This window comes from Shewanella sp. 125m-7 (assembly GCF_052977045.1).
Genome location: NZ_JBRILQ010000004.1, coordinates 1 through 192804, shown reverse-complemented (window position 1 = coordinate 192804; position 192804 = coordinate 1). Strand labels below are relative to the sequence as shown.

General features: G+C 43.1%; 157 protein-coding genes and 2 tRNA genes. 86 read left to right on the top strand and 73 right to left on the bottom strand.

What is annotated here, in order from left to right:
* Positions 1 to 121: 121 nt before the first annotated feature.
* Together ACVBIL_RS03410 and ACVBIL_RS03405 are read left to right on the top strand one after the other, a co-directional pair.
* Positions 122 to 197, top strand: a tRNA-Lys gene (locus ACVBIL_RS03410).
* A gap of 1289 nt (positions 198 to 1486) precedes the next feature.
* The gene (locus ACVBIL_RS03405; protein WP_447165584.1) at positions 1487 to 2653 is read left to right on the top strand and encodes a DcaP family trimeric outer membrane transporter; all 1167 of its coding nucleotides are present in this window, start codon (positions 1487 to 1489) and stop codon (positions 2651 to 2653) included.
* A gap of 79 nt (positions 2654 to 2732) precedes the next feature.
* On the opposite strand, the gene ACVBIL_RS03400 is transcribed toward ACVBIL_RS03405, so the two are convergent.
* The 3 genes from ACVBIL_RS03400 to acs form a co-directional block, all read right to left on the bottom strand.
* On the bottom strand, positions 2733 to 2999 hold the full coding sequence (locus tag ACVBIL_RS03400; RefSeq protein WP_442529464.1) for a GrxA family glutaredoxin: 267 nt from the start codon (positions 2997 to 2999) through the stop codon (positions 2733 to 2735).
* Between the two features lie 96 nt (positions 3000 to 3095).
* Positions 3096 to 4838 (bottom strand): DEAD/DEAH box helicase, encoded by a 1743-nt coding sequence (locus ACVBIL_RS03395; RefSeq protein WP_447165583.1) that lies wholly within the window; start codon positions 4836 to 4838, stop codon positions 3096 to 3098.
* A 176-nt stretch (positions 4839 to 5014) separates the two neighbouring features.
* Entirely contained in the window at positions 5015 to 6967 is a 1953-nt protein-coding gene (gene acs / locus ACVBIL_RS03390) for an acetate--CoA ligase (protein ID WP_447165582.1), read from the bottom strand.
* Between the two features lie 173 nt (positions 6968 to 7140).
* On the opposite strand from acs, the gene ACVBIL_RS03385 reads away from it, so the two are divergent.
* Complete coding sequence (locus tag ACVBIL_RS03385) at positions 7141 to 10572, top strand: hybrid sensor histidine kinase/response regulator (protein ID WP_447165581.1); 3432 nt, start codon at positions 7141 to 7143, stop codon at positions 10570 to 10572.
* Positions 10573 to 10709: 137 nt separating this feature from the next.
* Here the strand turns inward: ACVBIL_RS03385 and ACVBIL_RS03380 are convergent, their stop codons facing one another.
* Positions 10710 to 11042: a hypothetical protein gene (locus ACVBIL_RS03380; protein ID WP_447165580.1), complete on the bottom strand. Its 333-nt coding sequence runs from the start codon at positions 11040 to 11042 to the stop codon at positions 10710 to 10712.
* Positions 11043 to 11391: 349 nt separating this feature from the next.
* Here ACVBIL_RS03380 and ACVBIL_RS03375 point away from each other — a divergent pair, with 349 nt between their 5' ends.
* Positions 11392 to 12681 (top strand): NAD(P)/FAD-dependent oxidoreductase, encoded by a 1290-nt coding sequence (locus ACVBIL_RS03375; RefSeq protein ID WP_447165579.1) that lies wholly within the window; start codon positions 11392 to 11394, stop codon positions 12679 to 12681.
* 106 nt (positions 12682 to 12787) lie between these two features.
* On the opposite strand, the gene ACVBIL_RS03370 is transcribed toward ACVBIL_RS03375, so the two are convergent.
* Entirely contained in the window at positions 12788 to 13447 is a 660-nt protein-coding gene (locus ACVBIL_RS03370; RefSeq protein ID WP_447165589.1) for a response regulator transcription factor, read from the bottom strand.
* Between the two features lie 265 nt (positions 13448 to 13712).
* Positions 13713 to 14141, bottom strand: coding sequence for an acyl-CoA thioesterase (locus ACVBIL_RS03365; protein WP_447165578.1), 429 nt, complete (start codon positions 14139 to 14141; stop codon positions 13713 to 13715).
* A 146-nt stretch (positions 14142 to 14287) separates the two neighbouring features.
* Between ACVBIL_RS03365 and ACVBIL_RS03360 the strand changes: the two genes are divergently transcribed.
* A complete protein-coding gene (locus tag ACVBIL_RS03360) occupies positions 14288 to 14857 on the top strand; it encodes a GNAT family N-acetyltransferase (RefSeq protein WP_447165577.1) in 570 nt (189 codons plus the stop codon).
* A gap of 70 nt (positions 14858 to 14927) precedes the next feature.
* Here the strand turns inward: ACVBIL_RS03360 and ACVBIL_RS03355 are convergent, their stop codons facing one another.
* Entirely contained in the window at positions 14928 to 15995 is a 1068-nt protein-coding gene (locus ACVBIL_RS03355; protein ID WP_447165576.1) for a 3-deoxy-7-phosphoheptulonate synthase, read from the bottom strand.
* Between the two features lie 190 nt (positions 15996 to 16185).
* Positions 16186 to 16998, bottom strand: coding sequence for a posphoenolpyruvate synthetase regulatory kinase/phosphorylase PpsR (ppsR, locus tag ACVBIL_RS03350; RefSeq protein WP_447165575.1), 813 nt, complete (start codon positions 16996 to 16998; stop codon positions 16186 to 16188).
* Positions 16999 to 17124: 126 nt separating this feature from the next.
* Between ppsR and ppsA the strand changes: the two genes are divergently transcribed.
* The 5 genes from ppsA (at position 17125) to ACVBIL_RS03325 (ending at position 24377) form a co-directional block, all read left to right on the top strand.
* Positions 17125 to 19494: a phosphoenolpyruvate synthase gene (gene ppsA, locus ACVBIL_RS03345; RefSeq protein ID WP_447165574.1), complete on the top strand. Its 2370-nt coding sequence runs from the start codon at positions 17125 to 17127 to the stop codon at positions 19492 to 19494.
* 143 nt (positions 19495 to 19637) lie between these two features.
* Positions 19638 to 22679, top strand: coding sequence for a D-2-hydroxyglutarate dehydrogenase YdiJ (ydiJ, locus tag ACVBIL_RS03340; RefSeq protein ID WP_447165573.1), 3042 nt, complete (start codon positions 19638 to 19640; stop codon positions 22677 to 22679).
* Positions 22680 to 22786: 107 nt separating this feature from the next.
* Complete coding sequence (locus ACVBIL_RS03335; RefSeq protein ID WP_447165572.1) at positions 22787 to 23230, top strand: DUF1285 domain-containing protein; 444 nt, start codon at positions 22787 to 22789, stop codon at positions 23228 to 23230.
* Between the two features lie 156 nt (positions 23231 to 23386).
* The gene (locus ACVBIL_RS03330; RefSeq protein ID WP_447165571.1) at positions 23387 to 23800 is read left to right on the top strand and encodes a MarR family winged helix-turn-helix transcriptional regulator; all 414 of its coding nucleotides are present in this window, start codon (positions 23387 to 23389) and stop codon (positions 23798 to 23800) included.
* A 160-nt stretch (positions 23801 to 23960) separates the two neighbouring features.
* Entirely contained in the window at positions 23961 to 24377 is a 417-nt protein-coding gene (locus ACVBIL_RS03325) for a PliI family lysozyme inhibitor of I-type lysozyme (RefSeq protein WP_447165570.1), read from the top strand.
* Positions 24378 to 24443: 66 nt separating this feature from the next.
* Here ACVBIL_RS03325 and ACVBIL_RS03320 read toward each other — a convergent pair whose 3' ends face one another.
* A complete protein-coding gene (locus tag ACVBIL_RS03320) occupies positions 24444 to 24788 on the bottom strand; it encodes a hypothetical protein (protein ID WP_447165569.1) in 345 nt (114 codons plus the stop codon).
* A gap of 174 nt (positions 24789 to 24962) precedes the next feature.
* The gene (locus ACVBIL_RS03315; protein ID WP_447165568.1) at positions 24963 to 25994 is read right to left on the bottom strand and encodes a Glu/Leu/Phe/Val dehydrogenase dimerization domain-containing protein; all 1032 of its coding nucleotides are present in this window, start codon (positions 25992 to 25994) and stop codon (positions 24963 to 24965) included.
* Positions 25995 to 26258: 264 nt separating this feature from the next.
* On the opposite strand from ACVBIL_RS03315, the gene ACVBIL_RS03310 reads away from it, so the two are divergent.
* Positions 26259 to 26684, top strand: coding sequence for a DUF4826 family protein (locus ACVBIL_RS03310; protein WP_447165567.1), 426 nt, complete (start codon positions 26259 to 26261; stop codon positions 26682 to 26684).
* Positions 26685 to 26809: 125 nt separating this feature from the next.
* Here ACVBIL_RS03310 and ACVBIL_RS03305 read toward each other — a convergent pair whose 3' ends face one another.
* The 6 genes from ACVBIL_RS03305 to ACVBIL_RS03280 form a co-directional block, all read right to left on the bottom strand.
* Positions 26810 to 27940, bottom strand: coding sequence for a ribosomal protein uL16 3-hydroxylase (locus ACVBIL_RS03305; RefSeq protein ID WP_447165566.1), 1131 nt, complete (start codon positions 27938 to 27940; stop codon positions 26810 to 26812).
* 117 nt (positions 27941 to 28057) lie between these two features.
* Entirely contained in the window at positions 28058 to 29428 is a 1371-nt protein-coding gene (purB, locus tag ACVBIL_RS03300) for an adenylosuccinate lyase (protein WP_447165565.1), read from the bottom strand.
* Positions 29429 to 29458: 30 nt separating this feature from the next.
* Positions 29459 to 30076, bottom strand: a complete 618-nt coding sequence (gene hflD / locus ACVBIL_RS03295; protein ID WP_447165564.1) for a high frequency lysogenization protein HflD — start codon at positions 30074 to 30076, stop codon at positions 29459 to 29461.
* Positions 30077 to 30079: 3 nt separating this feature from the next.
* The gene (gene mnmA, locus ACVBIL_RS03290) at positions 30080 to 31195 is read right to left on the bottom strand and encodes a tRNA 2-thiouridine(34) synthase MnmA (protein ID WP_447165563.1); all 1116 of its coding nucleotides are present in this window, start codon (positions 31193 to 31195) and stop codon (positions 30080 to 30082) included.
* A 308-nt stretch (positions 31196 to 31503) separates the two neighbouring features.
* On the bottom strand, positions 31504 to 31956 hold the full coding sequence (locus ACVBIL_RS03285; RefSeq protein WP_447165562.1) for an NUDIX hydrolase: 453 nt from the start codon (positions 31954 to 31956) through the stop codon (positions 31504 to 31506).
* A gap of 9 nt (positions 31957 to 31965) precedes the next feature.
* Entirely contained in the window at positions 31966 to 32667 is a 702-nt protein-coding gene (locus ACVBIL_RS03280; RefSeq protein WP_447165561.1) for an rRNA large subunit pseudouridine synthase E, read from the bottom strand.
* Between the two features lie 303 nt (positions 32668 to 32970).
* Here ACVBIL_RS03280 and ACVBIL_RS03275 point away from each other — a divergent pair, with 303 nt between their 5' ends.
* On the top strand, positions 32971 to 35193 hold the full coding sequence (locus ACVBIL_RS03275) for an NADP-dependent isocitrate dehydrogenase (protein WP_447165560.1): 2223 nt from the start codon (positions 32971 to 32973) through the stop codon (positions 35191 to 35193).
* 188 nt (positions 35194 to 35381) lie between these two features.
* Here the strand turns inward: ACVBIL_RS03275 and cspD are convergent, their stop codons facing one another.
* On the bottom strand, positions 35382 to 35588 hold the full coding sequence (gene cspD / locus ACVBIL_RS03270; protein ID WP_447165559.1) for a cold shock domain-containing protein CspD: 207 nt from the start codon (positions 35586 to 35588) through the stop codon (positions 35382 to 35384).
* Positions 35589 to 35827: 239 nt separating this feature from the next.
* On the opposite strand from cspD, the gene clpS reads away from it, so the two are divergent.
* Together clpS and clpA are read left to right on the top strand one after the other, a co-directional pair.
* On the top strand, positions 35828 to 36136 hold the full coding sequence (gene clpS / locus ACVBIL_RS03265; protein ID WP_447165558.1) for an ATP-dependent Clp protease adapter ClpS: 309 nt from the start codon (positions 35828 to 35830) through the stop codon (positions 36134 to 36136).
* Positions 36137 to 36172: 36 nt separating this feature from the next.
* Entirely contained in the window at positions 36173 to 38431 is a 2259-nt protein-coding gene (gene clpA / locus ACVBIL_RS03260; protein ID WP_447165557.1) for an ATP-dependent Clp protease ATP-binding subunit ClpA, read from the top strand.
* A 180-nt stretch (positions 38432 to 38611) separates the two neighbouring features.
* Here the strand turns inward: clpA and infA are convergent, their stop codons facing one another.
* The 3 genes from infA to aat form a co-directional block, all read right to left on the bottom strand.
* A complete protein-coding gene (infA, locus tag ACVBIL_RS03255; protein WP_026959988.1) occupies positions 38612 to 38830 on the bottom strand; it encodes a translation initiation factor IF-1 in 219 nt (72 codons plus the stop codon).
* Positions 38831 to 38948: 118 nt separating this feature from the next.
* Positions 38949 to 39668, bottom strand: coding sequence for an arginyltransferase (locus tag ACVBIL_RS03250; protein ID WP_447165556.1), 720 nt, complete (start codon positions 39666 to 39668; stop codon positions 38949 to 38951).
* Positions 39658 to 40368 carry a leucyl/phenylalanyl-tRNA--protein transferase gene (gene aat, locus ACVBIL_RS03245; RefSeq protein ID WP_447165555.1) on the bottom strand — a complete coding sequence of 237 codons (711 nt, stop codon included), beginning with the start codon at positions 40366 to 40368 and terminating at the stop codon, positions 39658 to 39660. Before aat ends, ACVBIL_RS03250 begins: the two co-directional genes overlap by 11 nt.
* Before the next feature lie 54 nt (positions 40369 to 40422).
* Here aat and ACVBIL_RS03240 point away from each other — a divergent pair, with 54 nt between their 5' ends.
* From ACVBIL_RS03240 to ACVBIL_RS03230, 3 genes are all read left to right on the top strand, one after another.
* A complete protein-coding gene (locus tag ACVBIL_RS03240; RefSeq protein ID WP_447165554.1) occupies positions 40423 to 40899 on the top strand; it encodes a glycine zipper 2TM domain-containing protein in 477 nt (158 codons plus the stop codon).
* Positions 40900 to 41402: 503 nt separating this feature from the next.
* Complete coding sequence (locus ACVBIL_RS03235) at positions 41403 to 41681, top strand: DUF4242 domain-containing protein (RefSeq protein WP_447165553.1); 279 nt, start codon at positions 41403 to 41405, stop codon at positions 41679 to 41681.
* Positions 41682 to 42289: 608 nt separating this feature from the next.
* Complete coding sequence (locus tag ACVBIL_RS03230; RefSeq protein ID WP_447165552.1) at positions 42290 to 42451, top strand: hypothetical protein; 162 nt, start codon at positions 42290 to 42292, stop codon at positions 42449 to 42451.
* Positions 42452 to 42670: 219 nt separating this feature from the next.
* Here ACVBIL_RS03230 and ACVBIL_RS03225 read toward each other — a convergent pair whose 3' ends face one another.
* Positions 42671 to 43330: a glutathione S-transferase gene (locus ACVBIL_RS03225; RefSeq protein WP_447165551.1), complete on the bottom strand. Its 660-nt coding sequence runs from the start codon at positions 43328 to 43330 to the stop codon at positions 42671 to 42673.
* A 517-nt stretch (positions 43331 to 43847) separates the two neighbouring features.
* Between ACVBIL_RS03225 and trhO the strand changes: the two genes are divergently transcribed.
* From trhO to ACVBIL_RS03210, 3 genes are all read left to right on the top strand, one after another.
* A complete protein-coding gene (gene trhO / locus ACVBIL_RS03220; RefSeq protein ID WP_447165550.1) occupies positions 43848 to 44831 on the top strand; it encodes an oxygen-dependent tRNA uridine(34) hydroxylase TrhO in 984 nt (327 codons plus the stop codon).
* Between the two features lie 157 nt (positions 44832 to 44988).
* Positions 44989 to 46353: a molecular chaperone gene (yegD, locus tag ACVBIL_RS03215; protein WP_447165549.1), complete on the top strand. Its 1365-nt coding sequence runs from the start codon at positions 44989 to 44991 to the stop codon at positions 46351 to 46353.
* A 92-nt stretch (positions 46354 to 46445) separates the two neighbouring features.
* Positions 46446 to 46952 (top strand): CreA family protein, encoded by a 507-nt coding sequence (locus ACVBIL_RS03210; RefSeq protein WP_447165548.1) that lies wholly within the window; start codon positions 46446 to 46448, stop codon positions 46950 to 46952.
* Between the two features lie 154 nt (positions 46953 to 47106).
* On the opposite strand, the gene ACVBIL_RS03205 is transcribed toward ACVBIL_RS03210, so the two are convergent.
* From ACVBIL_RS03205 to pdsR, 4 genes are all read right to left on the bottom strand, one after another.
* Positions 47107 to 47679: a type II secretion system protein gene (locus ACVBIL_RS03205; protein ID WP_447165547.1), complete on the bottom strand. Its 573-nt coding sequence runs from the start codon at positions 47677 to 47679 to the stop codon at positions 47107 to 47109.
* Between the two features lie 147 nt (positions 47680 to 47826).
* On the bottom strand, positions 47827 to 49005 hold the full coding sequence (locus tag ACVBIL_RS03200) for a cystathionine beta-lyase (RefSeq protein WP_447165546.1): 1179 nt from the start codon (positions 49003 to 49005) through the stop codon (positions 47827 to 47829).
* Between the two features lie 93 nt (positions 49006 to 49098).
* Positions 49099 to 51282, bottom strand: coding sequence for a proteobacterial dedicated sortase system histidine kinase (gene pdsS / locus ACVBIL_RS03195; protein ID WP_447165588.1), 2184 nt, complete (start codon positions 51280 to 51282; stop codon positions 49099 to 49101).
* 178 nt (positions 51283 to 51460) lie between these two features.
* A complete protein-coding gene (pdsR, locus tag ACVBIL_RS03190) occupies positions 51461 to 52153 on the bottom strand; it encodes a proteobacterial dedicated sortase system response regulator (protein ID WP_447165545.1) in 693 nt (230 codons plus the stop codon).
* 256 nt (positions 52154 to 52409) lie between these two features.
* On the opposite strand from pdsR, the gene pdsO reads away from it, so the two are divergent.
* The 3 genes from pdsO to ACVBIL_RS03175 all read left to right on the top strand — a co-directional run bounded on the left by pdsO (position 52410) and on the right by ACVBIL_RS03175 (position 56315).
* Complete coding sequence (gene pdsO, locus ACVBIL_RS03185) at positions 52410 to 53147, top strand: sortase-associated OmpA-like protein PdsO (protein ID WP_447165544.1); 738 nt, start codon at positions 52410 to 52412, stop codon at positions 53145 to 53147.
* A gap of 137 nt (positions 53148 to 53284) precedes the next feature.
* Complete coding sequence (locus ACVBIL_RS03180) at positions 53285 to 55633, top strand: marine proteobacterial sortase target protein (RefSeq protein WP_447165543.1); 2349 nt, start codon at positions 53285 to 53287, stop codon at positions 55631 to 55633.
* A gap of 4 nt (positions 55634 to 55637) precedes the next feature.
* Positions 55638 to 56315 (top strand): class GN sortase, encoded by a 678-nt coding sequence (locus ACVBIL_RS03175; protein ID WP_447165542.1) that lies wholly within the window; start codon positions 55638 to 55640, stop codon positions 56313 to 56315.
* A gap of 59 nt (positions 56316 to 56374) precedes the next feature.
* Here the strand turns inward: ACVBIL_RS03175 and ACVBIL_RS03170 are convergent, their stop codons facing one another.
* The 3 genes from ACVBIL_RS03170 to ACVBIL_RS03160 all read right to left on the bottom strand — a co-directional run bounded on the left by ACVBIL_RS03170 (position 56375) and on the right by ACVBIL_RS03160 (position 59430).
* A complete protein-coding gene (locus ACVBIL_RS03170) occupies positions 56375 to 57394 on the bottom strand; it encodes a GGDEF domain-containing protein (RefSeq protein ID WP_447165541.1) in 1020 nt (339 codons plus the stop codon).
* A gap of 306 nt (positions 57395 to 57700) precedes the next feature.
* Positions 57701 to 58573: a hypothetical protein gene (locus ACVBIL_RS03165; protein ID WP_447165540.1), complete on the bottom strand. Its 873-nt coding sequence runs from the start codon at positions 58571 to 58573 to the stop codon at positions 57701 to 57703.
* Positions 58574 to 59058: 485 nt separating this feature from the next.
* Positions 59059 to 59430 (bottom strand): diacylglycerol kinase, encoded by a 372-nt coding sequence (locus ACVBIL_RS03160; RefSeq protein WP_447165539.1) that lies wholly within the window; start codon positions 59428 to 59430, stop codon positions 59059 to 59061.
* 237 nt (positions 59431 to 59667) lie between these two features.
* On the opposite strand from ACVBIL_RS03160, the gene ACVBIL_RS03155 reads away from it, so the two are divergent.
* Complete coding sequence (locus tag ACVBIL_RS03155) at positions 59668 to 60549, top strand: DNA ligase (RefSeq protein WP_447165538.1); 882 nt, start codon at positions 59668 to 59670, stop codon at positions 60547 to 60549.
* Positions 60550 to 60708: 159 nt separating this feature from the next.
* Here ACVBIL_RS03155 and ACVBIL_RS03150 read toward each other — a convergent pair whose 3' ends face one another.
* Positions 60709 to 61365, bottom strand: a complete 657-nt coding sequence (locus ACVBIL_RS03150; protein WP_447165537.1) for an NAD(P)H-dependent oxidoreductase — start codon at positions 61363 to 61365, stop codon at positions 60709 to 60711.
* Positions 61366 to 61835: 470 nt separating this feature from the next.
* On the opposite strand from ACVBIL_RS03150, the gene hflX reads away from it, so the two are divergent.
* Entirely contained in the window at positions 61836 to 63170 is a 1335-nt protein-coding gene (gene hflX, locus ACVBIL_RS03145) for a GTPase HflX (RefSeq protein WP_447165536.1), read from the top strand.
* 74 nt (positions 63171 to 63244) lie between these two features.
* Here the strand turns inward: hflX and ylqF are convergent, their stop codons facing one another.
* A complete protein-coding gene (gene ylqF, locus ACVBIL_RS03140; protein WP_447165535.1) occupies positions 63245 to 64183 on the bottom strand; it encodes a ribosome biogenesis GTPase YlqF in 939 nt (312 codons plus the stop codon).
* A 117-nt stretch (positions 64184 to 64300) separates the two neighbouring features.
* The gene (locus ACVBIL_RS03135; RefSeq protein WP_447165534.1) at positions 64301 to 65140 is read right to left on the bottom strand and encodes an isopenicillin N synthase family dioxygenase; all 840 of its coding nucleotides are present in this window, start codon (positions 65138 to 65140) and stop codon (positions 64301 to 64303) included.
* 454 nt (positions 65141 to 65594) lie between these two features.
* Between ACVBIL_RS03135 and ACVBIL_RS03130 the strand changes: the two genes are divergently transcribed.
* A complete protein-coding gene (locus ACVBIL_RS03130; protein WP_447165533.1) occupies positions 65595 to 66500 on the top strand; it encodes a bifunctional methionine sulfoxide reductase B/A protein in 906 nt (301 codons plus the stop codon).
* Positions 66501 to 66620: 120 nt separating this feature from the next.
* Here ACVBIL_RS03130 and ACVBIL_RS03125 read toward each other — a convergent pair whose 3' ends face one another.
* Together ACVBIL_RS03125 and rne are read right to left on the bottom strand one after the other, a co-directional pair.
* Positions 66621 to 68180, bottom strand: a complete 1560-nt coding sequence (locus ACVBIL_RS03125) for a SulP family inorganic anion transporter (RefSeq protein WP_447165532.1) — start codon at positions 68178 to 68180, stop codon at positions 66621 to 66623.
* A 130-nt stretch (positions 68181 to 68310) separates the two neighbouring features.
* Entirely contained in the window at positions 68311 to 71541 is a 3231-nt protein-coding gene (gene rne / locus ACVBIL_RS03120; RefSeq protein ID WP_447165531.1) for a ribonuclease E, read from the bottom strand.
* Between the two features lie 596 nt (positions 71542 to 72137).
* On the opposite strand from rne, the gene rluC reads away from it, so the two are divergent.
* Together rluC and ACVBIL_RS03110 are read left to right on the top strand one after the other, a co-directional pair.
* Positions 72138 to 73097, top strand: a complete 960-nt coding sequence (gene rluC, locus ACVBIL_RS03115; protein WP_447165530.1) for a 23S rRNA pseudouridine(955/2504/2580) synthase RluC — start codon at positions 72138 to 72140, stop codon at positions 73095 to 73097.
* Positions 73094 to 73744, top strand: coding sequence for an HAD-IA family hydrolase (locus ACVBIL_RS03110; RefSeq protein ID WP_447165529.1), 651 nt, complete (start codon positions 73094 to 73096; stop codon positions 73742 to 73744). Before rluC ends, ACVBIL_RS03110 begins: the two co-directional genes overlap by 4 nt.
* A 30-nt stretch (positions 73745 to 73774) precedes the next feature.
* Here the strand turns inward: ACVBIL_RS03110 and ACVBIL_RS03105 are convergent, their stop codons facing one another.
* Together ACVBIL_RS03105 and ACVBIL_RS03100 are read right to left on the bottom strand one after the other, a co-directional pair.
* Positions 73775 to 75136, bottom strand: coding sequence for a diguanylate cyclase (locus ACVBIL_RS03105; protein ID WP_447165528.1), 1362 nt, complete (start codon positions 75134 to 75136; stop codon positions 73775 to 73777).
* Positions 75137 to 75322: 186 nt separating this feature from the next.
* Positions 75323 to 75904, bottom strand: coding sequence for a Maf family protein (locus ACVBIL_RS03100; RefSeq protein WP_447165527.1), 582 nt, complete (start codon positions 75902 to 75904; stop codon positions 75323 to 75325).
* A gap of 784 nt (positions 75905 to 76688) precedes the next feature.
* Between ACVBIL_RS03100 and yceD the strand changes: the two genes are divergently transcribed.
* The 11 genes from yceD to ACVBIL_RS03045 all read left to right on the top strand — a co-directional run bounded on the left by yceD (position 76689) and on the right by ACVBIL_RS03045 (position 85379).
* The gene (gene yceD, locus ACVBIL_RS03095; RefSeq protein ID WP_447165526.1) at positions 76689 to 77213 is read left to right on the top strand and encodes a 23S rRNA accumulation protein YceD; all 525 of its coding nucleotides are present in this window, start codon (positions 76689 to 76691) and stop codon (positions 77211 to 77213) included.
* Positions 77214 to 77230: 17 nt separating this feature from the next.
* A complete protein-coding gene (gene rpmF, locus ACVBIL_RS03090) occupies positions 77231 to 77401 on the top strand; it encodes a 50S ribosomal protein L32 (RefSeq protein WP_012276873.1) in 171 nt (56 codons plus the stop codon).
* 15 nt (positions 77402 to 77416) lie between these two features.
* The gene (gene plsX, locus ACVBIL_RS03085) at positions 77417 to 78445 is read left to right on the top strand and encodes a phosphate acyltransferase PlsX (RefSeq protein WP_447165525.1); all 1029 of its coding nucleotides are present in this window, start codon (positions 77417 to 77419) and stop codon (positions 78443 to 78445) included.
* A gap of 10 nt (positions 78446 to 78455) precedes the next feature.
* Positions 78456 to 79415 carry a beta-ketoacyl-ACP synthase III gene (locus ACVBIL_RS03080; protein ID WP_447165524.1) on the top strand — a complete coding sequence of 320 codons (960 nt, stop codon included), beginning with the start codon at positions 78456 to 78458 and terminating at the stop codon, positions 79413 to 79415.
* A gap of 66 nt (positions 79416 to 79481) precedes the next feature.
* Positions 79482 to 80408, top strand: a complete 927-nt coding sequence (gene fabD / locus ACVBIL_RS03075) for an ACP S-malonyltransferase (protein ID WP_447165523.1) — start codon at positions 79482 to 79484, stop codon at positions 80406 to 80408.
* Between the two features lie 9 nt (positions 80409 to 80417).
* Positions 80418 to 81164: a 3-oxoacyl-ACP reductase FabG gene (gene fabG / locus ACVBIL_RS03070; RefSeq protein ID WP_447165522.1), complete on the top strand. Its 747-nt coding sequence runs from the start codon at positions 80418 to 80420 to the stop codon at positions 81162 to 81164.
* A 158-nt stretch (positions 81165 to 81322) separates the two neighbouring features.
* On the top strand, positions 81323 to 81556 hold the full coding sequence (gene acpP, locus ACVBIL_RS03065) for an acyl carrier protein (RefSeq protein ID WP_011496723.1): 234 nt from the start codon (positions 81323 to 81325) through the stop codon (positions 81554 to 81556).
* 242 nt (positions 81557 to 81798) lie between these two features.
* The gene (fabF, locus tag ACVBIL_RS03060; protein ID WP_447165521.1) at positions 81799 to 83037 is read left to right on the top strand and encodes a beta-ketoacyl-ACP synthase II; all 1239 of its coding nucleotides are present in this window, start codon (positions 81799 to 81801) and stop codon (positions 83035 to 83037) included.
* A 230-nt stretch (positions 83038 to 83267) separates the two neighbouring features.
* Positions 83268 to 83636, top strand: coding sequence for a hypothetical protein (locus tag ACVBIL_RS03055; RefSeq protein ID WP_447165520.1), 369 nt, complete (start codon positions 83268 to 83270; stop codon positions 83634 to 83636).
* A gap of 228 nt (positions 83637 to 83864) precedes the next feature.
* Positions 83865 to 84359, top strand: coding sequence for an acyl-CoA thioesterase (locus ACVBIL_RS03050; RefSeq protein ID WP_447159948.1), 495 nt, complete (start codon positions 83865 to 83867; stop codon positions 84357 to 84359).
* 144 nt (positions 84360 to 84503) lie between these two features.
* Positions 84504 to 85379 carry an NAD(P)-dependent oxidoreductase gene (locus ACVBIL_RS03045; protein WP_447165519.1) on the top strand — a complete coding sequence of 292 codons (876 nt, stop codon included), beginning with the start codon at positions 84504 to 84506 and terminating at the stop codon, positions 85377 to 85379.
* Positions 85380 to 85467: 88 nt separating this feature from the next.
* On the opposite strand, the gene cdd is transcribed toward ACVBIL_RS03045, so the two are convergent.
* Positions 85468 to 86358, bottom strand: a complete 891-nt coding sequence (gene cdd / locus ACVBIL_RS03040; protein WP_447165518.1) for a cytidine deaminase — start codon at positions 86356 to 86358, stop codon at positions 85468 to 85470.
* A gap of 96 nt (positions 86359 to 86454) precedes the next feature.
* Positions 86455 to 87867 carry an exodeoxyribonuclease I gene (gene sbcB, locus ACVBIL_RS03035; protein ID WP_447165517.1) on the bottom strand — a complete coding sequence of 471 codons (1413 nt, stop codon included), beginning with the start codon at positions 87865 to 87867 and terminating at the stop codon, positions 86455 to 86457.
* A 530-nt stretch (positions 87868 to 88397) separates the two neighbouring features.
* On the opposite strand from sbcB, the gene rlmA reads away from it, so the two are divergent.
* Both rlmA and ACVBIL_RS03025 read left to right on the top strand, forming a co-directional pair.
* The gene (rlmA, locus tag ACVBIL_RS03030) at positions 88398 to 89204 is read left to right on the top strand and encodes a 23S rRNA (guanine(745)-N(1))-methyltransferase (RefSeq protein WP_447165516.1); all 807 of its coding nucleotides are present in this window, start codon (positions 88398 to 88400) and stop codon (positions 89202 to 89204) included.
* Between the two features lie 303 nt (positions 89205 to 89507).
* Positions 89508 to 89714, top strand: coding sequence for a cold-shock protein (locus ACVBIL_RS03025; RefSeq protein ID WP_012155714.1), 207 nt, complete (start codon positions 89508 to 89510; stop codon positions 89712 to 89714).
* Positions 89715 to 90463: 749 nt separating this feature from the next.
* On the opposite strand, the gene ACVBIL_RS03020 is transcribed toward ACVBIL_RS03025, so the two are convergent.
* The 4 genes from ACVBIL_RS03020 to ACVBIL_RS03005 form a co-directional block, all read right to left on the bottom strand.
* Positions 90464 to 91363 carry an ABC transporter ATP-binding protein gene (locus tag ACVBIL_RS03020; RefSeq protein WP_447165515.1) on the bottom strand — a complete coding sequence of 300 codons (900 nt, stop codon included), beginning with the start codon at positions 91361 to 91363 and terminating at the stop codon, positions 90464 to 90466.
* Entirely contained in the window at positions 91360 to 92169 is an 810-nt protein-coding gene (locus tag ACVBIL_RS03015) for an ABC transporter permease (RefSeq protein WP_447165587.1), read from the bottom strand. Before ACVBIL_RS03015 ends, ACVBIL_RS03020 begins: the two co-directional genes overlap by 4 nt.
* A gap of 114 nt (positions 92170 to 92283) precedes the next feature.
* A complete protein-coding gene (locus ACVBIL_RS03010) occupies positions 92284 to 92919 on the bottom strand; it encodes a YceH family protein (RefSeq protein WP_447165514.1) in 636 nt (211 codons plus the stop codon).
* 110 nt (positions 92920 to 93029) lie between these two features.
* Entirely contained in the window at positions 93030 to 93863 is an 834-nt protein-coding gene (locus ACVBIL_RS03005; RefSeq protein WP_447165513.1) for a CvfB family protein, read from the bottom strand.
* A gap of 627 nt (positions 93864 to 94490) precedes the next feature.
* On the opposite strand from ACVBIL_RS03005, the gene speA reads away from it, so the two are divergent.
* The 7 genes from speA (at position 94491) to ACVBIL_RS02970 (ending at position 102264) form a co-directional block, all read left to right on the top strand.
* Positions 94491 to 96404 carry a biosynthetic arginine decarboxylase gene (speA, locus tag ACVBIL_RS03000; RefSeq protein ID WP_447165512.1) on the top strand — a complete coding sequence of 638 codons (1914 nt, stop codon included), beginning with the start codon at positions 94491 to 94493 and terminating at the stop codon, positions 96402 to 96404.
* Between the two features lie 216 nt (positions 96405 to 96620).
* A complete protein-coding gene (locus tag ACVBIL_RS02995; protein WP_447165511.1) occupies positions 96621 to 97541 on the top strand; it encodes an adenosylmethionine decarboxylase in 921 nt (306 codons plus the stop codon).
* A 24-nt stretch (positions 97542 to 97565) separates the two neighbouring features.
* Positions 97566 to 98495: an agmatinase gene (gene speB / locus ACVBIL_RS02990; RefSeq protein ID WP_447165510.1), complete on the top strand. Its 930-nt coding sequence runs from the start codon at positions 97566 to 97568 to the stop codon at positions 98493 to 98495.
* 173 nt (positions 98496 to 98668) lie between these two features.
* Positions 98669 to 99307, top strand: coding sequence for a pyridoxamine 5'-phosphate oxidase (gene pdxH / locus ACVBIL_RS02985; RefSeq protein ID WP_447165509.1), 639 nt, complete (start codon positions 98669 to 98671; stop codon positions 99305 to 99307).
* 285 nt (positions 99308 to 99592) lie between these two features.
* Positions 99593 to 100171, top strand: coding sequence for a YceI family protein (locus ACVBIL_RS02980; protein ID WP_447165508.1), 579 nt, complete (start codon positions 99593 to 99595; stop codon positions 100169 to 100171).
* 303 nt (positions 100172 to 100474) lie between these two features.
* Entirely contained in the window at positions 100475 to 100828 is a 354-nt protein-coding gene (locus ACVBIL_RS02975; RefSeq protein WP_447165507.1) for a DUF3802 family protein, read from the top strand.
* 560 nt (positions 100829 to 101388) lie between these two features.
* Positions 101389 to 102264 carry a putative ATP-dependent zinc protease gene (locus tag ACVBIL_RS02970; protein ID WP_447165506.1) on the top strand — a complete coding sequence of 292 codons (876 nt, stop codon included), beginning with the start codon at positions 101389 to 101391 and terminating at the stop codon, positions 102262 to 102264.
* A gap of 381 nt (positions 102265 to 102645) precedes the next feature.
* Here the strand turns inward: ACVBIL_RS02970 and ACVBIL_RS02965 are convergent, their stop codons facing one another.
* Complete coding sequence (locus ACVBIL_RS02965) at positions 102646 to 105258, bottom strand: PDC sensor domain-containing protein (protein ID WP_447165505.1); 2613 nt, start codon at positions 105256 to 105258, stop codon at positions 102646 to 102648.
* 232 nt (positions 105259 to 105490) lie between these two features.
* A complete protein-coding gene (locus ACVBIL_RS02960; RefSeq protein WP_447165504.1) occupies positions 105491 to 106987 on the bottom strand; it encodes a methyl-accepting chemotaxis protein in 1497 nt (498 codons plus the stop codon).
* A gap of 448 nt (positions 106988 to 107435) precedes the next feature.
* Between ACVBIL_RS02960 and pheS the strand changes: the two genes are divergently transcribed.
* From pheS to lpxM, 4 genes are all read left to right on the top strand, one after another.
* Positions 107436 to 108419 (top strand): phenylalanine--tRNA ligase subunit alpha, encoded by a 984-nt coding sequence (gene pheS, locus ACVBIL_RS02955; protein WP_447165503.1) that lies wholly within the window; start codon positions 107436 to 107438, stop codon positions 108417 to 108419.
* Between the two features lie 16 nt (positions 108420 to 108435).
* Positions 108436 to 110823, top strand: a complete 2388-nt coding sequence (gene pheT, locus ACVBIL_RS02950; protein WP_447165502.1) for a phenylalanine--tRNA ligase subunit beta — start codon at positions 108436 to 108438, stop codon at positions 110821 to 110823.
* Positions 110824 to 110827: 4 nt separating this feature from the next.
* A complete protein-coding gene (gene ihfA, locus ACVBIL_RS02945) occupies positions 110828 to 111124 on the top strand; it encodes an integration host factor subunit alpha (protein ID WP_012142935.1) in 297 nt (98 codons plus the stop codon).
* Positions 111125 to 111202: 78 nt separating this feature from the next.
* The gene (gene lpxM / locus ACVBIL_RS02940) at positions 111203 to 112141 is read left to right on the top strand and encodes a lauroyl-Kdo(2)-lipid IV(A) myristoyltransferase (protein WP_447165501.1); all 939 of its coding nucleotides are present in this window, start codon (positions 111203 to 111205) and stop codon (positions 112139 to 112141) included.
* A gap of 143 nt (positions 112142 to 112284) precedes the next feature.
* Here lpxM and ACVBIL_RS02935 read toward each other — a convergent pair whose 3' ends face one another.
* The 10 genes from ACVBIL_RS02935 to hisG form a co-directional block, all read right to left on the bottom strand.
* Complete coding sequence (locus ACVBIL_RS02935) at positions 112285 to 113388, bottom strand: phosphoribosylaminoimidazolesuccinocarboxamide synthase (protein WP_447165500.1); 1104 nt, start codon at positions 113386 to 113388, stop codon at positions 112285 to 112287.
* A 173-nt stretch (positions 113389 to 113561) separates the two neighbouring features.
* On the bottom strand, positions 113562 to 114332 hold the full coding sequence (locus tag ACVBIL_RS02930) for a substrate-binding periplasmic protein (protein ID WP_447165499.1): 771 nt from the start codon (positions 114330 to 114332) through the stop codon (positions 113562 to 113564).
* Positions 114333 to 114669: 337 nt separating this feature from the next.
* The gene (hisIE, locus tag ACVBIL_RS02925; RefSeq protein ID WP_447165498.1) at positions 114670 to 115308 is read right to left on the bottom strand and encodes a bifunctional phosphoribosyl-AMP cyclohydrolase/phosphoribosyl-ATP diphosphatase HisIE; all 639 of its coding nucleotides are present in this window, start codon (positions 115306 to 115308) and stop codon (positions 114670 to 114672) included.
* A gap of 33 nt (positions 115309 to 115341) precedes the next feature.
* Complete coding sequence (hisF, locus tag ACVBIL_RS02920; RefSeq protein WP_447165497.1) at positions 115342 to 116115, bottom strand: imidazole glycerol phosphate synthase subunit HisF; 774 nt, start codon at positions 116113 to 116115, stop codon at positions 115342 to 115344.
* Positions 116097 to 116834 carry a 1-(5-phosphoribosyl)-5-[(5-phosphoribosylamino)methylideneamino]imidazole-4-carboxamide isomerase gene (gene hisA, locus ACVBIL_RS02915; RefSeq protein WP_447165496.1) on the bottom strand — a complete coding sequence of 246 codons (738 nt, stop codon included), beginning with the start codon at positions 116832 to 116834 and terminating at the stop codon, positions 116097 to 116099. Before hisA ends, hisF begins: the two co-directional genes overlap by 19 nt.
* Complete coding sequence (gene hisH, locus ACVBIL_RS02910; RefSeq protein ID WP_447165495.1) at positions 116834 to 117580, bottom strand: imidazole glycerol phosphate synthase subunit HisH; 747 nt, start codon at positions 117578 to 117580, stop codon at positions 116834 to 116836. The genes hisA and hisH overlap by 1 nt, the downstream gene beginning before the upstream one ends.
* Positions 117577 to 118656, bottom strand: coding sequence for a bifunctional histidinol-phosphatase/imidazoleglycerol-phosphate dehydratase HisB (hisB, locus tag ACVBIL_RS02905; protein WP_447165494.1), 1080 nt, complete (start codon positions 118654 to 118656; stop codon positions 117577 to 117579). The genes hisH and hisB overlap by 4 nt, the downstream gene beginning before the upstream one ends.
* A 93-nt stretch (positions 118657 to 118749) precedes the next feature.
* Positions 118750 to 119802: a histidinol-phosphate transaminase gene (gene hisC / locus ACVBIL_RS02900; protein WP_447165493.1), complete on the bottom strand. Its 1053-nt coding sequence runs from the start codon at positions 119800 to 119802 to the stop codon at positions 118750 to 118752.
* The gene (hisD, locus tag ACVBIL_RS02895) at positions 119799 to 121142 is read right to left on the bottom strand and encodes a histidinol dehydrogenase (RefSeq protein ID WP_447165492.1); all 1344 of its coding nucleotides are present in this window, start codon (positions 121140 to 121142) and stop codon (positions 119799 to 119801) included. Before hisD ends, hisC begins: the two co-directional genes overlap by 4 nt.
* A gap of 4 nt (positions 121143 to 121146) precedes the next feature.
* The gene (gene hisG / locus ACVBIL_RS02890) at positions 121147 to 122046 is read right to left on the bottom strand and encodes an ATP phosphoribosyltransferase (RefSeq protein WP_447165491.1); all 900 of its coding nucleotides are present in this window, start codon (positions 122044 to 122046) and stop codon (positions 121147 to 121149) included.
* 624 nt (positions 122047 to 122670) lie between these two features.
* Here hisG and ACVBIL_RS02885 point away from each other — a divergent pair.
* The 8 genes from ACVBIL_RS02885 to rnd all read left to right on the top strand — a co-directional run bounded on the left by ACVBIL_RS02885 (position 122671) and on the right by rnd (position 132139).
* Positions 122671 to 124596, top strand: coding sequence for an ATP-dependent DNA helicase (locus ACVBIL_RS02885; protein WP_447165490.1), 1926 nt, complete (start codon positions 122671 to 122673; stop codon positions 124594 to 124596).
* Between the two features lie 901 nt (positions 124597 to 125497).
* Positions 125498 to 126214 (top strand): tRNA (adenosine(37)-N6)-threonylcarbamoyltransferase complex dimerization subunit type 1 TsaB, encoded by a 717-nt coding sequence (gene tsaB / locus ACVBIL_RS02880; RefSeq protein WP_447165489.1) that lies wholly within the window; start codon positions 125498 to 125500, stop codon positions 126212 to 126214.
* Positions 126215 to 126278: 64 nt separating this feature from the next.
* Entirely contained in the window at positions 126279 to 126587 is a 309-nt protein-coding gene (locus ACVBIL_RS02875) for a hypothetical protein (protein ID WP_447165488.1), read from the top strand.
* Positions 126580 to 127278, top strand: a complete 699-nt coding sequence (locus ACVBIL_RS02870) for a M50 family metallopeptidase (protein WP_447165487.1) — start codon at positions 126580 to 126582, stop codon at positions 127276 to 127278. The genes ACVBIL_RS02875 and ACVBIL_RS02870 overlap by 8 nt, the downstream gene beginning before the upstream one ends.
* A gap of 90 nt (positions 127279 to 127368) precedes the next feature.
* Positions 127369 to 128196 (top strand): class I SAM-dependent methyltransferase, encoded by an 828-nt coding sequence (locus ACVBIL_RS02865; RefSeq protein ID WP_447165486.1) that lies wholly within the window; start codon positions 127369 to 127371, stop codon positions 128194 to 128196.
* Between the two features lie 8 nt (positions 128197 to 128204).
* A complete protein-coding gene (locus tag ACVBIL_RS02860) occupies positions 128205 to 129095 on the top strand; it encodes an alpha/beta fold hydrolase (RefSeq protein ID WP_447165485.1) in 891 nt (296 codons plus the stop codon).
* Between the two features lie 170 nt (positions 129096 to 129265).
* Entirely contained in the window at positions 129266 to 130939 is a 1674-nt protein-coding gene (gene fadD / locus ACVBIL_RS02855) for a long-chain-fatty-acid--CoA ligase FadD (protein WP_447165484.1), read from the top strand.
* Between the two features lie 90 nt (positions 130940 to 131029).
* Positions 131030 to 132139, top strand: coding sequence for a ribonuclease D (gene rnd, locus ACVBIL_RS02850; protein WP_447165483.1), 1110 nt, complete (start codon positions 131030 to 131032; stop codon positions 132137 to 132139).
* 75 nt (positions 132140 to 132214) lie between these two features.
* On the opposite strand, the gene minE is transcribed toward rnd, so the two are convergent.
* From minE to minC, 3 genes are read right to left on the bottom strand one after another with little or no spacing between them, the layout of a single operon-like run.
* Positions 132215 to 132475 carry a cell division topological specificity factor MinE gene (minE, locus tag ACVBIL_RS02845; RefSeq protein WP_447165482.1) on the bottom strand — a complete coding sequence of 87 codons (261 nt, stop codon included), beginning with the start codon at positions 132473 to 132475 and terminating at the stop codon, positions 132215 to 132217.
* A 2-nt stretch (positions 132476 to 132477) separates the two neighbouring features.
* Positions 132478 to 133287 carry a septum site-determining protein MinD gene (minD, locus tag ACVBIL_RS02840; RefSeq protein ID WP_447165481.1) on the bottom strand — a complete coding sequence of 270 codons (810 nt, stop codon included), beginning with the start codon at positions 133285 to 133287 and terminating at the stop codon, positions 132478 to 132480.
* Between the two features lie 29 nt (positions 133288 to 133316).
* Complete coding sequence (minC, locus tag ACVBIL_RS02835; RefSeq protein ID WP_447165480.1) at positions 133317 to 133982, bottom strand: septum site-determining protein MinC; 666 nt, start codon at positions 133980 to 133982, stop codon at positions 133317 to 133319.
* Between the two features lie 121 nt (positions 133983 to 134103).
* On the opposite strand from minC, the gene ACVBIL_RS02830 reads away from it, so the two are divergent.
* From ACVBIL_RS02830 to ACVBIL_RS02820, 3 genes are all read left to right on the top strand, one after another.
* Positions 134104 to 134385, top strand: a complete 282-nt coding sequence (locus ACVBIL_RS02830; RefSeq protein WP_447165479.1) for a YcgL domain-containing protein — start codon at positions 134104 to 134106, stop codon at positions 134383 to 134385.
* 39 nt (positions 134386 to 134424) lie between these two features.
* Entirely contained in the window at positions 134425 to 135420 is a 996-nt protein-coding gene (locus tag ACVBIL_RS02825) for a lytic murein transglycosylase (RefSeq protein WP_447165478.1), read from the top strand.
* A 325-nt stretch (positions 135421 to 135745) separates the two neighbouring features.
* Positions 135746 to 136186 carry a YcgN family cysteine cluster protein gene (locus ACVBIL_RS02820; protein ID WP_447165477.1) on the top strand — a complete coding sequence of 147 codons (441 nt, stop codon included), beginning with the start codon at positions 135746 to 135748 and terminating at the stop codon, positions 136184 to 136186.
* A 126-nt stretch (positions 136187 to 136312) separates the two neighbouring features.
* On the opposite strand, the gene dsbB is transcribed toward ACVBIL_RS02820, so the two are convergent.
* Both dsbB and nhaB read right to left on the bottom strand, forming a co-directional pair.
* Entirely contained in the window at positions 136313 to 136822 is a 510-nt protein-coding gene (gene dsbB, locus ACVBIL_RS02815; protein ID WP_447165476.1) for a disulfide bond formation protein DsbB, read from the bottom strand.
* A 93-nt stretch (positions 136823 to 136915) separates the two neighbouring features.
* Entirely contained in the window at positions 136916 to 138502 is a 1587-nt protein-coding gene (nhaB, locus tag ACVBIL_RS02810; RefSeq protein WP_447165475.1) for a sodium/proton antiporter NhaB, read from the bottom strand.
* A 306-nt stretch (positions 138503 to 138808) separates the two neighbouring features.
* Between nhaB and fadR the strand changes: the two genes are divergently transcribed.
* The gene (gene fadR / locus ACVBIL_RS02805; protein ID WP_447165474.1) at positions 138809 to 139537 is read left to right on the top strand and encodes a fatty acid metabolism transcriptional regulator FadR; all 729 of its coding nucleotides are present in this window, start codon (positions 138809 to 138811) and stop codon (positions 139535 to 139537) included.
* 152 nt (positions 139538 to 139689) lie between these two features.
* Here the strand turns inward: fadR and ACVBIL_RS02800 are convergent, their stop codons facing one another.
* Positions 139690 to 143703, bottom strand: coding sequence for a translocation/assembly module TamB domain-containing protein (locus ACVBIL_RS02800; RefSeq protein ID WP_447165473.1), 4014 nt, complete (start codon positions 143701 to 143703; stop codon positions 139690 to 139692).
* Positions 143700 to 145547 (bottom strand): autotransporter assembly complex protein TamA, encoded by a 1848-nt coding sequence (locus ACVBIL_RS02795; RefSeq protein WP_447165472.1) that lies wholly within the window; start codon positions 145545 to 145547, stop codon positions 143700 to 143702. Before ACVBIL_RS02795 ends, ACVBIL_RS02800 begins: the two co-directional genes overlap by 4 nt.
* A 186-nt stretch (positions 145548 to 145733) precedes the next feature.
* Here ACVBIL_RS02795 and ACVBIL_RS02790 point away from each other — a divergent pair, with 186 nt between their 5' ends.
* The 12 genes from ACVBIL_RS02790 (at position 145734) to ACVBIL_RS02735 (ending at position 160666) form a co-directional block, all read left to right on the top strand.
* A complete protein-coding gene (locus ACVBIL_RS02790; protein WP_447165586.1) occupies positions 145734 to 146756 on the top strand; it encodes an isoaspartyl peptidase/L-asparaginase family protein in 1023 nt (340 codons plus the stop codon).
* A 290-nt stretch (positions 146757 to 147046) separates the two neighbouring features.
* The gene (locus ACVBIL_RS02785; RefSeq protein WP_447165471.1) at positions 147047 to 147385 is read left to right on the top strand and encodes a hypothetical protein; all 339 of its coding nucleotides are present in this window, start codon (positions 147047 to 147049) and stop codon (positions 147383 to 147385) included.
* A 342-nt stretch (positions 147386 to 147727) separates the two neighbouring features.
* The gene (gpt, locus tag ACVBIL_RS02780; protein ID WP_447165470.1) at positions 147728 to 148183 is read left to right on the top strand and encodes a xanthine phosphoribosyltransferase; all 456 of its coding nucleotides are present in this window, start codon (positions 147728 to 147730) and stop codon (positions 148181 to 148183) included.
* Between the two features lie 498 nt (positions 148184 to 148681).
* Positions 148682 to 149098 carry a CBS domain-containing protein gene (locus tag ACVBIL_RS02775; protein ID WP_447165469.1) on the top strand — a complete coding sequence of 139 codons (417 nt, stop codon included), beginning with the start codon at positions 148682 to 148684 and terminating at the stop codon, positions 149096 to 149098.
* A gap of 213 nt (positions 149099 to 149311) precedes the next feature.
* Positions 149312 to 153193, top strand: coding sequence for an ATP-dependent RNA helicase HrpA (gene hrpA / locus ACVBIL_RS02770; protein ID WP_447165468.1), 3882 nt, complete (start codon positions 149312 to 149314; stop codon positions 153191 to 153193).
* A 760-nt stretch (positions 153194 to 153953) separates the two neighbouring features.
* Positions 153954 to 154112 carry a periplasmic nitrate reductase, NapE protein gene (locus ACVBIL_RS02765; RefSeq protein ID WP_447165467.1) on the top strand — a complete coding sequence of 53 codons (159 nt, stop codon included), beginning with the start codon at positions 153954 to 153956 and terminating at the stop codon, positions 154110 to 154112.
* A gap of 40 nt (positions 154113 to 154152) precedes the next feature.
* A complete protein-coding gene (locus ACVBIL_RS02760; RefSeq protein ID WP_447165466.1) occupies positions 154153 to 154410 on the top strand; it encodes a chaperone NapD in 258 nt (85 codons plus the stop codon).
* A 2-nt stretch (positions 154411 to 154412) separates the two neighbouring features.
* Entirely contained in the window at positions 154413 to 156902 is a 2490-nt protein-coding gene (napA, locus tag ACVBIL_RS02755) for a nitrate reductase catalytic subunit NapA (RefSeq protein ID WP_447165585.1), read from the top strand.
* A gap of 11 nt (positions 156903 to 156913) precedes the next feature.
* Positions 156914 to 157393 carry a nitrate reductase cytochrome c-type subunit gene (locus tag ACVBIL_RS02750; RefSeq protein WP_447165465.1) on the top strand — a complete coding sequence of 160 codons (480 nt, stop codon included), beginning with the start codon at positions 156914 to 156916 and terminating at the stop codon, positions 157391 to 157393.
* 8 nt (positions 157394 to 157401) lie between these two features.
* Positions 157402 to 158001: a cytochrome c3 family protein gene (locus ACVBIL_RS02745; RefSeq protein WP_447165464.1), complete on the top strand. Its 600-nt coding sequence runs from the start codon at positions 157402 to 157404 to the stop codon at positions 157999 to 158001.
* 159 nt (positions 158002 to 158160) lie between these two features.
* Positions 158161 to 159864 carry an ABC transporter substrate-binding protein gene (locus ACVBIL_RS02740; protein ID WP_447165463.1) on the top strand — a complete coding sequence of 568 codons (1704 nt, stop codon included), beginning with the start codon at positions 158161 to 158163 and terminating at the stop codon, positions 159862 to 159864.
* The gene (locus tag ACVBIL_RS02735) at positions 159851 to 160666 is read left to right on the top strand and encodes a substrate-binding periplasmic protein (protein WP_447165462.1); all 816 of its coding nucleotides are present in this window, start codon (positions 159851 to 159853) and stop codon (positions 160664 to 160666) included. Before ACVBIL_RS02740 ends, ACVBIL_RS02735 begins: the two co-directional genes overlap by 14 nt.
* A gap of 19 nt (positions 160667 to 160685) precedes the next feature.
* On the opposite strand, the gene ACVBIL_RS02730 is transcribed toward ACVBIL_RS02735, so the two are convergent.
* The 9 genes from ACVBIL_RS02730 to rmuC all read right to left on the bottom strand — a co-directional run bounded on the left by ACVBIL_RS02730 (position 160686) and on the right by rmuC (position 179358).
* Complete coding sequence (locus ACVBIL_RS02730; RefSeq protein WP_447165461.1) at positions 160686 to 161687, bottom strand: D-alanine--D-alanine ligase; 1002 nt, start codon at positions 161685 to 161687, stop codon at positions 160686 to 160688.
* A gap of 147 nt (positions 161688 to 161834) precedes the next feature.
* A complete protein-coding gene (gene recD, locus ACVBIL_RS02725; protein ID WP_447165460.1) occupies positions 161835 to 163826 on the bottom strand; it encodes an exodeoxyribonuclease V subunit alpha in 1992 nt (663 codons plus the stop codon).
* Positions 163823 to 167581: an exodeoxyribonuclease V subunit beta gene (gene recB, locus ACVBIL_RS02720; protein WP_447165459.1), complete on the bottom strand. Its 3759-nt coding sequence runs from the start codon at positions 167579 to 167581 to the stop codon at positions 163823 to 163825. The genes recD and recB overlap by 4 nt, the downstream gene beginning before the upstream one ends.
* A 1-nt stretch (position 167582) precedes the next feature.
* The gene (gene recC / locus ACVBIL_RS02715; RefSeq protein WP_447165458.1) at positions 167583 to 171332 is read right to left on the bottom strand and encodes an exodeoxyribonuclease V subunit gamma; all 3750 of its coding nucleotides are present in this window, start codon (positions 171330 to 171332) and stop codon (positions 167583 to 167585) included.
* Between the two features lie 59 nt (positions 171333 to 171391).
* A complete protein-coding gene (locus tag ACVBIL_RS02710; protein ID WP_447165457.1) occupies positions 171392 to 173458 on the bottom strand; it encodes a transglutaminase TgpA family protein in 2067 nt (688 codons plus the stop codon).
* Positions 173455 to 174477, bottom strand: coding sequence for a DUF58 domain-containing protein (locus ACVBIL_RS02705; protein WP_447165456.1), 1023 nt, complete (start codon positions 174475 to 174477; stop codon positions 173455 to 173457). Before ACVBIL_RS02705 ends, ACVBIL_RS02710 begins: the two co-directional genes overlap by 4 nt.
* A gap of 80 nt (positions 174478 to 174557) precedes the next feature.
* Complete coding sequence (locus ACVBIL_RS02700) at positions 174558 to 175469, bottom strand: AAA family ATPase (protein WP_447165455.1); 912 nt, start codon at positions 175467 to 175469, stop codon at positions 174558 to 174560.
* A gap of 406 nt (positions 175470 to 175875) precedes the next feature.
* The gene (locus ACVBIL_RS02695; RefSeq protein WP_447165454.1) at positions 175876 to 177807 is read right to left on the bottom strand and encodes a transglycosylase SLT domain-containing protein; all 1932 of its coding nucleotides are present in this window, start codon (positions 177805 to 177807) and stop codon (positions 175876 to 175878) included.
* 57 nt (positions 177808 to 177864) lie between these two features.
* The gene (gene rmuC / locus ACVBIL_RS02690; RefSeq protein WP_447165453.1) at positions 177865 to 179358 is read right to left on the bottom strand and encodes a DNA recombination protein RmuC; all 1494 of its coding nucleotides are present in this window, start codon (positions 179356 to 179358) and stop codon (positions 177865 to 177867) included.
* A gap of 236 nt (positions 179359 to 179594) precedes the next feature.
* On the opposite strand from rmuC, the gene msrP reads away from it, so the two are divergent.
* Both msrP and msrQ read left to right on the top strand, forming a co-directional pair.
* Positions 179595 to 180617, top strand: coding sequence for a protein-methionine-sulfoxide reductase catalytic subunit MsrP (gene msrP, locus ACVBIL_RS02685; RefSeq protein ID WP_447165452.1), 1023 nt, complete (start codon positions 179595 to 179597; stop codon positions 180615 to 180617).
* Positions 180618 to 180672: 55 nt separating this feature from the next.
* A complete protein-coding gene (gene msrQ, locus ACVBIL_RS02680) occupies positions 180673 to 181326 on the top strand; it encodes a protein-methionine-sulfoxide reductase heme-binding subunit MsrQ (RefSeq protein ID WP_447165451.1) in 654 nt (217 codons plus the stop codon).
* Positions 181327 to 181883: 557 nt separating this feature from the next.
* Here msrQ and ACVBIL_RS02675 read toward each other — a convergent pair.
* Positions 181884 to 182201, bottom strand: a complete 318-nt coding sequence (locus ACVBIL_RS02675; RefSeq protein WP_447165450.1) for a hypothetical protein — start codon at positions 182199 to 182201, stop codon at positions 181884 to 181886.
* Positions 182202 to 182384: 183 nt separating this feature from the next.
* On the opposite strand from ACVBIL_RS02675, the gene ACVBIL_RS02670 reads away from it, so the two are divergent.
* Genes ACVBIL_RS02670 through ACVBIL_RS02660 form a run of 3 tightly spaced genes read left to right on the top strand, consistent with a single transcriptional unit; the run spans position 182385 to position 185386 of the window.
* Positions 182385 to 182885, top strand: coding sequence for a putative 4-hydroxy-4-methyl-2-oxoglutarate aldolase (locus tag ACVBIL_RS02670; RefSeq protein WP_447165449.1), 501 nt, complete (start codon positions 182385 to 182387; stop codon positions 182883 to 182885).
* Positions 182886 to 182915: 30 nt separating this feature from the next.
* On the top strand, positions 182916 to 184748 hold the full coding sequence (locus ACVBIL_RS02665; RefSeq protein WP_447165448.1) for an AsmA family protein: 1833 nt from the start codon (positions 182916 to 182918) through the stop codon (positions 184746 to 184748).
* Positions 184748 to 185386 (top strand): BsuPI-related putative proteinase inhibitor, encoded by a 639-nt coding sequence (locus tag ACVBIL_RS02660; protein WP_447165447.1) that lies wholly within the window; start codon positions 184748 to 184750, stop codon positions 185384 to 185386. Before ACVBIL_RS02665 ends, ACVBIL_RS02660 begins: the two co-directional genes overlap by 1 nt.
* 212 nt (positions 185387 to 185598) lie before the next feature.
* On the opposite strand, the gene ACVBIL_RS02655 is transcribed toward ACVBIL_RS02660, so the two are convergent.
* Together ACVBIL_RS02655 and gloB are read right to left on the bottom strand one after the other, a co-directional pair.
* On the bottom strand, positions 185599 to 187161 hold the full coding sequence (locus tag ACVBIL_RS02655; protein WP_447165446.1) for a LysM peptidoglycan-binding domain-containing protein: 1563 nt from the start codon (positions 187159 to 187161) through the stop codon (positions 185599 to 185601).
* An 89-nt stretch (positions 187162 to 187250) separates the two neighbouring features.
* Positions 187251 to 188027: a hydroxyacylglutathione hydrolase gene (gloB, locus tag ACVBIL_RS02650; RefSeq protein WP_447165445.1), complete on the bottom strand. Its 777-nt coding sequence runs from the start codon at positions 188025 to 188027 to the stop codon at positions 187251 to 187253.
* A 161-nt stretch (positions 188028 to 188188) separates the two neighbouring features.
* On the opposite strand from gloB, the gene ACVBIL_RS02645 reads away from it, so the two are divergent.
* Entirely contained in the window at positions 188189 to 188923 is a 735-nt protein-coding gene (locus tag ACVBIL_RS02645) for a class I SAM-dependent methyltransferase (RefSeq protein ID WP_447165444.1), read from the top strand.
* A gap of 15 nt (positions 188924 to 188938) precedes the next feature.
* Positions 188939 to 189835 (top strand): LysR substrate-binding domain-containing protein, encoded by an 897-nt coding sequence (locus ACVBIL_RS02640; RefSeq protein ID WP_447165443.1) that lies wholly within the window; start codon positions 188939 to 188941, stop codon positions 189833 to 189835.
* Between the two features lie 123 nt (positions 189836 to 189958).
* Here ACVBIL_RS02640 and rnhA read toward each other — a convergent pair whose 3' ends face one another.
* Entirely contained in the window at positions 189959 to 190444 is a 486-nt protein-coding gene (rnhA, locus tag ACVBIL_RS02635) for a ribonuclease HI (RefSeq protein ID WP_447165442.1), read from the bottom strand.
* A 73-nt stretch (positions 190445 to 190517) separates the two neighbouring features.
* Between rnhA and dnaQ the strand changes: the two genes are divergently transcribed.
* The 3 genes from dnaQ to ACVBIL_RS02620 all read left to right on the top strand — a co-directional run bounded on the left by dnaQ (position 190518) and on the right by ACVBIL_RS02620 (position 192804).
* Entirely contained in the window at positions 190518 to 191246 is a 729-nt protein-coding gene (gene dnaQ / locus ACVBIL_RS02630) for a DNA polymerase III subunit epsilon (RefSeq protein WP_447165441.1), read from the top strand.
* Between the two features lie 22 nt (positions 191247 to 191268).
* Positions 191269 to 192594, top strand: coding sequence for a TIGR03503 family protein (locus ACVBIL_RS02625; RefSeq protein WP_447165440.1), 1326 nt, complete (start codon positions 191269 to 191271; stop codon positions 192592 to 192594).
* Positions 192595 to 192727: 133 nt separating this feature from the next.
* Positions 192728 to 192804 (top strand) — tRNA-Asp (locus ACVBIL_RS02620).

The window sequence follows — 192804 nt, the reverse complement described above, 5'->3', positions numbered from 1 at the left end:
GTCGGTAGAGCAGTTGGCTTTTAACCAATTGGTCGAAGGTTCGAATCCTTCACAGCCCACCACTTTTCTGAAAGTGGATTTGCTTGCAAAGCAGATGAATTCAGAGACGCAATACCCAAGGGGGCTGTTAGCTCAGTCGGTAGAGCAGTTGGCTTTTAACCAATTGGTCGAAGGTTCGAATCCTTCACAGCCCACCACTTTTCTACAAGTGATTAAACACGTAGAGGTAAGTTAGTGAAATATTAGCTCAGTCGATGCTTTTAATAAGAGCGCAGTTGGCTTTACTCTTAACTACCACATTGGTCGAAGGTTCGAATCCTTCACAGCCCACCACTTTTCTACAAGTGATTAAACACGTAGAGGTAAGTTAGTGAGATATTAGCTCAGTCGATGCTTTTTAATAAGAGCGCAGTTGGCTTTACTCTTAACTAGCACATTGCTCGAAGGCTCGAATCCTTCACAGCCCACCACTTATCAAATATCCTCGATATACTTTCCCTATTCAGTCAGAAATATCACTAGCAAGTACACCGTCTATTCGTTTTATGTAACTATATCTGTACCTATACCGATAGATTATGCGTTGATAGCTTAGTCGAATGCATAATTGATCCTGCTAATTATTGATCATACAGTTAGCTTTACTCTCTGTTTAATTAGTTCAATTGCTCGAAAGTTCGAATCCTTCACAACTCACAACTCACAACTCACAACTCACGACTCACGACTTGTTAGTTTTATGTCCAATACTCTTCTCTGTATGATTTTAAAATCGCAGTCAGCCTTTAATATTAGTCAGTATCACATTGCTGTTTATTATTGAACATGGGGTTGGATTTATCCTTTGTCGAATTGGTCGAAGCTTCTAATTGATAAGCTGCAATGTTCCTTACCCCATACAATTTAGGATTAGTTTGAGTTAGCCATTGTCGAGATTAATGAGGAGACACCAGCCTAGCAAGCAGCGAAATCAATTCTGGGGAGTGTTTGCGCACTTATAAAAGTTTGGAACTGTCGCTTTAATTACGCTGAAATGGAATTGAAGTAGATAGTTTTGTTTGAGAGAAGCAAGGTTACTAGAGATCTGTATTGCTAAGTTCCGCCATTTTTTATAATAGTCTTAAATATATTTTCAAGCGTTACACTAAGATTTCAAATTTGTGTCAAAAGAAGAGGTGAAGCATTTTGTTTCTATTAAGTGTTTGAATTTGTTAACTATTTAAAGAAAGCTTGATAGGCTTCCGAATTTTACTTCCAAGCGGATAACTGTAATGTCTTTATTGTCACCAGCAGTATAGTGGATCAATTTCTTATCTAGAATTAACACTTTGTATAATTCTTTACTAATATTTTAATCGTTAAATGCGGATGTGATTAATTAGCGATGAGTGTTCTACCTTGGTCTGATAGACCTATTGCTAATGTTGCCTAGTTGTTAACTCGGTCATATTTTGTATGGATAATAAAAATATCAGGGAGAAAGGGAATGAAACAAGCAAAATTAACGCTTATTGGTGCGGCAACTATTGCAGCAATGAGCTTCGGTGTCCAAGCTGATACTGAGTTTAAATTTGGTGGTTATGTCAAAGCAGATGTAATGTTTAGTGATTACAGCAATGGTGCGCCAGGTTCAGGTAGTTTATCTCGACAATTTTATGTGCCAGGTACAATTTATGGCGATCCCAGTAATGGTAAGCAAGTCGTCGATTTTCAAGCACGAGAATCACGGTTTAACTTTAAAACATCTACAGATCTTGATGGTCATAAGTTATCAGGCTTTATTGAACTCGACTTTATGACTACGGATAATGGTAACGAGCGCGTGTCCAATAGCTACTCGCCACGTATTCGTCAAGCATTTGTGAGTTTTGATAATTGGGCCGCTGGACAGATGTGGACCACTTTCCAAAATCCGGGAGCACTACCTGAAAATCTCGATTTTGTTGGCGCGGCAGATGGTACCCCCTTTGTTCGTCAAAGTCAGGTTAGATACACTAATGGTGGCTTCCAGTTCTCGGCAGAAAACCCTGAGACAACGGTTAATAGTTACCGCAATGCAACAGGTGGTAGCAGTCGTATAACCAGTGGTAGTGGGATGGTTCCTGATTTTGTCGCTCGCTATAACATGAAAACTGAAAGTGGTATGGCATTTACTTTTGCAGGCCTTGCTCGTCAGTTAAATGTCGAAATGAATAAAAATACAGCTAATCCTATAGATTCGTCAGAATTCGGTTATGGTTTGAGTTTCACTGGTGTTATCCCAGTGGGTCAAGATGATATCAAGATGTCTGCTACCTATGGTGAAGGCTTAGGGCGTTATATGGCGCTTAACTATGCCAACGCTGGCGTACTTGATGCTAAAGGTAATATTCAGACCATTGAGTCATATGGTGGCTTTATTTCTTATCGTCACTGGTGGAATGATAAATGGAGAACCAGTATCACAGGTTCGGGTTTTAAAGCGGATAATAAGGTTGCTCTTTCAGGTGGGACTGTAAATAAGGACTCTTATTCAGGCTATATCAACTTACTTTATTCGCCAGTTAAACCATTAACAGTGGGTGTTGAGTATATGTATGCGAAAAACACCAAAGAAAATGGTGTAGACGGTGAACTGAATCGCGTCATCTTCTCTATGAAATATGTACTCTAGTTGAGCAAAAAGACTTATTAAGTGCGACTGAGTGCAATAAAAAAGGAGGCGGTAGCCTCCTTTTTTATTGTGATTAACTTTATGCTGCTGGCATTAAGTTGTTATCTCTTACATATTGTTCGAACTCAGTACAGCCACCAACATGAACTTGGTCAACAAAGATCTGTGGGACGGTTTCGACCGGCTTACCAACTGTCTTTTCTAAGTCCGCTTTGCTGATCCCTTCAGCGTGGATATCAACATACTTGAATTTAAAATCTTCACGTTTTTCTGTAAGTTGCTCAGCAACTTGGACTGCACGAACACAATATGGGCAACCTGGACGACCAAAAATAACAACGAACATAATAGCTTCCTCAAAAATAGCTTGAGCACTTTATATCATAGCTATTGCAATTGTTCTAATCGATATTAGAGGTCATGTTAATCGTATTGCTGATTTTTATTCAAATTGTGACTTATCAGTTTGATAACGACCTTTGTAATCAAAAATAGTCTCCATCAGTTCCCAGCCTTTTTTACCTTTTTTCAGTAATAACAGGTCTGGCCTTCTAAACAGTGTCGCATCATCAGAGAGTTGTTTTGCTGTTTGGTATTTCTTATGTTTTAGGCCAGGCGTACGGCTGTGCGGGAAAATGAACAAGGCAAACAACGCGCGAATTTGTGCCGGAGTCTGCATCTTGAAGTAACGGCAAAAATCATTGCCATCAATATCGATATACCTAACCACTAAGCGTTGTTCTTGCGGCTCCAATACCATACTTTGGCATTTAAATAGGTGGTGGTGTTTTTGCTGTAACACTTCTTTTAAGCGTTTATCAGGATCGACCAAAATGGCCTGGCAGTGCTGGCATACTTTGGCGGCAATATCATTTTCTTCACCGCAATTAGGGCAGGCTTTAGAGCGAAACCTAAAATCGCATTGTTCTTTGCGACCTTCCTTTTCTATTAGTGCCTGACAGCGACGGCCAAAGTGCTCAATTATGTCACCATCGTCATCGGTTAAGCCCCAAAAAATATTAGCAAAGTCGCACACAGGGCAGTGTACCTGCACAGGCTTACATTTACTGTTGGGCTTGGGTTGACCCACTTCTGGGTAGAACAGATCATAGCCGTTGGCAGCATAATCAATAACAAGGCACTCAGTCTTATTTTTATCAACTCTTAAACCGCGCCCAACCATTTGCTGAAAAAGGCTTACAGAAGCGGTAGGGCGCAATATAGCGATAAGGTCAACGTGAGGTGCATCAAACCCCGTTGTTAATACAGCGACATTAACGAGGTATTTAATTTGCTTTGCTTTAAAAGCGTCAATTAACGAATCTCTATCGTCACGAGAGGTCTTTGCGGTAATCAGGGCAACTGATTCACCAGCAAGCTTGGTGACAACCTCTTCAGCATGTTTCACCGTGGCGGCAAAAATAATGATCCCTTGGCGGTGCTGGCCCAGGGCGATTAACTGCTTAACGATAGCAGTGGTGGCACGGCCACAATGGTTAAGAATGGAGTTAACTTCTTTTTCATTATATTCACCCGTTGCCGAGGCCGTTAGTTCACTAAAGTCATATTGAGCACTGAGTCCATCAAATATCTTAGGTTGACTTAAAAAACCTTGTTTTATCAGTGGGCGCATTGGCAGTTCAAATATACACTTTTCAAATACAGGTTTTTCGGTGTTGCCAACCTTGTCGTGGTAATGATGGCGATATATCCAGCCTAAATCGAGTCGGTAGGGCGTTGCGGTTAGCCCAAGTAATCTAATGCGACTATTTTTAGACTTTAAGTGAGTGAGTAACTGCTGATATTGGCTATCTTTATCAGGGCTAACACGATGGCACTCATCGATAATCACTAAGCTGTATGGCTCATCAAATTGACTGGGCTGTTTTACCGCTGATTGAATACTGGCAACCACTGTTTTACCGTCGGTGGACTTTTGGTTGAGTCCCGCCGAGTAGATTTTAGCTTCGGTGGTTAGTAGCCCCACTTTTTCTGCATTTTGAGCAACTAATTCCTTAACGTGCGTAAGCACTAACACACGGCCTTTGGCGATTCTGGCAAGTTCAGCGATGACGATACTTTTACCTGCGCCAGTGGGTAAAACCAAAACTGCGGAGTCATAACTTGATTTGAAATGTTGAATCGCAGCGTCAACAGATTGCTGCTGATAATCTCTCAGTTGCACGAAAAGGACCTAATTAAATACGACTTTATAAATGAAATGATCCCACATTTGGCTCAATGCGATAAGCAAAATTTTGAGGATTGTTTTATGACGACTTTCCAGCGCAAGATGAGGCATAAAAAAAGCCCCTCTGAGAGGGGCTAGGGAGGTCAAACAATAGCGCTTTCTTGGCTTATTTACTCGCTACGGTTAAGTCGGCTTTCAATTAAGGTATCGATTACCGCTGGATCTGCAAGCGTAGAGGAGTCGCCTAAGTTAGTGACTTCATTTGCTGCAATCTTACGTAGGAATCGGCGCATGATTTTACCTGAACGCGTCTTAGGTAAACCGCCAGCCCATTGAATAAGATCTGGAGTTGCAAGGGCACCAATCTCTTTTCTTACCCATTGACGCAGTTCTTGGCGAAGCTCTTCAGTTTCAACTGCACCCTTGGTTAAAGTGACATAGGCGTAAATCCCTTGCCCTTTGATGTCGTGTGGGTAACCCACAACAGCGGCCTCGGCTACCAGTTCATGAGCAACCAGAGCGCTTTCTACTTCGGCTGTACCTAGTCGGTGACCCGAAACGTTAATCACGTCATCAACTCGGCCAGTGATCCAATAGTAACCATCTTCATCACGCTTAGCGCCATCACCTGTAAAGTACATGCCTCTAAAGGTTTTGAAATAGGTCAACACAAATCTATCGTGGTCACCAAATACGGTGCGCATCTGTCCAGGCCAAGAGTCTAAGATAACTAAGTTACCTTCGTTAGCGCCATCAACAATGTTACCCATATTATCGACAAGCGCTGGCTGTACGCCAAAAAACGGACGGGTTGCAGAACCTGGTTTTGTGTCGGTCGCACCGGGGAGTGGGCTGATCAAAATGCCGCCGGTTTCGGTTTGCCACCAAGTATCAACAATTGGGCACTTTTCATGGCCAATAACATCGTTGTACCAGCGCCAAGCCTCAGGGTTAATTGGTTCACCTACCGAGCCCATAATGCGTAGTGAGCTGCCATCAAAATTTGCAAACTGCTCTTTACCTTCTGCCATTAGGGCGCGGATAAGTGTCGGGGCGGTATAAAGAATGTTTACTTTATGGCGGTCAACCATCTCGCCTAGACGTGCAGGGCTTGGATAATTAGGCACACCTTCGTGGATAAGTACCGTTGCGCCATTGGCAAGCGGGCCGTAAACCATATAGGAATGGCCAGTGATCCAACCTACATCGGCAGTACACCAATAGACTTCGTTTTCTTTGTAGTCAAATACATACTCATGAGTCATGGCAGCGTAGACCATGTAACCGCCAGTGGTATGTAGTACACCCTTTGGGTTACCGGTAGAGCCTGATGTATACAGTAAGAATAATGGATCTTCTGCGCCCATCTCTTCAGCAACACAATGCTCTGATGCGGTTTCCATCAAAGACTCCCACCAGATATCACGTCCTTCAACCCAATTTATATCGCCGCCAGTGCGCTTCATGACGATGACTTTTTCGATGCAATCAACATCTGGATGAGAAAGTGCTTCGTCGATATTGGCCTTTAACGGAATGATACGGCCAGCACGAACGCCTTCATCGGCGGTAATAATTACTTTTGAATTACCATCAATCACGCGTGATGCAATTGAGTCAGGCGAGAAACCACCGAAAACAACAGAGTGAATGGCACCAATTCGTGCACAAGCAAGCATAGCAACAGCCGCTTCTGGGACCATTGGCATGTAAATAGTGACTACATCGCCACGGCGTACGCCTTGGCTTCGAAGTGCATTTGCAAATTTACAGACTTGCGCATGTAGCTCGCCGTAGGTAAGGGTGCGCTGATCTTTTGCGTCATCGCCTTCCCAGATAATCGCCAGCTTATCGGCATTGTGCTCTAAGTGTCTGTCTAAACAGTTTGCGGATGCGTTGAGCGTGCCGTCATAGAACCACTTAATAAACAAATTGTGGTCGTCGAAAGAGGTTTTCTTTACCTTAGTAAAAGGTTTGATCCAGTCGATACGGTTGCCGTGTTCTCTCCAGAAACCTTCAGGGTTTACAATCGACTCCTGATACATTTTTTTATATTGTTCATCGTTTACAAGTGCGTTTGCAGCGATTTCACTTGGAACTTTATAGAGAGACTGCGTGCTCATTGGGCTTCCCTTATCTAATAATGCGTAAGCTGAGTATGGATTGGGAGAGGGGACTTTCTCTATTAGACCTTGGTCTAGTAAAATAATATCCTTATTTTTTAGTTGGTTGTAATTTTCATTTGGCTGGATCTCATTCGATTTTTACCGCAGAATAGTTAAAAAAAGAGAATCCTATGAATTTGACTGTATTGGTAGGCACTATTGCCATTGTGTACGTGCTATTACTGTTTCTTCTCGCTTGGGGCGCTGAGCGTTGGTTCAGCGGGATCACCAAGCGGCTCCAGACCTGGATTTATGGTTTAAGTCTTGCGGTCTACTGTTCGTCTTGGAGTTTTCTCGGTACCGTTGGTCAATCAGCGCAAGACCTTTGGTCGTTCTTACCTATTTTTCTTGGTCCGATCCTTATTTTTGTGTTTGGTTTTAGCTTGCTACGCAAAATGGTCATTGTCTCCAAAGCGCAAAATATTACCTCTGTTGCCGACTTTATTGCGGCGCGATATGGCAAATCTCAGTTACTCGCAGCTATTGTCACCCTTATAGCCCTGTTTGGCATCATGCCTTATATCGCATTGCAGCTTAAAGCTATGGTGTTTAGCCTGAATTTGTTCCAGCCGGACGGCGCGCTGTTTGATGGCGCGAAAGTATCGTTAATTATTACCGCAATTTTGGCGGTATTCGCGATTTTATTCGGTACTCGAAAACTGGATGCAACAGAGCACAACCCGGGTATGATGCTGGCTATCGCCTTCGAGTCGCTGGTGAAGCTCGGTGCCTTTTTGTTAGTGGGAGGCGTGATAAGCTTTAGTGTGTTTGATGGCTTTGGGGATATCTGGCAACAAGCTAGCGAGCGTGATTTAATCAATAATCCTAACATTCGGTTAGAGTCTTTAATGCCGGAGCTATTAGTTGGCATGGCAGCTTTCTTATGCATGCCTAGGCAGTTTCACGTGATGATGGTGGAGTGTGAAAATGAAAAAACCATCTTAAAAGCACGTTGGCTATTTCCTCTCTATTTATTGTTATTTGGCTTGTTTGTTGCGCCCCTCGCACTTGCTGGTAAATTATTACTGGGTGATGCCGTAGCGGCCGATACTTATGTTATTAATCTTCCTTTAGCACTTAATCAGCCTTGGCTGGCTGTAGTTGCACTGCTAGGTACACTTTCTGCTGCGACTGGCATGGTGATAGTTGCCGTGGTGACCATAAGTGTGATGGTGAGTAATGAGTGGCTAGTGCCATTAATGCTACGTACTGGGCAGATTAAAGCACGTAATTTTAGTCAATTTTCGCAGCTTCTGTTAAATGCTAGGCGCCTAGCAATTGTCCTCATTTTGAGTCTAGGTTATTTCAGTTACTTGTCGTTTATGGACAATGACTCGCTATCATCGTTAGGTATGTTGTCTTTTGGAGCATTTGCCCAGCTGGCCCCCGCATTGATAGGCGGTATGTACTGGAAGCACGGTAATCGCAGTGGAGTGTTTCTAGGGCTCGCGGTGGGGTTTGGCTGTTGGTGTTATATTTTACTGCAAGGTGCGGTGAATTCACCGACATTAGTTACCACGGAGTTTGCATTACTTGAGTCAATTACCCCTAATGTTCGCGATATCTTAACGGCTCTATTAGCAAACTGTGCATGCTATATGTTGGGCTCTGTGTGGTTTAGAGCTGGCGTTGCTGAACGTATGCAAGCAAGTGCTTTTGTTACACCTGGTCAGCTTAAAAAAGACAATAATCGTAAGAGTGTCGCGGTTTCACAGCAAGACTTACTTATTCTCGCCAGCCGCTTTGTCAGTCCAACCCGTGCTTATGAGAGCTTTTCTGCATTTTCTGAAGAGGCGGTAAAAAGTGATAGCTGGCATAAAGTGGCGCCGCCAGAACTTATCGCCCACACAGAGCACATGTTAGCCGGGGTATTAGGGGCGTCAAGTGCATCTCTGGTACTTGATTCTGTTTTGCAAGGTCGTGATTTAGCACTTGATGAAGTTTTTAGCCTAGTAGATGAAGCATCTTCAAAAATAATTCTAAGCCAAGATATGTTGCGTGGGGCTATTGAGCATGCTTATGAAGGTATGAGTGTGGTGGATAAAGATCTTAACTTAGTCGCCTGGAACTATAAATACGCTGAGCTTTATGGTTATCCTGATAACTTCTTACAAGCGGGTATGCCAATTAGTGATGTCGTTCGTTTTAATGCTGAGCGCGGTTATTGCGGCGAAGGAGAGATAGAGGCACAAGTAGAGAAACGTGTGCAGCATATGCGTAATGGCACGCCACATGTATCAGAAAGGCAACGTCGTGATGGTAAGGTGATTAAAATCCAAGGTAATCCTATGCCTGATGGCGGCTTTGTGATGACCTTTACCGATATTACTCAATATCGTTTGCAAGCCAAAGCGTTGCAAGAAGCCAATGAAACATTAGAGGCAAGAGTGAAAGAGCGTACCTATGAGCTCGCATTGCTTAATAGTCAGTTACTTGAAGCTAAGACCCAAGAAGAGATGGCAAATGCTTCAAAGAGTCGTTTCTTAGCCGCGGTAGGGCATGACTTGATGCAGCCGTTAAATGCGGCAAGATTATTTACCGCTTCATTGTCGCAATACCCCAATCTTGATCAAGAGGGGAAAACTACGCTAAACCATGTTAATAGTTCCCTAAAAATAGCGGGCGAACTACTAACAGATTTGCTGGATATTTCAAAATTGGATTCTGGCATGATTGAGGTGAATCGCCGAGATTTTGCCATTGCAGATCTACTTGATGGTTTAGCCGTTGAATTTGATGCAATGTCTAAGGATTGCTTGATTAAGTTTAGCTTTGTATCGAGCTCAGCCACTATCAATTCAGATCCAAGCTTATTGCGTCGAGTGCTGCAAAACTTTTTAACTAATGCTTATCGCTATGCAAAAGGTAATCGAGTGTTATTAGGTTGTCGTCACCGCGGTACTGAATTAGAGATCCAGGTTATCGATACTGGCTGTGGCATTGACGAAAGTGAGACAACAGAGATCTTCAAAGAGTTTAAACGCTTAGATAATCCAGAGAGCAAAAATGTCAGTGGTTTAGGGCTGGGCTTGGCGATTGCAGATAGGATTAGCCGAGTATTATCTCATAACATTAATGTTAGCTCTGAACTTGGAACTGGCTCGGTGTTCTCAATTCGAGTGCCATTAGGTGAGAAGAATACCGCGCCCAACAAACCAAAGAAAGTACAGTCATTACTGCAACCACTCGCGGGTGTTAAAGTGTTGTGCATTGATAACGAAGAAGCCATTTTGGCAGGGTTGGAAAGTTTACTCAGTCGTTGGCAGTGTGACGTTATCTGTGCAAGAGATCTCGCAGATGCTCGAATTAAGCTCGGACTTAAAGGGGTTGCACCTGACATTGTACTTGCTGACTACCATTTGGATGATGGTCAAAACGGAGTAGATGCAATGGACGGTATTCGAAGCCTTTACGGAGAGCATCTGCCTGGAATATTGATTACTGCCAATACCCGTAAAGATCTTATTGATGATATGCATAAGCGTGGCTATCACTACATGGCGAAAATGGTTAAACCGGCGGCATTAAGGGCACTCATTTCAAGCTTAGTCAAAAAGACATAATAGCTGTAAGTAAGAGTAGAAGTACGTAGATAGCTTACTTCTACTCTTTTTTCATTCAACTTTTTAGCGTCTGGAGTCGTGATTTCTACAAAGATGAATTAAACATCGTGTTACTCATTACTTGCTGTAGCCCACTGTTATTCCACTTTCACAGGAGTCAGCCCTTGATCTCGTGATTCAAGTGCAGTCTCTAGATCAAAACCACTTGTCTTCCAGCTTTTCGCTTCTTCAGCAGTAAAGGATTGATCCTTCCAGCCTTGGGCATTTTGTAAATCAAATCCAGCCTTGGCCCATTGACTCGATTGCTCGGCATTAAATCCTGCACTATTCCACTGTTGCGCCTGCTCTGCGTTAAAACCTATTTCTTTCCATGCCGCGATATCACTTTCTGACATACCTTTCCAGGTTGCAGGAGAAGAGGCGCAGGCACTAAGCATTAAAATAATCATTACTAGACCGAATTTTTTCATATTGCTTTCCTTGGTTATAAGTTGTCAGTTTTGCATATCTCATCCACGGCACGTTCCCGGGACTGCTTGCGATAATTAAGTATTGGTTGATTTGTAAATGTGACGCCCTTTATTGAAGGTAGTCGCTGATATCTACCTAGACAAGTTATAGCTTCGAATCAAGTTAACCGTATCAAGCGCAAGCATACGTAGACGCAGGATGGACAAAGTATGAATTTTTTAATTTTAATTTTGGTTTCGGTGCTTTTTCTATTGTTGATCTTGGCGCTTAGATGGATATACTGAACAAAACTGTAAATATGTAAAAAATATAAAACAAGAAGTAACTCATTACTCAAAGGGAATCGATATGTCCGAACCTCGCTGCAACTCGTATTATAACGCCACCATTAATAGTGAAACTGACTACCCTACGTTAGAAGGGGAGATCCGTGTTGATGTGGTCATTATCGGTGGAGGCTTTACCGGAGTTGCCACTGCCTTAGAGCTATCTGAAAAGGGATATAAGGTTGCTATTGTAGAAGCGAATAAAATTGCATGGGGAGCAACCGGGCGTAATGGGGGGCAAGTGACTGGTAGCCTATCTGGTGATGAAGCCATGACAAAGCAGCTGAGAAATTGTATCGGCGCAGATGCGGAGCAATATGTTTGGAATATGCGTTGGCGTGGACATGAGATCATTAAAGAACGCGTTAAAAAGTACAATATTGAATGTGATTTAAAATATGGGCATATACATACTGCTTATAAAATGAGTCATTTAAAAGAGCTTGAGAAAACCTATAATGAAGCTTGTCAGCGCGGCATGGAAAGCGAATTGGCAATGTTAGATAAAACGCAACTCGGGCAATATGTGAATACACCTCTTTATCATGGTGGACTGCTTAATAAGCGTAATATGCATTTGCACTCGGTTAATTTGTGTATTGGAGAAGCAAAGGCCGCTGAAAGCCTTGGCGCGCAGATCTTTGAGCATTCAGCTGTGGTGGATATTGATGATGGGCCGCTTGTTACAGTGACAACGGCTAAGGGGAAAGTGGTTGCTAATAGCGCAGTATTAGCGGGGAACGCCTATCATAAATTAGCCCGTAATAAATTGCGTGGAATGTTGTTTCCGGCCTCATTGGGCAACTGTGCAACGGCTCAATTGTCACCAGAAATAGCTCAAAATTTAATTCCTAAAGATGTCGCGGTGTACGACACGCGTTTTGTGCTCGATTATTACCGATTAACCGCTGATAACCGTTTAATGTTCGGCGGTGGAACCAATTACTCTGGCCGGGATTCTAAAAATGTAGCCGCAGAGTTGAGACCTGCAATCGAGCGTACTTTCCCGCAACTTAAAGACGTTGATATCGAGTTTGAATGGACGGGGATGGCTGGGATTGTACTGAATCGGATCCCGCAATTAGGTAAATTGTCAGCGAATGTCTATTACTGCCAAGGTTATTCCGGCCATGGCGTGGCGACATCTCATATTATGGGAGAGATCATGGCAAGTGCTGTTATTGGTCAACAACAAGAGTTTGATCTGTTTGCTCAGATGTCGCATCACCGTATTCCTGTTAACGAGTGGTTTGGAAATCAGGCACTAGCGTTAGGCATGATGTATTACAAGGTGATGGAAAACTTTCGATAATTGAGGTTGAGCAAGCGGGCGTTAAGTTGAGTTAACACTAAAAGCACACAACGCTTCGAGTATTCGAAGCGTTGTGTGCTATAGAGAGGGATACTTTGCTAAAAGTTTAAATATCAACTTTATCCATTGCTAGTTGCTGAAGTGAAATTACCGCTTGAGTGCGGTTTCTTACACCAAGTTTTCTGAATATTGCAGTTGCATGAGCCTTAATCGTGGCCTCAGAGACACCTAAATCGTAAGCAATTTGTTTATTGAGTAAACCTTCAGCAAACATTTGCAGCACTTTATATTGCTGAGGGGTGAGATCAGCAAGTTTACTGGCCATTTGGTTAGTTTCATCTTCATTGATCTCTTGTAGCTCGACGTTTTTTGGTAGCCAGACATCACCCAAAAGCACCGCTTGTAGCGCTTCGGCTAAGGTTTCCATTGAAGATGATTTTGGAATAAATCCTGAACTACCATAATGGATAGCACGACTAATCGTTAGATTATCTTCATGCGCAGAGATAACCACAACAGGCAAATATTGGAAATGCGTTCTGAGGTGAATTAGCGTCGAGTAACCGTGAGAACCCGGCATCTGTAGATCTAACAACACAGCGTCGTATTCAATATCACGATTTTCAAGTAGTACTTGTAGCGCATCAGCGCTATCTGCCTCGAACCATTGCGTATTGGTAAACTCAGACGATAGTGCTTGTCTAAGTGCGTTCCGAAATAACGGGTGGTCATCAGCTATTATTATATTTAAGTTTTCAGGCTTCATGGCTTTATAGGGTAGTTTTGGTTGCACGTGAAGATAGTTCAATGTAACAGATAAATGACAAGAGATTCTATGGCTTTAGGCTGGAAAAGTTATTATTTGTTAAAATAAACACAGAAGTTAGACTTTGGTCTATGGTGGGAGGCAATACTATTTTGCAAAGGCCAGAGAATCTGAGTATTAAAGATAATGGCTAACAGTTAGCGAATAAATACTAGAGCGAAGGGCTAACTATCTAGCCCTCAGTTAGTGGTTTTTGCTACGCTATTTAACTATGGGGTGGCCAAACTGCAGTCGGCTTTCTTTGCTCGTCAACGGCGACAAAGGTAAATACCCCACGTATAGCGTGATCCCTTAAGTCTTGATACATGTCTTCAACAAAAATATTCACTTCGACTTTGATTGAGGTATTACCGACATGAATAACTCTGGCAATAATCTCGGCTAACGAACCCGCAGGGATAGGTTTTTTAAAATCAATTCTGTCAGAACTCACGGTCACTAACGGCTTACGGCAAAAACGTGTGGCAGCAATAAAAGCGGTTTCATCCATCCACGCTAACGCCTCACCACCAAAGAGCGTGTTGTGATGATTGGTGATTGATGGGAATACAGCTTTGATAACGCGAGCTTCTGATTGTTCGATTCGAACGGCGACCTCTTCAGGAAACTGCTTGAGAGTCTGAGTTAACGGCATACGGCAACCTATGGTTATGCATTAATGAGGCGAGATTATAGCCGTTTTTGTAATTTTATAACAGGTTGAGCCGATAGTGATTAGCAAGAGGCTTGCTTGTTTCAGCGACTTGTCACTCTTAAACTTTTACTTTATTACGGACAATGATGGAAAAAACAGTAGAAATTGAAACGAATAGAACAGTACTTGTCGTTTTAGATGAAAGCCAAGCCGAACTAATGCTTGGTTATTACATTGAAAATAAACATCACTTATCTAAGTGGGAGCCTGAAAGAACAGCTGATTTCTATACTCTTGCTAGATGGCAGGACCAATTGTGTCAGACTCAATTATTGTATCAATCAGGAGCCGCGATAAAGTTTGCGGCAATGAATAAGCAACGAACTGAAATCGTAGGCGTATGCAAGTTTACCAATATTGTTCACGGTAACTTTCAAGCATGTAATCTTGGCTATTCCATTGCGAAAAAGCATCAAGGAAAAGGTTATATGCTGGAGATCTTGGAGGCGGCAACAAACCACATGTTTACTGTTATTGGTCTTCACCGAATAATGGCAAATTATATTGCTGATAATGAACGCAGTGCCGTGGTGCTTAAACGATTGGGTTTTGAAAACGAAGGCTTAGCAAGATCGTATCTTAAGATCGCAGGGCGTTGGCAAGATCATATATTAAGTTCAAAGTTAAATCCTGAGCATTGCACTGATTCAGCATAATGATGCTAAAGGCATAAAAAAACGTACCGACTCGGTGAGTGGGTACGTTTTCTGCTTTTTCACTTAAAGCTTACTTTTGCTTCAGTAAGTCGATTCTAGCACGTGACGCTTTGGCTAAATCACTTAATAAGATTTTTGAGTCTTCCCAGTCAATGCAGGCGTCGGTAATACTCTTGCCGTAGATAAGCTCAGTTCCTGCAACGACTTTCTGATTGCCTTCTTCAATAAAACTTTCAGCCATAATGCCTGCAATCGCGGTAGAGCCTTGCACCATCTGTTGCATAATAGAGTCGGCAACATTCAGCTGTTCTTTATGCATTTTTTGGCTATTGCCATGGCTAAAATCGATAACCATACGCTGAGTCACGCCAACACTATCAAGTTGCGTTGCGGCTTTTTGAATGTCATCGCTGTGGTAATTAGGCTCTTTACCACCACGTAAAATAATGTGGCCAAATGGGTTACCATGTGTACGGTATACAGCCATTGCACCATCTTTGTCCGGTGAGTAGAAGATGTGCGGTGCTTGCGCTGCGCGAACGGCATCAACGGCAATATCAATATTGCCGTCAGTACCGTTTTTAAAACCAACCGGACAAGAAAGTGCAGAAGCCATTTCGCGGTGAATCTGGCTCTCGGTGGTACGTGCGCCAATTGCACCCCAGGTAATCAGGTCAGCAATATATTGACCGTTTACCATGTCTAAAAACTCAGTGGCGATAGGTAGCTTAAGTTCAGTGATCTGTTGTAAAAGATGGCGGGCTTTACGTAGACCTTTATTAGGGCTAAAGCTGCCGTCTAAATCCGGATCAGAAATAAGACCTTTCCAACCGACAGTGGTGCGAGGCTTTTCAAAGTAAACACGCATCAAGATGCATAAATCATCTTTGTAATGCTGATGCAGCTCAGCTAAGCGCTGTGCATAATCAAGTGCTGCTTCTGTGTCATGAATTGAGCATGGGCCTATAATCACAAGTAAGCGTTGATCATCACCATTAATAATGGCTTCAACTTCGTGGCGCTGCTGGACTAAATAGTCAGCTGCATCTTGCGTTAAAGGATATTCAGAAGCGAGTTGTGCAGGTGAAATTACCTTACATAAAAGGGAGGTGCGTAGTTCGTCTGTTTTAATGGTCATTCACAATACCGAGCGTTCGTATGGGCTTTCGCCTTAATTACTCGGATTATAACTAATAGTTTGGCTGTGCACAGTGGCAATTGCCTTAAAAATGACGCTAATTTCCACGATATCGATATTTATTTGATATAAATTAAAGGCTTTAACGTTAAAAAGCCTTTAATTTCGATGGTACTGCTTTGCTGTACATTTAGAACATATGACGTTCTAAGCCTGTTGCTTCGATGATCTTAGTGGCGATCTCTTCCACGGAATGGTTAGTGGTATTGACGAAAGGGATGCGCTCACGTTTGTACATCATTTCGACTTCTTTTACTTCCAATCGACATTGGCGTAATGAAGAGTAGCGACTATCCGACATACGGCTTTGACGAATTTCATGTAATCGCTCAGGATCGATAGTTAACCCAAATAACTTTTGTTTATTACGTTTTAAGGCATCAGGCAGTTTTAAGTTATCCATATCATCCTCAGTAAAAGGATAGTTGGCTGCCTTTATACCAAACTGCATAGAAAGGTAGAGGCTTGATGGTGTTTTACCGCAGCGCGATACACCTAATAAAATGAGATCGGCCTTATCCATATGTTTCATGGTTTGACCGTCATCATTTTCCATCGCGTAGTTAATGGCATCGATACGGGCTTCATAACTGTCATTGGTTTTACCATGGGTGCGATGAATTGCCGGCGCAGCAGCAATCCCTAGTTGTTTCTCTAATGGCGCCACAAAAGTGTTCAAAAAGTCATAATCTAAGCCTTCACTGCTATAGATGACATCACGGATCTCTGGTTTTACGATGGAGTGGAAAACGAGGGGGCGTTCACCTGTTGTAATAAAACAATCATTTATTTGAGCCTTTACAGCCTCCGCTTTCGCTTTCGTCTCTACAAACGGGATTGTAAGTGCATCAAATTCCAAAGGAAATTGAGAAAGTACGGCATGACCGAATACCTCTGCTGTGATCGCTGTCCCATCTGAGATATAGAATACTTTACGTAACATTTTGACCTCTTGTAGTAATAAAATTACAAATAAAATTATACATTTACGCTTCTTGTCATGGAGTGTAAGATGCCTCTGCTCTCGTGTGAAGAGCCACACTAAAATATACTTGCGGAGATAAAAACTGTGCAGCAATACGTACTCTGGTATCAAGAATTAGGCATGGGCGATGTTAACAAGGTAGGCGGCAAGAACGCTTCTCTTGGTGAGATGATCAGCAATCTATCAAATGCAGGCGTTCAAGTGCCAGGTGGATTTGCGACAACATCTTTTGCGTTCAATGAATTTCTTGAACAAAGTGGACTTAACCAGAAGATATACGAAATTCTAGAAATTCTAGATGTAGATGACGTGAACGCACTCGCTACAGCCGGTGCACAGATTAGACAGTGGGTTATCGATACTCCATTCCACCCAGAATTTGAGCAAGCAGTTCGTGAGTCGTACGAAAAGCTGAGCTCTGAAACAAGTGATGCTTCGTTTGCAGTTCGCTCTTCAGCAACGGCAGAAGATATGCCTGACGCATCATTTGCTGGCCAACAAGAAACATTCCTAAACGTTAAGGGTTATGAAGCCGTTTTAGAAGCAACTAAGCATGTATTTGCTTCTTTGTTTAATGACCGTGCTATCTCATACCGTGTTCATCAAGGTTATGACCATAAAGGTGTCGCACTCTCTGCTGGTATTCAGCGTATGGTGCGTTCAGATACAGCGGCTTCTGGTGTTATGTTCACCATGGACACTGAATCTGGCAACAATGACGTAGTATTTATTACTTCTTCATTTGGCCTAGGTGAAATGGTTGTTCAAGGTGCGGTTAACCCTGACGAGTTCTATGTTCATAAGCCAAGCCTTGTAGCTGGCCATAAAGCGGTTGTACGCCGTAACATAGGTAGCAAGCTTATCCAAATGGTGTATTCAGATGATGAATCTCATGGTAAGCAAGTTAAGATTGAAGATATCGCAGCAGATAAGCGCCGCGAATTCTCTATCAACGATGCTGAAGTACAAGAACTTGCTAAGCAAGCTATGACTATCGAGAAGCATTACGGTCGTCCAATGGACATCGAATGGGCTAAAGACGGTAACGACGGTAAGTTGTATATCGTGCAGGCTCGTCCTGAAACTGTTCGTTCTCGTGAAGATGTGCAGCTTATTGAGCGTTACCACCTTAAAACTCAAGGTGACGTCGTTTGTGAAGGTCGTGCGATTGGTCATAAGATTGGTAAAGGTGTTGCCAAGGTGCTTAAGTCAATCGAAGACATGGATCAAATCCAACCAGGTGATGTATTAGTTACTGACATGACGGACCCAGATTGGGAGCCCATCATGAAGCGTGCAAGCGCTATTGTAACTAACCGTGGTGGCCGTACTTGTCACGCAGCTATTATCGCTCGTGAGTTAGGCGTACCAGCAGTTGTTGGTTGTGGCGATGTGACTGAACGCATCAAAAATGGTCAAGAGATTACCGTTTCTTGTGCCGAAGGTGATACAGGCTTTATCTACAGTGGTCTACAAGACTTTGAAGTGATTTCATCACGCGTAGATTCAATGCCAGATCTGCCAATGAAGATCACCATGAACGTGGGTAACCCAGACCGTGCATTCGACTTTGCCCGTCTTCCTAACGAAGGTGTAGGTCTTGCGCGTCTTGAGTTCATCATTAACCGCATGATTGGTATTCACCCTAAAGCACTGCTTGAGTTCAACGACCAAACTGCTGAACTGCAACAAGAGATCCACGAGATGATCGCGGGTTATGAGTCACCAGTAGAATACTACGTGGCACGTCTTGTTGAAGGCATTGCGACTATCGGTTCTGCTTTCTATCCAAAGAAAGTGATTGTTCGTATGTCTGACTTTAAGTCAAACGAATACGCTAATTTGGTTGGTGGTGACCGTTACGAGCCTGAGGAAGAAAACCCAATGTTGGGCTTCCGTGGTGCTAGCCGTTACATCTCTGAATCGTTCCGTGATTGTTTTGCATTAGAGTGTGAAGCGATTAAGCGTGTTCGTAACGATATGGGTCTGAAGAACGTTGAAATCATGATCCCATTCGTACGTACCCTAGATGAAGCGGCGCAAGTGATTGAATTGCTTAAAGAGCAAGGTCTAGAGCGTGGTAAAGACGGTCTACGCGTTATTATGATGTGTGAGCTGCCTTCAAACGCATTGCTTGCAGAGCAGTTCCTAGAGCATTTCGACGGTTTCTCTATCGGTTCTAACGACTTAACTCAGTTGACTCTTGGTCTTGACCGAGATTCTGGCATCATTAGCCATCTATTTGATGAGCGTAATGAAGCGGTTAAGGCGCTACTGTCTCTTGCAATTAAAGCGGCCAAAGCGAAAGGTGCGTATGTTGGTATTTGTGGACAAGGCCCATCAGATCACCCTGACTTTGCTGCTTGGTTAGTAGAGCAAGGTATTGATACCGTTTCACTTAACCCTGATACCGTTATTGACACTTGGTTATACCTAGCTGAAGCTCATAAATAACAGCCTCGTTAGCGAATAAAATGGATTGTGTAATCTGCGCGATTTAACATTTCATTAGAAACATTAAAAAAGCCGCTATTTAGCGGCTTTTTTTTGTTTATAATGCTGGCATACCCTAAGAATAATAATTAACAGAAGCCGCTATGTTACCCAAGTTATCGCATCAACAAACGCTTGAACCGATTTATCTTTCTTTTTTAACAGCATTAGAAGAAGGCGCATTCTCGGGCGATATCGATACTCGTTATAGCGCACGTTTAGCTCAAGCGACCGACAACTCTGTCTATCAGTTTTTACCCCAAGCGGTGATTTACCCGCAATCACAACGTGATGTACAAGCTGCGCTGTTACTCGCTGCAAGAAGTGAGTTTGATAGTGTGGTATTTAGCGCAAGAGGCGGTGGCACTGGTACTAACGGCCAATCGTTGACTCATGGCATCATCGTAGATATGTCGCGTTACATGAACCAAGTGCTCGAGGTTAATGCCGCTGAAGGTTGGGTCAAAGTGCAAGCGGGCGTGATAAAAGATGCGTTAAATGATGCGCTGCGTCCTCATGGTTTTTTCTTTAGTCCTGACTTATCGACTTCCAACCGCGCGACTTTAGGTGGCATGATTAATACCGATGCCTCAGGAGCAGGCTCCTTAGTTTACGGTAAAACCTCCGATCATGTCCTTGGATTGACCAGTATCTTATTTGACGGCAGCGAGCTGAATACTCAGCCGCTAAGTTCGGCACAATTGGCTGACGTTGGCTCCGTAACCGACAACGTTTTGGGGCAACAGCTCATCTCAAGTATTGCTGATATGTGCAAAGCCAATCGCGAGCAAATTGAGCAGCGCTTTCCGAAACTAAACCGTTTTTTAACGGGTTATGATCTTAAAAATGTTTGGGATGACAAATTAGAACACTTTGACTTATCTCGAATTTTAGCAGGATCTGAAGGCACGCTTGCGGTGATCACCGAGGCAAAGCTTAATATTACGCCACTACCGACGTGCCGGATGATGGTTAATATCAAGTACGATTCGTTTGAATCAGCGCTGCGCCACGCACCGGATTTAGTCAAAGCTAATGCAACCGTTGTTGAAACCGTCGATTCAAAAGTACTCAACCTCGCTAAACAAGACATTATTTGGCATTCGGTGTCATCGCTTATTGAAGATGTGCCGGGTAAAGAGATTGATGGTCTTAATATGGTGGAGTTTGCAGGCTCGCAAGCGGATGTCGAGGAGCGAGTCGCTAAACTCGAGTCGATGCTGAACTCGCAAAATGAAGCGGGACTACTGGGTTATCAAGTCACATCCGATAAAGCCAGCATTAACACCATTTACGCGATGCGTAAAAAAGCAGTGGGGTTATTAGGTGCAGCCAAAGGCACGCGTAAGCCAATCGCATTTGCTGAAGATACCGCTGTGCCACCAGAGAAGCTGGCTGACTTTATATTAGAGTTCAGAACACTACTCGATAACCATCAACTGCAATACGGCATGTTTGGTCATGTCGATGCAGGGGTCTTGCACGTGCGCCCAGCGCTTGATATGTGTGATGAGCAAGATGAACGTTTACTTAAAACCATTTCTGACCAAGTGGCCGAGTTAACCCTTAAATATGGTGGCTTGATGTGGGGCGAGCACGGTAAAGGGGTACGCGGTGAATATGGCCCGGCGGTATTTGGCGAGCATTTATACGGCTTGTTAGAAGAAGTTAAAGGCTTATTTGACCCTAACAACAAGCTCAACCCTGGTAAGCTGGTGGCGCCTAAAAACAGCGGCCCAATGCTGTATAACGTCGACAGCGTAAAGCGCGGGGCATTCGATAGACAAATCCCGATTAAAACCCGAGAAGCTTTCCCCGATGTAATGAACTGTAACGGCAATGGCTTATGCTTTAACTACAGCGCCTATTCGCCTATGTGTCCGTCGTTTAAAGTGACAGGTGACAGAGTACAATCACCCAAGGGGCGTGCAGGTTTAATGCGCGAATGGCTGCGTTTGCTCGAAGCTGAAGGTATTGATGTTAATGAGCTGGCACGCACTAAGCCACTAGGTTGGCTACAGCGCGCCCAGAACACGCTGAAAATCGATAAAGAATACGATTACTCCCATGAAGTCATGGAGTCGCTTAAAGGTTGCTTGGCTTGTAAAGCGTGTTCTAGTCAGTGCCCTGTAAAAGTGGATGTCCCCAAATTTAGAGCGCAATTTTTTGAAATTTACTATCAACGCTATTTGCGACCAGTTAAAGACTATTTAGTCGCAGGCATTGAAGATTCACTGCCATTAATGGCAACGGCGCCAAGGCTGGTTAATGCTGTATCACAAAATAGCCTAAGTAAATGGGTCATTAAGAAGTCACTGGGCTATGTCGACGCGCCAGCGTTATCTGTCCCCACCCTAAAACAGCGTTTAGAAGGTCACTCAAGTCGCGGCTACGATTTAGCGGCGCTACAAAAAATTCCAGAAAACGATCGCAGTGACTATGTGCTGGTAGTACAAGACCCTTTTAATAGTTTTTATGAAGCCGCAACGGTTTACCACTTTATTCAGCTAATTGAAAAGTTAGGTAAGAAGCCCGTTTTATTGCCATTTAAACCTAATGGTAAGCCTATTCACATTAAAGGTTTCTTAGATAAATTTGCTCGTACAGCCAAATCAACAGCTGACTTTTTAAATGAAGTGGCAAAACTGGATATGCCTATGGTCGGCATCGATCCAGCTTTAGTGCTTTGTTATCGCGATGAGTATGCAGAGGTGCTTGGTGGCGCTAGAGGTAAGTTCCACGTTAAATTGGCCAATGAATGGTTACTAGAAATACTTGAAGGTCAGCCCACTCGTGAGTGGAGCCAAGATGATATTAGCGAACGCGAGTTTACTTGGTTTAGTCATTGTACTGAATCAACGGCTAAACCAAATACAGCTAACGAATGGCAGGGGATTTTTGAGCACTTTGGCGCAAAGCTCAATACGGTTAACTTAGGCTGCTGCGGCATGGCGGGGACTTACGGCCATGAAGCTGAAAACTTACAGCGCTCAAAAACGCTCTATGAAATGTCGTGGGAGCAGACTCTATCTCAGTTACCGCAATCTCAAGTGTTAATTTCAGGCTACTCTTGTCGAAGTCAGGTCAAACGCTTTAGCGGTTTTAAGCCAAAACATCCGCTCGAGGCTTTGTTAAACCTGCTTTAATCCACTCAGTAAAAAACTAGCTTCTGGCTAGTTTTTTACTTTTAAGGCTTATTAAAGACTTATTAAAGACTTATTGCTAGGCCGCTAACAAGACAATAGAGGTACAGATGACATCAAAAGATACTCATTCATCGGGTGCGATAGAAGCAATCTCTTCGTTAACGCAAGGGGCACCATTATGTGCAGAACAAGCGCTATTTGAGATTATTAAAAATGGTGAATGGCTATATCGTGGCGAAGCATTACCCATTAAGTTTTGTAAGCTTTTTGCCAGTATTTTACATCGTATTGATGGTGAATATTTCCTTATCACGCCTGTTGAAAAGATGCGGGTAACGGTTGCTAAACAAGCGTTAATCATTGTTGACTATCAAGCTAATGATGATGCGATCTTCTGGCTCAAAACGAGTATTAATAGTGAACATAATATTAAAGATTTTGAACAGTTTATTGTTGATGAGGACTGCATTACTATCACGCTGGAAAGAGGCGTTGAAGCTAGGCTAAATCGGGCTTGTTATTATCGTTTTATTGATGCGTATATCGCCTAAAAACAACGATGCAGACCCTGCTGATTTGTCTTCAATCAACATAATGATTTATAAGCTATTTGAATGAATGTGTACAATAAGCGCCCATAAAGGCTAGTTTCTTATATTGTAAGTGATAAGATTAAATGAAGCCCTAATAAGCCGTGGAGGTGCTGATTGAATCGATTTGAGAGTCTAGGTTATTTGGTGTCACATTTAAATGTCGATCTACAAAACTCTTTAGATCAAAGACTTAAAAGATACCAGTTAGATATTAAACTATGGCCTGTGTTGTTTACACTATGGCAGGAAGAGGGCGTTACTCAAACCACGCTCTCTAAGCGCTGTGATGTGGCAAATTACACTATGACTCGGCTGCTTGATCAATTACAACAGCAAGGCTTAATTACTCGCCATCAAGATGCTGAAAATCGCCGCGCTTTTCAAATATACCTCACCGATAGCGGCAAAGCACTTGAGCAAGATCTCGTACGTGAAGCCGAACGAGTCAACGAAGCCTTCTTAGATAACTTAGCGCTAGAGGAACGGCAGACGTTTTTAATGTTGCTGAATAAAATCAATCGTTACTAGCTACGATAAAAAAGCAGATGTAGTTTTGGTTTTTTATGTGTTTAAGTTTTGTCCCACTTTAAAACGCCTCTCTTTTCATACTCTCTTAATTTAGACCGCTCAACTCGTCACGCTCCAACATTTATGAGTATAATTATACCAATCGTCGAAAGGAGTCTATATGAAATCGCTAATTATCTCCCTATGCGCGGTATCTCTATTAAGCGCCTGCTCAGTCAACGTCAATAAGCCAAAACCACAACCAGCTTCCCAGTCACAAGCCTCAACAAGCGAGTGTGCAGGGACTTTTATTAAAGCGATAAATTTAGCCAGCGGTTATACCTTAGTTGTCGAGGAAGGGCGATTAGAGCCGCGCTCAATAGGCAGCATAACGGTTAAACTCTATCGTGATCTTTATGTGGGTGATTTTGTTGGTAGCGTGAGCTTTGTGCGTGATGGAACCATTTTAAAGGCGGTGTTAATCGATAATGGTAGCGACAAACAAAAACTGTCGATAACGACGGTGACAGCTGGAAGCGGAAATTATCAAAATAGTCGATTAATTTGCATTGCAGGCGATGATATTTCGCTTTGTTAATAGCGAGTTGGTTAGTGACGGCATCTTTGAAAATGGGCAAACGTGAATTTAGTTTATTGGTTCGGGTTAGCCAAGGGTAAGCAGAAATACAATGATTAGCCCAATCGCTAATATACCTTGCTGAGTAAGTTGGCGACTTCGGTATAGTTCTTTCTTCTCTTGTCTTAAGCTTGCAACCAAGTTATTTTGTTTGTAAATACGGCATATGAGCTGCTCAGTCATAGGATCGAGTAACAAATACAATTTGGCAGGTTTACCATCATTGAGTACGATTGAGTGTTCACTCTGTTGCCCAAAATTGAGTTTTCTCGAGACACGCTTACCATTAATGTACATTTGCTCTAACCCGCACCAGTTACTGGCTTGCAACTCAATATTATCTTGATTAAGAGCATATTTAAAAATAGCCATAGCACAGAGCCTTTGTTATTACGGGGCCTTAAGTCAAGCAGAGGATCACGCTCTTCGCCACTGTAGGGGAAGTGAGTCCTTTTATTTTTTTCCTATCTATTTGTTGCATTTAATCTTTTCATAGACAAAAAAATACCCAGCACCTTGGCTGGGTATTTTCAGTGCAATAATTGCTTATTTGGCAGCGTGTATAATTGCTCTTGCCATTTCATCAGCAACATCACCCGTGGTGCGGTTTTGCTCATCAGACAGAGAGAAAATGGTCAGTAGCGTATTATATATTTCTTCTACTTTTGCTGTTGCAGCTGCTGCATCATAATCTTTTTCGAAAGAAACGTTGATGATGCCACCTGCGTTAATGACGTAATCTGGCGCGTATAGAATTCCTAGCTCTTTTAACATTTCACCATGGCGCACTTCTGCCAGCTGGTTGTTGGCACAACCGGCCACAATAGTCGCTTTTAGCATAGGGATTGTAATGTCGTTAATTGTCGCGCCTAATGCACATGGGGCGTATACGTCGACATCTTGATGGTAAATATCTTGTGGCGCCACAACCGTTGCACCAAATTCAGTGGCAACTTTATCTAAAGAAGCCTGATGAATATCAGTAACGATTAGTTCAGCGCCTTCTTGATGAAGATGGCGGCAAAGGTAATAACCCACATGGCCAACACCTTGAACAGAAATTTTCAGTCCTTTTAGGCTATCAAGCCCACGCTGGTGCTTAACGGCAGCTTTAATGCCTAAGAAGGTGCCTAACGCTGTAAATGGCGATGGGTCGCCACTTTTACCTTCAAGGCCTGCCATATATGGCGTTTCTTGGTGTGCGATCATAATGTCGGCAGTTGATACACCAACATCCTCAGCTGAAAAGTATTTACCACCGAGAGTATGTATACAGCGGCCGAAAGCTCTGAATAGGGCTTCTCTATCCTGTACTTTAGGGTCGGCGATAATGACAGATTTACCCCCACCCATCGCTAAACCTGCCATCGCATTCTTATAGGTCATGCCGCGCGATAAGCGCAGTACGTCAGTGATGGCCTCATCATCAGACTCATAGTTCCACATTCTGCAGCCGCCAACGGCTGGTCCAAGATTCGTATTGTGGATGGCGATAATGGCTTTTAAGCCGCTTTCTTTATCATGACAAAAAACGACCTGTTCATGGTCGTCGAAAGAGATGTGATTAAAAACTGCCACTTGTTGATCTCCGCTGTGAGCATCGAATGACCGCCGCTGTGTGATTACAGGGTAGCCTACTTGTTATATTTATTGCAGAACGATAGCATTTAGGGATACTCTCAACAAAGTAAAGATTAGGATTATTTGTGATCTATCTGGCAATTTTGCTTTCCACCTTACGTTAACGTAAAGTATTAGCTTGATTAAAGCCTAATAGCTGTGCATGTTTTCTGTTCAAAGAAAGGGTAGAGATAGAAAATAACAATAAGAAAGGAAGTTTAAATGGCTGAACAAGCAGTAGACCAAGAACAACTTAGACAAGAATGGATTCGAACTCAGTTCCAAAAGGCGAACAAGTTTCTGGCAGAAAAAGGCGTTATGCCACATAAAGTCCATCCAGAAGAAAGCCGCTATTTAGCACCTTATGTTGCGATTTGGAAAATTGATTCTAAAAAGCCAACCAAACAAACATTTTGGGTGATGTCAGGCGATTTGCCATCTGATTATGTTGATATCAACGTAGCGGCTACAGCACGTGATGCCGTTCGCCATTTCTCAATGATGTGGCAGATGCAAGCTGAAAATATTCAGCGCTCAGGCTTAACTAAAGATCCAGCTCAAGCAAAGTTTGCTCAGCTTTTAGTTTCACGTGCCGAAAGTCTTTATAAGATGCAAGCTGATGACAGCATCTGGGGCCCAAGCGCATAACACACGGCGCTATCGAACACAAAAAAGGCATCATTTAGATGCCTTTTCTATTTTTTAGGCCTAAGCCATCTTCTTCAATTTAGTTTTCATTTCTGTTTGGGTCTCGGCGACTCATGAAGCGTATATTACTCGCCAAAATAAAAATACCCTCGATTAAGCAAGCTTAATAGCAGTGCTTGTGTAGCTGATGTTTGTAGTAACTTTGCGGCTTGCTCATTACTAAAATAAAAGTGCTCTGATAGTTGTTGCACATCTAGTTCAATTTCTTCTGAATATTCAAATGCTTCGCCATTAATAAATAGGCGTGAAACACTATCATTTTCAAGCTTGAGTAACTTTAATCCGCCGATGCGATAGAGCTGGGCACCTTGTTCAATATAATCGCTAAGCTCTTCTATCGTATACGCATCTTCTGGTTCGCATATATCCAGCTCAAAGCGATTTTGACTTAACATTTTTCCGAGTATGGCTTGATAGCTTTGGGGACTTGAAGCCAATTCACTCACTAATGCCATTAAATCTTGCTGGTGTGCTTGGCTTACTTGGCTGGCAAGTGTAGGCTCATTTGTCGAGGTAAAGCGCTTAAGTCCGGTATTATTATCAATTAATGCATCGGCTATTTCGCTAAATAGTTCTTGCTGGCTTGGTGCTCTGAATCCGATGGAGTAGCTCATTGCCATGGTGAGTGTTTGGCCTTGGTGTGGATAACCCGGGGGAATATAAAGCACGTCGCCTTTTTCTAACACTACATCGATGATGGGCTCAAAACCGTCGATTAATGGCGTGGTAGGATCATTGTTTTTCGGTGCATACTGTCCGCGCTCACCTACAGTCCAGTGACGTTGTCCTTCACCTTGAATAATAAACACATCATAGTTATCGATATGCGCACCAACACCGCCACCAGGAGTGGCAAAAGAGACCATCAAATCATCAAAACGCCAGTCTGGGATGAAACGAAACGCATTGATAAAGTCAGCAGAATCAGGGTGCCAATGGTTTAATGCTTGTACGAGTAACTGCCAGTTGTTTTCACCAAACTGATCATAATCTTCAAATGGCCCTTCGATAATTTGCCAGTCATTCTCTTTGGTCACCACCACTCGTGACGCAACCGTTTCTTCACACGCAAGACCTGCGAGCTCATCTGCACTGATGATATCTTCGAAATTAGGGAAGGCGTTTTTAATCAATAGTGGTTTCTTTTGCCAGTATTGGTTTAAGAATTCTTCGGCGTCAAAGTTAAGGCTAAACATAATTAGGGTCGCTTGAGGTTGATAGGAAGTGGATAAAATAAAGGCGTTAAGCCTAAGCTTAACGCCTTATTTGAACCTTTAATAGCAGATTAGCTATGTAAAGTGTCAAGCGTACTTTTAGTTAAGTTCATCAACAAAAGTTTCTGCACGGCCAATGTAATTAGCAGGCGTCATTTTCTTAAGTTCAAGTTTAACGTCTTCTGGAAGCTCAAGACCATCGATAAATACAGCAAGTTGCTGCCCGTCGATGCGCTTACCGCGAGTTAACTCTTTAAGCTTCTCGTATGGCTTTTCGATGCCGTAACGACGCATAACCGTTTGCACAGGCTCTGCTAGCACTTCCCAGTTAGCATCAAGCTCTTTGCGAAGTTGTTCTTCGTTAACTTCTAGCTTGCTGATCCCTTTGAGGGTTGATTGATATGCAATTAGTGAGTGCGCGATACCAACACCTAAGTTGCGTAAAACCGTAGAGTCAGTTAAGTCACGTTGCCAGCGAGATACTGGAAGCTTAGCGGCTAAATGCTGCATAAGTGCGTTGGCGATGCCTAAGTTACCTTCTGAGTTTTCAAAATCAATAGGGTTAACTTTATGCGGCATGGTGGAAGAACCAATTTCGCCAGCAATGGTACGCTGCTTAAAGTGACCTAATGCAATGTAACCCCAAATATCACGATCGAAATCGATCAAGATTGTGTTGAAACGCGCTAGCGCATCAAACAATTCGGCGATGTAATCGTGCGGCTCAATTTGAGTCGTGTATGGGTTCCAGTTAATACCAAGGCTTGTCACAAAGCGTTGTGACAGTGCGTGCCAATCAACTTCTGGGTAAGCAGATATGTGAGCGTTGTAGTTACCTACAGCGCCGTTAATCTTACCCATGATTTCAACGTTTAACACTTGCGTTAGCTGACGTTCTAAACGTACAGCAACGTTCGCCATCTCTTTACCTAGTGTAGATGGAGAGGCTGGCTGGCCATGTGTGCGTGACATCAATGGTACCGTTTTATGCTCTTTAGCTAATGCTTTAACGGCATCAACAACTTTCTGGCAATAAGGTACAAGCACTTGATCGCGCGCTTCAGTCAACATCAATGCGTGAGACAGATTGTTAATATCTTCAGAAGTACAAGCAAAGTGTACAAACTCGTCGATAGCAACAAGCTCAGCGTTATCGGCGATACGTTCTTTAATGAAATACTCTACCGCTTTAACGTCATGGTTTGTTGTTGCTTCAATATCTTTAACGCGCTGGGCATCCGCTTCGCTAAAGTTATCTTTAATTTGGTCAAGCAAAGCCAATGCAGCTTCGCTAAAAGGTGGAACTTCTTCAATTTCTGGGCAGCTTGAAAGTAGCTTTAGCCAGTTAATTTCGACTTGAACACGGTATTTGGTCAGGCCGTACTCGCTGAAAATCCCTCTTAATGAGGCGGTTTTACTACCATAACGACCGTCTACCGGAGAGATAGCAGTTAGTGCGGAAAGTTCCATTAGAAGCTCCTTGATGAACTTGGCTTAAAATTATAGGGTGAGGCTTTTCATAGCTGTATCTACTATTGTTTTTCTTGCAAAGACAAGGTGCCTACGCTTGCCTCCTAATTGACGCCATAATACTGCGCTGCGCATGGCTGACAGCAAAAGGGCGCGAATTTTGTGTTGGGTTTGGGTACGCTTTAGAAACTCTGGATTGCCGGAGATCTGTAATTTAGGGCCGAGTTCACTAATTATATCACTGTAAATACTGGCAAAATTAGCAATCACTTGCTCGTCAGTTATTTCAAAGTGATTGAGTTGACGGTGAATTTGGTTAATGCGTTCAGATAGCATGCCCATGGAATTTGAAGAGCGAGTTAATTTTCGCTCTAATGCTAAGATCCCCACTAAGTAGCGAGTCACCTCAACATCTTTTTGCTTTGTATCACCGAGTTGGCTAACGATAAGCTCGTAGCCTTTTCTCAAAGCAACTTTGTCTGCATAAACATCGCTAGTGCTTTCTGGGTTTGTCACCAAAACCGATTGCAGGCTTGCTGCTAGCGCGTCTTTATCTGAGTCACCGTGCCTTGCAATATACTGAACTTGTGCCACGGCTTGTAAAATACCAGCAAAGGCCATAGTGCGTTCAAACAGCTGATCACTCATTGATTAATCTCTTATTAGTGCGTCAATAATGCCGCCACCTAGGCAGATTTCACCATCATAGAAAACGGCAGATTGGCCTGGGGTTACTGCGGCAACGGGTTCATCAAAAATAACTCGCAGTACATCGTCGCTGTCGTAAGTGACACGGCAAGGAACATCTTGCTGGCGGTAACGGGTTTTAACTGTGATTTGTGAGCCATCAGCAGGGCCTTTACGGTCGACCCAATGCAATTGATCCGCCACTAAACCGTTTGACATTAGGCGAGGGTGGTTACCACCTTGGCCAACAATTAATACGTTACGCACTAAGTCTTTCTCTACCACGTACCAAGGGTCTTCATTACTGTTTTTAAGACCACCAATACCAAGACCTTTACGTTGGCCTAGGGTGTGATACATCAAGCCTTGATGAGTACCAATGACTTCACCTTCGCTGGTTTCAATGTTGCCAGGCTGTGCAGGTAAGAATGTTTGTAGAAAATCAGTAAATTTACGTTCACCGATAAAGCAGATGCCAGTACTGTCTTTTTTATCATGGGTAATTAAGCCCATTTCTTTGGCTATTTCGCGTACTTCGCTCTTGTCTAGCTCACCCACTGGGAATAAAGAGCGAGCGACTTGCTCGTAGCCTAAAGTGTATAAGAAGTAGCTTTGGTCTTTGTTACCATCAACACCACGTAGCATTTGGCTAGTGCCATCAATATCACGGCGGCGCACATAGTGGCCCATCGCGATGTAATCGGCATCTAAGATCTCATCTGCAAACTCGAGAAAAGCTTTAAACTTAATCTCTTTGTTACACATGATATCTGGGTTTGGTGTGCGGCCAGCTTTGTACTCGGCCAAGAAATACTCGAACACATTGTCCCAGTACTCTGACGCGAAGTTAACCGTGTGCAGCTTAATGCCTAGCTTGTCACATACAGCTTGCGCATCTTTAAGATCGTCAGCTGCCGCGCAATATTCATCCGTGTCATCTTCTTCCCAGTTCTTCATGAACAGGCCTTCAACCTGGTAACCCTGTTTCATTAACAGGTAGGCTGAAACTGATGAATCTACACCACCGGACATACCGACGATGACTTTTTTACCAAGATGAGTGGGTTCGATTGACGTCATAAATCCTAAAAAAACCTTTGTGATTACTGAATATTGCTGCGAATCAGTATCTCGACGAATGGGGTTTTCAATCGAGTTACCGTGTTCAAACCGCGGCTTTCTGCGGGTGCATATTCTATCACGCATTATGAGGTTGGGCTATCTAGGGAAGGTCTATCTTTTAGCTTTAGATAAATCATCGCTGAATATTCACTCATGCTGATGAAATAGAATAAGCATGAGTGGCTATAATGGCTGTGATTTGGGGGCTTTTAGTTAACCTAAACTCGGGGTGTTAAGCATCGCTGCTTAACCCGAGTTCAGGTTAGTTACAAATATTGATCATTTAACAGGCTTAACGGGTAGTGGTTACCGGCTAAGTAATCGTTAATGGATTTGAGCACCAAGGGGCTTCTCATCTGGTCTGATAACGGCTCAATTTCGGCCAAACTTAACCATTTAAGGCCAGTTATCGCGGGGGCAATCGGAGTCGATGCGATAATTTTATCTAGGGTTAAGTAGAAGGTATAGCGAACAAACGCCAGTGACTCACTGGCACTAAACTGGTAAATACCGACTAACCCTTGCACTGTAATGTTAAGCCCTGTTTCTTCGAAGACCTCACGTACACAAGCATCAATAATTGATTCATGGGCCTCAATATGGCCGGCGGGTTGATTATATTTGAGCTCACCATCAATCCACTCCTCAACTAACAAGAATTTATCTTGCGCTTGTATGACACACGCAACCGTCGTATTGGGCTTATAACGTGCGGTCATGGTTCATGCTCATATTGATTGGTTTTTCATATCCAGCTGACGATACTCACCATTTTTAAGGTCATCTAGACTCCATTGACCTATTTTATAGCGGATTAATCTTAGTGTTGGAAACCCGATATGGGCAGTCATGCGCCTTACTTGACGGTTACGGCCTTCACAGATCTGAATTTCTAACCAAGTGGTCGGAATATTGGCTCGCTCGCGAATAGGCGGGTTTCTAGGCCAGATCTGCGGATTATCGATAATGCTTATTTTGGCTGGCAGGGTCATGCCGTCTTTTAACTCAACGCCTTGGCGTAATTTCTCAAGCGCATCTTCACTCGGTGCACCTTCAACCTGAGCCCAGTAGGTTTTAAAGGTTTTCTTTTTCGGTTCGGTAATTTTTGACTGCAACTTACCGTCATTAGTCAGTAATAACAGACCTTCGCTATCTCGATCTAATCGTCCTGCAGCATATACGCCTGGCACGGGAATATAATCTTTTAAGGTTTGGCGGCCTTGCTCATCAGTAAACTGACAAAGTACATCAAATGGTTTGTTAAATAACACGATAACAGGATGGGTAACGCTTTTAGTGTTTGCTGTGATTTTACGTTTAAATGCTGTGTGCTGAGGCGAGTTTACTTGCTGATGTGCCTTAAAGCTTGGGCGTCCAGTGCGAGGGGTGTTTTTATTGTTACTGTTTTTTTTAGAAAATGGCTGCGTCACGCTGGAATACTTTTTATAAATAAGGGCTATTTTCCTATTGTACTGTGCATTGGCCATTAGTGGAATTTGAAAATTGCGTGGAATGTTTTATGATGTCGGCAATTAAAAAGTGTGATCCGCAACTGTTTTTTTTGATTTGCGTGAGGTGTCGCGAATAAATCCGCTAGCTTATGACACACAAGATCGCATAAATTAACACTAACAATACAAAGCGATAGGGTAAGCCTGTAACTGCTTTTTAATCGTAGAGCTAAACAATAATTATTATAAAAATCTTAAAATTAAATCAATGTAGGACACAAAATGAACGATAAAACATCAACGATCATCTATACCGAAACGGACGAAGCCCCAGCGTTAGCAACTTTATCTTTATTGCCTCTTATCCAAAAGTTCACTCAAACAGCAGGCGTTGACGTAGAAACTCGTGATATTTCGCTATCAGGCCGTGTGATTGCAAGCTTCCCTGAAAAGTTGTCGGCAGAGCAGCGCATTAGCGATGCATTAGCGGAGTTAGGCGAGTTAGCAAAAAAACCAGAAGCTAACATAATCAAATTGCCTAACATTAGTGCGTCAGTTCCACAGCTTAAAGCTTGTATTTTAGAGTTACAAAATAAAGGCTATGACATACCAAACTATCCAGATGAGCCACAAAATGAAGCTGAAAAAGAGATCCAATCTCGTTACGACAAGATAAAAGGTAGCGCCGTAAACCCTGTGCTGCGTGAAGGTAACTCAGATCGTCGTGCGCCAGGTTCAGTGAAGAAGTTTGCTCAGAAAAACCCACACTCAATGGGTAAATGGTTAGCTGATTCTAAGTCGCACGTTGCGCATATGAATGAAGGTGATTTTTACGGTAGCGAAAAGTCTGTCACCGTTACTGATGCCGGTAGCGTTGCGATTGTTTTCAAAAAAGCTGATGGCTCTGAGCAAGTGCTACGTGGTGATATTACCCTGCAAGCCGGTGAGGTCATTGACTCTGCCGTGATGAGTAAAAAAGCATTACTTGAGTTTTACGAGCGTGAAACCAATCTGGCCAAAGAGCAGGATGTTTTATTGTCCTTGCACTTGAAAGCCACCATGATGAAAGTGTCTGATCCGATTCTTTTTGGTCATGCTGTAAAAGTTTACTATAAAGATGTTTTTGCTAAGCACGGTGAACTGTTTGAACAGCTAGGTGTTGATGTTAACAATGGCTTGGGTGATGTTTACGCTAAAATAGCAGCATTGCCAAGCGATCAAAAAGAGGCTGTCGAAGCCGATTTAGCGGCGGTTTATAATGAACGCGCAGAGCTTGCTATGGTTGATTCAGATAAAGGCATTACGAATCTACATGTACCAAGTGACGTGATTATTGATGCATCAATGCCTGCTGCTATTCGTACTTCTGGGCAAATGTGGGGCCCTGATGGCCAGCTAAAAGACATGAAGGCGATGATCCCTGATCGTTGCTATGCAGGTGTTTATCAAGAAACTATCGATTTTTGTATCAACAATGGTGCATTCGACCCAAGCACCATGGGCAGCGTACCAAACGTTGGTTTGATGGCACAAAAAGCGGAAGAGTATGGTAGCCACGATAAAACATTTGAAGTTGATGCGGCTGGAACCATTAATATTGTTGACCAAAATGGCAATGTATTGATGTCACACTCGGTTGAAGCGGGTGATATCTTCAGAATGTGTCAGGTTAAAGATGCACCAATCCGCGATTGGGTCAAACTTGCGGTTAACCGTGCACGCTTATCAGGTACACCGGCAATATTTTGGTTAGACGCTGAGCGTGCACATGACGCTGAAATCATTAAAAAGGTCGAGATCTATTTAAAGGATCACGATACAAATGGTCTTGAGTTACATGTGATGTCGCCAGTTGCTGCGACTCGCTTCACGCTCGATCGTGTTAAAGCAGGTAAAGATACCATTTCAGTAACCGGTAACGTTTTACGTGATTATCTAACTGATCTGTTCCCAATTCTTGAGCTTGGCACCAGTGCTAAAATGTTGTCAATTGTGCCGCTAATGAATGGCGGAGGTTTATTCGAGACCGGCGCAGGTGGTAGTGCACCAAAGCATGTTCAGCAGGTAGAAAAAGAAGGTCACTTACGTTGGGATTCACTCGGTGAGTTCTTGGCGCTAGGCGCATCGTTAGAGCACCTGAGCCAAACCACCAACAATGCTAAAGCACAAGTACTTGCTGATACCCTTGACTTGGCCATTGGCCAATTTCTTGATAGCAACAAGTCGCCTTCACGTCGCGTTGGTGAGCTAGATAACCGTGGTAGCCACTTCTATCTTGCGATGTACTGGGCACAAGCATTGGTCGCGCAAACTAAAGATACACAGCTTCAAGCTGAGTTTGGTGCATTAGCTGAGTCATTAACGAACAATGAGCAGAAAATCATTGCAGAGCTCAATGGTGTTCAAGGCCCATCGGTTGATTTAGGTGGTTATTACCGCTTAGACGCGGCTAAAGCTGCAGCTACAATGCGCCCAAGTGCAACGCTAAATAGCATTGTTGGCTAATACGATTTGTAAGTATTAATCTTCAAACAATAAGGCCAACATCGTTGTTGGCCTTTTTATTTGCTTAAATTTAGGTAATAAAAAAGCAGAGTAGCTTACTACTCTGCTTTTTTGTTTTTATCGCAACTTATACCAAGCTAAATAAGTATCCGAATACTTGCTTATCTAGATGCTTACCTAGATAGGTACTAGTTTGTTGGCGATATTGCTGACGCGTGCATACCTTTTGGACCTGCTTCTACTTCAAAACAGACGGGTTGGCCTGCTTTTAGAGTTCGATAGCCTTCCATTTCAATGGTAGAATAGTGCGCAAAAACATCTTCACCGCCAGCATCAGGGCATATAAACCCGAATCCTTTGGCGTTGTTGAACCATTTAACAGTTCCGCTTGCCATACTTCCACTTCCTTCTGTTGTCCACTTCCCAGTAAGATAGTAAAACTTATCAGCGGGGAAACTCCTCGCTTAAACAACAGAATGAAAGCTGAATAAGTAGTTGTCAAGGTAAAATTAACATAAAGGCAACATTTTTTAACAAGTCGTACCTGAGTATAATTTGATAGAATTTGTTCAACAAACAGACTGAGTTACATAATCAATTGGTACAAGCCAAGACTAGAGGCTAATATTGGGATATGAGTAGAACAGAAAACATTGAGCGCGTAGAAGAAAGTGTTGAGTCTGAACTGAAGCAGCCTTCTATGTATAAAGTCATATTAAACAATGATGATTATACTCCGATGGACTTTGTCATTGAGATTTTACAGTTATTTTTTAAGAAAGATGAGCTGCAAGCGACGGAAATCATGTTGGCAATCCATCATAAAGGCAAAGGTATTTGCGGTATTTACCCTTTTGGGATAGCAGAAACTAAGGTTGCGCAAGTAAATCAATTTGCAAGACAAAACCAACATCCGTTACTGTGTTCTTTAGAGGAAGCCTAATTGGCTTCACTCTGTTGTTAATTTTTGGGGGTGCTTATGTTAAATAAAGATCTTGAAGTCACCTTAAACCTGGCTTTTCAACAAGCCAGAGATGCGCGTCATGAGTACATGACAGTAGAGCATCTATTGTTGGCATTAATCGATAACCCTGCCGCACAAGAGGCGCTAGTTGCTTGCGGAGCAAATATAGAAAAACTCAGGGATGAAGTTTCCAGTTTCATTCAACAAACCACGCCAATTATTTCCGATCCCGAAGATGAAAAAGAAACTCAGCCTACGCTTGGTTTTCAACGCGTGTTGCAAAGAGCGGTATTTCATGTGCAGTCATCTGGGCGTAATGAGGTCACGGGGGCCAACGTTTTAGTTGCCATTTTTAGTGAGCAAGAGTCGCAAGCGGTTTATTTACTCCGTACAGGCGATGTGACGCGTTTAGATGTCGTTAATTTTATTTCTCATGGCTTTTCAAAAAATGATATCGATGCAGATTCAGAGCCTAATGGAGTTGAAGAACCGGCAGAAGCGGAAGAAGACCGCAGTATTTTGTCGCAGTTTACTGCCAATCTGAATGAGCTCGCTAAAAACGGCAGTATTGACCCACTGATTGGCCGTACAGAAGAGATTGAGCGTTCGATTCAAATTCTTTGCCGTCGCCGAAAGAATAATCCATTGCTTGTCGGTGAAGCCGGTGTCGGTAAAACGGCAATCGCTGAAGGCCTCGCCTATCGTATCGTCAAGCAAGAAGTACCTGAAGTGATGAGCCAAGCCACTGTCTATTCGCTGGACTTAGGTGCGCTGCTTGCGGGTACAAAATACCGCGGTGACTTTGAGAAACGCTTTAAAGGTTTGCTAAAAGAGCTGGCTAATGACGAACATGCGATATTGTTTATCGATGAGATCCATACCATCATTGGTGCTGGCTCAGCTTCTGGTGGCGTCATGGATGCCTCTAATTTGCTAAAGCCGTTGTTATCTGGCGGCAAGTTACGTTGCATGGGCTCGACGACATTCCAAGAATATCAAAGCATTTTTGAGAAAGATCGCGCCTTAGCACGACGTTTCCAAAAAGTGGATATTAACGAGCCTTCAGTGGCTGAGACCACTAAGATCTTACAAGGTCTTAAGTCAAAGTATGAAGAACACCATAATGTGCGTTATACCATGGCGGCGTTGAGTGTGGCGGCAAAACTGTCAGATAAACATATCAATGACAGGCATCTACCCGATAAGGCCATTGACGTGATTGACGAAGCGGGCGCGCGTATGGCGATGCAGCCAGCAAACAAACGTAAGAAGACGATTGGCCAGGCTGAGATTGAGTCTATCATTGCTAAAATGGCACGTATCCCTGAGAAGTCGGTATCGAGCTCTGACAAGGACTTACTTAAAAACCTTGAGCGTAACCTTAAGATGGTGGTGTTTGGTCAAGACCCTGCTATTGAGGGGCTTAGTTCAGCGATTCGCTTGTCTAGAAGTGGACTCAGTGGTGAAAACAAGCCAGTAGGTAGTTTCCTATTTGCAGGTCCAACGGGTGTGGGTAAAACGGAGGTGACAAGTCAGTTGGCTAAATGCCTAAGCCTTAACTTAGTGCGTTTCGATATGTCTGAGTACATGGAAAGTCATACGGTTTCGCGTCTAATTGGTGCGCCACCCGGTTATGTTGGTTATGAGCAAGGTGGTTTATTAACGGATGCAGTGATTAAAAATCCACACTGCGTAGTGCTTCTCGATGAAATTGAAAAAGCTCATCCTGATGTGTACAACTTGCTACTGCAGGTCATGGATCACGGCACGCTGACCGACAATAATGGTCGCAAAGCTGACTTTAGGCACGTGACCTTAGTGATGACCACCAATGCCGGCGTGCAAGAAACCATTCGTAAATCGATTGGCTTTAAGCAGCAAGATCATACTCAAGACGCGTTATCGGAAATCAATAAGGTGTTTTCCCCTGAGTTCCGTAACCGCTTAGATTCGATTATTTGGTTTAATCACCTAGATATGACGGTGATTGCGAAAGTGGTTGATAAGTTCTTAGTTGAACTGCAGGCGCAGCTTGATGACAAGTCCGTGACGTTAGAGGTTAGCGATGAAGCGAGAACCTTACTGGCTGAGAAAGGCTATGACAAGTCTATGGGCGCACGTCCAATGGCTCGTGTCGTCACAGAGCTAATCAAACGACCGCTAGCCGATGAGATTTTGTTTGGTGAACTTGAGAAGGGCGGTGTGGCTCGTGTGGATGCCAAAGGTGATGAGATTGTTATTACCACGGAATCGCTAGAGAAAGTGACACATTAATCTGCTCTGAGCCAACGCATTGAAAAATGCGTTGTACAAATGAGCCTGTAACGATTGAGATTAATCGTTAACTGGCTCAATATTCTCTATATGAAAATATATAGTTCAGATTAAATTACAGATAACAAAAAGCCGGCGCGAGCCGGCTTTTTTATAATTTACGTTACATAGGCTAATAACTTAGCGTGCACGGAAGACGATGCGTCCTTTGCTCAAATCGTAAGGTGTTAACTGAACCGTTACCTTGTCACCCGTAAGAATACGGATGTAGTTTTTACGCATTTTTCCTGAAATGTGTGCCGTTACGACATGACCATTTTCAAGTTCTACACGAAACATTGTATTTGGCAAGGTTTCAAGGATTGTGCCTTGCATTTCAATGTTGTCTTCTTTCGCCATGAATCAGTTATCCTGTTAGCCTTCAAATAATAAAACGGGCACATCATGCCGCAAATTACCCCAACTGTAAAGCAAAGCTTGAGTATATACGCTATCTGTAGCTTCGTTATGGTTTAATTCACTGGTTTTTGATTGTGATCTCGGTGACCCATCCTGAATGAGTCAAGATCTGGTGTGGTCTGTAATCGCGTTTGTAGTTCATTTTTCTCGATTCATCAATTTGATAGCCTAGATATAAAAACTGCTTTTTCATCATTTTTGCAATTTCAGTCTGCAGCAAAATAAGCAGGCTTCCTAATGAACGTTTATGATGTTCGGGAGCAAAGTAGCTATATATGGCAGACAAACTGTGTGGCAGTACGTCGGTCACGGCTACGCCGATTAATTCATCGCCTTGCCTTAGCTCGATAAATAACGGTTGCATCCAAGTCGCAGTGGCAAAACTATCGTATTGCTCAGGGGTCGCTGGAAACATTGGACCGTCGTGATGGCGAGTATTAACGTAGCGTTCGTACAATTGATACTGCTGCTCAGTTTTATGGTTAACTATCTTCCAGCTTAAATCTTGGTTATTTTTTAATGTTCTCTTTTGTCTTTTAGAGGTTGTAAACTCATCAATTGGCAATCTAATGGGTAAGCATGCACTGCATTGTGGACATTGAGGTTTATAGACCATACTGCCGCTGCGACGAAAGCCTAGGGCTAGCAATTGCTCAAATAAGCCAATGTCAATTGCATCTTCTTGCAAAACCATCAATTGCTCTTGTTGATCGTCTAGATAACTACAAGCAAAGGTTTTTGTTCTGCCGACATTGACTGCTCGAGTTTTAGAATTCAATGGATACCTCGGATTTGCACCAGCTATCAATACTCACTGTACCATCTCTTAGATGGGTAAGTAGTCTGAGAAAATCATCACGCTTAATTGATTTAGCGCCAAGGCTGTCTAAATGTGGGTTGACTACTTGGGCGTCAATTAGCTTAAAACCACAGCGCTGCAAATGCTGTTGTAATACGATCATAGCAGCTTTAGAGGCATTCGTTGTGCGATGAAACATTGATTCGCCGCAAAATACTTGGCCAATCGCGAGGCCATATAGACCCCCGATGAGTTTTTTCTCGTGCCAAACTTCAATAGAGTGGGCGTGTTCTTGGTGATGGAGCGCGAGATAGGCTTGCTGGATCTCAGGTGAAATCCAAGTGCCATCTTGTCCTGCTCTGGGCTCTGCACAGCCCTCTGTAACGGCCTTGAAATCGTGATTAATGGTGAAAGTCCAATCTTGCTTCTTAAGAAACTTAACTAAGCTCCGGCTAATCTTCATGTGACCAGGCACAAATACCGCGCGAGGATCGGGAGACCACCAAAGAATCGGATCATCCAAGTTAAACCAAGGGAAAATCCCGTTATAGTAAGCGTTTAATAAACGTTCAGGGTGCAAGTCACCCCCAACCGCTAATAAGCCATTAGGATCGCTTAATGCTTGCTCGGGCGGTGGAAAACCTTGTTGTTCATGATTTAAATAGGACAGTGAGTTCACAATTGAGTAAGATTAATAAATATACTTATCCTTAAAGTTAGCGGAAAAAGTCTTATGTTGAAACCTAATCTTATTCTTTTCACGGTTATCTGTTTATTTTTTGGCATGCAAACAGCGAATGCTGCACCTTATGATCGCAATCAGGCAATTCCAGTCGAAAAAGTCGAATTCGGTCAGGTCGCTTCTGTACGCAATATAACCCAAAAACAGCTGGTTGAGGACAAAAATACCGGTTGGAAGACATTTGGCGGTGCACTGATTGGTGGAGTGATAGGTCACCAGTTTGGTGGCGGGTCGGGTCAAGATGTAGCCACGGTTCTGGGCGCATTATTGGGCGCTAGGGTCGGTAATCGTTACGGAGACAACTCTTACTACGAAGAGCTTCGATTGGTAGAGATGATGATTACTTTAGACACGGGTGAGCAGGTCATGGTGATCCAAGACTTAGATCCAGGAATGATATTCAATGTAAACGATGATGTCAGAGTGGTTTATTTACAAGGCTATGTTCGGGTCGATCAGCAGATGTAGATTGACCTGTTTAAGATTATGCCGGTGTAGATAGACAGTATCGATATGAATAGACAAGCGGCATTTATGCGGCTCGTTTGTTTGGGGTTGGCTAAGCGACATATTGAGTTTAAACAGCTCAGTGAATAAAAACCTTCGTTTAAAAGTTCTGCTTTAACGTCCTAGTTAATAAACACTCAGCTTCAAAATGGCGATGGCGTAAATTAAGGCGCCAGCTTGATTTAGTTGGCTGTTTATCATTTTTTCAAAAATCTATGCACACTTTCCCCTATAGCCATCGGCAAGGTGCGTATGCGGTACATGATGAAAGTGCTAACAATAACCTAGCGAGCAATGCATAACTAGTTGCTCAATCACCACTATGACTTCAAATTTGGCCGTCCTAAAGTGTACTTCATACTCGGCTGCCAGTTGACAAGGAAAGTCTATAGGAGTGTTAGTATATTCTCAGATGTGGTTTGCCCTTTTGGACTAGACTTTATGTGAACCTAAAGGAGGTATTTATGCCTAAATATATCATAGAAAGAGAGGTCGAAGGTGCTGGCGACCTTACTGCCGAGGAGCTACAGGGCATCTCTCAAAAATCGTGTGGTGTACTAGAGGCTCTCGGACCCAAAATTCAGTGGTTAGAGACCTTTGTTACTCCCAACAAGATTTATTGTGTTTTTATTGCTGATGATGAAAAACTTATTCGAAAACATGCTGAAATGGGCGAGTTTCCGGTAAGCCAAGTTAATGAAGTTAAATCAATTATTGATCCTACATCGGCAGAAGTCGCTTAAATTATATTATCGAGCGTATCAGGCTTCGCTGTATAGCGAAGCATTTAAGAGGGATTCAAAACGCGCGCTATTTGTGGCTTGAATCCACTTTTGTATTTACGGTGGAAAATTTTATTTTGGGTAAGTGCGTTCCCGCTATTTTAAATCGAAAAAGTAACAGTTAGCTATTGCTTGATGATATAGGACACTATTCTTTTTTAGCTCAGTAAATGTTCGCTTCCCTATCGAAGATAACATCTTGATGGCAACATACAAGCCCACTTCGTTGTTGCACTAGCTTAAAAGGGAGTTACCATTCCTACGCTAATACGCCTAGAATTGAACTCGCGCAAGGCCTCTGAAATGAGCATATTCAAGTCGTTTGGGTATATATTGCTTTTCGTCCAAGTGGAGAGGAAAACCTTTATATCAAGCCAGATAGCGATACGGCGCAACGGAAGTACCATTATAGAAAGTTAGTCACTGGTGAGGCGCCATTATGTTTCTCTAATGGCTTTAGCGAGCAAGACCAAAATCGTTGGCCGCTGACCGATCTGTTGATTGATAGCTCAGGGTTATTGATAAACGCAGAGCTTAAAAACAAATTGAGTAACTTGGATATTATTGGCATGCAGATTTATCCTGCTGCATATATCGATGATTGCAATAATCGACATAATATTTTTTGGTATTTGGGTTTTTATCAAGACTTAGATTGCCTCGACCGAGCTAAATCAAACATCGAAGCATTTGATTTAGCAAGCGGCGAGGATGACGATGACCTTCTATAGGTTAAGCAATACTCCCTGAGCGAGACAGTATTAGATAACATAGAACAAGAGAACCGCTTGATATTTAAGCTTGCAGATAGTGCTAAGAGTTATCTGTTTTTTCATAAAAGCATTGTCGACTTTATCTCAACAAGAAATTTTAGCGGTGTAACCTTCATCAAAGGTGTTGATTTTTATGAGGGAACGCAACACTAATTCACTGCTAGTTACTTACTCCTATCACTCATTCATCTGGCCAAATACGAAGCTGTCGCCACTTTCAAGCCAAGTTGGGTATTTTTGCATGATGGCTTTGAAATCATCACTTTCGATATGCTGTTTTAGCCACAGCTGAACATTGAGATAGCCGCTATTATCGAACCAGACTTTATCTACTGAGGCGAATTGGCGAATAAACGGGAAGATTGCGTAGTCAGCAATCGACGATTTATCGCTTAACAGCTGAGTGTGTTTTGTGAGTAAGTCTTCAAGCTGTGCAATAAAGTATTCGCCTTGCTGTCGATAATACAGCTCACTGTGTTCAGGAAATCTATCAGCATATTTGTATTTGTCTAGCCAAGGTTTAAAACTGTGGTCATTGCTATGGATAAGCGCTTGGGCACTTTCTTCTAATTGTGGCATGTCTTTACATAATAGGTCTTGAGGATCACTGATGGTTAATGCCCAGTACATGATCTCAATGCTTTCCTCTATCACAGTGCCGTCGTGCAAGATAAGCACTGGAACCGTACCTTTTGGTGAGGCGGCTAACATCGACTCAGGTTTATGCTTTAACACAATCTCTCTAAGGTTAACGGTTTGTCTGGATAGTAAAATACCTAGTCTGGCGCGCATTGCGTAGGGGCAACGTCTGAAGGAATAAAGGGTGGTTTGAGACATATAATAATCGTTTATTAGAGGTGTTATGCCACTATTTTTAACTGCTAGCATGCAAATCACAACTATTAACACCAAACTAGTGTCAACCTCACGCCAAAGTTAACGCCAAATTAATACTAAAGTTAGCGCCAGATTAATGCCAAAGTTAGCATAAGAGTAATACCAAAGTTAACGCCAGATTAACGCCAGATTAACGCCAAAGTTAACGCCAAAGTTAACGCCAGATTAATACTAAAGTTAGCATCAGATTAACGCCAAAGTTAATGCCAAAGTTAGCATCAGATTAACGCCAAAGTTAGCGCCAGATTAACGCCAAAGTTAACGCCAAATTAATACTAAAGTTAGCATCAGATTAACGCCAAAGTTAACGCCAGAGAGTAACCCTACTTTTTGTGCCTGTTTGTTTCAATGTGACTCATGTAGAATTTGCGGCTAAAATTGTGTTGCAGCTCACGTTCGGGCTGTGAGGGTAAAAGCACTGAAGATTAAGCTTCAGGTCGCCGTTAAAGGGATGGATATGTCAAAAGTCGTTGTTTGCGCTATGTATAAGTTTGTAAGTTTGCCAAAATTTAAGCAGCTGCAAAGCCAGCTACTACAGGTGATGGAAGAGTCAGAGATTAAAGGCACGTTACTGCTAGCGCAAGAAGGTATAAATGGTACGGTTGCAGGCTCACAAGCGGCGATTGATAATCTGCTTACTTGGTTAGCGACGCAGCCGGGTCTAGATAATATTGTTTATAAACTTTCGTTCGATGATGAGATGCCATTTTACCGCACTAAAGTAAAACTTAAGAAAGAGATTGTTACCATGGGAGTCGAAGGTATTGACCCTAATAAAGTGGTCGGCACCTATGTTAAGCCAAAAGATTGGAATCAATTGATCTCCGACCCTGATGTTTTGCTTGTTGATACCCGCAATGATTATGAAGTGCAAATCGGTACCTTTAAAAACGCAGTTGATCCTAAAACTGAAACTTTTAGAGAGTTTCCTGAGTACGTTAAACAAAACTTAGATCCAGTTAAGCATAAGAAAGTCGCTATGTTTTGCACTGGTGGCATTCGCTGTGAAAAATCCACCGCTTATCTAAAAGAGCTGGGTTTTGATGAGGTTTACCATCTTGAAGGTGGGGTCTTAAAATACCTAGAAGAAGTTAAGCAAGAAGAGAGTTTATGGCAAGGTGAGTGTTTTGTGTTTGATAACCGCGTCGCGGTTAACCATAGCTTAGAAAAAGGGCAATATGATCAATGTAATGCTTGCCGTATGCCTGTTACAGCTGAAGAAATGACATTAGAGAGTTTTGTTCAAGGCGTAAGCTGTCTTCACTGTATTGACAAAACCAGTGAAAAACAGCGTCAACGTTTTATTGAAAGAGAGCGCCAAGTACAGCTGTCTAAGCAGCGTGGTGAAGCGCATATTGGTAGCGATGTAAGTCAGGTGATTGAAACTCGTAGGGCTAAGAAAGAGCTGCTTAAAAAGTCGCAAAATGAAAAGAGCGCATAAGCTGTGCCATTAAGCTAAATAGACTTGAGTCTATAAGCAGCATCTATGTATTAACGGGCAGCCTTAGGCTGCCTTTTTTATTTCTTAACTTTCACTTTTTACTCTTGGCCGACTGTGCTATTTTGCACGGCTTTTTTACGCTTTATAGGATAAGGGAATGTTTGTAGGTTTTGACTACGGTAGTGCTAATTGCGCTATTGGTGTTATAGAAGGCGGTGACGTGCGCTTGGTGCCCTTATCTGGTGACTCTAAGTATTTGAGTTCAACACTTTATGCGATGGATAGAGAGCTGATTGCTGAAGCCGTGTTGAAGCAATTACCTCATGCAGAACAGGCTGAGTATACTCGTTTACGTTCGGCGCAATTAAACCGCGCCGCAGCAGCCCGTCGAGAGTTGGATCTGTTGCCTAACGAACAAGCGGTGTTTGTCGGTGAGCAAGCGATCGACGCTTATTTAGATATGCCTGATGAAGGCTTTTATGTGCGTTCGCCTAAATCATTTCTTGGCGCAACAGGTTTAAGAGAGAGCCAAATTGCGCTGTTTGAAGATATCGTCACCTTGATGATGATGCATATTAAAACTCAAGCGGAAAAGAATTTAGGTACGAAAGTCATTACTCATGCTGTGATTGGTCGTCCTGTTAATTTTCAGGGGATAGGTGGCGAGCAGAGTAATCAACAGGCTGAGGCGATTTTGTCATTAGCGGCAAAACGCGCAGGATTTATCGACGTTGATTTTCTGTTTGAACCCCTAGCTGCGGGGATGGATTATGAAGCGTCACTTGATGAGAACTTAACCGTGCTGGTGGTTGACGTTGGTGGCGGTACTACCGATTGCTCTATGGTGAAAATGGGACCCAATCATATTGATAGCCGTGATCGCAGCGCTGACTTTTTAGGCCATAGTGGCCAGCGCATCGGTGGCAATGACTTAGATATCGCGCTTTCCATGGCATCATTTATGCCGCATTTAGGCTTGGGTAGTTTGATGGTGAATAAGTTACCTGTGCCAAGTAAACCTTTTTGGAATGCTGTCGCGGTAAATGACATCAGTGCTCAGCGTGACTTTAGTGCCTTAGCTTCTAAAAAGCTTATCGAAGATTTGATCAAAGAAGCTCAAAATCCAGAGCTTATTCTGCGCTTGCTAAAAGTTCAGAAAGATCAGTTAGGCTATAAATTAGTGCGTAGCGCCGAGCAAAGCAAGATAGCGCTATCAAGTAAAGATAGTGTCGATACGCCACTTGAATATATTGCTAACGGATTACATGCTAGGGTGAGTGAAGCTGATTTTGAAACGGCGATTACGATGCCACTTTCAAAGGTCGAAGCCTTGATGCGTGAAGCGCTTGAGCAATCGGGGGTGATGCCTGACCGTATTTATGTTACTGGCGGCACTGCGAGAAGTCCTGCTATCTATAGAAGGATCGCGGGCTTATTCCCTGAGATCCCAATTGTGGTAGGGGATCACTTTGGTAGTGTGACTGCAGGACTGACTCGCTGGGCACAAAGAGTGTTTGCTTAATCGTTACCTTAGGTAATGTAATCTTCAATACTGAATCGTTACCTTAGGTAATGTAATCTTCAATACTGAATCGTTTTCTTAAGGAAATGGATATGACAGGGTTAACTAAAAAGCGTTTATCTGGCACAGGGCTAAACATCGCGCTAGCACTAGGTTTAAGCCTTGGCTTAAGTGGTTGCGGCGATGATGTTGGTAAAGTGAGTTTAGGCTTATTTACCACTAAAGATGTGATTATTGATGCTAGGCATGACCCGAAAATTCCGGGTGTGACCTGTCATATTAGCCGTATTGAGGCAGATTTGAGCCTTGCTGATCCATCAGACATGAGCATTTCTTGTCGCCAAACAGGGCCAATAACCGCAGCTGAAATTGCCAATATTGATAAGAGTAAAAACGGTGACGTGGTATTTAAAGAGTCGTTAAGTATCTTATTTAAATCACTTAAAGTACGCCGTATTTACGATGCTAAAAATCAAACGCTACTCTATTTGTCTTATTCAACTAAAGAGACTAATGGTAGCCACAAACATGCGCTATCTACTGTGCCGCTTTATGGCACAGAGGCGTGGCTTCCTGATGGTGCAGTGGTAGAACGCTAAGGTCTGGTTTGAATGCTAGTTTGAGCTCTGGTTTGATGTAAGGTCATGGCTAGTGACTGCTGAGTTAATAAAAAAAGACGAATTATATTCGTCTTTTTTGCTTTTTGTTTTTTACTTTATAATTTTAGTTTTCTGCGCTATTTATTGCTAGCTATTAACCATTAACAGCTAACGTCGCTGTACCCGCTACAGAGTCGTATAGGATCTTGATATCGGCTTGCTTGCGGCCTTTAGTGTCACCTAAAGTTCGCAGCACATAAGTACATTGTGTTTGCCCGTCGGGGTTCGTATCTGCTTGATGACGGTAGGCTTGAAAGTCACTGTCATTGTTAACACTTGAAAGAGAAACACTGGCTGGATCTTGCAGCAATGTATTCCATAAATCGACGCAACCTTGCTCGCCTTTACCGATATTTTTCGGTTGCCCCATAGGATTGCCTTTATCTATCCCGAGTGGGTAGCCGTAACTATTCATATCAAGCTTTCCACCTGCAAACTCTGGTAGGTCGTTCATTGCAGCAACGCCACCGATAAGTTGCCATTTGGTATGGGCGAAGGTGAGAGATTGTTCAAATGCAGCTGCGATGCCTTTAACCCGTGCTATTTCAGCATCGCGTTTCAGGTCGACATATTTGGCCCCAGCAATGACAGCTAAAATACCAAGCGCAATGATCACTATGACCAGTTCGATTAGGGTGAAGCCTTTGGAGGCTGTGACGCGTTGCATTGCAAATATTCTCTAGAGTATAAAAGGGCGTTTCCAATAATAGAGTATTTAGACTAATAGCTGAAACAAAAGATTTTTAGCGGAACAAATAGAGGCAAGCCGACAATAAAGTCGACTTGTTTGGCTATAGCTTATAAATGCTATGGGTTAACGGGTTAATACTTGATTGTAACGCTCAAATGCCGCGTCGAGATCGGCAATTAAGTCATCCACATTTTCAAGACCAATATGTAGACGGATTAATGGCTTACTGCTATCCCATTGCGTGGCTGTACGTAGCTTATCTATCCCGAAAACGCCTAAAATTAAACTTTCAAAGCCGCCCCAAGAGAAGCCCATCTTAAAGTGCTGCATATCTTCAACAAATGCGGTGACAGATCTAACATCACCTTGTTTTAATACAAACGAAAACAGTCCGTTTGAGGCGCTAAAGTCGCGTTTAAAATACTCATGGCCCGGACATGACTCAAAGGCCGGGTGACGCAGGTGATCCACTTCAGGGCGGGTTGCAAGCCAGTTAGCCACTTTTAATGCATTTTGTTCATGCTGGGCTAAGCGAATACCTAAGGTTCTTAGGCCTCGGCTAGCAAGGTATACATCATCTGGTGAGGTACATTGGCCCAGAAGGTAACTATTTTCTCGCAGCTGTTCCCAGTGTTTTTCATTGGCGGTAGCGGTGCCCATCATCACATCAGAATGGCCGACGATATACTTTGTTGCCGCTTGAATCGAAATATCGACTCCCATCTCAAAAGGGCGCGAGTTTATTGGCGATGCCCAGGTATTATCGAGCATTACTACGATATCGTGCTGGTGGGCGATACGGCTCAGAGTAGGAACATCTTGTATTTCCATGGTAATTGAACCGGGAGACTCTAAGAACAGCACCTTAGTATTAGGCTGAATTAAGGCTTCTATGCCATCACCAATCATAGGGTCGTAATAAGTGGTTTCGATGCCGTAACCGGCAAGCAGCTTATTACACAGATCACGGGTGGGCTCATAGGCGCTATCGACCATAAGCAGGTGATCGCCCGCTTTTAAAAATGACAGTAGGCTATTACTGATGGCAGCGCTGCCTGATGGGTAAAGCGCTGTGCCGACACCGCCCTCAAGCTCAGCAATCGCAGCTTGAAACGCAAAATGTGTAGGGCCACCACGGCGACCATAAAACATTGCACCATTAGCCTTATTTTTTGCGGCAAAACGCATATCTTCCATCGTATCGAATACCATAGTCGAGGCTCGGTAAACAGGCGGATTAATAACCCCTTGTGTCCATTTCTTATCTCGGCCTAGACTGATTATCTGCGTTTCTTTTTTCATTGGGCGAATTCCATCAGTTTACATATTGATATTGTTTTAGCCATCTTAACATCTAAACGGCTAAAATAAAGTGGCAATATTTTCAGGTTCATTTTAAATAGTTGCTTTGCATATCGGCAACCTAACGGTTATTTGCACGCCGTTGACATCACCGGCTTTATCAACTGTGTTGTTACCATTAATCTTACCATTATGAAATTGGCTAATAAGCCTTGCGATATAAAGGCCTAATCCAAGATGTGGCTTATCTTGGGCTTTTTGTGTACGTACCGACACCATGGACTCAAAAATCTGCTCAGCCATGTTTTCGGGTAGTGCAGGACCTAGATTGCTCACACTCAGTTCGGCGACTTTATTCTTTAATTTAAGTGCCACATTTATTGAACTGTCAGGATGGCTAAACTCCAAGGCGTTAGCGATAAGTTTATCCATAAGCTGAGCAATATATTCAGGAACGCCCAATACCAGAATAGGATCTTGGGTGATATTTAGCTCAAATATCTGATTAGGGTAGGTCATTTGATAACCTTGCATACAGCCGGTAATCACTTTTTCTAGCGGGAAAACACTCGTCTCAGCGTGAGAAAGGCTTTCTTCTAATCGGGTGGCTTCACTCATGTTATTTAAGATCATACTGAGTCTGTTTACCCCTTCTTGTGCCCGGTCAACATATTTGCGTGTGTCAGGATTTAACTCTTGTAGGCCAAGGTGTTCGAGCGATGAACGTACCACGGCGACAGGGGTACGCAGTTCGTGAGATAAACGCGATGACATATTCTCTAAATAATGAGTATATTGGCTTAAGCGGCTGACAATACTCGCAAAGCTGCGAGAGAGGTCGCCAATCTCATCGCGAACTTTAGAGCCCTGAATCTCATTTTTTATTCGCCCCTGGCTGTCGATCGCTTGCTCAGCTTCATCGCGCAGTTTTCGAATACGGCTTGAGATGTTTGAAGCAAAGAAAAATAGCGCTAAGGTGCCCATACTCATGATGGTTAAAATCACATTAAACAGCTTCTCTAAGGCTTTGTTGCGCAGGGTTCGAATACCATGGGTGGTTTCTTCAGCAATCACCACGCCCATGACTTTATCATCGATCCAAATAGGGCTTGCAGCGGCGAGTACAACGGCTTTGCTATCGGGGGTTAGCCTCCAGGTAGAGCCTTGTTCCCCTTTGAGGGCTTTGGAGATGTGGCTACCTTGCAAAACCGTGGAATCTTGTAATGAATCGATAAAATCTTTGGCTGGTGTGGTCAGGACTTTGTAGTACAGTGGATGCAGGTACTTATGTTTGAATTTTTCCCAACCCGAGTTGTCATCGTTATCAATATTAGTCCGTGACCACACGCTATTATCAGAGCGAATATCGCCCGATTTTGCTAAAACGCGACCATGTTTATCGACCACCCAGATCCGCGAACTATTATGGCTCATGCCTTTAATAATACTTTCGATTTCAGGTGAGGGGACAAGTACGGTCCCCAACTTGCTTACATCATCAATTGCAGAGGTGCCAACGATGGCATCTAATACGCGGCTATTTTTATCGTTTACGTCATAAACGGCAAAGCCCAGTTTACTGCCAACCATATTAAGCGGGATCCTAAGCTCGACATTGTAACCTTGCTTACTCTTGGTCCACTTTCCTTGAATTTTAACTTCAGGCGTTACAGGGGTAGACAGGTTGGGATCTTCTGGCAGTTCGAAGGCACTTATCCAACCATCTTGTGTGGTGGCGACAATATAGCGTCGAAATTTGCCATCCGGTGCGAGTGTCGCGATGGCGATATGATCGTTATTGTCTATGCTAAGGCTATTTTTTCCACGGTAGATCACGTGTGGATCGCGAACTTCGAAAAAGGCGTACAGGTAGCCGGCATATTTACCCACCATATGGGTAAAGCTGAGGTTTAACGGCTGGCCTTCGTCACGCTTATAAACCTGATAATCAGCCGCGTAATTAAGTGCACGATGGCGATAGCTACTCCAATCTGACAATTTACCGTCTAGTTGAATAGGCCCTGAAAGTGGGTAAGCGTATAGATCACGGCCCTTTTCAACCTGGGTTAAAAAGCTTGCTTGGCTATCAAATAGCTTAGGTCTTTCGTGCAGTGCAGTTGCCAGTGCCTGAGTAGTGCCTTCTAAGGTTTTTTCTTGGCCATGACGTAGGTATTTTTCCATCTCCCATACGTATTGGTACCCAAGCCACGGCAGGCAGAGTAAGAATAAAGACAATACTGCGACTTTACTACGCAGCCCTATTGGCAAATTAAACATGGCGTAAAAACTACCTAAATGATGGCCATCAACAATGACCAGACTATGACCTAAATGATCAGGCAATGACCCCAAACTACCTGACTATGAGCAAAAATGACTCGACTGATGAACTAATTTATCAGCGGACGAAATTCCACAAGCGACGGTCGCTGTGCATCAATGCTAATGCTCAAGGTTAATTGTGCGAATCCCAGCGATAACCCATGCCATACACGGTATCGATACAATCAAAGTTAGGGTCCTGGGCAATAAACTTTTTTCTAATCCGTTTTACATGGGAAGTGATGGTTGAGTCGTCGACAAAGATTTTTGCTTCTTGCATCAATTCTTGACGTTGACGCACGTGGCCGGGACGTTTAGCTAGCGCATGCACCATCCAAAACTCAGTGACGGTCAGTTCAATCTGAATGGCGTTCCAAAATACTTGCATGCGGTTAACATCAATTGTAAGCAAATCATGCTCAACGATATGGCTCTCATCGCTGCTGGTATTTTTAAGATCTGAGCGTCTAAACAGCGCGGCGAGCCGGGCAGTAAGATGCGGAAAGCTGACATCTTTACTTAAATAGTCATCGGCACCAAGACGTAGGCCGCATACGGTATCGAAATCACTGTCGCGTGCGGTTAAGAAAATAATCGGCAGGGTACTCGACATCGCTCTTAAGGATTGACACAGAGTGAAGCCGCCATCGATTTCATTTTCAAGACCAATATCAATAATCGCCAGATCCGGCAAACGGGTATTAAAAGCCTGCATGGCTTGAGGTCGATTTGCATAGGCTTGTACGCAATAACCTTGTTGCTGCAAAACCTCTTTATAGTTTTCTCTAATTGCAGCTTCATCTTCTACTATGGCTATTCGTTTCATAACGTCTTAATGAGGGCCTTAACTGTCTAATGGATTGTGACTATACAGGAAAATATCTTGGTTTAAAGACGTGAACCGTGATTGCCATTTTGTTGCCACAATTGAACCTCAAAACGCCACTTTTACTCCCCTTAAAAGCCATTTCGGTAGGTTTTAATAGCCCTATCGAATAAAGCGCAGTTAACAACTTTAAAACGGCAAGATTCATTAGCCAATTTGAATTTAGTTTAAAAATTACTATCCCAAGGGGAATAACATGAAAAAACAACTTATCTCAACACTCGTTATTAGCGCGTTAGTATTTTCAACTCAAGCATCTGCAGAGCAAGTGACTGAAACAGAACGCAGCAATAACGAAGAACTTATCGGTCTAACCTCTGGCATTGTGCTTGGGGCTGTGGTCGGCGGCCCTGTCGGCGCAATAATTGGTGCCTTTACGGGTACGCTAGTGGGTAAGTCGGTGAGTGATGATGATGCACTTAACATTCAACAAGCGATGCTCGATGAAAAAGAGCTTGAGCTTATTGCACTGGATCAGCAAAACCAGTCGCTGATTGAGCTATCAGATCAGTACGAGCAAGCGCAGCAGCAATTAACGAGTTTAAAGATGGCGCAAGAGCAGAAGCTAACAGAGCTTGCATTAGGGCTGAACGTGCAGTTTAAAACCGGTTCCTCAACAATCGAGCCGCATTTTCAAAGCCAGCTAAATGATATTGCATATGCGATGTCGTTATCACCAGAATTAACGTTAGATTTAACCGGTTACGCCGACCGTCGTGGTGATGGTGATTATAACCAAGCCTTGTCAGAACAACGTGTCGCAGAAGTCAAAAACTATCTTATAGAGCAAGGCGTTACCGAGCTGCGTTTGCATAACCAAGCCTATGGTGACTCTTCTCCTTTGGTGGCAGAACAAAGCTTTGAGAATGACTTTTTTGACCGTCGTGTGACATTGAAGTTGCAAAATCAAGACAGCGCTTTAGCGGCTAATTAACCCCAGTCATGTAACCGTAAATTTAACTGCCAATTTAACCGAGAGTGACCTGTTTAGTTGAATGTTCTAGACAGGTTTTCGGTGCCACAGAGTCTGCTTCATCGCATCTTTGGGTAAACAGTCAAAAGGAGTAACAGATGACTGCGTATATATTAAAGCGTGGATTAGCGAATGTTTTAGAGCTTATCGCTAAGCAGAGTCATCGCCAAGGAGGCTCTATTGTTGAGGCGCTTATGGCAAAGAGAATCGCAATTGGGGCATCGATAGGATCGCTGCAGGCTGTATTACTGCAGGGCTTATTATTACTTAGTGTATTCGTGCCGCAAAGTGCGATGGCATTAGCGTCAACGGAACCTGTTTCTTTAGATAGCATTACGCAAGGCAGTTTGATATTTGAAAGCGCACAAGGGCAGCTCGCGATTGCGCTACCAATGAAAACGGACGTCAGTATGCATATATCAGGCTGGGTGAACCGAGTTTCTGTACGCCATGAATTTAAAAACACGTCGACAGAGTGGGTTAATGGTCAGTATCTATTTCCTTTACCTAATGAAGCGGCGGTTGACCAGCTTAAGCTACATATTGGCGATAGGGTGATAGAAGGACAGATCCAGCCTAAAGCTAAGGCAAAATCCATATATGAACAAGCAAAGGCTGATGGTAAAAAAGCCAGTTTACTTGAGCAAAAACGTGCCAATATTTTTAGTGCTCAGGTGGCAAATTTAGCGCCAAATGAAGTGTTGATTGTGGAGCTCACTTATCAAGAAACCTTAGACTATAAAGATGGTTTGTTTAGTCTACGTTTTCCGATGGCGATAGCGCCAAGATATACGCCGAAACAAAGTGGGCATGGCAACAAGCAACGAGATGAGTTGCATCACCAAGTCGCTGCACTCAAGTGGACTAATGCTAAAGAACAAGCGGGCCAAGAGCAAACAAACACGGAACAAACCATAGCTCATAACTTAGTTTCGATAACCGTAAAGTTTGACGCCGCAATGGCAATAGAAAACATCGCCAGCCCCTACCATTCTATTAATGTCGATATGGTGGAAGATGCTGCAGTCCAAGTGAGCTTAGATAAAGATGCGGTGGCAAATCGTGATTTTGTGCTGACATGGCAACCAGTGCAAGGCGCTGAGCCTACAGCGGCAGTGTTTTCTCAGCGAGGTAAAACCCATCAAGCGATGGCTGGAAAATCCAACGCGATGACATATTCAGAAAATCCCGCAAGTTCAGAGCGAAAAGCCAGTGCTGAAGAGGATTATGCACTGGTTATGCTGATGCCGCCGCAGGTGAGTGCGAGCGAGATATTAATAACGCCTAGAGAGCTTATCTTGGTTATCGATACATCGGGATCAATGTCTGGCGATGCGATTGTTCAGGCAAAAAAAGCCTTAAAGCTTGCTTTGACCGGACTGCGTCCACAAGATTGTTTTAATATTCTACAGTTCGACTCTACAGTCGCTAAATGGTCTCAACGTGCCATGCCGGCAACCGCTACAAATATTGGCCGAGCTCAACATTATATCAATGGATTAGACGCTAATGGTGGCACTGAAATGTCATTAGCGCTCGATGCTGCATTTACGACACTTGCGCATAAAAAGAGTAGATACGAGGGCAGCGAAGCAAATGGTAGGGCTCCATTGCGGCAAGTGTTATTTATTACCGACGGTGCCGTTGCTAATGAGACGATCTTGTTCCAACAAATTCAAGACCAACTGGGTGAAAGCCGTTTGTTTACTATTGGGATAGGTTCGGCGCCAAACAGCCACTTTATGCAGCGTGCGGCTGAATTAGGGCGCGGCACATACACTTATATTGGCAAGCTAGATGAAGTGAGTGACAAGATAGTTAGCTTGTTAGAGAAAATTGAAAAGCCACACGTTACCGATGTCGATCTTACATTTAGCGATGGCACTGTACCTGACTATTGGCCTGTGCGTATTCCAGATCTTTATGCTCATGAGCCTATATTAGTTGCGGTGCGCATACCAAGTTCTGTTAGCAATGATTTGCTGATCCAAGGGCAACTAGCTGGCCAATTTTGGCAACGCCGATTGCAGCTAGATCGTGAAGAACGGGCAGAAGGCTCGGGTCAAGCTAAGGGCTTAGATTTAGTGTGGGCAAGAAAACAAATTGCAGCGCTAGAGCTCAGTAAGCAATCCGTTAATAAAGACCGAATAGAAAAGCAGATCACGGCAATTGCAATGAAGTTTCATATTATGAGTGCTTATACAAGTTTGGTGGCGATTGATGTAACGCCTGTAAAGCCAGGCAATATCGATGCGAAAGAGGCAAAGGTGATGCAGCATTTACCCAGTGGTTGGCAAAAAAGCATGCGAGCATTTAATCAGACATTACCGCAAACAGGCACTAACAGCTACGTGTTTATGGTTTTCGGCGGCATGCTTATATTGTTAGCTATTTTATACGGCTTATCCTTTCGTCAGACGTGGCTCACGACTAAGTCAGCTGGGTAGGTTTATGTTCGTCACGAGTTCACTTAATAAGAATGCAGCAGCTATTGGGGTTAACTCGGGGTTAAAGCACCGAGGTCAATACCATCGCTATTTTTGCTGCTTATTACTTATTTTTGGCGCGGGTTTAGTGGTTCATGGGGGATATATGCAAGCGAAAGCGCATTTTGCTCAATTTTTAATTCAACAGGCTTGGCAAAAAACATTACAAGATCGAAAGCCACATAAACCATGGTCATGGGCGGATACACATCCGGTAGCAAAGCTGGATTTTTTGTCAGCAATACCCGTGCAGGGAGATACAAAAGGAGAGGCCGACAGTGAAGGTGATAGTTTGTATGTGCTTGCTGGTGCATCAGGACGGAACTTGGCCTTTGGACCTGCACATATGCTGTCGACTGCAAATATCAACGCTCGAGGTAATACTGTGATTGCAGGCCATAGAGATACTCATTTTTCTCGCTTGAGTGGCACAAAAGTAGGGCAGTTGTTCAGATTACAGAGTGCTTCAGGAAAACACTTAATTTACCGCGTTAAAGAAATTAAGGTCGTCCATGAGTCAGATACGAGTGTGATCCAAGAGTATGATCAGAGTTTACTTACCTTAGTGACTTGTTATCCTTTCGGAGCTGAGATTTCTGGCGGCCCATTACGTTTTGTGGTGCAGGCGGTGCCAATTAATTAATGCCGCACGGTCTTGTAGTCGATATGAGTAAGTTCAATATCGACTACAATAGTGTTGTCTTAAATCGGCATAACACGATTACGGCCTAGGTGTTTTGCTTCATATAGCTGTTTATCGGCACGTTCTATCAGTGAGTTATGGGTATCATTTAAGCTAAATTCTGCGACTCCAAAAGAAGCGGTGACATTATTAATTGTGTCGCCTTTACGCTTATCTTTTAAAATCAGTTTTTCTAGACTTCGGCGCATAGAATCCGCCAGTTGTCTGGCTCTTCTTAATTGGCTTTTAGGCACAATTAAGGCAAATTCTTCACCGCCAAAACGATATAGTTTAGTGCCATCTTGGCAAGCTTCACCTAAACGCTTACTGACGGCTTTTAATACTTGGTCGCCAAGCTGGTGGCCGTATGTGTCGTTAAAGACTTTAAAGTGATCAATATCGGCAATAATTAAACATAACCCTTGAGGGTGTTGACTGATAATCGCTTTGAGATCTTTGTTAAATGCACGCCGATTTAAAGCACTGGTTAACGCATCAAAATACATTTCATGTTCAGATTGTTGCAACTTTAGCTTTAAGGCACCAATTTCAGATTGTGCTTTTGCCAGTTGAGAAGAGAAATACTGGGCACTTTCACGGATCTCGTTTGAGTCTTTAACGAGATTTTTGACGACGGATAAGACCTCTTCAATGGTAAAGCCTTCGTTTTCAATCTTATTGAGTTTGTTGTAATTACTATCAATCTTGTTATTGAAAAGATTTGCATCAACGTTGGTGTCTTTCAGCGATTGAGATAGTTCAGTGACCATAGCATCGAGATTAAGACGCATGTCGACGACATCAAGCTCAAGCGGATCAGACACAAACTCTTGGTAAAGGCGCTCGCTTTGACTGGGCGGACAAGTATTGTAGTGACTAACAACTTGATCTAAATGCTGATTTAGTTTGAGGTTTTTTTCACCAACATAAGCATACCAGAGCGCATAGTTTGTTGGTGTCGTTGGAATTTGGTGTTTCAGCATTAAAGGAATGGCTTTCTTTAACTTAAGTGCCGACTCCTTTAGCAGTGGACTAGCCATTATGGTCCCTTATTACCAATTGATTATTGGTTTTGTTATTTATATGCTAATGCGAGATAGGTGCATTTTCTTTGCCCATTCTATTATGTTTTTACCTGCTACAGAACTTGAAAAACGCCAAACTGCGCATTAAAACAATAAAGAAAACAAAGAATAAAAGCTAATAGGCATATACTGAGCAGGGATTGACAGTGATAAAGCAGATACTAGTCAGCCTCTTCTGCACAGAATGAACCCTGTAACTAGCAGAGAAGTAAAAAAGGCACCTAAAGCTACCTTGTTTTTGTGTTTAGACATTGTAAATGCTTAGAACTGGTAACTTACCGAAAGCATAGGGCCAATAAAGCTATACTCGATGTTGTAATCGGCAATCTTAATACCTGCATCAGTAAAGGTTGAGGTGTATTCAACGTTGACTTCGTAGTAGTTAAAGGCTGCTGTCATATGCCAATTTTCACTGATAGCGGCTTCAACTCCCATTCTTACATCGACTAAACCGCCTTTAAGATCGTCTAGCTTGATATAAAAATATTGCGCATGAGCATTGAATTTAAAACCAGGATAGAACTCGTAAGAGCCGAAAACACCAATATCAGGTAGTGGAGCTGTCAGTTTTTCGTCAACCACTTTGGGAATATCGATAGTGTCTGGGCAGCGTGTTTCTGTGGCAACATCGCAGATCCCTATGTTGCCTTTAAATGCTGTTTTGATAAACATGGCATGTAGGCCTACAGATACACCAACATCATAGTTATGACCTTGCCAGATATCATAACCATAACCAATACGCATAATATCGATATTAAGGGTGCTATCTAGCGAAATTCCAGACTTGATATCGTAAGTGGTGTCATCCCACGTAAACTGAAATGGCTTTTCAACGGACTGCACTAATGCATTACGATGAAGCTGTTTCCAATCTGCATAAAGCGTATGACGGTCGTTAAAGTGGTGGGAGAACTCGAAGAAGGGAAGAAATTGAGATTCTTCTAATTTTAAATCAGATTCAAAATCGAGCTTAAAAGCATTACCAAGGAGAGGATCGTTCACATCTATGGTTGAGTCCGTATTGGCATAAAAACCACCGATACGGATAACAGTATTGTTATCTGCATAGGTCATTGGGCTCGCGACCAAGGCCAAAGTTGTAGCACTGCGAATGATGAAACTTTTAAGCATTAAAAGTGACTCCGTCGTTCTTATTCTTATTAGTTTTATATTAGTTTTAATTTTGAATGTTTAATTATTCGGCTACTAGCATAGCAGGATCTATAGTGATGTGAATAAATTGTTTCAAAAGATGTGCGATTTGTTTGATCTAATGCGGTTTAGGTGTAATTAATCAATACGCAACAGGGTAAAAGTACGTGATTTAGTGATTATTGATAAAGGAAAGCCTGAGTTTAGGACTGCTCGTGAGGGGGAGATAAGCCTGATAACATTTATGATTTGTATAAAACAGTACACCGTCTACGTTTTTACTGTGTATTCCATTTGAATAACGGAGTCAGTTCCTTGCTTCAAGCGGGTATAGAGAGTCGTAAAATAGTGTTATTGACATCAAAAAACCTTCAATTATAACTGCATAATTAAAGGCTTTGAGTTCAATAACTCATAAAAGACATCATGACTACAACAGATTAATAAGTGTAAAAAACATTTGTTTAGAAAAGCTTTGGCACTAAAATTATCGCCCAAGTTAAGCCGCAAAACGCCAAACTCATAAAGACTGCAGCAGATGCTATGTCTTTTGCTCGACCGCTCAATGGATGGAGTTCATCGCTAATTCTGTCTACTACGGCTTCGATTGCTGAATTTAGAAGTTCAACGATTAACACCATAAATAAACCTAGGATGAGTAAAACGCGCTCTACCGTAGTCACTTCTACCAAGAGTGCAATAGGTAGCATGATGGCTGCTAAGATCAACTCTTGCCTGAACGCAGCCTCGTGTGTCCAAGCGGCCTTCAAACCTTGCATAGAAAAGCCTGTCGCTCTGATAACGCGTTTTATTCCGTGATTATTAGCAGGTTTCATAATATTCCATCATGTACTAAAGCCGATAGATAACAGTATCTTTCGGTTGAGGAGCAAATTTTTACGGAGTATAGCATGATCCCTTTTTGTTTTAATTCATAAAAGCTAATCAAAATAAGACGTGTATCTTGGTTATGTTGTACCGCTGTAGGGCAGTGTTGATTAAATAGAGCTAGGCTTAATCTATGGCGCACATAGGACGTGTGCCACAATGACAAACCGCAAGGAGCGATAATAATGAAAAGCCAAAGTTCTACCTATTTAGTGATCGCAGCGATAGGTCTTTACCTATTTAATTCAATCTTCTCTTATACCTACGCTGTAGATAATCCAACAAAGCAGACAAAAAAACCATCGATTCAGTTGGCCTCTCACTCCACAAAACCAATAGCAAATATCTCAGACTACCTCATTAGTGAAAAGCTTGACGGCGTCAGAGGTTATTGGGACGGTAAAGCGATGTATAGTCGCTCAGGTAGAAGGATTAATTTGCCCACTTGGTTCGCGAAAGGGTTTCCTCATTACCCGTTAGATGGTGAACTATGGAGTCAAAGAGGTCACTTCGAGCAGATCTCAGCCACTGTTAGAAAGTCTAAAGCCACTGAACAGGAGTGGAAAACGATAAAGTTTATGGTATTTGATTTACCTGCAGAACGTTCGTCATTCGCACAGCGTTACGCTAAAGCCATCGATGAGTTAAGTGATAAAAGCCCCTATTTGAATGTGGTAAGCCAATACTCGCTAAATAGTTTACCAGCGCTAGATAAGGCCTTAGATAAGATAATTTCACAAGGCGGTGAGGGCTTAATGTTGCATCATAAAAATGCATTTTATAAAGTCGGACGTAGTCAAGATATCGTGAAGCTAAAACCACACTATGACGCCGAAGCTAAGGTTATCGCTTATAAAGCGGGTAAAGGGCAGTTTAGCGGGATGATGGGGGCTTTAGTGGTTGAAAATGAACAAGGTAAGGTATTTAAGCTTGGTAGTGGTTTTTCTAAGGAAGAACGATTACACCCCCCAGAGATCGGCAGTGTTGTCACCTATAAATATTACGGCTTTACGCAGAATGGAATACCGAGGTTCGCAAGCTTTTTACGTATAAGACAAGCTCAATAATGTGTGTGAGGACAGTTAAGTTACGCTCAAGCAAGCTTATGTACAGAGTCCGTTAATGCACTTAGAACAACATAAATAGCTAATGTAGCGGAGTAATAAATATGGCAGGTGAAAGGTTCGAGAGCTAACGAACCTTTATTACCTGTTTTGCAAAAGGGTCTAGAGAACTTGTAGTACATCTTCCATTGCAAGGCGTGACTTAGGAAGTGCAGCGTTGTAGTCTTCTTCAGAATGATGGTAGCCCATTGCTAACGCGACATCACATTGATACCCACCCAGTTCCTCTTTAAATAGTTCACCAATCAACTCACTATCAACGCCTTCCATAGTCGTTGAGTCAATCCCTAAACGCGCTAGGGTATGTAATGTGTTACCTAAGGCCAAATAGGTTTGCGACTTTGTCCAAGCAGCATTGTGACCGGTTTCATCAGTATTGAGTTCTACGAAAGCAAAAGCGCCGAACGCTTGCTCTCTATCCTCTATCCCCATGCGTCCATCGGTAATACCTTTATCAACAACCTTGGCATAATCTTCGCGTGTGTAGTGAGGGTTGTGAGCAAATAGTACAATATGCGATGCAGCTTTGATATGTGGCTGATTAAATTGAAACTTGTTGGCGAACGTGTCGTGCATGCGCTGCTTAGCCACATCGCTTTCAATCACAATAAATTTCCAAGGTTGTGAGTTGATAGATGACGCTGAAAGATTCATTGCTTGATAAATGACATCAAGATCTGCTTGAGGAATACGCTTTGACGCATCATAGCGTTTTGCAGTGTAACGGCTTTCAAGATCAGCAATAATTGGGTGAGTCATATTCGTATCCTAATGTAGGGCGGTGGAACCATAATCAAAGTTGCCGCTATCCTACCTGTATCTTAGCTATTGAAACACTGGGTTTGAGTTGAATGATTATCAAAATTTTGTTGATAATCAAAATATAAGATTATCTAGCAAGAGATTAATAGGCTTATATAGGTGATTTGATCTGTTACAACAGCTTGGTTTATCGCTTACTATTTGAATATGGTATAGGTCATCGTTAAGGGTACAGATATGAAACACATTTCCTCGGTTCTATTTGTATGTATGGGCATCATCTGCCGTTTACCATCTACTGAAGCGATGTTTCGAGCGAATGCAGCAGGTGTTGCCCCGTTTCTACTTAGGGGCAGATTTTAGTTTTCTATTAAGTTGATAGCTTAGATTTCTTTCGTATAAATTTGCGTGACAAAAGCGTAGGATCCAGTGTTGTGAATCCGACCTTCTTAACTAGATGGATGACTATGTCTACGACCATGGAACAAGCTGATACTCGTGCATTATTAATTTCAATTCGCACTCCGAATACAAAAATAGAAGATATTGATAGATCGTTGGAGGAGTTAGGACGATTAGTTAGCACGCTTGGTTTTACCGTTTTCGCAACGCAAACTCAAAAGCAGAGTTCAACTAAGCGTTTGTCGGTGCTAGGTGAGGGCAAACTCGAAGAGTTAGCGAGAATGACGGGGGAGCTTGATAACGTTGAACAAACAGATTCTTTGGCTAATATTGATGAGCATGGGTTGAACGAATTTTTAATGGAATCGAACACTCAGCAGCATGCCAATGTTGTGGTGTTTGATTGTGAACTCAGTCCAATGCAATTACGTAATGTTGAGAAAGTTTTGGGTGTTGAAGTGTTCGACCGAACCGGCATTATCATTGAAATTTTTAGTCGTCACGCTAATACTCGAACAGCTCGATTACAGGTAGAACTGGCACGGTTAAATTATTTAACCCCAAGACTACGAAGTGAGCATGGGGGAGATCGTGAGCGTCAAAGTGGTCGAGGTGTTGGGGAGAGTCTGTTTGCTACCGAGCGTCGTAAAATTCGTGATAAGCAAGCCGAGCTAAGACGCGAACTTAAAAAAGTTCAGGAAGTGATGCTGGAGCAACGAAGCAGTCGTATCGAAACGCCTTGTGTCGCTTTAGTTGGGTATACCAATGCGGGGAAATCATCCTTGATGCGCGCTTTGACAGGCTCTGATGTATTGGTTGAAGATAAGTTATTTGCTACTTTAGATACCACTGTACGTGCCTTATCACCTGATACTCAACCCAGAATTCTAATCTCGGATACGGTTGGATTTATTAATAAATTACCACATGACTTAATTGCTTCATTTCACTCCACATTAGAGGAAGCGAAAGACGCGACATTACTTTTGTATATAGTGGATGCGAGTGATAAAGATTTTAGAACGCAACTTAAAGTGGTTGATGGTGCATTACAGCAGTTAAAACTTGATACCAATAATCGCTTATTACTACTTAATAAAGTAGATTGCTTAACACAAGTTGAGCAACAAACATTAAGCAGTGAGTACCCGAATGCATTACAAATCTCCACGCGTAATCCAGATGATATCACTTTAGTACATCAAGCCATCCAAGATTTTATCGCACAGCAGATGTGTACAGCTTGCTTTGATATCCCTTATACAGCCAGCGGAATTATGGGCGAGATCCACAGTAAGATGCAGGTCATAGAAGAGGAGTATCATGAAAGTGGCGTGAGATTAACGCTCAAAGCTAATACTGTTGCGCTAGAACGGCTAAATAAAATGCTGCAAAAATAGTAGTAGTGAAATGAGACAATAAAAAAGCACTCGGTGAGTGCTTTTTTAATTAATGGAGTTGTTAGCTGATGATATTAGCTTAAACGCTTACCAGAGCGCTTTAAACGCTCTTGTTCACGTTTAGCTTCTTCTTTCGCTTCTTTTTCAGCTAACATTTTAGCTACTTCAGCTTTTTCAATTTCTGCCATAGCTGGCGTTTCAAGCGATAGTTGACCAATTCTGCCAGCACGGAAATCATGAAGTAGTACTTCAGAGGCTTTGTGCAAATCGATTCGTCCACCTGGGCGCAATGCACCGCGGTTACGGCCGATAGCTTCTAACAGCTCTATATCGGTATCAGGCATTTGCTTGATTTTATAGCGCTCAGCGATTGCTTCAGGGTAAGCCGTTAAGAAATATTCTGCAGCAAACATGGCTACGTCTTCATATTCCATTGCTGTATCTTTAATTGCGCCTGTTACCGCAAGGCGATAACTACTTTTTTCGTTATCAACTTTTGGCCACAAAATACCCGGGGTATCAGATAGTACAATACCATTACGCAAATTAATGCGTTGCTGGGTTTTCGTTACTGCTGGTTCGTTACCGGTTTTGGCAATCATTCTGCCAGCAAGCGTGTTGATAATGGTAGATTTACCGACGTTCGGGATCCCCATAATCATGGTACGGATATCTTTTTCGATTTTGTCGCGGTTTGGCACAAACTTACGGCATAAGTCGGGGATCTTTTTGACTTGTGAAGCTTGCAATGTGGTAATCGCCATTGCTTTTACACCTTGCTCTTGCTCAAGGTATTCAATCCAAGCTTGAGTGGTTTTTGGATCTGCCAAGTCGGACTTATTCAGTAGTTTGATACATGGCTTATCTCCACGGAGTGTTTGCACCATTGGGTTTTCACTACTGTAAGGGATCCTTGCATCCAGCACTTCTATCACCAAATCGACTTGAGGCATAACCTCTTCGATCTCTTTACGTGCCTTGTGCATGTGTCCTGGATACCACTGAATTGCCATGTGTGCGCTCTACTATCAAATTACATAATTAAAGGGATTTTACCTTGTAACGCTTAAGTTTAACAAACAAAAAGCGCCCTAAGGCGCTTATTGGGCACTTATTGAGTGTGAATGAGGCTAAATAACCCCTAATTCTCTTAAACGTTCCATCAGGTAGCTGTCGGCTGTGTATTTATCTGACAATTTGACCTCTGGATTTGGATGCAAAAATAGCGGTAAAGATATTCGTGATTTGGTTTTGTCCATTCCCTCGGGGTTAATGACTCGATGGCTTGTTGACGGAAAATAGCCGCCTGATGCTTCTTGTAACATGTCGCCGATATTAATGATTAAATTACCAAAATCACTGGGTACATCTATCCAATTCCCGTCTTTGAGCTGTACTTGTAATCCAGGCTCATTGGCAGCGGGTAGTACGGTGATTAGGTTGATATCTTCATGAGCTGCAGCGCGAATTGCGCCAGGCTCTTCATGACCAGACATTGGCGGATAGTGCAGTACTCGTAGTAATGTTTTTTGGCTGTTCTCAATCATCTTTGGCAGTGCGATTGAAAATTTTTGCTTTACGTCCGCTGGAGAATATTGTTCTATCCATCCTAGTAACTCAGCAGCTAACGCATTAGCGTTATCATAATACTTGAGAATGTTGTCTCTTAACGAGTCCGGAATGCGGCCCCAAGGATAGATATGAAAATACTCTTTGATGTCTTTTACACTGTGGCCTTTAGCTGTTTCTGAGATTTCTGCAGGAAAGAAGCCATCTTGAGTCTCAGGCTTAAACAGAAATGCCTTTTTCTCTTCAGTATTAAAAAAGGCGTGCCATTCTTGGTAGATATTTTCTACTAGTTTTTTATCAATAGGGTGGTTAGAGAGTACTCCAAAGCCAGTTTCTCGCAGTGAAGCTACAAATTGCTTCGCTGCATCTTTTGCACGGTAATCGATTGTTTCTAATGTCATCTTCATTCTTATTATGATTAAGCCCAAGGCAAGTTTAGCGACGGCAAACAGGTGACGCAAACCTAAGTGAGTTAGAACACAGTGATGATTGTTTAGGCTACAGAAAAGTGTTTCGGTTGGCTGAAATAACTTGCAAGAATTTAATTGCTTAGTCGTTAACACTCTTGGCAAATTATACTAAAAAAATAAATAGCATCTATGGTTGATACTAAGGGAAATATCTCCTCTGGTTGATGTATTGCTCATAATTTACTCCTAGTTAGAAAAGAGCTAAAAACTACGATAAGCTATTTAGATTAGTACGATTGGTATAAGCAGTCTTGAAAGCTTTTACCAAGGTATAAGGTCTATTGTTAGCGTAAACAAACTAAGGTTTAGCTAGCACAAGTTATACACGGCCTAGCGAGAGCAGCCTCTTAAACGAAGATAAGTTAACACTGGTAGAGAGTATTAGATGCGTGAACTAACAGAACTCGAAAAGCATGTAATAGAGCAAAAAGGAACAGAAAGGCCTTTCAGCGGAGAATACAATCAGCACGATACTCAGGGCGTGTATTGCTGTAAAAAGTGTGATTCACCTTTATATCGCTCTGAGAGTAAGTTTAATGCCCATTGTGGTTGGCCAGCTTTTGATGATGAGATAGAGGGAGCGGTTAAGCGAAATATCGATGCAGACGGAATGCGAGTTGAAATAGTCTGTGCCCATTGCGAAGGCCACTTAGGCCATGTATTTGAAGGCGAACGGCTTACGCCAAAGAATATTCGGCATTGTGTCAATTCGGTTTCAATGACGTTCAAGTCAATCGATGAAGCGATTGTAAAAGACTCTGTACCTGAGCTTGCAACTTTCGGAGGCGGCTGTTTTTGGTGCCTTGAAGCTGTTTTTTCCTCGATTAGAGGGGTGAATAAAGTCACTTCTGGTTACGCGGGCGGTGATGCTGCTGATGCCAATTATAAAGCGGTTTGTAGCGGTACAACTGCTCACGCTGAAGTGGTGCAAATTGAATTTGATACCAGCCAAGTCAGCTTTGAAAGTTTACTTGAGGTATTTTGGGTGAGTCATGATCCCACGACACTTAACCGACAGGGAAACGATACTGGGCCGCAATATCGTTCGGTGATCTTTATTCATAACGAGCAACAGGCTTTGGTTGCCAACAATATGATTGCGGATTTAACCAAGGTGGCAGCATGGCCCAATCCGATGGTTACTGAAGTGGTTGCTTATAACGGTTTCTTTGCCGCTGAAAATTATCACAATGATTACTATGAGTTACACGGCGAGCAGCCTTATTGTCAAATGGTAGTAAAGCCCAAAATTGATAAGGTTAAGGCACTTTTTGCTGATAAGTTAAAGTGAGGCTGTGGCCAAACTGTATTTAGTTAGCCAGTTTGCTGATTATAACAAACATAAAAAAGACAGGCACAGCCTGTCTTTTTTGGTTTATTTTTGGATTCAAGCTTAATCGCTAGCGGCTACTTATGAGTCGAGCTTATCGTCAGCCACTTTGTAGTGCGGATCTTCAATCAAATTAACTTCAACAAGATCACCAGCCTTAGCCAGTAGCTCTTTACAGTCGTTGCTCAAGTGACGTAGATGCAGGCGCTTACCTGAACCAACATAACGCTCAGCAAGCGTATCGATGGCATCAAGTGCAGAGTGATCACAAACGCGAGAGTTTTGGAAATCCACTATCACATCTTTTGGATCGCTTTTTGCATCAAACAGATCTAAAAACTCAGCGACCGAACCAAAAAATAGTGGGCCGTTTAGCTTATAGACCTTCCAACCATTTTGATCTTCGCTGATCTCAACATTGATATGCTTTGCGTGTTCCCAAGCAAATACAAGTGCCGACACAATAACACCGACAAATACCGCAAAGGCAAGATCGGTAAATACAGTCACAATGGTCACTAATAAAATAACAAACGCATCATGTTTAGGCACTTTGCGCATGACTTTAAAGCTAGCCCACTCAAATGTACCCAATACCACCATAAACATCACACCCACTAGCGCAGCAAGTGGGATCATTTCAATCAGTGATGAGCCAAATAGGATGAACGCGAGCAGGGCAATAGCGGCAGTAATACCTGATAAGCGTCCACGACCACCAGAATTGATGTTGATCATCGACTGGCCAATCATCGCACAGCCCCCCATAGCGCCGAAGAAGCCACTAGTAATATTACCCACGCCTTGGCCAATACATTCTTTATTACCACGTCCACGAGTGCCGGTCATCTCATCAATAACCGTCAGTGTTAGCAGCGACTCAATCAGGCCTACTGCAGCTAGGATCAGCGAGTAAGGCAAAATGATGTATAGGGTTGCTAAAGTAAACTCAACCGCTGGAATAGAGAAGGTTGGTAGGCTACCTGCAATCGTTGCATTTTCATCACCGCTCATTGCTTTTAGGAAGTCTAAAACCGTGCGGGTATCGAGGTTTAAAAAAGTAACCAGCAAAGTTACAGTTAAAATCGCAGCTAACGACGATGGGATAGCGGTGGTTAGCTTAGGCAAGAATTGAATAATAGCCATTGTTAGTGCGACTAAAGCCAGCATCAGAATCAACTGCTCTTGTGGTAACCAATTCATGACACCATTTGCGTCAGGTGTTTGAAATTGACCTAGTTGAGCGAGGAAGATAACAATCGCTAAGCCATTCACAAAGCCTATCATTACTGGGTAGGGTACGATGCGAATAAATTTACCGAGTTTAAATACACCGGCAGAGACTTGAATCAGACCCGCAAGTACGACGGCAGCAAATAAATATTGCACCCCATGCTCTGCGACTAATGCAACCATTACGACGGCCATGGCACCTGTCGCGCCAGAGATCATACCAGGGCGACCACCAATGACTGCAGTGATTAATCCCATAATAAATGCGGCGTATAAGCCGACCATAGGCTCAACACCTGCAACGAATGCAAATGCAACAGCCTCAGGAACCAATGCTAAGGCTACGGTAAGACCTGAAAGTAAGTCAGCTCTGTGGCTGGCTGTTTTGTGACGAATAAGATCGAACATTTAGCCTCTGTTAAAAAGTTGTTGGGTTGATAAGGTTTAATTGCCGCGAATACTAACAAAGTTGTGGCAGTTTGAACATAAAAAAGCCATGCAAAAATGCATGGCTTTTAGGTAAAACGGTTAACTTAGATTATGTGCGAACTGTTTCTGAATTAGCACTGTTAGCCGTTCTAGGCTTTGCTGTTTCAGCTGCTGCAGATGCATCGTATTGGCGACCTGTAGGGGTCGCAATATTATCTCTGGTTTCAACGGTAGGCTTAGTTGTATCTGACATCACCATAGAACCAAAACGGCTCGTTGCTTTAGCTACCGGTTTAACTTCAGCAGTTTCTACAATAGGCGCTTTTTCTGCAACTGGCGTTTCTACCATTGGTTGCTGAGCAGGTGTAATTGAAGCCGGCTTAGCCATAGGCGCTGATGCTCCTAGTTTAGCTTCAGCTTTGACTTCAGTAGGCGTTGCAACTGGTGCAGCAGCGACAGGCGTTTCAGCTTTAACTTCAGCAGGAGTTATAACCGGTGCCGCAGCTACAGGCGCTTCAGCTTTAACTTCAGTAGGCGTTGCAACTGGTGCAGCAGCTACAGGCGCTTCAGCTTTAACTTCAGCAGGAGTTGCAACTGGTGCAGCAGCTACAGGCGCTTCAGCTTTAACTTCAGTAGGCGTTGCAACTGGTGCAGCAGCTACTGGCACTTCAGCTTTTACTTCAACAGGAGTTATAACAGGTGCTGCTACTGGCGCTTCAGCTTTAACTTCAGCTGGTGTTGCAACAGGTGCAACAGCCTTAGGTTGAACCTGTATTGGCTCTATCGTTGTTTCTTCAACGACAACAACAGGAGCCTGAGTCGCTGCAACGCTGTTTTCAACTTCGTTAGGTACAAAAGCTGGCACAGTTAAACCATCTTCACCATTTTGAGCATCTTCATCACGGCGACGGCGTTGGCCTGCTGCACGTAAATGACGAGGGCTACGACGACTTCGGCGTTGACCTTCACGAGGCTCTCGAGTGTTATCTTCAGTCGAGATTACATCGTCATTTGTTTCAGCAGAAGTTTCTACAGATGTTTCCGCTGCTACTTTTGTTTCTACCGCTATAGGTGCTTCAACGGGTGCTTGAACTGCGTTTTCAGCGTTAACAGTAGCATCAACTTTCTCAACCGCTTCAGCATCAACATTTTCCACTTTAGCTTTTGGCTTACGTGGTTGACGCTTTGGACGTGCAGGCTTGTCATCATTTGATGGCTTGGCTTGCACTGGCGCTTCAGTTGCTACAACTTCAGCTTTTAGCTCTTCTTGCTGTTCATTGTTTACACGTACTTTACGACGCATGTTACGACGCTGGCGACGTTCACGTGCTGCTTCTTGCTTCGGCTGCTCGATAGCTGGAGCTTCAACTTTCGTCTCTTTGCGCGGTTTGTCGTTACGTGGTTGACGTTTGGTTGTCTCTTCAGATGTTGAACGAGTGTCGTTATTTTCGTTACGACTGTTTTTCGTTCTCTTATCTTTAGACTGCTCAGCATCATTGCGCACGTCGGTACGGTTTTCGCTGCGATCGTCATTACGACTGCGGCGAGGGTCGTTACGGCGATTGCTATTACGGCGATTGTTGTTACGGCTTTGATTACGGCTGTCTGTATCTTGCTTTCTAGGTTCAGTTTTTGGCTCTTCTTTACTACCAAATAATGAACTGATTGCCGCAGCAATCTTAGCGAATAAGCTCGGCTCTTCTTTCTTAGGTGCAGCAACAGGCTTAGTTTCTTCTACGGCCGGTTTCTTCGGTGTAGAGTAACCTTTCAATGCTGGCTGAGGTGCCGTAGCTCGTTCAAGTTTACGAGGCTCGTATAGCTTAGCTTCTTCTTTTTCAAGTAGCTTATAGCTAGACTCGCTGATCTCGTCATCTTTACGGTGACGTACTACGCGGTAATCAGGTGTTGTCATGTTTGGATCTGGAATCACATACACTTCAACGTTGTGACGTTTCTCTGTGATACGAATCGCTTTACGCTTTTCGTTCAATAGGAATGCAGCAACATCAACAGGAACAACCGCTTCAATTTGCGACGTGTTCTCTTTAATGGCTTCTTCTTCCATTAGGCGAAGAATAGATAATGCTAAAGATTCTGTACCGCGGATAGTTCCTTGACCATGACAACGTGGGCATAGGTGCGCAGCAGACTCTTCTAAAGAAGGACGTAGACGTTGGCGTGACATTTCCATCAAACCAAAACGTGAAATACGGCCTAACTGTACGCGTGCACGGTCGTGATGAACCGCATCTTGCATACGCTTTTCAACTTCACGTTGATGGCGTACAGGCGTCATGTCGATGAAGTCGATAACGACCAAACCACCCAAATCACGTAGACGTAATTGACGTGCAATTTCATCAGCGGCTTCTAAGTTAGTGTTTAGTGCCGTTTCCTCAATATCGCCGCCTTTTGTCGCACGCGCCGAGTTAATATCGATAGACGTTAGCGCTTCTGTTGGATCGATAACGATTGAACCACCAGATGGTAGACGTACTTCACGTTGGAACGCAGATTCAATTTGCGTTTCAATTTGATAGTGAGTAAACAGTGGTACTTCGGCATCGTAGCGTTTAATACGCTCTACAAAGTCAGGACGAACAAGAGAAACGTGTTCTTTTGCTTGTTCGTAAATGCGTGGGTGGTCGATTAGGATCTCACCAACATCGCGGCGTAAATAGTCACGAATAGCACGCACAATCACGTTACTTTCTTGATGGATTAAGAAAGGTGCTGGTGCACTTTCGGCAGCTTCTTTAATCGCTAGCCAGTGATGTTGTAGAACCTTTAGGTCCCACTTTAGCTCTGCTGGATCTTTACCAACACCAGCGGTGCGTACGATAAGACCCATGCCTTGTGGTACTTCAAGCTCAGCAAGTGCAGCTTTAAGTTCTGTACGCTCATCACCTTCGATACGACGTGAAATACCGCCTGCACGAGGGTTGTTTGGCATTAATACTAGGTAAGAACCCGCTAGGCTGATAAAGGTTGTAAGAGCAGCGCCTTTGTTGCCGCGCTCTTCTTTATCAATTTGAATAATAACTTCCTGGCCTTCTTTGATGACTTCCTTAATGCTTGGACGCCCTTGGAAAGAGTAACCTTTAGGAAAGTATTCGCGAGCGATTTCTTTAAGAGGAAGGAAGCCGTGACGTTCAGCACCATAATCAACGAAAGCCGCTTCAAGAGACGGTTCTACTCGTGTGATTGTGCCTTTATAAATATTGGCTTTCTTTTGTTCATGACCTGGGCTTTCAATATCCAAATCATACAGTTGTTGCCCATCAACAAGGGCAACACGCAACTCTTCAGATTGAGTCGCATTGATTAACATCCGTTTCATGATGACGTAATTCTTCTATATAAAGGTCACCAGACGATACAAATTTCACTGCATTACGGGCCTAGGATTAAAAAACAAAACCTCACGGTCAGTCTCTAGGCAAGGTGCGCATTGCTGTTAGACGCATTCGCTGCGTGTCGCATCCTATTTATGGCTTATTTTTTTATGTTTACAAAAAACAAGGAATTCGTCGTTAAATGTCAACCAACCCCATAAATTCTTAAAATACTTTCCAGTAATGCCAATTCGAAATGGTAACGTCTGACGACGAGTTAAAATTATTCTTCGAAATTGGGCGTTTCAGTTGAGAAACCAGTTGTAAGTTGGGTTTTCGATTTGATTTAGTCGTGAAGGCGCATGTACTGGCCTTTTTATTGATACAACGACCTGTAAATCAATGATTTACTATCAAGCTCCAAACATTTTTAGTCTCAATCTGTAACGTAACGCTAGGCTGATTTGTGGATACTCTATCCACTGGTTATCACCGTTCGCGAGGGAAATATAGCAATTATAGATAAAATCAGCAAATGGAAAGGCACAATTCTTTTCAGTTGTTGTACAATGCGTGGTAACGAAACACATAACGGCGCACCATGAATACTCCATCTCCAAAAGCACAAGTTCAAATGGTTACGATTGATGAAGACCACCTTGGACAACGTATCGATAATTTTCTTCTGACAAAACTTAAAGGCGTGCCTAAAAGTATGATCTATCGGATCGTGCGCAAAGGTGAAGTGAGAGTGAATAAAAAGCGTATCAAGCCTGAGTACAAATTAGCTGATGGCGACGTTGTGCGTATTCCTCCTGTCAGAGTGTCTGAAAGTGAAGGCCGTCCAGGCCCGTCAGCTAAGTTAACAAAAGTGTCGCAGCTTGAAGAGCGGATTTTATTTGAAGATAAATATCTTATTGTGCTGAATAAGCCGTCTGGTATAGCCGTTCATGGTGGTAGTGGTGTTGAGTTTGGCGTGATTGAAGCGATGCGATCGTTACGTACACAGCAAAAGTTTTTAGAATTAGTACATCGACTCGATAAAGAAACATCGGGCGTATTGCTGATTGCTAAAAAGCGCAGTGCACTAAGACATCTTCACGATCAACTCAGATATAAGAAGATGCAAAAGGATTACGTTGCGTTAGTTAGAGGTGAGTGGCAAGCTCATGATAAAGTGATTAAAGCACCTTTATTAAAGCTAACACTTAAATCTGGTGAGCGTATTGTTAGAGTCAATAAAGAGGGTAAAGAGTCTGAAACTCGCTTTAAGATCATGCAGCGTTATAGCGATTCGACCTTAGTACAAGCAAGTCCAGTCACGGGACGTACTCATCAAATTCGTGTGCATTGCCAATTTGCTGGTCACCCTATCGCTTGTGATGAAAAGTACAGTGAACAAAAGTTTGATGACTCGATGCGTGCGCAAGGGTTGAACAGACTCTTTTTACATGCGGCACAATTAAAGTTTACTCATCCAGAAACGGAAGAAGTGATGCAAGTTAAAGCGCCACTTGACTCAATACTCGAATCAACCTTAAAGAAGTTAAAGAAAGTATGAAGCCTTACGAATTAGTCATCTTTGATTGGGATGGAACCTTAATGGACTCCATTAGTAAAATTGTTACTTGCATGCAGCAAATGGCAGAGTCGTTATCTTTACATAGCCCATCTGAACTAGCGGTGCGAGATGTGATCGGTTTATCGATGGAGGAAGCGTTAAAAAGCTTGTACCCAAAGATGCCATCACTTGATTTTCAGCCGATGATTAATTCGTATAAAGAGCATTATTTAACGCTTAATACCACGCCTAGCCCATTGTTTGATGGCAGTAAAGCCCTAATTCATGAGCTACGAAGTATGGATTACCGTTTAGCTGTTGCTACCGGCAAAGGCCGTAATGGCTTAAATCGAGTATTAAGTGAAACAGGATTAGGGCGTCATTTTGAGTCAAGCCGTTGTGCAGATGAATCAAAGAGTAAACCTAATCCCGATATGATCCACGAGCTACTCGAGGAGCTAAAAGTCATGCCGAGTAAAGCCATTATGGTGGGCGACTCGTTGCATGACCTTAATATGGCGAATAATGCCGGGATTGACGCTGTTGGTGTGAGTTACGGTGCGCACAGTGAGTCAAAGCTATTGTTAGCAAAGCCTAAAGCTATTATTCACCACCCTATAGAACTTCTTGGTGTGCTCACAAAATAACAAAATAACAAAGTGAGAAAGTTTAGGCCATTACTGCTCAACAATTCGGTTTTGCTTATGTTTAAACATTTCATTATCAGCGTGGCTAATGAGCGACGACAATTGGGCTGAATTATCACTTACTAAGTGTAACCCTATGCTGACACTGATATTAATAGCAAACCCATCAACGACTATTTGGGTGCAAAGTGCTTGTTGTAGCTGTTTGCGTAGCCGATACAATAAACTTTGATACCCAAATGGATGTGCTTCGTAAGCAAAAGTTTTAATCAATACAAATTCATCGCCACCAATGCGTGCAATAGTGTCACCCTGACAACAGGCTTTCGTCAATATTGTGGCGACTTCTTTTAATGCGAGATCGCCTATTCGGTGGCCATAGTTATCATTAATCGACTTAAAGTCATCGATATCTAAATAGACAATTACCGCCTTTTTATTAGTCTCACCTTCAATTGCGAATTGCTCAAATTGGTTGAACAAAGAACGACGATTTACCAGGCCTGTTAAACTGTCATGGTTGGCTAAATGTTTAAGTTTGTTTTTGGCATGCTCAAGCTCGGTGATGTTATGTGCCGATACAATAGAGCCTTTTATTTTACCGTTAGCGCCGTAGTATGGGTTGTGGTGCACATCGAGAAAGATAGGTCTTTCTAGATGGGGAGGGTGGATCCACACTTGGGTTTTTATTTGCTCGCCTGAAAAGCTGCGATTGAGCAGGGGTTTTAGCTGATTTTCAAATACGCTTAGTCCATGAAGTTCTACGACAGTTTTACCTATAATCTCTTGCTGCGATAGGTTAAATAATGACTCATACCCCTTAGATACAACACGATAGATATAATCAGTATCAACGAAAGACATATATTGCTCTGAAGAGGTTATTATCTCTTGGTGTTGTTCGAGTTCTTGAGTGATTATGTGGCGGTGGTATTCAACGCCGAACCGCTGAGCCAATAAGCGGAAAAACGCATTTGATTTTGTGTTCTCAATCTGGGGGCGATGATCTAGGACGAAAATATGCCCTAGTACTTGGCCTGACTCATTTAATATTTTTTCCGCTTGATAGCTATCTGCACCTAATGTTTTGATGAGATCAAAGTCTGGAAATCGATTTTGGAGATCATTGTTAAAGATAAGGTGACACTTATTCACTTCGTCATAGACTTGCTCACAAGGGGAGCCTTTCAGCTCAAATTCAAAACTTGGTAAACTCTTGTTGCCATCGCAAAACGCAATGACTTCTCCGAAACCAACTCGACTCGACGGGCGCGCAAAACCTGCCCAACGACACTGAGTCACTAAGGCCAATGCACTTAGTGCCCGAGTAAAGAAGCGTTCATCTGTACAAGGCGCAGCAAGCAGGGCTAGCGCTTCTTCAATGTTTGTCATTATCCTTTCTCAACCGTTACGCCACCGTAAATTCCATTAATATGTACTGAGTATGTATAAGCGATGAAAACTTGTATGACTCAGTGAACACGCGGTGGCGACTATTCCAATTAGGTAGCTATATTTTAGTCGAGGCTCGGTAATCGCGCTGTTTATTTGACCAGTAAAGTGGGGTGACAAGGGATTTTAAAGTACATCAATGCCTTGTAGGTGAAGTAAATCTATTAATGAAATAAGTGGTAAGCCGACGAGTGTGTTTGGATCCTTACCCTCTAAGCGTTCGAATAGTGAAATCCCGAGGCCCTCACTCTTAAAGCTCCCTGCGCAATATAAAGGTTGTTCTATCTGCACATAACGACAAATCTGCTGCTCTGTTAAGTCTCTGAAATGAACCACAAACGGTTCAACGATGGCTTCAACGTGTCCGCTCAGGCCATTATGCACAGCAAGACCTGTATAAAAGGTGATTGATTTTCCGCTGGCTGCAGTGAGTTGTTCAATGGCTTTTTCTGAAGTAAGAGGTTTGCCAATAATCTTATCGTCAATTACCGCGACTTGATCTGAACCGATCACTATGCTGTTAGGGTGTTGTTTTACACCTGCTGCCGCTTTTTGTTTTGCTAAACGTAGCACCAATTCAGTGGGCGACTCATTATCTAATGCTGTTTCGTCAACATCGGGAGCACATGACGTAAAGTCTAATGCGAGCTTTTGTAATAGTTGCTGGCGAAATGGAGAGGTAGAAGCAAGAACAATTTTTGCTGGCATATATAACCTGGTCGTTTAGTCACGCTCTTTATGTTGCGGCGTGCAGAGTGATTGAATCGGCATTTTACTCGATTCACTAAGGATTGTCGGCATGACGTTAGCATCAAATTGACTTTAGTCGGCCTTTTACTCCAGTATTTTTTTCGATGGTGCTCGGTGTTCTAGAAAGGGAAGTGATTGCTAAATTGCAACATGTCATTTTGCACTGTACATCAAGGGCAAGCATACTGAAAAAAATCGCAACCGACTACCGACTACCGACTACTGACTTTAGGCTTTAGGCTATATCGATTTAACAGTAGCAACCAAGCTGTTGCACTTTGATTCTTGCTATAATATGTCTAAGTACTAATTAGCTTTAAGCACTTTAGATGTCTTTAAACGACTCGTATAGATAAGTTTGATAGTAAATTATGACGTGCCGGTGGGTGCTTTTTGTGCATTTAAAGCTAGGGAGGGTGTTGTTGAAGTATACTGAACTCATCGATGGCTTAGTTTTTTAGATAATTCTTTATCTTTGCTTTTGTTAAACTGGCGACGAAAAACACAAAGGGGGGCGTTGTTTGTGGCCCGCTTTATTAACAGCATCACAAAAATAGAATCACTCGCTTGAATTACGAACACTTAAGCGCGTTTATGAATGAAATATAATGTCATGGTTGCTTTGTTTCTTGTACAATGCGGTTACCTAACAACTCACTTAGCTGAATCAAACAGCTGTTAATGACCTTGAATGTATTAAGGGTGTTGACTTCTGCTAAAATTCACCTAAAATGCGCGCCTTATGCAAACAGTAAAGATACCGGTTTCAATTGATCCCGTTCGCGCTGCCAGTAGTCAACTTTCCTATGAAGGTTTGGTGCCTGGTAAGCAGTTAAAGCGATTAAATGAATTATGTGCCGGCGACTGTTCTGATGTGGCAGTGTCGCTTGAATGTGGCGTAGATATACAGGGGATAGTCTACCTTAACGGGAAGGCTGTGACGGAGCTCACTCTGGATTGTCAACGTTGTATGACACTATTTACCACTGAGGTTACGGTCGAGTTTAGTTTTGGTCTTTGTAAGACTGAAACCGAAATCGATGAGCTCCCGGATGCGTATGAGCCTATTGAGTGCAATGAAATTGGCGAAATTCGTCTGCATCAATTGATCGAAGATGAATTGATAGTCGCTATGCCTTTGATTGCCATGCATGAGAATGAAAGTTGTCATCTAGGTAAGCAAGATATAGTCGTAGGCGAGATCGAACCCGCTCAAGAGGAGCGTCCAAATCCGTTTGCAGTGTTAGAAAAACTGAAGAGCAAGTAATCTAGGAGACAGGGCCAATGGCTGTACAACAGAATAAAAAATCTCGTTCAAAGCGCGGTATGCGTCGTTCACACGATTCTTTGGGCACAGCTCAATTATCTGTGGATGCAACGAGTGGTGAACTTCACCGTCGTCACAACGTGACTGCGGACGGTTTCTACCGTGGTCAAAAGGTTATCAACAAGTAATTTGTTGAGACCCTTATGACAAATCTGACGCTTGCGTTAGATGCGATGGGGGGCGACTTTGGTCCCCGCATCACAGTGCCTGCAACTTTGCAGGCACTTCGCTTAAACCCCCTCCTAAAAATCGTACTAGTTGGCGACAAGTCCCAAATAGACGAGCATTTAGTATCTGCCGAGCCGGCAATAAAAAATCGCATCGAAATAAAACATACGACAGAGATAGTCGCTATGTCAGATCGACCTGTGCATGCCCTAAGAAACCGCAAGCAAAGCTCAATGCGTTTGGCAATAGAGTTGGTGCGTGATGGCAAGGCACAAGCATGCCTGAGTGCAGGCAATACCGGTGCGTTAATGGCGATGTCTAAAGTGTTGCTTAAGACCTTACCTGGTATCGATCGCCCAGCATTAGTTACGTGTTTACCTGCGGTAAATAATACCCCAGTATATTTGCTAGACTTAGGCGCAAACATATCATGTGATTCTGAAACCTTATTTCAATTTGCTGTGATGGGCTCAGTACTCAGTGAGACGGTTGACAAAACGGTCTTACCCAAAGTGGCTTTACTCAATGTCGGCATCGAAGAAATTAAAGGCAATGATCAGGTGCAACAGGCTGGTCAGTTACTGCAACAAATTCCTCAAATAAACTATACCGGTTTTATTGAGGGCGATGAGATCTACTCTGGCAATGTGGACGTGATCGTGTGTGATGGTTTTGTGGGTAATATTACTTTGAAAACCTCAGAGGGTATTGCTCGTTTACTGGTCCATCAGCTTAAGAAGGCGCTTGGAGAAGGCTTTTTTGTTCGGCTGCTTGCTAAAATCATCGCGCCACGTATACGATCTTTGTTAAATCAGATGAACCCCGACCACTATAATGGCGCAAGTCTGATAGGATTGCGCGGAATTGTAGTAAAAAGTCATGGGTGCGCAGATGAAGCTGCTTTTTTACAAGCAATTACTTTGGCAGTAACCGAAGCGCAACGTCGACTCCCACAGATGATTGAAGATCGTCTTGAGTCGATTCTTTTAGACATTAATAGCTGATAAATTCCTTATGTATACAAAAATTCTTGGTACTGGCAGTTATCTGCCGGTGCAGGTGCGTAGTAATCTCGATCTTGAAAAGATGGTTGAGACGACAGATCAATGGATCGTTGAGCGCACTGGTATTTCAGAACGTAGAATCGCAGCAGCAGATGAAACTGTTGCTACCATGGGATATCAAGCTGCATTAAAAGCCATTGAAATGGCTGGTATTGATGCAACTGAAATCGACATGATCGTGTGTGGTACAACGAGTGCGAGTAATGCATTCCCTGCGGCGGCATGTGAAATACAAGCCTTGCTAGGTATCCATACCATTCCTGCATTTGATATCGCAGCAGCCTGTTCAGGCTTTGTCTATGCGTTATCTATTGCCGATCAGTATGTGAAGTCGGGCGCCGCTAAGAATGTGTTAGTGATAGGTGCTGACGTGCTTTCACGTTTGTGTGAGCCAGAAGACCGTTCAACCATTATTTTGTTTGGTGACGGTGCTGGTGCTGCAGTTGTGGGTGCATCAACTGAGCCAGGGATCATTTCAACACATATTTTTGCCGATGGCCGTCATGGTGATTTGCTAAAGTGCTCGATCCCGCCACGTAAGGGGGAAACCTCTGAAGCGGTTGGTTATATGACGATGAAAGGCAATGATGTCTTCAAAGTTGCAGTGACGCAATTGTCTCATGTGGTGACTGAAACATTACGTCACAATAATATTGATAAGTCAGAGATTGACTGGCTGGTGCCGCATCAAGCTAACTTTAGAATTATTAAAGCAACAGCAAAGAAGCTTGATATGAGTTTAGATAAAGTGGTGCTAACGTTAGCTAAACACGGAAATACGTCTGCAGCATCAGTGCCAATTGCACTCGATGAAGCGGTTAGAGATGGACGTATTCAACGTGGTCAAATGATACTACTAGAAGCCTTTGGTGCAGGATTTGCCTGGGGAAGTGCTTTAGTTCGTTTTTAATTATCGTCTTGATTTTTAATAGTTATTGTATTCGTTAATCGATGTCGATTTGAAAGGGTGATAAATATGGAAAATACGGCTTTTGTATTCCCAGGACAAGGTTCACAAGCATTAGGCATGTTAGCCGAGCTTGCTGAAACTCACGCTGTTGTAGCAGAGACCTTTGCTCAAGCAAGCAAGGTTCTTGGTTACGATTTATGGGAACTGGTTCAGCAAGGACCCGTTGAAACCCTAAATGAAACCGATAAAACGCAGCCTGCATTGCTGGCTGCGAGTGTCGCTATTTACCGTGCGTATTTGGCATCAGGTAAAAGCGCGCCTTCAGTTATGGCAGGCCATAGCTTAGGCGAGTATTCAGCACTAGTGTGTGCAGGTGTGATTGACTTTGAAGCGGCGATTAAACTGGTTGAACTTCGTGGTCAATTGATGCAACAAGCGGTACCCGCTGGTACTGGCGCTATGTTTGCTATTATTGGCTTAGATAATGACGCAATAGCTAAAGCATGCGAAGAAGCTGCACAAGGCGATATTGTCAGCCCTGTAAACTACAATAGCCCTGGGCAAGTTGTTATTGCGGGTGAAAAAGCGGCTGTTGAGCGCGCTGCTGCACTGTGTAAGGCAAACGGCGCAAAAATGGCAGTTGCTCTGCCTGTGAGCGTGCCATCACATTGTCAGTTGATGAGGCCCGCAGCAGATAAGCTTGCCGTTGCACTTGAAGCGATGACGTTTAACGCACCCGCTGTCACAGTGATTAATAATGTTGATGTTGCAAGCCCAACGTCAGCAGCAGAAATTAAAGATGCGTTAGTTCGCCAACTATACTGTCCTGTACGCTGGTCAGAAACCGTTGAGCTAATGGTATCAAATGGTACGACTAATTTGTTTGAAATGGGACCTGGTAAAGTATTAACGGGTCTAACAAAACGTATTAATCGCTCGCTTTCAGCGCAAGCTGTAAACGACGCAGCATCATTAACGGCGTTGACCGCATAAGGAAGATTGATGAGTATAAGTTTTGACCTGACAGGTAAAGTAGCCTTAGTCACCGGCGCTAGCCGTGGTATTGGACGTGCAGTAGCTGAAACCTTAGTTTCAGCCGGTGCCGTCGTTATCGGCACTGCAACCAGTGAGCGCGGCGCAGAAGCGATTCAAGCATATTTAGGCGATAAAGGCCATGGTCTTGTTTTAAACGTGACAGATGCAGATTCTGTTAAAAGCTTGTTTGAAACGATTAAAGTGAAAGCGGGCGACGTTGATATTCTTGTTAACAATGCCGGTATCACTCGTGACAATTTGTTGATGCGAATGAAAGATGACGAATGGAATGATATCCTAGATACTAACCTAACGTCGATCTTCCGCACGTCAAAAGCGGTGATGCGTCCTATGATGAAAAAGCGTAACGGGCGTATTATCAATATTGGCTCTGTGGTAGGCACCATGGGCAATGCAGGCCAGACTAACTACTCTGCAGCAAAGGCTGGTTTGATTGGATTTACAAAATCTCTTGCAAGAGAGGTTGCATCCCGTCAAATTACAGTTAATGCTATTGCTCCTGGATTTATCCAGACAGACATGACAGATGAGCTGACGGAAGAGCAGCAACAAGCTATTATGTCTCAAGTGCCAATGGAAAGACTTGGTCAGGCGCAGGAAATTGCTCACGCAGTCCTCTTTTTAGCGTCAGACTCTGCTGCTTACATCACCGGGGAAACTCTCCATGTGAATGGCGGCATGTACATGGTTTAAAGGGAACGGCAGATTGTTATCGCCCTATGGGGTGATCTGCATCAACTGCGAGCTTGATTGTGGTTAGACCACGAAATTTGAGCTTGCAATGTCTGCCAAATTCAATAAACTACTCGCAATCTTGCGCAAGTGCGTAATTTGAATAGGAAAGAAAACTAATGAGCAACATCGAAGAACGTGTAAAGAAAATCATCATCGAGCAACTAGGTGTTAAAGAAGAAGACGTTAAATCAGCAGCATCTTTCGTTGACGATTTGGGTGCAGATTCTCTAGACACTGTTGAGTTGGTTATGGCTCTAGAAGAAGAGTTTGACACCGAGATCCCTGATGAAGAAGCTGAGAAGATCACTACTGTTCAAGCAGCGATCGATTACGTTTCTAAGAATCAGTAATCTAGAATTCTTGAAAACAGGCGGCATTATTGCCGCCTGTTTTTGTTTGTAAAAGCCGCTGGTTGATTTAACATTTTTATCTTCGCATTCTCAATATTTACTATCCTAGGTAAGTATTAATCCAACCAGAACTGGCACATACCCTTTGAAACCGTGTTTTCAAACGATGGGTATAGGTATTGGTAGTTCAATCTCTTTGCAGCTATCATCATTATTCATTTTTAAAGTAAAAAGGTGACCGCGTGTCTAAACGTCGAGTAGTCATAACGGGCTTAGGCTTAGTCAGCCCTGTGGGAAATACAGTTGATTCTTCTTGGAAAGCACTTGTTTCTGGCAAGAGTGGTATTGCACCAATCACTAAATTTGATGCAAGCGAGTTCACGACTCGGTTCAGTGGTTCTGTAAAAGACTTTGATGTCGAGCAGTACATGTCACGTAAAGATGCGCGTAAAATGGATTTGTTTATCCAGTATGGTATGGCTGCAGGCATACAAGCTGTAGAAGACTCGGGTCTTGAAATGAATAAACTCAATCCTGCTCGCGTTGGTACGGCTATAGGTGCTGGAATGGGTGGCATGCCGCTTATTGAGCAAAACCATGCAGCACTTTTAAAAGGCGGTCCGCGTAAAGTATCTCCTTTTTTCGTCCCTAGTACGATTATTAATATGATTTCCGGTCACCTTTCGATTAAATATGGCATGACAGGTCCCAACTTTGCGGTGACCACTGCTTGTACAACGGGTGTACATAATATTGGTTTTGCTGCCCGTACTATTGCTTATGGTGATGCTGATGTGATGGTTGCAGGTGGCGCAGAAGATGTAACTTGCCCATTAGCGGTAGCAGGATTTGGCTCTGCAAAGGCGCTTTCAACACGAAATGATGATCCACAAGCGGCAAGTCGCCCTTGGGACAAAGACCGTGATGGTTTTGTTATTGGTGATGGCGCAGGTGTAATGGTTGTTGAAGAATATGAGCACGCAAAAGCGCGTGGCGCGACGATTTATGCTGAACTTGTTGGTTTTGGTATGAGCGGCGATGCGTTCCATATGACATCACCACCAAGTGACGGTGCCGGCGCTGCAGCAGCAATGGTTAATGCAATCAATGATGCTAAAATTTCAAATGAGTCAATTGGCTACATTAACGCACACGGCACTTCAACACCCGCTGGCGACAGAGCTGAAGCGGCTGCGGTGAAGTCGGTATTTGGTGCTCACGCTTATGATTTGTTAGTGAGCTCAACAAAATCAATGACAGGCCACCTGCTTGGCGCTGCAGGTTCTGTTGAGGCGATTATCACCATCTTAGCACTTAAAGATCAGGTGGTCCCGCCAACACTTAACTTAGATAACCCTGATGAAGGATGTGATCTAGATTTTGTTGCACACACCGCCCGCGATTATAAGTTCGAGTATGGACTGTGTAACTCATTTGGTTTTGGTGGCACTAACGGCTCATTGCTTTTCAAAAAAGTATAGCCAGTTAACATCGACGAATTAAAAGCGCCTTGAGGCGCTTTTTTTTGTTTTTGTCAGTCAAATCATGAACTAGTTCACACAAATTCGGCTTTATATTAAAAGTTTATATCGAGCAGATTAACCTTAGTTAATCTGCTGATAAGGCACTAGAATATACTTATCTTTAGGCAGATACTGCGGTGTCAGCTCACGCTATGAGCTCTTGTAGATCTTATCTAAGGGACACGAAAGTGCTTAATCCAATTGTTATTCCTATCATGCCAATACTTGGCATTATTACTGCTAATATTAATGAGCTTATTCGTGGCGAATCATCAGCACGCTTACCGACATTGCAGTTAGGTGTTAAAACTTTCAACATGGCAGTTGCTGCTTTTAGCATAGTTTGGTTTGCCTTATTGATAGCGGCAATTGACGTGAGTAACGCCAATAGCGTTTTAGCGGGCATTGAAGTGATGGGGCTATTCTTGGCTGGCATTGCAATCTATACATTATTTAATGGCGGCAAATATTTGGGAGAGCGTTCTCAGGTATGGGTTTATCGCTTAGCTTTGCCGGCCGTATTAGCTGGTAGCTTTTTCGTTAGTCAGTTTGGCTAATACCAATCAGTATAAGGTTTGCTCGCTTGAAAAGAGTGTTTTTGCTGTTTACTTCTGTGTTGAATAAATTCGCAAGGGAGCAACCATTCCATCATTTATCCGCTTTGAATTAGTTTGCCAAAAACACGCTGAGTAGAACAAGTTCCTTTACTGATTGCTATAGAAGGTGCTGCTAGTGTGAATTTGGCGTAAGATACTCAATAGTCAGTAAATGTATTGAGGTCCTATATGGCGGGTTTAGAAAGACAGTTAACATTAAGGTTCCTGGCGGAGCCTGCTGATGTTAACTTTGGCGGTAAAGTTCACGGCGGCGCGGTAATGAAGTGGATTGACCTTGCTGGCTATGCTTGTGCGGCAGGCTGGAGTGGTAAATACTGCATTACGGCTTATGCAGGTGGCATTCGATTTGTTAAACCGATTCACGTGGGTAATATCGTCGAAGTAACCGCGAAGGTGATTTACACTGGCAGAACCTCCATGCACTTAGGGGTTGATGTTAAAGCTGGCGATCCTAAGTTCCCCGAGCGCCACTTAACAACCCATTGTGTGTTAGTTATGGTTGCCGTTGATGATGACGGACAACCAACCGCAGTCCCTGATTGGCAGCCAGTACTCGCTGCTGATATTGAGCTTCGAGAATCAGCCATTCGACTCATGGATATGCGTAAGAAGATTGGAGCTGAAATGCAAGCGCATGTGGATCTGCAACCTTCACTGCAGTGAGCCACGCACTATCTGCTTAATTAGTTGACTAAAGCTAGCCTAAGGGCTGGCTTTTTTATTGTCTGTTTAACGCTGTTTTATTTTATTATTAGCTATTAGAATGGGTAAAAATATTACAAACCTCCCTCTACAATAGGACGTAAAATGGCTAAAGTCGCATTCATTGGTTTAGGTGTTATGGGTTACCCCATGGCGGGTCACTTAGCAAAACACGGTCACCAAGTTACAGTTTACAACCGTACAGAGTCTAAAGCACAGGCATGGGTAAAAGAGTTTGCTGGTGAGTATCAAACTACCCCAAGAGCTGCAGCACAAGGGCAGGAGATTGTTTTTGTTTGTGTGGGTAATGATGATGACCTACGCCAAGTCACCTTAGGTGACAACGGGGCATTAGCCGGGATGATCGCTGGCAGTATCTTGGTGGATCACACTACAGCTTCAGCCGATGTAGCACGTGAAATTGCTGCCGCAGCCAAAGCACACAATATTGGTTTTATGGATGCTCCAGTGTCAGGTGGACAAGCGGGGGCTGAGAATGGTGTGTTGACTGTAATGGCTGGAGGCGAACAAGTCACATTTGATACTGCTAAGCCTGTTATTGACGCCTACGCTCGTTGTGCTGAGCTGCTTGGAGACGTGGGAGCAGGTCAATTAACTAAAATGGTCAATCAGATCTGTATTGCCGGTGTTGTGCAAGGCCTTGCTGAAGGATTACATTTTGCCCGTAGCGCAGGACTGGATGGCGAGAAAGTGGTCGAGGTGATAAGCCATGGGGCGGCACAGTCCTGGCAGATGGAAAACCGCTACCAGACTATGTGGAAGGGGGATTATGATTTCGGCTTTGCAGTGGATTGGATGCGAAAAGACTTAGGCATAGCGCTAGAAGAGGCGCGCCGAAATGGCTCTCATCTGCCACTCACCGCTTTAGTTGATCAGTTTTATTCTGAAGTGCAGGGGATCGGTGGCAAGCGTTGGGATACATCGAGCTTAATGGCCAAGCTAGAGAAGAACCGCAGCTAATGGCTTTAAAGTAGCAAATAGCAATTAAAAGTTCCCCATAAAAAAGGACCATGAGTATGGTCCTTTTTAGTCGCAGAGGCTAATGAAGTTACTCTGGCTCTACAACGATATGTTCAAGTTCAACAGCGGCAACATTATGCAGGGCGTCCATTGCTGCGCCTACCAAGGAAATCGTACCTTTAGAAGACTCAATCAATACGGCGCGATTGATCTCGCTGAAATCGCGGTTATGACGTGCCATGGTTGACAAGGCCATCTGCATTGGCTGCATTGATGGGTTAAACGCAGCGTTCTCAGCATAACGGCCACAATAGGTCGCACCATCTTTAGTTTCTAATACCACAGCGGCATAATTTTTGGTGTACGGCGCATAACTTAGGCTAGCGTGATCGAGCCCTTCAATAATCATAGGATCAGTAGAATCTAACGTCAGGGTATGCTGCTGCTTAGTCAACAAGGGCTCGGTAACGTTTAAGTCACTTGGCCCGAACGCATAAGGCAAGTAGTGCGTTAACGGCTCGATTTTCTGAGCGGGTAGATGGATCTTTACCTTGCTACCTTCAACCAACTCATTGATAAATTGACGACAATGTCCACAAGGTGATGCGTTGACTATGATGTCTTCAATAATGGTCTCACCGCTTAACCAAGCATGACTAATCGCGCTTTGTTCGGCATGAACAGAGTGAAAAAGCGCTTCACTGGGGAGCTCAATATTAGCGCCCATATAGATATCGCCGCTTTTGCCTTTGGCGATAGCACCAACGTAAAACTCACTAATCGGTGGTCTGGCTAAAGCCGCAGCAATAGGCAGTAACGCTAATAGTAATTCGTTAAGCTCCATGTTGCTTTTAGCTTGAAGCTCGCTTAGTTGCTGTGCATCGATATGGCCTGCAAAATCTTTATCGAGTAACGGCACAATTGCCGTTGCTAATGACTCAGGTAACTTAGCTATGCTTTTTAAGAAGCGGTCTTGCATACGCTATTTCCTTTATGTTAACGCTAATGAAATATCATTCTAGTAAGCTTGTTACATACAGAATGAGATGAAGGTCGCATTTATTGGCTATCAAATTTATAAGCTTCTAAGATAATGACACAAAGCGGCTAATAATTTTTGTTTAGATTCATCTTGCTCGGTTTCTTCGAGTAAGTTTTCTAGACGAATGATGTAATCAGGATCATTGAGTCTAGTTTGGCAGAATTCGCGCCAGCGGTACTGCTCTGAGTCACTTAAGGTTTCAGGGTAGTTACGTGCTCGGTATCTAAACAACATTTCGCCTAGGCGTTCGTCGTCAAAATCAAGCTCTATCGCCGCAAGGTTGCTTGCTTGTGTGTTGCGGATAATTTCGATTTTTGCTTTGTCTGCTGAACTGAAAAAACCGCCACTATACAAAGCTTGGTCGGCGTCTACGGCTCTGTCTTCGTGCTCAACATCAAATACTGCAACCAGCTTTTCTCTCAGCTCAGGGTGTAGCTTCAATTTTTTGTATTGCTGACGAGCAAATGCTTTATCAAAATCGAGTCTGGCAGCATTCTCGTCAGTTAACGTATTGGCAGCAGCAATAAAGGGACTCTTGTTGATATGGATTTGCTTTAACCCAATCGGTAACTCATCGGGTGCTAAGTCACTGCGACGGGTATACATGCGCTCACGAATTTCATCGACGCTTAATTCAAGTAACGGCGAGATATCCATCGCCAAATTAACGCAAATTACCGCATTTTTATTAGTAGAGTGATAGGCCACAGGTGCAATGATGGTGGTACAACCATTCAGTGCACTGATTTTAGAGCTAACATGCACAAGTGGCTTCATTTCAAGCACGTCAATTAACTTTGATACTGCTTGTTTTTGTCTCAGGCTAAAGTAATAGTCAAATAGCTTAGGTTGCACAGATTTAATCAATTTAGCCATATCGATAGTCGCATAAACATCTGACATCGCATCATGGGCTTTTTCATGGCTTAAACCATTGGCGACGGTAAGCTGCTCAAGTTTAAAACTTGGTGAGCCATCTTCTTTTTCCGGCCAATTTATGCCTTCAGGTCTAAAAGCGTAGCAGGCACGAACAAGATCGATAATATCCCAACGACTATTGCCGTTTTGCCACTCGCGAGCATAAGGGTCGATAAAATTACGATAAAAACCGTAGCGCGATACTTCATCATCAAACCGTAATGAGTTATAACCCACAACACAGGTCTTAGGCTGACTAAATAAGCCGTTAATTTTGTCCATAAACTCAGCTTCAGGCATACCTTTAAGGTTTGCTAGCTGAGGAGTAATACCCGTGATGAGTATTGCTTCTGGTGACGGTAGATAATCGTTAGCGACCTTACAATAAAAGGTTTCAGGCTCACCGATAATATTAAGATCCATATCTGTGCGCACGCCAGCAAACTGAGAAGGCCGGTCTTTCGCTGGGTTAGCACCGAAAGTCTCGTAATCGTGCCAGAAGAGGGTAGGTTGGTTATTTACAGACATAAATTTAGTGGCTATCACAAACAATAATTGTGGTTATCATAGCACTGGCATGATTTAAATGTCTTAGTTTCCTTATGACGGTCTGACCTAGTTGCTTGAGTTTAAGTCGGTCTCACTGCTGGATCGAAATAGTTAAGCGAAGTAGAATAGTCGGCTGTTTGAGATTTATGTTTAAACTGCTTTTTGGTTGGGTTCTGCTTACGTACCAATACTGATGAAAGCAGCCCAAGGAAGTCGAGCGCTAAAATAAACTTAGCTTATAGCTGATGATGGAAGACAATATCGGGCCCACTGAGCCTGACGGTTAACCACTCTTAAAAGGCTACAACGAAACTCACTGTGATCCTGCGCTGTTTTAACACTCTATAGGCTTATAACAGGCTTATGGCTAGATAACTAGAGTCAGAAATAAGCCTGAACTTAGATGGTTTGTTACCTGTATTGTAGTTGCCTATATTCCTTGATTGTCGTTCCGAATAATATTATCTGGTTTTGCTTACAAATGTAGGCAAGGCCCAGGAGATTGATTAATGATTTACCGCTGCCCGCTCTGTGAACAAGCTTTATCTAAAGATGATAAAACTTGGTATTGCGCCGCTAACCATAGATTTGATTGCGCTAAAGAAGGCTATGTGAATTTATTGCCAGTGCAAAAGAAGAAGTCTAATGATCCTGGTGATAATAAAGAGATGATGTTTGCGCGACGTGAGTTTCTTAACAAAGGGTATTATCAAGTTCTGAGCGATAAGGTAAATCTGTTAGCGAACGAGAATCTGCAAAATGCAGGTGTCGGTTTAGATATCGGTTGTGGCGAAGGCTACTACTCAAATCGTTTAGTTGAAAGCTTACCGAATGACTTTAGCTTATATGGTGTTGATATTAGTAAATCAGCGCTTAAATATGCCGCTAAACGCTATCCAAATATTTCGTTTAGCGTGGCGAGCGCATTTGATATGCCGTTCCCGGACAATAGCTTTGACTTCATGCTACGGATCTATGCGCCTTCTCTAGATGTTGAATTAAAGCGGGTGATTAAGTCAGGTGGGATCTTGATTACTGTATGTGCTGGCCCTCGGCATCACTTTGCGCTTAAAGAGCTCATTTACGATAACCCTAAAGAGCATACTGAGGAGTCTTCACAGATTGAGGGCTTTGAGTTGATCCATCAAGAACGAATAGAGCAAGAGTTAACTCTAACCGACGAAGCGGATATTGGACACTTTTTGAAAATGACTCCTTATAACTGGAAATTAACAGAAGATCAAAAATTAGCATTAGCTAAATCAGGGTTGAGTTGTCAGTTAGATTTCAAAGTAGAAGTCTTCCGAGCCTTATAAATCAAAGGTCGCAGCTTGGTGGTTGTTTTTTAAGCGATTGTGGGGTTGGATTTTCAAGTTTCACAATTTCAATTTTTGCTACATTTAGCAAGTTATAGAAATATAAGTAAAAACACCTCAAATATCGATGCGATAGTGTGTTGACATATGGTGAGAATGGTTTATAGTGTTTGCAGCTTGAAGGTTAGGCTTATTTTTATGTGTTCAATACGACAATGTTCGTCCTGTTAACATTAAGTAAACCGGCATTTTCCAGCTCTACTGCCGTTAAGGCTTTAATTTATATTTACAGGATTCAATATTATGTCTCAAGTTACTGGCGTTGTTAAGTGGTTCAACTCTGATAAAGGTTTCGGATTTATCGAGCAAGAGTCTGGTCCAGATGTATTCGTACACTTCCGCGCTATCAACTCTGACGGTTTCAAGACTCTTGACGAAGGTCAAAAAGTTCAGTTTACTGTTACTCAAGGTCAAAAAGGCCCACAAGCTGAGAACGTAACTGTAGTTTAAGTTACCAGCTTGATTAGCACTAGCTAATCACACAGAATTTTGAAGAGCCGTGGTTTACCACGGCTCTTTTTTCGTTTAAGCCTTTTATGATTCATACGGTAATGAAATATATATCGATACTCACTAGCCCTCTTTTACTTACCCTATCTATTTCCCTCTGAAAGCTTGTCAAAGCGCTGTCATTTCCCTTTCTATGCTGCTCAGCAATCAGCAATCAGCAATCAGCAATCAGCAATCAGCAATCAGCAATCAGCAATCAGCAATCAGCAATCAGCAAACCTGGAATAGTTTAGCGTTACCCAACGGAATTTCAGTTGTTTATACCAATGGGTATAAACCTAAGTGGCGGCGAATAATCGACTGGGGCTCGTTTGGGAGTGATAGTGCTTGATGCTAATACCAATCGTACTGAAGATATGAACAGTTCAGAACCTGTCAGTTTTTTCAATTCAAGGTGCATTGATGAAGAAATGCTTATTCCCTTTTTATTCGGTGCAATACTGAAACGGAATGTCTGAGAGCCTCACGTAGTAAGGGTTTCAAAGCTCTGTATACTGCGTTAGTTGCTCTCGATATAGAATAACTATTAGCTTCAATCATCCGTCTTACTCACAGAGCTTTTAACTCCCTCTGAATGACTACATCTTTAATGTTATTGGTATAAAACTGATTAAAAAAGAACGCTTATAAAAAACGGCGCCTAAGTAGCACCGTTTTGAGTCGTGTAATAATTTAAACGTTTGCTAGGGCTAGGAAAATAGCTTTTCTTCCAAGGTTCGACCTTTTAATATCGCTTTATATTGCCAGTTATGTTGTTTAAACAGGTTTAGCAAGGCCATTTCTATTGCATACACTTCTTCACTGTTATGCTTTATTAAGAACTGATTTGATTGACGTTCTTCGATTGAACTGATGTCAGCTAACGTCAATACTGCGTCAATAAGCGTAGTAGCGTCACATTGCTGCATCGTCAGCGTCAAATAGTCTTCGTGTTGGGACTCAGACATAGACACCGATTGGCTAAGCTGACCTTGTTCAAGATAAAGCACCTGGTCACATAATTTTTCAAGCTCATCTAAATTATGCGAACTAATGATAAATGTGGTTTTGCCTGATAGTGACTTGACTAGCTCACGTATTTTCTTCGCATTAGCAGGGTCTAAGCCTGCTGTAGGTTCATCAAGTAATACTAGCTCTGGTGATCCCATCAATGCCTGAGCGATAGCTACACGCTTTGACATACCATGACTTAATGACTTTGGTTTTTGCTTGGCGTTATCAGCCAGTTCAACCAATGATAATACCCGCATTGCCTCCGCTTTAGCATCTTTTGTAGAGAAGCCTTGTAAGGTGGCGAAGAGTGTTAACTGAGTGATGATGTCAAGATTAGGATCTAGCGCCGCATCTTGTGGTAGCGAAGCTATGCGGCCGAGTAATTCTTGGCTGCCAGGCGTTTTTCCGAGTAAAGTCACTTCCCCTGCTGTCGGCTTAATATAGCCGCATAATAGACTAAACAGGGTTGTTTTACCGGCCCCATTGGGTCCTACAAGGGCAATAGGGCTGCCAGCTTCAAGTGAAATATCGACCTGTTTGAGTGCCTGTTTATCACCATAGGACTTAGATAACCCTTTACAGCTAACTAAAATCATATTGCGCTCCTATTGATATACATCTTGCCTAAAAATAACAACACTAAGGCTTGAAGTAACGGTACTGGAGCGTACATAAAGCTGCTTAATCCTTGAGTATTAATCATTAACGAAATTTGTGAACCGGGAAGGATCCACTTTAGCTCACTAATAATAGGTAAGTAATTGTTAATGATTGCGATACTTATAGACATAGCTGCCCAGACAAGGATTGCGAATATGGTGGCTTGTCGTGCAGAGCTTGCATAAAGTGACAAAATTGCCATCAGTGCGGTGTATGGTAATAATACGATGATTAAATTTAGCGTAACCATAAGCCCCGATGTTAATGCGGGCAACAACAAGTTGGGGTCTCTACTTGTGGCAAGCACGATTGTTGCAATAACCGTTAAGCATAAGAGTATGCTTTGCAGTGCCATATGTCCGAGAAATCTGCCAAAAAACAGGCTGTCTCGCCCCACCCTCAGAGTTAAAAATCTAAAGGTTCCGCGAGATTTATCGGTTGCGAATTGGTCTGCGGAGACAAAAATACAGAACAGTGGAAAGATATAGAGCGCGGCTATCCAGTAAACGGCAAGTTCGGCAACGGGCCAATTGAATAGTTCACTGACCGCTTCTTGGCCAAAAATACCTTCGATTAATCCTCTAAAATCAGGATTAATTAAGAAGTTTGACGCACCGCTGATAGGGTAAAGTAAAATTAATAGCCAAACGAGGGCGAATGCAATTAGGGCAATTAAGCCTCTTGGGTTAAATAGCATTTTCTTGACTTCAAATTGAGCGAGTAAAAGCGTATTTCGAAGCATGCTATTGCTTTGGGGTTTGTTTTCCAAACTAATCCCTTATTGTTAGGAACGATAGTGGCAGTCAGGTTAACATCGATTTGAGCTTGGTGTTAACCTAAACAACATTATTGATAATTAATCGAGTAGGTCTTTTAGCTGCGACTTTAATTCAGCGAGCTCTTCTTCAAGAGCGCTAACTCTCATTTCAAGGTTGCTGTTTGTTTCTGGTATGGCACTAAGCTGGGGCGCTTGGTCTATCTCATCTTGATCAACCGCTGTAAACAGCTGGCGATAACGTGCTTCACGTTTACCTGCTTCTTTAGCAAGTTGCATGGTAAGCGGTGAATCGCGACGGTGTAGGTCATTAAGTGCGGCCTCTACTTCGCTAACATCGTGAAATTCGTGTAATCGGTTGCTGCGGGTTCTTAACTCTCCAGGGGTTTGCGGTCCTCGTAGTAACAGCAGACAAATGACAGCAAGTTCAGCAGGTTTAAGTTGTAGATCACTAAACTCAGTATTGCAGAATCGATGTTTATATTTAACGACGCGACTACCGAAACCAGATTGCTCTGATATGAGTCTTTTTTTAGCCAGACTATCTAATGTGTTTTGCACATCGGATTCACTGAGGTTGAGTACAGGCTCTCTACTCGTTTTTTGATTACAGCCAGAGGTTAAACTATTGAGGGATAATGGGTACTGCTCTGGAGTCGTGATCTCTTTTTCAAGTAAAACACCAATAACGCGGGCTTCGTGTAAAGTAAGTTCCATATTAACCTCTTAATAAAAAAGCATGACTTTGTTATAACAGAGCCATGCTTTATTGCAAAGAAGCTTTAGCCTACTTAGCTACGCAGTTGGTTGGTTTGCAAGCAAATAGCTTAGTCTTCTAAGCGGATCCCGTCAGGGGAGATAGTGATCTGTTTGTTTTTATAAAGACCACCGATGCTCTTTTTGAATGCTTTTTTACTCATAGATAGCTGTGAGTAAATCACTTCTGCATCAGTTTTATCGTTCAGAGGCAAGAAACCGCCCGCTTGCTTTAGCTTTATCATGATGGTTACAGAGTGTTTGTCTAACTCTTCTTTCGCACCTTTTTGCAAAATAAGATCAATTTTTCCATCACTTCGCATGCGCTTAATAAAGCCTTTTAACTTCTGTCCAAAGCTTAAACGAGTATAAACTTCATTTTTGTACAATACCCCCCAATGGGTATTGTTGATAATGGCTTTATAGCCAAGATCGGTTGAGCCACCTATGATAAGGTTTACTTCTTCATCTGCACAGAACTTAGGTTCCGAGAGGTCAAGAAACTTATCCACTTTTGCAGAGGCTACAATACGGTCGTCTACATGGCTGGTATAGATGTAAACCAAGTAGGATTTACCCACCTCGATTTCTCTATGTTGTTCACCAAAAGGGAGTAATAAGTCTTTTTCTAAGCCCCAATCTAAAAAGGCGCCATATGGACCATTTTCTTTTGCTTCGAGGTAAGCGAATTGACCGACTTGTGCGTAAGGACGCTTAGTCGTTGCAATGATCATATCTTCTGAGTCTAAGTAGAGGAACACATTGACCAAATCGCCCACGTGGCAGTCTTTTGGTACCGCTTTGCGAGGAAGGAGTACCTGGCCCATCTCTTTAGCGTCTAAATAGACACCAAAATCAACTTGTTTGACGACTTCGAGCTTACAGGTTTTACCGATCTGGATCATGATGTTCTCTACTTTAAAAACAGTAACGATTAAATTCTGCTGCGATTATAGTGGAAAACATTTCAATATGCTTTAGCTCGCAGAAACTATTGCGCCGATGAACATTATTTACTGTAATTAAATGCAAGGATTTATCACGTTTTTTAGGGGAAAGGGTAGGTATTGTTATCACCCTATTATAAGGTGATAAAAGTTTAGCTTTTAATTGGCATGTAATGCGCTTTTGAGTCTTGCAATCTTTTGAGTCTCAAGGTTTAATTGCGCCGCAAAAAATATCCTATAAAATTGAATTGTCCGCCAATTCATCTTTTTAAGGGAGTGGCCGTACGCGGTTTGGTAATATTGAAGTAACAAATAGATTTTTATGGGATGCGTTTTTCCTGCTAGGTTTAAAGATAGAGGTTTATTCGTTACCATAAAAATAGGTATCGCCTGTACTCGATGAGGCATTTTTGGCAAGAGTTAGTACTGACTAGGTTTGTATCTGGTATTTTTGAGTATTAATTTGAACAATTTGTACTTTATATAGGTAAATCAGAATATTTTGATTTAAACAATCGCAAGTTGATGTAAACCCCCTAGGGGCGGTCAACTTATTTGAATACAAATAGACAGGTTAGGACAAATATGAGCAATTGGTCTATTGATGACGCACGCGCAAGTTATAACGTAAACCACTGGAGCCAAGGACTTTACGGCATTAGCGATGATGGCGAGGTGACAGTGTCACCGGATCCAAGTCGTCCGGATTGTAAAATTGGTTTGAACGAAATGGCGAAAGACATGGTTAAGTCGGGTGTGGCTTTACCTGTACTTGTGCGTTTCCCGCAGATTTTACATCATAGAGTAAATAGTCTGTGTCAGGCGTTTAATCAGGCGATTCAAAAGTATCAGTATGAATCTGATTACTTGCTCGTTTATCCTATTAAAGTTAACCAACAACAAACCGTTGTTGAAGAGATCTTGGCCAGCCAAGTGGCAAAAGAAGTGCCACAGCTAGGTCTTGAGGCTGGTAGTAAACCTGAGCTAATGGCCGTACTTGCAATGGCACAAAAGGCGAGCTCGGTCATTATTTGTAATGGTTATAAAGATAAAGAATATATTCGTTTAGCGTTAATCGGTGAAAAGCTAGGTCATAAGGTTTACATCGTTCTAGAGAAGATGTCAGAACTTAAAGTTGTTCTTGAGCAAGCGAAAGAGCTAGGTGTGACGCCTCGTTTAGGTCTTCGCGTTCGCTTGGCTTTCCAAGGCAAGGGTAAGTGGCAGGCAAGTGGCGGCGAGAAGTCTAAGTTTGGTTTGAGTGCCGCTCAGGTGCTGCAGGTAATCAACTCGCTCAAGCAAGAAAATATGCTTGAGTCACTGGAGCTACTGCACTTCCATTTAGGCTCTCAGATCGCCAATATCCGCGATATTCGCCAAGGGGTGAGTGAAGCGGGCCGTTTCTATTGTGAGCTGATGAAGCTTGGCGCAAACGTTAAGTGTTTTGACGTGGGTGGTGGTCTAGCGGTTGATTATGATGGTACTCGAAGCCAAAGTAGCCATTCAATGAACTACGGCCTGACTGAGTACGCCAACAATATCGTCAGTGTGTTGACCGATATGTGTAAAGAGTATGAACAGCCGATGCCGAGAATTATCTCTGAGTCTGGCCGTTACTTGACTGCACATCACGCGGTATTGCTAACAGATGTGATCGGTACTGAAGCGTATAAGCCTGAAGATATTCAACCGCCGGCAGATGATGCACCTCAGTTATTGCACAATATGTGGCAGTCATGGGTTGAAGTGAGTGGTAAAGCTGATCAGCGTGCGCTAATTGAGATTTTTCATGACTGTCAGAGTGACTTAACAGAAGTGCATTCGCTGTTTGCTGTTGGCCAGGTAGGTCTCGCTGAGCGCGCGTGGGCAGAACAAGTTAACTTGCGTGTTTGTTATGAGCTACAAGGCAGCATGAGTGCTAAGTATCGCTTCCATAGACCGATTATCGACGAGTTAAATGAAAAGTTAGCCGATAAATTCTTTGTTAACTTCTCTTTATTCCAATCTTTACCTGATGCCTGGGGTATTGATCAGGTGTTCCCTGTGATGCCATTATCTGGTTTAGATAAGGCGCCAGAGAGAAGAGCGGTAATGTTAGACATCACTTGTGACTCTGACGGTACAATTGATCAATATGTTGATGGTCAAGGTATTGAAACAACACTGCCAGTACCCGCTTGGACGCAAGAGAGTCCATATTTAATTGGTTTCTTTCTTGTTGGTGCATATCAAGAGATCTTGGGTGACATGCATAACCTATTTGGTGATACCAACTCGGCAGTTGTACGCTTAGATGAAGATGCTCGCACGAATGTTGAGTCAGTACTCGCTGGTGATACGGTCGCTGACGTGCTGCGCTATGTAAACCTAGATGCGGTATCATTTATGAGAACCTATGAGGAGCTCGTTAATAAGCATATCGCAGAAGATGAGCGTGCTAATATTCTAGAAGAATTACAGCTAGGCCTTAAAGGCTACACTTATCTAGAAGACTTCTCTTAACAGAGAGGAGAGCAACGCGTAAGCGTTGTGACTATGGTAAAAATAGTCTGTTTGCTATAACCAGCTTTAAGTTCGCTTGAAGCTGGTTTTATTTTTAAGTCAGTATAAAACGTGTTAGTTAGCTTAAGTAGCCACTTTAATCTCTATTTTCATTTAATGGATATTGAAAGACGTTTACATCGTTAACGAGTCGATATTTTTAGGGGCCCAGATAGGATGTTTTTTGAAGGTTCAGAAAAGAAAATAGAGCTGCAGATCAATCCTTGTTGTGCTTCATTACGCTCTTTACCTCACTCTTTTTGGCAGCAGGTATTAAGCCTTGCTGATGCCGAGATCCTGTCGAGCCTGTCAAATGCCTATTGTGACGCTTACGTGCTAAGTGAATCGAGTTTATTCGTTTGGCAGCATAAGGTGCTCCTTATCACGTGTGGCAATACGCGATTAGTTGATGCGGTGATCTTCATCATTGATAAAATCGGAATCGACCATATATCAGACTTAAGCTATCAGCGTAAAAGTGAGTTTTTATCTTATTTGCAGGCTACACGATTTGAAGATGACGTTGAAAAACTTCAAAATAAACTCGCAGGTACAGCTTATCGTATTGGGCATTTAGATAATCATCATCACTATCTTTTCCAGAGCACGCAAGCACAAGTACAGAAAGCGAGTGCAAGTTTGTTGATGTATCACATCAAAGGTGAGGTTGCTCAGTACCTTCGAAGTGATAGGCAATCGAGTGCAGAAGTACGAAACTTATTAGGGCTAGATCGTTTACTACCCGAGTTTGAATTTGACGATTACCTTTTTCAGCCTTGCGGCTACTCAATCAATGGACTGTTTGAAGACAAGTTTTTAACCATACATATCACACCACAAGAGCGGAGCTCTTATGTGAGTATTGAAACAAACTTGAGTTTTACACCATTTACGTTCAATATTTTCTCTGACTTGTTAAATATATTGAACCCCAGCAGTTGGGACATCATTGGCATGAATATGCAAGTAGACAATCTCGACTTCCCTTCACATCGAAGGCTAGCGAGTTGTGAACTACAGTTAAATCAGCACAATGACTTTACTTATAATCACTATATTCAAGCAAACAGCGAGAGACTGTTAGCAGAAGTATTGTGACTCTAGACACTTTATGGAGTATGTATGACCACTATTGCAGATAAGCCAGATTATTCGCTTTACTCAAATGCATTTGGTTACTTAAGACAGCCGTTAGACTTTAAACCGCTTGAAGGCGATGCAGATGTCGTAGTACTAGGCTTACCATTTGATATGGCGACTACTGGCCGCTCTGGTGGCCGTATGGGCCCAGGCGCCATTCGTAACGCTTCAGTCAACTTGGCGTGGGAAGAGACCCGTTGGCCTTATCAGTTTAAACTAAGCGACCACGTGAAAATCGTTGACGCGGGTGACTTAGTTTATAACTGTGGTGATTCAGCTGACTTTACCCAGCGTGTTGAAGACTTTGCTACCAAAATTTTAGAGGCTGACAAAGCGATGTTGAGCTTTGGTGGCGATCACTTTGTGACTTTACCATTATTACGTGCTCACTATAAAAAGCATGGAAAAATGGCACTGTTGCACTTTGATGCGCATACCGATACATATAGCCAAGGTAGCAAGTACGATCACGGTACTATGTTCTACCATGCACCAATTGAAGGCCTTATCGCAGCAGAAAACTCAATTCAAGTGGGTATTCGTACTGAGTATGATACTGCAAATCACCTGTTTAAAGTGATTGACGCTGCAGCAGCGAATGACATGACCGCCGATGAAATCGTGGCGCAAATTCGTGAGCGCGTGGGTGATATGCCGTTATATGTAACTTTTGATATTGACTGCTTAGATCCAGCTTTTGCTCCAGGCACGGGTACTCCAGTTTGTGGTGGTTTAACAAGTGACAAGGCGATGAAGATCATTCGCGGCTTAAAAGGCATGAAGATTGTTGGTATGGATGTGGTTGAAGTTGCACCTGCTTATGACAGCGCAGAAATCACCGCGTTAGCTGGCGCCACTTTAGGTTTAGAAATGCTGCACGTTTGGGCAGAGTCTAACGGTAAAGTTAAATAATCCCGTCTATATCAGTTTCAGTCTGACTAAGTCATCTTCATCTACTGACTAGGTGAAAAAATTTGCAACTAGGTGGGGTCAAAAGGCTCCCGAACTTTGCTTAAGATTGTTATCATTAAAGAAGCGCTAATTAAAGCGCTTCTTTTTTTTAGGTTCGATGAAAGGATTGATAAATGTCAGAACTTAGCGATATCAGGCGTGAATACACATTAGGCGAGCTACATAGCGAAGATGTCCCCAATGACCCTATGGACCTGTTTAACGCTTGGCTTGAAGTTGTCCGAGACTCACAAATTCAAGACCCTACCGCGATGTCGGTCGCGACGGTTGATGAAAATGGCCAACCCTTCCAACGTATAGTGTTGCTGAAGCGATTTGATCATGATGGTTTTGTGTTTTTTACCAATCTCGAAAGTCGCAAAGCTCAACATATTGCTAATAATGCACAGGTGAGTATTTTATTCCCATGGCACAGCCTTGATAAACAGGTAGCAGTGACGGGTATTGCAGAGCCGCTATCTAAAACTGAAGTGCTTAAATACTTTATCAGCCGACCTAAAGAGAGCCAAATAGCGGCTTGGGTGTCGAAGCAGTCGAGTCCTATCAGTGCTAGAAAAGCGTTGGAAACCAAATTTGCCGAGATGAAGGCTAAGTTTTCTAAAGGAGATGTCCCTTTGCCTAAGTTTTGGGGCGGCTATTTAGTTCGACCTAAAAGTATCGAGTTTTGGCAGGGCGGAGAACATCGTCTACATGATCGATTTATTTATACCAAAGCGGGTAATGACTGGGAACACAGTCGTTTAGCGCCATAATTTAAAAACAATAAAGCCGCACATTCTGCGGCTTTATTGTTTTTATCAGTTTTAAGATTAACGGCTTTATGGCAAATGAGCAACTCTGCTGCTTTACTCGTTTTAATTCTCCTTCTTTATTTTGTCGCAAGTAAATTACGCTAGATAGATGAAGATGCCCTAATATAATAGTAAAAATGGGTCTACGTTGTAAAAAGCTCATCGTGTTTGCTTTAAGTCTGCTAAATTAGCATTGTCTTAATGTGGATGTTAAACCTATTACTACCTTAACGAGAGGGAAGGACAATGAAGAGTATTATCACAGGTTTATTATTACTGCCTTTGTCATTTTGTGCATCGGCTGCAACATGGGACGTTGATAATAACAGTTCCAATGTAAACTTTATCTCGATAAAAAAAGGAGATATTGCCGAGGTTCATCACTTTAAATCAATATCAGGAACGCTTAATAACAAAGGGCTGTTCAATTTTTCAATCTCGTTAGCCAGTGTCGCGACCAACGTCGATATTCGTGATGAACGCATGGACTCCCTGTTATTTGAAGTGGATAAATATCCCAAGTTAACCTTATCGGCGAAAATTGATCCTAAGCTAGTGCAGGATATGCCTGTTGGATCAGTTAAGGAGGCGGTGATTGATGCAGAAGTGGATCTACATGGTAAAAAGCAAAACATGTCTTTTACTGTGAGTATTGCTAAATTATCAGAGTCCCACCTATTAGTTGCCAGTGTGATGCCTGTGATTGTCAATGCCGACAGTTTTGGACTGTCTGCTGGAGTTGAAAAACTTAGAGAAATTGCGGGGTTATCGGCGGTCAGTAAAGCTGTGCCAGTCTCTTTCATTCTTAATTTGACGCAAGAGTAAGCATTCTTAGTATGTTGCTACTTAGCCTAGAGTTAGGTTAAGTGATGCCGGGTAACTTATTATTTTTTTAAGTAATATAGGCGTGTAAGACACTCAAGAACCCGAGTTCAGGTTAGTTATGCCACTAAAGGCTCAGGCTCAGCGTTAAGCTTGAGACTTGGGCTTTTTTTTTAATTTTAGATGATTACAATTGAGTAAAAACTCAGATAATATCCCTGTACGAAAATTAAGAATAATGTTGTTTAGGGCTTTTGACTTTTTGAACAGCATAAAAATAACACATTTATGTGTTTTAGGTTGAGCATGGTTACCGACAAAGACGGGTATATACACCTGATTCAGTATTTGACTGAACATTTAGGCATATTTGAAAACTCGCAGCAAAAAAGTGTTACTGAAGACACGGTTATGGAACTGTTTGAAGAGCAGTTAGCCGCACAGATTATCATGGTCTGTGGGCAAAATCCTTCTTTGACTTTTAGCCAAAGAAACCTAGTGATCCGAGAAGTTGACTCTATCGTTTATGATCTTGAAGAAATTTTAGCAAGAGTCTCAGGCCACAAAGCAACTGCAGAACAGTCCTTGTTTATTACAGAGTTTTCGTGCCTTATTAAAAACTTGTTTGATCAAGAAATCGCAATAATGATCGCCGCTTAACATTATATTTAGTTACAGTATTATCGCTCTCTCTCCTTGTTGGGTTTTGCCTAAAGACCTAATGTTGCAGTATTGGTAGAGGAGCGAGATATGTTGAACAACGTCAGAAAGTCTATGGATAGACAGCATGTATTTGTCTATACATGCCTGCTACTGTTTTGGTTTTTGATAAGACTCTTTAATGAATATGCTTTCGACTTTAGCTGGGGATTTTTACCCTTGGTTATCTCGTTGCCATTCGTCCCTTTTATCTTAGTGTGGCTGGCAGTGCAGTTTTATCGGCACGTTACGCGACTTAACACTCAACTTCGTCGAAAATGGCATTTATGGCACTGCATTTGTACCGCGGCGTTGTTCAGTTTATTTGTATTTCAATTTATTTATTAAACGCAGCGAGTAGCATTTTTATTGGCCAATTATAGGCCTTTATTTCGATTCAGTAGCAAGCTTCTATACAGCTTAGCTATGTAATAGTCTCAACCACTTTATTCACCTCCAAATCTTGCTATCATAAACGCAAGGTAATTTATGTTGTTTATTAAACGAGTTAAGGAATCACGATGCTTAAAAAAGTGGGATTGTGCTTATTGATCTTGGCGTCATCTTTATCGGCGACTGCAAGCGATAAAGCGGTGATAGGTTCAGCCGCAAGAATGTCGGTAGCACCTGCAGAACTCTCTTACGTTGCACGCATCGATACGGGGGCCGTCAATACCTCTCTGCATGCTTTTGATATTGAAGTAGAGGGGGGGAGCGCTAAAAATATGAAAGACAATATTGGTAAAATGGTGTCTTTTACAACGCAGAATAATAAAGGTGAGAAAAAGCGCTTAAAAGCTAAAATCGTTAAAACATCGACAGTGAGTAACTCCCAGGGGACAGAAACCCGTTACATGGTTGACTTAGATGTCGGCTTTAAAGGCAAAGAACGTAAGGTTCGTGTCAATTTACGCGATCGCAGCCACATGGACTACAAACTGTTAATTGGTCGCAATTGGCTTAAGGGACGCTATGTCGTCGATGTGTCAGAAAAGAAGCTTATTGGCCCAACGGCGCCGATTAGTATTGTTGAATCTGGTTTAATATTTAAAACCCGAATTGATACCGGTGCGGTTGAAAATTCGCTACATGCCTATGACATGAAGATTGAAAATGAAGATCCTGACATGGAAAAAAATGTTGGTAAGGTGATTCATTTTACAACTGAGAATGAGAAAGGTGAGTCGCATGTGGTGAAGTCTCGTATTGTTGAAACGTCGCTTATCCGTAATGCCCAAGGTAGTGAGATCCGCTATATGGTAGAACTTAACATAGGTGAGCCGGGTCAGGAGTATAAAGTGAAGGTGAATCTACGAGACAGAAGTAAGATGTCTTATAAGCTGTTAATTGGCCGTAATTGGTTACAAGGGCATTACATCGTGGATGTTTCACGTTAAAAAGCATAAAACCAAATAAACGAAGGCCGTACATTTATTGTGCGGCCTTGTTATTTTAGCCCATCATGTTTATACCCAAACGACTTGAACATGCTCATTTCAGAGGCCTTGCGCGAGTTCAATTCTAGGCGTATTAGCGTAGGAATGGTAACTCCCTTTTAAGCTAGTGCAACAACGAAGTGGGCTTGCGCAAAGCCTTCTTCGATGGGTTTTAATGCACTTTCTGCTGCGTTATTGATCTTGCTAAGGGAACAACCATTAACTGCAATCAATGCCTTGCTTAAAGCGCATTAAATTCCCACTGAACCCTGCATCTTCAGGTGGCTTGGGTATAAGGCAATAAAATGAAAAAGTTAACTTATCTAGATGGTGGGGTATTTATCATTCCGCAACGATTAGTGTATAGGTTAATAAGGTTTTGTAATCAGTTTCAGGGAGTAACGGTGTAACCATCAACTCTCCTTTAAATTCACTTTTTAACCAAACTGATAGCGCAGAAAGGGTCCCTTTCACTTCGTTACTCTTTAATACTTGCTGTAGATGCGATAACTGCGTTTCGCCGAAGCCTTTGCCGTTATCATACACTTTCACCATGATTAGATTATGGTCTCTACTCAGGCAAATTTTCATTTTTTGTTCTGGGCTTTTTTGAGGGAACGCATCATTTATAGTATTGCTGATAGCGCGGTAAAAAATCAGCAAAAAGTGCCAATGGATCCCATCAACGACCATTCTAGAGTCACTTTCTATATTTAGCTCGATTTGCTTTGATGCTAATTTGGGCTGTAATAGGGCGACAATGTGCTCAAGTAACAATACTAAGTCGATGGGTTTAGCGATATAGTCCTGGGCCGAAAACAGGTACTCCAAGTGCCTTAAACGCACGGTTTGCTCTGCTAATTCTGAGTTAAAGTCTACGATAGGCAATTCGCCTTTCGCTAACTTGTAGGCATTTGCAGCTAAATCATCTTGCTTTCTAAAGATGGGTTTCACGATTGCGGCAACAAGAGAGGGGTATAGCGTTTGATTCTCAAGTTTTACCTTTTCGAAGTTATTTCGACGGTTAATTTCCAATTTTGCTTGTTCACTTTCACTTAGTAGTCGCTTATTGATTTGTTCGAGTTGCTCAATAAAGCGAATATTGTCTGATGTTTCTCTTCTAAGAATTTCAAACTGGGCTTTCTTTTTAAGCTCTACCTCTTTGGTTGCACTGATATCGAAAGCGATGGTCCCGACTGAGCAAACCTGTTGTTGGCTGTCTAGAATAGGAAATTTTGTCACGAGATACGTATGCTGTACCCCGGCTTTGGGGAAGGCTTGCTCGTAACTTAACTCCAATTTGTCCTCTATAACCTTGAGGTTTTTCTCATGGTTTATTAGGGCTATTTCTTTTGGCATGATAAGTCGGTCTTTTATACCTATAACATTTTCACGCTTGCGAGAAAGGGTATGGCAAAACTGGTCGTTGACCAGGGTGAATTCACCTTTTAAGTTATTAATAAATATTAAGTTATGAGCAGAGTTAAGTACTGAGTTTAGCTGTTCTTTACTTTCTTTTAAATCAGATTGTGCTTCCTGTTGCACATCTAATTGTTGCTCTAGAGCAAGGTTTGTTGCGTCTAAACTCGATAACGCTATCTCTAATTGGCGAGTGCGAGAGCTAAATGCTTTGGCTAGTAGACCTATTTCATCATTACGGGTGGTTGCTTCCAGCTCAATTTTGGCCGCATTATCGTCATTGAGCGCCTGCACCATACGACTGATGGGGTTTATAAATAGCTTGTTTTGCATGATAAAAAGTAGCATCAAAGCAATAATTTGTATGCTGACTAAATAGATACCAACAGAGCTTGCTAGAGATTGAGTATTGTAAGCAATGCTCGATATTGGCGTAACTAATACAATTTTCCAATAGGTCCCAGGCATAAGAAAAATAGTCACAATCACAGGTTCTTTGAGCCTTGGGTCGCTATCTAGCTTCAGGCTGGCAACAAGTTCTACTTGAGAGCGTTTTTTATTGGCGTTCTGATTAATTAACGCGATGAGTTTTGCACGCTCATGGAGCGGCACATTCGCGATAACCTTTTCAAGTTGCTTCTCCTCGTAAGCTTTCGTCGTGTTGGCGGCGAGGATAAAATCGGCATCAATTTTTGTAATAGTGTCTTGTAAAGGGCCAAATTCACGATGTTGTTGAGAGAAGATGGATAATGGCTGAAATAACTCATGGCTATCAACGGGGGATTGATGTTCTAAATGGATATCAGGATAGGACAGCAGGCGATTTTGTTGGTCAAGGGCAAACACGTAGCCACCTTGGCTGGAAATCGCGGTATTGAAGAAATTATCAATGCTGGATAACGCGATATCAACAGTCGATACCCCGATAAACTGGTGTTCTGACCACATAGGTACTGAGGCGGTTATCATTGGGGTTTGAGTAAAAGGGTCGATATAAGACTTTGACCAATAAGTGGTGTCGGTAGGGTAATATTTAGCTGGAACATACCAATTTTCGGTGTAATAAGGGGCTATGTCATTCGCGTTATAATCATTAACTTGAATGAGTTCCCCTGCAAGATCACGCGCCCAAAAATAGCTATGCTTTTCTTTATCACGGTCAAAGCGAAAGGGTTCTGCCCAAATACCGCCGCCTAATATCACGTCTTGTTGGCCAGGTTGGTCTAACAATGCTGGGATTGCGAGATTTAATAGGTCGCTCTGATGTTGGTATAGCTCTCCCAGTGTGCCTAAAGACACGGCGAGGTTTTCTATCCGGTTGGTTTTTTGCTGCAATTTTGCGGCAATGGTTTTACCTAAATTGATACTTAGAGATTGTTGATTGTCAATTAAGCGATCTGTCTCAATGGTTTTTAAAAACCAAACACTAGCAATGATAATCACCGCTGCGACAAATAGTTGAACCATCATGAATTGCATCGGCAAGCTGGAACGCCAATGGGTCAGTTTAACGTGTCTTGTATTCGATTTAGCCATGAGCGTTATTTTCTCTGGTAAGAATATCCCGTTAATTAGCATCCGTACTGAAAAAGGAATGAGGCTTTTAAAGTTGTTTACAGCATATTATACAAGTCTTGTTATTTTTTTGTAAAACAAACAGGTGCAACTATCTGTAAAGACACTTTCTGTAATGACACTTTGGGAGTGAACACTTGTTAAACAAAAAAACAGCCTGAAGGCTGTTTTTTTTGTTTGCTCTAAACAGTCGTCATACTTTTAGGCCAATGAGTAGTTGATCTAATTGCTCGGCAGTCGCATACAGTTCATCACAGCCGGAAACAGATTGGTTTGCTGATTGCTCTACGTCATGCGATTGATTACGAATATCCGTTAAATTGGTGGCGATCTCATTAGCCACTGTTGATTGTTCTTCTGCCGATGTGGCTATTAAGACACTCATTTCATAGACTTTGGCGCTGTGGTGGGCAATCCCTTCCAAGTCTTTACCTGTATCTAACACATGCTTCTTGCCTTCTTCCGCTTTTTCCACCGTACGGTTCATTACCTGTTTAAGGTTGCGGGCACCCGATTGCAATGCTTCAATCATGGTTTTAATTTCAACCGTTGCAGCTTGAGTTCGACCAGCAAGGGTTCTTACTTCATCGGCAACGACAGCAAAGCCACGTCCCTGCTCGCCAGCTCGGGCAGCTTCAATGGCAGCGTTTAATGCCAGCAAATTAGTTTGCTCTGAAATGGCATTAATGGTGGTGACCACTTCATCAATTTTAGCTGCGTTTTCATTGAGGTTATTAACAGCATCAGAGGCTGCGCCAATTTCATTTGATAAACTGCCTATAGCGTCCACTGTAATGGCAATATCACGGGATCCCGCTTCAACTTGTGTATTTGCCTCTTGGGTTTCGCTTGATGAAAGGTCGGCATTACGCGCAACTTCTATAACGGCTGCGGTCATCTGCTCCATTGCCGTTGCTAAGGAGTCAATATGCTGACGTTGATTCATGGCTAGAGATTGCCCTTGTTCAGCCGTGTTTCTAAAGGCTTGCACGACATTACGGATCTGTGAGCTTGCACTTGTCATCTCATTAACAAGCTTATGTTGACGCTCAACTAAAGTATCAATGCTAATTGCAAGGATACTAAATTCATCTTTTACTTCAAAAAAGTTTAGTCGGCCGGTTAAATCCCCGTCAGCCGCTTTTTTAAGCGCCATAACATTGGTAAAAAGTGCCCCTCCAACGAAGCTGGAAATATAGTAACTGGTCAATAATATAATCGAGATTAATACCGCAACAGCGGCATAGGCGATATATTCATTATGGATGTCGTTACTTTGTTGGCTATACAAGGTGGTAATAAGGCCATTTGCGCTGACTGGGCTCACGCTTTCAATTCTATTGCCATCCACTCGTGTGTCACCACCACTTTCTGCGGTTGTTGCCAGTTGCGTTGGAGAGGTTTGCTGAAGACTAAGAGTGATATCACCAGTTATTGCATTTACAAAGTGGGCTCGGTTTTCCTCTGGAATATATTGATAAGCCGCATCCAGTGCATTATTGAGTTTTTGGTTAAACTCTTGGGTTTGTGAAATTTGGCTATCGATTAGATTCTGTTTGTATTCACTATTAAGAAAAATAGCCAAGCCTACAAGCGTGATGATGGGAATGATTGCCAATAATGCGAATTTTGTTTTTAGTGTCATGTGGATAAGGTATTTATCCACCCAACGGAACTTAACTTCTTTCATAATGTTCTCTTTTTATTAATCGCCGACCTAGCTATTTATCGGAAGGTAAGGCCATTTCTTAACCCTTTTTTTTAGAATTGATAGTCTGTTGGCTGAATTTTATTCGTTAGTGTTTTTAAACCGTTGAATACTAATGTTTCTAGTTTGTAGTCATTCTTACTAAAATTGTGTGCTAGTCATTAGCTTTATTGCAGGTGTTGTGACTTTTGGTGTGCATTTGGAGTTTGGCAGACTTGCTGGTGGATAAATGCTTGATGCATTTTAAGCTCATTTAGCAAATCCTTGTATAAGGACTAAACAAAATAGGCAGTTAGCACAGTAAAAGGTGAATTAGTCCTAGTCAAATGTGCCTGTCTAACGTAAAATTTTAGTCTTTTTCTATTTTCACTAAGAAAATACGTTTGCCCAAAAGTCGTAGGTCTAGCACTTACTTGCACTGGAAGAGATGATGTCACAGTTAACAGAGATCGTAGAACAGGCTTTAGCCGCCATCGAAGGAGCTACAGATTTAAAAGCTCTCGATGACCTCCGTGTCGATTACCTTGGTAAAAAAGGTCAAATCACCGACATGATGAAAATGATGGGGAAACTTCCTCCAGAAGAGAAGCCTGCTTTTGGTCAAGCAGTGAACCAAGCTAAGCAAGCGGTTCAGCAGCAGCTTTCTATTCGCATTGAAGGCCTTAAAGCGGCTGAACTTGAAGCGCAATTAAAAGCTGAAAGCATTGATGTCAGCCTTCCTGGTCGTCGTATTGAAAACGGTGGGCTACACCCAGTTACGCGCACCATTGAGCGTATTGAAGCTTTCTTTGGTGAGCTTGGTTTTATCGTTAAAGATGGACCAGAAATCGAAGATGACTTCCATAACTTCGATGCATTAAACATCTCTGAGCATCATCCTGCTCGTGCTGATCATGACACGTTCTACTTTAACCCTAAAGTGATGCTACGTACGCAAACTTCAGGCGTGCAGATCCGTACTATGGAGCATGAGAAGCCTCCTTTACGTATTATCTCTCCAGGACGAGTATATCGTAACGACTACGACCAAACTCATACTCCTATGTTCCATCAGGTTGAAGGTTTATTGGTTGCTGAGAACGTAAACTTCGCAGAACTGAAAGGAATTTTGCACGACTTCTTACGTAATTTCTTCGAAGAAGATTTAGAAGTGCGTTTCCGTCCATCTTACTTCCCGTTCACTGAGCCTTCTGCTGAAGTTGACGTAATGGGTAAGAATGGTAAGTGGTTAGAAGTATTAGGTTGCGGCATGGTACATCCAAACGTACTGCGCAGCGTTGGTATCGATCCTGAGAAATACTCGGGCTTTGCATTCGGTATGGGCGTTGAACGTCTTTCAATGTTGCGTTATGGCGTTAATGACTTACGTTCATTTTTTGAAAACGACCTACGCTTCCTGAAGCAATTTAAATAAACGGAGCTGTAATAGCATGAAATTTAGCGAATCTTGGCTTCGTGAGTGGGTTAACCCAAGTGTTAACCGCGACGAATTATCACACCAAATTACCATGGCCGGTCTTGAAGTGGACGGCATTGAGCCTGTAGCGGCAGATTTTAGCGGTGTTGTTGTTGGTGAAGTGGTTGAGTGCGGTCAGCACCCAGATGCTGACAAACTACGTGTAACTAAAATCAATGTTGGCGGCGAAGAGCTAATCGACATCGTGTGCGGTGCATCAAACTGCCGTTTAGGGCTTAAAGTTGCAGTTGCTATGGTTGGCGCTGTGCTACCTGGCGATTTCAAAATCAAAAAAGCTAAGCTACGTGGCCAACCATCATTTGGTATGTTGTGCTCATTTGGCGAGCTTGGCGTTGATATCGAAAGCGATGGCATCATTGAGTTGCCACTAGATGCACCTGTTGGCCAAGACGTACGTGAATACTTAGATCTAAACGATGCTGTCATCGATGTAGACTTAACGGCTAACCGCGCAGACTGTTTAGGTATGGCTGGTCTTGCTCGTGAAGTTGGCGTGTTAAACCGTCAATCGGTTACAGAACCGACTTGGGATGCGGTTGAAGCGACAGTTGCTGATGCAGTTACTGTTGACATTCAAGAGCCTCAAGAATGTGGTCGTTACTTGGGCCGCGTTATCAGAAACGTTAACGTTAAAGCTGACACACCACTATGGATGCAAGAAAAATTGCGTCGTAGCGGTATCCGCTCTATCGATCCAATCGTTGATATTACGAACTTCGTGTTGATTGAGTTTGGTCAACCAATGCACGCGTTTGACTTAGCTAAGTTAGACGGTGGTATTGTGGTTCGTAAGCCTAACGGCGAAGAGAAACTGACTCTGCTTGATGGTAACGAAATCACTATCCCAGCAGGTATGCTGATTATTGCTGACCAAGTTAAGCCATTAGCACTTGCGGGTGTATTTGGTGGTGAGCACAGTGGCGTAACCACTGAAACCACAGATATCGTACTTGAGTGTGCTTATTTTGCACCTTTAGCTATCCTAGGTAAGGCGCGTAAGATTGGTCTGCATACTGATGCATCGCACCGTTTTGAACGTGGTGTAGACCCAGAGCTACAACAGAAAGTGATGGACCGCGCAAGTCGTTTGGTTCTAGATATTTGTGGTGGTGAAGCGGGCCCAGTTGTTGAAGCTAAGTCTGAAGAGAATCTGCCTAAGCCAGTACAGATTGTATTGCGCCGTAGCAAGCTAGATAAGACTTTGGGTCATCATATTGACGATGCTGAAGTTAAAGAGATTCTAGAGCGTTTAGGCTTTATCGTTGAAGTGAGTGAAGGCTTGTGGAATGTAACCACGGCAACTTACCGTTTCGATATGGCAATTGAAGAAGATTTGATTGAAGAAGTTGCCCGTATTTACGGTTACAACAATATTCCAAATATTGCGCCTGTTGCGCAATTGAGCATGTCTGATCATAATGAATCAACTATCAACATCAAGCGCGTGCGCAGTATGCTGGTTGCCCGTGGATTCCAAGAAGCGGTAACTTATAGCTTTGTTGACCCTAAGCAGCAAGAGTTGATTCACCCAGGTGCAAAAGCAATGGTGTTACCGAATCCAATTTCGGTTGAAATGTCGGCTATGCGTCTGTCTATGTTCACTGGATTATTGACAGCGGTAGGTTACAACCAAAGCCGTCAACAAAACCGAGTAAGACTGTTCGAAACAGGTTTGCGTTTTGTACCAAATGAAACTGCAGAGTCAGGTGTGTCACAACAACCTATGCTTGCAGCGGTTATTGCCGGCAACCAAAATGACGAACATTGGACAATGGAGTCAAAAACGGTTGATTTCTTTGACCTTAAAGGCGATCTAGAAGCTGTCATCGGTTTGACTGTTGCAGACACTGAATTTAGTTTCAGATCTGCAAGCCATCCAGCGCTTCACCCAGGGCAATGTGCTGAAATCTTAAGAGATGATCGCGTAATTGGCATTATAGGCACGGTTCACCCAAGCCTAGAAAAGCCATTTGGCCTTAACGGAAAGACAATTATTTTCGAACTAGAATTAGACGCGTTATTGCATGCTAATTTGCCGCTAGCCCAGACTGTATCTAAGTTTCCAGCTAACCGCCGTGATATCGCTATCGTCCTCGATGACGCTATTGCAGCCGATGATGTTGTAAAATTGATAAGAAAAGTTGGCGAAAATCAGTTGGTTGGCATAAACTTGTTCGATGTATACCGAGGTAAAGGTGTAGAGGAAGGCAAAAAGAGCCTTGCAATAGCACTCTTATTACAAGACAACACTCGTACACTTGAAGAAAAAGAAATCGCAGAGATGGTTGACGTCGTGGTTTCTGCTCTGAAAGTCGAGTTCAACGCATCGTTGAGGGACTAAAAGTATGGCACTTACCAAAGCCGAAATGGCAGAACATCTTTTTGAAACGCTAGGTATCAACAAGAGAGTAGCGAAAGAGATGGTAGAGACGTTTTTCGAAGAAATTCGTCAAGCTCTTGAAAGTGGTGAGCAGGTCAAGCTATCTGGCTTTGGCAACTTTGACCTGAGGGACAAGAATCAAAGACCGGGAAGGAACCCAAAAACGGGAGAAGATATCCCAATTTCGGCACGTCGCGTAGTGACGTTCCGTCCAGGACAGAAGCTTAAAAGCCGCGTCGAAGAGGCTAACGCGAAGAAGTAATCGCTTTAGCATCGTAATGAAGAGGCCACTCAATTGAGTGGCTTTTTCTGTTATTAACTTGCTGTAGAGGTTTTAGACTTGTCTAGAAAGCCAAAGTATTTTGACCGACGTTTTAGTTTGAGTTTGTTACACCCAAAGTATTGGTTAACTTGGGTAGCGATTATTGTTTTAGTTATTTTTGGCCTGATGCCTGCTTGGCTTCGAGATCCGATTGCTCGCGTGCTGGCGAAGCTAGTGATGAAAATAGCGAGCAAGCCTATTAACGTGGCGCGAGCGAATTTAACGACGTGTTTCCCTGAAAAGTCGGCTAACGAGATTGAGGCGTTAGTTAAAGATAACGTTGAAAACTTTGTAATGATTTTACTGGCACAATCGGAGTTAATGCTCAAGTCGCGCGCGCATATGAGACGCCGAGTACAACTACATGGGTTCGAGAATGTAGAGAAAGCTCGAGCCGCAGGCCAGCCGGTTATATTTATCATGCCGCATGTGTGGGGTATCGAATACGCAGGCTTAAGGCTTAACCTCGACTTGCCGATGGTCTCAATGGCTAAAGCGCATAAGAATGACTTATTTAACTGGTTTAATAACCGTATGAGAAGTTCCCAGGGCGGCAATATTTATATGCGTGAGGCAGGGATTAGGGCTTTGCTTTCTGAGCTTAAACAAAATAACAGCTTCTTTTATCTTCCTGATGAAGATTTAGGCCGCGACAAGAGCGTGTTTGCCCCGTTTTTAGGTACAACTAAAGCGACACTGCCTGTAGTTGGCCGTTTGGCACAAGCAGGTAATGCGCAAGTGATGCCAGTAAAGATTGGTTATGATCAAGTTAAGCGTCATTTCGAGCTAACGGTTATGCCTGCAATTGTTCCAGAGACTATGCAAGGTAAAGAAAACGAAGCCATTGCATTAAATAAAGCGGTCGAGCAAGTCATTTTAGCTTACCCAGAACAATACATGTGGTTCTTAAAGGTACTAAAAACTCGCCCTGAGGGTGAAGCATCGATTTACAAGTGATGCTAAAGTGAGGTCGTTCTAGTCTAGCTCCAGCGAGAACAGTACCGTTTGCACGCGGTGATTAGTACTAAAAAGCCGCAATATTTATTGCGGCTTTTCTATTCGACTTTTAAGACATTACATCTAGTAAGTAAGGGAGCCGTTTAAACAATCAGCTGATACTCATCACGTAAGATATCGATGATCTCTTGCTTAGGATTGTCACTGATATGCAGTTTCTTACCAATCACTTTCTCGGCAATACCGACATAAGTATTTGAGATTTCCATCATGACTGATTCAGGGAGTTTGTTATCTGTTGCAAGGGCTAAGCGCTCTTCCATGCGATTTTTGTTCAACAAGATATCTGGATCAGGGAAGTGGTTAAGCAGCCATTGTCTGAAGCCTTCTTTAGATTGCTCGATGATTTTACCATCACGATGAGATGAGCCATCCCAAATACGTGAGCTATCTGGTGTACCGACTTCATCCATGTAGATAAGCTTTTCATTGCCAGCGGCGTCGTTGACATAACCAAATTCAAATTTGGTATCGACAAAGATTTGGTCATGTTCAGCTAAAGCATCGCTAATCACGTCAAAACCTTCTCTAAGCAGCTTCTCATAAAGATCGATATCAGCAAGCTTACTAAAGTTAAAGCCTTGTACGTGGCGTTCAATGTCGCTGCGCGATACGTTTACGTCATCAGCTTCTGGTACGCCTTCAAGACCGGTTAACACACCTTTAGTAGAAGGAGTGATCAGTAGTTCTGGTAACTTTTGATCTTTTTCTAAACCTTCAGGAATAGTGATCCCACAGAATTCACGCTCACCTTTAGTGTATGAACGCCACATCGAACCAGTAATATACTGACGGGCAATCGCTTCAATCATCACTGGACGCGCCTTTTGCACAATCCATACTAATGGGTGAGGGATATCTAGGATATGGCTATCAGCTAGGCCTTTATCTTTGAAAAGTTTAAACCAATGGTTTGAAATCGCGTTAAGGGCAGTTCCTTTACCTGGAACACCATTCAAGCCATTTTCACCTTGCCATACGCAATCAAATGCCGAGATACGGTCACTGATGACCATAATAGCAAGTGGGGCATCGGCAGGCACATCGTAACCTTTATCTTTAATTAATCGAGCACTATCTTCCTCGGTTAACCAGTAAACACTGCGTACTTTTCCTGAGTGAACAGCTTGATTAGTACGAATTGGTAGGTTGTCATTTACGACTAAAACTTTATCTGCAAGATTCATAGGGCACACTTTTATTATTGAGAAGCTTAATTTTAGTGGCGCAGATTGTAGCAGAAGATAGGTATTGCAACACCCTTGTAATAACAGTTTTATTCTTTGTAAAAACAGTGTTTCCTATTATGTAAAATCAGTCCGCATCGGCTGGCAAAATCAAAATAATACTCTGGATTTAACTATTGATACCGACGAATAATCTTCTCAAGTTGACCGGTTGCTTTCATGATAATAATTTGGTCATCAATCCAGTCGATTAACTCCGAGCTGACAGCATCACCATAAGACAGATGGATATATAGCGAAGGCGTGATCGCCGATATATCGGTAAATAGATAGTCATCTTTTTCAATATTATGCTGTTTAATGGCGTAACTTATTCGGCTTTCCATTTCTATAAATACATCACCACGTCGACTCATTAAAGCGTGTAGTGCACTTTGATGGCTTTTGAAATCAATCTTATTGATCTGACTGTTTTCGATATAAGCATCTAATCCTGGGTAATCGAAACCTCTTAATAGAATGATTGTTTTGCCAAACAGATCTTCTATTTTACTGTAACTGCGTAGATCATCGCTGCGCTGTACAAGCTGATGATTAACCTTAAATAGAGGCTGTGCAGATAGACGCTTATTTTGACTCCAGTGCTTTCCTTTAGCACGCCATAATGGTGACCCATAGCTTATCCAGTTTGGGTAAGTTCGTTGCTTAATTTCGTGTACGTAGCGTTTAAAAGGCATCACTTGTGTGCTAATCGATAGTGGTTTTTTTGCGGCTAATAACGTGATGACATCACTGATTATCCCTGATTGAGACTTATGAGTAGAGGTATTGATTTGGAACGGTGCCGCTTGATTAGCGATAACTAAATAGGTTAATTCATCAGCCCAAACTGAGAATGATAAAAAAGAGCCAAGCAGTAGGATGGAGCAATATTTAATTAGCATCTGCATATTGGCCAAATTTAAAAGACTATTAACACGTTTTCAACTCTATTTAAACGCACTGTTCTTGTCAATGTGTTTGTTTTAAAGCGCTTTAATTGCTCTGGCTGGTATAGTGTTCTAGTTATGCGAGACTATAACTAATTCTAGTTTTAGTCTGGGCAGGACTCGCATCTCGTCCGTAGCGTGGTCAGCCTTGATGTAAATGGTGTGATTACAGCGGGTGGCGCAAAGACCATGTTATTAAGCTAAGTGAGATAGACAGTAGGTAATATAAAGAGGCTCGCAGCCATTAATCTGCGACCCTCTCAGGGTTAGCGATAACTCGAAGTGTGAGGCGCTATTTTGATTTGTTGTGACGCTTCATCAAATTAAGGTTGATGTCTTGCATGCTCAAGTCTTGATCTTCAAGCAGAACTAATAAGTGATAAATAAGATCTGACGCTTCATCAATCAGCTCTGGCTTATCATTTGTTGCAGCTGCTAATGCAGTTTCTAAACCTTCCTCACCGACTTTTTGCGCGATACGTTTAGTGCCGCGTTCAAATAGGTGCGCTGTGTAGCTTGAATCAGGGTCTTGGCCTTTACGCGATGCAATTAAGCCTGACAAGTTTTCGATAAAGCTATGGGCGCTGCCGTCCTTCCAGCAACTCTCGGTACCTTTGTGGCAGGTCGGCCCATTGGGAATAACCTGTACCAGTAAACTGTCATTGTCGCAGTCTTTATCAATTGCAACTAAATCGAGAGTATTGCCAGAGGTTTCACCTTTAGTCCAAAGACGCTGTTTGCTTCGACTAAAGAAGGTCACTTTACCTGTCGACAAGGTTTGGTCTAACGCCGCTTTGTCCATGTACCCAAGCATGAGTACTTTAGCGGTTAAGTGATTTTGCACTATGGCTGGGATCAGCCCATCAGTTTTGTCCCAATCTAATTGGTTTATTAAATCACTATCTGACAGGTTTTGGTTAAGATTCGTCATGTTACATCCTTAATTTGAATCAACATCTTGCTTCTAGATGCGTACGGCAATTTGGTTGCTATTGAGGTAGCGCTTTAGTGCTTGTATATCTATGATGCCTTTATGAAATACACTGGCTGCTAATGCAGCATCTACATTGGCTAATTGGAACACGTCTTTAAAATGTTCCACGGTGCCAGCGCCTCCAGAGGCGATGAGGGGAACATCACAGATTGCGCGGATCATTGAAAGTTGCTTGATATCGTAACCTTGTCTAACACCATCTTGATTCATCACGTTAAGCACGATTTCGCCGCAGCCTTGCTTTTGCACTTCTTCAACCCAATCTTGAGTAAACCATTGTGTGTCTTTTGTTGCCGCTTCATCACCGGTAAATTGTTTGACTTTGTAGCTGTCGCTAGCCTCGTCATAATAGGAATCTATTCCTATGACTATGCATTGGCGTCCAAATTCATCTTGTAATCTGCCAATGAGACTCGGGTCTGTTAATGCTGGTGAGTTTATTGAAATTTTATCAGCGCCAAAAGCCAGTTTTTCACGTGCTTGTGCAATACTTTTAATCCCGCCTGCCACGCAAAATGGAATATCAATCCTCTCAGCGACTCGGCTCACCCAAGATTTATCGATGACTCTGTCGTGAGCGCTGGCTGTGATGTCATAGAAGACTAATTCATCGGCACCTTCTTCTGCGTAGCGCTGGGCGAGTGGTACGATATCGCCAACAATTTCATGATTTCTAAATTGAACCCCTTTAACCACTTTGCCCTCTTTTACATCAAGGCAGGGGACTATGCGTTTGGCCAGCATGCAATAGCCTCCGCTACAGTAAATTGGTTAATGAGTAACGCCTTACCGATAATAATGCCATTAGCGCCACTGTCTTTTACCGTGTTAACATCGGCTAGGGTCGCGATGCCGCCAGATGCTTGCCACTGGATCTCTGGATAACTTAAGGCGATTTCACGGTAAAGGGCGGTATTAGCACCTTGCAGTGTGCCATCACGGCTAATGTCAGTCACGAGTGCATGCTTAAGGCCAACAGCTTTAAACTCTTCAACCAGCGACTCCAAGCTCTTACCACCGCCACTTTGCCATCCCGATACGGCCACTATTTTTTCGCCTTGCTCATTGATATTGACATCGAGTGCGAGGCAAATGGCTTCATTACCATATTTTTCAAACCAGCTTTTCACAAGCTCAGGCTCTTTTACGGCCAATGAACCGATAACCACACGGCTTACACCAATTTCCAGTAGTTCATTTAACTGGGCTTCAGTGCGAATACCACCGCCAACCTGGATCGGAGTGTCTAGATGATTAACTAATTCTGAAATTAATGCCGTTTGACGTTTAGTTGGCTCTTTTGCTCCGGTTAAATCGACGATATGCAGCAGATTGGCCCCTTGGGCCTGATAAGACTTAAGCTGATCGAGTGGACTTAAATTAAAAGTGGTTTGCTGAGCGTAATCACCTTGGTAGAGGCGCACGACTTGGCCGTCGATAAGATCAATTGCTGGAATAATCATTACAGTGCCTCTAGTTTTTTACTTAACTTATTAGTGAGTTTATTAGCAAGCTTATTAGTCTGCTCTTTGGTACTTTGGCAAAATGTGTCTTTGTTCATCGTCAGAAAATTTGCCAACATTATTGCGCCTACGTCAGCACTTTTTTCCGGGTGAAATTGCAGCCCAATAAAGTTATCTTTTGCAATTGCAGCGCTAAAGCGCTCACCATGTTCCGCCGTCGCAATGGTGTAGTCGCTAACGGGGGCGCGGTAGCTATGAACAAAGTACACGTAGCTACCAGCAGTAATCCCATCAAAAATAGGGTGATTTGAAGGGATAATTTGATTCCAGCCCATATGAGGCAATGGTAAGCCTTTGCTATCGAGAAGCGCTATATCCGTTGGAATGATGTCGAGGCATTGGCAGTCATCATTTTGTGTACCGCGCTCTTTCGAGACTCGGGTCAACATCTGCATACCTAAACACACGCCGAGTACTGGCTGAGTGAGTGATGAAATAACCTCTATTAAGCCTTTGTTATTGAGTGCTCTCATTGCAGCGCTAGCAGTGCCGACACCAGGTAAAACTATTCGTTCAGCCGACTTAATTAGCTCAATGTCATCTGTAACATACAGACGCTCTCGCTCTTCATCTGTCAATAACCGCTCGAACGCATAGCGTACTGAGCTTAAATTAGCGCAGCCAGTATCGATAATGACGGTATTACCTATGATCCCGTTTTGGTTATCTTGATTTAGTTGACTCATAACACACCTTTACTCGAGGGCAGAACATCTCCTTCAACTGCCACGGCTTGTCTAAGCGTGCGGCCTAGCACTTTGAACAAACTCTCTACCTTGTGGTGGTCGTTGTCCCCTTTGGTGCTGATGTGTAATGTACAGCGCAGACCATCGGCAAATGAACGGAAAAAGTGCGGGACCATCTCGGTCGACATCTGTCCTACAAGCTCACGATCAAACTCACCGCTGTATTTGATAAATGGGCGCCCTGACAGATCTAACAGACACTCTGCACAGGCTTCATCCATGGGAATTGCTTGCTCAAAAGCGTTGCCAAAGCGGGCTATGCCACGCTTATCTCCAAGGGCTTGACGTAGGGCATCACCAATGGCTAATGCAGTATCTTCAACACTGTGGTGATCGTCGATCTCTAAGTCGCCATCAACCTTTATATCCATTTTAAAGTTGCCGTGAGTAGAAATTTGCTCAAGCATGTGGTCGAAAAAGCCAATACCAGTAGCGATCTCCCCCTTGGCATTTGAGTCTAAATCCACGGTTACGCGAATATCGGTTTCTTTGGTGGTACGAGTCACGCTTGCGGTGCGGTTTTTATTAAGCAACTTGTCGGCAATGGCGTTCCAATTCAGGTTTTCAGGGTGATATTGCAAGCCTAATATCCCCATCGAGTCGGCAAGGCCTAAATCAGTTTCACGATCGCCTATAACTGCTGACTGGGTAAAATCAATCTTTCCTGAGGTAAGGTAGTCTTTGACTAAGCCCAGTTTCGGTTTGCGACAGCTGCAGTTCTCATCATTAAAGTGAGGACAAATCAATACGTCATCAAACAGTACGCCTTGGCTACTTAAGATCTGCATCATCATATTTTGCGGCGCGTCAAAATCATCTTTGGGGAATGATGGCGTGCCAAGGCCATCTTGATTACTGACCATGACTAATCGGTAACCCGCATTTTGAAGTTTCAGCAAAGCAGGGATAACATTAGGCTCAAATACTAACTTGGCTAAGCTATCGACTTGTTTATCTGTAACAGGCTCTTCGATGAGAGTGCCATCACGGTCGATAAATAAAATTTTCTGCTTCATAACGGTTATACCTTTTAGGTTCTCTTAATTCAGCATCTCTAAATAAACCAAATTAAGTTGTTTTATTGTTTTTAATGTCAGTAAGTCAATACTTTACTGACTTTGAAATAATAGGATTAAATAGTCGGTTTGCGCTTGGTTGGTAAAACTAAAGCGAATGGCCTTACTAAGACGTGGATCGCTATAGTTTCTGGCAATCACACCGGCATTTATCAACTTTTGTTGAACAGCGGCTTTATCATTAAACTCCGCAAGTACGTAGTTACCGTGGGCTTTAATAACGTTAGCGCCATAGTTTTTTAATGCCTCTGCTAATCTTAAGCCTTGTTGTTTCATCTCTGCGACTTGCTTACTCATTGCCTCAAGTCCATTAGCGTTAAGCGCCTTAATTGCAAGCTCGCTAACAGGAAGGGGGACCGGATAAGGGGCTATCACTCGCATACAAATCTCGATAATATTTGGATTTGCAAGCAAGAAACCACAGCGCGCGCCAGCTAATGCAAAGGCTTTTGACAAGGTCCGTAGCACCACAAGATTTTCAAAGCTCGCCACTAAATCGGCCACACTGTATTCTGGGCTAAATTCAATATAGGCTTCATCAACAACCACAATGGCATCTTTGCAGTTTTCAATAACTTCAATGATTTTACTTTTTGGTATGATGCTGCCCGTTGGATTGTTGGGATTACAAATAAACACCAGTTTTGCGCCGTTGACTTGAGATTGATAGTCACTCGGTAGCTGAAAATCATCGGTTAACGACAAAGCCTTAACGCCAATATTGAAGGTTTTAGCACTGATAGCGTACATGCCATAAGTCGGCCCAAAAGTTGCGATACTGTCTAGGCCTGGAATACAAAAGGCACGGATCAGCAGCTCAATGGCTTCGTCGGCGCCGCGGCTACTAATAATACTGTCGCGGGTCACGCCGCTATATTCACTGTAAGCGCTAATTAATGCTGGTGGCTGGCACTCAGGGTAACGGTTAATACCTTCAAGCTGACTATTATTAAAAGGTGACTCGTTGGCATTAATCCAGATATCCCCTTGACCGCCAATACGCCTAGCTGACTGATAAATTTGTAGCTCCAATAGCTCTGGTCGAGCGAGGCGCTCGGCTAAATTTAGCTTGCTTGACGTTATCATAGGGCCTCCGTAACTGAGCTATTGCTAGCTAACGCTTCATTACCTGCGTTAGCATCAAGGCTGTCCATTCGAACTGCAATCGCATTTTTGTGCGCATCTAGCTGCTCTGCTGCAGCTAACACCATTACGCTATTGCTTAATGCTCTAAGTCCTGTTGCTGATAACTCTTGCACAGTAAATCGACGGCTAAAATCTGCAAGTGATAGGCTAGATACCGTTTTGCTGTAGCCATATGTTGGCAAAACGTGATTGGTGCCACTGGCATAATCACCAACCGACTCTGGGGTATAAGCGCCTAGAAAAACGGAACCCGCTGAGCGGATATCAGCTAACACCTGTCGTGGCAGCTTAGTTTGAATGATTAAGTGTTCAGGCCCATATTGATTAGACACAGTTGCAGCCATTGTCATATCGCTAACCATGATTGTGCGGCTGCTTTTAAGCGCTTCGTTAGCAATCTCAGCGCGGGGGAGGCTTGCGAGTTGCCGTGCGAGTGCTTGGTTAACTTTTTCTGCAAGTAAGTTAGAATCGGTGACTAACATGACCTGCGAATCTGCGCCGTGTTCAGCTTGTGACAGTAGATCGGCGGCAACAAATTCTGGGTTAGCCTCAGCATCAGCAATAATTAGCACTTCTGATGGGCCTGCTGGCATATCGATGCTTATTGTGCAGCGGTTGTCTTGACTCACAGCGCGCTTAGCTTCGGTGACAAAGCGATTACCCGGGCCAAATATTTTATCGACTTGAGGTACAGATCCGGTACCAAAAGCTAAGGCTGCGATAGCTTGTGCGCCGCCCACTTGGTAAATCTCTTCGATGCCACACTCATTGGCCGCATAAATGATGGCATCATTTATAGGTGGTGGGCTAACCAATACACGTTTGTTGCAACCTGCTATTTTAGCGGGCAAGGCTAACATGAGTACGGTTGAAATAAGTGGGGCAGTGCCACCTGGTATATACAGGCCGACACGCTCAATCGGCTCAGAGCGAAGCTCACAGCGGATCCCCGCTTGGGTTTCAATATCTATGTTAGGTTGGATCTGCGCTATGTGAAAGGTCTCAATATTGGCTTTTGCTTGGGCAATAGCTTGCTTAATTTCATTCGAAACCCTGGCACAACTGTGTTCAATTTCAGCGGCCGACAACTTCAAGTTATCAATACTTACGCCATCAAATCTTTGATTAAATTCAAATAACGCCTTATCACCACGAGTGATGACTGTATTAATGATATCTGCCACACTCTGCTCAAGACTGTTATCACCAATGAGTGGTGAGCGTTCAAGTGCATTGGTTTGCGCTTGAGAGTCGAGAGATTGCCAATTGAGAGTCTGCATCAGTTTACCCCATCATTTTTTCAATAGGCATAACCAGAATTGAACTTGCGCCCAGCTGCGTTAATTGTTCCATAGTGTCCCAGAATAAATCTTCGGTGCTCACTGCGTGGATAGCGACGCGGTTAGTATCGTCATTGAGTGGTAATACCGTTGGGTTTTCTGCGCCTGGAAGTAGTGCAACAATTTGCTCTAACGTTTCTGTTGGTGCGTGTAGCAGAATATACTTGCTTTCTTTTGCTCTAACTACGCCGTTAATGCGCGAAAGAATTTTGTTGATAAGCGCTTGCTTGTCATCAGGTTGTGATTGGGTTGACTGAATAATACACGCCATAGAGCGGTAGATAACTTCTGTTTCATACAAACCATTTGCTTCTAGTGTTGCACCTGTTGATACCAAATCACAAATGCCATCAGATAAGCCTGCACGCGGGGCAACTTCTACTGAGCCTTTAAGCATGCAATCACGGTAATTAATGCCTTTTTCCTGCATGTAGCGGCGTAGTAAATTTGGGTAAGAGGTCGCGATTCTAAGCCCTTCTAATGAGCTTGCATCTTGGTAACTAAATTCAGTTGGCACGGCTAGTGATAGGCGGCAAGCACCAAAATCTAGCTCACGTAACTTGATGCACTCGGCGGGTTTTCCAAGGCTTTGGCGTTCGATCTGTTCTTCTTCTAGAACGTTCTCACCAATAATACCTAAGTCAACAACACCGTCCATCACAAGGCCTGGAATATCGTCATCACGTACACGTAATAGATCGATTGGCATATTGTCTGAGTGGGCGATTAGGCGTTGTTCGTTGACATTAAATTTAACGCCACAGCTTTTAAGTAACTTCTGCGATTCTTTTGATAAACGACCTGATTTCTGAATGGCGATACGTAATCTTGTTGACTCTGACATGGGGTACTTCCTATTAGTTAATTTAAAAATTCTTATAAAACAATCTATTAAGATAAAACCAAAAAACCCTTGAAATTCCTTCCAAGGGTTTTTGATATTTTTAAATCAACCGCCGGAAGGAAATAGTCCTTCGGCAGTGAGCTTCCGAAGGCTACCGCATATGGTGATGATGATGCATAGTGTTCAAAAGCTGTGTCATATTTGTTTCTCTCAATTGCTATCTGTGAGCCAAGTGGCTAAAAAATGAGTTAAGGTTGCGTGTTCTGTAACCTTGGTATTTAAAGTAATCAGATTTAGAAATGATTGCAACCTCTTATTCGAGCAGATGAGTAAACTTCATCTAAATGTCATTATTTTGCTAACTCAATTATTTTTTGAGCTCCTTACTAGTCGTTTGTTCTTTATTTAGGACAATTGGCGAGGGTAGGGAAGATGACTTGTCTTGGTCAATGTTTGCTAATTTGCTGTGACTCATCAAACAAAAGCTAATCTTGGATATTGATTTAAGATAAACTGCAAATCTGTTTATTATCCCAAGTCACCTGATGATGCATACAGGCCTTGTATCTTGAAATCAATTTGGTTTCGGTACCTAAAATACATTTATTAAAGGTTTAATCAATCTTGAGCAGTAAATTATCACAACAAGTTAAGGCCGCATTTTCAAATGATGGCGTTTTAGCTCGGTCAATTAAAGGCTTTAACTGTCGTGATGTTCAGATAACTATGGCTGAAGCTGTGACAGAGGCTATCACTAGTTGCAATAACTTGGTGGTGGAAGCTGGAACGGGTGTGGGTAAAACCTTTGCTTATCTTATTCCAGCATTATTAAGTGGCAAACAGATTATAGTCAGCACTGGTAGTAAGAATTTACAAGAGCAGTTATTTTATAAAGATCTGCCAGCATTATTGGGGATGCTAGCGTTAACGCCTAAAGTGGCCTTGCTAAAAGGGCGTAATAACTATCTGTGCCAACATCTTATGGAAAAAGAGCTGTCGGGTGCTAGCTCGATGGACACACAAGTATTAGATGATTTGCTGCGCATAAACCAGTGGGCAGGACGAACCACTGATGGTGATATTGGTGGTTTAACGTCTGTTTCAGAGAGTTCTCTTGCTTTGCCTCTCATTACTAGTGCGAAAGAAACTTGCATTGGTCAGCGCTGTGATCATTATGAAGACTGCTTCACTCGAAAAGCCCGTAATAGAGCCATGGATGCGCGCATTATTGTGGTTAACCATCACCTTTTTTTAGCCGATAGAATTCTAAAGGAAACCGGCTTTGCCGAGTTATTGCCAGATTCAGATGTGGTGATTTTTGACGAAGCGCATCTATTACCAGATATCGCAGTGACCTACTTTGGTCAGCAGTGCTCAACGCGGCAATTGTCAGAGGTGTTTGATAAGCTGATAGAAATCTATCGTCTTGAGCTTCGAGATGCTAAACAAATAGAGTTACTCAGTGCTCGCTGCGCAGCATTGCTAAATGAGTGGCAGCAAGACTTGTTTCAAATTGGTGATACTGATTGGCGTAGAATGCTCGCCAATAAAGAACTATCTGTTGTTTCATGGGGGCTGCTTAAAGAGATTAGAGCACTGCAAAGTGTGTTAATCCGCCATGTTGGTCGCAGTGATAATCTAGATGATGAAATACAAAAACTTGAGGTTTTAGCCAATAAGCTCGATCTGTTTTTCTTATGTGAGAATAATCAGGCTGCTTACAGTATCGACTATGGCCATCGTTATTTAGTCCTGCGGATCGCACCCATAGACGTGGCAAAAGAGTGCCGCAAGCTATTTGAGTCTAACCTTGCGTGGATCTTTACTTCGGCGACATTACAAATTAATCGCAACTTGAGCCTATTCACTCGACAGTTAGGCTTAGATAAATGCCAAGAGATGCTGTTAGATAGCCCATTTGATTATCGAAATAACGCGCTTTTTTGTGTACCAAGACATCTAGTGAGCGTTAATAATCATCAAGCCATGCTTAGTCAGTTTGTCGATGTGTGCGTTAAAGCTATAAATGCCGCTAAAGGTCGCACCTTTATTTTATTTACTAGCCATAGAATGTTAAATGCGGTGGCTCCTGTGCTGCAGCGCCGAGTTAGTTATCCACTATTGGTGCAAGGGCAAGCTAATAAACAAAGTCTGTTAAAAAAGTATCGCCAACTTGGAAATGCGGTATTGCTCGGGACGGGGGCCTTTTGGGAAGGGGTCGATGTTCGAGGTCGTTTACTGAGTTGCGTTATCATCGACAAGTTGCCTTTTGTTTCGCCCGATGACAATTTATTTCGCGCGCGCAGTCAAAGCATTGAACGTGAGGGCAAAGACGCATTTAGTGAGATCTCATTGCCACAAGCCGTAATCAGCTTAAATCAGGGCGTAGGGCGCCTTATCCGCGATGAAAAAGATAAAGGTGTGCTTATTTTATGCGACAACCGCATCGTCAATAAGCCATATGGTCAGGCATTTTTAAATTCACTGCCGCCAATGTCACGAACCCGTGATTTAGACAAGGCAACAGATTTCTTAGCAAAGATTAAGTAGCGCAAATTAAGTGATTAATAAAATAATAAAATAAATGCTGATGAGCAAGATTAGAGCTAATAAACAGCGGCGGCGGTAGAGTAGGCCTTCATCATTCAGTAAGCTTGGAAATAGTATGAAATTTAAAGGATTAAATAGCGTTTTATAGCTAATAATGGCCACGCCAGGGTTGCGACCTCGATATAGCATTTTGGAAAAATAATACAGAAAGCGAAAAAGTAATATTGGAAAACTGACATAGATGAGTAACGTGAGTGTGAGCTCTAGGGTCATTTCAAATTCAGATAACGTCAGCATAAGGCCTTTTTGCCAAGCGTCCTGCAAACTATTTGAAAACCATATTAATATGAATACGGTCATTAACATTGAGAAAAAGACAAACAGCAGCGAGTAGCGAAATAATCGAAACCAATCAATTGTGATCTGTCGCATTTGTTCTCCTCAAGCCTACTCTGTTATCACCGACGTTAAGCGGCTCAATAGCTTCAATTGGATTGAGTACATTCCTTTACCCTCCCATTAAATTTAGAACAGTTTGTTTAGCTTGTAGTTGTTTTATGCCACTTTATTACAATCGCAGTGGCAAATGGCGAGTCTGTTTTTACATAAAACTTAGGCTGTAGCTATCAAACGTGAAGGAGAATAACTAAGTATTGTAGCGCCCAGAAATGCTGAGGCGGCTTATGGGGGGAATAACTCAAAGTATTTTATCTATAAGTCTTAATGACACTCGATGAGTTAGGGTATAATCATTGAATTAACATCACCTAAGGTACCACCGCTGCATGGTTAGCGATGCCCTTAACGTCTTAGGTGTGCCTTTGAGGTTTAACGTTTGTATAGATGTTGTAGACGTTAACTGATTTAATTTGTGTAAATAATAAGTTTGGTAAAGTAATTGATGACAGATAAATCTAATGCAACGACGCAGTTGAGCATTTTGGCACTTGATACCTGTACTGAGTCGTGTTCAGCCGCCGTTAGCCATCAAGGTGCAATATATAGCGAGCAAGCCGACGCGCCGCGTGAGCATAGTCAACGTTTATTGCCTATGGTGAAGTCGGTATTGTCTGAAGCAAATTTGGCACTGCAAAAAGTCGACGTAATTGCCTATGGCAGAGGTCCGGGCAGTTTTACTGGCATTCGTATTTGTACCAGCATTACCCAAGGTTTGGCCCTTGGCCAAGAGTTGCCTGTTATTGGTATCTCTACATTAGCGGCTATGGCTCAATCAGCAATCGAAGAGGGCGCAAGCCAAGTGCTTGCGGCAATTGATGCTCGTATGGGCGAAGTGTACTGGGGCCAATATATCGCCGTCGACGGGTTAGCAACTTTAGTGAATAATGAAGTGGTTAGCAGCCCTGAGGGGATAGTACTAAGCTTAGATGTGACTCAGCCTATTACGGCTTGTGGCACTGGTTTTGATGCTTATCCACAAATCCTCGAACAAGCTACAAAGATGACGATTTGTGAAAAGGCAAAGTTTCCTGAAGCAAAATACATGTTAGCGCTAGCTCAAGATGGGGTTAATAAAGGCTTGAGCACTACAGTAGATGAATTAGCACCGGTTTACCTACGTGATACCGTAACATGGCAAAAACTACCGGGTAGAGAATAGCCTCCAAGCTAGCCTGCGACTATTAGCGCTCACAGGCTAAGCGAGTAAAGTTAAGGAAGATGTGATGCAGATTAATTCGAGTCAGCTTGCGGCAACTAAGCTTGAGGTCAACAAGTCTGTTGTAGCCAGTCAAGCTAATGCTGTTACGAGCGATGGTGTCGACGCGTCACTTTCTATTAAAACCTTACCGTCGTTAGCAGTTAATGATTATCAAGACGATGCCGTTGCACTGCAATCTAGATTGGGCGCTCATGTTGAATATGAAAACCATACTGGCGGGCAGCGCGGCGCAGTTGCCGAGTATTTAGTTAATCAGCATGCTGCTAAGCGAGAAGAGATCCAGCAAATGGTAGGTATAGATACCTATGCATAGTCCTGAATCTCGCCGCACACTCTCACCATCTGGCGCCCCTGGGCGAACCCGCTTCCTATTCGAACTTTTCATTGCCTTTTTAGTGACTCGGCTTCCTTTTGTGAGCGTGCCATTTAAATGGTTAGAAAGTTACTTTCATGAACTCTCACACGGGCTAGCGACTATCGTCTCTGGCGGTATAGTTAGTCATATTCAGCTGTTTCCGAATGGCGCGGGTCTGTGTTTTAGTCAAGGTGGATGGCCAATTTTAATTGGTTTTGCAGGCTATTTTGGCGCGGCGCTTTGGGGGTATCTCATGTTTATGTTTGCCACTTGGCCAAAAGGGATTAGGGCAAGTTTTGCCATACTTGGTGGGGTTGTTGTGCTGACCATTATACTGTGGGCCCGAGATCTTTTGACCATCGCTATTTTAGCAAGTCTCGCGGTGTTATTTTTATTGCCATTGAAGTTAACGCAAAATCGATTTCTAGCAAGCGGACTGCGGATTATGGCGTTGATGATTATCTTAAACGCGCTGGCAAGCCCTATGGTGTTGCTAGGTCTTGAAGGGCAGGGCGATGCCAATATGCTTGCTAGTGAGAGTTGGTTGCCCGCTTGGTTTTGGGTGTTTACTTGGCTAGCGACCAGTGCGTTGATGCTCTATTTGTGTTGGCGTAGAGTCGATGCCGCTGCGGTACGTCAAGCGAAGTAAAAAACACAAAATGTAAATCTCTGTTTATATAGGTTGGTTTTTTGTTAACTGACTGATAGGTTGATGCTTGTTATCCTAAGGAGAATTACAATGAAAAAGAAAATCTTAGCGGCAGGTGTGTTACTTGTAAGCGCTTGTAGCGTATCGTTACTAAGCACGGCGGCTCATGCCCATGAAGATAAAGTGCTAGGTTCGGCGGTTAATAGTGATTTTAGACAAGCTAAAAATACTGCCCGCGACGAGTATCGCCACCCAGAACAAACCCTTTCTTTTTTTGATATTCAACCTTCCGATACCATCATTGAGCTATGGCCTGGTGGTGGCTGGTATGCCGAAATCCTCGCGCCGTATCTAGCCCATGATGGACATTATATCGCCGCTAACTTTGATACTAATCCAGCCGATGAGAAGGCGCGTAATGGTTACCGCCCTAAAGTGGGTCAGAAGTTTGAAAAGTGGCTTGCAGATAATCAAGCTAAACTTGGCAACGCCAGCACCGTGACTTTTGATCCCCCGACTTATTACGTTATGGGCGCTGATAATAGTGCCGATGTGGTGCTGACGTTTAGAAATTTGCATAACTGGGCCATGAAAGGCTATCTAGAACCTGTTTTTGAATCAGCTTATAAGGTGCTAAAGCCTGGTGGTACATTTGGTATTGTTGAGCATAGAGCCAATCCGGGTATGGATGCTAAAACAGGCTATATGGAACAAGCTGAAATGATTACGTTGGCAGAAAAAGCGGGCTTCACTTTTGTCGCAAGCTCTGAAGTCAATGCCAATGCAAAGGACACAAAAGATTATCCTAAGGGCGTGTGGACGTTACCGCCTAGATTAGCCCTTGATGATCAAGATAAAGAAAAGTATCTCGCTATTGGTGAAAGCGATAGAATGACGCTGAAATTTACCAAAAAGTAAGAGTCTAAATGCACTTAGCCTGTGATCCAGATAATGAATTAACCCTGGTGCTGCCCCATATAACGCTAGCTGGGCGATTGTGGGGAGCGCCAGGTAAGCCGGTTATTTTAGCGTTACATGGCTGGTTAGATAATGCCAATAGCTTTGAGCCATTGAGCCATTATTTAACTGATTATCAACTCTTAGCGATTGATTGGCCTGGCCATGGTGGCTCAGGACATCGTCCTGGCAGCTACCCACTACATTGGATAGATTACCTTTATGATTTAGATGCCGTTCTTGACGCCTTACCCTGTGAGCTGCAGCCGCATGCTATTTTGGGGCACTCACTTGGCGGGATCATAGCGTCAGCATATGCTGCTAGCTTTCCAGATAAAGTGGCTAATTTAGTACTAGTTGAAGCGCTAGCGCCGCTTTATGAAAAAGAGTCTAAATCAAAAAGTCGCTTACAAAATAGCTTTTCAGATCATAGGCGTTACCTAGCCGCTAAGGCAAAGCCTGTTAGTATTTATCGCGATCTATCGGTTGCAGTCAATGCACGGCACAAATTAACAGCATTAGCACTACAATGGTGCGAATTATTGACCCAGCGCAATATGCAAAACCTAGATTCTGGGGTATGCTGGCGCAGTGATCCTCGCTTAAAATTAGCTTCCCCTTTAAGAATGACTTTTTCGCAAGTCGATGCCTTAATGCAAGCCCATAAAGTCAATACGCTATTTATTTCTGGTAACCGAGGTTTCTCTCAGTTACGAGAGGCGATCCCAATGGCGAGTCGCTGGTTTGAACAATTACAAACCGTAGAGCTCGAAGGTGATCATCATCTTCACATGGGCAGCGCTGAAAAGGTGTCAGGTGTAATTACTGCTTTCTTAAATAGAGAATTAAAAAGAGACTAGGTTTTTTGTTTCATTTATGTGATGATAATCAAAATTTAAACGCTTGTATGATTTATCGGCGTTTCCAATAAATACAAAGAATAGACAGTGTTTTAGCTTACTTATTGGTAAGTTGCTAACGACCCTTGCGGGTTTGTTTTTACCGCAGGCGGAGATATTAGGAGATTTTTGTGGACCAACTTTGGATTAATAATCTACCAGATGACGTGCCTTCTGAAATTGATGTAGAACAATATGCATCGCTTGTCGATTTGTTCGAAACTTCAGTGGCAAAATATGCGGATCAGCCTGCGTTTGTGAATATGGGCGCCACTCTGACTTACCGTAAACTGGAAGAGCGCAGCCGTGCCTTTGCGGCCTATCTCCAAAATGAGCTAAAGCTGAATAAAGGCGACCGTGTCGCGATTATGATGCCGAACCTTTTACAGTATCCCATCGCATTGTTTGGTATTTTACGTGCGGGTATGGTGGTCGTAAACGTCAACCCATTGTATACCCCGCGTGAGCTCAAGCACCAGCTAACCGATTCAGGCGCAAAAGCAATTGTTGTGGTGTCTAACTTTGCTCACACTCTTGAAAAAGTGGTGGCAGACACCCCAGTTGAAAGCGTCATTCTAACGGGTTTAGGTGATTTGCTCAGTGCTCCTAAGCGCACAGTGGTTAACTTTGTTGTTAAATACATCAAGAAAATGGTGCCTAAGTATCATTTGCCACATGCTATTTCTATGCGTAAGGCTTTATCAAAAGGCCGACGGTTGCAGTACGTTAAACCAACGGTAAAAAATGACGACTTAGCCTTTTTGCAATATACCGGTGGCACGACAGGTGTTTCTAAAGGCGCGATGCTCAGCCATGGCAACGTTGTGAGTAACCTATTGCAAGCGGATGCCGCGTACGGGCCTATGCTCAATAACGGTAAAGAATTCGTGGTGACGGCATTGCCGCTGTACCATATCTTTGCGTTAACCGTTAACTGTTTGTTATTTATCCATAAAGGGGCTAATAACTTACTTATCACCAATCCAAGAGATCTACCGGCGTTTATTGGTGAACTTGAGAAACATCCGTTCACGGTATTGACCGGGGTTAATACGCTGTTTAATGCGTTAGTTAACAATGATGACTTTACTAAACTTAATTTTAAAGAGCTTAAGCTATCAATCGGTGGCGGCATGGCGGTGCAGCGCGCTGTGGCTGACAAGTGGCAGGGATTAACCAAAACCCGCTTGCTTGAAGGTTATGGCTTAACTGAAGCGGCGCCATTGGTAACATGTTGTCCTTATAACTTGGATGGTTACAATGGCTCTATTGGTTTCCCGGTTGCCAATACCGATATCCAAGTGCGTGACGATGACGGTAATGTATTACCGCAAGGCGGTACGGGCGAGTTATTTGCTAAAGGTCCACAGGTGATGGTGGGGTACTGGCAGCGACCTGAAGAAACGGATCAGGTTATCGATAAAGATGGCTATTTAGCAACGGGTGACATTGGCTATATGGACGATAAAGGCTACTTCTTTATCGTCGATCGTAAAAAAGATATGATCTTAGTATCAGGCTTTAACGTGTTCCCGAACGAAGTCGAAGAAGTGGTAGCTTTGCATCCGAAAGTCATCGAAGTTGCGGCTGTTGGCGTACCCCATGAAGTTTCTGGTGAGTTGGTAAAGGTATTTGTTGTCACAAATGATAAATCTTTGACCAAAGAGGATGTAATAAAGCATTGTCGTGTGCATTTGACGGGCTATAAAATCCCTAAGCTGGTAGAATTTAGAGATGAACTGCCTAAAACCAACGTAGGTAAAATCTTACGTAGGGAATTGAGAGATGAGGCTAAGCAAGCTTAACCTCATTAGTCATTAAGTGGTGATAGCCACTTTTGATTAAACCAAAGCCGGCGATTAGCCGGCTTTTGCATATTTATGGAGTAGACAACTTTGTTAGCGTTTCAATATATTGAAGATGATGCCAGTTTAGCGGCCCTTGTTGAACAATACCAAGAAGCCGAATTATTGGTGCTAGACACTGAATTTGTTCGTACTCGTACCTATTATGCAAGGCTAGGACTGATCCAAGCTTATGACGGTAAGACGCTTGCATTGATTGATCCACTCGCTGTAAGCAATCTTGACTTGTTTTGGCAACTGTTAAACAAAGAAAGTAGCGTCAAACTGCTGCATTCTTGCAGTGAAGACTTAGAAGTTTTTGCGCGTTATGGACAATGTCAGCCAACAAATTTATTTGATAGCCAAATCGCAGCGGGTCTAGCGGGAATGGGGCACGGCTTAGGTTATGCAAAGCTTGTTGAACAAACCCTAGAAGTTAGTTTAGATAAAGGTGAATCACGTACCGATTGGATAAAGCGACCACTCACTGAAGCGCAGCTTAATTATGCGGCTAATGACGTGTATTACCTTTATAAGCTTTACCCGCAATTAGTGGCAAAGCTCGAAGAGCAAGGCAGGCTCGATTGGGTGTATGAAGAGGGCTTGCGTATGACTCAGGGGCGTCTAGATATGGCAGATCCTGATACGGCCTATCTCAAAATTAAAAATGCGTTTCAGCTAACGGCTAATCAACTTGCTGTATTACGAGACTTAGCTAAATGGCGTCTTAAGCGAGCCTTGCAAAAAGATTTAGCGCTAGGCTTTGTTGTTAAGGACCATGCATTAATTGCTCTGGCAAAGAAACAGCCTAAGACCAGTAATGATCTTTATAATCTGACTGAGATGACGGAGCAAGAAAAGCGTATTCATGGCAAAGAGATCGTTAAAATCATTGATAATGTGAACTTTGATAATCCACCTAAGCCATTGGACGTTATCGCACTTAAGACAGGCTATAAAATCGCGTTTAAGAGCATTAAAAACTGCATCACAGAACAAGCTGAAGCGAATAATATTCCAATTGAACTACTGGGCTCTAAAAAGTTTATTCACGAATATTTGGAGTGGATCTGGGCTGGCAAGGTGGGCAGTAAACCGCTGATTTTGACTGGTTGGCGAGAAGCTATTGTGGCTGAGGCATTAGCTACGCTCAAATTGTAGTTGCTCCAGCTTGCAATAAAAAATGCCCGTATTATCGGGCATTTTTTATTATCGATTATAAACATCTATAGAATGTTAGCTTTGCTCTGGCAAAGTGACATTAAGCTCAAGCACTGAGAAGTGATCATCTGTCTGCTCAAGCTGCACCGATACTTGGTCTGGACCGACTTGCACATATTTACGGATCACGTCGATGATCTCTTGCTTCATCTGAGGGAAGTAATCTGGAGCGTCGCGCTCCCCACGTTGATGTGCCACGATAATCTGCAGTCGTTCTTTTGCGGTAACGGCAGTGTTTGGTTCTTTTTTCGTTTTAAAATAGTCAAGAAGAGACATAGTTAGCTACCAAAAATTCGTTTTAAGAAACCTTTCTTCTCTTCCGTAAGAAATCGGAAAGGCAGTTCTTCACCTAATAACCTTGCTACAGCATCGCTGTAGGCCATACCTGCATCGCTTTCTTGATCGATAATCACAGGTACACCAGAGTTAGAGGCTTTTAATACGGCTTGTGATTCAGGGATCACGCCGAGTAATGGAATCGCTAAGATCTCTTCAACATCTTGTACACTTAGCATTTCGCCCGTGGTTACACGAGCTGGAGAGTATCGAGTCAGCAGTAAAAACTCTTTTACTGGCTCTAACCCTTCTTCTGCACGCTTAGACTTACTTTGCAGCATTCCCAAAATACGGTCAGAATCGCGTACAGAGCTGACTTCTGGGTTGGTTGTAACAATTGCAACATCGGCAAAATAAAGCGCCATCATAGCGCCAGTTTCGATGCCTGCTGGTGAGTCACAAATAATATATTCGAAATCTTTAGCTAGATCTTCTAAGACTTTACCCACACCTTCTTTGGTTAAGGCATCTTTATCGCGAGTTTGCGAGGCGGGTAATACGAACAGTTGTGGACAACGCTTATCTTTAATTAGGGCTTGATTTAGATTAGATTCGCCATTGATAACATTGACAAAGTCATAAACTACACGGCGCTCACAACCCATGATTAAGTCTAAGTTACGAAGACCAATATCAAAATCGATAACCACGGTTCTATGGCCTTTCATCGCTAGGCCTGTGGCAATAGCAGCACTTGAGGTGGTCTTACCCACGCCACCTTTACCCGATGTGACAACAATAATTTGCGCCATTTATAATAATCCTTTCAATATCTGCGCTCTTACAGAGGCAATGATTCAACCGTAAGCGATTCGCCTTCTAGGCGAATACAACCGCTTGGAGCGGCTCCGTTTTGCAGAAGATTTTCAGTTAACCAGTATTGACCTGCAATCGATACGAGTTCTGCTTCAATTTTTTGTGCCATGATAACGGTGTGCCTGTCGCCAGCTGCGCCAGCCATCGCTTTACCACGCAATGTGCCATATATATGGATACTGCCATCGGCTATCACTTCCGCACCATTACCCACCGCACCGACAATAATCAAATCTGCATTCTTGGCATAGATTTGCTGCCCAGAGCGGACATTTTGTTTGACGATTTTTGTCGTTTTAGGCATTTGTGGCTGTGAAGCGGCTTCTTTGCCTGATTTTACAATCGCGAGACCAATAGATTTCGCTTGCCTCGTCAATTCTGCAGACGCACTGGTGATACCAACAATAATCAAATGACGACTGGTTAAGATCTCTTTTAAACCAAGTAGATCAAAATCAGGGGCTTGTATGGCACTAAGGTTCACCACTAAAGGCGCACCAAGAAAAAACTGTGGTGCGATGGCTAACTTAGCATCTAACTCTGCAGCGACAACGGCCATATCATTATTGTTGATATGCAGTACAGAAAGAGTAAAAGAAGAGCCTTTTAATTCGAGGCTAGGTGTTTGCATTCCTGTATTGCTCTCTAGAAAAAATTCAGCACAAGGCTGATATCCATTATATTCCTAACGGTCCATGTTATAGTGTGCACTCGTAGCTGGCAAGTTGAATAGTTTGGAAATTGAGTCGTATATGATCTGTGCAGTGTATAAAAGCCGTATAAAGGCAGAAAGTTACCTTTTCGTTGAAAGACGTAATGATTTTGAACGTGTTCCTGAAGCATTAATGGCCATGTTTGGCGAACCACAGTTAGTGATGATGCTACCAATCCAAAAGCGTGATCATTTAGGTTTTGCAGATATAAAAAAAGTGAGATCTGAACTGAAAGAAAAAGGATTTTATTTACAGTTACCGCCTCCTGTTGTTAATTTACTAGAACAACATAAAAAAGACATTGGTTTTAATCCTGATTAAATGGGTTAATGTCATTAGAGGTGTATCAAAAGGGGTTTTATGGTTTTTGGAAAACATGTTTTAGTACTGGCTTGCTGTTTGAGCTTGTCGCCTATCGTCGCCATAGCAGAAAGTGACCCGAAAGGTCGTTTCAGTGATTACGTCGAATCGCTTAAACAAGAGGCGGTCGATAAAGGTATCAGTCAACAAACGATTGATGATGTTTTCCCAAAAATTAAAATGTTTAAAAAAGCGATGGCTGCTGAGAAAAACCAGACAGAAGCCCATGTTACGTTAGAAACCTACCTCCCCAAAGCTGTGCCGCAATCGACCGTCGATACGGCGCGTGCTTTATATAAACAACACTATCCTGAACTTGAGAAAATAGGTAAGCGCTATGGTGTGCAGCCGCGCTTTATCATTGCGCTGTGGGGCGTAGAGTCGAACTTCGGTCAATCAACCGGGGAGTTCCCTGTTTTATCGGTAACGGCATCGTTAGGCTATGAAGGACAAAGAGAAGCCTTTTATCGGAAAGAATTTTTTGCCGCATTAAAAATTGCACAGCGTGACGGTATTGCATTTTCTGAGCTGAAAAGTTCATGGACGGGTGCGATGGGCAAAACGCAGTTTATGCCTAGCTCGTACCTTGTTTATGCGCAAGATGGTGATGGCGATGGTAATAAAGATATATGGAATAACACCAGTGATGCATTTGCATCGTTGGCATATTACCTACAGCAAGCGGGCTGGAAAGAGTCAGAAACTTGGGGACGACAAGTTCAGCTGCCTAAGTCATTTGAAGTCAGCCTTGCAGACTTAAAAATAAAGAAAAGTTTTAATCAATGGCAAGAGCTTGGAGTGAGACGTTTTGATGGTAGTGATTTACCGAAACGCGATGACATGCAGATTTCACTTGTGATGCCTGATGGGGCAATAGGGCGTAAGTATCTGGTTTATGATAACTATCGTGGTTTACTGAGTTGGAACAACTCTGATTACTTCGCCATTACAGTCGCTTATCTTTCTGAGAGAATTAAATACCCTGCAGTGATATAAGCCAGGACGAGCTGTTTGCCTAGTTCTGCTTGTCGTTGTATGAGCCGTTGGGTTAATAAGTGATAAATAGCGACAGCTTCGTCGCTATTTTTGTATTGGATAGACACTCATTACCACTGCCACTGCCACGGTAGGTGCGAGGTTGGCACCGTTATCGTTAAGCCCACGTCTCTAAAAATACCTACCATCAGTGCCTGTTAGAATCACATATTTCATCAATAACTGCGTCATAAAGGCATAAGTAGGGTAATGGGCTAGTGCGAATAAGGGCGAGGGCGTTGTATAATAGTCGGCTAACTAGTCTAGATGAGTGAATGATTTAAGCATGGCGTTTTGGAATGAAAAAACCTTAGCACAGATGAGCACCCAAGAGTGGGAGTCATTATGTGATGGTTGTGGTAAGTGTTGCCTAAACAAACTAATTGACGATGAAACTGAGCAACTTTATTACACGAATGCCGCTTGCCAGTTACTCGATAATAAAGCGGGTCATTGCCAAAACTATGAGCAACGTTTTAGCTTTGTGCCATCGTGCACTAAAGTCACCGTCGACAATATAGAGTCGTTAACTTGGCTTCCAGATAGTTGTGCATATCGTCGCTTGTTTATGGGCCGAGAGTTACCGACTTGGCATCCGCTAAAAACAGGCTCTAAAGAAGCGATGATTTTAGCTGGAATGTCGGTTGCGGGTAAGGTGATTTGTGAAACTAAGATTAGAGATATTGAAGATCACATTGTGCTGTGGCCAATGAAAGATATCGAATAGCTTAAGTGAAGCTAAACAAGCGCTAATAAATATGAGTGCTGAAAGTTAAGATTGCGAACAAATAAAAATGCCCTACTTTCTAGGGCGTTTTTATATCCGTTACTTAATGTATGATACCAATTGGTATTAAAGCGTTTTCTTCAAGGCTGGAATGAAGAAAATAGCTAAGGCGAGCAGGTAGCCGCTAAATGCCACAATCATCCATTGCCCCATAGTTACGCCCATTAACTCCCATGGAATGTCAGTACACATGCCAGTAGGCATAAATATTGATGGTAGCCACTCATGTAGTTGCATCCAACTTGGAAATTCAGGTAAATAGGAACACGTTGCAAAAGGAGAGGGGTTGGTCTGCATATCGACTAACTCAATGGCAAGTTTTAGCCCCCAGCCAGCACTTACTCCCCATAACAGAAGCCCCAATGCACGCGCTATGACTGAGCGATGAGCCGCTACACCGATTAAGCCAGCAAAGACTAATCCAAATACTGCAAGGCGCTGGTAAATACACATGACACAGGGATCTAGCTTCATGATGTGTTGGAAAAACAGTGCAGCTAGTTCAAGCGCGACCGCAGAGAGCATCAGGATTAGCCAAGCGGCTCTAGAGTGAGAAAAACGTATTAGTGCATTCAACGACAGTGTCTCCATTGCAAATAAAAAAAACGCCCTATTGAATAGGGCGTTTATATGTCTAACTATTTTAAAAATAGTTCAGCTAAGGCATTATCAATGCGATGATACTACACCATCAGCAGCTGCTTGAGCAGAGTGATGGATTAAAGTTTGTGTATCATAAAAATACTGAGTCATCTGTTCAAGCGCACCTAACTGGATTGCAAGCACACCAACGATAGATAATACAATCGTGTAAGGTAGTGCCATCCACACCATTCTGCCGTAAGAAAGACGGATGAGTGGAGCAATTGCAGAAGTTAGCAAGAATAGGAACGCTGCTTGGCCGTTAGGCGTTGCAACTGAAGGTAGGTTAGTACCTGTGTTAATTGCAACAGCAAGTAGGTCGAATTGATCACGAGTGATCTGGCCACTAAGTAACGCAGCTTTAACTTCGTTAATGTAAACCGTACCAACGAATACGTTATCACTGACCATTGAAAGCAGACCGTTTGCGATGTAGAAAATCACTAACTGAGTATTACCTTCGTAGCTTAGTGCCCATTGAATAACGGGTGCAAATAGCTGCTGATCGATAATTACCGCAACGATAGCAAAGAATACCGCTAATAGTGCAGTAAACGGTAGTGCTTCTTCAAAAGCCTTACCCAGTGCGTGCTCGTTAGTAATACCGTTAAATGCAGTTGCAAGAATGATGACTGATAGACCAATTAAGCCTACTGACGCTAAATGCAGAGCAAGACCCGCAATTAACCATACGCCGATAAACGCTTGAACAAGCAGTTTCATTTTATCATGTTTGGTACGGTTTGCATCTTCATGTGCATCGTAGTCTGATAAAATCTTATGTACTGCATCAGGTAGTTCTTGACCGTAACCAAATACCTTGAATTTCTCAACCAGAAAACAGGTAGTGATACCAGCAAAGAATACAGGCACAGTCACTGGTGACATACGAATAGCAAATTCAGCGAACTGCCAGTTTGCTTGCGCTGCAATAATTAGGTTTTGCGGTTCACCAACCATGGTGCAAACACCACCTAATGCAGTACCAACACCAGCATGCATTAGAAGGTTACGTAAGAAACCACGGAAAGACTCTAATTCTTCATCACATAGCTGCGGATAACCATCAGAGGTGTGGTCATGGCTGTCGCCAAAGGTTTTACCCGATGCAACTTTGTGGTAAATAGAGTAAAAACCGACGGCCACAGTAATGATAACTGCGATAACGGTTAATGCATCTAAGAACGCAGATAAGAATGCCGAAGAGATGCAGAACAATAAAGACACGTAGACTTTTGAACGTACTTTAGTGATCATCTTGGTGAAGACAAAAAGCAGCAACTGCTTCATGAAGTAAATACCGGCGACCATAAAGACCAACAGTAGAACAACTTCTAGGTTTGCTTCAATTTCATGTAGCACTTGGCTCGGCGAAGTCATGCCGATAAATACGGCTTCAATCGCTAATAAGCCACCAGGTTGTAGTGGGTAGCACTTTAGTGCCATTGCTAAGGTGAAGATAAACTCAACAACTAACAACCAGCCCGCTACGAATGGATTAAAGTAAAATACAATTGGGTTGATCACCAAAAAAGATATGATCGCGATTTTGAACCACTTAGGTGAATTACCTAGGAAGTTGTCAAGAAACGCCCGACTCATTGTCACAGGCATGGAATCCTCTCTATATTATTTCTATATTGTTGCTAATAGCAAAACTTTTAACTAATTTGCTACCAGCTATAATTAAGCCGATGCTAAAGATAAAACCTTTTCGAAAACTTAAACAGCCCATAATGACGAAACAGCTATCTATATCAAAAAAATATCACTTAAACTGCACTGTTAGCGCAAAATTTGAGCTTCCCGACAGCTTTCTACAGTTAGTCGTCGTGTAATAGCCCTCTTTTAGTTTTCATTTCCTACCGCTCTGGTATGATCAGTATTAGAACAACACTAATAATCGGATAGAGTAGGCTAATGATCATCAATGCGAAAGGTCCTGCAAGTTTTGCAGAGAAATATATTGTACGATCCATTTGGGAAAATAAGTTCCCTCCCGGCTCTATTCTGCCTGCTGAACGTGAGCTTTCAGAACTGATTGGTGTCACTCGTACGACATTGCGCGAGGTATTACAGCGTCTAGCACGAGACGGATGGCTTACTATTCAGCACGGCAAACCAACCAGAGTAAATAATTTTTGGGAAACCTCAGGATTAAACATTCTTGAGACGATTGCGGAACTTAACCCAGATGGTTTTCCTGAGTTAGTCGATCAGTTGTTATCGGCAAGAAGCAGTGTCAGCGCCATCTATTTTAGAGGTGCTATTCGTAATGGCCCCGAGAAAGCAGTTGCCGCACTCGCTAATATCAATGAGCTCGAAGATACCGCTCAAGCTTATGCCGAATTTGATTACGAGTTACAACACACTTTAGCATTCTCGTCAGGTAATCCACTTTATGTTTTGATCTTAAATGGATTTAAAGGCTTATATAGCAGAGTGGGACGCTACTACTTTTCAAGTGCTGAAGCACGTGCATTGGCAATGGATTTTTATAAGCAGTTACAGCAACTTGCTATCGATAAAAACTACACCGACGTACCTGCGTTAATGCGTACTTATGGAATTAATAGTGGCGTTATGTGGCAGAGTTTACGTGATGATATGCCAGTAGAGCTCGGTCACTCTGATACCTATAGGCGTTAAGGGAACAGTCAAATTAACTAATAAGCCATCGTAAAGATGGCTTTTTGTTTTCTGTGTTTTCACACTCAAAGTTATACCAAAGCAATGTTACCGTGTCGTTTTTATAAGTACTGCGTTAGCTAACTAGAGTAGTACTTGATATAAAGTGCTAGCTACAGGTCAAAGCGGTAATAGAGGTCTAAAGACTGTTCAATGGAGCCTGATACGCTTTCTAGGTACAGTTGCGATAATAGGTAGTATCGGACAGTCATCTCGTAACCTGGGTTAAAAACGCCCACACCATATTTGACCATGAGTTTATCGCCTATAAAGCCACTGATAGCGAAGCGGCCATCATCATTGGCATCGAGCTGTACATTTGAGAAACCAATCTTCTCAATAATACCGGCGGCAGTATTACCTATATTACCAATAGCACCGCCATCAATCTGGCTGCTCAATGAAAGTGCAGCCCCCATCATCAAGCCACTATTTTGATCAATACTGTTATTACTTAGCCCAGTGCCTCTGACAATATAATTGAGGATCTCGGCCTGTTCTTTGGCTGGATTTGAGAACAGATTAACAATGGGTTTCATAGGGGTACCGGTTATCCGTACACCAGCAATAACATCTTCATCTTTTATGTCTCGCACGGCTTCAATATTGAGGTTTGGCACGTCAATAGGGCCGACAAACTGCATTTCGCCTGCTCGTATTTCAAGAGTTTGCCCCATAAATTTGTAGTTACCGTCGACAACCTTTATTTCGCCAAATAGTAAAGGAGGCTTAAAAGGCTCTTGTTGTAACTCTAATTGACCTTGTAATTTACCCGTCAATCCCATGCCATCAACGCGCAGATTATTACCGACGTTCAAGTTGACTTGGGCTGATACGGCAATAGGTGACACTTTTACTTGCTCGGAGGCTTGGCTGTCGGTAAAGACGACATCTTTAGAAAGGGCAACACCACCCTCTGGTAGTTGTACAATGGTAATACGCCCTGATGGTACGTTAATATCACCACTAATATTCAAAGAGTGATCGGTGAACTTAACTTTTAAGTCTGTTGCTACATTTAAAATAGCAAGCGGCGGCTGGATCACGGCTAAGTCTTTCCCCTTGATACCGAACGAGCCTTTTAGTATTTGCTGCGCCCAATCTAGCTCGCCGTCGACATAGGCCTTTCCCTTGCCCATTTTGAGCTCGCCATCGATTTTTGCTTGTTTGCCTGAAAATATAAAATCTAGATCGATATCTTCTAATAATGTCGGGTTTGCCGTAGCCATGATGGAACCGTTATTGAGTGCGATTTCACCTGATACTTGTGGTTCACTCAAGCTTCCGCCAATTTGCAGCTTACTCGAGATCTTTCCTTCTAGGACTTCAAGCTCTGGCAGTAATTCAGCTAAAGCCTGTAGGTTGATTTGTTGTAGCGAAAGCTGTCCCTGCATTTTTCTATCGGGACTGACATTAATGGCTAGATTAGCATCCATGCTTGCAATGTCGTGGGATTCGAGAGATAACGAGCTAACAAGTTGTTTTTCATCTAAACGACTTCGTAGCAAAAGCGACTTATACCCAATAGCGACATCACTATTATTCGTCGCTTTAAAGTCTATATGGCCTTGCGATAGATTTAATTCAACATCGCCAGTAGGCTTTTTATCTTCGAACCATTTTAAATGCGAGGTTAAGGTTGCAGGGCCTTTCCAGTCGAGGCTATCTGGTAACCAAGGTTTGACTAATATCCCAAGATCACCCACAAACTCGAGAGCCGCTTGACCATTTAAGCCCAGCTGAATGGGTGTATTGGCGCATAATTTGCCACCAATATGCGACAAACAAAAAGGAGCGAGGTTACCTGTTTTATTATGCAAACTATATTCAGCACTCATAGGCGCTTCAAGACTAATATCACCGAGCTTAGAAGCGAGTGTAAGCCGATTAACCTGGGCCGTTATATCTTGCTTGTGCTCATCGTACTGACTACTCATATCTGTTGTGAGGTTAAGATCGCCCTCAGACTTAAGAGTGAGTGACTGTTGAACTAAATCACCTTCAGTGTTTACTGCGATACTGGACAGGTTAAGGTCTTGGTAGCTAAATTCTTGTAAATTGAGCGCTGCTTTAAAGCCTTGATTATCGAACGGCTTGTAATGGCCAGCAAGAGACAGGTTTGTAAGCTCTAGCGCTAGAAACTGTAGATCGTTAGCATTTAATGAGACCGCAATATCTGGATGGTCATTTTCACCAGTTACATTAATATCTGCGTTTATGGCTCCTTTAGCGTCAGCTTGCCATAAGCTTAAATCGGGAACATTAAGCTTCCCAGTTAATGCCCAGTGCTTATCAACTTCTCCTTGGATAAATAATCGGCTTTGTAAAGCGCTAGCGTTGAGACCGTCGGAGCTTAAATGCCATTTATTGTTAATGGCTACTCCACCATTAACATTCAGAGGATAATGCATCACATGACCGCTAAGATTAGCCTTTTCAACATCGATAGACCAAGAGTTGTCGGCTAGATTGAATTTGCCGCTAGTGTTAAAAGGACCTGTTATGTCACTGTTAGGTAATACTTGGCTTTCAGTCACTTTTAAGAGGCTAATATCAAGGTTTTGCGCAGCAACTTTGGCACTCCAACTTAATTGCTCACCATATTCAAATTGACCTTGGAGGACAAGAGAGCCAAGCGTGTCGTTATAAGCGTGAAGTTTTTCAAAATCAATACGATTGTTTACGTGCTTGAGGACTAGGTTTATATCAAGTGGCGGTTGGTATTTTGAGCTTAACAAGCTTTGCAGAGTTGCATTTTGAGTGTCTAAATCACCTTTACTGGTGAGCTTAATATTAGTGGCACTAAACTCAGCTTCTTTCAGTGGCCATTGCAACTGTTTAGCATTCAAGTTTAACTGGTAAGGAATATTTGGCTTAGCGAGTTCTATCCTTGAGTCAATATCAAAGCTAAATTGACCTGTGCCCACGATGTGACTTTTAAGCGCTTTGAAGCCTTGTTTGACTGTAATGTCCAAGTTTTGCTTTTCAAGTCCGGGTAATTCAGTAACGTGAAGAAGTTTTATAGAGGATTGAATATCCATTGGATAATCGTCAATAAGTGACATTTTGCCTACTAACCTCACATCACCGTATGTGTGGCTAGCCTTAAAGTCATCAATATTGATCAAAAACTGTTGGTAGCTGCCACTTAAGTGCAAACTGCTAAAGTGATCTTTACGTGGCCCAAGTACTAAGTCACCATTGTCGATATGTAAAGTTTCAACAAATACCGGTATAGGCATAAACACTTCAGGCAGGTTTGCCATTGCCCAGTCGGCACTTGTCGCTTTACTCTTATTGTCACTATCAGGTGCTTTAACTGAGGGGGTTGCTTGCTGCTTGTCTGACTCTTCGAAAGGAATCGATACCAGTAATCCTTCTGAATAGATAGAGCTTGCACGGATCCCCGTTGAAAGCCACTCGGCACTTAAATTGAGCTGGTTAGCGTTAAAATCCATGTCGTTAACACGCACTGTGACGTTTTGCAGTTCTCCCGTAATTAAAGTAATTCCAAATGGCAGAGTGATCTCTTGGTTTGTCGGTTCTTTACTCTCCAGACTTTCAGTTGTATGACTATCAATCGTATGAGTATCAACGTCATTAATATTTTCGGTGGGGCTAATGGCATCTGACTTAGCAGCGGATGGACCTTTACTCTGCTCATTGTGAAACGCGGGGGGAGTCTGGTCTTGTGTTGGGTAATCTTCGCCAATAAGTGCAGTGTCAATTTCAACATTGACTTTTGAGCTAGTTAACTGCTCTACGCAAAGTTGTTTTTGCATTAAGCAAACAGGATTCCAAGCAAGCACAAGATCTGATATCTCAACTTTTACCCCGTTCATCTGCCAGGCTGCATAATTAAGTTCAAGTTGGCGGTTAATTTGACCTGACTTGTAATCCAGCTCCAGATCAGGCACAAAGAAATCAGCTAGCTTTACAGTAATATGACCGCCAAATTGTGTACCAATTAACATTGCGACGCACACTAGTATAAGCAGTGGCGTATAAATAATGACGCGACTTATTCGTTTAAACCAACGCCATATTCTGTTTTGCCAAGTGAGTCTCTTCACTGCAGAATGTTCGGGTAATATCGCTTCAGTCTGTTGATGGGTGGGAGTTGTCATAAAACTGAGCCCATAGTGATATGAATTCGCCAAGGACGACTAATCGTATCGGTCTCTTTCAAACCGATACCGATATCGAGTTTAACGGGGCCGATAGGTGAGATCCAATGAATACCAGCACCGACTGAAGTCACAAGTTCAACTTGGTTAACGTCAAAAGCATTACCGGCATCGACAAATGTTGCAACGCGCCAATGTGGCGTTAAATAGTATTGATATTCCAAGCTGCCGACCATCAAGTAACGCCCACCAACAACCTCCCTGACAACTTCTCCTTCGGCATTAACACTGTCAATATAAGGACCCAGCTCATTGTAACTATAACCACGAATACTTTGGTCTCCACCTGCAAAGTAACGTAATGAAGGCGGGATCTCTGCCAGTGAATTGTTACTGGTTAAGTTGGCAGCCATATCTAAGCGGGAAACGATTCGGTGCTTTTCAAAAAAGGTATCTATCCAGATGAACTTGGTCTGTAAGCGTGCAAGTCTCACCTCTGAACCTAAATTAGGATCAGCATATTCGAGACTGTAGAATTGGAAAAAACCTGATTTTGGATCGAGAGAATTATCACCTCGAACCGTTTTAGAGAAGCTAGTGCCAAACAACACATATCTTGGATCGTAGTCAACGCCTGACTGGGTATAGTTCTCACTCATGACTTCAGCTGAGTAATTAAACAGCCATCGACTTTCAAGTCGCTGATGCCTAATCACCGCTAATACTGTTTTGGTGGCTTCAAGTTGACCGGTATTATTAAATTGACGTTCGTCTGGGTCGTAAACCTGAGTGACACCGTACTTATCCCGCAGTATGCCGACACGGATCTTTAACTGATCGTCGATTGGATGGGTAAGGGGGATAGTATAAGTGGTCAAAAACTTTGGTTTATCCGGTGCCCACTCGGCAGTGGTTTCCTGTGAGTGGCCATATTTATTAATTTGTGGGGTACGCCAAGTAACACGTACGCGTGGTTCAAGGTTGTTATCGACTGTATTACCGATGTCAGCACCTAGGCCTAATTCGATAGAGTGATAAGGTCGTGAACTGAGATCAACGCGTACCGGCACTTGTAACCCTTTGACCTCATCAACTAGAGGTAGCACCTTGATATTCGAAAAATAGCCAGTATCTAGAAGTTGTCGGTTCAATTGGCCAAGGTTCGCGGTGCTGTACGGTGCATCAAGTTTAAATGGGATCAACTGTTCTAAAATTTGTGGCTCTAAGGTAGAGCCTGTAAAACTAACTTTACCTATGTGGTATCGCTTACCAGAATCATAATACAGTGAGATTTTAGCGGTGTTAAAATCGCGATTGACGGCGATTTGAGCTAAATCAAATTTACCATCAAAATACCCTCTAGCAAGAGCGAGTGTCAGTAATTGCGATTTGATATCGTCGTAAGTACCCTGATTGAGTTTATCTCCGGGTCGAATTTTTAGTTGGCTCAACCATTTTTCAAAAATGGGGTCACTGCGCATTTCACCTTTAACTTGAATGTCTATCCAACTGATTAATGTCGGAGGTCCGGCATTAATATCAACATTTAGCACCCAAGCTTTTTTGTCATTATTGATGACGTTCTGAGAAATTTTACTGTGGTAATAGCCCATGGAGTGCATTGCAGCATTGATATTATCCTCGGCATTAAAAATAAACGCGCGGCGCTGAACGCTAGAGTCGGGGAGGGTGCCAAGGTGAGCTGTTACGTTACGCTCAAGGCTCCCTTTAACCCCTTTTATGTTAAGTGTTAGCCAGTCATTTGCTCGAACAGAAAAAGTTGCCAATATTAGACTGGCAAATAGCAAAAATGAGAAGGTTACTCGAAACAAACTTATCAACAAAAATCAGACTCTTATTATTAGTTTAATTTAGACAGCCTATTGTCACTACAATCGTGAACGCAAGCAAGTTGCTGATTGTAATTATGGCCGAAAATAGTTACAAAGAGAGCAAATAAATATAATAGGATACCGTTTGTGAATTATAAGACCTTAAGTTCAGCGCTATTGATTGTTTTATCATCAGGGGTGTCAGTAAATGTCGTTGCCAATGATAAGCCTTTTTCCATTGCTATCCATGGCGGAGCAGGCACTATTTCAAAGGCAAATTTAACGGCTGAACAGCAACAGGCGTATCGCGCGAAATTAAAACAAGCCGTTGATGCTGGATATGATGTTTTAGCTAAAGGTGGCGACAGTTTAGTCGCTGTGCGAGTCTCAATTAATATTCTCGAAAATAGCCCATTATTCAATGCTGGACTTGGGGCTGTGTACACTTATGATGGCGGTCATGAAATGGACGCCTCCATTATGGACGGCAAAACCATGAATGCTGGCGCGGTGGCAGGGGTTAAACATATTAAAAACCCTATCGACTTGGCCGTAACGGTTATGGAAAAGTCTCCCCATGTGATGCTTGCGGGTCAAGGCGCTGAAGAGTTCGCCTTAACCCAAGGTTTTACATTGGTGCCGGCTAATCACTTTGATACAGAGAGCCGCTATCAACAACTGCAAAGTGCCAAAGATAAAATTCGAAAGGCAGAGTCAAATCCAGATTATCAAGCAAGCACAGGTTTTAGTTCTGGGCACAACTATCAACAAAGTGCCCTTGATTATAGTGAATTTGACTATAAGTTTGGCACTGTAGGTGCCGTCGCCCTAGATCAACACGGTAATCTTGCCGCCGGCACATCTACCGGCGGTATGACGGCCAAACGCTTTGGCCGTATTGGTGATTCTCCTGTGATAGGCGCCGGAACGTATGCCGAAAACGGTGTGTGCGCGGTATCAGCAACTGGTCACGGTGAGTTCTTTATTCGTTATCATGTTGCAGGAGATATCTGCGCTAAAGTTAAATACCAAAAGAAATCAATAATTCAGGCTGCAGATGAGGTGATTAATCAGCGCCTTATCACTGCGGGTGGCACCGGTGGCGTTATTGCAATAGATCAGCGCGGCAATATTGCCACGCCGTTTAATACCGAAGGTATGTACCGCGCAACGCGTAAAAATAGTGAGCCAGCACAAGTCATGATTTGGTCTGATCTATAATCGCTAAGTAAGTTAGATAAATAGTACGTGGCAGCCCATGTCAGGAGAGTTGTGAGTAGAAGTTGTGAGTCGAAATAGTCTTAACGCTTTCGGTTAAGGCTTTTTTTGTTGGCAACTACTCTCTAGTTTATATTTCCTAACTTATGTTTTCTAACTTATGTTTTCTAACTTATGTTTTCCAACTTATGTTTTCTAACCGCGACATCCGACTAAGTTAAATTATTATTTACTAATGCAAAGGTAAATAAAGCTATATAATACGTTTAAGCCAAGCCAAAAAGCACACCATCATGATGAATCACCCTCTCAATAATAGTGACAAAAAGCCAGATAGAGTCACGGCAATGCTGCAAATTATTGAACAAGTTAAACAAGAGTTGCCTTTATATGAGTCCGACACCTTTGTATGCGGGCCTGATGGTAGCTGTGTTGGTTGTCCAAAGAAGCTATTAGAATTGGTCGATGGTGAACTCAGTTACTGGGAAAGTGCAATAGCCAAGGGTAACACCCCACAATTTGATGACATCCGCCGCTTTGGCAAATTGTGCACCAATGTTAAACGCGGTCTAGCCCGTAATGGCGTGTTGGAAAAGTACCAGCAATTAAAAGTGCAGAACCTGATTGATTAATTAAGTAGCTTGTATGAGCCTCGGCTGTCATCGCTTAGGGAGTTTGAATGAAAGCATTCTGAGTCAAACGACTTTCTATTAATTGGTTCACCTGTATCTAAGTTTTGTCGATTTAGTCGATTTAGTTGAATATAAACATAACTTGCACATTTTTTCATAAAAACAAACCGAGAATTTAACGCTTAGCGCTCAGTGCGAGTGTATGGCACACGTTCAATCGAGTGTTAATCCAAATCTGTGAAATAGCTCACTAATATTTATTTGTATGACTATGAATAAAAAGCCAAAATGCCGCGCAATCTCTTCCCCTCAAAAAAGCGTACTCGCATAAAAAGGTTGCACATGAGCAAAAAATTTCTGATCACTTGGGATCAAATGCAAGGTTATACCCGTGAATTGGCCGAACGTCTGCTACCTGCCGAGCAGTGGAAAGGCATTATCGCGGTTAGCCGCGGCGGATTAGTACCAGCAGCCATTTTAGCGCGTGAATTGGGTCTTCGTCATGTCGATACTATCTGCATTTCAAGCTACGATCACGACCACCAAAGAGAAACTAACATCATCAAGCAAGCACCAGGAGACGGTGAAGGCTTTATCGTTATTGATGATTTGGTTGATAGCGGAACAACCGCTAAAATCGTACGCGAAATCTATCCTAAAGCAAAATTTGTCACTGTTTGCGCAAAACCAGTGGGCAAGCCGCTAGTTGACGATTATATTGTCGATATCGCGCAAGATACCTGGATTGAGCAGCCATGGGATACAGGTGTGAGCTTTAGAGAGCCACTTTGTAAGTAATCGCCTAATTAGGCTGACGATAAAACCGAATAGTTACCACTGTTCGGTTTTTTTATGGGTAAAATGTGATTAATGCGCTATTTACCTCCGGTGGTTGTGCACGGCGTTATATCTTAGGTAGGGAAAGTGATAAAACTTATAATTTTCTCGGTACTTATCCCAAGTGTTGAACAAGCCTAGACTCGTTGCAGTGATACCTTTAATTGTAAATATCAGTTCTAGAGTTAGATCTGTAGCAAGGATGAGTCGGTGAATTGTTCTCACAGGCCATATCTAGCCCTTAGCATAGCAGTAAAGTTAAAACGTCACGCTAGTCTTGGCAGTATAGCTTTATGCGGTTCCTTAATTTGACAGTCACAAAAGTCTCTCATTTTCGCTGTTATTGTTGCCTGTGTTAGTACATATCAGATTGCCATACTTTCCCTAATGCCAATAGTCACATCCAGAGTTGCCAAATCTTAGCTAAACTAAAAAGGTATCATTAAATAGGGGAACGAAATGGATTCAATAAATGTAGAAGAGCATATGGATCGTCAACCTGTGTTGTTATCGCCTTCCATGTCGCTGGCGACTGCGGTTGAGCTATTACTAAACAATAAGAAACTCGGTGCACCTGTGGTTGAGAGTGACGGCAAGCTGGTGGGGTTTCTATCGCAGCAAGATTGTCTAGCCGTGATGCTTAAAAGTAGTTACCACTGTGATTTAACCGCAATCGTCAAAGACTGTATGCGAACCGATGTTTTATCGGTGACGCCAAGTACCAGCGTGTTGCAACTGGCTGAGCAAATGTTAGGCCCCAAACCTAAGGTGTATCCTGTCGTCGCAGAGGGCAAAGTGGTGGGTACCATTAATCGAACCAATGTGCTCGAAGCGATTAATACTTATATGCAGCAATGTTATCTCGCGCCAGCCTAAAGGCTCTTGTTGGAATCATACTTTAGATAAATTCAAGAGTGTAAAAGAGCATTCACGCTATTTATACGCTTAATGACTCGATTACATGCCTATTTAAGCTGCACTTTTAAGCCAATAACCACAGGCTAACAAAGTATTTTTAAGTCAGCTATACCAACCCACAGCGTTCCTTGCTAGGATCACTTTCTTTCGTCTTGGCTATGGAATTTGCCCTTGAGTTCGCAACAGCATCCTTTATCTAACGCATTCTTAAAACTCTGTTATGAAGCTGACGCCGCCCAAATTAGGCGTCGTCTGTTTAGGCTTAGAAAAGAGCCTGACTCTGACAAAAAAACGGCCAGCTTAGAAAGTCTTGAAAAGCGAGCGCTTGAGTCTCGGCAAAAAGTAGAGCTACGTTTAGCTAATCGTCCAAAAATTAGCTATCCAGATAGCTTGCCTGTATCGCAGAAACGTGACGAAATTGCCACGGCGATAGCGAACAATCAAGTGGTGATTGTTGCGGGCGAAACTGGCTCAGGTAAAACCACTCAGCTGCCTAAAATTTGCTTAGAATTAGGCTTAGGTACTCGTGGTCTTATTGGTCATACTCAGCCACGCCGATTGGCAGCGCGTAGTGTTGCAACTCGTATTGCTGAAGAGATGAATACACCTCTTGGTGAGGCGGTGGGTTTTAAAGTGCGTTTTGCCGATGCTATCAATAACGATTCTTATATTAAGTTAATGACAGACGGTATTTTGCTCGCCGAGCTGACCAATGATAAATATCTGAATCAATATGACGCCATTATCATCGATGAAGCTCACGAACGTAGTCTGAATATCGATTTCATCCTCGGCTATTTGAAAAACGTACTGAGTAAGCGCCCCGATCTTAAAGTCATTATCACCTCGGCAACTATCGATGTTGATCGTTTCTCTAAGCACTTTAACAATGCGCCCGTGATTGAAGTCTCTGGCCGTACCTATCCTGTTGAAACTCGTTATCGGCCACTGGTGCAAGACCAAGATGAGGATCTTGATCTTATCGAAGGTATTTTTGCGGCAACCGACGAGCTTATCAATGAAGGTCTCGGTGATATCTTGATCTTTATGAATGGTGAGCGTGAAATTCGCGATGTCGCCGAGCAGCTAAACCGCCGTCAATATCGAGATACAGAGATCTTGCCGTTATACGCACGCCTGTCTTATGGCGAGCAGTCAAAAGTATTTAAAAGCCATGTCGGACGCCGCATCGTACTGGCCACCAACGTGGCCGAGACATCGTTAACGGTACCGGGTATTCGTTATGTGATTGACCCTGGTACTGCACGTATTAGCCGTTATAGCTACCGTACTAAGGTACAGCGCCTGCCCATTGAGCCTATTTCGCAAGCCAGTGCCAATCAGCGTCAAGGCCGTTGTGGCCGTGTTGCACCGGGTATATGTATTAGGTTGTATAGCGAAGATGATTTTATCTCGCGTCCAGGTTTTACTGATCCTGAGATCCTACGTACTAACTTAGCCTCGGTGATTTTAAAGATGTTGGCGATTGGCCTCGGTGATATTGAGGGCTTCCCTTTTATTCAGCCACCAGATTCACGTTATATTCGCGACGGCTTTATGTTACTCGAAGAGTTACAAGCAGTCGTGCAAATGAAAGGGCAGTTAAGTTTAACACCGCTCGGGCGTCAGCTCGCGCATATTCCGGTGGATCCGCGTCTGGCACGTATGGTGATAGAAGCGCAGCAAAACGGTTGTTTACATGAAGCCTTGGTGATCACCGCGGGATTATCGATTCAAGATCCGCGTGAACGTCCTATGGACAAGAAGCAAGCTGCCGATCAAGCTCATAATCGATTTAGTGATACCGACTCAGATTTTGTCTCCTGGCTAAACCTTTGGGATTACTTAAAACTTAATCAGAAAGAGCTCTCTAGCAGCCAATTTAGAAAGCAATGTAAAGGCGAGTTTTTAGCCTACCTGCGGGTGCGTGAATGGCAAGACTTGTACACCCAGTTAAGGCAAGCGACCCATGAGCTTAAATGGAAGCTAAATGCACCGACTGAAGAGCTAGACTACGAAGCACTGCATCGCTCATTGCTGACGGGTTTACTGAGCCATATTGGTTTTAAAGATAAAGACAATGAATACCTAGGTGCCCGTAACCGTAAGTTCTTTGTATTTCCTGGCTCGCCATTAGCCAAAAAAGGCCCCAAATGGATCATGGCAGCGGAGATGACTGAAACCTCGCGTTTATTCGCTCGTTGCTGCGCCAAAATTCAACCAGAGTGGATTGAGCCATTAGCGGTGCATTTGGTTAAAAAGAATTATGTTGAGCCGCATTTTGAGGCCAAACAAGGATCGGTTGTTGCGCTTGAAAACCAAGTGCTTTATGGACTGCAGATTGTAAACCGTCGCAAAGTGCAGTATGGCCCAGTAGAGCCCGTTGAAGCGCGCGAAATATTTGTGCGCTCTGCGCTTGCCGATGGCGAATTACGCACTAACGAAGCGTTTTTCATCAAGAATCAGAAGCTATTACTGGATATTGAGTCGTTAGAGCACAAATCTCGTCGCCGCGATATTTTAGTGGATGAACAAGCCTTATATGCGTTCTACGAGCCAAAAATTCCTGATGGGATCTATAACGCACCTAAGTTCTTAAAGTGGTGGAAAACGGCTAAGCAAACCACGCCCGATCTATTAGATTTTGAGCGTGAAGCCCTAATGCAGCGCAGTAGCGATCATATCTCTGCGTTGGATTTTCCTGAAAAATGGCATAAAGGTAACTTAGTGCTTAAAGTCAGTTACCATTTTGAGCCATCAACACCTGATGACGGTGTCTCTGTGCATATTCCTGTGGCGTTGATTAACCAAGTCGATGAGACGGACTTCGACTGGATTGTACCGGGTCTGCGTGAAGAAAAGTGTATTGCGCTGATTAAGTCATTGCCTAAGGTGCTTCGTCGTAACTTTGTGCCAGCACCTGACTACGCTAAGGCGTGTTTACAAGCGATGACACCTTTTGAGTTGCCACTTGTTGACGCTATGTGTAAGCAACTGCTGCGAATGAGTGGTACACGTATTTCAGCTGATGATTTTGACTCGACTCAGTTTGCTAAACATCTTTTAGTCAACTTTAAGATTGAAGGTGACAAGGGGAAGTTACTCACTGAAGGGCGAGACTTAGAGACATTAAAAGCGAGCATGCAGGGCCAAGTTGTAGAGGCTATTCGTCAAGTTGCTGACTCAGGTATTGAGAAAAAAGGACTTGAACTATGGAGCTTTGGCGATCTACCTAAACAGTTTGAACAAAAGAAAGGTAACTTTGAAGTTAAAGCGTTTCCGGCGCTGGTGGACGATAAAACATCGGTATCGATCAAATTATTTGATGACGAGTTTGAAGCGCAAAAGCAGCACCGTGTCGGCTTGCAGCGTTTGCTGTTACTTAATATTCCATCTCCGGTAAAACATCTACAGAAATCACTGCCAAATAAAGCCAAACTGGCGATGTATTTCAATCCCTTTGGGCAAGTGAATATCTTAATTGATGATATCTTGTCGGCAGCTGTGCAGCAGTTATTGGATGAGAAGGGCATCGATGTGCGTTCAGAAATAGCTTTTACCGAGGCAAAAGACTGGGTAAGGCAAGAACTCAACCCGACTGCTGAAAAAATAGCCTTGAAAGTAGAAGAGATCTTAACGATTTACAATCGAATTAAGAAGCGCTTAAAAGGTAAGATAAGCCTAGATATTGCCTTTGCGATGAGTGATATTCAAAGCCAACTCGATCAGCTGGTGTTTAAAGGTTTCGTTGAGCAATCAGGATGGCAACGCCTTGGTGACTTAAATCGCTACCTAAAGGGGATTGAAAACCGTCTAGAGAAGCTGCCAGTTGACCCAAATAGAGATAGGCTGCACATGCTTAGCGTTAATAAGGTGCAGGAATTACTAAAGGCGCAGCTGGTCAAGTTGCCTAAATCAATGCCTGTGCCTGACGGGCTGATTGAAGCAAGATGGATGATTGAAGAGTATCGCGTGTCTTGTTTTGCCCAAGTACTTGGCACTGCTTATCCGATCTCTGAAAAGCGTATTTTGAACCAGATCGCGCAGGTGTAAATAGAGGGTTGCAATGACAGTATGTCAATAACCTGCACTCGGGTTAAATAGCGTCTGCTCGCTTATATTAACATGGCGCTTTCTTTAATAACGCACAGCATCTGCTGTGCGTTTTTGTATCTATTTTACAGCTTCTCAGTACGTTCAAGTTTTGTCATTAAACCCGCTAATGTCGCTTTTATCTATTGAGAGTCTTGTTGCAGCATAATCACTCAAATACCCCCCTCTGATTGAGCCGATAAATAAAAATCCATGCTAAATAAATAAACTAGATTGTGTTTGTTAATTGTTACGGGCGACATGCCTCTCCGCTATGGCTCATTATTCTTTCCCGTATCCACAAAACTTGCTCTATTCACATAACAACAGCTCGTTAATTGAACGTTTCCAGAAGTGGCAACCTACCTCTTTGTGACTATTTTGTTGTCGCTAAACTTCTTTGGGGTGATATTTAACCATGTTTAAGCCAAAGTTTAGTATCTTATGTATAGCTTAATTAATGATTTAAACTAAATTTTAATCTGCATAAGCGCTTAGGAAGGGTGATTGGTGCGTTGTATGTATTCAAATGATGATCTGGATCAACCTAGGTGTGCTTTTACCGAATTGTAGGTATACAATTTAATGTTAAGTTATTGATATCATCTTGCAAAAGAAATGAGCTGTAAGCAATTTACTATCACACATGACTAGTTTACCGCTCTGTCGTAAACCAGCGCGCAATAAAATACGTTAAATAGCCCCACTTGTTGGAGGATTTATGAGTTCCACACAAAATGAAGAGAAAAAGTTTGAGTTTAGAATATTCATTTTTCTAACGGTATTTCTCGCCCCACTTTTATCTATTTTGCTTGTATCAGGATTGGGTTTCGCAATTTGGTTTAGCCAAATTCTAACTGGCCCGCCAGGTGCAGGTTAAACCCATAAAAATAAAAATATAAATAATTAGAGTGATAAAGATGAGCAATGAACTTCACGTAACAAGCTTGGTACTCCAAGTACAACCTGAGCAGATGTCTGCAGTAAGGCAAACCATCATTGAGATGGAAAATGCCGAACTGTCAGTTAATAACGAAGTGAAATTGGTCGTAGTGCTTGAAGGCGATAGCCAGAAATCATTAATGACAGATATCGAAACTATTAACGCAGTGCCAGGAGTGTTGTCGGCTGCGATGGTTTATCACCAAAGTGAAGCGCTTGAAGAGGGTGAAAAATGAAAATGAACAGACGCGAATTTATGAAGGCCAATGCTGCATTGACTGCAGCGAGTGTGGCCGGTTTAGCTTTACCCGCAACAGCGAGTAATCTGATCACCAGTTCTGAAGAAACAAAACTAGAATGGAACAAGGCGCCGTGTCGTTTTTGTGGTACGGGTTGCTCAGTGATAGTGGCAACGCGCGACGGTAAAGTCGTTGCAACTCATGGCGATGCAAAAAGTGAAGTGAACAAAGGCCTTAACTGCATCAAGGGCTACTTCCTGTCTAAGATCATGTACGGTAAAGATAGATTGCAAACACCTATGCTACGTATGACAGACGGTAAGTATGATAAGAATGGTGAGTTTACACCAGTCTCTTGGGATACTGCGTTTGATACTATGGCTGAAAAATGGAAGAAAACCATTAAAGAGAAAGGGCCAACCGCAATTGGTATGTTTGGTTCTGGTCAGTGGACGGTATGGGAAGGCTACGCTGCTTCAAAATTAATGAAGGCAGGCTTTGGCTCTAACAATATCGACCCTAATGCGCGTCACTGTATGGCGTCTGCTGTAGGTGGTTTCATGCGTACCTTCGGTATCGATGAGCCGATGGGTTGCTATGATGATATGGAAGCAGCTGATGCCTTTGTACTTTGGGGCTCGAATATGGCTGAGATGCACCCAATCCTTTGGAGTCGTGTAACAGACCGTCGTTTAAGCGCACCACATGTCGATGTCGCTGTATTGTCGACGTTCGAGCACCGCTCGTTTGATTTAGCCGACCTGGGTATTGTATTTACGCCGCAAACAGATTTGGCAATGCTGAATTTCATCGCCAATTACATTATTCAAAATGATGCCGTTAACTGGGACTTTGTTAATAAGCACGTTAACTTCCGTCAAGGTCAAACCGATATTGGTTATGGCCTGCGACCATCACATCCATTGCAGAAAGCCGCTAAGAACGTTGATACAGCGGGTAGCTCTACTGCAATTGATTTTGATGCATTTAAGGCATTCGTTGCTGACTATGATGTGAAATCAGTCAGTGAGCTGTCTGGCGTTCCTGAGCATAAACTGATTGAGCTGGCTAAGCTTTATGCCGATCCCAATAAGAAGGTGACCTCGTTCTGGACCATGGGCTTTAACCAGCATACTCGTGGTGTTTGGTGTAACAACCTTATCTATAACATCCATCTATTAACGGGTAAGATTTCGACTCCGGGTAACAGTCCGTTCTCACTGACTGGTCAGCCATCAGCCTGTGGTACAGCGCGTGAAGTGGGAACCTTCTCACACCGCCTACCCGCAGATATGGTGGTTAAAAATCCAAAGCATAGAGCCATCGCAGAAAAAATTTGGCGTATTCCAAGTGGTATTATTCCGCCAAAACCTGGCTATCATGCCGTCGAGCAAAACCGTCGTCTAAAGGATGGTGATATCAATGCTTATTGGGTTCAGGTGAACAACAATATGCAGGCGGGTCCGAACATTAATGAAGAAGGTTTACCGGGTTACCGTAATCCTGAAAACTTCATTGTTGTTTCAGATGCTTATCCAACCGTTACCACGCAGGCTGCTGATCTTATTCTTCCAACCGCTATGTGGGTTGAAAAAGAGGGTGCCTACGGTAACGCAGAGCGTCGCACCCAATTCTGGCATCAGATGGTTAAAGCGCCAGGAGAGTCTCGTTCAGATCTATGGCAGCTAATGGAGTTCTCTAAGCGCTTTACCACTGACGAAGTGTGGCCTGCTGATGTGCTGGCTGCTAATCCTGAGTTTAAAGGTAAGACATTATTTGAAGTGCTTTACCAAAATGGCAATGTTGAGAAGTTCCCACTGTCAGATCGAAACAGCAAATACATGAATGACGAATCAGAAGACTTTGGCTTCTATGTTCAAAAAGGCTTGTTTGAAGAGTATGCCACCTTTGGCCGCGGTCATGCCCATGATTTAGCACCATTTGATACCTACCATGAAGTACATGGGTTACGTTGGCCTGTAGTGGATGGTAAAGAGACTAAATGGCGCTTTAAAGAAGGAAGCGATCCGTATGTGAAGGCGGGTTCTGGTTTTGAGTTCTACGGTAAACCAGACGGCAAAGCGGTTATCTTCGCACTGCCATATGAGCCAGCTGCAGAGTCACCAGATGAAGAGTTCGATATCTGGTTATCAACAGGTCGTGTGCTAGAGCATTGGCACTCAGGCTCAATGACCCAACGCGTTCCTGAGTTGTACCGTGCCTTCCCTGATGCAGTGTGCTTTATGCACCCAGAAGACGCCAAAAAGCGAGGCCTGCGCCGTGGTGATGAAGTCAGAGTGATTTCACGCCGAGGAGAAATTAACACCCGAGTTGAAACTCGTGGCCGTAATAAGCCGCCAGTGGGACTTGTGTTTGTGCCTTGGTTTGATGCGAGTCAGTTGATTAACAAAGTGACCTTAGATGCGACGGATCCTTTGTCAAAGCAAACAGACTTTAAGAAGTGTGCAGTGAAGATCGTCAAGGCATAAGGAGAACAATAATGAAAATATTAACACGAGTATCTGTAGCTGCTTTGATGAGTGTGAGTGCATTTGCTGTTGTGGCAGAGTCTATTCCAGCCGACAAAATAGCCACGCTGCGTGAAGCACCGCTAAATGTAGAACCAACGCCGCCAGTGATGCAGAAAGTCATGAATACTGATGTTAAGCAGTCTCGTAACTATCCGATGCAGCCACCTGTGATCCCACACAAGATCGATGGTTATCAGGTGAACTTAAAAGTGAATAAGTGTATGTCTTGTCATGACCGTAAGCGTACTACCGATTCACAGGCGCCTATGGTTAGCGTGACTCACTACATGGACAGAGAGAACAACTTCCTGGCGACATTGTCTCCAAGACGTTACTTCTGTACTCAGTGCCACGTACCACAGCTTGATGCTAAGTTATTAGTAGAGAACGATTTTGTCGATATGGATGAACTTATCGATGCGAAAGTTAATACTAAAGCTAAGCACTAGGAGTCGTTATGACAGCTAAATTAATATCGATGTTAAAGAAGATTTGGCAGGTACTAAGAAAGCCGAGTGTACATTACAGCTTAGGTTTCCTTACACTGGGTGGCTTTGTTGCTGGGGTGATATTCTGGGGTGGTTTTAACACGGCCTTAGAAGTAACCAATCAAGAGGCTTTCTGTATCGGTTGTCACGAGATGGAAAACAACGTTTACCAAGAGATGCAAACGACGATTCACTTTACTAACCGAAGTGGCGTTCGAGCAACGTGTCCTGATTGCCACGTGCCTCATAACTGGACCGATAAGATTGCTCGTAAGATGCAAGCATCGAAAGAAGTCTGGGGTAAGGTGTTTGGAACAATTAATACCCGTGAGAAGTTCGAAGACAAGCGTCGTGAGCTTGCAGATCGTGAGTGGGCGCGTTTAAAAGCGAATGATTCGTTAGAGTGTCGTAACTGTCACAACTTCGATTACATGGACTTTACACGCCAATCACAGCGTGCGGCTAAGATGCATTCTACCTCATTAGCTAGTGGTGAGAAGACCTGTATCGATTGCCACAAAGGTATTGCTCATCACCTTCCAGATATGCAAGGTGTACAAGGCTGGTAAGTTCTGTTTGAACCAGAAGGCCTAAAGTAAAAAGCCAGCGCAAAATTGCGCTGGCTTTTTTGTTATTTTCCTCTATTTTATAGAGTTATCATCTAATGGCTTTGTTTATGATAAAAAAACAACACAGGCCATTTAAAATCACTATCAGGGAGCCGATAGGTGATTCAAAAATGCGTATTACGCAGTTGTTTATTCAGTGTATCTCTACTTGCAGGTACTGTTTCGGCTGGCACTCATCAAGGTGCAGCTGAAGTATGGGTGTCTCAAGATTTTCAGCCGTCGACGCTAACGAGAAGTGAGCAGATGCAAGAGATGCAGTGGTTTATTGATGCTGCGGAGCCTTATCGAAACCTCTCTATCAGAGTAACTTCTGAGCGTATCGCAACTCATATTTATGAATCAGAGGTGCTAGCTAAAGCATTTTATGAGATCACTGGGATCCATGTGGTTCATGAGGTGACGGGTGAAGCTGATGTATTGCATAAAATGTCGATTCAAAATGCTACAGATCAGAATCTATACGATGGTTACATTAGCGATAGTGACCTAATTGGTACCCATTTTCGGCAGGATTATGTTGTGCCTATTAGTGACTTTATTAGCGGTTCAGGTAAGAAGGTCACCTCTCCAACACTCGATTTAAAAGACTTTATAGGGTTGAATTTCACTAGCGCTCCAGACGGCAAGCTATATCAGCTGCCCGATCAGCAATTTGTTAACCTCTATTGGTATCGCCAAGATTGGTTTGCTAGACCGGAGCTCAAAAACCTATTCAGAGCTTTGTATGGTTATGAGTTGGCAGTGCCGCAAAATTGGCAGGCCTACGAAGACATTGCTGAATTTTTTAGTGAAAAAGTTAAAGTGATCGATGGCAACAGAATTTATGGTCATATGGATTATGCGAAAAAGCACCCATCATTAGGTTGGCGAATTTCCGATGCTTGGTTGTCCATGGCTGGAGTTGGTGACAAGGGCTTACCTAATGGCATTCCTGTCGATGAATGGGGGATTAGAGTCGAAGACTGTCACCCCGTTGGTGCTAGTACCTCAAGGGGAGGGGCACTCAATAGTCCCGCTGCAGTATATGCTGTTGGCAAATATGTCGATTGGCTTAAATACGCACCGATAGAGGCCAGAGAACTCTACTTTTCACAATCACTAGTCTGGCCTGCCAAAGGGGTCATCGCTCAACAAATATTTTGGTATAGCGCCGACATTGGAAACTTAGTCACACCGGGCTCAGAACTGATGAATGAAGATGGTACGCCAAAATGGCGCGTAGCTCCTTCGCCGCTAGGAAAATATTGGCAAGCGGGGATGAAGTCGGGTTATCAAGATACTGGAGCCTGGACTTTTTTAAAGTCGACACCATTAGATAGGCGACAAGCCGCTTGGCTTTATGCCCAGTTTGTTGTATCAAAAACCGTTAGTTTGAAGAAGTTTCTTAAAGGGTACACCCCAGTGCGATTATCGGATCTTCAATCGGAACAAGTGACAGAAATTGCGCCTTACTTAGGCGGGTTAATTGAGTTTTATCGTAGTCGTGGGCGGCAAGTCTGGACGCCTACGGGTAACAATGTTCCTGATTATCCCGGTATCGCTAAATATTGGTGGCGCCATATCGCTATGGTCGTAGAGGGCGATAAGACCGCTCCGCAAGCATTAGATGAAATGGCAAAGGCCGTTGATGAACATCTAGCCTCGCTTGAAAAAAGTGATATGCAGCGCTGTGCACCGAAATTGAATCCCAGTACGAGTATTGAAGTTTGGCTCGAAAATCCAGGTTCTCCTAAAATGAAAAATAATGAAAAACCAAAAGGACGGACATTACCTTATGAGGAGGCTATTCGTGTTTGGCAATAATCTTCGCTGTCTTGCATTATTGTCAGTCGCATTTACGGTGCAAGTTCATAGCGCTGCTGAATCAAGCGACAAGATCAGTTCTGGCCAATTGCAACCAAAAGTGTTGTCCATTAACGCTTCGCAAAGCGATAAACCTCTTCGTATGCAGGTGTTAACTTATGAAGAGCCTCCTTTTGCGTTTATCGAACAAGGACAACATAAAGGCCTATTAGTCGAGTTAGTCGCAGAGCTGTTCAAACGTGCGGCGCTGGATTATCAGCTTTCCTTTGTGCCGTTAAAGCGAGCACTATTGACGACGTTACAACATAAGAATTACTGCGTTACCCCGGTCGAGCGTAGTCAAGAGCGTGAGGCGGATTATCAATGGATAAGCCCTATGCTGATTTCACGCTATGGGCTTTATAGTTCAGATAGTCAAAAAATAGCGTTAACCAGTTTAAGTGATGCTAAACCATTTACCATAGGTTCCTATTTAGGCAGTGGCATTGCCGAGTATTTATTGGGTTTAGGCTATAACGTCGAGTTAGCGTCGTTAAGAAGGCAAAATATTAAAAAGCTGCAATATAACCGTATTGATTTAATGGCATCGGAGTTAATGAGTGCACGAGAAGATATGCGAGTAACAAATATAGAGTTGGGCGAACCTGAATTGGTATTTTATACATCAATCCGCGCAATGGCGTGCAATATTGACTTAGCGCCTAAGGTAAAAAACCATCTCGATGCAGCCTTATTAGCTATGTATCAAGATGGTTTTATTGATGCTTTATACTTACGCTATGGCGTTAGTATTAGTTTGTAGCGGATCACTAAAGGGTAAATTACTTAAGTTGAGCTAAGATGTTACCTGACAGATACTCAGCAAAGTTGTGGCCGTGATTTTGCAACATTTTTGGGAACATAGAGATCTGAGTTTGCCCTGGGAATGTATTGATCTCATTGAGTAAAATTTCATTATCTTCGGTTAGGAAGAAGTCAATTCTAGACAAGTGACGTAGCTTCATACCTTTAAAGACTTTAACGGCATACGCTTGTATTTGCTTGGCAATGGCTTCATCGACATCGGCTTCAATGACCGTTTGTGCTTGGCTATTTTCAGCATACTTTTCATCGAAACTATAGAAAGTGTTACTGGCACAAATGATTTCACCGGGTTTAGTGGCGATGATCTCACCATTGACCTCAAAGGTGGCCACCTCTAGCTCACGAGCGTTAATGGTTTTTTCTACCACAACGTAAGGTGAGTATTTAAAAGCTTCTTCTAAAGAGCTCGCGAGTTGCTCTTTAGTATCAACACGGTAACAACCAACAGATGAGCCTTGTGATGCAGCTTTAATAAAAATAGAGCCCCACTGTTGTAGTGCAAGTTCAGTTTCTTCAATGGCTTGTTGATTAAACTCATTTAAGAAAATATACGGTGTATTGGGGATCCCAAGCGCACTGAACCACATTTTAGCGGTCACTTTATTAAAGCAGTTACTGCTTGCTTCAGAATCGCAGCCAAAATATGGCAGATTGATTAACTCAAAGTAAGATTGGATATCGCCAGTTTCACCCGGGTAGCCGTGAATACAGGGGATAACATAATCCACACCCCAAGGGGCTTTGGTTGGGTCATCGAAGCGAATTTGCTTACTGTTAGTCAACTCACAAAGCTCGCCTGCTTGAGTGTGGTATTGGCCGTCAGCATTAAGCTCAACCCGTAGCACATTGAAATGCGGCAAAGTGGCTAATTGAGTTTCAAAAAAATTGGCTGATAAGAGTGAGATGCTGTGTTCATCGCCACCGCCACCGCACAATAGTAATAAATTCTTTTGGGTCATTTTATCTCCACCGGTTCCCCGTTATATTCAGCTGACTCACTATGGCGTAATCACTTTGTAATGCAAGTTTTGCCTTATCGATTTCGCTCGAATGCTGTTTTTATATTCGAGTCTATAAGACTTTTACACGCTAGGCGTGAATAAGGGTTAATCTCGCCATAAACGTTGGGCTAATCCCGATGCTCGCTGCGTTAGACATGTTGTTGCGTGCTCAAAAACCCTTTGACTTCCCAAGCAGGTAAAATGATGCTTCGCACGAGTAATCGCGGTATAGATCAACTCTTTCGATAATAACTGCTGCTGCGCGTTACTGGGCCTTATCGGCAGTACTAAAGAGACGTGACTAAACTCACTACCTTGGCTTTTATGTACTGTCATGGCATAACAGGTTTCGTGACTTGGTAATCGAGCGGGTAACACTTTTAATAGGCTGCCGTCCGCCTGAACAAAGTGGGCCATTAATCGGTGTGACTCACTATTGGTGTCGGGCAAAATAAGGCCAATATCGCCATTAAACAAACCGAGATTATAATCGTTGCTTTGAATGATGATTGGCCGCGCGGCGTAAAACTCCTGTTCAGGACGAATAAGTCCTTTGGCAGCCAAAGCGGCCGTGACCCCCTGGTTGATGCCATCAACGCCATATTCACCTGCCCGCATGGCGCATAAAATTCGATACTGATTAAAGCAATCGATAATGGCTTGTGCATCATTTGGCGTTTGGTGCATGGCGCCGATATAAGCACCATATTGTTCAACAGCCTGCGCGAGTAGGCTTTCAAGGCCACTATTGCTCTGCGCGCCGGTGTGATTGCTATTCACTAAGCCATGTTCAATCCACAATAACTCTTGATAACCTGTTTGCCAGACTTCTGCGACGCGAGCGGTATTTGACTGGTTCACCGCTAGGGCAAGTTGACCAATACCGGCATCGCCTTGAAAGCGATGGCTGTGCATTAGCATACAAAGACTGTCGCCAATCTTAGGGTTAGGACTGATAAACTCTGATAGCGGTGTGTTTGTTAACAGGCTAAGTCGATCCGCCTGCTCTTGTGAATAGCGCATCTGCCAGCGGTTTTGTTTGTTTACTTTAGAGACTTGCTTTAACCCTTGGCAAATATCGGCCAGTACAGCACCAGCTTCTACCGAGGCCAGCTGATCTTGATCGCCGAGTAAAATAAGCCGAGCATGTTCAGGAAGCGCCGATAACACCTTATGCATCATAGGTAAGTCGACCATAGATGCTTCATCAATAACTAACAGATCCAGTCTTAACAGATTGTCTTTATGGTGTCTAAATTGGTGCGAATTAGGAATAACACCCAGTAAGCGGTGTAAGGTTGCCGCTTCTTCTGGAATTTTGGCAATATTTTTATCCAAGTCGATGACGCCTGCTTGGCTTAAATCATTTGCAAGTCGCTGCTTTGAGGCTTTTATTGACTCACTTAAACGCGCGGCCGCTTTGCCGGTTGGCGCGACCAGTCGAATGGTTAGCTCCTGACCTGCGCACAGTAAATACAGCAGCTTAGTTACAGTTGTCGTTTTACCTGTACCTGGGCCTCCAGTGATGACGGCTAATTTCTGGGTCATTGCGGTAGCCGTGGCTATTTTTTGCCAGTCATATTGCTGCTCAGTCACGGGGAAGAGTTTAGCGAGTAATTCACGGGCTTGGTTTATGTCTAGACTGTTTATATCTAGACTGTCATTCAGTTCGTTAGGACTTGGTGATAATGACAGCTGCTTTAGTGAATCAGCCACTTCTTTCTCGTAGTGATAGTAGCGCTGCAGATAAAGATTACCTTTATCCATAATCAGAGGTTTTAGAATGGGGTCTTCAGGCGTACCTATGGCTTCGAATGCTAATAGCGCTTGCTCTAACTGACTTAGCTCTAAGCTTATTTGGCATTGGCTACTTTGCTCCTTAAAGGGATTGTCTAAATCTATCTGTTTAAGCGGCAAGCAAGTGTGCTGGCTCGACAAGTGTTGACTCACAAGGGCGCAGATAAGTGTGAATAAAGGCGATGACTCCTGATGAAGCTTAGTCATCTCTAACGCAAAGTGGCGATCAAGAGAGGTGAGTAATCGCTCATTTTGCCACCGTTTCAATAGTTCATTAATCGGCTGAGTAGTAACGATCATTTGACCTCCACAGAGGCATTATCTAGTGCTATTGAGCTTGAGCCTGACATTGGATCTGACATTAAGAGTGTCTCACTGTTCTGAGGTGTCGAGTTTGTAAATAACGCATCTAGCTTTTCGATAAGTAACTTAGGCGGCTTATCATAATACACCCCTGATTGTGGGCTACTGACAGACATTCCTCGTAAAAACAGATAGAAACAACCTCCTATATGCTGATCGTAATCGTAGTTTACCATCCTCAGCGAAAGGTAGCGGTGTAGGGCAAGCGTATAGATAATATACTGCAGATCATAACGATGAGAGCGAATAGCTTGCTGCATATTAGTGTAATGATATTGGCTCAAATCATCGCCTAAGTGATTCGACTTATAATCGGCGATAAAGTATTGGTTATTATGCTCAAAGGTTAAATCCACAAAGCCCTTAAGCATGCCTTGTAAGTCATCAAAGACAAGGCCTGCGCTATAGCCGAACTCGGTTAACAGGGCGTTGAGCTTATCGGCACTCAGGGATACTATAGGTAGGTAAAACTCCATCTCTACCAGTTTTTGTTGTGATGATAATTGTGCCAGCTTTAACGAATCATCGGTTGCTAACGGTGCATGCAATAAATCGAGATACCAAGCTTTGAGCACGTCTACCCAACTTTCATCTATGCCATATTTACTCATGGCAATCGGTAGCTGCACATCAAGATCGATTTCGGCTTGGGTAAAGTCGATGAGCTCTAATACCAAGTGCATAAAGCTACCGGCATTTGCGCCGCGCTCAAAGTTAAAGCGAGAAGGTGAGTCATCAATGTCATCGATAATGGTATCAACTTCCGGGAATATCTCATCATCGGCACCAGGCAGCACTTTTTCATGGGCTAAGTGTTTAACAAGACCTGAGTAGCTGCCGACACGCCATGGAGTCAGCTGCGGCCGTTTCAGCTCTTTTGGGGCAAAGTGTGTTTCAATGGCTTCATCTTTGGCTAAAATCACCGGCTCTACATTGACTTCTTTATCGCTACCCGCAGCTGCCAGTTCGCTTAAGCTAATGGCGACCGGATTGGCCTTTTGTAATAAGTTTGCTTGTAGCAGTAACCTATCGTAATCACAGGCCTTATCTTCAATCCCCAATAAATAACCAATGGCGGTTTCATGTAATTGGCTACTCATGCCCGACTTTTTGGTAAAGCGGCTATGGTTAGCAATATACAGATAGCACTTGAGTACCGGACGGGTAAGGGCCACATAGAGCAAGCGTAGATCTTCGGCTAAGGTTTCCCGCTTTTGGCGCTCCCAGCCTTCCTCACTCTGCTCAATATCCCAGATCAATTTATTGTGATCGTGATACAGCATGGGCGACGGTTTTTTTCGGTTATCGCGGCTTAAGCTGACAAACGGAATAAAGCAGATTGGGTATTCTAGGCCCTTACTCTTATGAATCGTGACAATCTGCACTAGGTTTTGCTCACTTTCTAAGCGTAGCTGTGCTTCTTCACTTGGCTGATTTTCAATAAGTGCTTGTTCAAACCAATTGATCAGTGCACTGAAGCCGTCGAGCTCTGTAGCCTTTTGCTGCAAGAGTTCACCCAGGTGTCTAAAGTCGGTTAAACGCCGTTCACCGTCCTCATTGTTAAGTAAACGCTCGATGATCTGAGTTTGGCTTGCCAGTGTCAGCAATGCCGGCATGATGCCGCGTTTTAACCACACTTGATGCAGCTGCGCAAATTGCTCAAGCAGTGTTTGGCGCGTATCTTCATCTTGGTTAAATTGATGAATAGCCTCGGCGCTATAACCGAGCAAAGAGGTGGCGAGGGCACTTCTTAACGCGCGCTCATCTTTCGGATCGGCCATGGCATAGAGAATCAATGCCATTTCCCGCGCTTCTAAGGTATTAAACACGCTGTCGCGACTTAAAAATACCGCACCAATTTGACGAAGGCGTAATGCAGACTTAATGACATTAGCTTCGTGTCTATCTCTGACGAGTACCGCAATATCTTTCGCTTTTAGTGGGGTATCAGCAATAGCGCACAGCTTTTGCTGCGCATCAGTCAGTAATAATGCGATCTCATCTGCAACATCATCAGCGAGTCGTTGTCTTGCAGTGGTCTTATTGAGGCCTTTTTCGCTCTCTTCACTCAATAGTCTGAGTCTTAAGGCACTGTTATTTTTAAGTTTTTCGTTGAGCACTTTTTTATCGGCAAAACTAGAGGCGTTAACGGGCTCAAAAGGGATCGACTGACTGATAAAGGGGTCATTTCTGTGGCTGAAAATAGCATTAACCGCATCGACCATCTGCTTGTTAGAGCGATAATTAGTGTCTAGATTGTAATGCTTGGCCGTTTGCTCACGAGCCTGGATATAGGTGTGAATATCGGCACCGCGAAACGCGTAAATAGCCTGTTTTGGGTCGCCTATCATCAATAAACTTAACTTGCTATCGTTATCGGACGGATCACGAAGGCTAGTATCAGTCTCTTCAGTCACATTCACTTTAGCTTGGCACTGGTAAACGCTTGAAAATATCTTAAACTGCAGCGGATCAGTGTCTTGGAACTCGTCAATTAATGCCACTGGAAAACGTCGGCTAATGCTGGTGGCTAAGCTATGCTTTTTAGCAACATCTAATGCACCCGCAAGGGTCAGTAGCAAGTCATCTGGAGTGAGCAGGTTGCGCTCAAGTTTTTGTTTAGCAAAGCGTTTGGCAATGCCATCTCTTGCGCAATAAAGAAAGCTTGGAATGAGATCTGTGATGAACTGAGCCAGTCGCTCCATATGCTCCAGCATGGGAGCTTGCTGAGCTGATGGGATCTCTCCGCCTTTATTTAATTTAAGGCTATTAAGTGACAAAGCCTCAAGCGCCTTTGCGGGCGGTAAGCCTTGGCCGAAGGCAACCCAGTTGTCGATATCATCGAGCATCTTGGCAAGCTTTGGGAAACCATCGCTTTGTTTACCAAAACGCGCGCCATTGAGTGGCAGTGAATGCAGCAAGGTTTCGGTTTGCTCGCGCTCTGTAGGCCAAATCAATTTAAAGCGGCTTAGGCTTTGAGTTAGGTTTGTTTGTAACTTATCAAAGGCTTCAGGCATAGGCATAGCAACGGCATTACTGGCACCGAGTAATGGTCTAAGTTGGCGTGATAATGCATCGGGTTCACTAAATTTACTTTGGATCACATCGGCCAAACTGCCTGTTAATGGATAGCACTTCTCACGCCAAAAATCGCGCACCGCATGATGCAGGAATTCACTATCATCTAAGGTGAATTCAGATTCAAATAGTAGAGATGACTCAAAGGCCATATCTGCCAAAATGCGCTGACAAAAACCGTGAATGGTAAAAATAGCCGCTTCGTCGAGTGATTTTAGCGCAAGATCTAAACGCTTACGGGCAATGGGTAACGCCTCTTGGGCCGTTGCATCGTACAGCGCATTGATCAATTGGTCATCGACCTCGAGACCGATAAAGCGGCGATAAGCAAGCTGAATTTTCTTTCGAATACGATCTCTTAACTCACCCGTTGCTGCATTGGTAAAGGTAACGACTAAGATTTGCTCGCAAGTCAGTGGCGTATCAATGCCATGACCTAGCAGCAGGCGTACGTACAAGCCGGCAATGGTAAAGGTTTTACCTGTACCGGCGCTGGCCTCGATGAGGCGACTGCCGCCAAAAGGCAATGTTAGCGTATCTAAAGGCTCTGGTGTGATAGTTGCGGCGGCAGTATGAGTTTTAGTCGTTATATCGTTTAGGTGATGGTTACTCATCTTAGTTTGCCTCACTTGGATTTATTGACGACGTGGCCGCTAAATCGATATCGACGGTGTCAATTCCAGACTCTGAAAATGTTGCTAATTCACTGAGTTTATCTTTGTGATACAAGCTCAGTAGCGGCGAGAGTAATCTATCTGCCGTTTTAGCGAAGTTATCTTCGCTAAAGTCTTCTGGGAAACTAAATAACCGCTGGAAATGTGGCTCAAGCCCTTCACCTAGCTGGCTCTGTTCGTCTAACCACTGTGATTGTGCCTCCATTAATTTTTGTCTATGTGAGCCTTCAGCCTCGACGTAGGCTAGAGCCGTACGAGGCATAAACATTAACGGATGTGCTTGACCTTGCTTGAAACAGCTTAACCATTGACTTAATTGATTTTTTGCCTGTTCAGCAGTGACGGGTGCAAATGCATGGAAGTGGCCAATATCGAGTAAATAACTGGTTATTGGCGTGCGTCTGTTTAGCTCTGATTTAAGTGCTGGCTGCTGCATGGCGCACAGGCAAAGATGACGTAAATAGACACGGATTAAATCGCGGCCATTGGCAGTACCCGGGCGGTAGTTCACTAAGCCTTTGGCGCTTAAATCATCGATGCGGCCGACGAGGTTGATATTCTCATCATCAAATAGAAGGTTGATGTTGACCGACTCTGCTTTGTCCCCTTTAAGATATAAACTGCGACCAATCAATGGTTTAATATCATGTAGATACTGATTTAAAATCAAGTCATCAAAGGGCTTTAATGGTAAATTACCTTGCGCTTTTAAACGTGCTAACAAGTCGGTGTCAGGCTGCAGCTCACCGCTGTCGATGGCATTGTCTAACAAAATGGCTTGTAGTTTGTAGCGCTCTAAGGCATTGAGACTAAAAGGCTCGTCATTATCATCTGCCTGGATATCAAGCCCAAGGTCAACCTTTAAAGTACGATTAAAGAAATACTGCGCCGGGTTTCTGAAAAAGCGGATCAGCGCTGAAAGTTCAAGTTCTTGCGGCTCGCTACCGCTGTCATCACTAAATGGGATCAGTTGCGTCATTTGGCCGATGAAGTGTTTGTAATGACTTTGCTGCACACTGGACTCGGCTCTCATTGGAGTTGGACACCACTGTGCAGAGTAACTTTGTTGAAGACGTTGGTGTACCTCTGCTGATGACGCCGTATTTGCGCTAGCATCTGCTGCCGTATGTAAGCCCGAGTCTAAGCCTGTATAAAGCCGGCTATCAAATGGTTGCAGTGGCTGTTTATAAATTAAATGCGCGCGCATACGCTTTTCAATATCATCGATTAAGGTCGGTGATACGTTACCTGTTGATGCTTGCTCACCCGCTAAACTCTCGGGTAGGTAAACCAGTTGGCAATACTCAATTAATTCAGAGACCAACATCGATGGGATGCGTTCTGAATCGTCACGCTCGCTATTGCCGATATAACTGATATAAAGCTGATCTCGCGCCGATAAAATAGCTTCTAAAAATAAGTATCTATCATCTAAACGGCGTGAGCGGTCGCCTTTTCGTGGCCCCATTTGCGCCACAAGGTCAAAGCCTACGGGATGCTGCACTCGTGGGTATACACCATCATTCATTCCCAGCAAACAGACTAGTTTGAAGGGAATAGAGCGCATCGGCATTAAGGTACAGAAATTAACGCTGCCGGCAAGGTAACGCTGACCGACTCGAGATTCTGACAGACGGCTAGTAAACCAGTTTTGTAATACTTCGATGGTGAGTGGCGTGGTGTACCCAGCTTCGGTTAACTCTTCATTGAGTTTAACGATGGCGTCACGGATCTCCTGTTGCTGCACCATTTCATCATCGTCAACATTATAAAAGTTGTCTAATATGGCCTCGAGTTGCGCCATGCGTTCACTCAAGCTACATACTTCTGCAAGCGCTTGGTGAACATCATCCAGTGCTTCGATAAAATCGAGCAGTTTGCCTAACGCTTGGGCAGTTTGTCCTTCGACGCCATTTACCGATAAGTTGTGCTGATAAAGTGGTGAGTCGTCACTAAAGCTGTAACCTAATATCAAGCGTTTGATGCCAAATGCCCAGGAGTTTTGCTCAAAGGCTGGAATATGGTATTCGGTGCGACTATTTTCGTCGCGGCCCCAACGTACACCTGCTTGCTCTAACCAACGCTTAATGACCGTCAGGCCGTCATCGTCTAGTTCAAAACGGCGCAGCACCGCTGGCACTTCTAAGATACTGAGGATATCGGTCAGACCAAAACGGCTTTGGTTGATTTTTAATAGGTGTAAAAAGCTTGAGATTAGTGGGGACTCTTGCGCGGCGCCGCGATCGGCAATAGCGTAAGGAATATAATGAGCGCCTTGTTTTGCGCCAAAAACGGCATCGATATAGGGGGCATAGGCGGCGACATCGGGCATCATGATCACGATATCTTTTGGTGCTAGCGGGGTAGCGCCATCTGCAACTTGTTCATCAGAGATAGGGCGAGATAACATCTCAAGCAAGTGGTCGTGCAGGGTCTCGACTTCTCTAAGCGGGCTGTGGCAGCTTCGTACCGTAATTGAGTTATCAGTTTCTTGAACCACTCTTCGGCCATCTAAGCTTAAATACAGCGCGGCATCAGGTCCAAGGCTTTGACCCCGGGTGCTTAGCTCTAATATGTCATATTGCACACCACTGAGCATAGTCTCGGGGCTTGGCTCTTGGTAGCAATCGAAATTAAAGGCGGTATGCTCCTCTGGTAGCTCTAATAGTAAGTCGAGTAATTCACGACCCATTTTACCGTTATTAGCGAGAAGTGGATTGCCGACTTCGAGCTTATCTTCCCACTCGAGTTCTAATTTATGTTTATCGGCATACTGCAGTGCCATCCGCGCGCGTAGGCGGGGATCGACTATGTCGCCCCAATAGTGCTGACAGGGACTAAGGTTTAGCATGATCACATCGATGCGCTTGGCTAAATAGTGCAGTACGTCAAGGGTTTGTGGTGCCATCGACGAGATCCCAAACACAAACAAGCGTCTGGGTAGTGCTTCTAAGTTGGTGCTAGGCTCATCGAGTGCATCAAACAAGGCTTGGTGTAGATTTGCACGGTGATAGCGACTCTTATTTAAAGTGTTAGCATTAAAGTCGATAAGTGCGCGCCATAAAATCGGTTGCCACGCTTGAGCTGGACTGAGTTTGTCACCTTTTGGCGGTAACGTCGGCTCATTGGCCTCCCAAGCACTGATCCAGTCAGGACGGTAAACTAAATATTGGTCGAAGATATCGGCTATTTGGCCACAAAGTTGATACAATTTAAGTGGGTTTTGTTCAGTGCTTTCAATGCCCGCACTTTCGCTGTCAGCGTTTGGAAAGCCTATTTCTACGTGAGTTTCAACATTAGTTTCGATGTCAGAATTTAAGTCTCGACCAAGATTGCCGTTGTTCAGGTAATTTGCCAGCGGTAAAAAGTCGTCTCTGTCGATAAGGGTTGGCAGCAACTCCATCAGTTTCCAGGTCATTGCCGCTTTGGTAAAGGCGTTTTCTTTTGGCACATCCTCTAGCAAGGTATGACATAACTGCCAGATAAAACTTGAGGGCAGTGGGAACTCTAAGCCCGCTGCAATATTGTTTTGCCTCGCTATCTCTAATCTTAACCATGTGGACATACCCGGGCTCTGAACCAAAATATGTTCAGGCATCAATAATGGGGTGTTGGGTAATGGCGTGCGCAGCTCGCTGGCTAGCAGCTGTGATAATGCTTCCATTTGGTTTGATTGTACGAGATATAGCATGGCGGTCCTTTAACAACAATGCACTGGAGTGAGCACTTCATCGACTGAATTAATCCATTCTATGTGTTTGTTTTATTAAGTGCCAATCTCTGTTTAATGATATTGATTTTTAGCCATCTCGATTGCTTGATAAGTAGCCGAGAACAGTGTTTATTGCTATTTTCACTCAAATTTTGATACTTAATGGCGACAAAATACTGGGTTAATTTATCAAAGTCTTTCGCAATTGACGGGAAGACGGAGGCAACACGTTGGTTGTAATCTTGTGGGCCTTCATGGTGGGCTCTTGGCAAGCCGCGTTGGCGCAGCATTTTACAGACAGAATAATAAGCGTTGAGGTGTTTATCACTTGAGCGGCGAAACTGAATGATTCCGGCGCTATAAGCGATAGATAAGCCGATAACACTTAGGCTAATTAAGATGAAAATCGCAAGCTTAATGGGCGTGAGCTGACCTAAAAGATCTTCAAGAACGCCTTGTTGCTTTTTACTATCGAACCCGAGAACCCAGGTACTCCAAAAGTAATCGATACTTGAAAATTGCATCCGTAATTGATTCAAAAAAGGATTATCGCGGTAGGCTAGGCTACTAAATGGATTATCTAACAGATAAGTCGCCTCGGGGTCAAAAATGGCGTCAAAGCCTTGTTCGACTCGTTCGGGGGCGATCATCGCCGTTGGGTCTAATCGTACCCAACCTTGATTAGCCAGCCACACTTCAACCCAGGCATGGGCCATATATTGATACACGCTGTAATAACCCGCCGCGGCGTTAAATTCAGCGCCCTGATAACCGGTCACTAAGCGGGCTGGGATCCCCGTGGCTCTGGCCATAAATGTAAAAGCACTGGCGTAGTGCACACAAAATCCAGCCTTGTTATCGATAAGGAAATCATCGATTTGCTGCTCGCCAACGCTGGGGGGGTGCAAGGTATAGTAGTAAGGTTGCTCAGTGAAATAGCGCATCATCGCATTAAGGCGTGGGGCGGGGGCTGGGTATTTGGCTGCAAATTGTTGAGCGAGAGCCAGAGTTTTAGGGTTGCTGTTGTTAGGTAACGTTAGGTTAATAACGCGGCTTTGTGGGCTAAGTTCGCTATCCATAATATGCTTGTCATAACTGCTGACTTGATACAAGCGCCTTTGATCTATCGGTCGAGCAGCGTAGAGCGAATAATCTTCGAGTGCATGAATGCCTTTGTCTTGAGTGGTCGCGACATCTAGACCAAACAACCATTGTTGACCGCTCGATTCGGCAATGACCGTGTAGCTGATAGGGCTTGCTTGTGTGGGATGCGCCTGCTTAATGGTTTGCTTAGAGGCTTGCTTAATCGATGTGGGTTGCCCGTTGGATGCTTGTTTGGCTATCCGCACATTTTGAGTCCAATCTTTACCATCATAATCTTCCATTACAATGGCGCGCCAATAGAGCTTATCGTTACTTGGGGCGTCACCATTAAATGTTGCCCTAAAAGCCAGTTCACTTGAGCGTGTTAGCTTGCCGATATCGCCAAAGCTGACGGAGTCAGAAAGCCCTGTTTGGGCGCTTTTATTGGGGGGTACCATCCATAGGGGGGCAAGGCGAGGTAAGACTAAAAATAGCACTATGGTCAGCGGTAAACTTTGAACAATCATTTTACTACCGAGTTTTGCTGTATAGCTAAAGTTGCCCTCATCGTGATATAGGCTGATGAGTACGCAGGTATTAATAATGGTCACGATTAATAAATGAAGGGTCGTTAATACGCTTTGCTGCTGAATAAATGTAAAAGCGATGAGGAAGAAACCCACGAGTACAATAGCCTGAACATCACGGCGATTACGCATCTCTATGTACTTTAAAGCGTAACCGAGTATGAGTAGATTAACCATCGCTGTGAGGACACCGATTTGCCCTGCAACCATAGTCAGTGTTGATGCTGAAGCAAACGCGAGGCTGGTGACAAGCCATTTGGGTGGTTTAGCGACTTTGCCTAAATAGATGCCGATACGCCAAAAAATACAAATGGCACAAATCGCCAGAGACCAAAGCGTTACTTGCTCATATAGCGGAAATAAGATGGCAATATTGGTGATAAGTAGCCACATCATAGTGTGACGTGAAATGCTTTGCCTTTCTTTTGCTGTCATTGGTTATCCTTCGAATAATATTTTCGAGGGAAGAGTGCCAATTGAGTTTGGATCTTGATGCGATGCTGCTCTCCATGAGATGGCGTTATCGAATTGCCTGCGATAATCAACCCAAAGACCTGATTTTTATTACTCAATTGTTCGGTATGCCAAGCAAGATGGCTCAATGCAAGCTCGATATCTTGCGGTTCTTTTTCTAGCTGTAACCATAAAGGGGCATCTTGTGGCTCTTCAAATTCCTTAGTTAGCATCCCGCGGCCTTGAGCCCATTGTTTCCATGCAACCTGCTTTAACGGCTCACCCACTATGTATTCCTTTAATCCTTTATATTCATCAACGCCAGCAACATACTTGCCTGTATCTTGATGATCATCACCTTGGTATGCACTGAGTTTATTGGGGGTAGCATCGACGATAGGTTGGCTGAATACTAACTGAGATAAGGCTAAGTCAACCTGGGACCAGGCTCGGAAAAGTCCAAGAGGGTAACGAGTTTCTACTGTGATCCTGCCGGGATGATTTAGCCCGCGATGGGACTCGTTGAAGGTGACTAACGTCTGGGTTTGGTGATTACTGACCTGTTTAACGTTTTCTAAGGGCTGGTTTTTAAAGTTGAGCTGGATTTCATAAGCGTTCGAGTGTGATGACAGGTTTATCGGAAAGTAAATTGGTCTGCCGGCAACGTTATGTTTGGCCTTACTGCTAGACAGAGTCAGCCCCGCTAGATTCTTATAACTGTAAATAATGCAGGTATTGAAGATGCTGAGAAGTAAAAAGCTTAATCCCATTACCAAGTTATTTTGATAATTGGTACCAAATAAAAACAATAGGGTTAAGAGGAACAGCCAAGCCCAGCCAAATTTGGTTGGTAGAATAAAAATACTCTTATGACTCAGGATTATTTGCTCTGTTGCGGGGAGCCGACGGACTATCCAGTGTTGCCATTTGTGACCAAGTTTAGCCTTGATCCGAGTCAATAACCCATTATGGTTAGACTTATTGTTAGTATGGATTGACATAGGCTTGGTTCAAATGAATTTACCTCTGAATGTTATTGTTGATACGTTTTGCACTAGGCAATGGGTTCCCAATCTTTCGGTTATAGGATTGGGTTCACTTTATTTAGGATCTTAGCGGATAGCGCTTCTCCTTCCTGTTGGGAGGTTTGCCTTATTCTGTGTTCTGCTACGTGCATGAATATAGCTTGCACATCTTCAGGGACAAGATATGTACGGCCATTGATAAAGGCCCAAGCCTTAGCTGCTTGTAGTATGGCTTTACTTGCCCGAGGAGAAAGCCCTACGCCTAAAGATTCACCTCGAGAGGTGTTTACCAATGCCAGAATATAGTTTAGTAAGGCGTCTGATACACTGACATTGTCGATGCTGGCTTGCAACTCTTGCAGAGATTGCGCCGATAAGCACTCGGGTAAAATGGTTGCTTTTGCATTGCCAGCGGGGCCCTTTAACATGGTGAACTCGGCCTGAGGGGAAGGATAGCCAATCGATATGCGCATCATAAAGCGGTCTAACTGAGATTCGGGTAAAGGAAAGGCTCCTGATTGCTCACTGGGGTTTTGCGTGGCAATAACGAAAAACGGTTGGGGTAATTCGTAAGTCGTACCATCAACAGTAATTTGCTGCTCTGCCATGGCTTCTAACAGTGCGCTTTGGGTTTTAGGGCTTGCGCGGTTAATTTCATCGGCTAAAACCATCTGTTTAAAGATGGGGCCGGGATGAAAGATAAATTGAGATTGTTGTTTATCGAAAATGGACACACCTAAAATATCAGCAGGTAGCATATCACTGGTGAATTGAATTCTTTGATAACTTAACCCTAATGTTTGCGCCAACCCATGAGAAAGACTTGTTTTCCCCATTCCCGGTAGATCTTCAATTAACAAGTGCCCTCTGGCTAAAATACAGGTTAACGCGAGTTTTATTTGATGAGGCTTACCAAGTAGCACTGTTTCCAGTTGCTGCAAAACGCTGCTTATATTTAAGTTGAGCATAGAAACCCTGTCTTTTTATCGTTTTAGTTATTATTCCTGCGCCTCTCTACTATGGTGTAAAACAGATTCTCTTTCCAGTAAAGCTAGACGGTTCGTGTTTCTTATAAGAGGGGTTATCAGTAATCGATAAGCTAAAGAATCCATGGTATTCAGTGATTTACCCCGTTTTCGCCACCATTTTCAAGCCGCTGCTTATTAGCCGATAAATAGCAGTAGGTTTAGCCTGATAAATCAGCCTGAACCATTAATGAATTTGAACCACGTTCAATAAAGCTGACACCTTTTGAGCAGAACGTCTCCTTTAGATGTAGATCTAGATGTAATGGGCTTGCTTGTGGGCTCCGCTAGCCTTGATTGTAATGCTAGTCGCTAGTCGCTAGTCGCTAGTCGCTAGTCGCTAGTCGCTTTAGTAATCAAATGTCAGCTCTTGCTCCGATAGTAATTCAGGCGACTTATCTTGTTTAACCTGATAAATGACTCGGTAACTTAACACTGCCTGTACATATTCTCGAGTCTCACGGTAGGGGATTGATTCGATAAAGCTAACTACATCAAGTTTACCGTCACTCTTTTTAAGCCAACTGTTTATACGATGTGGACCCGCATTATAAGATGCGGTAGCTAATACTCTATTTTGATCAAATTGCTTGAGTAAACCACTGTAATAGGCGCTACCTAATGCAATATTAAGGTTTGCATCGTATAGGCTTTTTATTCCACGGTAGGGCAGTTTGGTTTTGTTCGCGGTTTGCTTTGCCGTCGCAGGCATCAGCTGCATATAACCACGAGCACCGACCCCAGATGTCGCGTTAGGGTAATAGGCGCTTTCTCTACGGGAAATTGAGCGAATTTCGTCGATATCGACGGCATATTTTTTGCTGGCATGGCTAAATGCATTTTGCGCGGCATAAGGAAAGCGCATCTCCATATCGTTCCAGAGCTTCGCTTGTATGCTGGCTTGAACGCCAAGACTATGCCATTGTTTTTCGACAGCGTAGACCGCATATTCTTTCTGCATTGGCTTATCGTGTCGGTTTAGCAGCATAACCCACTCGGCTCTGGCATCTGATTGTTTATCGATAGCGAGAAGCTCGGCGACGCGTGCTAACCCGCTATCATCAAGTACTCGCTGCTTGAGCTGTTTGTTACTTTGACTAACTTGGTTTTGTAGTTGAAAGGGCTGCTGAAGTTTTGCCGCTGCGAGGTAACCATAAAAGTTACGTTCAAGGCGTAGGGCTTCAAACAGAGCCATTGACTGTACTTGGCTTTGTTTACTGTTGTCTTTTGCGAGTACGGTTGCACGCCAATACTTCCAGCGGGCTGTATTTTGTTTTTGCTGACTTAGTTGGGGTAAAAATGTAGCAAAACTTTTTTGGTCGTTATCTCTCAGCGCCCAACGTAAGCGCATTTCGACTAAGTCGTCACTATCAAGTAGCGGTAAAATAGTATCTACGTAGCTTTGAAGTTCAATCGTTTGATAAATCAGTGCTCGTCTAACAAGATAACGACTTAGCTTTCGGCCTTGATAATCACTGAAACGGTCGGCTTTTTGGTAAGCAGCAAATAGCTTTACCGCTTGTTTTAGATCTTTCTTGGCTAACTTTCTCAATCCTAGCTCAACAATAGTGGCATTAATTTTTGCTGAACCACTAAATTTTGATTTATGCCTTAGGCTACGTGGATCTTTATAGACGGCGAGCAAACGCTTGGCATCATTTTTATGGGTAGTTAATTGGCGTGATAGATAGGATAAGAGTCCATACTGGCCTTGCTCAAAGCTGAGCAGCATACGTGACCAGATCAGCTCTTGAGTGCGCAACCCGGCTTGTTGCCATTGTTTAAATAGAGGATCACATTCTTTAGGGCGTGAGCGACCGTAGAGCCAAAGAGATTGAGCGCCGTCATAGGCAAGTTGTTTATCGCCTTGTTGTAATTGGGCACGATAGAAATAACATTGAAGCGTAATATTGTTGGGGCTCTTTGGGCTGACAATAAGAAAGTCATTCCAGCGTTGTTGATTACCACTACGCTTAAGGTAACGGTAACGACCTGTGTTATATAGTGGACTGCCCTCAAAGGCGGCTAATTGTTTCATCGCCTGTTTTGCGGGTTGTTTCAATATACCGTTGATCTTGCTGTGAAAGTCTAAATAGATGGCGAGCGGGTAGTCATCTAATTTATCACGCATTTGTTGGTATTGGTTTAACTGTTGTTTATTTAGTGCGCTCCTTGCATCTAAATAAAGTTGCTGCTCTTTGGTCAATGTCGATGCATAGACTGATGAGCACACTAGTAGTGCTACAATCCCCGTAAAAATGCGACTTAACTGCTTGTGCATTTGCAAGAATCCTCTTGAATTTCCCTATTTTGAGCCTAGTTATGACGGCCCTGTGAGTCACTCTTGATGAAAATCATCATCTGATAAGCTTAGCGCTTTATCGAGAAGTTGGGCATCCACTTTTTTACTGGTTTGTACGCCTAAAAGTTGCATTTGATGCGCTTGACGAATGACATTGCCTTTTCCGCTCGATAACTTGTTCATAGCACTAGTGAAGTTTTTATCTGCTGATTCGAGAGCGCGGCCTAATTTATCCATGTCATCTAAGTAGCCACATAGTTTGTCGTAAATTTTACCCGCTTGTTTTGCTATCATCTGTGCATTTTGGTTCTGGTACTCATAACGCCAAATGTTGTTAATGGTTCGCAGTGCGACCAGTAAGTTCGTTGGGCTAACTAGCATGATATTGCTTTCAAGGGCGTAGTTAACAAGGCTAGGATCGTGTTCAAGCGCCAATAGAAATGCCGGTTCTAATGGGATAAACATTAATACGTAATCAAGGCTCTTTAAACCATGTAACTTTTGGTAATCCTTCTGACTTAAGCCTTTAATATGGCCGCGCACTGAAAGAATATGCTCTTTAATTGCTTGAGCTCTGAATTCATCATCATCACTGTTAAAATATCTTTCATAAGCGACCAGTGACATTTTTGCATCGATCACGACGTCTTTGTTTTCAGGTAAATGCACGATGACATCGGGCTTAAAACGTTTGCCGCTGTCATTTTTTAGATCGGTTTGGGTATCATACTCATGACCTTCTCTAAGACCACTTTCTTGTAAAACACGCTCAAGGATCACTTCTCCCCAGTTACCTTGCTGTTTATTATCACCCTTTAATGCTTTAGTGAGGTTAACAGCATCTTGGCTCATCTTTAAGTTAAGTTCAGTTAATGAGTCTAGCTGGTGTTTAAGGGCACTACGTTGAGTTTGCTCATGGGAGTATGAAGCCTGAACTTGTGCCCTAAATCCTTCTATTTGCTGCTTAAATGGCGCAAGTACACTGTCTAGCTGTTGATTGTTTTGCGATTGTAGTTTTTCACTGCGCGCTTCAAAGATTTTAGTTGCGAGGTTTTCAAACTGTGCATTTAAACGGACCTCTGAATCTTCAAGTAACTGGATTTTGTCATTAAGGGCTTGCTGTTTAGCATCAAAACTTGCGGTTAAGGTTTGTTGCATGGCATTAGACTTAGAAAGGGCAAGTTGAGTTTCCATCTGCTTGCGTTGATTATCTGCAAGAGCTTGCTCAAGATCTAGGGCTCTTTCTGCTTGCGCTTGTGCCTTGCCTAACTGCTCTATGCGAAACTCTAGTTTGTCTTGATATTGATCGATTACTAATTCTTTTTGCTGGATGTTTTCTTTTAATTCTAAAATTTCAGTCGTTAGCTCAAGTTTTGTTTGTTCCATTTCATCCATAAGCTGCTTTCGAAGATATTCCCATTTAACTCTAGTTTTTCTTTGGTTAAATAACGCGCCAATTAACATTGAAAGAAAAGCGATTGCGGCGATGATAACGATTTGTGCAGTTGAGAAGGCGAGTTCTAAAGGCATGTGAGAAGGCTCTTAACATGGTGGATGAAGCGCTAGAGTGGCACGGTGATTTAAACACTGCAAGCATAAGCAGATGATTAGTAAAGTAAGTGGTGCAGAGATAATCACCTGTTAACAAAGTGTGACGTATAGCTAGGTGGTAATTTAATTAATGCTGATTTGAAACCTTTCTCAAAAAAGAGCGGTCTGATTAGTTAATAGCAATATATTGATACGAAAAAGGATGGACGCGGCCAATGAATATAAAAAAAGCTGCTGCATGGGATAAATTTAAAGACAGTGATATTACGCCAGAAGAGGTGTATCAAGACCGTAGGCGCATCCTCAAGCAGATGGGGTTTGTGGGGGCGGGGGCGCTATTGTCTTCCCACGCCAATGCTGGTGTCTTTGATTTTTTTTCGGATGATAAGCAACAAGCAGCGTATCTAACGAAAAAGTTACCTTTTGCTAAGCAAACTCAATATGACCATCTGCTCTATGGGGCACTTACACCTGAATCAAAAATTACATCTCATAATAACTTCTATGAATTTGGCACCAGTAAAACAGATCCGCAGGAAAATGCACAAAGCCTTAAGATTGAACCATGGAAATTAGTGATAGATGGCGAAGTCGATAAGCCTATGACGTTAGATTATGATGATTTGCTGAAACTGTTTCCTCTAGAAGAGCGAGCCTATAATTTCCGCTGCGTTGAGGCTTGGTCAATGGTCATCCCTTGGGTGGGCTTTTCATTAGCTAACTTACTTAAGAAGGTTGGGGTGAACAGTAATGCGAAGTATGTTGCCTTTGAGACTTTATATGACCCTGAGCAGATGCCGGGGCAAAGGAGTCGGTATGCCGGAGGAGGGATTAATTACCCTTACGTAGAGGGCTTAACCTTAGCCGAGGCCATGAATGACTTAACCTTTATGTCTGTCGGTCTTTATGGCAAAACATTACCCCCGCAAAATGGCGCGCCAATTCGCCTAGTGGTGCCGTGGAAGTATGGATTTAAGAGTATTAAGTCTATAGTTCGTATTCGCTTAACCGATAAGCAACCGCCGACATCCTGGAATCAACTTGCAGCCAGTGAGTATGGTTTTTACGCAAATGTTAATCCAGAGGTTGATCATCCTAGGTGGTCGCAGGCATCAGAGCGAAGAATCGCCGAAGGCGGGCTTTTCTCAGCCAAACGGATCCCGACTTTGCCATTTAATGGCTATGGCGACATTGTTTCTGAACTATATAAAGGCATGGATTTAAATAAGTTTTATTAAATTAGGCCGAGTCACGGTTTTTTGTTAATTGTTAATTGATTCGCTAGGAGATTTTATGCGTTTAAATCGCCGTTCTGTATTTTGGCTAAAAGTGCTATTTCACACGCTGGGCTTGCTGCCAATCGTTTATTTAGTACTAAAAGTCGTTAGTGATAATGCGGGGGGCGATCCGGTGCAATATATCATTCATTTTACCGGTATTGGCGCACTAAATGCGCTGGCTGCAACCTTGCTTATTTCGCCTATTGCTAAGGTGTTTAAGCAAGGGGGATTGTTGCAAACTAGGCGTTTAGTGGGCTTATATGTTTTTGCGTATGCAAGCCTACATGTACTGGCGTTTTTTAGTTTAGATTTACTATTTGCATGGTCGCTGTTTTTTGAAGAGGTCATTAAGCGCCCTTACATATTGGTTGGGGCAACGGCCTATGTTTTACTTACCTTACTGGCATTAACTTCGTTTAAAGGGGTAATGCGTAAAATGGGTAAGAGTTGGCAAAAATTACATAATTGGATCTATCTTATCGCTATATTGGTACCAATACATTTCTATTGGTCGGTAAAGTCTGAGGTGATAGAGCCAAGTCTGTATATATTACTCTTTGCTATTCTGTTGGGTTTTAGAGTTTGGCAAAGTAAAACGTGCAAGCAATTATTTATAAAGTGTTTTCGTATGCTTACATGCAATAAAGAAACTCAATATTTAAATTGACGCCCAGTCAATGAAAAGCTTCAAGCTTGAGAGTGCGCTATTCAATTAACATTATTCTATGTTTAATATTTCTGGTGTTGGCACTATAGTGATTAGGGCATAGCTATAAAATAAAGGCAGATAATATTGCCTTTTTATATCAATGACAGATAAGTGATAACCAAAAGCCTGCTATTTGCGCGTACCAAGTGTTTCTGTTGCTTGCTAAAAATGAGCAATACTCGCATAGAACTTGAGGTTTTTGTGGCAAAGTCGCAAGCAGGAGTAGGCTAATTGAAGGCTAGGGCGAGTGAGCGTAGCAGGTAATATTAGAGACAGAATAAAACTTATCAACACCAAACGCCGCTGAGCTATTTTTTATGTAAGCTATGTCACCTAGCCCATCCTTAGGCTGACGTCGATATTTGACTCTAGTGTCGAGATTGATACGTGGTTAATTCAAATCACAAATCACAAATCACAAATCACCAAATCGGTTTATTGAATTTTTTGATTGCTTTAGTTTATTAGATTAATGAGTGTAATTACTTTTTAAAAGTCTTTATAACCACTTGCTATTAATCGTTTCCTTGCTGCTTCATTACTCGAATAACATCTTCATAAGACATGTTAAATTGACGGGATAAGTTGATGATTTTAGTTTTATAAGTTTGAATGTTCTCTTGTTGAGCTAACAATCTTTTTTCATTCTCAACTAATTCATTGACCGCTTCTTGTAATATTAATAAACGACGAAGATTAAAATCTAGAGAGTCTATGTACTTTAGCATTTGCACTTTATTGCGAGCTTGCTCTAAGTCACCAGAGTGTTTTTTATCATAACCATACTGGTCTAGTGCTGCGATAGCACTTTCTAATTCGAGATTATTGTTCATTTTTACCTACGGTTAACAGAATGGTCTGTGTACAGACATTAAACAAGATTATAGTTTGTATTCTAGCTGGGGAAAAGCCTGAAATGCATAAAAGATAGCTTAATTCATCTGTTAATACTTGGGTTTCGGCTCTCGACCTGTCACTCTACTGCTTATTGATAACGATATTTGCGTGGAGGCCCAATGTTGGATTTGTTACCTGACCTATTTGATACCTACGCCGACAAGTTAATCTTGTTACCGCCAATGTTTATCTCTTATGGGAAAGCGGAGTGCTTTTGGGGAGAGGTTGTTACCGTAAAATGTTTTCGCGATAACTCTAAAGTGAAAGAGTTATTGGCTCAAGAGGGTAAAGGTAGGGTGTTAGTCGTCGATGGACAAGGTGTGATGGACTGTGCTTTGTTAGGCGATATGATTGCCGAAAATGCTGCTCATAATGGCTGGAGTGGCGTAGTTATTTTTGGTTGTGTACGAGACGTCGGTACACTGAGTACGATTAATTTAGGTATTAAAGCCATAGGTGCCAATCCGATAAAGACGGTTAAAAAAGGGATAGGTGAAGTGAATATTGCCGTTGAAATATATGGCGTCATCATATCTCCACACTCTTTCATCTATGCAGATGGTAATGGCGTTGCTGTTGCTAATGAAGCCTTAGATATATCCGTGCTAAATTTAAAATAACTTATTTTGTGATAACAGATGGAACCTGCTATGAAATTTTTAAAATGGTTTTTTATTTCAATCTTAGGATTGGTTCTTGCGTTGGTACTTTATGTCACCGTCATTTTTGATCCCAATGACTTTAAACCACAAATTGTCGATATTGTGAAGGACAAGACGGGCCGAGAATTGGTGATAGGCAGTGACTTGTCTTGGACGTTTTTTCCAAGTCTAGGCATTAAGCTAGGACAAATAACCTTATCCAATCCTGATGGGTTTAAAAATCCATCCATGGTGTCAGTCAAACAAGTTGTTGCCGAAGTGGCATTGATGCCACTACTGAAAAAAGAGGTCGAAATCTCTCAGCTTAACCTGGATGGATTGACCTTAATGCTTGAAACTCAAAAAGATGGCCGTACGAGTTTTGATGGGTTAAGTGGAGATGCTAAGGCTAAGGCTAAGACACAGGCAGAGACAAAAGCAGATGCTTCAGCAGATGGTGGCGTGAACTTAGCGCGTTTAGATATTGGTGGCATCGCAATTACCAATACTAAAATTACCAATATCGATAATGTGACTCAAACAGAGCAAGTGTTTGCATTAAAAGAGCTGATATTAGGACGTTTTCAGTTAGGCGAGTTTGCATCTCTTAAGTATGAATTATCTGCAACCTTACCTGATATGGATCTGGTTAGCCAAGGAGAGGGGCTGCTAAAGGTTGCACAAGATCTTAAGACGATAACCATTAATGAATTTGTCATAAGTAACCAGGTGACTGCTGAAGGGCTTCCTCATGGTAGCTTAAAAGCCGATCTGAATACATCTCTGGTTGTGGCTTTGGATAATCAAACCCTCAGCCTAGTACTTTCAAGTTTTAGTGCCGCTAATATTAACGCATCTGGTTCACTTGATGTGGCTTACGGCAATAAAGTGCCAAACATCGTGGCTAAATTAGACGTGGGCGATGTGGATCTTGACGCGATGTTACCAAAGCAAGAGGGTGAACAAGCTAAAGAGGCTCAACCATCTACAACAGCATCTAAAGCGGTTGAACCCGATTTAACGGCAATGAAATCGATAAACCTTGATGTCGACGTTCGAGTAAAGTCAGTTAAAGTCGCTAACTTAAAAACTCAAAACTGGGTGATGCAATTAGTGATGAAAGGTGGCGTTGCTGATATGAAGCAGCTATCGGCTGATCTGTATGGTGGAAAAGTTAACGCATCGGCTAAAATCGATGGCCGTAATAAGGTTGCTACATATCAATTCGATGAACGCTTAAGCGGAGTCGATATTCGTGCTTTGTTAATCGATATGGCCGAAGTGGACATGCTTGATGGTAAGGCGAACTTCAACGTTGCCGGTAAAGGTAAGGGCTTAATTCCAGACAACTTGAAAAGGAATTTGCTCGCCAATGGTAAGTTTGAAATCGCCGATGGTGCTATTCATGGCGTCAATATTCCACAGATGATCCGTGAGGCAAAGGCGAAACTTGGTGGTGATTTGTCATCAGATGCAGGTTCAACTGAGCAAAAGACCGACTTTACTAGCATGACAGGTTCGTTCCGTATTGCTAAAGGTGTGGTTTCAAATCCAGATTTGGATATGGCATCACCGCTTATTCGTCTAAGAGGCGCTGGTACGGCCAATATTATTAACGAAGCGTTAGATTATAAATTAACGACATCGGTTGTTGGCTCATTAGAAGGTCAGGGCGGGGATGAGCGAGATGCCCTCTACGGTGTTGAAATTCCTTTCGTGATTACCGGCACTATGTCTGATCCTAAGTTTGCACTAGATACTAAGGCACTGCTGGACTCAAAACTTAAAGATGAAACCAATAAGTTGAAAGACAGCTTATTCAAGAAATTCGGAGGTCTGTAATGCTCAAAAAAGTGTTGTTGCCATTGGTGGTGTTTAGTTTGATGGGATGCTCAGATCAGCAAGCTGACAGCGTTAAAGCTGAGACGACTAAAGATGAAACAGTGGCTGCAGAAAATGCGCTGCAGTCTCAAGATCAAACTACAGTCAAATCTAATGCTCAAACAGCAGTGCAACCCGTTACTGTGTCACCGAGTGCTAGCACGAATGTTGTTGTGGGTATTGTCGCTACTGAAAGTACTGAAAGTACTGAAGATAGTGCGTCTAAAAAGGATCAATCTATGAGTAAGGCTCTGTTAGACGCTAAGCTTGTAGTGAATGATAAAGCGAATATTACGCTGCAATATACTAATAATCAGCGCTATGGCGTCCCATTATTATTTGTCTCAGGGATGACTGCCGATCTATGGTTACTCGATCCCGCGGGTCACAGAGTTTGGGCTTGGTCGAATGAGATGATGTTTACCCAAGCATTAAGAGAAACCGTGATGCCAGCGGGTAAAACTCAAAATGTTAAGTTTACTATCCCGGCTAGTGTCGCGGCCAAAATCACCAAAGGCTATAGCCTCAAGGCGTTATTTGCTGGAAAAGCAACGGAGTCGCAAACTCCGGCGATGCTGCCCGTGACCTATCAATATTGATGTTAAGTAATAGTACGGAGTAGTCTTTTGGCCAATATCCGTTGTTATTCTCTCATTAGGCATTAGGCATTAGGCATTAGGCATTAGGCATTAGGCATATACCCGTCAAGACGGGTATTGCACCCATCAAAAAGGCGACCATTGGTCGCCTTTTTAATTTCTGTCAGTTTCATACCGATTGGTATTATCTGCCAGTGTATGAGTTATTTGCTTTACGTTCTCACTTTAGTCATATCCACATAAAGCTTAAGCATTTGGCCCGGCTTAATGTATTTGCTGTTCTCTAGTGAGTTCCAACGAACTAAATCAGTCACTCTGACATTAAACTTACTGGCAATACGCGCTAATGAATCACCGTTACGCACCTTGTAATTAACAGTGCGCATCACTTCACTCAAGCTTTGCTTACTTGACGGGTTACCGGACCAAATCACCAGCTTTTGGCCAATTTGCAACGGGTCTTTTGGCGCCATGCTATTCCAGCTAGCAAGCTGAGCCGTTTTAACTTTATGTTGCTTAGCAATTTTCCACAGTGAATCACCTGATTTTACTTTGTAGGTAATTTTACTCGCACCATGATTTTTATTCTGCTGACGGCTTAAACGCTGATCTGCAGATAATAGATATTCATCTAAACTTTTTGCGGCAACAGGGATCAGTAAATACTTACCCGCGACAATAGTATTGCCGTTAATATCATTAACCGATTTTAACGCCGCAATTGTTGTTTTGTAGCGTGTTGCGATTAAACCTAAACTGTCGCCAGATTTAATTTTATAGCGTTCCCAGTTTAAACGATCGTTAGTATGAGTGTTGTTTAGCGCGAGCTTAAATGCATCCACTTTATCAACGGGTAATACAAGGTTGTGCGGCCCGTCCGGTGCCGTCGCCCAGCGGTTATAACCAGGATTAAGCTTGTGCAGCTCAGACGTTGTCATGTCGGCAATATCTGCCGCCAATGCCAAATCGATTTGGCTACCAATATCCACGACTTCAATTTGTGGTTGATTGCTGATCGGCGTGAGCTTAATACCATATTTGTCGGCATTCTTAATTACGTCAGCCAAGGCGAGTAACTGAGGTACATAGCGCTCAGTTTCTCTTGGTAGGTTTAAGCTAAAGAAATCAGTTGGTATACCTTTCTTCTTATTACGCTTAGCAGCATTAATTACACGGCCTTCGCCTGTGTTATAGGCGGCAATCGCATATAACCAGTTTTGGCCAGTCTTACCGTGCAGATATTCAAGCATATCAAGCGCGGCTGTTGTCGCTGCTGGTACATCACGTCGACCGTCATACCACCAGTTCATTTGAAGCCCGAAATGACGAGCCATAGGCGATGTGAACTGCCATAATCCAGATGCAGCGCCGTGAGAATAGGCAAATGGATCGAAAGCACTTTCGACGATTGGCAGCAAGGCTAGTTCTATCGGTAAGTTACGCTTCTCAATCTCTTCAACAATAAGATACATAAACGGTGTAGCACGTTCAGATACTCGCTCTAGATGTTGCGGGTGCTTGATATACCAGTCACGATACTGGCGAACCAGTTTTTCATCGGGTATTTCCATCTGCATATCTAGACGAATACGCTGCCAGATATCAGTGATCTGAACGGTCTCTACGACTTCAGGTACAACAACAGGTGCTACGGTGACTTTCTCTACAGCAACAGGCGTAGCGGGGATCCTTTCTTCAGTCTGCTGGCTGCCGAAATGTTGACAACCTGTCAGCAGGGCAATCCCCCCCGCGACGAATAAAAATGGTACGCGCATTTAAAATGTGTGTCCTTAGATTAGGCTCAAAAAAGCCAGAAAAATCTGGCTTAGTGGCGCTGAAATAGCGGGCTATTGTAGATTATTTTTTAGAAATTGTCTTTCCATTGACGCAGAAGTGCGAAGCTTTGCACGGGATCGTTTATAGGTTGTTGGAATTGAACGGCTAAAATTTGTTGAATTTCTGCACTAGTTGCCCTTAAAAAGGGGTTTATAGCCTTTTCTAGGCCGATTGATGACGGCAACGTAGGCTTATTTCGTTCTCTGCGCGCCTTGGCATCAGAGGTATATTTGATGAGTTCTGCGTTATTGGGTTCAACCGTGTTGGCAAATGCCAAATTCGCTAAGGTGTATTCGTGAGCGCAAAAAACGCGGGTACTGTCAGGCAACAAGCTCAACTGAGTTAATGAATGATACATCTGCTCAGCAGTCCCTTCAAATAAGCGACCACACCCCGCGCTAAATAGGGTATCACCACAAAATAATGCATCTTCAATTAGGTAGCTTATATGGCCTAATGTGTGCCCCGGGAGCTGATTAATGCTTGCAACTAAGTCTGTATTTTCTAATGTGATACTTTCGCTTACTGCGATTGGGCGATTAATGCCGGTGATATTTTCTGATTGTGGGCCGTAAACCGGTGTTGCAACGCCGTAATGATTAACCAGTAACTCAATACCACCAGTATGATCATGGTGATGGTGAGTAATCAAGATCCCAAGTAGTGATAGGTTATGTCGTGTTAAGTAATCAATAACGACTTGTCCGTCGCCTGGGTCAACAACATAAGCCCCCGTATTGGGTTGAGTTTGCAGTATCCAGATATAATTATCGTTAAACGCAGGTAATGGAGTGATCTGTAGCATAACTGGACTCTCTATTGAGTAACGTATTTAGGAAACGAAATTTAGAAATTAACCGTTCTACTTAATTTATTTGAGCACTTAAACAAGTTTACTGACCAAAGCTATTGCTTGTATACCGCTTTCGTTATTAAAGTAGGGTATTAGTGATGTTGGAGATTGATTTGTCACAGCCTGAATTACCACTAAAACCCTATCATTGGTCGGAACTCCCTAATGGCCCTGTCATTCGCCAGGGCGTTGAGCAGGCGCTCGCTCCTTGGTGGCCCAGACTCTTTGGCTACTATATGCTCAATCTTGGCCCATTAAGTCAAAAGACGGCTAAGCCTAATGTGGGAATTAGTAGACAGTACTCATTATATGACACTCAACCTGCCAATATCGAAGCGGACTATGGTCAGCTACCGGTCCAGAATTCGAGTATTGATGCGGTGGTGATGAACTTCATTTTAGAGTTTGAGGCGGATCCTTATCGCTTACTAAGAGAAGTCGATAGAGTGCTTATCTCCGGAGGTCATTTAATTATTAGTGGATTTAACCCTCTCAGTCCGATGTTTATAGGGCAAGTTTTGCCAAAATATCAGCAAGAGATCCCGTGGAATGGACGTTTCTTTATGCCATCTAGGGTAAAAGATTGGTTAGGGTTATTAGGCTATCAAGTGGTGGCGGATGAGCGGTTATTGCATCATCATTTACTTAGCGAAGTAAAACTTGGCGGGATATGGTCACACGCGCTGAAATCTTGGTTACCAAGCACGGGCAGTATTTATGTATTAGTGGCTAAAAAACTTGAGACACCATTAACGCCAATACAGGCTAAACGAAAAGTAAAACAGCCCAATTGGTCTACCGCTCCAAGCGCTGGACGAGCGGGGCATGCCTCTAAATCTTCAAATTAATATTAAGAACCTTTAATGCGAATCACATTAAAACAGTTGGCCATTTTTGAGGCCGTCGCGCGTAGCGGTCAGGTAGCTAAAGCGGCTGAGATGGTTAACTTATCCTCTCCCGCAGCATCCATGGCGTTATCTGAGTTAGAGAAACAGTTAGATACTCGTTTATTTGAGCGTATTGGCAACCGCTTACGCTTAAACTCCCAAGGCAGTTTATTATTACCGTTAGCAACTGAAGCGTTGCAAAAGATTGACCAAATTGAGCATACATTCTCAGCTGCGGGAGCAGAGTTAGGCGGCAACTTAACGATTAGCGCCAGCTCGACCATTGGTAATTATCTACTGGCAAGAAGCGCAGTGGCCTTTTGCCAGCAGCATACTAATACTCAAGTCAATGTTGATATTGATAATAGCCAAGCTGTAATCAATGCCGTGCTGGAGTTCAGAAGTGAAATGGGGTTTATTGAAAGCCAGTGCCTCGATAGCCGTATCGCGGTTGAAGCTTGGCATAAGGATAAATTATTAGTCTTTTGTCATCCTGCTCATCCACTGGCGGGTAAACGAGTACCGCCAAGTGAGTTACATAATATGTCTTGGGTGATGCGAGAAGAGGGCTCTGGTACGCGAGATTATTTTATCAATGCGGCCAATATGCTTGATATGCAACCACAGGAAAAATTTCGGTTTTCTACTCCAGAAGCCATCAAGCAAGCGGTAAAGCAAGGCGCCGGGCTCGGAGTATTATCGGAGCTCACGCTTGAAAAAGAACTGATACGTAAAGAGTTAGCAATTATCGAGGTTGAAGGCTTAATGTTAGAACGTAAGTTCTATCGTATTCATCACAAGAGTCGCAATTTTAATCCGATAGGCTTAGCCTTTATCGATTTTTGCCGTAGTTTTTTAAATACGGAGAGTTAGACCGTTTTCAGCTTTGACTGTGTTGGGTATAACACATGCGGTATTAGGCTAATGAGCGTGCATGAGTGCCACTGATTAGCCTATTGGGTGCTAGAGCTTGCTTGGGCTTGGCTTATGCTTGGCTTATGCTTGTTCTTGCTGACTTATGTAGCCAGTGTCTTCCTGTTTAGGTTTAGCTTCAGCGGCTTGTCGGGCAAGGTCGTCACATCGTTCATTCTCGGTATGACCAGCGTGTCCTTTTACCCAACGCCAATCAATTTGATGACGCTGTGATACGGTATCGAGGCGTTTCCACAGGTCGACATTTTTTACCGGTTGATTAGCTGAGGTGATCCAACCTTTACGCTTCCAGCCATGGATCCACTGAGTGATCCCTTGACGCATATATTGGCTATCGCTAGTGAGTATGACCTGACAAGGGACTTTTAACACTTCCAGAGCTACAATAGGGGCGAGCAACTCCATACGATTGTTCGTGGTGAGGGCGAAGCCGTCGGCAAGCTCTTTTGTTTGCTTTTTATACTTTAAAACGATGCCATAACCACCAGGGCCAGGATTTCCGAGGCAAGAACCGTCGGTATAGATAGAGATCTGTTTCAGTCCAGTCATCAAGTTGCTACCATAGCTATAATTGCTGGGCGAGTATACCCAAAAAAATTAACTGAGAAATGTATAAATTCATATGAATATTGTTTCAAGCGCGAAGCGACAAATTATTCTCGATACCGAAACCACTGGTATGAACCAATCGAGCGGTCCAATTTATTTAGGTCATAGGATCATTGAAATTGGTTGTGTTGAAGTGATAAACCGTCGTTTAACGGGTCGTCATTATCACGAGTACATTAATCCGCAGCAGCCGATTGATGAAGAGGCGATTGCAGTTCACGGTATAACCAATGCATTTGTTGCAGATAAACCTAAATTTCAACAGGTTGCACAAAGCTTTATTGAATTTATCGATGGCGCAGAGATTGTGGCACATAACGCCAGCTTCGACGTTAGCTTTATGGACCATGAATTTTCGATGTTACAGCCGCGTGGCCCAAAAACCGCAGATATCTGTCAAATTCTCGATTCGTTAGCCATTGCTAAGCATCTACACCCAGGCCAAAAGAACAACTTGGACGCCTTGTGTAAGCGCTATGGTATCGATAACTCGGCGCGTGATCTCCATGGCGCGTTACTCGATGCCGAGATTTTGGCTGATGTTTACCTGTTAATGACTGGTGGCCAAACTAAATTCAACTTATCCAGTGAGAAAGCTGGGCAAGAGGGCGGCGGCATTCATCGCCTTAGTGCAGAGAGAGCAAAACTTAAAGTGATCGCCGCATCGGCCGATGAACTGATTAGACATGAAGAGCGACTCGATTTAGTCGCTAAATCAGGACAATGCCTCTGGCGCGGATAAATATCATTTTATGAGTCACTCTATGATTAGAAGCGTTAAATACTTCGCGACCTTATTACTCTGTTATTTTTCAGTGAGCAGCGCTGTTTTCGCTGATGTTGTGCTTTCTACTCATGCTTCAGAATTAAAAAATCGTTTTAGGCTCGATCATATGGTTGAGTCGGTAACGCTGCTTATTCATAGAGAGTATGGCAGCGCCCCAGTGATCATCGTGCGCCCAGACGGTAGTAAGTGGTACGTTAATCGCCACCCTGAAGCCAAGGTCACTTGGATGGAAGGCCTAACAGGTGACATGATTACTATTAAGCAGCCTATGCCAGGTCCATGGCAACTGATAGGGCAAGTGGTTGAAGGTTCGGTAATTGATAAGGTTTCACAGCTTTCTATCGATGTAGACCCTATTCCGCAGCCGCTTTTTCAAGGTGAACGTCTTAAACTAACCGCCAGATTACTGGGGGATGAGCAAAAGCTGCGTTTACCGGGCCTTGACTTTATGATGAGCTGGACCGCCCGGTTTGTCAGCGATAGTCACTCTGGCGATGAAAACTACGCCGCTGGCACGCTGATTGTTGGTAGTTATAGAGACAATGGCGAAGCATTGGATGAGCGACCTGATGATGGTGTGTTTACCAGTGATTTAGATTTAGAACAGCCATGGGGAGGCTACACGCTTCAAGTTCAGGCCAATAATGCAGTGCTCGAACGTCAATATACCGAGCCGTTTAGATTATCGCAGCGACCAATCCAAGTAGAGTTACTAACACTTGATAACAACGAAGAAGGACGGTGGACTTTAGATATTAAGTTGAATGATGAGCAGCTTAAACTTGAACAGACACATCTAGAGGCTGAGATAAAGGGACCTACTGGCAAGATGATCCCTGTAAGCATCACCGACTTTAATGGGCCACATAGCCAGTTTTTATTACCTAAAGTGATCGATTTTGGTAGTTATCATCTGAAACTAAGCGCTGTGAGTACAACGGTTAGCGGCAGAGAGATCTATTTAAGCTTGCCAGGGCTATTTTTTAATTTAATTCAGCCTCCAGAGCCACCGCCAAGTGCTGAAGAGTTAGCCGCAAGGGCCGACGCGATAGCAAAAGCACAAGAGCAGAAGGCTAAAGAGGAAGCTATTTTTCTCATTGTCTTGGCCAATACGATATTGATCGTGGTCGGGATCTTGATTTTATTATTCATTCGTAAGCGCAGTAATCTCAAAAAAGCACTAGCGGCAACAGAAGCACGCTTAGAAACTGAGGTACATCGAGAGAAGATGTTGCTCGAATTGGACCAAATTGATTTAACCATGCCAGAAGATACTGACGGAACTCACTCTACAAAAACATAGATCTAGCCTTTAATTTAACCAGTGGTGATTAAGTTTGAATCGAATTGTTCGTTTTTTGATTTGTTGGTAAGAATCTTATAAAAAATTATTGACGGACTACCTCACTCTACGTATTATTCATCGCACTTGATGTGGAGCGGTAGTTCAGTTGGTTAGAATACCGGCCTGTCACGCCGGGGGTCGCGGGTTCGAGTCCCGTCCGCTCCGCCA

What these genes read in the sequence shown, in the direction of transcription:
- ACVBIL_RS03405 (WP_447165584.1), top strand. Translation starts at nt 1,487, where the DNA reads ATGAAACAAGCAAAATTAACGCTTATTGGTGCGGCAACTATTGCAGCA.
- ACVBIL_RS03400 (WP_442529464.1), bottom strand. Translation starts at nt 2,999, where the DNA reads ATGTTCGTTGTTATTTTTGGTCGTCCAGGTTGCCCATATTGTGTTCGT.
- acs (WP_447165582.1), bottom strand. Translation starts at nt 6,967, where the DNA reads ATGAGCACGCAGTCTCTCTATAAAGTTCCAAGTGAAATCGCTGCAAAC.
- ACVBIL_RS03385 (WP_447165581.1), top strand. Translation starts at nt 7,141, where the DNA reads ATGAATTTGACTGTATTGGTAGGCACTATTGCCATTGTGTACGTGCTA.
- ACVBIL_RS03380 (WP_447165580.1), bottom strand. Translation starts at nt 11,042, where the DNA reads ATGAAAAAATTCGGTCTAGTAATGATTATTTTAATGCTTAGTGCCTGC.
- ACVBIL_RS03375 (WP_447165579.1), top strand. Translation starts at nt 11,392, where the DNA reads ATGTCCGAACCTCGCTGCAACTCGTATTATAACGCCACCATTAATAGT.
- ACVBIL_RS03370 (WP_447165589.1), bottom strand. Translation starts at nt 13,447, where the DNA reads ATGAAGCCTGAAAACTTAAATATAATAATAGCTGATGACCACCCGTTA.
- ACVBIL_RS03365 (WP_447165578.1), bottom strand. Translation starts at nt 14,141, where the DNA reads ATGCCGTTAACTCAGACTCTCAAGCAGTTTCCTGAAGAGGTCGCCGTT.
- ACVBIL_RS03360 (WP_447165577.1), top strand. Translation starts at nt 14,288, where the DNA reads ATGGAAAAAACAGTAGAAATTGAAACGAATAGAACAGTACTTGTCGTT.
- ACVBIL_RS03355 (WP_447165576.1), bottom strand. Translation starts at nt 15,995, where the DNA reads ATGACCATTAAAACAGACGAACTACGCACCTCCCTTTTATGTAAGGTA.
- ppsR (WP_447165575.1), bottom strand. Translation starts at nt 16,998, where the DNA reads ATGTTACGTAAAGTATTCTATATCTCAGATGGGACAGCGATCACAGCA.
- ydiJ (WP_447165573.1), top strand. Translation starts at nt 19,638, where the DNA reads ATGTTACCCAAGTTATCGCATCAACAAACGCTTGAACCGATTTATCTT.
- ACVBIL_RS03335 (WP_447165572.1), top strand. Translation starts at nt 22,787, where the DNA reads ATGACATCAAAAGATACTCATTCATCGGGTGCGATAGAAGCAATCTCT.
- ACVBIL_RS03325 (WP_447165570.1), top strand. Translation starts at nt 23,961, where the DNA reads ATGAAATCGCTAATTATCTCCCTATGCGCGGTATCTCTATTAAGCGCC.
- ACVBIL_RS03320 (WP_447165569.1), bottom strand. Translation starts at nt 24,788, where the DNA reads ATGGCTATTTTTAAATATGCTCTTAATCAAGATAATATTGAGTTGCAA.
- ACVBIL_RS03310 (WP_447165567.1), top strand. Translation starts at nt 26,259, where the DNA reads ATGGCTGAACAAGCAGTAGACCAAGAACAACTTAGACAAGAATGGATT.
- ACVBIL_RS03305 (WP_447165566.1), bottom strand. Translation starts at nt 27,940, where the DNA reads ATGTTTAGCCTTAACTTTGACGCCGAAGAATTCTTAAACCAATACTGG.
- purB (WP_447165565.1), bottom strand. Translation starts at nt 29,428, where the DNA reads ATGGAACTTTCCGCACTAACTGCTATCTCTCCGGTAGACGGTCGTTAT.
- hflD (WP_447165564.1), bottom strand. Translation starts at nt 30,076, where the DNA reads ATGAGTGATCAGCTGTTTGAACGCACTATGGCCTTTGCTGGTATTTTA.
- mnmA (WP_447165563.1), bottom strand. Translation starts at nt 31,195, where the DNA reads ATGACGTCAATCGAACCCACTCATCTTGGTAAAAAAGTCATCGTCGGT.
- ACVBIL_RS03285 (WP_447165562.1), bottom strand. Translation starts at nt 31,956, where the DNA reads ATGACCGCACGTTATAAGCCCAATACGACGGTTGCGTGTGTCATACAA.
- ACVBIL_RS03275 (WP_447165560.1), top strand. Translation starts at nt 32,971, where the DNA reads ATGAACGATAAAACATCAACGATCATCTATACCGAAACGGACGAAGCC.
- cspD (WP_447165559.1), bottom strand. Translation starts at nt 35,588, where the DNA reads ATGGCAAGCGGAACTGTTAAATGGTTCAACAACGCCAAAGGATTCGGG.
- clpS (WP_447165558.1), top strand. Translation starts at nt 35,828, where the DNA reads ATGAGTAGAACAGAAAACATTGAGCGCGTAGAAGAAAGTGTTGAGTCT.
- clpA (WP_447165557.1), top strand. Translation starts at nt 36,173, where the DNA reads ATGTTAAATAAAGATCTTGAAGTCACCTTAAACCTGGCTTTTCAACAA.
- infA (WP_026959988.1), bottom strand. Translation starts at nt 38,830, where the DNA reads ATGGCGAAAGAAGACAACATTGAAATGCAAGGCACAATCCTTGAAACC.
- ACVBIL_RS03240 (WP_447165554.1), top strand. Translation starts at nt 40,423, where the DNA reads ATGTTGAAACCTAATCTTATTCTTTTCACGGTTATCTGTTTATTTTTT.
- ACVBIL_RS03235 (WP_447165553.1), top strand. Translation starts at nt 41,403, where the DNA reads ATGCCTAAATATATCATAGAAAGAGAGGTCGAAGGTGCTGGCGACCTT.
- ACVBIL_RS03230 (WP_447165552.1), top strand. Translation starts at nt 42,290, where the DNA reads ATGCAGATTTATCCTGCTGCATATATCGATGATTGCAATAATCGACAT.
- ACVBIL_RS03225 (WP_447165551.1), bottom strand. Translation starts at nt 43,330, where the DNA reads ATGTCTCAAACCACCCTTTATTCCTTCAGACGTTGCCCCTACGCAATG.
- trhO (WP_447165550.1), top strand. Translation starts at nt 43,848, where the DNA reads ATGTCAAAAGTCGTTGTTTGCGCTATGTATAAGTTTGTAAGTTTGCCA.
- yegD (WP_447165549.1), top strand. Translation starts at nt 44,989, where the DNA reads ATGTTTGTAGGTTTTGACTACGGTAGTGCTAATTGCGCTATTGGTGTT.
- ACVBIL_RS03210 (WP_447165548.1), top strand. Translation starts at nt 46,446, where the DNA reads ATGACAGGGTTAACTAAAAAGCGTTTATCTGGCACAGGGCTAAACATC.
- ACVBIL_RS03205 (WP_447165547.1), bottom strand. Translation starts at nt 47,679, where the DNA reads ATGCAACGCGTCACAGCCTCCAAAGGCTTCACCCTAATCGAACTGGTC.
- ACVBIL_RS03200 (WP_447165546.1), bottom strand. Translation starts at nt 49,005, where the DNA reads ATGAAAAAAGAAACGCAGATAATCAGTCTAGGCCGAGATAAGAAATGG.
- pdsS (WP_447165588.1), bottom strand. Translation starts at nt 51,282, where the DNA reads ATGTTTAATTTGCCAATAGGGCTGCGTAGTAAAGTCGCAGTATTGTCT.
- pdsR (WP_447165545.1), bottom strand. Translation starts at nt 52,153, where the DNA reads ATGAAACGAATAGCCATAGTAGAAGATGAAGCTGCAATTAGAGAAAAC.
- pdsO (WP_447165544.1), top strand. Translation starts at nt 52,410, where the DNA reads ATGAAAAAACAACTTATCTCAACACTCGTTATTAGCGCGTTAGTATTT.
- ACVBIL_RS03180 (WP_447165543.1), top strand. Translation starts at nt 53,285, where the DNA reads ATGACTGCGTATATATTAAAGCGTGGATTAGCGAATGTTTTAGAGCTT.
- ACVBIL_RS03175 (WP_447165542.1), top strand. Translation starts at nt 55,638, where the DNA reads ATGTTCGTCACGAGTTCACTTAATAAGAATGCAGCAGCTATTGGGGTT.
- ACVBIL_RS03170 (WP_447165541.1), bottom strand. Translation starts at nt 57,394, where the DNA reads ATGGCTAGTCCACTGCTAAAGGAGTCGGCACTTAAGTTAAAGAAAGCC.
- ACVBIL_RS03165 (WP_447165540.1), bottom strand. Translation starts at nt 58,573, where the DNA reads ATGCTTAAAAGTTTCATCATTCGCAGTGCTACAACTTTGGCCTTGGTC.
- ACVBIL_RS03160 (WP_447165539.1), bottom strand. Translation starts at nt 59,430, where the DNA reads ATGAAACCTGCTAATAATCACGGAATAAAACGCGTTATCAGAGCGACA.
- ACVBIL_RS03155 (WP_447165538.1), top strand. Translation starts at nt 59,668, where the DNA reads ATGAAAAGCCAAAGTTCTACCTATTTAGTGATCGCAGCGATAGGTCTT.
- ACVBIL_RS03150 (WP_447165537.1), bottom strand. Translation starts at nt 61,365, where the DNA reads ATGACTCACCCAATTATTGCTGATCTTGAAAGCCGTTACACTGCAAAA.
- hflX (WP_447165536.1), top strand. Translation starts at nt 61,836, where the DNA reads ATGTCTACGACCATGGAACAAGCTGATACTCGTGCATTATTAATTTCA.
- ylqF (WP_447165535.1), bottom strand. Translation starts at nt 64,183, where the DNA reads ATGGCAATTCAGTGGTATCCAGGACACATGCACAAGGCACGTAAAGAG.
- ACVBIL_RS03135 (WP_447165534.1), bottom strand. Translation starts at nt 65,140, where the DNA reads ATGACATTAGAAACAATCGATTACCGTGCAAAAGATGCAGCGAAGCAA.
- ACVBIL_RS03130 (WP_447165533.1), top strand. Translation starts at nt 65,595, where the DNA reads ATGCGTGAACTAACAGAACTCGAAAAGCATGTAATAGAGCAAAAAGGA.
- ACVBIL_RS03125 (WP_447165532.1), bottom strand. Translation starts at nt 68,180, where the DNA reads ATGTTCGATCTTATTCGTCACAAAACAGCCAGCCACAGAGCTGACTTA.
- rne (WP_447165531.1), bottom strand. Translation starts at nt 71,541, where the DNA reads ATGAAACGGATGTTAATCAATGCGACTCAATCTGAAGAGTTGCGTGTT.
- rluC (WP_447165530.1), top strand. Translation starts at nt 72,138, where the DNA reads ATGAATACTCCATCTCCAAAAGCACAAGTTCAAATGGTTACGATTGAT.
- ACVBIL_RS03110 (WP_447165529.1), top strand. Translation starts at nt 73,094, where the DNA reads ATGAAGCCTTACGAATTAGTCATCTTTGATTGGGATGGAACCTTAATG.
- ACVBIL_RS03105 (WP_447165528.1), bottom strand. Translation starts at nt 75,136, where the DNA reads ATGACAAACATTGAAGAAGCGCTAGCCCTGCTTGCTGCGCCTTGTACA.
- ACVBIL_RS03100 (WP_447165527.1), bottom strand. Translation starts at nt 75,904, where the DNA reads ATGCCAGCAAAAATTGTTCTTGCTTCTACCTCTCCATTTCGCCAGCAA.
- yceD (WP_447165526.1), top strand. Translation starts at nt 76,689, where the DNA reads ATGCAAACAGTAAAGATACCGGTTTCAATTGATCCCGTTCGCGCTGCC.
- rpmF (WP_012276873.1), top strand. Translation starts at nt 77,231, where the DNA reads ATGGCTGTACAACAGAATAAAAAATCTCGTTCAAAGCGCGGTATGCGT.
- plsX (WP_447165525.1), top strand. Translation starts at nt 77,417, where the DNA reads ATGACAAATCTGACGCTTGCGTTAGATGCGATGGGGGGCGACTTTGGT.
- ACVBIL_RS03080 (WP_447165524.1), top strand. Translation starts at nt 78,456, where the DNA reads ATGTATACAAAAATTCTTGGTACTGGCAGTTATCTGCCGGTGCAGGTG.
- fabD (WP_447165523.1), top strand. Translation starts at nt 79,482, where the DNA reads ATGGAAAATACGGCTTTTGTATTCCCAGGACAAGGTTCACAAGCATTA.
- fabG (WP_447165522.1), top strand. Translation starts at nt 80,418, where the DNA reads ATGAGTATAAGTTTTGACCTGACAGGTAAAGTAGCCTTAGTCACCGGC.
- acpP (WP_011496723.1), top strand. Translation starts at nt 81,323, where the DNA reads ATGAGCAACATCGAAGAACGTGTAAAGAAAATCATCATCGAGCAACTA.
- ACVBIL_RS03050 (WP_447159948.1), top strand. Translation starts at nt 83,865, where the DNA reads ATGGCGGGTTTAGAAAGACAGTTAACATTAAGGTTCCTGGCGGAGCCT.
- ACVBIL_RS03045 (WP_447165519.1), top strand. Translation starts at nt 84,504, where the DNA reads ATGGCTAAAGTCGCATTCATTGGTTTAGGTGTTATGGGTTACCCCATG.
- cdd (WP_447165518.1), bottom strand. Translation starts at nt 86,358, where the DNA reads ATGCAAGACCGCTTCTTAAAAAGCATAGCTAAGTTACCTGAGTCATTA.
- sbcB (WP_447165517.1), bottom strand. Translation starts at nt 87,867, where the DNA reads ATGTCTGTAAATAACCAACCTACCCTCTTCTGGCACGATTACGAGACT.
- rlmA (WP_447165516.1), top strand. Translation starts at nt 88,398, where the DNA reads ATGATTTACCGCTGCCCGCTCTGTGAACAAGCTTTATCTAAAGATGAT.
- ACVBIL_RS03025 (WP_012155714.1), top strand. Translation starts at nt 89,508, where the DNA reads ATGTCTCAAGTTACTGGCGTTGTTAAGTGGTTCAACTCTGATAAAGGT.
- ACVBIL_RS03020 (WP_447165515.1), bottom strand. Translation starts at nt 91,363, where the DNA reads ATGATTTTAGTTAGCTGTAAAGGGTTATCTAAGTCCTATGGTGATAAA.
- ACVBIL_RS03015 (WP_447165587.1), bottom strand. Translation starts at nt 92,169, where the DNA reads ATGCTTCGAAATACGCTTTTACTCGCTCAATTTGAAGTCAAGAAAATG.
- ACVBIL_RS03010 (WP_447165514.1), bottom strand. Translation starts at nt 92,919, where the DNA reads ATGGAACTTACTTTACACGAAGCCCGCGTTATTGGTGTTTTACTTGAA.
- ACVBIL_RS03005 (WP_447165513.1), bottom strand. Translation starts at nt 93,863, where the DNA reads ATGATCCAGATCGGTAAAACCTGTAAGCTCGAAGTCGTCAAACAAGTT.
- speA (WP_447165512.1), top strand. Translation starts at nt 94,491, where the DNA reads ATGAGCAATTGGTCTATTGATGACGCACGCGCAAGTTATAACGTAAAC.
- ACVBIL_RS02995 (WP_447165511.1), top strand. Translation starts at nt 96,621, where the DNA reads ATGTTTTTTGAAGGTTCAGAAAAGAAAATAGAGCTGCAGATCAATCCT.
- speB (WP_447165510.1), top strand. Translation starts at nt 97,566, where the DNA reads ATGACCACTATTGCAGATAAGCCAGATTATTCGCTTTACTCAAATGCA.
- pdxH (WP_447165509.1), top strand. Translation starts at nt 98,669, where the DNA reads ATGTCAGAACTTAGCGATATCAGGCGTGAATACACATTAGGCGAGCTA.
- ACVBIL_RS02980 (WP_447165508.1), top strand. Translation starts at nt 99,593, where the DNA reads ATGAAGAGTATTATCACAGGTTTATTATTACTGCCTTTGTCATTTTGT.
- ACVBIL_RS02975 (WP_447165507.1), top strand. Translation starts at nt 100,475, where the DNA reads ATGGTTACCGACAAAGACGGGTATATACACCTGATTCAGTATTTGACT.
- ACVBIL_RS02970 (WP_447165506.1), top strand. Translation starts at nt 101,389, where the DNA reads ATGCTTAAAAAAGTGGGATTGTGCTTATTGATCTTGGCGTCATCTTTA.
- ACVBIL_RS02965 (WP_447165505.1), bottom strand. Translation starts at nt 105,258, where the DNA reads ATGGCTAAATCGAATACAAGACACGTTAAACTGACCCATTGGCGTTCC.
- ACVBIL_RS02960 (WP_447165504.1), bottom strand. Translation starts at nt 106,987, where the DNA reads ATGAAAGAAGTTAAGTTCCGTTGGGTGGATAAATACCTTATCCACATG.
- pheS (WP_447165503.1), top strand. Translation starts at nt 107,436, where the DNA reads ATGTCACAGTTAACAGAGATCGTAGAACAGGCTTTAGCCGCCATCGAA.
- pheT (WP_447165502.1), top strand. Translation starts at nt 108,436, where the DNA reads ATGAAATTTAGCGAATCTTGGCTTCGTGAGTGGGTTAACCCAAGTGTT.
- ihfA (WP_012142935.1), top strand. Translation starts at nt 110,828, where the DNA reads ATGGCACTTACCAAAGCCGAAATGGCAGAACATCTTTTTGAAACGCTA.
- ACVBIL_RS02935 (WP_447165500.1), bottom strand. Translation starts at nt 113,388, where the DNA reads ATGAATCTTGCAGATAAAGTTTTAGTCGTAAATGACAACCTACCAATT.
- ACVBIL_RS02930 (WP_447165499.1), bottom strand. Translation starts at nt 114,332, where the DNA reads ATGCTAATTAAATATTGCTCCATCCTACTGCTTGGCTCTTTTTTATCA.
- hisIE (WP_447165498.1), bottom strand. Translation starts at nt 115,308, where the DNA reads ATGACGAATCTTAACCAAAACCTGTCAGATAGTGATTTAATAAACCAA.
- hisF (WP_447165497.1), bottom strand. Translation starts at nt 116,115, where the DNA reads ATGCTGGCCAAACGCATAGTCCCCTGCCTTGATGTAAAAGAGGGCAAA.
- hisA (WP_447165496.1), bottom strand. Translation starts at nt 116,834, where the DNA reads ATGATTATTCCAGCAATTGATCTTATCGACGGCCAAGTCGTGCGCCTC.
- hisH (WP_447165495.1), bottom strand. Translation starts at nt 117,580, where the DNA reads ATGAGTCAACTAAATCAAGATAACCAAAACGGGATCATAGGTAATACC.
- hisB (WP_447165494.1), bottom strand. Translation starts at nt 118,656, where the DNA reads ATGAAGCAGAAAATTTTATTTATCGACCGTGATGGCACTCTCATCGAA.
- hisC (WP_447165493.1), bottom strand. Translation starts at nt 119,802, where the DNA reads ATGATAACGTCAAGCAAGCTAAATTTAGCCGAGCGCCTCGCTCGACCA.
- hisD (WP_447165492.1), bottom strand. Translation starts at nt 121,142, where the DNA reads ATGCAGACTCTCAATTGGCAATCTCTCGACTCTCAAGCGCAAACCAAT.
- hisG (WP_447165491.1), bottom strand. Translation starts at nt 122,046, where the DNA reads ATGTCAGAGTCAACAAGATTACGTATCGCCATTCAGAAATCAGGTCGT.
- tsaB (WP_447165489.1), top strand. Translation starts at nt 125,498, where the DNA reads ATGACAGATAAATCTAATGCAACGACGCAGTTGAGCATTTTGGCACTT.
- ACVBIL_RS02875 (WP_447165488.1), top strand. Translation starts at nt 126,279, where the DNA reads ATGCAGATTAATTCGAGTCAGCTTGCGGCAACTAAGCTTGAGGTCAAC.
- ACVBIL_RS02870 (WP_447165487.1), top strand. Translation starts at nt 126,580, where the DNA reads ATGCATAGTCCTGAATCTCGCCGCACACTCTCACCATCTGGCGCCCCT.
- ACVBIL_RS02865 (WP_447165486.1), top strand. Translation starts at nt 127,369, where the DNA reads ATGAAAAAGAAAATCTTAGCGGCAGGTGTGTTACTTGTAAGCGCTTGT.
- ACVBIL_RS02860 (WP_447165485.1), top strand. Translation starts at nt 128,205, where the DNA reads ATGCACTTAGCCTGTGATCCAGATAATGAATTAACCCTGGTGCTGCCC.
- minE (WP_447165482.1), bottom strand. Translation starts at nt 132,475, where the DNA reads ATGTCTCTTCTTGACTATTTTAAAACGAAAAAAGAACCAAACACTGCC.
- minD (WP_447165481.1), bottom strand. Translation starts at nt 133,287, where the DNA reads ATGGCGCAAATTATTGTTGTCACATCGGGTAAAGGTGGCGTGGGTAAG.
- minC (WP_447165480.1), bottom strand. Translation starts at nt 133,982, where the DNA reads ATGCAAACACCTAGCCTCGAATTAAAAGGCTCTTCTTTTACTCTTTCT.
- ACVBIL_RS02830 (WP_447165479.1), top strand. Translation starts at nt 134,104, where the DNA reads ATGATCTGTGCAGTGTATAAAAGCCGTATAAAGGCAGAAAGTTACCTT.
- ACVBIL_RS02825 (WP_447165478.1), top strand. Translation starts at nt 134,425, where the DNA reads ATGGTTTTTGGAAAACATGTTTTAGTACTGGCTTGCTGTTTGAGCTTG.
- ACVBIL_RS02820 (WP_447165477.1), top strand. Translation starts at nt 135,746, where the DNA reads ATGGCGTTTTGGAATGAAAAAACCTTAGCACAGATGAGCACCCAAGAG.
- nhaB (WP_447165475.1), bottom strand. Translation starts at nt 138,502, where the DNA reads ATGCCTGTGACAATGAGTCGGGCGTTTCTTGACAACTTCCTAGGTAAT.
- fadR (WP_447165474.1), top strand. Translation starts at nt 138,809, where the DNA reads ATGATCATCAATGCGAAAGGTCCTGCAAGTTTTGCAGAGAAATATATT.
- ACVBIL_RS02800 (WP_447165473.1), bottom strand. Translation starts at nt 143,703, where the DNA reads ATGACAACTCCCACCCATCAACAGACTGAAGCGATATTACCCGAACAT.
- ACVBIL_RS02785 (WP_447165471.1), top strand. Translation starts at nt 147,047, where the DNA reads ATGATGAATCACCCTCTCAATAATAGTGACAAAAAGCCAGATAGAGTC.
- gpt (WP_447165470.1), top strand. Translation starts at nt 147,728, where the DNA reads ATGAGCAAAAAATTTCTGATCACTTGGGATCAAATGCAAGGTTATACC.
- ACVBIL_RS02775 (WP_447165469.1), top strand. Translation starts at nt 148,682, where the DNA reads ATGGATTCAATAAATGTAGAAGAGCATATGGATCGTCAACCTGTGTTG.
- ACVBIL_RS02765 (WP_447165467.1), top strand. Translation starts at nt 153,954, where the DNA reads ATGAGTTCCACACAAAATGAAGAGAAAAAGTTTGAGTTTAGAATATTC.
- ACVBIL_RS02760 (WP_447165466.1), top strand. Translation starts at nt 154,153, where the DNA reads ATGAGCAATGAACTTCACGTAACAAGCTTGGTACTCCAAGTACAACCT.
- napA (WP_447165585.1), top strand. Translation starts at nt 154,413, where the DNA reads ATGAACAGACGCGAATTTATGAAGGCCAATGCTGCATTGACTGCAGCG.
- ACVBIL_RS02750 (WP_447165465.1), top strand. Translation starts at nt 156,914, where the DNA reads ATGAAAATATTAACACGAGTATCTGTAGCTGCTTTGATGAGTGTGAGT.
- ACVBIL_RS02745 (WP_447165464.1), top strand. Translation starts at nt 157,402, where the DNA reads ATGACAGCTAAATTAATATCGATGTTAAAGAAGATTTGGCAGGTACTA.
- ACVBIL_RS02730 (WP_447165461.1), bottom strand. Translation starts at nt 161,687, where the DNA reads ATGACCCAAAAGAATTTATTACTATTGTGCGGTGGCGGTGGCGATGAA.
- recD (WP_447165460.1), bottom strand. Translation starts at nt 163,826, where the DNA reads ATGATCGTTACTACTCAGCCGATTAATGAACTATTGAAACGGTGGCAA.
- recB (WP_447165459.1), bottom strand. Translation starts at nt 167,581, where the DNA reads ATGAGTAACCATCACCTAAACGATATAACGACTAAAACTCATACTGCC.
- recC (WP_447165458.1), bottom strand. Translation starts at nt 171,332, where the DNA reads ATGCTATATCTCGTACAATCAAACCAAATGGAAGCATTATCACAGCTG.
- ACVBIL_RS02710 (WP_447165457.1), bottom strand. Translation starts at nt 173,458, where the DNA reads ATGACAGCAAAAGAAAGGCAAAGCATTTCACGTCACACTATGATGTGG.
- ACVBIL_RS02705 (WP_447165456.1), bottom strand. Translation starts at nt 174,477, where the DNA reads ATGTCAATCCATACTAACAATAAGTCTAACCATAATGGGTTATTGACT.
- ACVBIL_RS02700 (WP_447165455.1), bottom strand. Translation starts at nt 175,469, where the DNA reads ATGCTCAACTTAAATATAAGCAGCGTTTTGCAGCAACTGGAAACAGTG.
- ACVBIL_RS02695 (WP_447165454.1), bottom strand. Translation starts at nt 177,807, where the DNA reads ATGCACAAGCAGTTAAGTCGCATTTTTACGGGGATTGTAGCACTACTA.
- rmuC (WP_447165453.1), bottom strand. Translation starts at nt 179,358, where the DNA reads ATGCCTTTAGAACTCGCCTTCTCAACTGCACAAATCGTTATCATCGCC.
- msrP (WP_447165452.1), top strand. Translation starts at nt 179,595, where the DNA reads ATGAATATAAAAAAAGCTGCTGCATGGGATAAATTTAAAGACAGTGAT.
- msrQ (WP_447165451.1), top strand. Translation starts at nt 180,673, where the DNA reads ATGCGTTTAAATCGCCGTTCTGTATTTTGGCTAAAAGTGCTATTTCAC.
- ACVBIL_RS02675 (WP_447165450.1), bottom strand. Translation starts at nt 182,201, where the DNA reads ATGAACAATAATCTCGAATTAGAAAGTGCTATCGCAGCACTAGACCAG.
- ACVBIL_RS02670 (WP_447165449.1), top strand. Translation starts at nt 182,385, where the DNA reads ATGTTGGATTTGTTACCTGACCTATTTGATACCTACGCCGACAAGTTA.
- ACVBIL_RS02665 (WP_447165448.1), top strand. Translation starts at nt 182,916, where the DNA reads ATGAAATTTTTAAAATGGTTTTTTATTTCAATCTTAGGATTGGTTCTT.
- ACVBIL_RS02660 (WP_447165447.1), top strand. Translation starts at nt 184,748, where the DNA reads ATGCTCAAAAAAGTGTTGTTGCCATTGGTGGTGTTTAGTTTGATGGGA.
- ACVBIL_RS02655 (WP_447165446.1), bottom strand. Translation starts at nt 187,161, where the DNA reads ATGCGCGTACCATTTTTATTCGTCGCGGGGGGGATTGCCCTGCTGACA.
- gloB (WP_447165445.1), bottom strand. Translation starts at nt 188,027, where the DNA reads ATGCTACAGATCACTCCATTACCTGCGTTTAACGATAATTATATCTGG.
- ACVBIL_RS02640 (WP_447165443.1), top strand. Translation starts at nt 188,939, where the DNA reads ATGCGAATCACATTAAAACAGTTGGCCATTTTTGAGGCCGTCGCGCGT.
- rnhA (WP_447165442.1), bottom strand. Translation starts at nt 190,444, where the DNA reads ATGACTGGACTGAAACAGATCTCTATCTATACCGACGGTTCTTGCCTC.
- dnaQ (WP_447165441.1), top strand. Translation starts at nt 190,518, where the DNA reads ATGAATATTGTTTCAAGCGCGAAGCGACAAATTATTCTCGATACCGAA.
- ACVBIL_RS02625 (WP_447165440.1), top strand. Translation starts at nt 191,269, where the DNA reads ATGATTAGAAGCGTTAAATACTTCGCGACCTTATTACTCTGTTATTTT.